Annotated in this window: 206 protein-coding genes, 2 tRNA genes and 1 riboswitch (1 of these 209 only partly in view); of the genes, 125 read left to right on the top strand and 83 right to left on the bottom strand. The window is 68.8% G+C overall.

The genetic code is table 11. From position 1 onward, the window contains the following. Together murJ and KL771_RS02345 are read right to left on the bottom strand one after the other, a co-directional pair. Positions 1-460: the 5' end (the start) of a murein biosynthesis integral membrane protein MurJ gene (gene murJ / locus KL771_RS02350; protein WP_261966949.1), read on the bottom strand. 920 nt of this gene lie to the left of the window's left edge; the window shows 460 of its 1,380 coding nt (coding positions 1-460); it begins with the start codon at positions 458-460; its stop codon lies beyond the left edge, outside the window. Positions 461-479: 19 nt separating this feature from the next. Next, entirely contained in the window at positions 480-935 is a 456-nt protein-coding gene (locus KL771_RS02345; protein WP_054361440.1) for an RrF2 family transcriptional regulator, read from the bottom strand. A gap of 140 nt (positions 936-1,075) precedes the next feature. Between KL771_RS02345 and KL771_RS02340 the strand changes: the two genes are divergently transcribed. Beyond that, a complete protein-coding gene (locus KL771_RS02340) occupies positions 1,076-1,651 on the top strand; it encodes an LOG family protein (RefSeq protein ID WP_261966948.1) in 576 nt (191 codons plus the stop codon). 115 nt (positions 1,652-1,766) lie between these two features. Here KL771_RS02340 and hspQ read toward each other — a convergent pair whose 3' ends face one another. The 3 genes from hspQ to KL771_RS02325 all read right to left on the bottom strand — a co-directional run bounded on the left by hspQ (position 1,767) and on the right by KL771_RS02325 (position 4,345). After that, on the bottom strand, positions 1,767-2,099 hold the full coding sequence (gene hspQ / locus KL771_RS02335; RefSeq protein ID WP_054361441.1) for a heat shock protein HspQ: 333 nt from the start codon (positions 2,097-2,099) through the stop codon (positions 1,767-1,769). An 84-nt stretch (positions 2,100-2,183) separates the two neighbouring features. Further along, positions 2,184-3,224, bottom strand: a complete 1,041-nt coding sequence (locus KL771_RS02330; RefSeq protein ID WP_261966947.1) for an HpcH/HpaI aldolase/citrate lyase family protein — start codon at positions 3,222-3,224, stop codon at positions 2,184-2,186. Positions 3,225-3,391: 167 nt separating this feature from the next. Then, positions 3,392-4,345: a lysophospholipid acyltransferase family protein gene (locus KL771_RS02325; protein WP_261966946.1), complete on the bottom strand. Its 954-nt coding sequence runs from the start codon at positions 4,343-4,345 to the stop codon at positions 3,392-3,394. 179 nt (positions 4,346-4,524) lie between these two features. Between KL771_RS02325 and KL771_RS02320 the strand changes: the two genes are divergently transcribed. The 6 genes from KL771_RS02320 (at position 4,525) to KL771_RS02295 (ending at position 9,207) form a co-directional block, all read left to right on the top strand. Beyond that, complete coding sequence (locus KL771_RS02320; RefSeq protein ID WP_261966945.1) at positions 4,525-5,490, top strand: AEC family transporter; 966 nt, start codon at positions 4,525-4,527, stop codon at positions 5,488-5,490. Positions 5,491-5,728: 238 nt separating this feature from the next. Then, positions 5,729-6,793: a CaiB/BaiF CoA transferase family protein gene (locus tag KL771_RS02315; RefSeq protein WP_261966944.1), complete on the top strand. Its 1,065-nt coding sequence runs from the start codon at positions 5,729-5,731 to the stop codon at positions 6,791-6,793. A gap of 426 nt (positions 6,794-7,219) precedes the next feature. Beyond that, complete coding sequence (locus KL771_RS02310; RefSeq protein ID WP_261966943.1) at positions 7,220-7,609, top strand: type II toxin-antitoxin system RelE/ParE family toxin; 390 nt, start codon at positions 7,220-7,222, stop codon at positions 7,607-7,609. 13 nt (positions 7,610-7,622) lie between these two features. After that, positions 7,623-7,913, top strand: a complete 291-nt coding sequence (locus tag KL771_RS02305) for a helix-turn-helix domain-containing protein (RefSeq protein WP_261966942.1) — start codon at positions 7,623-7,625, stop codon at positions 7,911-7,913. A gap of 8 nt (positions 7,914-7,921) precedes the next feature. Then, positions 7,922-8,506, top strand: a complete 585-nt coding sequence (locus tag KL771_RS02300; RefSeq protein WP_261966941.1) for a hypothetical protein — start codon at positions 7,922-7,924, stop codon at positions 8,504-8,506. Then, the gene (locus KL771_RS02295; RefSeq protein ID WP_261966940.1) at positions 8,503-9,207 is read left to right on the top strand and encodes a hypothetical protein; all 705 of its coding nucleotides are present in this window, start codon (positions 8,503-8,505) and stop codon (positions 9,205-9,207) included. Before KL771_RS02300 ends, KL771_RS02295 begins: the two co-directional genes overlap by 4 nt. Positions 9,208-9,234: 27 nt before the next feature. Here KL771_RS02295 and KL771_RS02290 read toward each other — a convergent pair whose 3' ends face one another. The 4 genes from KL771_RS02290 to KL771_RS02275 form a co-directional block, all read right to left on the bottom strand. Continuing rightward, on the bottom strand, positions 9,235-9,483 hold the full coding sequence (locus KL771_RS02290; protein WP_261966939.1) for a hypothetical protein: 249 nt from the start codon (positions 9,481-9,483) through the stop codon (positions 9,235-9,237). Continuing rightward, positions 9,476-10,006, bottom strand: coding sequence for a GNAT family N-acetyltransferase (locus tag KL771_RS02285; protein WP_261966938.1), 531 nt, complete (start codon positions 10,004-10,006; stop codon positions 9,476-9,478). The genes KL771_RS02290 and KL771_RS02285 overlap by 8 nt, the downstream gene beginning before the upstream one ends. After that, positions 10,003-10,311: a type II toxin-antitoxin system TacA family antitoxin gene (locus KL771_RS02280; RefSeq protein ID WP_261966937.1), complete on the bottom strand. Its 309-nt coding sequence runs from the start codon at positions 10,309-10,311 to the stop codon at positions 10,003-10,005. Before KL771_RS02280 ends, KL771_RS02285 begins: the two co-directional genes overlap by 4 nt. Positions 10,312-10,587: 276 nt before the next feature. Further along, on the bottom strand, positions 10,588-11,799 hold the full coding sequence (locus KL771_RS02275; RefSeq protein ID WP_261966936.1) for a UbiH/UbiF family hydroxylase: 1,212 nt from the start codon (positions 11,797-11,799) through the stop codon (positions 10,588-10,590). Positions 11,800-11,949: 150 nt separating this feature from the next. Between KL771_RS02275 and KL771_RS02270 the strand changes: the two genes are divergently transcribed. Both KL771_RS02270 and KL771_RS02265 read left to right on the top strand, forming a co-directional pair. Next, complete coding sequence (locus KL771_RS02270; protein ID WP_261966935.1) at positions 11,950-12,897, top strand: DUF2182 domain-containing protein; 948 nt, start codon at positions 11,950-11,952, stop codon at positions 12,895-12,897. A 111-nt stretch (positions 12,898-13,008) separates the two neighbouring features. Next, a complete protein-coding gene (locus tag KL771_RS02265) occupies positions 13,009-13,731 on the top strand; it encodes a TerC family protein (protein WP_261966934.1) in 723 nt (240 codons plus the stop codon). A 118-nt stretch (positions 13,732-13,849) separates the two neighbouring features. Here the strand turns inward: KL771_RS02265 and KL771_RS02260 are convergent, their stop codons facing one another. Both KL771_RS02260 and ribA read right to left on the bottom strand, forming a co-directional pair. Then, positions 13,850-14,374 carry a cytochrome b gene (locus tag KL771_RS02260; RefSeq protein WP_261966933.1) on the bottom strand — a complete coding sequence of 175 codons (525 nt, stop codon included), beginning with the start codon at positions 14,372-14,374 and terminating at the stop codon, positions 13,850-13,852. 110 nt (positions 14,375-14,484) lie between these two features. Next, entirely contained in the window at positions 14,485-15,660 is a 1,176-nt protein-coding gene (gene ribA / locus KL771_RS02255; RefSeq protein WP_261966932.1) for a GTP cyclohydrolase II RibA, read from the bottom strand. A 240-nt stretch (positions 15,661-15,900) separates the two neighbouring features. Between ribA and KL771_RS02250 the strand changes: the two genes are divergently transcribed. Then, entirely contained in the window at positions 15,901-16,590 is a 690-nt protein-coding gene (locus KL771_RS02250) for a RibD family protein (RefSeq protein ID WP_261966931.1), read from the top strand. Here the strand turns inward: KL771_RS02250 and KL771_RS02245 are convergent. After that, complete coding sequence (locus tag KL771_RS02245) at positions 16,524-17,603, bottom strand: GlxA family transcriptional regulator (protein WP_261966930.1); 1,080 nt, start codon at positions 17,601-17,603, stop codon at positions 16,524-16,526. The two genes, KL771_RS02250 and KL771_RS02245, sit on opposite strands and share 67 nt — an antisense overlap. Before the next feature lie 103 nt (positions 17,604-17,706). On the opposite strand from KL771_RS02245, the gene KL771_RS02240 reads away from it, so the two are divergent. Genes KL771_RS02240 through KL771_RS02225 form a run of 4 tightly spaced genes read left to right on the top strand, consistent with a single transcriptional unit; the run spans position 17,707 to position 22,734 of the window. Next, complete coding sequence (locus KL771_RS02240; protein WP_261966929.1) at positions 17,707-18,957, top strand: sarcosine oxidase subunit beta family protein; 1,251 nt, start codon at positions 17,707-17,709, stop codon at positions 18,955-18,957. Between the two features lie 36 nt (positions 18,958-18,993). Continuing rightward, positions 18,994-19,272, top strand: a complete 279-nt coding sequence (locus KL771_RS02235; RefSeq protein WP_261966928.1) for a sarcosine oxidase subunit delta — start codon at positions 18,994-18,996, stop codon at positions 19,270-19,272. Next, a complete protein-coding gene (locus KL771_RS02230; protein ID WP_261966927.1) occupies positions 19,269-22,202 on the top strand; it encodes a sarcosine oxidase subunit alpha family protein in 2,934 nt (977 codons plus the stop codon). The genes KL771_RS02235 and KL771_RS02230 overlap by 4 nt, the downstream gene beginning before the upstream one ends. After that, entirely contained in the window at positions 22,195-22,734 is a 540-nt protein-coding gene (locus tag KL771_RS02225; protein WP_261966926.1) for a sarcosine oxidase subunit gamma, read from the top strand. Before KL771_RS02230 ends, KL771_RS02225 begins: the two co-directional genes overlap by 8 nt. A 43-nt stretch (positions 22,735-22,777) precedes the next feature. Here KL771_RS02225 and KL771_RS02220 read toward each other — a convergent pair whose 3' ends face one another. Continuing rightward, positions 22,778-23,698: a LysR family transcriptional regulator gene (locus KL771_RS02220; RefSeq protein ID WP_261966925.1), complete on the bottom strand. Its 921-nt coding sequence runs from the start codon at positions 23,696-23,698 to the stop codon at positions 22,778-22,780. Positions 23,699-23,831: 133 nt separating this feature from the next. Between KL771_RS02220 and KL771_RS02215 the strand changes: the two genes are divergently transcribed. The 11 genes from KL771_RS02215 to KL771_RS02165 all read left to right on the top strand — a co-directional run bounded on the left by KL771_RS02215 (position 23,832) and on the right by KL771_RS02165 (position 37,421). Beyond that, complete coding sequence (locus KL771_RS02215; RefSeq protein WP_390866508.1) at positions 23,832-25,361, top strand: ABC transporter substrate-binding protein; 1,530 nt, start codon at positions 23,832-23,834, stop codon at positions 25,359-25,361. A 123-nt stretch (positions 25,362-25,484) separates the two neighbouring features. Then, entirely contained in the window at positions 25,485-26,402 is a 918-nt protein-coding gene (locus KL771_RS02210; protein ID WP_261966924.1) for an ABC transporter permease, read from the top strand. Next, entirely contained in the window at positions 26,399-27,367 is a 969-nt protein-coding gene (locus tag KL771_RS02205; RefSeq protein ID WP_261966923.1) for an ABC transporter permease, read from the top strand. The genes KL771_RS02210 and KL771_RS02205 overlap by 4 nt, the downstream gene beginning before the upstream one ends. A gap of 4 nt (positions 27,368-27,371) precedes the next feature. Next, positions 27,372-28,349, top strand: a complete 978-nt coding sequence (locus tag KL771_RS02200) for an ABC transporter ATP-binding protein (RefSeq protein WP_261966922.1) — start codon at positions 27,372-27,374, stop codon at positions 28,347-28,349. Further along, positions 28,346-29,335 carry an ABC transporter ATP-binding protein gene (locus KL771_RS02195; RefSeq protein ID WP_261966921.1) on the top strand — a complete coding sequence of 330 codons (990 nt, stop codon included), beginning with the start codon at positions 28,346-28,348 and terminating at the stop codon, positions 29,333-29,335. The genes KL771_RS02200 and KL771_RS02195 overlap by 4 nt, the downstream gene beginning before the upstream one ends. A gap of 89 nt (positions 29,336-29,424) precedes the next feature. Further along, positions 29,425-30,846, top strand: coding sequence for a M20 family metallopeptidase (locus KL771_RS02190; RefSeq protein ID WP_261966920.1), 1,422 nt, complete (start codon positions 29,425-29,427; stop codon positions 30,844-30,846). Next, complete coding sequence (locus KL771_RS02185; RefSeq protein ID WP_261966919.1) at positions 30,843-31,994, top strand: M20 family metallopeptidase; 1,152 nt, start codon at positions 30,843-30,845, stop codon at positions 31,992-31,994. The genes KL771_RS02190 and KL771_RS02185 overlap by 4 nt, the downstream gene beginning before the upstream one ends. A gap of 218 nt (positions 31,995-32,212) precedes the next feature. Further along, positions 32,213-33,292, top strand: coding sequence for a phosphoribosylformylglycinamidine cyclo-ligase (purM, locus tag KL771_RS02180; RefSeq protein WP_261966918.1), 1,080 nt, complete (start codon positions 32,213-32,215; stop codon positions 33,290-33,292). A gap of 119 nt (positions 33,293-33,411) precedes the next feature. Further along, a complete protein-coding gene (gene purN, locus KL771_RS02175) occupies positions 33,412-34,032 on the top strand; it encodes a phosphoribosylglycinamide formyltransferase (protein WP_390866514.1) in 621 nt (206 codons plus the stop codon). Positions 34,033-34,130: 98 nt separating this feature from the next. Beyond that, entirely contained in the window at positions 34,131-36,941 is a 2,811-nt protein-coding gene (gyrA, locus tag KL771_RS02170) for a DNA gyrase subunit A (protein ID WP_261966916.1), read from the top strand. Between the two features lie 333 nt (positions 36,942-37,274). Further along, complete coding sequence (locus tag KL771_RS02165) at positions 37,275-37,421, top strand: hypothetical protein (protein ID WP_261966915.1); 147 nt, start codon at positions 37,275-37,277, stop codon at positions 37,419-37,421. Between the two features lie 116 nt (positions 37,422-37,537). Here KL771_RS02165 and KL771_RS02160 read toward each other — a convergent pair whose 3' ends face one another. Continuing rightward, complete coding sequence (locus KL771_RS02160) at positions 37,538-37,840, bottom strand: hypothetical protein (protein ID WP_261966914.1); 303 nt, start codon at positions 37,838-37,840, stop codon at positions 37,538-37,540. Between the two features lie 172 nt (positions 37,841-38,012). On the opposite strand from KL771_RS02160, the gene KL771_RS02155 reads away from it, so the two are divergent. From KL771_RS02155 to KL771_RS02145, 3 genes are all read left to right on the top strand, one after another. Further along, positions 38,013-39,209: a benzoate/H(+) symporter BenE family transporter gene (locus tag KL771_RS02155; protein ID WP_261966913.1), complete on the top strand. Its 1,197-nt coding sequence runs from the start codon at positions 38,013-38,015 to the stop codon at positions 39,207-39,209. A gap of 164 nt (positions 39,210-39,373) precedes the next feature. After that, complete coding sequence (locus KL771_RS02150) at positions 39,374-39,859, top strand: type III secretion system chaperone (RefSeq protein WP_261966912.1); 486 nt, start codon at positions 39,374-39,376, stop codon at positions 39,857-39,859. Positions 39,860-39,991: 132 nt separating this feature from the next. Beyond that, positions 39,992-41,101: a hypothetical protein gene (locus tag KL771_RS02145; RefSeq protein ID WP_261966911.1), complete on the top strand. Its 1,110-nt coding sequence runs from the start codon at positions 39,992-39,994 to the stop codon at positions 41,099-41,101. 91 nt (positions 41,102-41,192) lie between these two features. Here the strand turns inward: KL771_RS02145 and KL771_RS02140 are convergent, their stop codons facing one another. After that, on the bottom strand, positions 41,193-42,119 hold the full coding sequence (locus KL771_RS02140) for a BKACE family enzyme (RefSeq protein ID WP_261966910.1): 927 nt from the start codon (positions 42,117-42,119) through the stop codon (positions 41,193-41,195). 447 nt (positions 42,120-42,566) lie between these two features. Between KL771_RS02140 and KL771_RS02135 the strand changes: the two genes are divergently transcribed. Beyond that, positions 42,567-42,643: transfer RNA gene (locus tag KL771_RS02135), tRNA-Asp, on the top strand. A 314-nt stretch (positions 42,644-42,957) separates the two neighbouring features. Here KL771_RS02135 and KL771_RS02130 read toward each other — a convergent pair. Further along, positions 42,958-43,611, bottom strand: a complete 654-nt coding sequence (locus KL771_RS02130; RefSeq protein WP_054361468.1) for an alpha/beta hydrolase — start codon at positions 43,609-43,611, stop codon at positions 42,958-42,960. Positions 43,612-43,783: 172 nt separating this feature from the next. Between KL771_RS02130 and KL771_RS02125 the strand changes: the two genes are divergently transcribed. The 17 genes from KL771_RS02125 (at position 43,784) to KL771_RS02045 (ending at position 60,027) form a co-directional block, all read left to right on the top strand. After that, positions 43,784-44,281: a YfbM family protein gene (locus KL771_RS02125; RefSeq protein WP_261966909.1), complete on the top strand. Its 498-nt coding sequence runs from the start codon at positions 43,784-43,786 to the stop codon at positions 44,279-44,281. A gap of 99 nt (positions 44,282-44,380) precedes the next feature. Then, positions 44,381-45,538 carry a cysteine desulfurase family protein gene (locus tag KL771_RS02120; protein WP_261966908.1) on the top strand — a complete coding sequence of 386 codons (1,158 nt, stop codon included), beginning with the start codon at positions 44,381-44,383 and terminating at the stop codon, positions 45,536-45,538. Positions 45,539-45,624: 86 nt separating this feature from the next. Continuing rightward, positions 45,625-47,094, top strand: coding sequence for a Fe-S cluster assembly protein SufB (gene sufB / locus KL771_RS02115; RefSeq protein WP_261966907.1), 1,470 nt, complete (start codon positions 45,625-45,627; stop codon positions 47,092-47,094). Then, complete coding sequence (locus KL771_RS02110) at positions 47,094-47,309, top strand: hypothetical protein (RefSeq protein ID WP_261966906.1); 216 nt, start codon at positions 47,094-47,096, stop codon at positions 47,307-47,309. Before sufB ends, KL771_RS02110 begins: the two co-directional genes overlap by 1 nt. Before the next feature lie 6 nt (positions 47,310-47,315). Beyond that, entirely contained in the window at positions 47,316-47,699 is a 384-nt protein-coding gene (locus tag KL771_RS02105) for an ADP-ribosylation/crystallin J1 (RefSeq protein ID WP_261966905.1), read from the top strand. Between the two features lie 7 nt (positions 47,700-47,706). Beyond that, positions 47,707-48,462, top strand: a complete 756-nt coding sequence (gene sufC / locus KL771_RS02100; protein WP_261966904.1) for a Fe-S cluster assembly ATPase SufC — start codon at positions 47,707-47,709, stop codon at positions 48,460-48,462. Positions 48,463-48,479: 17 nt separating this feature from the next. Then, complete coding sequence (gene sufD, locus KL771_RS02095) at positions 48,480-49,799, top strand: Fe-S cluster assembly protein SufD (protein ID WP_261966903.1); 1,320 nt, start codon at positions 48,480-48,482, stop codon at positions 49,797-49,799. A 130-nt stretch (positions 49,800-49,929) separates the two neighbouring features. Next, entirely contained in the window at positions 49,930-51,147 is a 1,218-nt protein-coding gene (locus KL771_RS02090) for a cysteine desulfurase (protein WP_261967080.1), read from the top strand. 71 nt (positions 51,148-51,218) lie between these two features. Next, complete coding sequence (locus KL771_RS02085) at positions 51,219-51,614, top strand: SUF system Fe-S cluster assembly protein (RefSeq protein WP_390866507.1); 396 nt, start codon at positions 51,219-51,221, stop codon at positions 51,612-51,614. Between the two features lie 12 nt (positions 51,615-51,626). Then, the gene (gene sufA / locus KL771_RS02080; RefSeq protein ID WP_261966901.1) at positions 51,627-51,992 is read left to right on the top strand and encodes a Fe-S cluster assembly scaffold SufA; all 366 of its coding nucleotides are present in this window, start codon (positions 51,627-51,629) and stop codon (positions 51,990-51,992) included. 89 nt (positions 51,993-52,081) lie between these two features. Continuing rightward, on the top strand, positions 52,082-53,023 hold the full coding sequence (locus KL771_RS02075; RefSeq protein ID WP_261966900.1) for a competence protein CoiA: 942 nt from the start codon (positions 52,082-52,084) through the stop codon (positions 53,021-53,023). Between the two features lie 191 nt (positions 53,024-53,214). Further along, positions 53,215-53,799, top strand: coding sequence for an NnrU family protein (locus tag KL771_RS02070; protein ID WP_261966899.1), 585 nt, complete (start codon positions 53,215-53,217; stop codon positions 53,797-53,799). 279 nt (positions 53,800-54,078) lie between these two features. Further along, entirely contained in the window at positions 54,079-54,759 is a 681-nt protein-coding gene (locus tag KL771_RS02065; protein ID WP_261966898.1) for a tetratricopeptide repeat protein, read from the top strand. A gap of 20 nt (positions 54,760-54,779) precedes the next feature. Beyond that, on the top strand, positions 54,780-56,129 hold the full coding sequence (locus tag KL771_RS02060; protein WP_261966897.1) for an outer membrane protein assembly factor BamB family protein: 1,350 nt from the start codon (positions 54,780-54,782) through the stop codon (positions 56,127-56,129). Between the two features lie 10 nt (positions 56,130-56,139). Then, positions 56,140-57,537 (top strand): ribosome biogenesis GTPase Der, encoded by a 1,398-nt coding sequence (der, locus tag KL771_RS02055; RefSeq protein WP_261966896.1) that lies wholly within the window; start codon positions 56,140-56,142, stop codon positions 57,535-57,537. Between the two features lie 105 nt (positions 57,538-57,642). Beyond that, positions 57,643-58,122, top strand: a complete 480-nt coding sequence (locus tag KL771_RS02050) for a type III secretion system chaperone (protein WP_261966895.1) — start codon at positions 57,643-57,645, stop codon at positions 58,120-58,122. Between the two features lie 36 nt (positions 58,123-58,158). After that, a complete protein-coding gene (locus KL771_RS02045; protein ID WP_261966894.1) occupies positions 58,159-60,027 on the top strand; it encodes a hypothetical protein in 1,869 nt (622 codons plus the stop codon). Positions 60,028-60,253: 226 nt separating this feature from the next. Here the strand turns inward: KL771_RS02045 and KL771_RS02040 are convergent, their stop codons facing one another. The 4 genes from KL771_RS02040 to radA all read right to left on the bottom strand — a co-directional run bounded on the left by KL771_RS02040 (position 60,254) and on the right by radA (position 65,138). Then, positions 60,254-60,985, bottom strand: a complete 732-nt coding sequence (locus KL771_RS02040) for an SDR family NAD(P)-dependent oxidoreductase (protein ID WP_261966893.1) — start codon at positions 60,983-60,985, stop codon at positions 60,254-60,256. A 179-nt stretch (positions 60,986-61,164) separates the two neighbouring features. Next, a complete protein-coding gene (gene purF / locus KL771_RS02035) occupies positions 61,165-62,652 on the bottom strand; it encodes an amidophosphoribosyltransferase (RefSeq protein ID WP_261966892.1) in 1,488 nt (495 codons plus the stop codon). Between the two features lie 278 nt (positions 62,653-62,930). Then, positions 62,931-63,590 carry a CvpA family protein gene (locus KL771_RS02030; protein WP_261966891.1) on the bottom strand — a complete coding sequence of 220 codons (660 nt, stop codon included), beginning with the start codon at positions 63,588-63,590 and terminating at the stop codon, positions 62,931-62,933. Positions 63,591-63,608: 18 nt separating this feature from the next. Next, positions 63,609-65,138, bottom strand: a complete 1,530-nt coding sequence (gene radA / locus KL771_RS02025; protein ID WP_261966890.1) for a DNA repair protein RadA — start codon at positions 65,136-65,138, stop codon at positions 63,609-63,611. A gap of 157 nt (positions 65,139-65,295) precedes the next feature. On the opposite strand from radA, the gene KL771_RS02020 reads away from it, so the two are divergent. From KL771_RS02020 to KL771_RS02010, 3 genes are all read left to right on the top strand, one after another. Then, positions 65,296-66,063 (top strand): isocitrate lyase/PEP mutase family protein, encoded by a 768-nt coding sequence (locus KL771_RS02020; protein ID WP_261966889.1) that lies wholly within the window; start codon positions 65,296-65,298, stop codon positions 66,061-66,063. A gap of 442 nt (positions 66,064-66,505) precedes the next feature. Beyond that, entirely contained in the window at positions 66,506-68,182 is a 1,677-nt protein-coding gene (locus KL771_RS02015) for a formate--tetrahydrofolate ligase (RefSeq protein ID WP_261966888.1), read from the top strand. 38 nt (positions 68,183-68,220) lie between these two features. After that, complete coding sequence (locus tag KL771_RS02010) at positions 68,221-68,847, top strand: glutathione S-transferase family protein (RefSeq protein WP_261966887.1); 627 nt, start codon at positions 68,221-68,223, stop codon at positions 68,845-68,847. Between the two features lie 13 nt (positions 68,848-68,860). Here KL771_RS02010 and KL771_RS02005 read toward each other — a convergent pair whose 3' ends face one another. Beyond that, a complete protein-coding gene (locus KL771_RS02005; protein ID WP_261966886.1) occupies positions 68,861-69,490 on the bottom strand; it encodes a hypothetical protein in 630 nt (209 codons plus the stop codon). A 14-nt stretch (positions 69,491-69,504) separates the two neighbouring features. After that, a complete protein-coding gene (locus KL771_RS02000; protein ID WP_261966885.1) occupies positions 69,505-70,119 on the bottom strand; it encodes a hypothetical protein in 615 nt (204 codons plus the stop codon). Between the two features lie 220 nt (positions 70,120-70,339). Here KL771_RS02000 and KL771_RS01995 point away from each other — a divergent pair, with 220 nt between their 5' ends. Together KL771_RS01995 and KL771_RS01990 are read left to right on the top strand one after the other, a co-directional pair. Further along, positions 70,340-70,726, top strand: a complete 387-nt coding sequence (locus KL771_RS01995; protein WP_261966884.1) for a DUF1850 domain-containing protein — start codon at positions 70,340-70,342, stop codon at positions 70,724-70,726. An 89-nt stretch (positions 70,727-70,815) separates the two neighbouring features. Further along, positions 70,816-71,193, top strand: coding sequence for a DUF1850 domain-containing protein (locus KL771_RS01990; protein ID WP_261966883.1), 378 nt, complete (start codon positions 70,816-70,818; stop codon positions 71,191-71,193). Between the two features lie 33 nt (positions 71,194-71,226). Here KL771_RS01990 and KL771_RS01985 read toward each other — a convergent pair whose 3' ends face one another. Continuing rightward, the gene (locus KL771_RS01985; RefSeq protein WP_261966882.1) at positions 71,227-72,363 is read right to left on the bottom strand and encodes a site-2 protease family protein; all 1,137 of its coding nucleotides are present in this window, start codon (positions 72,361-72,363) and stop codon (positions 71,227-71,229) included. A 237-nt stretch (positions 72,364-72,600) separates the two neighbouring features. On the opposite strand from KL771_RS01985, the gene KL771_RS01980 reads away from it, so the two are divergent. Then, positions 72,601-73,539 carry an N-carbamoyl-D-amino-acid hydrolase gene (locus KL771_RS01980; RefSeq protein ID WP_261966881.1) on the top strand — a complete coding sequence of 313 codons (939 nt, stop codon included), beginning with the start codon at positions 72,601-72,603 and terminating at the stop codon, positions 73,537-73,539. Between the two features lie 143 nt (positions 73,540-73,682). Here KL771_RS01980 and KL771_RS01975 read toward each other — a convergent pair whose 3' ends face one another. Next, positions 73,683-74,768, bottom strand: a complete 1,086-nt coding sequence (locus KL771_RS01975; RefSeq protein ID WP_261966880.1) for a TRAP transporter substrate-binding protein — start codon at positions 74,766-74,768, stop codon at positions 73,683-73,685. Positions 74,769-74,991: 223 nt separating this feature from the next. After that, complete coding sequence (locus KL771_RS01970) at positions 74,992-75,912, bottom strand: pseudouridine-5'-phosphate glycosidase (protein ID WP_261966879.1); 921 nt, start codon at positions 75,910-75,912, stop codon at positions 74,992-74,994. Positions 75,913-76,060: 148 nt separating this feature from the next. On the opposite strand from KL771_RS01970, the gene KL771_RS01965 reads away from it, so the two are divergent. From KL771_RS01965 to KL771_RS01940, 6 genes are all read left to right on the top strand, one after another. Continuing rightward, complete coding sequence (locus KL771_RS01965) at positions 76,061-78,520, top strand: autotransporter outer membrane beta-barrel domain-containing protein (protein ID WP_261966878.1); 2,460 nt, start codon at positions 76,061-76,063, stop codon at positions 78,518-78,520. A gap of 327 nt (positions 78,521-78,847) precedes the next feature. Then, positions 78,848-79,927, top strand: coding sequence for a recombinase RecA (gene recA, locus KL771_RS01960; protein WP_261966877.1), 1,080 nt, complete (start codon positions 78,848-78,850; stop codon positions 79,925-79,927). A 327-nt stretch (positions 79,928-80,254) separates the two neighbouring features. Continuing rightward, positions 80,255-82,921 carry an alanine--tRNA ligase gene (alaS, locus tag KL771_RS01955; protein WP_261966876.1) on the top strand — a complete coding sequence of 889 codons (2,667 nt, stop codon included), beginning with the start codon at positions 80,255-80,257 and terminating at the stop codon, positions 82,919-82,921. A 666-nt stretch (positions 82,922-83,587) separates the two neighbouring features. Further along, positions 83,588-84,826, top strand: coding sequence for a cyclic nucleotide-gated ion channel (locus KL771_RS01950; RefSeq protein WP_261966875.1), 1,239 nt, complete (start codon positions 83,588-83,590; stop codon positions 84,824-84,826). Continuing rightward, the gene (locus KL771_RS01945) at positions 84,823-85,683 is read left to right on the top strand and encodes an AraC family transcriptional regulator (protein ID WP_261966874.1); all 861 of its coding nucleotides are present in this window, start codon (positions 84,823-84,825) and stop codon (positions 85,681-85,683) included. Before KL771_RS01950 ends, KL771_RS01945 begins: the two co-directional genes overlap by 4 nt. Before the next feature lie 96 nt (positions 85,684-85,779). Next, the gene (locus KL771_RS01940; protein WP_261966873.1) at positions 85,780-86,391 is read left to right on the top strand and encodes a LysE family translocator; all 612 of its coding nucleotides are present in this window, start codon (positions 85,780-85,782) and stop codon (positions 86,389-86,391) included. Positions 86,392-86,481: 90 nt separating this feature from the next. Here the strand turns inward: KL771_RS01940 and KL771_RS01935 are convergent, their stop codons facing one another. Further along, on the bottom strand, positions 86,482-87,699 hold the full coding sequence (locus KL771_RS01935; protein ID WP_261966872.1) for an NADP-dependent isocitrate dehydrogenase: 1,218 nt from the start codon (positions 87,697-87,699) through the stop codon (positions 86,482-86,484). A 149-nt stretch (positions 87,700-87,848) separates the two neighbouring features. Then, positions 87,849-88,319: a hypothetical protein gene (locus KL771_RS01930; RefSeq protein WP_261966871.1), complete on the bottom strand. Its 471-nt coding sequence runs from the start codon at positions 88,317-88,319 to the stop codon at positions 87,849-87,851. Positions 88,320-88,375: 56 nt separating this feature from the next. Between KL771_RS01930 and KL771_RS01925 the strand changes: the two genes are divergently transcribed. Further along, positions 88,376-89,206 (top strand): RNA methyltransferase, encoded by an 831-nt coding sequence (locus tag KL771_RS01925; protein ID WP_261966870.1) that lies wholly within the window; start codon positions 88,376-88,378, stop codon positions 89,204-89,206. A gap of 34 nt (positions 89,207-89,240) precedes the next feature. On the opposite strand, the gene ybaL is transcribed toward KL771_RS01925, so the two are convergent. Next, positions 89,241-91,052, bottom strand: coding sequence for a YbaL family putative K(+) efflux transporter (gene ybaL / locus KL771_RS01920; RefSeq protein ID WP_261967079.1), 1,812 nt, complete (start codon positions 91,050-91,052; stop codon positions 89,241-89,243). A 281-nt stretch (positions 91,053-91,333) separates the two neighbouring features. On the opposite strand from ybaL, the gene murI reads away from it, so the two are divergent. The 4 genes from murI to KL771_RS01900 all read left to right on the top strand — a co-directional run bounded on the left by murI (position 91,334) and on the right by KL771_RS01900 (position 95,516). After that, positions 91,334-92,191: a glutamate racemase gene (gene murI / locus KL771_RS01915; RefSeq protein ID WP_261966869.1), complete on the top strand. Its 858-nt coding sequence runs from the start codon at positions 91,334-91,336 to the stop codon at positions 92,189-92,191. A gap of 88 nt (positions 92,192-92,279) precedes the next feature. Beyond that, on the top strand, positions 92,280-92,732 hold the full coding sequence (locus tag KL771_RS01910) for a hypothetical protein (RefSeq protein ID WP_261966868.1): 453 nt from the start codon (positions 92,280-92,282) through the stop codon (positions 92,730-92,732). Positions 92,733-92,986: 254 nt separating this feature from the next. Further along, positions 92,987-93,604 (top strand): 30S ribosomal protein S4, encoded by a 618-nt coding sequence (rpsD, locus tag KL771_RS01905; protein WP_261966867.1) that lies wholly within the window; start codon positions 92,987-92,989, stop codon positions 93,602-93,604. Positions 93,605-93,839: 235 nt separating this feature from the next. Next, entirely contained in the window at positions 93,840-95,516 is a 1,677-nt protein-coding gene (locus tag KL771_RS01900) for a sulfatase-like hydrolase/transferase (RefSeq protein ID WP_261966866.1), read from the top strand. Positions 95,517-95,619: 103 nt separating this feature from the next. Here the strand turns inward: KL771_RS01900 and KL771_RS01895 are convergent, their stop codons facing one another. Beyond that, complete coding sequence (locus KL771_RS01895; RefSeq protein ID WP_261966865.1) at positions 95,620-95,865, bottom strand: hypothetical protein; 246 nt, start codon at positions 95,863-95,865, stop codon at positions 95,620-95,622. A gap of 10 nt (positions 95,866-95,875) precedes the next feature. On the opposite strand from KL771_RS01895, the gene KL771_RS01890 reads away from it, so the two are divergent. Both KL771_RS01890 and KL771_RS01885 read left to right on the top strand, forming a co-directional pair. Beyond that, the gene (locus KL771_RS01890; RefSeq protein ID WP_261966864.1) at positions 95,876-96,628 is read left to right on the top strand and encodes a hypothetical protein; all 753 of its coding nucleotides are present in this window, start codon (positions 95,876-95,878) and stop codon (positions 96,626-96,628) included. Positions 96,629-96,841: 213 nt separating this feature from the next. After that, entirely contained in the window at positions 96,842-97,285 is a 444-nt protein-coding gene (locus KL771_RS01885) for a Fur family transcriptional regulator (RefSeq protein WP_261966863.1), read from the top strand. 372 nt (positions 97,286-97,657) lie between these two features. Here the strand turns inward: KL771_RS01885 and grxD are convergent, their stop codons facing one another. From grxD to purL, 3 genes are all read right to left on the bottom strand, one after another. Further along, on the bottom strand, positions 97,658-97,993 hold the full coding sequence (gene grxD / locus KL771_RS01880; RefSeq protein ID WP_054361513.1) for a Grx4 family monothiol glutaredoxin: 336 nt from the start codon (positions 97,991-97,993) through the stop codon (positions 97,658-97,660). Positions 97,994-98,086: 93 nt separating this feature from the next. Further along, entirely contained in the window at positions 98,087-98,323 is a 237-nt protein-coding gene (locus KL771_RS01875; protein WP_261966862.1) for a BolA family protein, read from the bottom strand. A gap of 36 nt (positions 98,324-98,359) precedes the next feature. Then, the gene (purL, locus tag KL771_RS01870) at positions 98,360-100,570 is read right to left on the bottom strand and encodes a phosphoribosylformylglycinamidine synthase subunit PurL (protein WP_261966861.1); all 2,211 of its coding nucleotides are present in this window, start codon (positions 100,568-100,570) and stop codon (positions 98,360-98,362) included. Between the two features lie 146 nt (positions 100,571-100,716). Here purL and KL771_RS01865 point away from each other — a divergent pair, with 146 nt between their 5' ends. Next, positions 100,717-101,316 carry a Uma2 family endonuclease gene (locus KL771_RS01865; RefSeq protein WP_390866506.1) on the top strand — a complete coding sequence of 200 codons (600 nt, stop codon included), beginning with the start codon at positions 100,717-100,719 and terminating at the stop codon, positions 101,314-101,316. Positions 101,317-101,367: 51 nt separating this feature from the next. On the opposite strand, the gene purQ is transcribed toward KL771_RS01865, so the two are convergent. From purQ to purC, 3 genes are all read right to left on the bottom strand, one after another. Then, the gene (gene purQ, locus KL771_RS01860) at positions 101,368-102,060 is read right to left on the bottom strand and encodes a phosphoribosylformylglycinamidine synthase subunit PurQ (RefSeq protein WP_261966859.1); all 693 of its coding nucleotides are present in this window, start codon (positions 102,058-102,060) and stop codon (positions 101,368-101,370) included. Between the two features lie 13 nt (positions 102,061-102,073). Further along, positions 102,074-102,313, bottom strand: coding sequence for a phosphoribosylformylglycinamidine synthase subunit PurS (gene purS / locus KL771_RS01855; RefSeq protein ID WP_054361517.1), 240 nt, complete (start codon positions 102,311-102,313; stop codon positions 102,074-102,076). A 267-nt stretch (positions 102,314-102,580) separates the two neighbouring features. Next, positions 102,581-103,378, bottom strand: coding sequence for a phosphoribosylaminoimidazolesuccinocarboxamide synthase (purC, locus tag KL771_RS01850; RefSeq protein WP_261967078.1), 798 nt, complete (start codon positions 103,376-103,378; stop codon positions 102,581-102,583). A gap of 363 nt (positions 103,379-103,741) precedes the next feature. On the opposite strand from purC, the gene KL771_RS01845 reads away from it, so the two are divergent. Both KL771_RS01845 and KL771_RS01840 read left to right on the top strand, forming a co-directional pair. Then, the gene (locus KL771_RS01845) at positions 103,742-104,062 is read left to right on the top strand and encodes a DUF1476 domain-containing protein (protein ID WP_261966858.1); all 321 of its coding nucleotides are present in this window, start codon (positions 103,742-103,744) and stop codon (positions 104,060-104,062) included. A 302-nt stretch (positions 104,063-104,364) separates the two neighbouring features. Further along, the gene (locus tag KL771_RS01840; RefSeq protein WP_261966857.1) at positions 104,365-105,138 is read left to right on the top strand and encodes an HpcH/HpaI aldolase family protein; all 774 of its coding nucleotides are present in this window, start codon (positions 104,365-104,367) and stop codon (positions 105,136-105,138) included. 92 nt (positions 105,139-105,230) lie between these two features. Here KL771_RS01840 and KL771_RS01835 read toward each other — a convergent pair whose 3' ends face one another. The 4 genes from KL771_RS01835 to KL771_RS01820 form a co-directional block, all read right to left on the bottom strand. Then, a complete protein-coding gene (locus KL771_RS01835) occupies positions 105,231-105,974 on the bottom strand; it encodes a metallophosphoesterase family protein (protein WP_261966856.1) in 744 nt (247 codons plus the stop codon). Between the two features lie 68 nt (positions 105,975-106,042). Then, a complete protein-coding gene (locus KL771_RS01830) occupies positions 106,043-106,390 on the bottom strand; it encodes a low affinity iron permease family protein (RefSeq protein ID WP_054361522.1) in 348 nt (115 codons plus the stop codon). A 284-nt stretch (positions 106,391-106,674) separates the two neighbouring features. Continuing rightward, a complete protein-coding gene (gene purB / locus KL771_RS01825; protein ID WP_054361523.1) occupies positions 106,675-108,003 on the bottom strand; it encodes an adenylosuccinate lyase in 1,329 nt (442 codons plus the stop codon). A 141-nt stretch (positions 108,004-108,144) separates the two neighbouring features. Next, positions 108,145-109,113 (bottom strand): DUF2259 domain-containing protein, encoded by a 969-nt coding sequence (locus tag KL771_RS01820; RefSeq protein WP_261966855.1) that lies wholly within the window; start codon positions 109,111-109,113, stop codon positions 108,145-108,147. 214 nt (positions 109,114-109,327) lie between these two features. On the opposite strand from KL771_RS01820, the gene KL771_RS01815 reads away from it, so the two are divergent. Continuing rightward, positions 109,328-110,572, top strand: coding sequence for an NAD(P)/FAD-dependent oxidoreductase (locus KL771_RS01815; protein WP_261966854.1), 1,245 nt, complete (start codon positions 109,328-109,330; stop codon positions 110,570-110,572). Positions 110,573-110,579: 7 nt separating this feature from the next. Then, positions 110,580-111,428 carry a hypothetical protein gene (locus KL771_RS01810; protein WP_261966853.1) on the top strand — a complete coding sequence of 283 codons (849 nt, stop codon included), beginning with the start codon at positions 110,580-110,582 and terminating at the stop codon, positions 111,426-111,428. 88 nt (positions 111,429-111,516) lie between these two features. On the opposite strand, the gene KL771_RS01805 is transcribed toward KL771_RS01810, so the two are convergent. Next, a complete protein-coding gene (locus KL771_RS01805; protein ID WP_140942111.1) occupies positions 111,517-111,996 on the bottom strand; it encodes an Lrp/AsnC family transcriptional regulator in 480 nt (159 codons plus the stop codon). 294 nt (positions 111,997-112,290) lie between these two features. On the opposite strand from KL771_RS01805, the gene KL771_RS01800 reads away from it, so the two are divergent. Then, positions 112,291-115,776 (top strand): indolepyruvate ferredoxin oxidoreductase family protein, encoded by a 3,486-nt coding sequence (locus KL771_RS01800; protein WP_261966852.1) that lies wholly within the window; start codon positions 112,291-112,293, stop codon positions 115,774-115,776. A 67-nt stretch (positions 115,777-115,843) separates the two neighbouring features. Here KL771_RS01800 and KL771_RS01795 read toward each other — a convergent pair whose 3' ends face one another. From KL771_RS01795 to KL771_RS01725, 15 genes are all read right to left on the bottom strand, one after another. Further along, the gene (locus KL771_RS01795; protein ID WP_261966851.1) at positions 115,844-117,553 is read right to left on the bottom strand and encodes a methyl-accepting chemotaxis protein; all 1,710 of its coding nucleotides are present in this window, start codon (positions 117,551-117,553) and stop codon (positions 115,844-115,846) included. Between the two features lie 327 nt (positions 117,554-117,880). Then, positions 117,881-118,927 carry a P1 family peptidase gene (locus tag KL771_RS01790; protein ID WP_261966850.1) on the bottom strand — a complete coding sequence of 349 codons (1,047 nt, stop codon included), beginning with the start codon at positions 118,925-118,927 and terminating at the stop codon, positions 117,881-117,883. Between the two features lie 421 nt (positions 118,928-119,348). Continuing rightward, positions 119,349-120,581, bottom strand: coding sequence for an MFS transporter (locus tag KL771_RS01785; RefSeq protein ID WP_261966849.1), 1,233 nt, complete (start codon positions 120,579-120,581; stop codon positions 119,349-119,351). Between the two features lie 154 nt (positions 120,582-120,735). Next, a complete protein-coding gene (locus tag KL771_RS01780) occupies positions 120,736-121,995 on the bottom strand; it encodes a TonB family protein (protein WP_261966848.1) in 1,260 nt (419 codons plus the stop codon). Then, positions 121,992-122,669, bottom strand: a complete 678-nt coding sequence (locus tag KL771_RS01775) for an adenosylcobinamide amidohydrolase (protein ID WP_261966847.1) — start codon at positions 122,667-122,669, stop codon at positions 121,992-121,994. The genes KL771_RS01780 and KL771_RS01775 overlap by 4 nt, the downstream gene beginning before the upstream one ends. After that, on the bottom strand, positions 122,666-123,475 hold the full coding sequence (locus KL771_RS01770; protein WP_261966846.1) for an ABC transporter ATP-binding protein: 810 nt from the start codon (positions 123,473-123,475) through the stop codon (positions 122,666-122,668). The genes KL771_RS01775 and KL771_RS01770 overlap by 4 nt, the downstream gene beginning before the upstream one ends. Next, positions 123,472-124,470, bottom strand: coding sequence for a FecCD family ABC transporter permease (locus KL771_RS01765; protein ID WP_261966845.1), 999 nt, complete (start codon positions 124,468-124,470; stop codon positions 123,472-123,474). Before KL771_RS01765 ends, KL771_RS01770 begins: the two co-directional genes overlap by 4 nt. Beyond that, a complete protein-coding gene (locus tag KL771_RS01760) occupies positions 124,467-125,354 on the bottom strand; it encodes an ABC transporter substrate-binding protein (RefSeq protein WP_261966844.1) in 888 nt (295 codons plus the stop codon). Before KL771_RS01760 ends, KL771_RS01765 begins: the two co-directional genes overlap by 4 nt. 49 nt (positions 125,355-125,403) lie before the next feature. Further along, the gene (locus tag KL771_RS01755) at positions 125,404-127,314 is read right to left on the bottom strand and encodes a TonB-dependent receptor plug domain-containing protein (RefSeq protein WP_261966843.1); all 1,911 of its coding nucleotides are present in this window, start codon (positions 127,312-127,314) and stop codon (positions 125,404-125,406) included. A 228-nt stretch (positions 127,315-127,542) separates the two neighbouring features. Further along, positions 127,543-127,764, bottom strand: a riboswitch (cobalamin riboswitch). Between the two features lie 178 nt (positions 127,765-127,942). After that, positions 127,943-129,061 (bottom strand): branched-chain amino acid ABC transporter substrate-binding protein, encoded by a 1,119-nt coding sequence (locus KL771_RS01750; RefSeq protein WP_261966842.1) that lies wholly within the window; start codon positions 129,059-129,061, stop codon positions 127,943-127,945. A 370-nt stretch (positions 129,062-129,431) separates the two neighbouring features. Then, positions 129,432-129,788 (bottom strand): DUF6867 family protein, encoded by a 357-nt coding sequence (locus KL771_RS01745; protein ID WP_261966841.1) that lies wholly within the window; start codon positions 129,786-129,788, stop codon positions 129,432-129,434. A 60-nt stretch (positions 129,789-129,848) separates the two neighbouring features. Further along, positions 129,849-130,574, bottom strand: a complete 726-nt coding sequence (locus KL771_RS01740; RefSeq protein WP_261966840.1) for an ABC transporter ATP-binding protein — start codon at positions 130,572-130,574, stop codon at positions 129,849-129,851. Continuing rightward, the gene (locus KL771_RS01735; protein ID WP_261966839.1) at positions 130,571-131,482 is read right to left on the bottom strand and encodes an ABC transporter ATP-binding protein; all 912 of its coding nucleotides are present in this window, start codon (positions 131,480-131,482) and stop codon (positions 130,571-130,573) included. The genes KL771_RS01740 and KL771_RS01735 overlap by 4 nt, the downstream gene beginning before the upstream one ends. Beyond that, on the bottom strand, positions 131,479-133,059 hold the full coding sequence (livM, locus tag KL771_RS01730) for a high-affinity branched-chain amino acid ABC transporter permease LivM (protein ID WP_390866505.1): 1,581 nt from the start codon (positions 133,057-133,059) through the stop codon (positions 131,479-131,481). Before livM ends, KL771_RS01735 begins: the two co-directional genes overlap by 4 nt. 4 nt (positions 133,060-133,063) lie before the next feature. After that, positions 133,064-133,981 (bottom strand): branched-chain amino acid ABC transporter permease, encoded by a 918-nt coding sequence (locus KL771_RS01725; RefSeq protein WP_261966838.1) that lies wholly within the window; start codon positions 133,979-133,981, stop codon positions 133,064-133,066. Between the two features lie 654 nt (positions 133,982-134,635). Between KL771_RS01725 and KL771_RS01720 the strand changes: the two genes are divergently transcribed. Continuing rightward, positions 134,636-135,157 (top strand): flavin reductase, encoded by a 522-nt coding sequence (locus KL771_RS01720; RefSeq protein ID WP_261966837.1) that lies wholly within the window; start codon positions 134,636-134,638, stop codon positions 135,155-135,157. An 80-nt stretch (positions 135,158-135,237) separates the two neighbouring features. On the opposite strand, the gene pcaB is transcribed toward KL771_RS01720, so the two are convergent. Beyond that, positions 135,238-136,638 (bottom strand): 3-carboxy-cis,cis-muconate cycloisomerase, encoded by a 1,401-nt coding sequence (gene pcaB, locus KL771_RS01715; protein WP_261966836.1) that lies wholly within the window; start codon positions 136,636-136,638, stop codon positions 135,238-135,240. Positions 136,639-136,822: 184 nt separating this feature from the next. Here pcaB and KL771_RS01710 point away from each other — a divergent pair, with 184 nt between their 5' ends. The 5 genes from KL771_RS01710 (at position 136,823) to KL771_RS01690 (ending at position 140,119) form a co-directional block, all read left to right on the top strand. Beyond that, a complete protein-coding gene (locus KL771_RS01710; RefSeq protein WP_261966835.1) occupies positions 136,823-137,749 on the top strand; it encodes an AAA family ATPase in 927 nt (308 codons plus the stop codon). 59 nt (positions 137,750-137,808) lie between these two features. After that, positions 137,809-138,048 (top strand): hypothetical protein, encoded by a 240-nt coding sequence (locus KL771_RS01705; protein WP_261966834.1) that lies wholly within the window; start codon positions 137,809-137,811, stop codon positions 138,046-138,048. Next, positions 138,049-138,378 (top strand): type II toxin-antitoxin system RelE/ParE family toxin, encoded by a 330-nt coding sequence (locus tag KL771_RS01700; RefSeq protein WP_261966833.1) that lies wholly within the window; start codon positions 138,049-138,051, stop codon positions 138,376-138,378. It begins immediately after the preceding gene. Further along, positions 138,368-139,681, top strand: a complete 1,314-nt coding sequence (locus KL771_RS01695) for a vWA domain-containing protein (protein WP_261966832.1) — start codon at positions 138,368-138,370, stop codon at positions 139,679-139,681. Before KL771_RS01700 ends, KL771_RS01695 begins: the two co-directional genes overlap by 11 nt. 102 nt (positions 139,682-139,783) lie before the next feature. Beyond that, positions 139,784-140,119, top strand: a complete 336-nt coding sequence (locus KL771_RS01690; protein ID WP_261966831.1) for a c-type cytochrome — start codon at positions 139,784-139,786, stop codon at positions 140,117-140,119. 87 nt (positions 140,120-140,206) lie between these two features. Here KL771_RS01690 and KL771_RS01685 read toward each other — a convergent pair whose 3' ends face one another. Next, positions 140,207-141,799, bottom strand: a complete 1,593-nt coding sequence (locus KL771_RS01685; protein ID WP_261966830.1) for a multicopper oxidase family protein — start codon at positions 141,797-141,799, stop codon at positions 140,207-140,209. A 197-nt stretch (positions 141,800-141,996) separates the two neighbouring features. Between KL771_RS01685 and KL771_RS01680 the strand changes: the two genes are divergently transcribed. Both KL771_RS01680 and KL771_RS01675 read left to right on the top strand, forming a co-directional pair. Further along, positions 141,997-142,128: a hypothetical protein gene (locus KL771_RS01680; protein WP_261966829.1), complete on the top strand. Its 132-nt coding sequence runs from the start codon at positions 141,997-141,999 to the stop codon at positions 142,126-142,128. 111 nt (positions 142,129-142,239) lie between these two features. Further along, a complete protein-coding gene (locus KL771_RS01675) occupies positions 142,240-142,650 on the top strand; it encodes a hypothetical protein (protein ID WP_261966828.1) in 411 nt (136 codons plus the stop codon). A 93-nt stretch (positions 142,651-142,743) separates the two neighbouring features. Here the strand turns inward: KL771_RS01675 and KL771_RS01670 are convergent, their stop codons facing one another. From KL771_RS01670 to KL771_RS01655, 4 genes are all read right to left on the bottom strand, one after another. After that, positions 142,744-143,328 carry a hypothetical protein gene (locus KL771_RS01670; RefSeq protein WP_261966827.1) on the bottom strand — a complete coding sequence of 195 codons (585 nt, stop codon included), beginning with the start codon at positions 143,326-143,328 and terminating at the stop codon, positions 142,744-142,746. Between the two features lie 133 nt (positions 143,329-143,461). Beyond that, positions 143,462-144,142 (bottom strand): SCO family protein, encoded by a 681-nt coding sequence (locus KL771_RS01665; protein ID WP_261966826.1) that lies wholly within the window; start codon positions 144,140-144,142, stop codon positions 143,462-143,464. Next, a complete protein-coding gene (locus KL771_RS01660) occupies positions 144,139-144,702 on the bottom strand; it encodes a hypothetical protein (protein WP_261966825.1) in 564 nt (187 codons plus the stop codon). Before KL771_RS01660 ends, KL771_RS01665 begins: the two co-directional genes overlap by 4 nt. Before the next feature lie 5 nt (positions 144,703-144,707). Next, entirely contained in the window at positions 144,708-145,202 is a 495-nt protein-coding gene (locus tag KL771_RS01655; protein WP_261966824.1) for a hypothetical protein, read from the bottom strand. A 153-nt stretch (positions 145,203-145,355) separates the two neighbouring features. Here KL771_RS01655 and KL771_RS01650 point away from each other — a divergent pair, with 153 nt between their 5' ends. The 5 genes from KL771_RS01650 to KL771_RS01630 all read left to right on the top strand — a co-directional run bounded on the left by KL771_RS01650 (position 145,356) and on the right by KL771_RS01630 (position 150,989). Beyond that, the gene (locus tag KL771_RS01650) at positions 145,356-145,670 is read left to right on the top strand and encodes a YnfA family protein (RefSeq protein ID WP_261967077.1); all 315 of its coding nucleotides are present in this window, start codon (positions 145,356-145,358) and stop codon (positions 145,668-145,670) included. 92 nt (positions 145,671-145,762) lie between these two features. After that, positions 145,763-147,391 (top strand): thiamine pyrophosphate-binding protein, encoded by a 1,629-nt coding sequence (locus KL771_RS01645; protein ID WP_261966823.1) that lies wholly within the window; start codon positions 145,763-145,765, stop codon positions 147,389-147,391. A 1-nt stretch (position 147,392) separates the two neighbouring features. Next, positions 147,393-148,613, top strand: a complete 1,221-nt coding sequence (locus tag KL771_RS01640; protein WP_261966822.1) for an OpgC family protein — start codon at positions 147,393-147,395, stop codon at positions 148,611-148,613. Between the two features lie 66 nt (positions 148,614-148,679). After that, entirely contained in the window at positions 148,680-150,062 is a 1,383-nt protein-coding gene (locus KL771_RS01635) for a tetratricopeptide repeat protein (protein ID WP_261966821.1), read from the top strand. 9 nt (positions 150,063-150,071) lie between these two features. After that, positions 150,072-150,989 carry an alpha/beta hydrolase family esterase gene (locus tag KL771_RS01630; protein ID WP_261966820.1) on the top strand — a complete coding sequence of 306 codons (918 nt, stop codon included), beginning with the start codon at positions 150,072-150,074 and terminating at the stop codon, positions 150,987-150,989. 64 nt (positions 150,990-151,053) lie between these two features. Here KL771_RS01630 and KL771_RS01625 read toward each other — a convergent pair whose 3' ends face one another. After that, the gene (locus tag KL771_RS01625; RefSeq protein WP_261966819.1) at positions 151,054-151,536 is read right to left on the bottom strand and encodes a GNAT family N-acetyltransferase; all 483 of its coding nucleotides are present in this window, start codon (positions 151,534-151,536) and stop codon (positions 151,054-151,056) included. Further along, positions 151,533-152,564 (bottom strand): histone deacetylase family protein, encoded by a 1,032-nt coding sequence (locus KL771_RS01620; RefSeq protein ID WP_261966818.1) that lies wholly within the window; start codon positions 152,562-152,564, stop codon positions 151,533-151,535. The genes KL771_RS01625 and KL771_RS01620 overlap by 4 nt, the downstream gene beginning before the upstream one ends. Before the next feature lie 295 nt (positions 152,565-152,859). Here KL771_RS01620 and solA point away from each other — a divergent pair, with 295 nt between their 5' ends. Further along, positions 152,860-154,020 carry an N-methyl-L-tryptophan oxidase gene (gene solA, locus KL771_RS01615; protein WP_261966817.1) on the top strand — a complete coding sequence of 387 codons (1,161 nt, stop codon included), beginning with the start codon at positions 152,860-152,862 and terminating at the stop codon, positions 154,018-154,020. 577 nt (positions 154,021-154,597) lie between these two features. Continuing rightward, on the top strand, positions 154,598-154,843 hold the full coding sequence (locus KL771_RS01610) for a hypothetical protein (RefSeq protein WP_261966816.1): 246 nt from the start codon (positions 154,598-154,600) through the stop codon (positions 154,841-154,843). An 82-nt stretch (positions 154,844-154,925) separates the two neighbouring features. On the opposite strand, the gene KL771_RS01605 is transcribed toward KL771_RS01610, so the two are convergent. Further along, positions 154,926-156,605 (bottom strand): methyl-accepting chemotaxis protein, encoded by a 1,680-nt coding sequence (locus KL771_RS01605; protein WP_261966815.1) that lies wholly within the window; start codon positions 156,603-156,605, stop codon positions 154,926-154,928. A gap of 157 nt (positions 156,606-156,762) precedes the next feature. Here KL771_RS01605 and KL771_RS01600 point away from each other — a divergent pair. From KL771_RS01600 to KL771_RS01560, 9 genes are all read left to right on the top strand, one after another. Then, a tRNA-Cys gene (locus KL771_RS01600) sits at positions 156,763-156,836 on the top strand. A gap of 270 nt (positions 156,837-157,106) precedes the next feature. Continuing rightward, complete coding sequence (locus KL771_RS01595; protein ID WP_261966814.1) at positions 157,107-157,778, top strand: protein-L-isoaspartate O-methyltransferase family protein; 672 nt, start codon at positions 157,107-157,109, stop codon at positions 157,776-157,778. 288 nt (positions 157,779-158,066) lie between these two features. Next, positions 158,067-159,506 carry a TolC family outer membrane protein gene (locus KL771_RS01590; protein ID WP_390866504.1) on the top strand — a complete coding sequence of 480 codons (1,440 nt, stop codon included), beginning with the start codon at positions 158,067-158,069 and terminating at the stop codon, positions 159,504-159,506. A 254-nt stretch (positions 159,507-159,760) separates the two neighbouring features. Continuing rightward, positions 159,761-160,420: a PopZ family protein gene (locus KL771_RS28280; RefSeq protein ID WP_315901467.1), complete on the top strand. Its 660-nt coding sequence runs from the start codon at positions 159,761-159,763 to the stop codon at positions 160,418-160,420. 568 nt (positions 160,421-160,988) lie between these two features. Then, on the top strand, positions 160,989-161,564 hold the full coding sequence (locus KL771_RS01580) for a RipA family octameric membrane protein (protein WP_261966812.1): 576 nt from the start codon (positions 160,989-160,991) through the stop codon (positions 161,562-161,564). 390 nt (positions 161,565-161,954) lie between these two features. Beyond that, entirely contained in the window at positions 161,955-164,684 is a 2,730-nt protein-coding gene (locus KL771_RS01575; RefSeq protein WP_261966811.1) for a valine--tRNA ligase, read from the top strand. A gap of 39 nt (positions 164,685-164,723) precedes the next feature. Further along, positions 164,724-165,443, top strand: coding sequence for a DUF2459 domain-containing protein (locus KL771_RS01570; RefSeq protein ID WP_261966810.1), 720 nt, complete (start codon positions 164,724-164,726; stop codon positions 165,441-165,443). Positions 165,444-165,451: 8 nt separating this feature from the next. Then, positions 165,452-165,823 carry a TfoX/Sxy family protein gene (locus KL771_RS01565; RefSeq protein ID WP_261966809.1) on the top strand — a complete coding sequence of 124 codons (372 nt, stop codon included), beginning with the start codon at positions 165,452-165,454 and terminating at the stop codon, positions 165,821-165,823. 95 nt (positions 165,824-165,918) lie between these two features. Continuing rightward, positions 165,919-167,667: a caspase family protein gene (locus tag KL771_RS01560; RefSeq protein WP_261966808.1), complete on the top strand. Its 1,749-nt coding sequence runs from the start codon at positions 165,919-165,921 to the stop codon at positions 167,665-167,667. A 25-nt stretch (positions 167,668-167,692) separates the two neighbouring features. Here KL771_RS01560 and KL771_RS01555 read toward each other — a convergent pair whose 3' ends face one another. Both KL771_RS01555 and KL771_RS01550 read right to left on the bottom strand, forming a co-directional pair. Further along, on the bottom strand, positions 167,693-168,460 hold the full coding sequence (locus KL771_RS01555) for a GGDEF domain-containing protein (protein ID WP_315901469.1): 768 nt from the start codon (positions 168,458-168,460) through the stop codon (positions 167,693-167,695). Positions 168,461-168,947: 487 nt separating this feature from the next. After that, positions 168,948-170,552 (bottom strand): DEAD/DEAH box helicase, encoded by a 1,605-nt coding sequence (locus tag KL771_RS01550; RefSeq protein WP_261966806.1) that lies wholly within the window; start codon positions 170,550-170,552, stop codon positions 168,948-168,950. A gap of 259 nt (positions 170,553-170,811) precedes the next feature. Between KL771_RS01550 and KL771_RS01545 the strand changes: the two genes are divergently transcribed. Beyond that, positions 170,812-171,507 carry an alpha/beta hydrolase gene (locus KL771_RS01545; protein WP_261966805.1) on the top strand — a complete coding sequence of 232 codons (696 nt, stop codon included), beginning with the start codon at positions 170,812-170,814 and terminating at the stop codon, positions 171,505-171,507. Positions 171,508-171,555: 48 nt separating this feature from the next. On the opposite strand, the gene KL771_RS01540 is transcribed toward KL771_RS01545, so the two are convergent. Beyond that, positions 171,556-171,999: a hypothetical protein gene (locus tag KL771_RS01540; protein ID WP_261966804.1), complete on the bottom strand. Its 444-nt coding sequence runs from the start codon at positions 171,997-171,999 to the stop codon at positions 171,556-171,558. A 200-nt stretch (positions 172,000-172,199) separates the two neighbouring features. On the opposite strand from KL771_RS01540, the gene KL771_RS01535 reads away from it, so the two are divergent. Further along, positions 172,200-172,622, top strand: coding sequence for a YciI family protein (locus KL771_RS01535; protein ID WP_261966803.1), 423 nt, complete (start codon positions 172,200-172,202; stop codon positions 172,620-172,622). A gap of 95 nt (positions 172,623-172,717) precedes the next feature. Here KL771_RS01535 and KL771_RS01530 read toward each other — a convergent pair whose 3' ends face one another. The 3 genes from KL771_RS01530 to KL771_RS01520 are packed head-to-tail and all read right to left on the bottom strand — an operon-like array spanning position 172,718 to position 176,758. Beyond that, the gene (locus KL771_RS01530; RefSeq protein WP_261966802.1) at positions 172,718-174,799 is read right to left on the bottom strand and encodes an ABC transporter ATP-binding protein; all 2,082 of its coding nucleotides are present in this window, start codon (positions 174,797-174,799) and stop codon (positions 172,718-172,720) included. A gap of 4 nt (positions 174,800-174,803) precedes the next feature. Beyond that, positions 174,804-175,748, bottom strand: coding sequence for an ABC transporter permease (locus tag KL771_RS01525; RefSeq protein ID WP_261966801.1), 945 nt, complete (start codon positions 175,746-175,748; stop codon positions 174,804-174,806). Further along, on the bottom strand, positions 175,745-176,758 hold the full coding sequence (locus KL771_RS01520; RefSeq protein WP_261966800.1) for an ABC transporter permease: 1,014 nt from the start codon (positions 176,756-176,758) through the stop codon (positions 175,745-175,747). The genes KL771_RS01525 and KL771_RS01520 overlap by 4 nt, the downstream gene beginning before the upstream one ends. A 280-nt stretch (positions 176,759-177,038) precedes the next feature. Here KL771_RS01520 and KL771_RS01515 point away from each other — a divergent pair, with 280 nt between their 5' ends. Further along, a complete protein-coding gene (locus tag KL771_RS01515) occupies positions 177,039-177,743 on the top strand; it encodes a hypothetical protein (protein WP_261966799.1) in 705 nt (234 codons plus the stop codon). A 7-nt stretch (positions 177,744-177,750) separates the two neighbouring features. Here the strand turns inward: KL771_RS01515 and KL771_RS01510 are convergent, their stop codons facing one another. Beyond that, positions 177,751-178,620, bottom strand: coding sequence for an N-acetylmuramoyl-L-alanine amidase (locus KL771_RS01510; RefSeq protein ID WP_261966798.1), 870 nt, complete (start codon positions 178,618-178,620; stop codon positions 177,751-177,753). 219 nt (positions 178,621-178,839) lie between these two features. Here KL771_RS01510 and KL771_RS01505 point away from each other — a divergent pair, with 219 nt between their 5' ends. Both KL771_RS01505 and KL771_RS01500 read left to right on the top strand, forming a co-directional pair. After that, on the top strand, positions 178,840-180,582 hold the full coding sequence (locus KL771_RS01505) for a caspase family protein (protein WP_261966797.1): 1,743 nt from the start codon (positions 178,840-178,842) through the stop codon (positions 180,580-180,582). A 276-nt stretch (positions 180,583-180,858) separates the two neighbouring features. Then, positions 180,859-181,986, top strand: a complete 1,128-nt coding sequence (locus KL771_RS01500) for an alpha/beta hydrolase (RefSeq protein WP_261966796.1) — start codon at positions 180,859-180,861, stop codon at positions 181,984-181,986. Positions 181,987-182,103: 117 nt separating this feature from the next. Here the strand turns inward: KL771_RS01500 and KL771_RS01495 are convergent, their stop codons facing one another. Beyond that, positions 182,104-183,774: an ABC transporter substrate-binding protein gene (locus KL771_RS01495; RefSeq protein ID WP_261966795.1), complete on the bottom strand. Its 1,671-nt coding sequence runs from the start codon at positions 183,772-183,774 to the stop codon at positions 182,104-182,106. A gap of 301 nt (positions 183,775-184,075) precedes the next feature. Here KL771_RS01495 and KL771_RS01490 point away from each other — a divergent pair, with 301 nt between their 5' ends. From KL771_RS01490 to glmU, 3 genes are all read left to right on the top strand, one after another. Beyond that, positions 184,076-185,029 carry an ornithine cyclodeaminase family protein gene (locus tag KL771_RS01490; RefSeq protein ID WP_261966794.1) on the top strand — a complete coding sequence of 318 codons (954 nt, stop codon included), beginning with the start codon at positions 184,076-184,078 and terminating at the stop codon, positions 185,027-185,029. A gap of 167 nt (positions 185,030-185,196) precedes the next feature. After that, positions 185,197-185,952: a hypothetical protein gene (locus KL771_RS01485; RefSeq protein WP_261966793.1), complete on the top strand. Its 756-nt coding sequence runs from the start codon at positions 185,197-185,199 to the stop codon at positions 185,950-185,952. Positions 185,953-186,010: 58 nt separating this feature from the next. After that, a complete protein-coding gene (gene glmU, locus KL771_RS01480) occupies positions 186,011-187,363 on the top strand; it encodes a bifunctional UDP-N-acetylglucosamine diphosphorylase/glucosamine-1-phosphate N-acetyltransferase GlmU (protein ID WP_261966792.1) in 1,353 nt (450 codons plus the stop codon). A 6-nt stretch (positions 187,364-187,369) separates the two neighbouring features. Here the strand turns inward: glmU and KL771_RS01475 are convergent, their stop codons facing one another. After that, positions 187,370-188,290, bottom strand: a complete 921-nt coding sequence (locus KL771_RS01475; protein ID WP_261966791.1) for a DMT family transporter — start codon at positions 188,288-188,290, stop codon at positions 187,370-187,372. Between the two features lie 351 nt (positions 188,291-188,641). Here KL771_RS01475 and glmS point away from each other — a divergent pair, with 351 nt between their 5' ends. Together glmS and KL771_RS01465 are read left to right on the top strand one after the other, a co-directional pair. Further along, a complete protein-coding gene (gene glmS / locus KL771_RS01470; RefSeq protein WP_261966790.1) occupies positions 188,642-190,471 on the top strand; it encodes a glutamine--fructose-6-phosphate transaminase (isomerizing) in 1,830 nt (609 codons plus the stop codon). A 244-nt stretch (positions 190,472-190,715) separates the two neighbouring features. Beyond that, positions 190,716-191,915, top strand: coding sequence for a hypothetical protein (locus tag KL771_RS01465; protein WP_261966789.1), 1,200 nt, complete (start codon positions 190,716-190,718; stop codon positions 191,913-191,915). A gap of 130 nt (positions 191,916-192,045) precedes the next feature. On the opposite strand, the gene KL771_RS01460 is transcribed toward KL771_RS01465, so the two are convergent. From KL771_RS01460 to KL771_RS01425, 8 genes are all read right to left on the bottom strand, one after another. Next, complete coding sequence (locus tag KL771_RS01460; protein WP_261966788.1) at positions 192,046-192,987, bottom strand: aminotransferase class IV; 942 nt, start codon at positions 192,985-192,987, stop codon at positions 192,046-192,048. 53 nt (positions 192,988-193,040) lie between these two features. After that, complete coding sequence (locus KL771_RS01455; RefSeq protein ID WP_261966787.1) at positions 193,041-194,429, bottom strand: MmgE/PrpD family protein; 1,389 nt, start codon at positions 194,427-194,429, stop codon at positions 193,041-193,043. A 14-nt stretch (positions 194,430-194,443) separates the two neighbouring features. After that, entirely contained in the window at positions 194,444-195,226 is a 783-nt protein-coding gene (locus KL771_RS01450) for an amino acid ABC transporter ATP-binding protein (protein WP_261966786.1), read from the bottom strand. A 4-nt stretch (positions 195,227-195,230) separates the two neighbouring features. Then, positions 195,231-195,887 (bottom strand): amino acid ABC transporter permease, encoded by a 657-nt coding sequence (locus KL771_RS01445; protein ID WP_261966785.1) that lies wholly within the window; start codon positions 195,885-195,887, stop codon positions 195,231-195,233. A 4-nt stretch (positions 195,888-195,891) separates the two neighbouring features. After that, complete coding sequence (locus KL771_RS01440) at positions 195,892-196,563, bottom strand: amino acid ABC transporter permease (RefSeq protein ID WP_261966784.1); 672 nt, start codon at positions 196,561-196,563, stop codon at positions 195,892-195,894. A 70-nt stretch (positions 196,564-196,633) separates the two neighbouring features. Further along, positions 196,634-197,503, bottom strand: coding sequence for a transporter substrate-binding domain-containing protein (locus tag KL771_RS01435; protein ID WP_261966783.1), 870 nt, complete (start codon positions 197,501-197,503; stop codon positions 196,634-196,636). 564 nt (positions 197,504-198,067) lie between these two features. Beyond that, positions 198,068-198,646, bottom strand: a complete 579-nt coding sequence (locus KL771_RS01430; protein ID WP_261966782.1) for a cold-shock protein — start codon at positions 198,644-198,646, stop codon at positions 198,068-198,070. A gap of 254 nt (positions 198,647-198,900) precedes the next feature. Then, on the bottom strand, positions 198,901-199,683 hold the full coding sequence (locus KL771_RS01425) for an SIR2 family NAD-dependent protein deacylase (protein WP_261966781.1): 783 nt from the start codon (positions 199,681-199,683) through the stop codon (positions 198,901-198,903). Positions 199,684-199,724: 41 nt separating this feature from the next. Between KL771_RS01425 and KL771_RS01420 the strand changes: the two genes are divergently transcribed. The 12 genes from KL771_RS01420 (at position 199,725) to KL771_RS01365 (ending at position 215,852) form a co-directional block, all read left to right on the top strand. Further along, the gene (locus KL771_RS01420) at positions 199,725-200,165 is read left to right on the top strand and encodes a VOC family protein (RefSeq protein WP_261966780.1); all 441 of its coding nucleotides are present in this window, start codon (positions 199,725-199,727) and stop codon (positions 200,163-200,165) included. A 968-nt stretch (positions 200,166-201,133) separates the two neighbouring features. Continuing rightward, positions 201,134-201,658 (top strand): hypothetical protein, encoded by a 525-nt coding sequence (locus KL771_RS01415; RefSeq protein WP_261966779.1) that lies wholly within the window; start codon positions 201,134-201,136, stop codon positions 201,656-201,658. 48 nt (positions 201,659-201,706) lie between these two features. Continuing rightward, on the top strand, positions 201,707-203,422 hold the full coding sequence (locus KL771_RS01410; protein ID WP_261966778.1) for a hypothetical protein: 1,716 nt from the start codon (positions 201,707-201,709) through the stop codon (positions 203,420-203,422). Between the two features lie 4 nt (positions 203,423-203,426). Beyond that, complete coding sequence (locus KL771_RS01405; protein ID WP_261966777.1) at positions 203,427-206,036, top strand: serine/threonine-protein kinase; 2,610 nt, start codon at positions 203,427-203,429, stop codon at positions 206,034-206,036. Between the two features lie 93 nt (positions 206,037-206,129). Next, positions 206,130-207,149 (top strand): C1 family peptidase, encoded by a 1,020-nt coding sequence (locus tag KL771_RS01400; RefSeq protein ID WP_261966776.1) that lies wholly within the window; start codon positions 206,130-206,132, stop codon positions 207,147-207,149. Positions 207,150-207,327: 178 nt separating this feature from the next. After that, a complete protein-coding gene (locus KL771_RS01395; protein WP_261966775.1) occupies positions 207,328-207,888 on the top strand; it encodes a sigma-70 family RNA polymerase sigma factor in 561 nt (186 codons plus the stop codon). Positions 207,889-208,079: 191 nt separating this feature from the next. Further along, positions 208,080-208,727, top strand: coding sequence for a DUF1109 domain-containing protein (locus KL771_RS01390; RefSeq protein ID WP_261966774.1), 648 nt, complete (start codon positions 208,080-208,082; stop codon positions 208,725-208,727). Between the two features lie 324 nt (positions 208,728-209,051). Continuing rightward, the gene (locus KL771_RS01385; RefSeq protein ID WP_261966773.1) at positions 209,052-210,599 is read left to right on the top strand and encodes a trimethylamine methyltransferase family protein; all 1,548 of its coding nucleotides are present in this window, start codon (positions 209,052-209,054) and stop codon (positions 210,597-210,599) included. Positions 210,600-210,809: 210 nt separating this feature from the next. Further along, positions 210,810-212,462, top strand: a complete 1,653-nt coding sequence (locus tag KL771_RS01380; protein WP_261966772.1) for a S8 family serine peptidase — start codon at positions 210,810-210,812, stop codon at positions 212,460-212,462. Between the two features lie 142 nt (positions 212,463-212,604). Then, a complete protein-coding gene (locus tag KL771_RS01375) occupies positions 212,605-213,015 on the top strand; it encodes a hypothetical protein (protein ID WP_261966771.1) in 411 nt (136 codons plus the stop codon). A gap of 83 nt (positions 213,016-213,098) precedes the next feature. Further along, entirely contained in the window at positions 213,099-214,514 is a 1,416-nt protein-coding gene (locus KL771_RS01370) for a Do family serine endopeptidase (protein WP_261966770.1), read from the top strand. Positions 214,515-214,541: 27 nt separating this feature from the next. Continuing rightward, positions 214,542-215,852 carry a replication-associated recombination protein A gene (locus KL771_RS01365; RefSeq protein ID WP_261966769.1) on the top strand — a complete coding sequence of 437 codons (1,311 nt, stop codon included), beginning with the start codon at positions 214,542-214,544 and terminating at the stop codon, positions 215,850-215,852. Positions 215,853-215,859: 7 nt separating this feature from the next. Here the strand turns inward: KL771_RS01365 and KL771_RS01360 are convergent, their stop codons facing one another. Next, positions 215,860-216,939: an HD-GYP domain-containing protein gene (locus KL771_RS01360; protein WP_261966768.1), complete on the bottom strand. Its 1,080-nt coding sequence runs from the start codon at positions 216,937-216,939 to the stop codon at positions 215,860-215,862. A gap of 191 nt (positions 216,940-217,130) precedes the next feature. Here KL771_RS01360 and crcB point away from each other — a divergent pair, with 191 nt between their 5' ends. Beyond that, positions 217,131-217,532 (top strand): fluoride efflux transporter CrcB, encoded by a 402-nt coding sequence (gene crcB, locus KL771_RS01355; protein WP_261966767.1) that lies wholly within the window; start codon positions 217,131-217,133, stop codon positions 217,530-217,532. Then, positions 217,453-218,673 (top strand): RluA family pseudouridine synthase, encoded by a 1,221-nt coding sequence (locus KL771_RS01350; RefSeq protein WP_261966766.1) that lies wholly within the window; start codon positions 217,453-217,455, stop codon positions 218,671-218,673. The genes crcB and KL771_RS01350 overlap by 80 nt, the downstream gene beginning before the upstream one ends. 128 nt (positions 218,674-218,801) lie before the next feature. Here KL771_RS01350 and KL771_RS01345 read toward each other — a convergent pair whose 3' ends face one another. Next, a complete protein-coding gene (locus KL771_RS01345) occupies positions 218,802-219,473 on the bottom strand; it encodes an FAD-dependent oxidoreductase (protein ID WP_261966765.1) in 672 nt (223 codons plus the stop codon). 252 nt (positions 219,474-219,725) lie between these two features. On the opposite strand from KL771_RS01345, the gene KL771_RS01340 reads away from it, so the two are divergent. The 6 genes from KL771_RS01340 to KL771_RS01315 all read left to right on the top strand — a co-directional run bounded on the left by KL771_RS01340 (position 219,726) and on the right by KL771_RS01315 (position 225,363). After that, positions 219,726-220,679, top strand: a complete 954-nt coding sequence (locus tag KL771_RS01340; RefSeq protein ID WP_261966764.1) for an RluA family pseudouridine synthase — start codon at positions 219,726-219,728, stop codon at positions 220,677-220,679. A gap of 111 nt (positions 220,680-220,790) precedes the next feature. Next, on the top strand, positions 220,791-221,468 hold the full coding sequence (locus KL771_RS01335; RefSeq protein ID WP_261966763.1) for an HAD-IA family hydrolase: 678 nt from the start codon (positions 220,791-220,793) through the stop codon (positions 221,466-221,468). Further along, positions 221,461-222,273, top strand: coding sequence for an ATP12 family chaperone protein (locus tag KL771_RS01330; protein WP_261966762.1), 813 nt, complete (start codon positions 221,461-221,463; stop codon positions 222,271-222,273). Before KL771_RS01335 ends, KL771_RS01330 begins: the two co-directional genes overlap by 8 nt. Next, positions 222,270-222,974, top strand: coding sequence for a hypothetical protein (locus KL771_RS01325; protein WP_261966761.1), 705 nt, complete (start codon positions 222,270-222,272; stop codon positions 222,972-222,974). Before KL771_RS01330 ends, KL771_RS01325 begins: the two co-directional genes overlap by 4 nt. Positions 222,975-223,000: 26 nt before the next feature. Then, positions 223,001-223,699 carry a sulfotransferase family protein gene (locus tag KL771_RS01320; protein ID WP_261966760.1) on the top strand — a complete coding sequence of 233 codons (699 nt, stop codon included), beginning with the start codon at positions 223,001-223,003 and terminating at the stop codon, positions 223,697-223,699. 131 nt (positions 223,700-223,830) lie between these two features. Then, complete coding sequence (locus KL771_RS01315) at positions 223,831-225,363, top strand: acyl-CoA carboxylase subunit beta (RefSeq protein ID WP_261966759.1); 1,533 nt, start codon at positions 223,831-223,833, stop codon at positions 225,361-225,363. The last annotated feature ends 443 nt before the right edge of the window (positions 225,364-225,806 follow it).

The following is a 225,806-nucleotide window of genomic DNA, read 5'->3' as shown; positions in this document are numbered from 1 at the left end:
CCAGCGTGACCGCCGCCAAATACGGGAAGGTGACACGGGTCAGCGCCACGGTCAGGTCGGCGAGCTCGCCCTTGCCGAATTCGGGCGTCACCCATTCGAGCAGGCCGCGCGTCCAGATTTCGGCGACCAGCAGCAGGACGATCTGCAACAGCATCAGGGCCGAGACGATACGTCCGGCTGCGGCCTGGGCCGCCTCCAGTCCGTCGCGTGCCAGCGTTCCGGCATAGGTCGGCACGAAGGCGGCGTTGAAGGCGCCCTCGGCGAAGATGGCGCGGAAATGGTTCGGCAGGCGCAGCGCGATGAAGAAGGCATCGGCCAGCGCACCGGCACCGAGCAGGTTGGCGATGACGATGTCGCGCAGGAAGCCGGTGGCGCGCGACACCAGTGTCATGCCGGATACGACGCTCACGCGCCGCAGGAAGGCGCCGCCGCGGCCTTTGATCAGTGTATCCAGACGCATGAGGCGGAGGCTCCGGCCGTCAGCTGGCTTCGAGGAGCGGTGCCAGCATCTCCGGCGCGGGCCCGGCCAGAAGGGCGTCGCCGATCGAGGTGGAATCGAGAATTTCGACCTGGGCATCGTAGATGCGGGCGAAGACGCGGCGCACCTCGCAGCGGCCTTCGTCGGCGCAGTCCTCGCAGCGCCGGTAGGCCGTGCGCGACAGGCAGGGCAGGGGCGCCACCGGGCCGTCGATCAGGCGCAGCACCTGGCCGAACGAGATGGTGGTCGGATCCTTGATCAGCGTGTAGCCGCCCTCGCGGCCGCGCCGGCTGCCGATGATGCCGGCGCGCTTCAGATCGAGCAGGATTTGCTCGAGAAAGCTCTGCGGCACGTTTTCCTGGGCGGAGATTTCCCGGGCCTGCAGGCTGGCGCCGTGTCCGATGCGCGCCAGCGCGATCAGGGCCTTGAAGGCGTAGCGGGCTTTCTGGGAAATCATCCGGATCGGAATCCTGTCGCCGTCGTCGAGGGAGCGAGCTACACCCATAGCGCAAGAGCGTCAAAGAATTCCGACCGGATTCCCGCCGCAAGGCGTCGGAATCGCGGCGATTTTGCACCCGGGCCACACATGGAGCCGCCATGCCGTCGATCCGCAGCCTTGCCGTCTATTCCGGCTCCAATTTCGGGCGCGGCGACGCCTATCGGGCGGCGGCCGCCGAACTCGGTGCGGAACTGGCCCGGCGCGGCATCGCGATGGTCTATGGCGGCACCCACAAGGGTCTGATGGGCGTCACGGCGGACGCGGCCCTGGCCGGCGGCGGCCGGGTTCACGGCGTGATCACCGAGCGCCTGAACGGCAAGGGCCACCTGCATCCGGGCCTGACCAGCCACGAGATCGTCGCCACCATGCGCGACCGCAAGGCTCGCATGGCCGGGATGGCCGATGCGTTGGTCGCCCTGCCGGGCGGCGTCGGGACATTGGAGGAATTCGCCGAGGCCTGGACGCTGAACCAGCTCGGCGATCTCGACACGCCGATGGGGCTTCTCGACGTGTCCGGCTACTGGCAGCCCTTCGTCGCCTTCATCGACCACATGATCGCCGAGGGTTTCCTGCCGGCCGCCCATCGCGGCGCCATCGTGGTCGAGGCCGACCCGGGCCGCCTGATCGACGCGCTGATGGTCGCCGAGCGCGTCACCGTCCCGAAATGGCTGTAGCGGCACGCGCCTGCGAGTGTGCGGCCGCCGGCGGGTACCGGCGCGGTGTCGGACGTGATGCGGGCTTGTCGGGCAACACCGCTGGCCCGGTCCCCGTGCGGATCCGGGCGGCGGATCAGTTCATGACCCGCTCGCGGGCGCGCAGGTCGCCGTTGTCGTCTTCGAAGAAGGCTTCCTCGACCTGGGGATGGCGCAGCGGCTCGCCGGAGGTATCGGCCACCAGATTCTGTTCCGAGACATAGGCGACGTATTCGGATTCTGCGTTCTCTGCATAGAGATGGTAGAACGGCTGATCCTTGCGTGGCCGGATGTCCTCCGGGATGGCCTGCCACCATTCCTCGGTATTGCTGAAGACCGGATCCACGTCGAAGACCACGCCACGAAACGGATAGACCCGGTGGCGGACGACCTGACCGATCCGGAACTTGGCCCGAGGGATCTCGTCCATGGCTTGAAACGCGGTGTGATGAGGCGTCATAACGTCGACGTATAGCCTGTTCTGGCGTGGCATTGTCAAGCGCTGTCGGACGAATCAGAGGCCGTAGGCCGCCGCCAGCGCGGGATCCTTGGAGGCGACCAGGCGGGCGAGGTCGACGATCACCTTGGCCTGCTTCCAGGTGGCGTCGTCCTGCATCTTGCCGTCGATCATCACCGCGCCGGTGCCGTCCGGCATGGCGTCAAGAATGCGAGCCGCGAAGCGCACCTCCGCCGGGTCGGGCGAGAAGACCCGCTTGGCGATGTCGATCTGGGTCGGATGCAGCGACCAGGCGCCGAGGCAGCCCATCAGGAAGGCGTTGCGGAACTGCGCCTCGCAGGCGGCCGGGTCGGAGAAGTCGCCGAAGGGGCCGTAGAAGGCCTTGATGCCGGCCGACTGGCAGGCATCGACCATCTTGGCGACGGTATAGTGCCAGAGATCCTGCTGATAGGCGGTGCGCGGGGCGTCGCCCTGCGCATCGGCCAGCACCGCATAGTCCGGATGGCCGCCGCCGACGCGGGTCGTCTTCATGCCGCGCGAGGCGGCGAGATCGGCCGGGCCCAGGCTCATGCCGTGCATGCGCGGCGAGGCCAGCGCGATCGCCTCGACATTCTTGACGCCCTCCGCGGTCTCCAGGATGGCGTGGATCAGGATCGGCTTGGCGATGCCGTGGCGGGCCTCCAACTGCGCGAGCAGCTGGTCGAGATAGTGGATGTCCCAGGGACCCTCCACCTTCGGCAGCATGATCACGTCGAGCTTGTTGCCGGCCTCGGCCACGATCTCGGTCAGGTCGTCGAGGATCCAGGGCGAATTCAGGCAGTTGACGCGCGTCCACAACCCGGTCGCGCCGTAGTCGACCTCCTGCGCCATCTTGATGAAGCCGCGCCGCGCCGCGACCTTCTGGTCGGCCGGGATGGCGTCCTCGAGATTGCCGAGCACCACGTCGACCTGCCGGACCAGGTCCGGCACCTTGGCGCGCAGCTTGTCGAGATGCGGCGGCACGAAATGGATCATGCGCTCCAGCCGGACGGGGAGGTCGCGCCAGGGCTCGGGCGCCCCGATGGCGAGCGGCTTGAAGAAGGAACGCGGGCTCTTCATGGCATCCTCGTCGGCTTGTCGGTAATCGCATTGCAGCAATGTCTGAGCGACCTCTACCGGGATGGCGCTGCGCCGGCAATGGGTCGAAAGCCGGGTGCGGCGTCCAGGCCCGGCCGCCGCCGCCCTGCAGGTTCCCTCCGCCGGACGCCCGGCCGGTGCGCCGATGCTCAGCGCGCGGCGTCCTTGTTGCCCGGCGGCGCCCATTTGCGATGGATCCAGAACCACTGCTCCGGATCTTCACGGATCCAGGTCTCGAAGGCGCGGTGCAGCCCGGCTGTCGCCTCCGCCACGTCGGCCTTGCGGTCCCGGGTCCGCGGCACCTCGATCTCGACCGCGTCGATGCGGAAGCGCGCGCCGTCGAGGCGCCGCATCCGGGCGGCGACCAGCGGCACGCCGAGGCTGCGCGCGACCAGGGCCGGGAAGGGCGTGGCGTAGGCGGTCATCCCGAAGAAGGGCACGGCCGGTCCGGTCGGCTCGCGCAGGTCGCCGAGGATGCCGAGGCAGCCGCCGCGCCGGACGATGCCGACCACCCGCATCGCCGTATCGGCCCCGCCGTCGCCGCCCTTGGCGAAGAGGCCGCCGGGAAAGACCGTCTCGCGCAGCACCCGCACCGTCGCCTCGACCAGCGGATTGCGCAATTGCTGATACATGCCGGTCGGCTTCAGGCCGAGCCGGACCAGGGCCTGGGCCGACAGTTCCCAATTGGCCATGTGCAGCGAAACGACGACACCGCCGCGGCCCGAGGCGGCGATCCGCGCGGCCGGCGTCATGTCGCCGATGATCAGCCGGGACGGGTCGGCGGCCAAACGGTCGAGCACGAAGGTCTCGGCGAAGACGCGGCCGAGATTGTCCCACATGGCGCGCGCGATGGCGCGCCGTTCGGCGTCGCTGAGGTCCGGAAAGGCCATCTGCAGATGCGTCAGGGCGCGTTCGTGGCGCGGCGTCAGCGGCGCGATCCGGCGCCACAGCCATCCGCCGAGCGCGGAGGCGGCATCCATCGGCAGCGCCCGGAACAGGGCGCGCGCCACCGCCACGCCGGCGGCTTCCAGACGGTGCTTCAGGCTCGGCGGCGGCAGACCCGGCGCGCCGGGTCCGGACGGCGCGTTGGCTCTGGGGGGCACGGGGGATCCAGGCGGCACGGCGATTCCACGAGAGGGGCACCCATGCACGGTCGGGAATTGACCCGGAGCCGGCGAGCAGGTAACGGCACGTCCATAGCCGACCGTCGGTCCCGGTGCAACGAAGCGCATCCGGTTCCACCGTCTGCGAGCCTCCCGATCCCTCCAGCTGAAGACCGACCATGAACGAGGTCCTGACCCTCGCCCTGCCGTTCTTCGGCCTGATCTTCATCGGCTATGCCTGCGGGCTGATCAACAAGATCCCGGACGAGGGCCTCGCCTGGCTGAATTTCTATATCATCTACGTCTCGCTGCCGGCCTTGTTCTTCCAGCTCCTGTCGAAGACGCCGATCGAGCAGCTCGCCAACTGGGCCTATGTCGCCGGCACCTCGTTTGCGACCGCGGTGGCGCTGGCGCTCGGGCTGGTGGTCGGCATCTTCGCCACCCGCGGAAACTTACGCGAGGCGACCATCGTGGCGGTCGGCTCGGCCTATTCGAACATCGGCTATATGGGCCCGGGCCTGACGCTGGCCGCGCTCGGGCCGGCCGCGACCGTGCCGACCGCGCTGATCTTTTGCTTCGACACCGTGGTGCTGTTCACGCTGATCCCGCTCCTGATGGCGCTCGGCGGCGAGAACCGCGAGCGGGCCGGCGCGATGGTCGTGTCGATCCTGAAGGGCATCTTCCTGCATCCCTTCGTCATCGCCACCATGGTCGGCGTCGGCGCGGCGGCGATCGGCTTCCGCCCGCCGGTGTTCATCGACAAGATCCTGAACTACCTGATGGGATCGAGCGCGCCCTGCGCCCTGTTCGCCCTCGGCGTCACGGTGGCGCAGCGGCCGATCCGGCGCGTGCCGCACGAGATCGGCTTCATGCTGGCGATCAAGCTGATCCTGCACCCCGTCCTGGTCTTCGTGGTGCTCAACTGGATCGGTGGCTTCGACCGGGTCTGGGTGATGACCGCGACCCTGATGGCCTCGCTGCCGCCGGCGCTCAACGTCTTCGTCATCGCCCGGCAATACAATGTCTATGTCGAGCGGGCCTCCTCGACCGTGCTGATCGGCACGCTCGTCTCGGTCGTCACCGTCACCGGCATGCTCTACCTGATCTCGCACGACCTGCTGCCGCTCGGTCTGTTCGGCCGCTGAGCCGGCCCGCCCGGCGGGTGGCTTCCACCCGCGCTGGTGGCTTCCACTCGCGCCGATGGCTTCCCCCCGCGCCGCGAGCCCGAAACCCGCCCCTCCGACGCCGCCGTGCCGGTTGAAAGACCGGATGCGCCGGCGGCCCGTTCGCCCAAGCCGGGGCATCGGCCGCCCGGCCGCATGGACGGCGCGATCGGTTCGGCTAGGATCGCGTCCGACAGATGCGATCCGGGGACAAGGGACCATGCAGGCGCTCGACGGGATCACCGTCCTCGATTTCACCACCCTGCTGCCGGGGCCGCTGGCGACGCTGATGCTGGCCGAGGCGGGCGCGCGGGTGATCAAGATCGAGCGGCCCGGCGGCGAGGACATGCGCCGCTTCCCGCCCTTCCGCGGCGAGGGCGCCGCGGCGGTCTCGATCCCCTGGCTGCTCCTCAACCGCGGCAAGACGATCCGCGAGATCGACCTGAAGGACCCGGCCGCGCGCGGCGCGCTCGACGCGCTGATCGCCGGCGCCGACGTGCTCGTCGAGCAGTTCCGGCCGGGCGTGATGGACCGGCTCGGCCTCGGCTATGAAACCGTTCGCGCGCTCAACCCGCGCCTCGTCTATTGTTCGATCTCAGGCTACGGCCAGACCGGCCCGCGCGCCCTGGAGGCCGGCCACGACATCAACTATCAGGCGCTGACCGGCATCCTGGCCCTGTCGCCCGGCGCCACCGGAAACCCGACGGTGACGCCGACCCAGACCGCCGATATCGGCGGCGGCACGCTGCCGGCGGTCATCAACATCCTGTTGGCGCTGATCCGCCGCGGCCGGACCGGGCAGGGCGCCCATCTCGACATCGCCATGGCGGACGGCCTGTTCGCCTTCGCCGGCTTCGCGCTCGCCGAAGCCCAGGCGAGCGGCCTGGCCCCGCCGCCCGGCGGCGACCTCCTGACCGGCGGCCGCCCGCGCTACGGCCTCTATGCCACCGCCGACGACCGCCTGGTCGCCGTCGGCGCCCTGGAGGAGAAGTTCTGGCAGGCCTTCTGCGATGCGATCGACCTGCCGCCGGAGCACCGCGACGACGCCGCCACCCCGGCGGCCACCCGCGCCGCCGTCGCCGACCGCATCCGCGCCCGCCCCGCCGCCGCCTGGCACCCGATCTTCGCCGCCGCCGACTGCTGCGCCACCCTCGTCGTCCCCCTCCACGAAGCCCTCGCCGACCCGCATTTCCAGGCCCGCGGGCTGTTCGACGGCCGGGTGCAGGTGCCGGGCGGCGGGGAGCTGACGGCGATCCCGGTGCCGATCGCACGGGGGGTGAGGTGAGGGGGGACTACGAGACGGGGCTCGGCCACTTGCGGGCTGGCTTCCCGACAAGCTCTCACGCCTGCGAGAATGGCAAGGGTCAACAGGTCGCGATTGAGATGGCGCCCGGCGGGCCTCCGACGCGATGTGCCCCGTAAGCTTGCTCGATGCCGCTGGATCCGAGCCATGGGTCGTCTTCGCCGACCGCGGAGATGACACCGATCACCTTCAGGAGACGATGCTGGCCCGACAGATTGCTCCGCTGATCCTGATTCCTCGGACTTGCAGGCCGCGGACTCGGCTTCGTCCATGCCACGACGATCTGCCTCGGGGGCGCGCATTTTGCGGCGAAAAGTCCGGATTTCACTTGAAGATGCACCATAAATGGTACATTATGCTCCATAGCCGAACGAGAAGCGGAGTCAGCGAAAGCCCAGAGGCGTTTTGATGCACGATAAATTGGAAGTCGTTTTTTATAGGACCGAGGCGGGGAATGAACCGGTCCTCGAATGGATTAGAAGTTTAGAGGCAGACGATCGCCGCATCATCGGCGCAGACCTGCGGACCGTTCAGTTCGGCTGGCCGCTTGGCATGCCTCTTTGCCGGAAGCTGGGAGACGGGCTCTATGAGGTTCGCAGCCATCTGACGGACAAGAAGATTTCCCGACTGGTGTTTTTCCAGTGCGGAAACACGATCGTCATCGTGGAGGGCTTCATCAAGAAGACCCAGGCCACGCCGAATGAAGTTCTGAAACTCTCGAAGAAGAGAAAGAGCGAGTACGAGAGGGCCGAGGAAGCGGTCAATAAGCTGGCCAAGAAGCAGACCACGACAAAATAGAGTTGAGGATACGATGACCACAATCAAGAATCCGAACCACGGCAGCTCCCTCGAAGATTTCTTGAAGGAGGATGGAAATCTCGAAGCTGCAACCGCCATCGCAGTGAAGCGGGTGATCGCCTGGCAGCTCCAGCGGGAAATGGAAAAGCAAAAGCTCACGAAGAGCGCCATGGCCAAAATGATGCAGACGAGCCGGGTTCAGCTCGACCGCGTGCTGAACCCCGACGATGGAAACGTCACGCTCGAAACCTTGCAACGTGCCGCCCGCGCCGTCGGGAAGGAGCTGCGGTTGGAGCTTGCATAGGCGGCCCCATGATCCATCGCTCCGTGGACCAACTCATCGATAACGTTCTGCCAGCGGCGGCTGACTATTTCATGGCCGAGCAGGAACTGTCTGCAGTGTATGCGGCCGCTACAAACGATCTATCCGCCTGCGGGGGCGAGGCCGCCAAGGCAAAGCGCCTTGCTGCGCAGGTCGCCATTGCAATTGATGGTCTCGCGGACCGCGCCGGCCATGCCCTGCAGCTCAAACCCAATGCGGTGCGTCAGCAAGTGGGTCCGTTGTGTTCGCTCGGAACGGCGCAGAGGGCCGGTTGCATCGAGCGCGTCAGGGCCGTAGCCGACGCCTATCAGCATGACCATCTCTCCAATCCGCAACACCCCATCACGTCGAACGACGATGTTCTCGTCGTCGCGCCGGGGTTCGGAATCGATGGTTATGGCGTTGGAAAGTGGGACGGCGTCGAAGTCTTGGTCCATCAGATCAATGGCGAGCTTTGGAAGGTCCTTGGTGATGTTCCCGCAGCTGTTCATGGCTGGTTCCATTTCTTCTTGATTCACGGTGCAAAGCAAACCACGAGCGAGATCTCTGTCTGCGGCTTGAGGGTCTGGCCATGACTGAGAAAAAGAACTCAGCGCAACTTTCTGAGGGTTGGGCCGCGCACATTCTCATCGATCAAGCCTATCACGATGCTTGGCTCATTGCCTTCGCTCATCCGTTCGAGAATTGGATCGAACGTCACGGTGATGACCTCTACCTTCGATCCGTGTTCTTCAAGAGCTGTCCGAGCGCAAGGGCGGTGCATCCAATAGCCATTGTTATCTTGCGTATGATGACGGGCGCGATGTTGCTTACTCAAATCACTCACGATGCCCGCATCCTAGGTGTTGTAAATGTGGATGGTAGCGGTCGACGGCATGTAACCTTGATCACTGAGAGTTTCCACATGAGGGTTGCCGGTTCAAGTATCATTGAGGGTGGCGAGCCGGCAGCACGGACGGCCGTAAAGCGGGCGTCAAAAAACCTGTATCTCGAAGAGGCGCTTGCCTATTTCGGGGACCAGGGCGGCTGGTTCGACCTCTACAAATGCATCGAGAGTATCGAGCAATGGGCCGGCGGTGGGCATGAGCTCGAGGATATGAATCTCATTCCCAGAGATGAATTCAAGCGAGCAAAGCGATCCGCAAATAACATGCGGCACGCGCGTCTCAAGAATAAGGCACTTACAAATGAGGCTTCGTTCGATGAGGCCTGGGTCATCGTACGTGACCTTCTGAGTGCGGCTCTGGCAAGGAAAGAAAAAGAGTTAAATCAATAGTTGTTCGCAAGGGTGAGCTCAATCGATCTAAAATACTGGATCAGTGTAGGACATCCTTGCCGGCGAGATCGCATCGCGATTTTTCAGATGGAAAAGGGTACCGGTTTGGCCCAGGCGCATGAGGCAGCCGCCGATACTCCACCTCTTTTCAGTGATGTGGAGATGGTGAGCAGCAGCATCCATCGGGATCGACGTGTCCAGGAATATGTCTTTGTAGACGATGAAGCATCGATATCCGACAGATCGCAAGGCGCGCCGTAACGCATCGTCATCCATCGTTTTGCTCCCCTTCACTCTGTCGAGACTGCGCCAGCCACGCCGCGATGTCGTCGATCGATCGGAACAGTGTCGAGGAGTCCGAGCTCGACGGGATGAAGCCGCAGGATTTCCAGAATTCCTCGGCCTCGCCGTCGATCGCCCGGACGATGACCGCGCGCCCGCCGATCGTCTCCACGGCTGCGACGCAGCGTTCCAGGGCGTGCCTGAGGAGTGCGCTGCCGAGCCCTTGGCCGGCATGGGCGGTGTCGACGGCCAGTTGGCCGAACAGGATGCAGGGAACCGGATCGGGCGGCCGTCCGGTTCGCACCTTGCGCGACAGGATCGCGGGCGGGACCGCCGTCGGCGCAAGCCCGTAGAAGCCGATCACGCGGGCGCCGTTCCGGAGGACCATCACCCGGGTGAACCCGTTGGCCTGATTGGCGAGGGCATAGGTGCGCAGCCACTCGTTCAGGGCGGGCTTGCCGCAATCGAAGGCCGACAGGTCATGCTCGGCATTCAGGGGCTCGGGCGGCCGGATCATCCGTTCGACGCTTCGTCCCACGCTGCGGTCCACGGGGTCTTGCGCGACAGCCGCTCGCGCATCTTGGCCGGAACGGCGGTAACCGGCGCGTCGATGGCGGCCACGAACTGCTGATAGGCCTCCGGCGACAGCCTCACGGCCGTCTCGTTGAGAATGGCGATCTGGGCCTCGTGCAGCGCCGCCCGGCGCATGAACTCGGTGCGCGACAGCCCGCTCAAGGCAGCGCCACGGTCGATGATGTCGAGATCCTCGTCCCGGAAGCGCATCGACACCGCCACATCCCGCTTGGGGGCCAGATCAGCCATCCTGAAACTCCCGTGTATCGCGTTTCTATATACACGACTTTCAGGGTGAAGAACCATCCCGCAGCAAGGCTTCTGAAAATCACTCCGAACTCGCCATTCTGTCATCCCCGGGCCTGTCCCGGGGATCCAGCGCGATGGCCAAGCCCTTGGATAGTCTGGATCCCCGGGACAAGCCCGGGGATGACAGAGTTGAAACGGCCCGCGTTCGGTCGCGTTCCGACAGGTTTTTCAACGACCGACCCGGCGAATTCGACCGCCCGGCTCGACCCGCGGCCGCTACAACACCTCCCGCATCACCCGAGGCGTGCCAAACGTCGGGGTCAGGCCTTCGCGGATGATCAGGCGGCGGAGCGGGGGGATGCGGTCGGCCAGCGCGAGGCCGAGGCCGCGGAGGAGCTGGGCGGGGAGGTGGTCGGAGAGGAGGGCGCGGTCGGCCATGTCGACCATGGCGGTGCGCAGGGTCACGTCGCCGCGGCGGGCGCGGTCGAAATCCGCGCAGGCCTCCGGCCCGCCGATGTCGCGGCCGGCGCGGCGGGCGCGCACGGCGACTTCGGCCAGGAAGCCGACATCGCGCAGGCCGAGATTGAGCCCTTGCGCGCCGACCGGCGGGAAGACATGCGCGGCCTCGCCGATCAGCATGACGCGGCGGTCGGCGAAGCGCTGCGCGGTCAGGCCGGACAGCGGATAGACCTGCCGCGGGCTGTCGACGGTGAAGCGGCCGAGCAGCGAATGGGCGCGCCGCTCCAATTCGCGCGCGAGCGCGGCATCGTCGAGCGCGGCGAGGCGCTCGGCCTCGGCGGGCTGTTCGACGAGGACGACCGAGACGCGGTCGCCGGGCAGCGGCACCAGCACGAAGGGGCCGTGGCGGCCGTGGAACTCGGTCGAGACCTCGTCATGCGGCACTTCGCATCTGAGGTTGAGGATCAGCGCCGATTGCGGATAGGTCCAGGTCTTGACGCCGATGCCGGCGGCCTCGCGCAGGCGCGAGCGGCGCCCGTCGGCGGCGGCAACGAGCTTCGCCTCGATCACCGCGCCGGACGCTGTGGTCAGCCGGGCCAGCCGCTCGCCGAGATCGACGGCCTCGACCATCCCCTCGATGCGGGTCAGGTTCGGCGTTGCATCCGCCGCCGCGCCGAGCACGGCGAGGATGTCGCCATTGGTGACGTTGATGCCGAAGGAGCCGCGGCCGATCTCGCGGGCGTGGAAATCGACCTCCGGTGCACGGATCAGCCGGCCGGTCACGTCGACGAGGCGCATGGTTCTGAGTTCCGAGCCGCGCGCGGTCAGCGCCTCCAGCACGCCCATGCGCTCCAGGAGCGCGGTCGAGCCGCCGAGCAGGGCCGTGGTGCGGTGGTCGGCCGGCAGCGCCGGCGGGGCGATCGAGACGGTGCGAAAGCCGGATTGCGCCATCAGGAGCGCGGCGGCGAGCCCGGACGGGCCGGCTCCCACCACGGCAACGTCGAAGGCTGCGGCAACGGGCGCGGTCATGGGCACTCTCCGGGTCGGATCCGACAATCTGACTTGCTGGGGGATCCATATAGCCCGCGGCGGCGATCCGCACATGGGGTTGGATCAAAGCCAGGACGCGATTGTCGTGCTAAGAGGATAAATCCGGTTTCGACGAGACACGCGCCCGCCATGCCGTCCCCTTCCGCGACCATCGCTTCCGATCCCGAGCCCCGGACGTCCGGCCGGGACGCGGCCCTGCGCGTGCCGGCGCCGCTCCTGGTCTCCTTCGCGCTCGCCGTCGGCCTCGGCTGGGCCTGGCTCGCCGTGCTGGTCGCCGCCATGCTGCCGGCGACCGACATGACCGCGCTCGGCCCCGGCATGGGCTGGCTGAACAGCTTCAACATCTTCGCCGGATTGCCGGACGGCGCAAGGGCAGCGCTCGCGGTGCTGTGCACGCCGGATGCGGGCCATTTCGGCATGCCGGGGGCGGGGGCCTGGGGGGCGGGCGATCTGGCGCTGGTCTTCCTGATGTGGCTCGCCATGGTGCTGGCCATGATGCTGCCGAGCGCCGCGCCGATGCTCGCCGCCTTCCATCGCCGCGCCGGGGCCGAGCGGCTCGGATCGACCGCGACCGTGCTGGTCGCGCTCGGCTATCTGACGGTCTGGACTCTGTTCGCGGTCGCCGCCACCGTCGTCCAGGCCGGGCTGACGGTGGTCGGCGCGCTGACGCCGGCCATGGCGCCGGCCAGCCTGGTGCTCGCCGGTTCGACGCTGATCGCCGCCGGCCTCTACCAGCTGACGCCGATGAAGGCCGCCTGTCTGGTGCGCTGCCGCGTTCCGGCGACCGCGCTCGCCTCCGGCTGGCGGGCGCGGGCCGGCGCGGCGTTCGGCTTCGGCATCGATCAGGGCATCGCCTGCTTCGGCTGCTGCTGGGCGCTGATGGCGGTGATGTTCGCGGTCGGGATCATGAACGTGGTCTGGGTCGCCATCCTCGGCGCGGTGATGACGGTCGAGAAGGCGGCCATGTCGCGGGTGCTGTCATTCGCGATCGGCGCGTTTCTGGCCGTCTGGGGCGCCGGGCTAATCCTGGCCTCGCCGGTCGGCGCGCGGCTGCTCGCCGCAATCGGTCTGGGATGATAAAAACCTGACAAACCGGGTCTTGTGGTCATTCCGTAACGTTCTATCTCCTGCGCATCGGTTAAGCTGCCGGCGCGGGGCCGGGCGGCACACCGCATCGCGAGGAGTGGGATGATCGAACTGCTGACGGATCCGACGGTCTGGGCGAGCCTGATCACATTGACGGCGCTCGAGATCGTGCTGGGCATCGACAACGTGGTCTTCATCTCGGTGGTGACCTCCAAGCTCAGCCCGGAACTCGCCAAGCGCGCGCGCCAGATCGGCCTGATGCTGGCACTGGTGTTCCGCATCATCCTGCTGTTCTTCATCTCCGCCATCGTGGCGCTGAAGGACCCGGTCTTCACCGCCTTCGGCCTGGCGCTGTCCTGGAAGGACATCATTCTGATCGTCGGCGGCGGCTTCCTGATCTGGAAGGCGGTCGGCCATATCCATGACGAGGTCGAGGAGGACGCCGTCGGCGAGGCCAAGGTGTCGGCGCCGAAGGCCTTCAACATGGTGATCGGCCAGATCGTCCTGATCGACCTGGTCTTCTCGGTCGATTCGATCATCACCGCGGTCGGTCTCGCCGACCATATCGAGGTGATGGTCGCCGCGGTCGTGATCGCCGTCGGCGTCATGTATGTCGCCGCCGGCCCGGTCTCCGCCTTCATCGAGCGGCATCCGACCACCAAGGTGCTGGCGCTGGCCTTCCTGCTGCTGATCGGCGTCGCGCTGGTCGCCGACGGCCTCGGCTTCCACATCCCGCGCGGCTACATCTACACGGCCATGGCCTTCTCGGCCGCCGTCGAGGCGATCAACATCGTCAAGCGGCGCAAGAAGAACCGGCCGATGTGATGTCGGATCGGCCGTCCGGGGCGCCTATGGCGCGCCCCGGACGGTGCTCTTCGGACCGGGCAGCCGCCATGCCGGCCGGCATCCCGGGGCGACCGTCAATCCTGGCCGCAGGCCGCCGTCATACCGGCCACATGCGCCGCATCAGGCCGTCGCGCTGGACGATGGTGTGGAACATGGCCCCGGCGAAATGGACCAGCACGGCGGCGGTGAACGCGATCGCCAGAACCTGGTGGGCGCCGATCAGAATTTTGAACAGCCCTTCGTCCTTCGGGGCGATCGCCGGCAGATTGAACAGCCAGTAGACCGAGACCGTCGCCCCGAAGGCGTTGGCCGCCGCCCAGCCGGCCAGCGGCGTGGCGAACATGAAGCCGTAGAGCGCCCAATGCACCGCTTCGGCCGCGAATTTCTGTAAGGACGGCATATGGTCGGGCAGCGGCGGCGGACGATGCGTCGCCCGCCAAGCCAGCCGAAGCACGGCGAGGCACAGGATCACGAAGCCGGTCGAGCGGTGCAGGTCGTAGAGGGTGTTCTGGTTCTCGACATTCGCGATGACGATGCCGCCCGCGATATTGGCGATGACCAAAAGGGCGATCAGCCAGTGCAAGGCCCTGGCGACCCGGGTATAGCGCTGCGCGTCTCCCATCGGCGTTCCTCCTTCGGCAGGACATGTGCCGCAGAGTCGACGCTAGCAGGCTGCGCCGGCCGCGTCTGTTCCCCTGGGAACCGGCGCGGCCGCATCGGGCGTCGGCTCGTCTATTCCGCGGCTGTCGCCCGCGCCGAAGCGAGCAGCGCCGCCTCGACCTCGTCGACCCAGGCGGTATCGATCAGGTGGCCGGCGCGTGCGGCCTTGGTCTTGAGATAGTTGGCATTCTCGAGCGTGACCGGCGTCTTGACCGGTTCGCGCGAAACCACGGTCAGGCCGGCGCGCCGCAGCGCCTCGAGCTTGCGCGGATTGTTGGAATGCAGGGCCACACGGGTATAGCCGAGCAGCTGCAGCATCCGCGCCGCTTCAGCATAGTCGCGCTCGTCGTCGCGGAAGCCGAGCTGGGCATCGGCGTCGATGGTGTCGAAGCCGGTCTCCTGCAGCCGATAGGCGCGCATCTTGTTGGCGATGCCGATGCCGCGGCCCTCCTGGTCGAGATAGAGCAGCACGCCGCCGCCGATCTCGTGGAAGCGCGCGACGGTGTTGCGCAGCTGGTCGCCGCAGTCGCATTTCAGCGAGCCGAACAGGTCGCCGGTCAGGCAGGCGGAGTGTAGGCGCACCGGCACCGGCGCATCGACCGGCGGGGTGCCGACCACGATGGCGACCTGGTCGTGCAGGCTGCCGCCGCCGCGGAAGACCACGAAGCGGCTCGGCACGTCGGGGCGCAGCGGCACGCGCGCCTGCGAAACGATCATCAGGTCGGACGGCACGCTGGCCCGATAGGCCGCGACCTCGCCGATCGTGACACCGACCACGAAGGGCGCGATCTCGGCGATGCGCGCGGGCGACAGCGCCATCAACACGACGCTCGGCGCGAGATGGGCGAGGCGGGCGATGTCGACCGCGGCGCGCCCGAAGGCGTCGGCCGGCCGGAGATCGGCGGCGACCGGCGTCGCGGCGGTTTCGCGCGTGCCGAGCACCAGTCCGGCAATGGTCGCGGCATCGACTCCGGCATGCATGTCCAGCGCCACGGCATCCGGATCGTGATCCAGGAGACCCAGCCAATGCGCCCGGCGTCCGGTCAGGATCAGGCTCGGCGCCCGGCCGCCGGCCAGCGCCGACAGCGCGGCCAGCCGGGCATCGTCGAGCCCTTCGCTCGGGGCAGCCAGAAGCGACGCGCCGTCGTGATCGCAAATCAGGCAGGGTCGTCCTGAACGGAATTCCGCCACCGCGCGTTCGACGCCGCGACGGGCATCGCTTCCGAACAGGGTTTCCAAGGCCGTCATGCAACGCGTCTCCCGGCGCAGCGTTTCTTGAAATGCTGCGGATACAGATCAGACGAGACCGGATTTCATCGGCGCGATGCCGCTTTCCTGTTCGTCACATCGCCATATACATATCTCCGCACCGGATGGATGACATCCCGTGAACGAAAATGTGAGGCGAGACCGCTGACATCCTATCACGACCAGCCGGGCGAGGCCGAGTGGCGCGCCATCACGACCGCCTGCAAAAGCGGCGGTGCAATGCCCGGCCCATGGGCAGCCCTGTTCGATCCGTTCCGGGCCGCCCGGTTCGTGGTCGGCCAGTTCGGCCAGTCGCTCGACGGTCGGATCGCGACGCCGACCGGGGAATCCAAATATATCAACGGGGAGGGCGGGCTCGCCCACCTGCACCGGCTGCGCGCCCTGGTCGATGCCGTCGTGGTCGGCGTCTCGACGGCCGTCGCCGACGATCCGCAGCTCGGCGTGCGCTTCTGCGAAGGCCGTTCGCCCGCCCGCGTCGTGATCGATCCCAACGGGCGGACGCCGCGGGCGCTCCAACTTTTTCGTGAGGACGGCGCCCGGCGCGTGGTGGTGACCGGCCCGGGCGCGGCGCCCGACCTGCCGCCCGGCGTCGAGCATCTGACCGTGGACGCCGGACCGGGCGGCCTGGCGCCGGCCGCGGTCGCCGGCGCGCTGGCGGCGGCGGGGCTCGGCCGGCTTCTGATCGAGGGCGGCGCGCAGACCGTGTCGCGCTTCCTGGCCGCTGGTGCGCTCGACCGGCTGCATGTCATCGTCGCCCCGGTGCTGATCGGCGCTGGGCCGACCGGCATCGCGCTGCCGGGTGTGGAACGGCTTGCGGACATACTCCGGCCGCCGGCCGGCATCTATCGGCTCGGCGGCGACGTCCTGTTCGATTGCGATCTGGCCGCCGTCCGCCCGGCCGCATCGTGACCCGGGCCGTCCCGGCCCGATCCGTCGCGAGACGAACCCTCGCGGCCGGCCTGATCGGCGCTCGGCGGCAGGCCGAACCGGGCCCGGTAGCTGCGCGAGAAATGACTTGCGCTCTGGAAGCCGCAGGCGGTCGCCACCTCGATCACCGACAGCCCGCTCTGGGTCAGCAGCCGGCGCGCCCGGTCGAGCTTGAGGGCGAGCGCGTGGCGGCCGATCGTGGTGCCGAGACGGGCGGCGAAGAGGTCCTCCAGCCGGCGCACCGACAGTCCGGCCATGCGCGCCAGCCGGAGGCGGGACGGCGCCTCGGTCGGGTTCGCTTCCATATGCGACAGCACGCGCAGGAGCCGGGGATCGGCGATGCCGAGCCGTTCGGCCGTGCCGGTGCGCTGCGGCGTGCCGCCGACGCGCAATTCGCTACGCAGGAACCAGTCGCCGACGGCCGCGGCCAAGGCCGCGCCGTGATCGCGCGCGATCAGTTCGATCATCATGTCGAGCGCCGCCACGCCGCCGGCCGAGGTCATCCGGTCGCCGTCGATCTCGTAGACGGTGCCTGTCATTTCGACATCCGGGTAGCTCTCCGCGAAGGCCGGCAGGTGCTCCCAGTGGATGGTCGCCCGCCGGCCGGCGAGCAGTCCGGCGCGGGCGAGCAGGAACGGGCCGCCGGAAATGCCGCCGAGCCTGACGCCGCGCCGCGCCAGATTGCGCAGCCAGGCCTCGGTCGGACCGTGCTCGATGGTCGACGGATTGCCGCCGGCGAAGACGACCAGGGCGTCGAGCCGGACATCGTCGCCGATGCGCCCGTCCGGCACGATCGGCACGCCGCTCGAGGCCATCACCGGTCCGCCGTCGACCGAGAAATGGCGCCAGCGATAGAGCGTCCGGCCCGAGAGCCGGTTGGCCGCACGCAGCGGTTCGCTGGCGCAGGCATAGGACATCATCGCGAAGTCCGGCAGGAGCAGGAAGCCGACGGACTGTTCCGCGCTTTCAGGCAAGAAATCGGCGCTCTCGGGCATGCAGCGGATGTCCTAGCCCGGGAAACTGGCGGCCACAACGGTTTTCGCCGACCGTCCCGCATCGTCCTGGCCCGTCTGCCCTTCTGAGGCCCCGCGCGCTCCCATGACCTATTCGATCGCCTCGCTCGTCGCCGGTGCCCTGACCGGGCACCGCCACTGGAAGCCGGCTTGGCGCAAGCCTGCACCGAAGCCCGCCTACGACATCGTCGTGGTCGGCGGCGGCGGCCACGGGCTCGCCACCGCCTATCATCTCGCCGCCACCTTCGGCATCCGCAACGTGGCGGTGGTCGAGAAGGGCTGGATCGGATCGGGCAATGCCGGCCGCAACACCACCATCATCCGGTCGAACTATCTGCTGCCCGGCAACGTGCCCTTCTACGAACTGTCCATGAAGCTCTGGGAGCGCCAGGAGGCCGATCTCAACTTCAACACCATGGTCAGCCAGCGCGGCGTCCTCAACCTCTACCACTCGGATTCCCAGCGCGACGCCTATGCCCGGCGCGGCAATTCCATGCGTCTGCACGGTATCGACGCCGAACTCCTGACCCGCGAAGAGGTGATGGCCCGCCATCCCTATCTCGACTACGACAATGCCCGCTTCCCGATCCGCGGCGGCCTCCTGCAGCGGCGCGGCGGCACGGCGCGCCATGACGGCGTCGTCTGGGGCTATGCGCGGGCGGCCGACCGGCTCGGCGTCGACATCATCGAGAATGCCGAGGTGACCGGATTCCTGCGCGAGGGCGGGCGGATCGTCGGCGTCGAGACCAGCCGCGGCGCGATCCGGGCCGGCAAGGTCGGCATGGCGGTCGCCGGCAACACCTCGCGCGTCGCCACCCTGGCCGGCCTGCGCCTGCCGATCGAGAGCCACGTCCTGCAGGCCTTCGTCTCGGAGGGGCTGAAGCCGACCGTCGACGGGGTGATCACCTTCGGGGCCGGCCATTTTTATGTCAGCCAGTCGGACAAGGGCGGCCTGGTCTTCGGCGGCGACATCGACGGCTACAATTCCTACGCCCAGCGCGGCAACCTGCCGGTCATCCGCGATGTCTGCGAGGGCGGCATGGCGGTGATGCCGATGATCGGCCGGGCGCGCATCCTGCGCCACTGGGGCGGCATCATGGACATGAGCATGGACGGCTCGCCGATCATCGACCGGACGCCGATCGACGGGCTCTATCTCAATGCCGGCTGGTGCTACGGCGGCTTCAAGGCGACGCCGGCCTCCGGCATGACCTTCGCGCATCTGCTGGCGCGCGACGAGCCGCACCCCGACGCGGCGCTGCTGACCCTCGACCGCTTCCGCACCGGCGCGGTGGTCGACGAAAAGGGCATGGGCGCCCAGCCGAACCTGCACTGATGCCGCACCCGCACTGATGCCGCGCGAGCCGAAACCATGCTGATCACCTGTCCTTTCTGCGGTCCGCGCGATGCGGCCGAATTCACCTACCGGGGCGACGCCGCGCCGGTGCGGCCTGCAGCCGATGCCGGCGAGGCGGCCTTTTTCGATTACGTCTATCTGCGCGACAATCCGGCCGGTCCGATCCGCGAGCACTGGTTCCACCGCGCCGGCTGCCACGGCTGGGTGACGGTGGCGCGCGATACCCGGACCCATGCGATCGAGTCCGTCGTGGCGGTGGAAGCTGCGGCGGTGGCCGAGGGAGGCGCCCGATGAGCGGCTATCGTCTGACCGCCGGCGGCACGCTGGTCGATCTCGCCACCCGCCTGTCCTTCCGCTTCGACGACAAGGCCTACCAGGGTCTTGCCGGCGACAGCCTCGCCTCGGCGCTGCTCGCCGGCGGCGTCACCCTGTTCGGGCGCTCGTTCAAGTATCACCGCCGCCGCGGCCTGGTCGCGGCCGGGCCGGAGGAGCCGAACGCGCTGGTCGAACTGCGCGGCGGCGCCCGGCGCGAGCCGAACCTGAAGGCGCCGGTGGTCGAGCTCTATGACGGACTGGAGGCCTGGAGCCAGAACCGCTGGCCGTCGCTCGGCTTCGACCTGATGGCGGTCAACGGCCTCTTCGATAAGCTTTTCGTTGCAGGCTTCTACTACAAAACCTTCAAGTGGCCTGCGAGCTTCTGGGAGAAGCTCTACGAGCCGCTGATCCGGCGCGCGGCCGGCCTCGGCCGCCTGTCGGGCGAACCCGATCCGGACAGCTACGAGACCGCGACCGCCCATGCCGACCTGCTCGTGGCCGGTTCCGGCCCGGCCGGCCTGCTCGCAGCCCGCACCGCAGCGCGGGCTGGCCGGCGTGTCATCCTGGTCGAGCGCGAGGCCCGGCTCGGCGGCTCGCTCCTGACCACGCGGCGCATGATCGACGGCCAGCCCGGTGCCGCCTGGGCGGCTGCGGTCGAGGCCGAACTCGAAGCCGCACCGCAGGTCCGCATCCTGCGGCGCACCACCGTGTTCGGCACCTATGACGGCGGCCAGTTCGGCGCGCTGCAGCGGGTCGCCGACCACCTGCCCGTACCGCCGCCGGATTGCCCGCGCCAGCGCGCCTGGACGCTCGTCGCCGGCGAGGCGATCGTCGCGGCCGGCGCCATCGAGCGGCCGATCGTGTTCCCCGGCAACGACCTGCCCGGCGTCATGCTGGCCGGCGCGCTGCGCCACTACGCGGTCGGCTATGGCGCGGCGGCCGGCCGCGCCGTCACGCTCTTCACTGCCAATGACAGCGGCTGGCACGCCGCCGCCGACCTGATCGCCTCCGGCGTCACGGTCGCGGCCGTGATCGACCCACGCGCCGATGTCGACCCGGTGCTGACCGCCGCGGTGGCGGCCGGTGGCGGGCGGGCGCTCGCCGGTGCCCGGCTGCGGCGCGCGCTCGGCGGCAAGGCCCTGGAGGCGATCGACGTCGATCTGTCCGGCGGCGGGTCCGACCGGATCGTGACCGACGCGCTCGGTGTCTCGGGCAACTGGCAGCCGGACATCCAGCTCGCCACCCATCGCGGCGACCGCCCGGTCTGGTCGGAGGCCCATGCCGCCTTCACGGCCGGGAAACTGCCGGCCGGTATCCGCCTCGCCGGCGCGGCCGCCGGCACCTTCCGCCTCGCCGACATCTTCGCGGCCGCGGGTGCGGAGGCCAAGGTCGATCACGAGGGCGCGGCGCTGACGCCGTTCTGGCATGTCGGCGGCGCGAAGGGCGCCGGCAAGGCCTTCGTCGACTTCCAGCACGACGTGACCGATGCCGACGTGGCGCTGGCCGCGCGCGAGGGCTACGTCTCGGTCGAGCATCTGAAGCGCTACACGACGCTCGGCATGGCGACCGACCAGGGCCGTACCGCCAACCTGAATGGCCTCGCCATCCTGGCCGAACTGACCGGCCGCACGATCCCGCAGACCGGCATCACCACCATGCGTCCGCCGGTCGAACCGGTGGCGATCGGGGCGCTCGCCGGCCATCACCGCGCCATGGCGTTCCGGCCCCGCCGGCTGCCGCCGATCCACATGGTGGCGATCGAGCGCGAGGCGCAGATGATCGAGGTCGGCCCGTGGTGGCGGGCGCAGTGGTTCCCGCTGCCGCACGAGACCGACTGGCAGCAGAGCGTCGACCGCGAGGTGACGACGGTGCGCAACGCCGTCGGCGTCTGCGACATGTCGACCCTCGGCAAGATCGAGGTCTTCGGCCCGGACGCCGCCGCCTTCCTGACGCGCCTCTGCGCCAATTCGGTGATGAAGCTGGCGGTCGGCCGCTGCGCCTATTTTCTGATGCTGCGCGAGGACGGCTACGCCTATGACGACGGCACCGTCGCCCGGCTCGGGCCGGAACGCTTCGTCATGACCTGCTCGACCGCCCATGCGGCCAAGGTCTACGAGCAGGTCGAATATGCCCGGCAGGTGCTGTTTCCCGAGATGGACGTGGTGGTGCAGTCGATCACCGAGCAATGGGCGCAACTGGCTCTGGCCGGCCCGCGCGCCCGCGACGTGCTCGCCCGCATCGTCGATCCCGGCTTCGACCTGTCCGGCGCGGCCTTCCCGCCGGTCGCCTGCGCCGAGACGACCGTGCTCGGCGGCGTGCGCGCGCGCCTGTTCCGCCTGACCTTCTCGGGCGAGCTGGCCTTCGAGATCGCCGTTCCAGCCCGGCGCGGGGCGGAGCTGATGCGGCGGCTGCTGATTGCCGGCCAGGAGTTCGGCATCGTGCCCTACGGCACCGAGGCGGTCGGCGCGATGCGCATCGAGAAGGGTCATCCGGTCGGCTCGGAGATCAACGGCCAGACCACCGCCCACATGCTGCGGCTCGGCGCCTTCGCCGAGCGCAAGCACGACTGCATCGGCCGCGTGCTGGCGGCTCGGCCCTACCTGACCGATCCGGCCCGGGGCCGGCTGGTCGGGCTGAAGCCGGTCGACCGGACCGCGCGGCTGAGGGCCGGCGCCCATCTCCTGCCCAAGGGACCGGACGCCACCGCCGCCCATGACCAGGGTTGGATCACCTCGGTCGCCCATTCGCCGACGCTCGGCTCATGGATCGGGCTCGGCTTCCTCGCCCATGGCGACACCCGCCACGGCGAGATCGTGCGCGCCTACGATCCGGTGCGCGGCGGCGACGTGGATGTCGAGGTCGTCGCCCCCTGCTTCGTCGATCCGGAAGGGAACCGCGCCCGTGCCTGATGCCGTCACCGCCCGTCCGTTCGAGACCGGCTTCGCCGCGATCGTCGCCCCCCGCAGCCGGGCCGCCGCCGCCCGGTCCCGCTTCGCCGAAACCTTCGGCTTCGCCCTGCCGGAGGGGCCGCGTCTCGCCCGCGCCGGCGACCTCATGGCCTTCGGCATCGGCGTCGACCACTGGGTCGCGGCCGCCCCCGGCGACGGCTGGGCGCTGGAGCGGCGCCTGGCGGATGCGCTCGGCGAGACCGCGCTGGTCACCGACCAGACCGACGCCCGCGAGGGCTTCCGGATCGAAGGCCCGGCCGCGCGGCTCCTCTTGGAGACCGGCTGCAGCCTGGATCTGCATGCCTCGGTCTTCCCGGCCGGTGCGGCGGCGGTCACCGAGATCGCCGGCATGCCGGTCTGGCTGTGGACCGAGGATGCCGCATCCTTCCGGATCGCGGTCTCGCGCAGCTATGCCGAGAGCTTCGCCCAATGGCTCGATCATGCCGTTGCGTCGACGCGGGCGCGGGTCGCGGCCGGCGAACGGGCCGCCTGACGGACCGGACGGCCGGATTGGCGCTTCCGTTCGCCGGTGCGGGTCAGCCGCCCGGCGATGGGTAGCTCGCCAGCAGGTCGTCGATCGCGGCGATGACATGCACCGCGAAGGCTTCGGCGGCGTCGGGCAGGCGCCGGCCGAGCATGGCCTGGACCTCGTAGCGGCGCTGATCGACGGCCGGTCCGGTGATCGGCACCGAGGCGATGCGCTCCTGCGTCGAGCGGGTGTGGACCGTGAAGGCGCTGGCGATCGTGAGGCCCCCGCCCATCTCGACGAAGCTCCACAGCGCGGCGATATAGTTGGATTCCAAGACCGGCTCGACCGTCACCCCGGCGAGCCCGCAGGCGATATCGAAGATCTGCCGGGCCGTGGTGTCCTTCTCGGGCAGGGCGAGCGGTTCGCCCGCCAGTTCGGCCAGCGACAGGGCCGCGCGCCCGGCGAGCGGATGGTGGCGCGACATCACCGCGACGATCTGGGCCCGCCCGGCCGCGATGATGCGCACGTCCGGTTCCGGCGCGAAGGTGAAGGTCAGCCCGATATCGACATCGCCACCGCGCACCAGGCGCGTCACCGCGCCCGGCGCCGTCACCTTGAGCTCGAAGCGGATGCCCGGATGCTGCTCGCGGAAGGCGCGGATCGCGGCCGGCACCAGGATCATGCCGAAGCCTTCGGTCGCGGCGACCCGCACGACGCCGGTCGCCAGTCCGCGCAGGCGCTGCAGATCGAGCACAACGCCCTCGGCATCCAGGAAGGTGCGGCGGGCATGCCGCGCCAGCAATTCGCCGGCCTGGCTCGGCACCATGCCGCGCGGGCGGCGCTCGAACAGTTCGACGCCGAGATCGGCCTCCAGCTTGCCGATCTGCCGGCTGATTGCCGAACCGGCCACGTTCAGGCGAAGCGAGGCTTCCGCGATCGATCCGGTGCGGACGACCTCCATGAAGTAGCGCAGTGCCGTGCCGTGCATGCCGTTGGTTTCCATGCATTGCCGAAACGGCAATGATCCAATCCAAATATTATAATTGTGAGAGGCCGTTTTGCCTATTACCGTGCCATGGTCAACTTTGGTGCAGCGCACACAACCACGGTGGAGATGGGACATGGTGGCAATCGAGCGCGGAAGCCTGTGGGTCCTGGCGGCGGCGATGGCGTTCGGCCTGCCGGGCGCGGCCCTGGCCGGCAAGGCCAACGATACGCTGGTCTATGCATCCGACAGCGAGCCGGAAAACATCAGCCCCTACCACAACAACGTGCGCGAGGGCGTCATCATCGCCCGCCACGCCTGGGAGACGCTGATCCACCGCAACCCGAAGACCGGCGCCTACGAGCCCTATCTGGCCACGTCCTGGACCTGGGTCGACCCGGTCACGCTGGACCTCGAACTGCGCAAGGGCGTCACCTTCCATGACGGCTCGCCCTTCACGGCCGACGACGTCGTCTTCACCTTCAACTACGTGCTGACGCCCGAAGCCAAGGTGGTCACCAAGCAGAACGTCAACTGGATGGCGTCGACCGAGAAGCTCGACGACTACAAGGTCCGCATCAAGCTGAAGGGGCCGTTCCCGGCCGCGCTCGAATATCTCGCCGGCCCGACGCCGATCTTCCCGGCCGCCTATTTCAAGAAGGTCGGCCTCGACGGCTTCGCCAAGGCGCCGATCGGCACCGGACCCTACCGGATCACGTCGGTCGACAGCGGCAAGGGCGTCAAGCTGGAGAAGTTCAAGGCCTACTGGAAGGGCAGCCCGCTCGGCGACGTGGCCATCGGCAAGCTCGAGTTCCGGGTCATTCCGGACGGCGACACCCGCATGGCCGAGCTGATGACCGGCGGCGTCGACTGGATCTGGCGCGTGCCGACCGATCAGGCCAAGCAGCTCGAATCCGTGCCCAACGTGACCGTGCTGGCCGCCGAGACCATGCGCGTCGGCTTCCTGCAGTTCGACGCTATCGGCCGCACCGACCCGAACACGCCTCTGAAGAGCGAGAAGGTCCGACAGGCCATCTCGCATGCCATCGACCGCAAGGCGATGGTGGACAATCTGGTGCGCGGCGGCGCGCGCGTCATGCACTCCGCCTGCTTCATCGATCAGACCGGCTGCACCGACGAGGGCGTGCCGCGCTATACCTACGATCCTGCGAAGGCCAAGGCCCTGCTCGCCGAGGCCGGCTATCCGAACGGCTTCGACATCGAGTTCTATGCCTATCGCGAGCGCGACTATGCCGAGGCGGTGATCGGCTATCTGCGCGCCGTCGGCATCCGCGCCAAGCTCAACTACCTGAAATACGGCGCCCTGCGCGAACTGAACCGGGCCGGCAAGGTGCCGATCTACTACCAGACCTGGGGCTCCTTCTCGGTCGGCGATGCCTCGGCCTTCACCGGCGTGTGGTTCAAGGGCGACGAGGACGACATGAGCCGCGATGCCTCGATCAAGGCGCTGCTCGACAAGGCCGACACCACCATCGACCTCGCCCAGCGCAAGAAGACCTATCAGGAAGCCCTCTCGGCGATCGCCGCCAAGGCCTACCTGTTCCCGCTCTTTTCCTATTCGACCAACTACGCCTTCTCGTCCGACCTTGCCTTTGCGGCGCAGCCCGACGAGATGCCGCGGTTCTACGCGGCCCGCTGGAAGTGAGGCGAGGGGCGGGCGGTCGGGATCCGATCCCGAAGCCCGCCACCCGCGGCCGGACCTGCCGGACATGGCGCGCCGCTCCGCCCGTGCGCCATGTCGCCCGCTCCCCGGTTTCCGGAGGCTTCCATGCTTCTCTACGTCCTGCGGCGCCTCGGCGTCGCGCTGTCGGTCGCCCTGACCGTCTCGATCGTCGCCTTCCTGCTGCTGCATCTCTCCGGCGATCTGGCCCTGGCGATCGCCGGACCCGAGGCGTCGCCCGCGCAGGTCGAGCAGGTCCGGGTCCAGTACGGCCTCGATAAGCCGCTCGCGGTCCAGTATCTCGACTGGCTTGCCGGGGCGCTGCATTTCGATTTCGGCCGGTCCTTCTATTTCCGCGAGACGGTCGCCGCGCTGGTCGCCGAGCGCATGCCGGTGACCATGACGCTCGGCGCCATTGCGCTCGGCCTGGCCCTCTTGGTCGCGATCCCGCTCGGCGTCGTCGCCGCGGTCAACCGGGGCGGCTGGATCGACCGCGCCGCGCTGGTCTTCTGCGTGCTCGGACAGGCGATCCCGACCTTCTGGCTCGGCCTGACGCTGATCCTCGTCTTCGCCGTCAACCTGCGCTGGCTGCCGGTCTCCGGCAATGCCACCTGGGCGCATTTCGTCATGCCGGCGATCGCGCTCGGCTGGTACGCGGTGCCGGCGGTGATGCGCCTGACCCGCAACGGCATGCTCGACGTGCTCGCCTCCGACTATATCCGCACCGCCCGCGCCAAGGGCCTGCGCTGGCCGACGGTGCTGTTCAAGCATGCCCTGCGCAACGCCGTGGTGCCGGTCGTGGCGCTGGCGGCGGTGCAGTTCGGTTTCATGCTCGGCGGCTCGATCGTGGTCGAGGCGGTCTTCTCCATGCACGGTCTCGGCCATCTCGCCTGGGAGGCGATCGGCCGCAAGGACTTCCCGGTCGTGCAGGCGATCGTGCTGCTGCTCGCCTCGATCTATATCGGCCTGACCTTCCTGGCCGATCTCCTCAACGCCTGGCTGGACCCGAGGATCCGCGTCGCATGACCGCTCCCGCGCCTTCCGCCGCCCTGTCGGCCACCGACCGGTCGCCCGCCGCCCCGTCGCCCGCCAACCTGTCCTCCGCCGCCGCGCTCGAAGCCGTGCCGCCGCGCCGCTCGCCGGCGGCCCGCTTCCTGCGCCGCGCCGGCCGCAATCCGAGCTTCATGATCGGCGCCACCGTGCTGGCGGTGATCGTCGCGATGGCGCTGTTCGCACCGCTGATCACCGCCTACGACCCCTACGACCAGGACATCGCCCGCCGGCTGATCCCGCCGGTCTGGCACGCCAAGGGCAGCTGGGAGCATTGGCTCGGCACCGACAAGCTCGGTCGCGACTACTTCGCCCGGCTCGTCTACGGCGCCCGCATCTCGCTCCTGATCGGCATCGCCACCGTTATCGTGTCCGGCCTGATCGGCACCGCGCTCGGCGTCGCCGGCGGCTATTTCGGCGGCCGGGTCGACATGGCGATCGGCTATGTGGTCAATGTCCGCCTGGCGCTGCCGGTCGTGCTGATCGCGCTCGCCGCCGCCGCCCTGGTCGGCTCCTCGCTCGAAACCGTCATCCTGGTGCTCGGGCTCCTGCTCTGGGACCGCTTCGCCGTGGTCGCCCGTTCGGCCACCATGCAGGTCGCCCATGCCGACTATATCGCCGCCGCCCGGGCGATCGGCTGCTCGACCCGGCGCATCGTGCTGTCCGAGGTGCTGCCCAACATCCTCAATCCGCTGATCGTGGTCGCCACCCTGGAGATGGCCCATGCCATCCTGCTCGAGGCCGCGCTCTCCTTCCTCGGCCTCGGCGTGCAGCCGCCGCTGCCGTCCTGGGGGCTGATGATCGCCGAGGGCAAGCAGTTCATGTTCTTCAGCGCCTGGGTGATCGCCATTCCGGGCGTGGCGCTGGCGAGCCTCGTCCTGGCGATCAACCTCCTCGGCGACGGCCTTCGCGACGTGACCGCGCCCGAGAACCGGAGCTGAACCGATGGCGCTGCTCGAAGTCGACCGCCTGACCATCGACATCCCGACCGAGGCCGGCCTGCTGCATGCGGTCGGCGGGGTCTCCTTCACGCTGGAGCGCGGCGAGACGCTGGCCATCGTTGGCGAGAGCGGGTCGGGCAAGTCCCTGACCTCGCTCGCCCTGATGGACCTGCTGCCGGCGCGCGCCATCCGCAAGGCCGCGACCCTGCGCTTCGACGGCATCGACCTGATGGCCGCCGGCGAACGGCAGAAGGAGGACCTGCGCGGCGACCGCATGGCGATGATCTTCCAGGAGCCGATGACCTCGCTCAACCCGGCCTACACGATCGGCGACCAATTGACCGAGGCGCTGCGCCGGCACCGCAGCGTGTCGGCCAAGGCGGCGCGCGAGCGGGCGGTGCATCTCCTGGAGCGCGTCGGCATCACGGCCGCGGCGTCCCGGCTCGGCCAGTATCCGCACCAGCTCTCCGGCGGCCTGCGCCAGCGGGTGATGATCGCCATGGGGCTGATGTGCGAGCCCGACCTGATCATCGCCGACGAGCCGACCACCGCGCTCGACGTGACCATCCAGGCCCAGATCCTGCGCCTGTTGCGCGACCTGCAGCAGGAATTCGGCATGGCACTGATCCTGGTCACCCACGATCTCGGCGTCGTCGCCCGCGTCGCCACCCATGTGGCGGTGATGTATGCCGGCCGCCTGGTCGAGACCGGCACGGTGCGCGAGGTGTTCGGCGCGCCGAGCCATCCCTATACGCGCGGCCTGCTGCGCTCCATCCCGGTGCCGGGGCGGACCCGGCCGGGCGAGCCGCTCGGCACCATCCCGGGCCAGGTGCCGGGCCTGGTCGGGGACGTCTTCGGCTGTGCCTTCCGCAACCGCTGCGACCATGCCGTCGAGATCTGCGCCGGCGCGATCCCCGAGCGCGGGCTCGGCGGCAGCCACCGCATGGCCTGCATCCTCGAGACCGTCGGGAGTCCGCAATGACCGTTCCGGTGCTCGAACTGAGGAATGTCACCAAGACCTACCGGGTCGGCCAGGGCTTCATGAAGCCGAAGGCGACGCTGACGGCGGTCGGCGGCGTCTCGCTGACGGTCGCCCGCGGCGAGGTCCATGCGCTGGTCGGGGAGAGCGGGTCGGGCAAGTCGACGCTCGCCAAGCTGCTGCTCGGCCTGATCGCGCCGTCCTCCGGCGAGATCCGTATCGACGGCGTGCCGATCGGCGAGACCGACCGGCGCGAGGTCGCCCGGCGCATCCAGCCGGTGTTCCAGGACCCCTATTCGTCGCTCAATCCGCGCAAGTCGGTCGCCGATCTGGTCGCGCTGCCGCTGGTCGCCCACGGCATCGGATCGTCGGCCGAGCGGCAGGCCAAGGTCGCCGAGATGCTCGATGCGGTCGGCCTGCCGCGCCGGGTGATCGACGCCTATCCGAACCAGCTTTCCGGCGGCCAGCGCCAGCGCGTCGCCATCGCGCGCGCCCTGGTCATGCGGCCGGACGTGCTGATCTGCGACGAGCCGACCTCCGCGCTCGACGTTTCCGTCCAGGCGCAGATCCTGAACCTGCTGATGGACTTGAAGCGCGAGTTCCGGCTGACCTACTTCTTCATCAGCCACAATCTGGCGGTGGTCGAACATCTCGCCGACCGGGTCGCGGTGATGTATCTCGGCCGGATCGTCGAAGAGCGGGGACGGGAAGGGCTGTTCGGCGCGCCGGCGCATCCCTATTCGCGCGCCCTGCTCGACAGCGTGCTGACGCCCGATCCCGATCTCGGCATGCCGGAAGCTGGCATTTCCGGCGCCTTCCCGAACCCGATCGACCCGCCGTCGGGCTGCACCTTCCACCCGCGCTGCCCGCGCGCGTTCGAGCGCTGCAGTCGCGAGGCCCCGGCCAGCGTGGCCTTCGCCGACGGTTTCGCCACCTGCCATCTCGCCGTCCCGGTGCCGACACCAATCTCGGCCAGCGTCTCCGGCTGACCGTCAGAATTCTTGCCGGCACGGCCGGCGAAATCCGATCCGTCCCGCCTAACCGATCGACCCAAGCAACCGACCCAAGGTCCCGTCCCATGTCCGACATGCCGTCGCGCGCCGGCGCCGTCGCCCGCGCCGCCGATCTCTTCGCCTCCGGCCGCTTCCTCGCCGATCTCACCCGCCGGGTGGCGATCAAGACCGAGAGCCAGTCCGGCCAGCGCGGCGTCGAACTCGCCGCCTATCTGACCGACGAGATGGTGCCCTGCCTCGACCGGCTCGGCTTCACCTCGACCCTCGTCGCCAATCCGGTTCTCGGCCGCGGGCCGTTCCTGATCGCGGAGCGGATCGAGGATGCCGACCTGCCGACCGTGCTCATCTACGGCCATGGCGACGTGGTGCTCGGTCATGAGGGCCGCTGGCGCGCGGGGCTGGAGCCCTGGTCGGTGACCGTCGAGGGCGACCGCTGGTACGGCCGTGGCACGGCCGACAACAAGGGCCAGCATTCGGTCAATATCGCCGCCCTGGAGGCGGTCCTCGCCGAGCGCGGCGGCCGGCTCGGCTTCAACGCCAAGATCCTGATCGAGATGGGCGAGGAGGCCGGCTCGCCGGGCCTGCGCGCGCTCGCCGAGGCCCAAGGCGCCCGGCTCGCCGCCGACGTGCTGATCGCCTCCGACGGTCCCCGCCTGACCGCCGAACGCCCGACCGTGTTCCTCGGCTCGCGCGGCGCCATGAACATCGATCTCTCGGTCGACCTGCGCGAGGGCGCGCACCATTCCGGCAACTGGGGCGGCCTGCTCGCCAATCCGGGCACCATCCTGGCCAACGCCATCGCCTCACTGGTCGACGGCAACGGCCGCATCCTGCTCGACGCCCTGCGCCCGCCGCCGATCCCGCCGGCGGTCCGGGAGGCGATCGCCGACCTCAAGGTCGGTGGCGGCCCGAACGATCCGGAGATCGACCGCGACTGGGGCGAGCCGGGCCTGACGCCGGAAGAGCGGGTGTTCGGCTGGAACGCGCTCGAGGTGCTCGCCTACGAGACCGGCACCCCGGCGGCGCCGGTCAATGCCGTGCCGGCCTCCGCCAAGGCGACCATCCAGCTGCGCTTCGTCGTCGGTACCGATCCGGTCGCGGCGGTCGATGCAATCCGCGCGCATTTCGCCGCGAATGGATTCGAGAAAGTTCAGGTTCGTTCGAGCCGCATGGAGACCTTCGCGGCGACGCGGCTCGATCCGAACGACCCCTGGGTCGGCTGGACGCTGGCCTCGCTCGCAGCCACCACGGGCAAGAAGCCGGCGCTTCTGCCCAATCTCGGCGGCTCGATTCCCAACGACGTGTTCTCCGAAGTGCTCGGCCTGCCGACCATCTGGGTGCCGCATTCCTATCCGGCCTGCTCCCAGCATGCGCCGGACGAGCATCTGCTCGGCTCCGTCGCCGAGGAGGCTTTGCGAATCATGGCCGGTCTGTTCTGGGATCTCGGCGAAACCGGTCCTGAGATCCTGGAGGCCCGCCGCGCATGACCACCCTCGCCACCCGGGCCAGCGCCTGGCTCGCCCCCCGCCGCGCCGAGATGGAAGCTTTCCTCCAGCGCCTGGTCGACATCGATTCCGGCAGCCGCGACCGGGCCGGCATCGATGCGGTCGGCGACGCCATGGCGGCGCTGCTGGAGGCCGACGGCATCGCGGTCGAGCGCTTCCCCGATGAGACCTACGGGTCTGTTCTGAAAGCGGAAATCCCGGGACGCAGCGGCGGCGCGCCGGTCCTTGTGATGGGCCACCGCGACACCGTCTTCCCGAAAGGGACCGTCGCCCGCCGGCCGTTCAGCCGTGACGGCGACATGGGCTTCGGACCCGGCGTCGCCGACATGAAGGGCGGGCTGGTCGTCGATCTTTTCGTGCTGAGGGCGCTGAAGGCCGCCGGTGGCACGGACTTCCCGCTGATCGGCCTGTTCACCGCCGACGAGGAGATCGGCTCGCCCTCCGGCCGGCCGATGATCGAGGCCGTCGCCCGGGGTGCCCGCGCCGCGTTCAATGCCGAGCCCGGCCGGGCCTCCGGCAATGTGGTGACGGCCCGCAAGGGCGGCATGACGCTCGACATCACGGTGACCGGCAAGGCCGCCCATTCGGGCGCCAATCATGCCGACGGCGCCAGCGCGATCGGCGCGCTCGCCGCCAAGATCGTCCGCCTGCACGCCCTGACCGACTATGCCGCCGGCATCACCACCAATGTCGGCACCATCCGGGGCGGGCGCACCCACAACACCGTCGCCGACCATGCGGAAGCCGAACTCGACATCCGCTTCGTCGCCGTCGACCAGCTCGACGGCATCCTGGCGGCAGTCGACGCCATCCTGGCCGCCGAGGACGTGCCCGGCACCCGGGCCGGCTACGAGAAGGGGCACCTGTTCCTGCCGCTGGAAGCGCGCCATTCGGCCGACCTCTTCGCCCGCTACCAGGCCGCTGCGGCCGCGACCGGTTTCGCGGTCGAGGGCGAGTTCACCGGCGGCTGCGCCGATTCCGGCTTCACCGCCGCCCTCGGCGTGCCCTCGCTCTGCGGCCTCGGCCCGGTCGGCGGCGGCGCCCACACCGACCAGGAATGGTGCCGCCTCGACACCCTCGTTCCCCGCGCCCAGGCCCTGGCCGCGACCATCGCCGGACTGGACGGGTAGGGGCGGGATCAAGAGAGGCAGGATGGGGAGCGAGCGGGACGGGGAGGGGCCGGGCCGCGAAGGGCACAGTGTTGACGGACCGGCGCGCCGCGCCCTTGCATTCCGCGCCACGATGGTTCATGTCCGGCCCGGATCCCGGCTTTTGCCGGACCCCGGCTCCGGCCGACCACCGGCTTTGGCCGAACCACTCCCTTTTTCGCGACAAGAGCCTGCGACCCATGAGCGACGACCAGAACGGCAACGGCTGGACCTATGCCAAGGCCGGGGTCGATATCGACGCCGGCAACCTGCTGGTCAAGCGCATCAAGCCCTTCGTCAAGGCGACCGCGCGGGTCGGGGCCGATGCCGAGATCGGCGGTTTCGGCGGCCTGTTCGATCTCAAGGCCTGCGGCTATGCCGACCCGGTGCTGGTCGCGGCCAATGACGGCGTCGGCACCAAGCTGAAGGTCGCCATCGATGCCGGGATCCACGCCCATGTCGGCATCGATCTCGTCGCCATGTCGGTCAACGACCTCGTCGTGCAGGGCGCCGAGCCGCTGTTCTTCCTCGACTATTTCGCGTGCGGCAAGCTCGATGTCGATGTCGCGGCGAGCGTCGTGGAAGGCATCGCGGCGGGTTGCCGGGAGGCCGGCGCGGCGCTGATCGGCGGCGAGACCGCCGAGATGCCCGGCATGTACCAGGACGGCGACTACGACCTCGCCGGCTTCGCTGTCGGGGCGGTCGAGCGCACCGGAATCCTGCCGCGCGCCGATGTCGGCCCCGGCGACGTGATCCTGGGGCTCTCGTCGTCAGGTGTGCATTCGAACGGCTATTCGTTGGTCCGGCGCATTGTCGCCGCGGCCGGGCTGACCTGGCAGGACGCCGCGCCCTTCGCCGCCGGCACGACGCTCGGCGCGGCGCTGCTGACGCCGACGCGCATCTACGTCAAGCCGGTGCTGGCCGCGATCCGCGCCACCGGCGCCGTCAAGGCGCTCGCCCATATCACCGGCGGCGGCTTCTGGGAGAACATCCCCCGGGTCCTGCCGGCCGGCACGGCGGCGCGCATCGATCTCGCCCGCATCCCGGTCCTGCCGGTCTTCCGCTGGCTGGCGGCTGCCGGCGGCGTCTCCGAGCGCGAGATGCTGCGCACCTTCAACTGCGGCATCGGCATGGTGCTGGTGGTCGAGGCGCCCCGTGCGGCCGAGGTCGTCGCCAGCCTGGCGGCGTCCGGCGAGACGGTGGTCGAACTCGGCACGATCGAGGCCGGGCCGGACGAGCCCTTCGTCGACCCGGTCGGCAGCCTGGATCTTGCTCGATGACGACGGCGCCGCTTGGTGGGCCTGCGGTCGGGGGGCCTGCGGCTGGCACGGACGCGCCGCGCGGGACCGCGCCGCGCAAGCTCCGCGTCGGCATCATCATTTCCGGTGGCGGGTCCAACATGGCGGCGCTGGTGGCGGCGACCAAGCGGGCCGATTTCCCCGCCGAGGCCGTGCTGGTCCTGTCCAATCGCGCCGATGCCGGCGGCCTCGCCAAGGCGGCGGCGGCCGGGGTGCCGGCGGTGGTGATCAGCCACAAGGGCTTTCCGGACCGCGAGCGCTTCGAGATGGCGCTCCATGCCGAACTCGTCCGCCACGGCGTCGAGCTCGTCTGCCTCGCCGGCTTCATGCGGCTCTTGACGCCCTGGTTCATCGGCCAGTGGAAGAACCGGATGATCAACATCCACCCCTCGCTGCTGCCGGCCTATCCGGGCCTGCACACCCATGCCCGGGCGTTGCGGGACGGCGTCAAGCTCGCCGGCTGCACCGTCCATTTCGTGCGCGAGGCGATGGATACCGGGCCGGTCGTCGCCCAGGCCGCCGTGCCGGTGCTGGCCGGCGACACGCCGGACGGGCTCGCCGCCCGCGTGCTGGCGGCCGAACACCGGCTCTATCCGCATGCCCTCGATCTGGTCGCCTCCGGCCGGACCCGGATCGTGACCCGCGACGACGGCGGCGAGCACGTCGAAATCCGCGGCGAGGCCGAGCCGCCGGCCGCCATGATCTGGCCGCGAACGGCGTGACTTTGGAATCTCGCGTGCGCCCGCGCGCGAAATTGGCGTCCGCGGCCGGAATCGCCTATAGACGAGCCGTCGACATCCAGACCGAAGAGTGACGCGTTTTGGCCTCATCCGAAAAGCCGGTTCCGGGCGGGGAAAGCCCGTCGGACATCAAGCCGGTCTCCATCACCGACGAGATGCGCCGCAGCTACCTCGATTACGCGATGAGCGTGATCGTGAGCCGCGCGCTGCCGGACGTGCGCGACGGCCTGAAGCCGGTGCACCGCCGCATCCTCTTCTCGATGCACGAGAACGGCTACGACTGGAACAAGGCCTATCGCAAATCGGCCCGCGTCGTCGGCGACGTGATCGGTAAGTACCATCCGCATGGCGACCAGTCGGTCTACGACGCGCTCGTGCGCATGGCGCAGGACTTTGCGATGCGGGTGCCGCTGGTCGACGGCCAGGGCAATTTCGGCTCGGTCGACGGCGACCAGCCGGCGGCCATGCGCTACACCGAGGTCCGCCTGGAGAAGGTGGCGCACAGCCTCCTGGAGGATCTCGACAAGGACACGGTCGACTACCAGCCGAACTACGACAATTCGGAGCACGAGCCGACGGTGCTGCCGTCGCGCTTCCCGAACCTGCTCGTCAACGGCGCCGGCGGCATCGCGGTCGGCATGGCGACCAATATTCCGCCGCACAATCTCGGCGAGGTCTGCGACGCCGCGATCGCGATGATCGACAAGCCGGACATGACCGTCGCCGACCTGATCGAGATCATCCCGGGGCCGGACTTCCCGACCGCCGGCATCATCCTCGGCCGGGCCGGCATCCGCTCGGCCTATCTGACCGGGCGCGGCTCGATCATGATGCGCGGCCGGGTCAAGTTCGAGACCGCGCGCGGCGGCCGCGAGGCGATCGTCGTCGACCAGATCCCCTATCAGGTCAACAAGGCCTCGATGGTCGAGCGCATCGGCGAGCTGGTGCGCGAGAAGCGCGTCGAGGGCATCGCCGAGGTGCGCGACGAAAGCGACCGCGACGGCTACCGGGTCGTCATCGAGGTCAAGCGCGACGCCATGGCGGAAGTCGTGCTGAACCAGCTCTACAAGTTCACCACCCTGCAGTCCTCGTTCGGCTGCAACATGGTGGCGCTCAACGGCGGCAAGCCGGAGCTGATGAACCTGCGCGACATCATCCAGGCCTTCATCACCTTCCGCGAGGAGGTGATCGGCCGGCGCACGCGATTCCTGCTCAACAAGGCGCGCGACCGCGCCCATATCCTGGTCGGCTTGGCGATTGCGGTCGCCAATATCGACGAGGTCATCCACCTCATCCGCACTGCGCCCGATCCGGCCACCGCCAAGGCGCAGCTGATGGGCCGCGACTGGCCGGCCAAGGACATGGCGCCGCTGATCGCGCTGATCGCCGACCCGCGCCATACGCTCAACGAGGACGGCACCTACCGGCTGTCCGACGAGCAGGCCCGCGCCATCCTGGAATTGCGCCTCGCCCGCCTGACCGCGCTCGGCCGCGACGAGATCGCCGACGAATTGAACAAGCTCGCCCTGGAGATCGAGGACTATCTCGACATCCTGCGCTCGCGCGAGCGCATCCAGACCATCGTCAAGGACGAGCTTGCCGCCATCAAGGCCGAGTTCGCCACCCCGCGCCGCACCGAGATCGTGGAACTGGACGGCGAGGTCGACGACGAGGACCTGATCCAGCGCGAGGACATGGTCGTCACCGTGACCCATGCCGGCTGGATCAAGCGCGTGCCGCTGTCGACCTACCGGGCGCAGCGGCGCGGCGGCAAGGGCCGCTCCGGCATCTCGATGAAGGACGAGGATTTCGTCACCCGGCTGTTCGTGGCCAATACCCACGTGCCGATCCTGTTCTTCTCCTCGCGCGGCATGGCCTACAAGACCAAGGTCTGGCGCCTGCCCCTGGCCGCCCCGCAGGCGCGCGGCAAGGCGCTGGTCAACCTGCTGCCGCTGCAGGAGGGCGAGCGCATCACCTCGATCCTGCCGCTGCCGGAGGACGAGGAGACCTGGGAGACCCTCGACGTGGTCTTTGCGACCACCAAGGGCACGATCCGGCGCAACAAGCTGTCGGACTTCGTCCAGGTCAACCGCAACGGCAAGATCGCCATGAAGCTCGAAGAGGGCGAGGGCATCGTGTCGGTGGAAACCTGCACGGAGTTCGACGACGTGGTCATCACCACGGCGCTCGGCCAGTGCATCCGCTTCCCCGTCACCGACGTGCGCGTGTTCAAGGGCCGCGATTCCATGGGCGTGCGCGGCATCGCGCTCGGCGACGAGGATCAGGTCATCTCGATGACCGTGATCCGGCATTTCGAGGCCGTCGCCGACGAGCGCATCGCCTATCTGAAGCGCAGCCGCGCCCTGCGCGGCGAGGTCGATGCGGTCGAGAGCAACGGCACGGATGCCGAGGCCGAGGAAGCCCAGGGCGCCGAGGCCGGCAACGAGAACGGTGCGGAGAGCGGGGCCGGGGCGGGTGCCGACGTGCTCGGCGAGCGCCGCTATGTCGAGATGAGCGCCGCCGAGCAGTTCATCCTGACCATCTCGGAGAACGGCTACGGCAAGCGCACCTCGACCTTCGAGTACCGGATCACCGGACGCGGCGGCAAGGGCATCGTCGCCATGGCGGTGACCCCGCGCAACGGCCCGCTGGTGGCGAGCTTCCCGGTCGAAGACGGCGACCAGCTGATGCTGGTGACCAATGCCGGCCAGCTGATCCGCTGCCCGGTCGACGGCATCCGCATCGCCGGCCGCTCGACCCAGGGCGTCATCGTGTTCAACACCGCCGCCGACGAGAAGGTCGTCTCGGTCGAGCGCATCCGCGAGGAAGAGGACGGCGCCGCGGAGGGCGAGGGCGGCAACGGGGCCGGAGAGGCGCCGGCCGAGGGCTGATCGTCGTCCTGACGTGTGGTGCAGGACGACGATGGAATGGACCGCTGATGCGATCATCAGCCTGCAGGCTCGGCCGCGCGACCGGATCTGGTTCGAATGGGCGCCTGCGACCGCCGTTCTCGGGTTGGCGGATTTTGCGCCCCCTCGTCAAAGCCGCCTATGAAGACGGTCGGATCGATCCGCAGATCCAGACCTTCCGGCATGTCGAGGAGGATTTGGCATCTGAACTGGCCGGTCATGGCAAAATGGCGGCCATAGCCCTCACGCCGGCCGTTCCACAGCACCGTGGCGGCCCTCGAGACATGGCATTTCGCCCAGATCGCCGAAGGCCGGGTGCCGAAGCCGATCTCCGTTCCGTCGCCACCGGCTGCAGTCAAGGTCGGACGGAACGATCCCTATCCGTGCGGGCCCGGCAAGAAGTTCAAAAAATGCTGCCCCGGCAAGGACGGCGCGACGCTGCCTGATTTCCGCGTGCTGTGATCGCCTCGGTCCGGAAGGACCCGTCGTCGGCCGGCATCCCGCAGCGTTCCGTACGGCGAAGCGGCCCCGCGTTGGACTTGGGGGCGCCATCCGGCAGGCGGGTTACGGGGCCGCGCTCAGCGGCAGGCGTAGAGGCCCGGCGCCACGGTGAATTTCCGCGGACCCGGCATGGGCTCCGGTTCGGGGACCGATACGATCTTAACTTCCAGCGTGCAGGCGCCGGCCGTGACCCGGTAGAGATCGGGCGAGACATACTCGACCCGGTCGACCGGTGCGCCCGAAAGGCGTCCCATGACGGCGTCGCTGGCGAGAATGGCGCGGAGTTCCGCCAGACGCTGATACTGCGGCGCCAGGGCCGCGTGGCCGGGCAGGGCGGAAGCCGCCAGGCAAAGGCATGTGAAGATGGCAAGGCGCAGCATCGGCGGGGCTCGCAGTTGGAGTGTTCGAGCCAGGATAGCCGGTGCGGACCGGGCGCAACAGCGCCGACCGCGGCCACACATTGCGGATGCTGTCCGGTGGCGTCCGCCCCTTGCGCCACAAGGCTCGGATCGACCATACCGGACCGTCACGCCACGCGCCGGTCAGGGTCCGATGTCCACCGAAGCTCCGTCTTCCGCCGCTCCCGCCCGCGGCCCGACCTTTCCGGCCATCGCGGCCGGCACGCTCGCCGCGGTGGTCGGCTTCGCCTCGTCGCTGCCGGTCGCCCTGCAGGGGCTTATCGCGGCCGGGGCGAGCCAGGCGCAGGCGGCGTCGGGGCTGATGGCGCTGTCCTTCGCCATGGGGATCGGTACGCTCTGGGCGAGCGCGCGCCCGCGCATGCCGATCTCGCTCGCCTGGTCGACGCCGGGAGCCGCGCTGCTGACGGCGCAAGGGGCGGGAGCGGGCGGTTTCTCCGAATCGGTCGGCGCCTTCCTGGTCGCAGGCCTCCTGGTGGTGGTCGCCGGCAGCTGGCGGCCGCTGGCACGCGCCGTGGCGGCGATCCCGAACCCGCTCGCCAGCGCCATGCTGGCCGGCGTCCTGTTCGGGCTGTGCGTGGCGCCGGTCAAGGCGGTGGCGGCGATGCCGCTGCCGGCGCTGGCGATCGTCGCGGCCTGGGCGGTGACCGTGCGCATCAACCGGCTCTTCGCCGTGCCGGTGGCGTTGGCGGTCGCTGCGATCGCCTTCGTGGCGACCTCGCCGGTCGGGCTGGCGCAACTCGGCGCGCTCGCCCCGGAGGCGGTGCTGGTCGTGCCGTCGCTGTCCATCCACGCCCTGACCACGATCGCCTTGCCGCTCTTCGTCGTCACCATGGCGTCACAGAACATTCCCGGCATCGCGGTGCTGGCCGTCAACGGCTACCGGCCGGCGCCGGGGCCGCTGTTCCGGCTGACCGGCATCTTCTCGATCCTGGCCGCGCCGTTCGGCGGTCATGCCGTCAGTCTGGCGGCAATCACAGCCGCGCTCTGCGCCGGCCCGGATGCCGAGCCCGATCCGGCGCGCCGCTGGTGGGCGGCGGCGGTCAGCGGCATCGTCTATTGCCTGTTCGGCCTGTGCGCGACCGCCTTCGCGGCCTTCCTGACCGCCGCCCCGCCGCTGCTGATCCAGGCGGTCGCCGGCCTCGCCCTGATCGGCTCCTTTGCCGGCGCGCTGACCGGCGCGGTCGCCGAGAAGGACAAGACCGAGGCCGCGATGATCACCTTCGTGGTCACGGCCTCCGGCGTCGGCTTCCTCGGCATCGGCGGGGCGCTCTGGGGTCTGCTCGCCGGCGGCGCCTTCTTGGCGCTGCAGCGCTGGCGACGGGCCGGCTGAGGCCGTTTCGGCCGGATCCGTGGCGCCGGACGGACCGATCCGCCGTTGCGCTCCCGTCGCCGGCGGACGGCAGGCGTTCCGCGTCTCGGACTTACTGTCGATGTGCCGTAAGTGACATCGCAATCGTCTCGACCGCGATAGGGTCATGACAGGGGGATGGATCGATGAGCGAACAGGCCGGACGACCGCGAGGCGTCGATATACTGATGGACGATTTCGCGCGCCTCGTCGGGATACCCGGCATGGCCTTCGATGATCGAAACATATGCACGATCGAATATGAGGAACTGGTCCTCGAACTGGCCTTTGTCGGAGAGGATGCGGGCATCGTGGTCCGCCATCCGATTTCGCCGGGGTCACTGCCGCCGACCGACAATGCCCTGCGCATGCTGCTTCAGGCGAACGCCCTGTCGGCGGCGCAGGGGCTGGGGAGCGTGGCCTTCGACAGCGAACTAGGCGAACTCGCCTGGTTCGATCGGATCGCACTGCGCGGATTGACCGCCGACGGCCTCCTTGCGGCTCTGGCCTGGGCAGCCCGTGGCGCCGGCATCTGGCGCCGGGAACTGGTCCGGTTGGTCGGCGAGGAGCGGAGCGCAAGCCCGGATCAGTCATCGCTCGCGATCAGCGACGTGATGCTGTTCCGAGGCTGATGCGCCCGACGGGTCGCCAGACGCGACCCGATCGCGCCGCGCGCCGCCGACGCCGGCCGACATGGCGGGCTACCGGGAAGTCTGAAATCAATCGAAAGCCTGTCCGTAACACTGAACCAGCGGATTGATGCCATGGCCGACATTCTTCGCAGCATTGCCAACAGCACGGTCAAATCCGGCTTCGTCAGCTCCCTCCGTTTTGGGGACGTGGACAAGGGCAAGCAGGATTCCGTCAAGGTCTCTTCCAAGTCCAACCCGATCACATGGGTCGTCAATCAGCTTCGGACGAGCCACAACAAGGCCGTCAAGGATGATTTTCTTCAGGCCCTCGTCGATACGGGAAAATTCGATGCCAAAATCGCCTCCAAAAAGATCGAGGCCCTGAAGTCGGTCATCAACTACGAATCGTCGAAGCCGCTCGACCTGGATCAGGCGAAGCTCGCCATCAAGCTCTTCAACGGCAGCGTCAAGGACTTGAGCGAGGCGGAATACGGCTCCCTCTCGCCAAGCCAGCTTAATGCGCTGTCGCGCGGCACCGCGCTCGTCGGCATGGAGAAGCTCTACAGCGACGAGGGCGCGCGGTCCGGCGTCATGCAGTCGGGTATCGGCAATCCCTACCAGGTCGCCAAGGACAGCGGTCTGCTCGACGTGGCGGCACGCTATTTCACGTTGCGCGAGGACGTGCGCCAGGAGGTTGGCAAGGAAGCCGTGTCCGACACGCGCGGCTTCGACGACATCCACAGCTTCGTCGGCGCCTTCTCGGACAACAAGGACTTCATCGACAGCTTCATCCTGTCGCAGGTGGAGGTGAATGCCGGCAAGAGCCATGCGGAAGTGCAGGCGAAGCCTGAACAGGGCGGAAAGCCGCGCCTGCACGGCGACAACGATCCGAAACCGCAGGATTTCGACAACCCGGTCGACTACGGCAAGGCCATGCTCAGCGGGAAGCATGACGAAAATTCGCCGGTACGCCAGGGTTTCGAGCAATCCCTGAAGGTTCCGATGGGCAATCTGGCCAAGATCATGACCACGGTGCTCGATCGCACCGACATGACCAAGGCCGAGAAGCTCGCCGTTCTCGACGACCTGGCCCAATCGGTGCGCAGCGTGAAGAAGCCAGCCGTCTCCGACGAGGAACACATCGAAAAGCATGAGCGTGGTCAGACTCGGAACGACAACGTTCCGCAGGACGATATCGGCGAGATCGACGAAGAGGTCACAATCAGGAAGCCGAAGAACTGAGGGCGCCGGGCTCGGATGCCCCGGACCGGCGGAAAGGCCGGTCTGCCCCAGGAGGGCCGGCCCCACGTGAGGGCCGGCCGGAGCCGTCGGCTCAGAACTCGACCCGGTCGCCGCCCTTGAGTTCCAGGATGTTGCGCGCCTCGGCCGGGCTGGCGATCTCCAGGCCGAGCCCCTCGATGATCCGGCGCACATGGGCGACCTGCTCGGCGTTCGAGGCGGCGAAGCGGCCCTTGCCGAGCCACAGCGAGTCCTCCAGGCCGACGCGGACATTGCCGCCCATCGCAGCCGCCATCGCGGCGATCGGCATCTGGTGCCGGCCGGCGCCGAGCACCGACCAGCGATAGGCGTCGCCGAACAGGCGGTCGGCGGTGCGCTTCATATGCGCCACGTCCTCCGGATGCGGGCCGATGCCGCCGAGGATGCCGAACACGCTCTGCACGAAGAAGGGCGGCTTGACGAGGCCGCGCTCGACGAAATGGGCGAGCGTATAGAGATGGCCGATATCGTAGCACTCGATCTCGAACCGGGTGCCGTTCTCGGCGCAGGTGGTCAGGATCGTTTCGATGTCGGCGAAGGTATTCTTGAAGATGCGCTCCCGCGAGCCCTCCAGATAGGGCCGTTCCCAATCGTGCTTGAAGGTCTTGAACCGTTCGAGCATGGGGTAGAGGCCGAAATTCATCGTCCCCATATTGAGCGAGGCGACCTCGGGCTTGAAGGTCGCCACGGGGCGCAGCCGCTCCTCGATGGTCATGGTCGCCGCGCCGCCGGTGGTGATGTTCACCACCACGTCGCTCTGCTGTTTGATGCGCGAGAGGAACGGCAGGAAGCGCTCGGGGCTCTGGTCCGGGCGGCCGTCATGGGGATCGCGCGCATGCAGGTGCACGATGGCCGCGCCCGCCTCCGCGGCCCCGATCGCCGCCTCGGCGATCTCGTCGGCGGTGACGGGAATATGCGGCGACATGGACGGGGTATGGATCGAACCGGTGACCGCGCAGGTGATGACGACTTTCCGGGCCATGCGACTTTCCTCCACTATGTCGGCCGGACAAAGCCGCCGGCTCGGCGCGCCGGCTCTCTCGGCCGGTCGGGCGGATCGCGAATCGCGCGGGTTCGTCCATGCGGACGCACCGCGGCGATACCGCGCCGGCCGCCGAAAACCCTTGTATCTGCTGATCCTGCGCCGCACCAAGCCCGATGCTGCGGGCCGGTCATCCGAGCCGCGCAGGGCTGTTCCGGCGACCGAGACGGCGGGTCGCGACGCGGCCGGGTGGGAAGCCGGGGAAATTTCCTCGGCACCGTCGGGGCGTTCGGATCGGCGGAAATTCCGCGGGATTCCGCCATCCTTTCCAACGACTAGGATGATCCCGTGCGTTTTCCCCAAACTCGCCGCGCGAGCCGTGTTGACATGCGGATCGGCGCGCCTTAAACACCCGCCATCGCCGCCGGACATGAGCCGGCGCCGAGTGGGGGCGTAGCTCAGTTGGTTAGAGTGCCGGCCTGTCACGCCGGAGGTCGCGGGTTCGAGCCCCGTCGCTCCCGCCAATCATCTCCTTGAGATCGATTGGCTTTTCCCCACACACCCGCTGCGAGTTGACGCCCGATGCGACGGACCCCCGACGGGTCCATCGGCGCCGCCGTTTGCGCAGTCCCAGAGCGCGCAAGATCGAATGGCCGAACCCCGCGCGATTGGGCGACATCAAAGGCCGTCGGCTGCTCACGCAAAACCCGTCAAAGCTTGTCGATCCCGCCATCCGTGCCGTGACGCGTGGGCGTTTGCGCCGTCGGAGCCGCTCCTGAAACGACGACGGGCGCCGAAGCGCCCGTCCGATCCGTCATGACATCTGGCAAATGATGGCTCAGGCGGCGTCGACCCGGGCCAGGCGGCGGTCGACATAGGTCTCGCATTCGCCCATCAGCTCTTCGACCTTGTTCTCGAAGAAATGGTTGGCGCCCTCGACAATGCGCTGGTCGATGACGATGCCCTTCTGGGTCTTCAGCTTGTCGACCAGGGTCTGCACGTCCTTCTGCGGCACGACCTTGTCCACGTCGCCATGGATGATCAGGCCGGAGGACGGGCAGGGGGCCAGGAACGAGAAGTCGTGCAGATTGGCCGGCGGGGCGATCGAGATGAAGCCCTCGATCTCGGGCCGGCGCATTAGAAGCTGCATGCCGATCCAGGCGCCGAAGGAGAAGCCGGCGATCCAGCAGGAGCGGGCATCGGGATGGATGGTCTGCGCCCAGTCGAGCGCGGCCGCCGCATCCGACAGTTCGCCGCCGCCATGGTCGAACTCGCCCTGGCTGCGGCCGACGCCGCGGAAATTGAAGCGCAGCACGGCAAAGCCGCGCTTCGCGAACATGTAGAACAGCTGGTACACGACCTGATTGTTCATCGTGCCGCCGAACTGCGGGTGCGGGTGCAGGATCAGCGCGATCGGGGCGTTGCGCCCCTTGGCTGGCTGGAAGCGACCTTCGATGCGTCCGGCGGGTCCGTTGAAGATCACCTCGGGCATGGGCAAAGTCCTGTTCGGTTTCTTGTGAGGTTCTGCCGTCGAATGCGGCGGATCGCGTTCGAGGGGGCGTTCCGGCATCCCCGACCCGGAAAACCCAGCCGGAGCGTCGCGTCCGCTTCTGTTACCATGGCGGGGGGTGGCGAATACAAGCGCTAAAATAGGAACCGAAGCGATGGGTTTCGAGGTCACTCTCCGGGCGATGCCGGTTGCCGCCGCCGCCGGATTGGCCGAACTTTCCCCCGACGACGACGGAACCTTCGAAATCTTGGCCGCGATCGAAGGCGGGGCTCGCTTGACTTGCAGCCTCGACCGCCGCTTCGACTGGCTGCGCTTCGTTCTCGCCGGTCTGATCGGTCCGCAGATGGCGGAGGCGGCGGTCTTCGGGCAGGCCGTTGTCGCGCCCGGCTTGAGGGCGAGCCAGGGCTTCGCCTATCGCTGGAACGACGGACCGGCGGTCGCGGCGATCGCCGCATCTCTCGACCGGCTCGACCCGACAGCGGTGCGGCGGGCCGTGGATCTGCCGGCGATGGCCGCGGCCGGTGTCTACAAGATCGGGCAGGCCGATGCGGCGGTCCTGCCGGCGGGCGTCGCGGCGGATTTCGCCGCCTTGCAGGGCTTCTATCGGCAGACCGTCGCCCGGGGGCTCGCCGTGCTGGTCACCCGGGACTGATGTCGCTGCGTTTTGCGCCGTACCCCTTGCGGAGCGGGCCGATCGCAGCCATTCACGAGGCATCGTCCGCCGCCGATACCCCCGAACCGACCCGAGTTCATGTCCGCCGAACCGCGCCTCTATCTCGACCACAACGCGACCGCGCCGCTCCGTCCCGAGGCGATGGCGGCGGCGGTCGCGGCGATGCGGGCGGGTGGCAACGCCTCCTCGGTCCATGCCGAGGGGCGCGCGGCGCGGGCGGCGATCGAGCGCGCGCGCGCTGCGGTGGGCCGGCTGGCGGGCGTCTCGCCGGGTCGGGTCACCTTCACCAGCGGCGCCACCGAGGCGGCGGCGACCCTGCTGCAGCCGGACTGGACGGCGCAGGGCAGGCCGCTGCGATTCGCGCGGCTGATCGTTTCGGCCGTCGAGCATCCCTGCATTCTGCGCGGAGGACGCTTTGCGGCCGGCATGGTGAGCGAATTGCCCGTCGATGCCGACGGGATCGTTCGCCTGGACCACCTCGAGGCTCTGCTGGCGGAGGGACCGGGACCGGTGCTGGTCGCCGTGCAACTGGCCAACAGCGAGACCGGCGTGATCCAGCCGATCGAGGCGGTCGCCGGGATGGTGCGCGGTCATGGCGGCATTTTGGTCTGCGATGCCGTCCAGGCGGCCGGCCGGCTGCCGCTCGCACGGGTGCCGGCCGACTGTCTCATGCTCTCCGGCCACAAGATCGGTGGGCTGGCCGGGGCCGGTGCGATCGTGGCGCGCGACGATGGCGGGCCCGTTCCGCTGCTGACCGGCGGTGGCCAGGAGCGCAACCGCCGGGCCGGCACGGAGGCGCTGCCGGCCATCGCCGCCTTCGGAGCCGCCGCCGAGGCCGCCGTCAACGATCTTCAAAATATCGGCGCGCTGACCGACCTTCGGGACTGGCTCCGCGACGCCTTGCGCACTATATCTCCGACCTTGACGGTCATCGGTGAAAACGCGGATCGTCTGCCCAACACGCTGTGCGTGGCGCTCCCCGGTGTCGCTGCCGAGACAGCCGTGATAGCCTTCGATCTCGAGGGCGTGGCGGTTTCGGCCGGTTCGGCCTGTTCGTCGGGCAAGGTCGGCGCCTCCCATGTCCTCAAGGCCATGGGCATGCCCGACGCGGCGGCGCGCGGCGGCCTGCGGATCAGTCTCGGCTGGTCGACGCAGCGGGCGGATGTCGAACGGTTCATCGGCGTCTGGCGACGTGTCGTCGCGCGGCTCGGATCCGGATCCGGGCGTGCGGCGTAGAAGTGAGTATGGAGGGCTGCGGCCCTTCGGTTTCATGATCCAGTCTTGAACCGGCGGTCCTTGAAGCCGCGTCGGGGGAGAGCAGAATGCCGGCAGTTCAGGAAACGGTCGACCAGGTTCTGGCGATCGACGTCGACCAGTACAAGTATGGCTTCGAGACCGCGATCGAGTCCGATCTCGCGCCGAAGGGCCTGGACGAGTCCACGGTCCGCTTCATCTCCGCCAAGAAGAACGAGCCCGAATGGCTGCTCGAATGGCGCCTCGACGCGTTCCGTCGCTGGCAGACCATGGAGGAGCCGACCTGGGCGCGGGTCGACTATCCGAAGATCGATTTTCAGGACCTCTACTACTACGCGGCGCCGAAGGGTACCGCGGGTCCGAAGAGCCTCGACGAGGTCGATCCGGAACTCCTGCGCACCTACGAGAAGCTGGGCATTCCCCTGCGCGAGCAGGAGGTCCTGGCCGGCGTGCAGGGCGCCAAGATCGCTGTCGACGCGGTGTTCGATTCGGTCTCGGTCGTCACCACCTTCCGCGAGGAGCTGAAGAAGGCCGGCGTCATCTTCTGCTCGATCTCGGAAGCCGTGCGCGAGCATCCGGAGCTGGTCCGGAAGTATCTCGGCTCCGTCGTGCCGGTGACCGACAACTTCTATGCGACGCTCAATTCGGCGGTCTTCTCGGACGGCTCCTTTGTCTACATTCCGCCGGGCGTGCGCTGCCCGATGGAGCTGTCGACCTACTTCCGGATCAACGAGAAGAATACCGGCCAATTCGAGCGCACCCTGATCATCGCCGACCGCGGCGCCTATGTCTCCTATCTGGAGGGCTGCACGGCGCCGCAGCGCGACGAGAACCAGCTGCATGCGGCCGTGGTCGAGCTGGTCGCGCTGGAAGATGCCGAGATCAAATATTCGACCGTCCAGAACTGGTATCCGGGCGATCGCGACGGCAAGGGCGGCATCTACAATTTCGTCACCAAGCGCGGCGATTGCCGCGAGGCGCGCGCCAAGATCTCCTGGACGCAGGTCGAGACCGGCTCGGCGATCACCTGGAAATATCCGAGCTGCATCCTGCGCGGCGACGAGAGCCAGGGCGAGTTCTACTCGATCGCCATCTCCAACGGCTACCAGCAGGTCGATTCCGGGACCAAGATGATCCATCTCGGCAAGAATACTTCGAGCCGGATCATCTCCAAGGGCATCTCGGCCGGCCGGTCGAACAACACCTATCGCGGGCTGGTCTCGATCAACCGCAAGGCGACCAACGCGCGCAACTTCACCAATTGCGACTCGCTTCTGATCGGCCACGACTGCGGTGCCCATACGGTGCCGTATATCGAGACCCGCAATGCGACCGCGACCGTGGAGCACGAGGCGACCACCTCGAAGATCTCCGAGGATCAGCTGTTCTATTGCGTCAGCCGCGGGTTGTCGTCGGAGGAGGCGGTGGCGCTGATCGTGAACGGCTTCGTTCGCGACGTGCTGCAGCAGCTGCCGATGGAATTCGCCGTCGAAGCGCAGAAGCTGATCGGCATCAGCCTGGAGGGGAGCGTGGGGTGATGGAGACCGACAATCTCATCCTCGAGCACCTGCGCGCGATCCGTCGCGACATGGCGCGGATGAACGGGGCGATGCAGACCATGCAGGCCGAGACGACTGCGATCCGCCACCAGCTCGCCGCGATCGTCACCCTGCAGGATCACGATCACGGCGATATCGCCGAGCTCAAACTGAGGGTCGACAGGATCGAGCAACGGCTCGATCTCGTCGACTGATCTGCGGTGACGCCGCCTGCCGTCGCCACGCTCTTTCGGCCGGTCGGGTCGGTTGAGTTGCGGTTGATAGCAGAGGCTGGGTGGCGGGCCTTTCCGCCGCGGCTGCCGGATCAGCCGATCTTCTATCCGGTCACGAATTTGGACTATGCGGTGCGGATCGCGCGCGATTGGAATACGAAGTTTGGCGACCGGCTCGGCCATGTCACACGCTTTTCTGTCCTGAAGCGCTACCTGGATCGCTTCGAGACCCGGATCGTGGGCGGTGCGGAACATGAGGAATACTGGATCCCGGCGGAAGGGCTGCCGGAGTTCAACGCGAATATCGTCGGCTTGATCGAGGTCGTCGCATCCTTCACGGAAGCCGATCGGATCGCCGCGGAAACGGGATGATGGAACGATGCTTGAAGTCAAGAACCTGCATGTGAAGATCGCCGACGAAGGCCGTGAGATCCTTCGCGGTCTCGATCTGGTCGTCAAGCCCGGCGAGGTCCATGCGATCATGGGTCCGAACGGCTCGGGCAAGTCGACGCTCTCCTACGTGCTGGCCGGCAAGCCGGACTACGAGGTCACCGACGGCGAGGTCACTCTCGACGGTGCCGACCTCCTGGCCATGGAGGCCGACGAGCGGGCGGCGCGCGGCGTGTTTCTGGCCTTCCAGTATCCGGTCGAGATCCCCGGCGTCGCCAACATGACGTTCCTGAAGGCCGCGCTCAACGCCCAGCGCAAGGCGCGCGGCGAGGGCGAGATCCTGACGCCGGACTTCATGCGCCTGGTGCGCAGCGAGGCCGGCAAGCTGGCCATCAACCAGGACATGCTCAAGCGTCCGGTCAATGTCGGATTTTCGGGCGGCGAGAAGAAGCGCAACGAGATCCTGCAGATGGCCGTGCTGCAGCCGAAGCTGTGCATCCTCGACGAGACCGATTCGGGCCTCGACATCGACGCGCTCAAGATCGTCTCCGAGGGCGTCAACGCGCTGCGCTCGCCCGATCGCGCCTTCGTGGTGATCACCCACTACCAGCGCCTGCTCGACCATATCCGCCCGGACTTCGTGCACGTCCTCTCGAAGGGTCGCATCGTGCGCTCCGGCGGGCCGGAACTGGCGCTGGAACTGGAGGCCAAGGGCTACGCCGACTATGTCGGTGAGGCCGCCTGATGCCGGAGTCCGCCGTCATGACCGCCGAACCGCGCATTCTCCGGACGCAGGCCGAGAAGGACCTGCTCGATCTGTGGCGCCGCAAGCCCGAGCGCGCCGATTCGGCCGCGATCGCCACGCTGCGCGATGCCGCCATCGCGCGCTTCGACAAGGCCGGCCTGCCGCATCGGCGGGTCGAAGAGTACAAGTATACCGACCTGCGCGCGCTCCTGAAGACGGTGCCGCCGCTGGCCGGCCGCGCCGATGCCGAGACCGCGCGCACCGCCGCCGGTCCGGCGGCCGAGGGCGAGGTGCGGCTGGTCTTCCTCGACGGCCATTTCGAGCCCACCCTGTCCGGCGCGCTGCCGAAGGGCGTCACCGTCGAGAGCCTCGCCAACCTGCTGCCGCACGGCCACACCCTCGGCGACCGGCTCGGCCTCTCGCCCCTGGCGATGCAGGATCCGCTGGTCGGCCTGAACACCGCCTTCATGCGCGACGGCGCGGTGATCCGGGTCGCGGCGCGCACCAAGGTGGCCGAGCGGATCGCAATCGAGCATGTCGCGACCGGCGCCCACGCGGCCTTCCTGCGCCACGCCGTGGCGGTCGAGGATCAGGCCGAGGTCACGATCGTCGAGCGCTATCGCGGTCCGGCGGAAGCGGCCAGCCATGTCAATGCGGTCGTCGAACTGACGATCGGCGACGGCGCGACCGTGCACTGGGTCAAGCTGCAGACCGAAGGTCTCGCGGCGGCGCATTTCTCGACCCTGGTGGTCGATCTGTCCGAGAAGGCCGAGCTCGATCATTTCGCGCTCGGGGCCGGCGCCGCTGTCGCCCGGGCACAGGTCTTCGCGCGCTTCTCCGGCGAGCACGCCACGCTCTCGACCCGGGCCGCGACCCTGCTCGAAGGCCGGCGGCATGCGGACGCGACGCTGGTCGTCGACCATGCCGTACCGCACGGCACCAGCCGCGAGCTCTACCGCGCGGTCATCGACGGCGAGGCCAAGTCGGTCTTCCAGGGCAAGATCGTCGTCCGCCAGCACGCCCAGAAGACCGACGGCAAGATGGCCTCGAACGCCGTCCTGCTGACCGACGCGGCCGAGGCGATGAACAAGCCGGAGCTCGAGATCTTCGCCGACGATGTGGTCTGCGGCCACGGTGCGACGGCAGGCGAACTCGACGAGCGGCTGAAATTCTATCTGATGAGCCGCGGCATCCCGGCCGCCGAGGCCGAGACGCTGCTGATCATGGCCTTCCTCGGCGAGGCGGTCGACACCATCGCCGACGAGGCGCTGCGCGATCAGGTCACGGCCGAGATCGAGGCCTGGCTGGAACGGCGTGCGGCCGCGAAGGCGGCGTGACTATCGATGCCCGACGCGCCCCGGATCACCGGTCCGGGGCGGGGCGGGCGAGCGACGTGAGGCAGGCGGCGGGCCGCTTGCCGGGAAGGCAGGACGACCCGTGAACATCGCCATCGATCCGGCTCAGGCCATGCCCTACGACGTGGAGGCGATCCGGCGGGATTTCCCGATCCTGTCGATGAAGGTCAACGGCCGCGACCTCGTCTATCTCGACAACGGCGCTTCGGCGCAGAAGCCGCAGGCGGTCATCGACCGCATGGTCCGGCTGATGACCACCGAATATGCCAATGTCCACCGCGGTCTGCACTATCTCGCCAATGCGGCGACCGAGGCCTACGAGGAGGCGCGCGAGATCGTCCGCGGCTATCTCGGGGCGGCCTCGACCGACGAGATCATCTTCACGAAATCGGTCACCGAGGCTCTGAACCTGGTCGCCGCCTCGCTCGGCCAGTCGATCGGGGAGGGCGACGAGATCGTCCTCTCGATCATGGAGCACCATTCCAACATCGTGCCCTGGCATTTCCTGCGCGAGCGCAAGGGTGCGGTGATCAAGTGGGTGCCGGTCGCCGACGACGGGTCCTTCCTGTTCGAAGAGTTCGAGAAGCTGGTCACCCCGCGCACCAAGGTGGTGGCGATCACCCACATGTCGAACATGCTCGGCACCGTCACGCCGATCAAGGACATCGTCCGGGTCGCCAAGGCGGTCGGCGCCAAGGTGGTGGTCGACGGCGCCCAGGCGGCCGTGCACATGCCGGTCGACGTGCAGGACCTCGGCGTCGACTTCTACGGCGTCACCGGCCACAAGCTCTACGGCCCGACCGGGATCGGCGTTCTCTACGGCCGGCGCGAACTCCTCGCGGAGATGCCGCCTTTCCTCGGCGGCGGCGAGATGATCCGCGACGTGACCAAGGAAAACGTCACCTACGGCGAGCCGCCGCATCGCTTCGAGGCCGGCACGCCGCCGATCATCGAGGCGGTCGGGCTCGGCGCTGCGCTGCGCTACATAGAGGATATCGGCCGCGCCCGGATTGCCGCCCACGAAGCGAGCTTGCGCGACTATGCCCATGAGCGGCTGTCGCAGATCAACCGCGTGCGCATCTTCGGGACCGCGCCCGGCAAGGGGGCGATCGTCTCCTTCGAACTCGAGGGCGCCCATGCCCATGACGTAGCGACGATCCTGGATCGCTACGGGGTTGCGGTGCGCGCAGGCACCCATTGCGCCCAGCCGCTCTTGCAACGTTTCGGCGTCACCTCCACATGCCGTGCCAGCATGGGCCTCTACAATACCCGCCTGGAGATCGACCGGCTTGCCGAAGCTCTTCAAAAGGCACATGATTTCTTTGCATGACGGATGGACGGTCCGGCATGCGACCGCGTGCCGGGCGGGAAACGAGACTGGACGGGCGAGGGCCGATGGCCATGGACGCAAGAGTGAACGACACCGAACCGCTCGGACAGCCGCCGGCTGCGCCGGAAAGACAGGCGGCGAGCGCGATTCCGGCCGAGGAACTGGAGCGCCTGACGACCGACATCATCGGCGCCCTGAAGACGGTCTACGATCCCGAGATTCCGGCCGACATCTACGAACTCGGCCTGATCTACAGGATCGATATCGACGACGACCGCAATGTCGATATCGACATGACGCTGACCGCTCCGGGCTGTCCGGTCGCCGGCGAGATGCCGGGCTGGGTTGAGAATGCGGTCAATTCCGTGTCGGGCGTCGGCGACGTGCGCGTGCGCATGGTGTTCGATCCGCCGTGGGATCAGGGACGCATGTCCGACGAGGCGCGCGTGGCGCTGGACTGGTATTGAGGGACGACATCCATGTTCGGATTGAAGGTCATCTCGCTCACCGACGCGGCCGCAGAGCGCGTCAAGGAGATCATGTCCGGCTCGGAGCGCCCGATCCAGGGTCTCCGGCTCGGCGTCAAGAAGGGCGGCTGCGCCGGCATGTCCTATACGATGGACTATGTCGAGACGCCCGATCCCAAGGACGACGTGGTCGACGAGAAGGGCGTGAAGGTCTTCGTCGATCCCAAGGCCGCCCTGTTCCTGCTCGGAACCACGATGGATTTCGAGACCAGCAAGCTGTCCTCCGGCTTCGTGTTCCGCAATCCCAACGAGGTTTCGGCCTGCGGCTGCGGCGAATCCGTCGAACTGAAGCCCGCCGAGATCGCCGGGACGCATTGACCCGGGGCACATTGACCGGGGTGCATTGACCTTGATGCATTGGCCGGTTCGGGCCGCGCGGCCCGGGTCTCGCCGTCGGGGGCGGTCGGATGCTGGTTGCCGAACGTGACGGCCTTCTGATCGATGCGGCGGCGGCGCGCCGCCATGACGGCTTCGTCTGCCCGGAATGCGGCCGGGCCTTGATCCTGCGCCGCGGCGACCTGAAGGTATCCCACTTCGCCCATTTGCCGCCGGTCGAGTGCCGGGAGGCACGCGGCGAGACGGAGGCCCACCACTGGGCCAAGGCGGCGCTGCGCGACGCCTTCCTTGAACGCCGCATGGAGGCGGAGGTCGAACGGCGGCTGGTCGGTGATCCGGCCGAGCGGCGGACCGACCTCGCCCTGGCCTTGCCGGGCGGCGGCATGGTGGCGATCGAAATCCAGCGCTCCGACCTGACCGTCGCCGAACTTCGCACGCGCACCGCCAGCTACATGCGCGCGTCCGTCCCGGTCCTCTGGGTCGGTCTCGTCGACGCCGCTCTGGCGGAACGGATCGCGGCCGGGCGGCCGGGAGCCGGGCAGTCGCCCGAGGGGCTGTTTCTGGATCGCCTGCCGCTGCCGGCCTGGGCGCGTTTTGCCGGCCGTCTGGCGTTCGGCCGCGGCGCCTGGCTCGATCCGGCCACCGGGGCGCTGTGGATCGGTCGGCAGGAAGTCGCCCGCCAGTTCGCCGCACCCTTCCGCCGCGGCGATCCCGAGACCGGATTCCAGGATGTCGGTGGCCGCTGGAGTTCGATGAAGACCCGCGTCGACCTGCGCCTGCATGGGCCCGTGCCGCTGCGGGACCTGATCGTGCGGGCCTCGCGCCGGCGGGCGGCGCGGATCGGCGGCATGGACCTGCCGGCCGGACCGATCGCCTGGTTCGACACCGAAGACGGTCTCGACGGCCGCATCGAGGCGTTCACGCGCGGCTACCGCGCCGCGCGGGCGGCCGTGCTCGGACGCCCCGGCGCCGCCGCGCCCGACCGGACGCGCGCCGGGCGTCCTGCGCCGTGAATGCGCCGGCCTTTTTTACGCCCGGCCGCATTGAACGGCCGGCCATGCTCTGCGACAACGAAACCGCCTCGCCTTTGGAATGCTTCCAGGGTTCCGGACCGTCGGAACGCAGGCCGGGTCACGCGCCAATCGCGTCTCCGGGCGGCGCGCCGGCCGCGGCTTCGCCCGGAAACGCTTGAGGAACCGCCGCCATGCCGATCCTGCTTCTCGTTCTGGGTCTCGTGCTCTTTCTCGGGGCCCATATGCTGCCGACCCGGCCGGCCCTGCGCGGCGCGCTGGTCGGCCGCTTCGGGCAGACCGGCTATGCCGGCCTGTTTGCGATCGCTTCGCTCGGCGGCCTCGCCCTGGTGGTCTGGGGCTATGGCGCGGCGCGGTCCTCCGGCCTGACCGGATCGATGGTGCTCTACGATCCGCCGGCCTGGACGCGCCATCTGGTCGCGTTGCTGATGATCCCGGTCTTCCCGCTGCTTGCCGCCACCGGGAGCACGTCGCGAATCCGCACGATCGTCAAGCATCCGATGCTGGTCGCCGTGAAGCTCTGGGCGGTCGCGCATCTGATCGCCAATGGCAGCGTCCCGGACGTGATCCTGTTCGGTTCGATTCTGGCCTGGGCGGTGGTCGACCGCATCTCGGTCAAGCGGCGCGGCGCCCAGACGCCGCCGGCCGTCGCGCGGTGGACGCAGCGCGACACGATCGCCGTGGTGGTCGGTCTCGCGCTCTATCTCGCCTTCGTGTTCCGCCTGCATCTGTGGCTGATCGGCGTCAGTCCGGTCTGACCGCAACCTGTCGGGTCGGTCGGGTGGGTGCGGACGCAAATCCGCCACGAAAAGGATCGAATCCGGCGCGACAGCAGGGAGGTCGGTTTTCGACCCGCCCGATTTGCGGGGATCGAGCCCTCCGGCTATGGTGCGCCGCCCGTCACGGGGCGGCTTTGCCTGTCGCGCCATCGGTGCGGCGGCGGCCGGGCAGGGCAGTGCGGTTCTCGGCGGCCAGGGCCGTCATGAGAGCCGCCGGCGCCGAGAAGAACAGGCCGGGCTGACCGGGAACGAGGATCAATGGCGGATATCTTCAACGAAATCGACGAGGATCTCAGGCGCGACCAGCTGAAGAAGCTGTGGGATCGCTACTCGACTGTGATCCTCGGGCTCGCCTTCCTGATCGTTGCCGGTGTGGCCGGATGGCGCGGCTGGGAATATTGGCGTCTGCAGCAGGCGCAGGCCCATGGCCAGCAGTATTTTGCGGCTGTGAAGCTCTCCGCCGACGGCGATCACAAGGGTGCCGAGGAAGCCTTCCGGGCACTGGGAGCTTCCGGTTTTGCCGGCTATCCGGTCCTGGCGGGTCTGCGTGCGGCGGGCGAACTGGCCTTGGCCGGCGATCCGGCCGGCGCGATCAAGGCCTATGACGATCTCGCCCGTCAGACCACGACGCCGCCGCTCCTCGCCGGAACGGCCCGGGCGCGGGCCGCCTATCTGGCGCTCGATGTCGAGGATCGTGCGGCCGTCGAGGCGCGCGCCAAGGCGCTGACGGCCGCCAACGATCCCTGGCGCTTTTCGGGTCGCGAAATCCTCGCGCTCGCCGCCTACAAGGCCGGCGACATGGAGGCCGCCCGGCGCGAATTCGAAGCGCTGACCAAGGAGGCCGACGTGCCGCGCGATTTCACGGCCCGCGCCGAAATCCTGATGGGGCTGATCCGAGCCTCCGCCTCGGCGAAGCCCGCCGAGAAACCCGCACAGTGAGGTGCATCGTGCTTCGGTCCTTGCGCCCTGTCCTCCTTGCCGCCACGGCCGCCTTCGCCCTGGCCGGCTGCACCTCTTCCGACGATTTCAGCGACACGCTGACCTCGCTCAATCCGTTCGGTGCCCAGGAAAAGCACCTGCCGGGCACCCGCAAGCCGGTCCTGCCCGACCAGTCGCCGGCTCAGCTCGCCAAGAACAAGCCGGTCTCGGTGACCGGCCCGCGTCCTGCCGGCAACTGGGGCCAGGCTTCCGGTCCCGCGACCAACAATCCGGGCCATGTCGCTCTCGACGGGACCGGCGGCAACCGCATCTGGGCGACCAACGCGGCTGATGTCTCGTCGGGCAGCATGCTGCGCGGGGCGCCGCGCGTCTTCGCACGGCCCGTGGCCTCCGACGGACGCATCTTCGTCTACGATCCCAACGGCAACGTGTCGGCCCACTCGGCCGACGGCGGCGGGCGGCTCTGGAAGGTCAGCCTGCGGCCGGCCGGTCGCGACGACGAGCCGGTGGCCGGCGGCGGCGTCGCCGCCGAGGGCGGCCGGGTCTATGCGGCGACCGGCTACGGCACCGTGGTGGCGCTCGACGCCACCTCCGGCGCCAAGGTGTGGGAGCAGAAGATCGGCGAACCCGCCCGCGGCGCACCGACCGTGGCGCAGGGCAAGGTCTTCGCCGTGAGCCAGGCCAACGTGCTCTATGCGCTCAATGCCGGCGACGGCGTGGAGGCCTGGACCTTCAAGGGCGTGCCCGAGGTCGGCGGTCTCCTGTCCTCGGTCAACCCGGCGGTTGCCGGCGACCGTGTGGTGGTGCCCTTCTCGTCGGGCGAACTGGTCGCGGTCGACATCAAGACCGGCAAGCCGGTCTGGAGCGACGGTCTGGCCCGGGCGAGCCGCAACTATGCGGTGACCGGCCTCGCCGATATCGCGGCGAGCCCGGTGATCGACGACGGCGTCGTCTACGCGACCGGCGTCGGCAGCCGCACGGTGGCGCTGCAGCTGAAGTCCGGCAATCGGATCTGGGAACAGGCGATCGGTTCGGCCCATACCCCGGTCGTGTCCGGCAATGCGGTCTTCGTGGTCGACCTCGACGACAATCTGATCGCCTTCGACCGCAAGTCCGGCGAAGTTCTGTGGTCGAACAAGCTGCCGGTGACGCGGACCAAGAAGAAGCGGACCAATTGGGCCGGCCCAGTGCTGGCCGGCGGCTCGCTCTGGCTGGTCTCCAACGAGGGTGGCCTGGTCGCCGTCAACCCGGCCAACGGCCAGGTGGTCAATACGCGCGACACGGGCGAACCCGCGATGCTCGCTCCGGTAGTGGCGTCGGGCAAGCTGATCGTGCTATCCGGCAGCGGCACGCTCGAAGCCTTCAACTGATCGGACTCTTATGCGACCGACCGTGGCCATCGTTGGCCGCCCCAATGTCGGCAAGTCGACCCTGTTCAATCGGCTGGTCGGCAAGCGCCTCGCGCTTGTCGACGACACGCCGGGGGTGACGCGCGACCGCCGCATGGGCGATGCCCGGCTCGGCGATCTCGAATTTGCCATTGTCGATACCGCCGGCCTGGAAGAGGCCGAGGCCGACAGCCTGTCGGCCCGGATGCGGGCGCAGACCGAGGAGGCGATCCGCAGCGCCGACGTGGTCCTGTTCCTGACCGACAGCCGCGTCGGCCTGACGCCGCTCGACCACCATTTCGCCGAACTGGTGCGCCGGTCCGGCCGCCCGGTCATCCTGGTCGCCAACAAGTCCGAGGGGCGCGTCGGCGGGGCCGGGGCCTACGAGGCCTACGAGTTGGGCTTCGGCGATCCGGTGCCGCTCTCCGCCGAGCATGGCGAGGGCCTGTCCGATCTCTACGACGCGCTGATGCCCTATTGCGACGCCCCGGAGCCGGAAGACGAGGCGGACGAAGCGGAGACCGACGTGGCGGTCCTCGACGGCGAGGCGGGGGCCGCGCCGGGGCCGGCCAAGCCGCTGCGCATCGCCATGGTCGGCCGGCCGAATGCTGGCAAGTCGACGCTGGTCAATGCCCTGATCGGCGAGGATCGGATGCTGACCGGCCCTGAGGCCGGAATCACGCGCGACTCCATCTCGGTCGACTGGGAATGGCGCGGCCGGCGGATCAAGCTGTTCGACACCGCGGGATTGCGCCGCAAGGCGCGCATCCAGGACAAGCTCGAGAAGCTCTCGGTCGCCGACAGCCTGCGGGCGATCCGCTTCGCCGAGGTGGTCGTCCTTTGCCTGGATGCGACCATCCCGTTCGAGAAGCAGGACCTGCAGATCGCCGACCTGATCGTGAAGGAGGGCCGCGCCCTCGTCATCGCGATCGACAAGTGGGACCTGATCGAGGACCGCAACAAGGTCTGGCGCGATCTGCGCGAGACCTGCGAGCGGCTGCTGCCGCAGGTGCGCGGCGTGCCGATGGTGCGCGTCTCGGGCCTGACCGGCGACGGGCTCGAGGACCTGATGGCGGCCGTCATCGCGATCGAGGAGGTCTGGAGCCGCCGCGTCTCCACGAGCCAGCTCAACCGCTGGCTCGGCAACGTGCTCGATCGGCATCCGCCGCCGGCGGTGTCCGGCCGACGCATCAAGATCCGCTACGCCACGCAGGCCAAGTCGCGCCCGCCGACCTTCGCGATCTTTTGCTCGCGCCCCGAGGCGTTGCCGGACAGCTATGTCCGCTATCTGTCCAACGACCTGCGCGAAACCTTCGAGCTGACCGGTATCCCGCTGCGCCTGCATATCCGCGGCGGCAGCGACAATCCCTACGATCCCGGCAAGTCCTGACGCCGCCGGCGTCGGGCAAGTCACGAATATCACATCACCATCGCATGCACCCGCTATGGTCGATCCCGTTCACGCCGGGATCGACCGGCGACGGGGAGATTGGGCATGGTGGGGACGGCAGGTGACCGGCTCTTGAGCGAATTCGGCGTGCGGCTCGGGCTGCCCGAACTCGCCTTCGACGACAATCTGAGCCTCCTGGCCTTCGACGGCATGGAGGTCGAGATCGAGCACCGCCCGAACCAGCGGATCTTCTTCGTCTCCGCCGAACTGGCGCAACTGTCGCGGCAGATGCCGGCCGTCGTGCTCGGCCGGCTGATGGAGCTCAACTTCGTCTCCGTCATGGTCGGCGTCGGCGCCATCGCGCTCGATCCCAGCAACGGCACCCTGTCGCTGGCGGCACGCTTCCCGATCGCGCGGGCGACCGTCGACGACCTGTCGGATTTCATCAAGGATTTCATCGACCAGTTGGAGGGCCTCAAGGCCTTGCTGGCGCGACCCGCTTTCCTGAGTGCCGACAGCGCCGTGACCGTCCCGGCGCCCGGCCGCGACGACGATCTCGGAATCCTTGGCATGATCCGGGTCTGAGCCGCCGGCGACGACGTTTCCTATCAGAGGTCTACCATGGCGATCACTCTTCAGGCGCTCAAGCAAGCCGTTGTCGGAACGGACGGCACCCTCGGTCTCGGCAACGAGAAGGGCAAGGGCAAGCTCATCGTGGTCCGGTCGAACACCGGCTTCTTTGGGCGCATCGCGGAGATGATGCAGCCCAAGAAGGAGCAGGCGGCCGTCAAGTCTGAGGTCGTCAAGACCCTGAAGAGCGCCTATCCGGGCCTCGGCTCGCATATCGACGACACCATCGGCGGCCTCAAGGGCAAGCCGCTGACCGCCCGCGTGGTGCGCGACCTGATCAAGATGGGCGAGTTCGGCAACAAGGCCGACGGGCTCGGTCCGGTCACCCAGGATGGCGGCCAGGTTGACCTGCTCGGTTCGCGCCGGAGGCAACCGGAAGGTCAGGTGCAACAGGGATCGGGCGAGCAGGTCGACAGCCAGAACCAGGGCGGGCATGTCCCCGGATCGGAGCAGGGCATCGGACACTCCGGACAGGTCGGCCAGGGCGGCAACGTCCAGACCCAGGGTACCGAACGGACCGACGGGACCCGGACGCCGCCGAAGACCGATTCGTCCAAGGTCCGCGCCGGCGGATTCGCTTCGGTCGACGAGATGCGCGAGGCGGCGACGCGGTTCCTGAAGAATGGCGGACTGGAGGGACGATCGTCTGAAAAGCTGAAGGATTTCGCGCGCTGCATCAACAACCGCAACGACTGCGACGCGCTGCTGTCGGTCGCCAAGTTCGGCCGTGACGGGCTGAAATATGCCATGGCCATGGCCGAGGATACCGCCCTGACGACGGCCTACACCAAGGCGCAGAATTCGCCCGAATGGGCCAAGGCCAAGAGCGACCTGCAGAAGAACAACCCCGAGAAATATGCGCTCTACAGCGCGCGCCAGTTCGGCTCGGAAGCCCTTGCGCTGGTGGGGCAGGCCCATATCGGCCTCTCGGAGAGCCTCGGCCATGTCTCCGACGTGCTCAAGGACCACAAGGCCGGCACGCTCGATCGCACGGCCGCCGGCCAGCGGATGCAGCAGGTCTGCAAGGAGCAGGTTGCCAGCCTCAACAAACGGCTCGATCAGATCGATGCCAATATTGCGATGCTGCGTGATCCCGAGTTCCTGCAGGGTCTGAACGAAGAGCAGTTGCAGTCGGTTCTCGACATGATCACCAAGCTCATGTCGATGAAGACGGCCATGCTGGACAAGAACGGTCCCTACCAGGAGGTCTATGCGCTGTTCGCGCTCGGCACCACCGAACCCCTGGCGCTGCTCGACAATCTCGACAATGCCTACAGCAACAGCGGCCAGGTCGACCAGATCGTGCCGGACTGGACCTCAAAGCCGCCGCCGGTCTCGCAGCAATCCGGCTCGTCGTCGCAGGTCCCGACCTACACCACCGAGCAGGCGCTGAAGTTCAACGCGGTCGATCTCGGCAAGCCGGGCGCACCGGATGCCTATCTGAAGGCGCACGGCATCAAGATGACCGACGGCGAAGGCAATGCCCTGCCGCCGCAGCAGATCATGCGCATCGCCGTCGATACGCTCAACATGCACACCCTGCTCGGACAGATGAATTTCGATCTGGGGCGCGCCAAGCGGGAACTGACGGAGAATCAGTTCGCGACCGTCACCCGCTCCCTCGACCGCATCCGGCAAGGCGTGACCGACGAACTGATCACCGGCAACCCGGACCTCAACTTCAAGGTCGTGACCACCGACACGACGATCACCTTCGAGGCGACCGGAACCAATCCGTTCGACGGCGACGCGGCCAAGCGCCGCTTCGACGAGCGCATGGACAAGCTCTTCACCGAGACCACCAACCCGTTCGGGATCGACGCCGAAGCGTTGTTCGGCCGCCAGATCGGCTCGAAGTGACAGCCTGAAGCGCACGCGGCCGGCACTGGATTGGCCGAGGGTCGCGAATGCGGTCGGCAGAGGGCGCAGACGTTGCGGCTGGCGGGGCCGACCAACAGCTTCATGGCTGCTTGACGGCAGAATGGCCGTCTCGTCCTGCGCGCCGGGCCGTCCCGGTGACAAGGGCCGCAGCACCGCAAGAGCCCGTGGCGTCAGATGCGCTGTGGCGTCACAAAGGCCGCGGTGTTCAGTCGGCCAGCCAGGACCGGCTTGGGAAGTCCCAGACCCGCCCGGTCTCGACCTGGCTGGCGCCGAGCAGCGGCACGAAATGCGGGGCGAGATCCTCGGCGGCCGGTAGCGTCGCGGCATCCTCGCCCGGCATCGCCTTCTCGCGCATGGCGGTGCGGATCGGACCGGGATTGATCAGGTTGGCCTTGATGCCGGCGACGGCGCCTTCCCGGGCATAGGTCGCCACCATGGCTTCAAGCGCGGCCTTGGAGATCGAATAGGGACCCCAATAGGCGCTGCGCTTGCGCGCCGCCCCGGAGGTGACGAATACCGCGCGGCCCGAGCCGGACTGCTTCAGGAGCGGGTCGAACGAGCGGATCAGGCGCCAGTTGGCGGTCACGTTGACGGCCATCACCTCGTCCCAGACCTTCACGTCGACATGGCCGAGCGGGGTCAGCACGCCGAGCACGCCGGCATTGCCGACCAACCCGTCGATGCGGCCGAAGCGTCCGTAGAGCGCGGCACCGAGCCGGTCGATGGCGTCGAAATCCTTCAGGTCGAGCGGCACCAGCGTGGCGGTGCCGCCGACCGCCAGGATGGCGTCGTCGAGTTCCTCGAGCCCGCCGACGGTGCGCGCGACCGCGACCACATGGGCGCCGGCGCGCGCGATCTCGAGGGCGACGGCGCGGCCGATCCCGCGCGAGGCGCCGGTCACCACGACGATGCGGTCATTGAGGGGCTTGTCGGACATGCTGGCTCGGCGCTCCGGCGGCGGCTTGGGGCGATCTGGGGCGACCGGGGCCGCAGGAAGCCGACCCCGGTCGTCGAGAACCGCCATCGCGGAAAGCGACGCCGAGTCTCCCGATGGCCCGCTGTCTGGACCGGCCGCGGCCCGCCGTCAACCGGGTCGCGCCGGACGACGGGCGCGGCTCAGCTCGCCTCGGCGATCAGGTTCAGCTGGCGGACATTGTCGGATCCCGACCGGTCGGTCAGCCGGGTCGGGTACTCGCCGGTGAAGCAGGCATCGCAATATTGCGGCATCTCGTTGTTGCGCCGCGCCTCGCCGACCGCGCGGTAGAGCCCGTCGATGGTCAGGAAGGACAGGCTGTCGACATTGATGAAGCGGGCCAGTTCCTCGACCGACATGCGCGACGCGATCAGCTTCGACTTCTCGGGCGTGTCGACGCCGTAGAAGCAGGGATCGGTGGTCGGCGGCGAGGCGATGCGCATATGCACCTCGGTCGCGCCGGCGTCGCGCACCATCTGCACGATCTTCTGCGAGGTCGTGCCGCGGACGATGGAATCGTCGACCAGCACGACGCGCTTGCCTTCGATCACGGCCCGGTTCGGGTTGTGCTTCAGCTTGACGCCCATATGGCGGATCGAGTCGGTCGGCTGGATGAAGGTGCGGCCGACATAGTGATTGCGGATGATGCCGAGGTCGAAGGGCAGGCCGGAGGCCTCGGCGAATCCCATGGCGGCAGGGGTGCCGGAATCCGGCACCGGGATGACCACGTCGGCGGCGGCCGGATTCTCGCGCGCCAGTTCGCGGCCGATCCGCTTGCGGACCGAATAGATGCTGGTGCCGGCGATCAGCGAATCGGGCCGGGCGAAATAGACGAACTCGAAGATGCAGAAGCGCGAGCGGGCCGGGCCGAACGGCTTCAGGCTCTCGATGCCCTCCTCGGTGATGATCACCATCTCGCCGGGTTCGAGCTCGCGGATGACGCGGCCGCCGATGATGTCGAGCGCGCAGGTCTCCGAGGCCAGCACGAAGGCGCCGTCGACATGACCGAGCACCAGCGGTCGCACGCCGTGCGGATCGCGCACGCCGATCATCTTCTTCTCCGACAGCGTCACGAAGGCATAGGCACCCTCGATCTGGCGCAGCGCGTCGATGAAGCGGTCGACCAGAGGGCCCTTGTCGGAGGTCGCGGTCAGGTGGATGACGGCTTCGGTGTCGGAGGTCGACTGGAAGATCGAGCCGCGCTTCTGCAACTGGCGCTGCAGAGTCAGGGCGTTGGTGAGGTTGCCGTTATGGGCGACCGCGAAGCCGCCGCCGTGGAACTCGGCGAACATCGGCTGGACGTTGCGCAGGATCGCCCCGCCGGTCGTGGCGTAGCGGGTGTGGCCGATGGCGCGGTTGCCCTTCAGCCGGTCGATCACGCTCGGCTTGGCGAAATTGTCGCCGACCAGGCCGATATGGCGCTCGACATGGAACTGCTGGCCGTCGAAGGAGACGATGCCGGCCGCCTCCTGGCCGCGATGCTGCAGGGCGTGCAGCCCGAGGGCTGTCAGGGCGGCCGCCTCGGGATGGGCGAAGACGCCGAACACGCCGCATTCCTCGTGGAAGCGATCGTCGTCGTCGCTGTTGCCGAACGGTAGACCGTGGTCCGCCTCGCCGGTGATCTCAGTCATGCGCATCGTCTCCGAGGGGACCTCAGTCCCGGAACGGCCGGGATCGCCGGGGGAGCGGCGATCGCGGTCGGATCGGCGGTCGACAGGCACCGCCCGTACCATGGACCGGGGCGGTTCGGCGCGGCCGCCTCCGCAGAGGCGATCGAAACCCGGACCCCGGAAAACCCAAAGCCGGCGGTGCGGGGTTCAACCCGCCCACCGGCGATCCCTTCCATATCGGGCGTCCGCGCCGCGAATGCCAGCGCATCCGCGCGACCCGCCCATGCACGGGCTGCGGCTCAGGGCCGCGCCGACGTGGTGATCAACTGGTCGAGGCCTTTGCGGGCGCCGACCTTGTAGGCCGGATCCGTGATGCCGCTGCGCTGCGGCGTGGTCGGCCGCGCATCCTGGTCGCCCGGCTCGGCCGGCATGTCGCCGTCCTTGCGCTTCCTGAGCTTGTTGAGGATCGTCTCCTCGGCATTCTCCGGCAGCGCCGCGATCAGCTGCTGACCGAGATAGTCGAGCACCGGCTTCGACTTGGCCGAGGCGACCCATTTCGGCTGCTGGGCGACCGGCACGAACCAGTTGAAGAACATCATCGCCACGACGAGCAGCAGCACGCCGCGCGCCGCGCCGAACAGGAAGCCGGCCGAGCGGTCGAGCGCGCCGAAGGCGCTGTCGAGCACGAAGTCGGAGATCTTCATGGTGATGTAGCTGACCACGATCAGCACCACCAGGAACACGCCGCCGGCGACCACACCGAGAGCGACATAGTCGTTCGAGATATACTGCTTGGCGTAGGGGAGCAGCGGCTTGTGGAAGTAGAAGGCGGCCCCGGCCGCGACGGCCCAGGACGCGATCGAGAAGACTTCCCGCATCAGCCCGCGATACATGGCGAGCAGCGCGGAGACGAGCACGACGACGATGACGATGCCGTCGAGGACGGTCAGGAAATCCATTGCTCGAACACTCGCCGATCAGGTTGGGCCCCCTGCCAGCCGGCCGGGCGCTCCTTCGATAGCACGATTCCCGGCAGGCCTGCGATCACGATCGAACGCGACCGCCGGCTTCGGGGCGGGCCGAGCGGAGATCCCAGGGTTGCGTGCCGGAGCCTCGAGTCCTGCAGAGCCGGCCGCCACCCGGGCGACCAGATCGGCAAGCGCCTCGACCCCGGAAACGGCACCCGACAGAGCTCCGCCGGCAGCTTCTCCGAGATTGGCGAGGGGCACGATTCCCCCCGTGAATCCAAGCCTTTCCGCCTCCTTGAGACGCTGGTCCGAACGGGCGACCGGCCGGATCGATCCCGAGAGACTGACTTCGCCGAAATAGACGCTATTGCGGGGAAGAGCAACCCCGCTGAGCGAGGAGACCAGGGCCGCGGCGACCGCCAGATCGGCCGCCGGCTCCTGGATTCGCAGGCCGCCGGCGACATTCAGATAGACGTCGTGGCTGGCGAGCCGCACCCCGCAATGGGCGTCAAGGACCGCCAGCACCATCGACAGGCGGTTGCCGTCCCAGCCGACCACGGCACGGCGCGGCGTGCCGAGCGAGGTCGGCGCAACCAGGGCCTGGATCTCGACCAGCAGTGGCCGCGAGCCCTCCATGCCGGCGAACACCGCCGCGCCGGGCGACTTGCCGTCGCGCTCGCCGAGGAACAGTTCGGACGGGTTGGCGACCTCGGACAGGCCGCTGCCGGTCATCTCGAAGACGCCGATCTCGTCGGTCGGCCCGAACCGGTTCTTGACCGCGCGCAGCACCCGGAAGCGGTCGGCGCCGTCGCCCTCGAAATAGAGCACCGCGTCGACCATGTGCTCGACCACGCGCGGGCCGGCGATCTGGCCGTCCTTGGTGACGTGGCCGACCAGCACGACAGCGACGCCGGTCGCCTTGGCGTAGCGGATCAGGGCCTGGGCCGAGGCGCGCACCTGGGTGACGGTGCCGGGCGCGGATTCGGCCGTCTCGGTCCACAAGGTCTGGATGGAATCGATCACCACCAGGCCCGGCGTCGGCCCGGCCTGCAGGGTGGCGAGGATGTCCTCGACGCTGGTCTCGGCGGCGAGCGACACCGGCGCACCGGCGAGACCGAGGCGTTCGGCCCTGAGCCGGACCTGGCCGACCGCCTCTTCGCCCGAGACATAGACGACGCGCTGCCCGTTGAGGGCGAGCCGCGCGGCGGCCTGGATCAGGAGCGTCGACTTGCCGATGCCCGGATCGCCGCCGATCAGAACGGCCGAGCCGCGCACGAAGCCGCCACCGGTGACCCGGTCCAGTTCGGTCATGCCGGAGACGATGCGCGGCGCCTCCCTGGCCTCGCCGGCCAGCCCGACCAGCGGGAAGACCCGACCCTTGCGGCCGGCCAGCCCGATCGTGCGCGGCCCGGCGCCGACGCCGCCGTCGCTTTCCTCCACGATCGTGTTCCACTCGCCGCAGGCGTCGCAGCGCCCGGCCCAGCGGGTCGTGACGCTGCCGCAGTTCTGGCAGGTGAAACGGGCGGAGCGCTTGGCCATGAATCGGGTTCCCGCGTGTCTGTCGGCGCAGGATGCGTGAATGTTCTTGATTTGTACAGGGTGGATTTGCGCGTCCGTGCCATGCTGCCCGGCCCGCATGCGCAAGCCCGCCGGCTCGTGCTTCAATGGCCTGCAACAATCCAAAGGGAGGACGGACATGGCCATCGAGACCGCGGAGAAGCGCCGGAATTTCCACGAGATGCATCGCGAGGGCTGCTTCCTGCTGCCCAATCCGTGGGATCTCGGCAGCCTGCGCCGGCTGGAGGCGATGGGCTTCCGGGCGGTCGCCTCGACCAGTTCGGGGCTCGCCTGGACGCGCGGGCGCAAGGATTACGAGCTCGACCGGGCGACCGTGCTGGCCCATCTTGCCGAACTCGCCGGCGCGACCGATCTCCCGGTCAACGCGGATTTCGAGAACGGTTTCGCCGAGGCGCCGGAGGGCGTCGCCGAGAGCGTCGCGCTGGCGGTGGCGACCGGCATTGCCGGCCTGTCGATCGAAGACGCGGCCGACGGCGCCCTCTACGAGCGCGACCTTGCCGTGGCGCGGATCGCTGCGGCACGGGCGGCGATCGATGCCGCCGGCGGCGACACGCTGCTGGTCGCGCGCAGCGAAGCCTATCTGGTCGGACGGCCGGATCTCGCCGAGGTCATCGCCCGCCTGACCGCCTTCGCGGAGGCCGGCGCCGATTGCCTCTACGCCCCGGGCATGACCGACCTCGACGAGATCGCCGAGACCGTGCGCGCGGTGGCGCCGAAGCCGATCAACGTGCTGATGCGCGGGCCGGACATGCGCGTCGCCGATCTCGCCGCGCGCGGCGTGCGGCGCGTCTCGGTCGGCGGGGCATTGGCGGCGGCCGCCTGGGCCGGGTTCGACGCGGCGGCGCGGCTGTTTCAGGAGGAGGGACGCGTGCCGCCACGGCGCTGATGCGGTCGGCGGCGGATTCGGACCGAGCGGGACGGTGCGGGTCGGGTCGGGGCGGGTCGGGTCGGGGCCTCGCCGGCGGATGCCGGGTCGATCGGGACGGTCTGGCCGGCAACCGGCCCGGAAGGGGGCCGTGCCGTGCCCCTGCGACCATTCGCGCTGCCATGACGCTGCCGCATGGGTCGGGCCCGGCAGGCGACGCTGCGTCGCCTTGTCGCTCGCAGGAAGACTTGCGTCGGCTCCGGGGCTTGGCCCGTCGACGGCGCGCGCGTAAGCTCGCCGTCGTCATGAGGCGGGCTTCTGGCCCTGTGCCGACGGGCGGGGCGCGCGGGGAGACCTTTCGGTCGCGCGCCCGCCGGTCGCATGGACAGCGATTTCCGTCGCATGCAACAAAAGTCGCAAATGCAAGGCCTTGCGGCCATCAATCTCCAGGGGAGGACAGTCCATGAAGAGCGACATCGAAATCGCCCGCAGCGTGACGCCGAAGCCGATCGTCGAGATCGGCGCCAAGCTCGGCATTCCTTACGAGTCGCTCCATCCCTACGGCCACCACATCGCCAAGGTGTCGAACGAGTTCATCGCCGCCCAGGCCGAGCGCCCGGACGGCAAGCTGATCCTGGTCACCGCGATCAACCCGACCCCGGCCGGCGAGGGCAAGACGACCACCACGGTCGGCCTCGGCGACGGCCTGACCCGGATCGGCAAGAAGGCCGCGATCGCGCTGCGCGAGCCGTCGCTCGGCCCCTGCTTCGGCGTGAAGGGCGGCGCGGCCGGCGGCGGCTGGGCGCAGGTCATCCCGATGGAGGCGATCAACCTTCATTTCACCGGCGACTTCCACGCCATCACCTCGGCGCACAATCTGCTCGCCGCGATGCTCGACAACCACATCTACTGGGGCAACACGCTCGACATCGACCCGCGCCGCGTCGCCTGGCGCCGGGTGATGGACATGAACGACCGCGCGCTGCGCTCGATCGTCTCCTCGCTCGGCGGCGTCTCCAACGGCTTCCCGCGCGAGGACGGCTTCGACATCACCGTCGCCTCCGAGGTCATGGCGGTGTTCTGCCTGGCGACCGATCTCGCCGATCTCGAGGCCCGGCTCGCCCGGATGGTGGTCGCCGAAACGCGCGGCAAGGGCTCGGTCACGGCCGGCGACCTGAAGGCCTCGCCGTCGATGACGGTGCTGCTCAAGGACGCCTTCCAGCCGAACCTGGTGCAGACGCTCGAAGGCACGCCGGCCTTCGTGCATGGCGGCCCCTTCGCCAACATCGCCCATGGCTGCAACTCGGTCCGCGCCACCCGGACCGCGCTGAAGCTCGCCGACTACGTCGTCACCGAGGCCGGCTTCGGCGCCGATCTGGGCGCGGAGAAGTTCTTCGACATCAAGTGCCGCAAGGCCGGACTGGCGCCGGACGCGGCCGTGATCGTGGCGACCGTGCGCGCGCTCAAGATGCATGGCGGCGTCAAGAAGGAGGATCTCGGCAAGGAGAACCTCGCCGCGCTGGAAGCCGGCTTCGCCAATCTCGCCCGGCATGTCGAGAATGTCGGCAAGTTCGGCGTGCCGGCCGTGGTCGGCATCAACAAGTTCGTCTCCGACACCGATGCCGAACTGCAGCTGATCGTCGATCTCTGCCGCGACAAGCTCGGCGCGAAGGCGATCGTCTGCACCCACTGGGGCGAGGGCTCCAAGGGTTCTGAAGAACTGGCCCGCGCCGTGGTCGAGATCGCGGAAGGCCCGAAGGCCGGCGGCTTCAAGCCGCTCTACCCCTCCGAGATGCCGCTCCTCACCAAGGTCGAGACCATCGCCAAGGAAATCTACCGCGCCGGCTCGGTCGTGGCCGACAGCAAGATCAAGAAGCGCTTCAAGGATCTGGAGGCGGCCGGCTACGGCGACCTGCCGATCTGCGTGGCCAAGACCCAGTCGTCCTTCTCGGCCGACCCGGAGATCAAGGGCGCGCCGACCGGCCATGCCATCCCGATCCGCGAGGTCCGGCTTTCCGCCGGCGCGGGTTTCCTGGTGGTCATCTGCGGTGACATCATGACCATGCCGGGCCTGCCCAAGATCCCGTCGGCCGAGCATATCCGCCTCGGCGCCGACGGCCAAATCGAAGGGCTGAGCTGATCGAGAAAACCTGATGCGCCGCGCGAGGAGAGTTGCACATGATCCTGATCGGGCAGTATGATTCTCCCTTCGTGCGGCGCGTCGGCCTGGCCCTGACCCTCTACGGCCATGGCTTCGAGCATCGGCCCTGGTCGAGCTTCGGCGATGTCGAAAAGCTGATTGAACTGAACCCGCTCGCCCGCGTGCCGACCCTGGTCACCGAGGCGGGCGACGTGCTGACCGACAGCCACGTCATACTCGCCTGGCTGGACGAGCTGGCCGCGCCGGAGGCCGTGCTGATGCCGGCCGATCCGGACGAAAGGCGCCGGGCGCTCCGGGTGATCGGGCTTTCAACCGGGCTCGGCGAGGTGGCGGTCAGCCTGTTCTACGAGATGCGGCTGCATGTGGAGGCGTCCGACCTGCTGGTCGGCCGCCGTCGCCGACAGATTGCCGGTACGCTCGCCGCGTTGGAGGCGGTTTCGGCGGCCGCGCCGGAGGCGGCCCTGTTCGGCGGACGGCTCGGCCATGCCGACATCGCGCTCGCCGCTTCCCTGCGCTTCGTGCGCGAGGCCCATCCGGGCCTGTTCGATGCCGCCGCCCATCCGTCGCTGGCTGCGCGCACCGCGCGGCTCGAGGCCCTGCCGGCCTTTCAGACGATCTCGCAGGCCTTCATCCCGCCGAACTGAGCGGGCCAGCCGGTCAGCGGTAGCTCTCGATCAGGCGGTCGAGCAGCGCGACGGCTTCGCCGCGCCGGTCCTCGCCTTGGATCGCGACCGTCAGCGAGACCGTGAAGGCGTTGCCGTCCTTGTCGGTGTCGTCGAAGGTCGCGACCCGCTCGGCGACCGCCGTGCCGTCCTGGTCCTCCGCGAGGTCGTAGACCTTCACGATGCGGCCGCCGGGGCCCGTGCGGTCGACCTGCGGCGTGACCGCGAGGCCGGGGCTCTCCGCCTTGAGCCGCTCGATGTCGCCGGCCACCACCCTGTCGAGCGCCATGCGCTCCGGATTGTAGACGGCGCGGGCATAGGCCCAGCGGTCGGCGTCGTCGAGCGTCGTGCCGGCCGGCAAAAGAACCACGATCTCGTTGCGCTGACCGCTGGCGCGATCCTCGACCCAGCCCTCGGGCGGCTCAACGCCGGCCCGAAACCAGGGGCAGAGCTGCTGGGTGCCGCCGCACAGAAGCATGATCTTCTGAACTTCGGCCTGCGCCGGCGCGACGGCCGGCGCCAGGACCAGGGCCATGCCGAGCGCCATCCGCCCGAAGCGGAGGCCGACGGTGCGAAATCGGGCCGGGGCGGCGACCCGGCGGGGAGACGGCAGGAAGCGGGTCATGATCGGCGATCTCCTCACGGCCGGGTCGGGTTCGCGCCCGCATAGCTCGCCAGCATGGCCTTGAAGGCCGGCACGGCACCGGCGACGGCCTTCTCCGAGAGGCCGGACAGGACCAGCTGGACCGAATAGGAGCGGCCGTCCGGCGCGCTCTCGAAGAAGGTCGCGCTCAATTCGGCCGGCTGGTCGCGCAGGCTCGGCGAGACGTAGCGCTCGATCGCCACCGTGCCGATGCCCGGACGCGCCGCGACCGTCTCGATCGGCTCGATGCGCGCATCCGGATGGGCCACGACCCATTTGGCGTTGGAATTGGCCAGCCAGGCCTTCAGGTCGACGCCAGACGCATTCGGGCGCACCTTGGCGTAGATCAGCGCCGGCGCGTCACGGAAGCTGCTGCCTTTGGGCAGGAACACCTGCACGCCGCGCCGGCCGCTTTCGGCGACATCCTCGCGCCAGCCGTCGGGCGCCGCGAGCGTGATCGTCAGGGGCAGACAGCTGGCCGTGGCGCTCGGCGTACAGGGCGGGCGCTGCTCGCGCACTTCGGCGTGGGCGGCGGTCCCGGCCAGCGTAGCGGCGGCAAGGCCCGACAGGCAGGTGGCGGTGAGGACGGAAAGCGGGCGGGCGAGGGACATGATCGGGTCTGTCTCCGGTGGGGCGATGCGGCGTCGGAGCTCCGGCGGTCCGTCCTAAACCGCCGGCCCGACGCCGGTCCTGTCGGGACCCTGCAGGCCTGCGGCTGAATGCGTCATGAATCCGCCGTTCCGAAAGCCGTAATCCTCGCTGCGAACGACAAGACGGGCGGGCCGCCGGTTCGGCGCCCAGTCCGCCGGGTTTTGCATGGGAGGAACAAGCATGCCGATCTGCCTCGTCGGCGGCGCGAAGGTCGCCGTCGTTACCGCCGAACTCTTCTCGGTCTCCTGGACGATCGCGGCGACGGGCGCGGAATGGCAACGGGCCTATCACGGCGCGCCGGGCGCCATCGTCTCGGGCGAATTGAAGGCCAGGGCGATGAGCGCCGATGCCGAGGCGCCGCTGCCGGGTGCGCAGCGCGAGGGCGACTGGTTCGTCTGGCGGACAGCGCGGCGCGCCTTTCCGGTGGTCAGCTTCGGCGCCGATCCGGGCACGCGCGACTGGAAGGTCTGCTGGGACGGCACATGCAAGCCGCTCGCCGAACTGACCGGCGTGCCCGAGGGGCGCGACGTGACGGCCGTGCCTTGCAAGGCCGACGCGGTGCCGTGATTCTGGGGCGGGGCATCCCGGCCTCGATCCGGCCGGGTCCGCGCAGAAGCCCGTGACGACATGAGCCGTCCGGCCAAAGGGAGCCGACCATGCCGATCTGCCTCCTCGCCGGCACCCGCTCGGCGGTCGCCGCCGCCGAACTGGTGACGCTGGTCTGGACGCATTCGGTCGAGAAGGTCGAGTGGCGCGAGACCTGGGCGGCGACGCCGGCCGGGCTCGTGGCGCTGGAAGCCCGCGTCAAGGGATCGGGCGCCGGCATGGAGCCGGGGCCGGAGGCGCGGCTCGTCGACGGCTGGTGGGTGTGGCGGCCGGACCTGCCGCCGCAGGCGGTCCTGAGCCTCGCGCGCTCCGGGGCCGTCGCGGACTGGCGGCTCTGCTCGCACCACGCCTGCACGGCGCCATCTGATCTGATCCCCGGGCTCGCCGCCGACGAACCGGTCCGGCTGGCGGTCTGCCGGCCGGAATGATCGGCCGGGCGCCGGTGCCGATCCGGCCGGCGGTCATTTCGCCGGGCGGTCGAACTGCATCCGCAGGCTCAGGGTCTCCAGCAGGTCCTTCAGTGTCAGAAGGCCGACCAGCCTGCCGTCGGCGACGACCAGCAGCCGGCCCTGTCCGGTCCGCTGCATCTGCTCGAGCGCATCGACGGCCGGACGATCCGGGCCGACGGTGGTCTCCGGCGAGGCCGGGTCCATCAGAGAAAGGATCGGGGTCGTCGCCCAGTCCTCGCGCGGGAGCCTGTGCAGGCTGCCGACCTGGACCAGGCCGCGGGCCGCGCCGGCGCCGTCGACCACCGGATAGGCGGCGTGGCGCGACCGGTAGACCACGGTCTCCAGGAAGTCGCTGACGGCCATGTTCGGCCCGACCGTGATCAGGTCCGTGGCCATATAGTCGGCGACCGCGTGGCCGGTGAAGACCGAGCGGGCGGCCAGGTCGATCTCGGCCGTCTGGGCGGCGGAGCGGATGAAGAAGCCGATCAGCACCAGCCACAGGCCGCCGCCGAAGGCTCCGGCCAGAATCTCCACGATGCCGAAGCCGGCGATGCCGAAGCCGATCGCGCCGCCGATCTTGGCCGCGGTCCGGGTCGCCGCGGCGCGGTCGCCGGATCGGGCCCAGAGCGCGGCGCGCAGCACCCGGCCGCCGTCGAGCGGGAAGGCCGGCAGCATGTTGAAGGCCGCCAGAATGAAATTGAGGGTGGCGAGGTAGCGCAGCAGGATGCCGGCCGGGTCGTCGCCGCCGAGCCCGCTCGCCCACAAGACGAGGCGCAGGATGAGGCCGATCGCGACGCTGGAAGCCGGGCCGGCGATCGCCATCAGGAATTCGGCGCGGGCGCTGGTCGGCTCGGCCTCCATCTCGGCGGCCCCGCCGAAGAGATGCAGCGTGATGCCGCGCATCGGGATGCCGTGCTTCAGCGCCACCAGCGAATGCGCCAGTTCGTGCAGCAGGATCGAGAAGAAGATGCCGACCACGGCGAGGATGCCCATCGCCCAGTAGGTCGCCTTGGCGAGGCCTTCGTGCATGTCCGGGAAGGTGCCGCTCGCCAGAGACCAGGCGATCAGGAGGGCAATGAAGGCCCAGCTGAGATTGACCTTGATCTCGATGCCGAACACACGGAACAGCGTCAGACTGGACCCGAACATGTTGTCTCTCCCGGGTGACCCGACGGGGCGACCTCGCGCAGCGCCATGGTGGTCGATCGGTTCGGCCGTGGGAAGGGCGACCGCGCGATGCCGGGTCCCAGGCAACGGGGATGCCGGCCGGTGCATCTGGTCCGGAACCTGCATTCCAGACCGCATCGCGATGCCGGGCCGATGTGGCCGCATCCGGATGGCGATCCGGACAGAGACCGGACCGACGAGCGCAGGGGAGATCGGAACGTGAGCCGTATCGTGACCGTCGCGGGCGCCCAGATGGGGCCGATCCAGCGTTCCGACAGCCGGTCCGCGGTGGTCGCGCGCATGATCGCCCTGATGGCCGAGGCGCATCGCCACGGCGCCGATCTGGTCGTCTTCCCGGAACTGACGCTGACGACCTTCTTTCCGCGCTGGTTCATGACCGACCAGGCCGAGATCGACCAGTTCTTCGAAAGCGCCATGCCGTCGGCCGAGACCGCCCCCTTGTTCGAAGCGGCGGCCTGCTTCGGTCTCGCCATCTCGTTCGGTTATGCCGAGCGGGTCGAGGAGGCCGGCCGGACGCGGCGCTTCAATACCCAGATTCTGGTCGGCCCGGACGGACGCATCCTGCACAAGTACCGCAAGATCCATCTGCCCGGCCATGCCGAGCACGAGCCCTGGCGGGCCTTCCAGCATCTGGAGAAGCGCTATTTCGAGGTCGGCGATCTCGGCTGGCCGGTCGTGCGCGCCCTCGGCGGCCTTGTCGGGCAGATGATCTGCAACGACCGGCGCTGGCCGGAAAGCTACCGGGTGATGGGCCTGCAGGGGGTCGAGATGATCCTGCTCGGCTACAACACGCCGCGGCACAACCCGCCGGCCCCCGATCACGATGCCCTCGGCGACTTCCACAATGCGCTCGTGATGCAGGCGGGTGCCTATCAGAACGGCACCTTCGTGGTCGGCGTCGCCAAGGCGGGCATCGAGGAGGGCTGCGAACTGATCGGCGGCTCGGTCATCGTCGCCCCGACCGGGGAGGTGATCGCCCGCGCCAGCACGCTCGGCGACGAGCTGATCCTGGCGCGCTGCGATCTGGACTGGACACGCTCCTACAAGGAGACGGTGTTCAATTTCGCCCGGCATCGCGAGCCGGAGCAGTACCGGATGATCGTCGAGCGCAAGGGGGCCGTCCCGCCGGACGCATGACGGCCGGACGCGGGTGTCCGGCCGGGGGCGGCCAGGGTGCCGGCCGTTGTGGTCGGGGCTGCGGTCTTCGGCGAACCGTCGGCGTCCCCTGAAGGGGGCCGGCGGCGACCAGGCCGCCGCCGGCCTTCGGCGCGTCGATCCGATCAACCGCGTCCGCGCGTGCGCACCATCAGCGTGTCGAATTGCAGTTCGCCGACCTGCCACCATTGCAGCACGTCGCCGCGATAGGCGTCGTGGCTTTCCATGGTCTTCTTGAACAGCGGGTTGGTGGCCGCGATCTCGGCATTGAGTTCGTTGGTCGCCTTGAGGGCCGCCTCCATGACCGGAAGCGGGAAGCCCTTCAGTTCGCCGCCGCCGGCAACGATGCGCTTCAGCGCCGGCGCGTTGACGGCGTCATACTTGGCCAGCATCCAGTTGTTGGCGGCCTCGGCAGCGTTGCGGACGATCGCCTGGTAGTGTTTCGGCAACTCGTTCCACTTGGCGAGATTGATGCACAGATGCATCATCGCGCCGCCCTCCCAGAAGCCCGGATAGTAGTAGTATTTCGCGATCTTGTGCAGGCCGAGCTTCTCGTCGTCATAAGGGCCGACGAACTCGGCCGCGTCCAGCGTGCCGCGCTCCAGCGCCGGATAGATGTCCCCGGGGGCGACCTGCTGCGGGACCACGCCGAGCTTGGCCAGCACCCGGCCGCCATAGCCGCCGACACGGAACTTCAGGCCGCTCAGATCGGCGACCTCGCGGATCTCCTTGCGGAAGAAGCCGCCCATCTGGCAGCCGGAATTGCCGATCGGCATCGCGATGGTGTTGAACTTGGCCAGCGCTTCGTTGATCAGGTCGCCGCCGCCGGCGAAATGCCACCAGGAATGCTGCTGGCGGGCATTGAGGCCGAAGGGCATGCCGGTGCCGTAGCCGAGCGTCGGATCCTTGCCGATGTAGAAATAGGTCGGCGTCTGCGCGCATTCGACCGTGGCATTGGAGACCGCATCGAGGGCGGCGAGGCCCGGCACCAGTTCGCCGGCCGCGAAGCACTGGATGTCGAACTTTCCGTCGGTCGCCTCGGCGACATATTTCGAGAAGATCAGCGCGGTGCCGTAGATCGTGTCGAGCTGCTTGGGGAAACTGGAGGTCAACCGCCACTTGATCGCCGGGGCGGTCTGGGCGATCGCCGGAGCGGCGACCATCGATGCCGCGCCGGCGCCGGCGGCGGTCAGGAACTGTCTGCGTTTCATGCGTTGTCCTCCCTTGCGAGGCCGCGGCGGCGGCCGGGAACAGCCCGAGCCCCGACAGGCGGCCTCCGTTTCGAGGCGGCGCTGCGGTCTGGTCTCCCGCATGGCGCCGCATCCTGCGCGCCGGTTCGTCCGGCGCTCCGGAGCGGATGCGAGCATGCCGGGCCGGCTCGGTCAATCGCGCGGGATTGCATAGGACGGCGTCGTCGGCGGCCGAGCCGGCGGGTCAGGCCTCCGCGGCGAGTGCGACGGCGATCTCGGCCGCGACGGCCGCATTGTTCAGCACCAGCGCGCGGTTGGTGGCCAGGCTGCGCCCGCCGGTCGATTCGAGGATGTGCGCCAGCAGGAACGGCGTCACCGCCTTGGCCCGGATTCCGGCGCGCTCGGCCTCGGCCTGGGCGCCGGCGATATGGCCGGCCATCTCGTCGGCGTCGATCTCGTCGGCCGGCGGCACCGGATTGGCCACCAGCAGCCCGCCGCCGAGCCCGAGCGCGCGCCGCGCCGCCATGAACCGCGCCAGGGTCGGCGCGTCGTCGACCCGCAGCGGTGCGGGCAGGCCGGAGCGGCGCGACCAGAAGGCCGGGAAATCGTCCGTCTTCCAGCCGACCACCGGCACGCCGAGCGTCTCCAGCACTTCCAGCGTCTTGGGCAGGTCGAGGATCGCCTTGGCGCCGGCCGAGACCACCGCCACCTCGCTGCGGGCCAGTTCCTGCAGATCGGCGGAGATGTCGAAGCTCGCCTCGGCGCCGCGATGAACCCCGCCGATGCCGCCGGTCGCGAAGACGCGGATGCCGGCGAGGCGCGCGGCGATCATGGTCGCCGCGACCGTTGTCGCACCCGGCCGTCCGGTCGCGACCGCGAAGGCGAGATCGGCGCGGGAGAGCTTCATCACCCCATCGGCTCGTGCGAGCCGGGCAAGATCGTCCGGCTCCAGCCCGATCCGCAGCCGGCCGTCCAGGACCGCGATGGTCGCCGGCACGGCGCCGCCTGCCCGAACGGTCGCCTCGATCGCCTGGGCGGTCTCCAGATTGCCCGGCCAGGGCAGGCCGTGGCTGACGATGGTCGATTCCAGTGCCACCACCGGCCGGCCCGCGGCCAGCGCGTCGGCGACTTCGGGCGAGGGGGCGAGGATGTCGGCGAGGATCATGGGGCTGGGCATCTCCGTTCGGCCTCATGTTGCATGGATGCCGCGCCCGGCAAAGCCGCGCGCAAAACGCCCTCTGTGTTATGCAACTGTCATGAGGCGCCGGCAGGTTGCGCCGATCTTGATATCGGTCGTATTTGTCGGGGGTTACATGACGTCGAACTTCGCGCGCAGGCCGGCCCTGCTGGCCGGCGCCTCTCTATTCGTGCTGGCTCTTGCCGCCGGCGCCGGGCCGGTCGGCGCGGCCTCCTTCACGGTGCCGAACGGGACCACCGACAACAGCGCCAAGACCCTCGCGGCCGGCGAGACCGGTACGGTCGAAGCGGGCGGCATCCTGTCGGTCGGCGGCTCGACGGTCGCCGTCACGGTGTCCAATTCCGCCGGCACGGCGACCATCGTCAACGACGGCACCATCGCCCAGACCGGCACCGGCCGCGCGATCCGCTACAACGGCGGCACCGCCCTGTCACTGGTGGTGACCAATGGCGCGGGCGGCGTGATCCAGGCGCTCGGCGACGACGTCCTCAAGGTCAATGCCAACGCCACCTACACGATCACCAATCTCGGCACGATCCATCAGATCGGTACGGCCAATGGCAGCGGCCAGGCGCTGGACCTGCGCGATTCGACGGGCGGCGGCACCATCACCAACGGCTCGGCGACCGTCCGCAGCGCGGTCATTCGTGCCGACGGCGACGATGCCCTGCGGCCCGGTGCCAACACCGCCATCATCAACTACGGCACCATCGCCAGCTACGGCGCCGTCAACACCAAGTGCCCGGACTATCTCGGCTCGGCCTGTAACGGCGCGCCGAGCGCTCACGACGCCATCGATGTCGGCGGCAATCTCGGCGTGACGGTGACCAACTACGGCACCATCACGGGATCCCGCCACGGCATCACCGCCGACGACGACATCTGGGTCCAGAACGAAGCCGGCGCGACCATCATCGGCCGCAACGGCTCCGGCGTCGGCAGCGACGGGACCGGCACGGTGATCAACTACGGCACGATCATCGGCGCCTATGCGGGCGCGGGCAACGCCTATGCGCATGCCACCGGCGGCGATTCGACCGCGAATAACGGCGACGGCGACGGCGTCGACATCGACGGCGTGGCGACCATCGAGAACTACGGCAAGATCAAGGGAACCGGGGCCGGCGGCGTCGACAGCGGCGGCCTGGCCAACGGCTCCGAGGGCATCGCGGCCGGCGGCGGCAGCATCCGCAACCATGCCGGCGCCCTGATCTCCGGCGCCAATACCGGCATTCTCATCGACGACGGCTCCGGCGGGGCGGGCGTCGCGGCGACGACGCTCGTCAACGACGGCCGGATCGAGGGCAAGGACGGCTGGGGCGTCCGCATCCTCGGCGCCTACAACAACGTCATCGACACCCGCGGGGCGATCGTCGGCACGGCCGGCGCCATCGGCCTCGGCACCGGCGACGACACCCTGACCATCCGGCGCGGCGCCGTGATCGGCGGTCTGGTCGACATGGGCGGCGGCGCCGATACCATCAATCTGGCCCGCGAGAACCGCATCCTCGACATGGCCTCGACGACCGGCGTCACGGTCAATGCCCGCGGTCCGGTCGCCGTCACCCAGACCCGGATCGCGACCTTCGACGAAACCGTCAAGCCGGTCGATACGACCTCGGCTCTGTTCGGCGCGATCGATCCCATCCTGGCGGGCCGGTTGGCCGGCACTGCGTCGAGCCAGGGCGGCGCGCTCGGCTATGCGGCGACCGGGGGACGGGCAGCGGCGGCCTTCGACAGCGTCGACGCGGCCCGGCGGCAACCGGGGCAGGGCGCCTGGTTCCAGGCCTTCACCGGCGGCGGCAGCTTCGACGTGGAGGGCAGCGGGCGCAATCTCTCGGCGCGCTGGACCGGCGGCCTGTTCGGCATCGACGGCACGCTCTCGAGCGGCGCCCGGATCGGCGGCTTCGTCGGCGGCGCGGGCGGTTCGTCGAGCCTGGCCGGGCGGCAATCCTCCGACCTGACCCATATGATCGCCGGCCTCTACGGCCGGACCGGGCGCGGCGGCATGGATGTCGACGGTTCGCTGACCCTCGGCCGCACCCGCGACGACACCACCCGCACCTGGGCGGCCGGCGGCTCGGGCACCGTCAAGGCGAAGAGCTCGCCGGACCAGACCTTCCTGAGCCCGCAACTGGCGCTCTCCCAGGCGATCGCCTTCCAGGGCTTCACGCTGACCCCGGCGGCGCGCCTGCGCTACATCGCCGTCTTCCACGACGGCTACGACGAGACCGTGGCCGGAACCCGCCTGACCTTCAAGGACCGCACCACCGGCACCCTCGAAGGCCGGCTCGAGCTGAACGGCCGGGTCGCGGTCGGCTCCGGCATGGTGCTGACCGGCACGGCGGGCGTGATCGGGACCAGCGGGCAGGGCGCGGATCTGGCCGGATCGTTCGGCGGCGCCGGCTTCCGCATCCGTGACAAGGACAAGACCGGTCTCGGCGCCTACGGCGCGGTCGGCTTCGAGGCGGCCGTCTCCGACAACGCGGTCGTCGCCGCCAGCATCGACGGCACCGCGATGCGCGACGGCAGCCTGTGGGGCTCGGCCCGGCTCGGCGCCAAGATCCGCTTCTGATCTGCCGGCGGACGGTCCGCCGTCGCACCGCAATGCCGACGCCGTCCCGCCGCCGCGGGGCGGCGTCGTGACGTCCGGGGGACGTGACGTTCCGGCGCCGCGACGTCCCGGGGGCGGGCGGGTGCCGGCAGGGCCTCCGAGTCGCGGTCGCACCACCACCAGCGCCGGCTTCGCGCGACCTTCGAGGGCTGCAGAACAAAGCTAAAACACACGTCCGAAAAGCATTGCGGATAAGGCGCTTGACAGACTCTGGCGCATATGGAACAAAATGAGTACATCAGATCGGTTTGGCGCGCCGTCAGGCGCGTGTGATATGGAGTGCGGCAGATGGCACAGGCGCAACTTCGGCTGGTCGAAGGGGATGGCATGGACAAGACCAAGGCGTTGGACGCCGCACTGACGCAGATCGAGCGGAGTTTCGGCAAGGGGTCGATCATGCGCCTCGGCCAGGGCAAGGTGGTCGAGGTCGAGGTGGTCTCGACCGGATCGATCGGGCTCGACATCGCGCTCGGCATCGGCGGCCTGCCGCGCGGGCGCATCGTCGAGATCTACGGGCCGGAATCCTCGGGCAAGACCACGCTGGCGCTGCATTGCATCGCCGAGGCGCAGAAGAAGGGCGGCATCTGCGCCTTCATCGACGCGGAGCATGCGCTCGATCCGATCTATGCCCGCAAGCTCGGCGTCAATCTCGACGACCTCCTGATCTCCCAGCCGGATGCCGGCGAGCAGGCGCTGGAGATCTGCGACACGCTGGTGCGCTCCGGCGCCGTCGACGTGCTGGTGATCGATTCGGTCGCCGCCCTGACCCCGAAGGCGGAGCTCGAGGGCGAGATGGGCGACAGCCTGCCCGGCCTGCAGGCCCGCCTGATGAGCCAGGCGCTGCGCAAGCTGACCGGCTCGATCTCCAAGTCGAAGACCATGGTGATCTTCATCAATCAGATCCGCCAGAAGATCGGCGTGATGTTCGGCAATCCGGAGACCACCACCGGCGGCAACGCGCTCAAGTTCTATGCCTCGATCCGTCTCGACATCCGCCGCATCGGCGCGATCAAGGATCGCGACGAGGTCACCGGCAACCAGACCCGCGTCAAGGTCGTCAAGAACAAGATGGCGCCTCCGTTCAAGGAGGTCGAATTCGACATCATGTATGGCGAGGGCATCTCCAAGGTCGGCGAGCTGGTCGATCTCGGCGTCAAGGCCGGCATCGTCGACAAGTCCGGTTCGTGGTTCTCCTTCGAGAGCCAGCGCGTCGGCCAGGGCCGCGAGAATGCCAAGAATTTCCTGCGCGAGAACAAGGACGTGGCGGCCAAGATCGAGGCCTCCATCCGGCAGAATGCGGGTCTGATCGCCGACAAGATCCTGCCGACCGGAACGGCCGAAGACGAGGATGGTCCGGTCACGGATTGATCCTTCGGAGGCGCCGGGACCGGCCCGCGGCAGGGCTGCCGGCCGCGGTCCCCCGAGACGGCGCCCCGGTGTTGGCTGTCCCGGCCGGCGGGGCCCCTGCCGCCGGGCGATGGCGGTTGGCGGCCTCGCGGTGCGGGCCGGTGATCACGGGCCGGTGATCGGGTGACGGATGCGGCGCGGTACCCTCGGTGCCGCGCCTTTTTGCGGGGCGGGTGGATTTGCCGGCCTTTCGCGTGTGGCAATGGTGCCGTTGCGGTGGACAGGGGGCCGGCCGGCGGCTAAAAGCTCCGGGGTTTTCCGAGCAAGCACCAAGGGATCGACAGGTTCATGAGCGGCGTCAACGAGATCAGGTCGGCGTTCCTCGACTACTTCGCCAAGGCCGGGCACGAGATCGTGCCGTCGAGCCCGCTCGTGCCGCGCAACGATCCGACGTTGATGTTCGCCAATTCGGGCATGGTGCAGTTCAAGAACCTGTTCACCGGGGTCGAGAAGCGCGCCTATCAGCGCGCCTCGACGGCGCAGAAATGCGTGCGCGCCGGCGGCAAGCACAACGACCTGGACAATGTCGGCTACACCGCCCGGCACCATACCTTCTTCGAGATGCTGGGCAATTTCTCGTTCGGCGACTATTTCAAGGACCGCGCGATCGAGTTGGCCTGGAACCTGGTGACGCGCGAATTCGGCCTGCCGGCGGACCGGCTGACCGTGACGGTCTATTCCGAGGACGACGAGGCGCTCGGGCTCTGGAAGAAGATCGCCGGGCTGCCGGAAGACCGCATCATCCGCATCTCGACCTCGGACAATTTCTGGCAGATGGGCGATACCGGCCCGTGCGGCCCCTGCTCGGAGATCTTCTTCGATCACGGCGACCACATCTGGGGCGGCCCGCCCGGCTCGCCGGAGGCGGACGGCGACCGCTTCATCGAGATCTGGAATCTCGTCTTCATGCAGTTCGAGCAGTTCGCGGACGGCACGCGGACCCGGCTGCCCAAGCCCTCGATCGACACCGGCATGGGCCTGGAGCGGGTCGCCGCGGTGCTGCAGGGCGTGCACGACAATTACGACATCGACCTGTTCAAGGCGCTGATCCGCGCCTCGGTCGAACTGACCGGCGTCGCCGCCGAGGGTGACGCCCGGGCGAGCCACCGGGTCATCGCCGACCATCTGCGCGCCACCTCCTTCCTGATCGCCGACGGCGTGCTGCCGTCCAACGAGGGCCGCGGCTACGTGCTGCGCCGCATCATGCGCCGCGCCATGCGACATGCGCATCTGCTCGGCGCGCGCGATCCGGTGCTCTACCGCCTCGTGCCGACGCTGGTCGGCGAGATGGGACGGGCCTATCCGGAGCTCGGCCGCGCCGAGGCCCTGGTCACCGAGACGCTGCGCCTCGAGGAGACCCGCTTCCGCCGCACGCTCGAGCGCGGCCTCGGCCTGCTCGAGGAAGCGACCGAGGGCTTCCGGCCCGGCGACATGCTCGACGGCGAAACCGCCTTCAAGCTCTACGACACCTTCGGCTTCCCGCTCGATCTGACCCAGGATGCGCTGCGTCGCCGCGACATCCACGTCAATATCGACGGCTTCCAGGATGCCATGGCGCGCCAGCGCGCCGAGGCCCGCGCCAACTGGGCGGGCACCGGCGAGGCGGCCTCCGAGGCGATCTGGTTCGGCATCAAGGAGCGGGTCGGCGCGACCGAGTTCCTCGGCTACGACACCGAAACCGCCGAAGGCGTGGTGCTGGCGCTGGTCGCGGACGGTGCCGAAACGCAGCGGCTGGAGGCCGGCCGCGAGGGCGCGGTGGTTCTGAACCAGACGCCCTTCTACGGCGAATCCGGCGGTCAGGTCGGCGACGAAGGCGTCATGACCGGCGAGGGTGGCGTCCGCTTCCGCGTCACCGACACCCAGAAGCAGGGCGGCGGTCTGTTCGTCCATTCCGGCGTGGTCGAGGCGGGCGTGCTGGAGCCGGGCCAGGCGCTGCAGTTGGTCGTCGACCACGGCCGCCGCGGCGCGATCCGCGCCAACCATTCGGCCACCCATCTGCTGCACGAGGCGCTGCGCGAAGTGCTCGGCGACCATGTCGCGCAGAAGGGTTCGATGGTCGCGCCGGAGCGCCTGCGCTTCGACTTCTCGCATCCCAAGCCCCTGTCGGCGGAGGAGATCAGCCGCGTCGAGGAGATCGCCAACGCGGTCATTCTCCAGAACGACGCCGTCGTGACCCGCCTGATGGGTGTCGACGACGCGATCGCCTCCGGCGCGCGCGCGCTGTTCGGCGAGAAATACGGCGAAGAGGTCCGCGTCGTCTCGATGGGCCGCTACACGGACGGCAACCGCGCCGGCAAGACCTATTCGGTCGAACTGTGCGGCGGCACCCATGTCGGCCGGACCGGCGACATCGGCCTGGTCACCGTGCTCGCCGAAAGCGCGGTCGCGGCCGGCGTGCGCCGTCTGGAAGCCGTCACGGCGGCCGGAGCCCGGCGCTATCTCGCCGAGCAGGATCGCCGCGTGCGCGACCTCGCCGGCGTCCTGCGCGTCGCACCGGGCGACCTGCTCGGCCGCGTCGAGACGCTGGTGGACGAGCGCCGCAAGCTCGAACGCGATCTCGGCGAGGCCAAGAAGAAGCTCGCCATGGGCGGCGGCGGCGGGGCGGCCGGTGACGGGATCCGCGACATTGCCGGCATCAAGTTCCTCGGTCGCGTCGTGACCGGGGTTTCGGCGAAGGATCTGAAGTCGATCGCCGAGGAGGCCAATACCCAGCTCGGTTCGGGCATCGTGACCATCGTCGGCGTCGCGGAGGACAACAAGGCCTCGATCGTCGTGGCCGTGTCCAAGGACCTGATACAGGCGAACAGCGCGGTCAATCTGGTCCGGATCGGATCAGAAGCGCTCGGTGGCAAGGGCGGCGGCGGCCGCCCGGACATGGCGCAGGCCGGCGGTCCGGACGGCACCAAGGCGGCGGAGGCGATCGAGGCGATCGCGGGGGCGATCGCGGCGGCCTGAGGCTGCCGCGATCGCCGTGGGCGATCCGTCGAGCCGCATGATGTCGGGCGCCTGCGTCTCGGACCGACAGTCGCTGGATCGTCGTGCCGGTGACCTGACGGACGCGGTCCGGCGCCCCGCTGCGGCTTGGCCTGTTCGGGCAGGCTTGCCACCTCGGGCAGGCTTGCCTCCCCGGCGGGGTTTCGGCCGACGCTTCGCGAGCAATCGGCGGCCTCGCCGCAGGCGGAGCCGTCCGCGGGGCCGGCGCGGTGTGCGGTCATCCGGAGCCGCCGGGCGGGTGGCTGCCGGGCTCGGTCGATGGCCCGTTCGTGTCGCCGCGGCGGGGGCGCGGGCCGGCGGCACGCGGCGCTGCCGCCGGGATGACGGCCGGACATCGGCCGACCGGCCAAGCTCCTGCCACGGACGGCGATTTCAGCCGCGCAGGACGCCGCCGGCTCTCGATTTTGCGTGCGCTCCATCGACCGCGACGAAGGACCGTGCTGACTTCGTCATGACGGCACGGCAGGATGCTGCCTGAGAGACTGGGAGCGCCGCACCAGAGCATCATCCGCTCTGAGTGGACCGGAAGATGCTCTGTATGTTTTTGTTTGCGCAAGCGTTTTTCGATCAGAGCGAGCCGCTCTGATCGGACCTTGCTCTAAGGAACGTTCAGGAGAGGTGTCGCCGATGCCGTCCGGGTCGCTGCTGCGGATCAAGCAGCGCGTCTACGACCTGCTCGAACTGGCCAGCCCGGGCGACCGGATGGCCATCGCGGCCAACCGGCTGATCGTTCTCATCATCGTCGTCAATCTGTCGGCAGTCGTCCTGGAGACGGTTCCGCACTATGCCCGTGCCTATGGCGGGCTGTTCCTGGCGGTCGAACTGGTCACCGTGCTGCTGTTCGCCACCGAGTATCTTCTGCGGCTGTGGGTGGCCGACCTGCACGGGCCGTTCCGGCGCATCGGCCCCTTGCGGGCGCGGCTGCGGTTTATGCTGCAGCCCTCGGCGATCGTCGACCTGCTCGCCTTCGCGCCGACCATTCTGGGCTTCATTCTCGACATCTGGGACCTGAACGTCCTGGCCATTTTCCGCCTGCTGCGCTTCCTCAAGCTGTCGCGCTATTCGCCCGGCATGGGGTCGCTGGTGCAGGCGGTGACCTCCGAGCGGCGCGCCTTGACGGCGAGTGCGGTGGTGATGGCCGGCCTGATCGTCTCCGCCGCCTCGCTGATGCATGCCATCGAGGGCGAGGTGCAGCCCGACCGATTCGGCTCGATCCCGCTCGCCATGTATTGGGCCGTCACGACGCTGAGCACGGTCGGCTATGGCGACGTGGTCCCGGTCACGGGCGCCGGCAAGGCGCTGGCCGGGGTGGTCATGCTGTTCGGCTTCTGCATGTTCGCCCTGCCGGTCGGCATCATCGCGACCGCCTTCGCGCGCGAGATCCACCAGCGCGATTTCGTCGTCACCTGGGGCATGGTGGCGCGCGTGCCGCTGTTCGCCGAACTGAATGCGGCCGAAATCGCCGACGTGACCCGGCTCCTCAGTGCGCAGTCGGTCGAGGCCGGCACGGTCATCACCTATGCGGGCGAGCCGGCCCATTGCATGTATTTCATCGCCTCGGGCACGGTCGAAATCGACCTGCCGGACGAGAAGGTGCGTCTCTCCGACGGCGCCTTCTTCGGCGAGATCGCGGTGCTGCGCAAGGCGACCCGCTCGGCCGACGTGGTCGCGCTGACGCCCTGCCGGCTGATGCTGCTCGACGCCACTGATCTGCAGCATCTGATGGCCAAGAATCATACGCTGGCGGACCATATCCGCCATGTCGCCCGCGCCCGGGTGGCGCGCGAGGGCGTGACGCCGAAGGGGGATATCGCCACAGAGGAGATTGATGCAGCGCCCGGACTGGGACCGGAGGGTCGGACGTGACCGCAGGTTGGGACGGCGGGTCTCCGGGCACCGAGCGCCGGGGGGCGCCCGCACAAGGCGGCGACCATAGCGTGGTGCAGCCGCGCACCGGGCGCGCCGGTGTGGAAGTGCGCCGGCTCGAGACCGATCGCAGCTTTCCGCGCCACAGTCACGACCAGTTCGGGGTCGGCGTGCTGACTGGGGGATGGCAGCGCTCATGGAGCGGCCGCGGCATGGTCGAAGCCGGCGCCGGGTCGGTCATCACGGTCAATCCCGGCGAGATGCACGACGGACTGGCGGTCGGCGGTGTGCGCCGTGCCTGGACCATGCTGTATCTCGATCCGGCGACCGCCGGTGCGGTCCTCGACGACCTCGGATCGCACGCCGACGCGATCGTCCAGCCGGTCATCGCCGATGACGATCTGGCCGCCCGCCTGCTCGGTGCCGCCCGGGCCTTGAGCGTCGCATCGACCGACAGCCTGCCCGGCGACGAGGTTCTGGCTGCGGTCCTGGCCCGCCTGTTCGGCCGGTACGGCAATCGGCGCGGTCCCCGGCCGGACCTGCCCGCGTCCGTCGCGCGGGTGCGGCAGCGGCTCGACGAAGCGCCGGAGATGCCGGCCACGCTCGCCGAACTGGCGGCGCTCGCCGGTCTCGGGCGCTTCCAGGTGCTCAGGGCCTTCGAGCGCGCACTCGGCGTCTCACCCGCGGCCTACCGCCTGCAGCGGCGCGTCGGGCTGGCACGCGTCTGTCTGGCGGCGGGCGATACCCCAGTCGAGGCGGCCCTGAAGGCCGGTTTCGCCGACCAGAGCCATCTGACTCGCGCCTTTTCCCGGCAGTTCGGCATCACTCCGGCACGCTATCGCGCTGCCTGCCGCTGATCCCGTCCGCAATCGGCTTCAAGACGCAGCGGCGCGTCCCGGCCTCCAATGACGGGCTTGGCCGGGCCTGTCGCCGGCCGCAGGGAGCCGCCATCCATGACCACAGAGTTCCTTCTCGTCACCTTGATCGTCGTCGCGTCGCCCGGGACCGGTGTCCTCTATACTCTTTCGACCGCGCTGGCCGGCGGCCGATGGGCGGGCGTGGTGGCGGCCGCCGGCTGCACCTTGGGCATCGTCCCGCATCTCGCCGCGGCGCTGACCGGGCTCGCGGCGCTGTTCCACACCAGTGCGCTCGCCTTCGACATGCTGCGCTATGCCGGCGTCGCCTATCTGCTGGCGATGGCCTGGCGCACGCTGCGCGATGCCAGTGCGCTCGGCGTCGAGGCGGCCGGGCGGAACCTGCCGGCCGGGCGGATCGTGATCGAGGCCATCGCGGTCAACCTGCTCAATCCGAAGCTGCCGCTGTTCTTCATGGCCTTCCTGCCGCAGTTTCTGCCGGCGCACAGCCCTGACGCGGTCGTGCCCATGCTGGAACTGTCAGGCCTGTTCATGGCCATCACCTTCGCGGTCTTCGCGCTCTACGGCATCGCCGCCGGCTCCGTGCGGCGCGCCGTGATGGCGCGGCCGCGGGTGGTCGTCTGGATGCGCCGCCTGTTCGCGCTGGCCTTCGTCGGCCTCGGCCTGCGCCTCGTCGCCGTCGAGCGCTGAGGCAGCCCTGGAGGAATGTTCCGAGAAAAAGAACGGCGGGCCCTCGGGCCCGCCGCTGCGCTCAAAGCGATCCGCTCGCGCCGGATCGGCTCACCACTTGGCCATCTCGGCTTCGAGATTGCTGGCGATCTTCTCCAGGAAGCCGGTGGTGGAAAGCCACTTCTGGTCGGCGCCGACCAGGAGGGCGAGATCCTTGGTCATCGCGCCGGCTTCGACCGTGTCGACGCAGACCTTCTCGAGGGTCGCGGCGAACTTGGCGAGATCGGCATTGTCGTCGAGCTTGGCGCGATGGGCGAGGCCACGGGTCCAGGCGAAGATGGAGGCGATCGAGTTGGTCGAGGTCTCCTTGCCCTTCTGGTGCTCGCGATAGTGGCGCGTGACGGTGCCGTGGGCGGCCTCGGCCTCGACGGTGCGGCCGTCGGGCGTGACCAGCACGGAGGTCATCAGGCCGAGCGAGCCGAAGCCCTGAGCGACGGTGTCGGACTGCACGTCGCCGTCATAGTTCTTGCAGGCCCAGATATAGCCGCCGGACCACTTCAGTGCCGAGGCGACCATGTCGTCGATCAGGCGATGCTCGTAGACGAGCTTGCGCTTCTCGAACTCGGCCTTGAACTCGGCCTCGTAAATCTCCTGGAAGATATCCTTGAAGCGGCCGTCATAGGCCTTCAGGATGGTGTTCTTGGTCGAGAGATAGACCGGATAGTTGCGCATCAGGCCGTAGTTCAGCGAAGCGCGGGCGAATTCCTTGATCGATTCGTCAAGGTTGTACATCGCCATGGCGACGCCGCCGCCGGGGAAGTCGAACACTTCGTGCTCGATCGTCTTGCCGTCCTCGCCGACGAACTTGATGGTCAGCTTGCCCTTGCCGGGTACGACGAAGTCGGTCGCGCGATACTGATCGCCGAAGGCGTGGCGGCCGACGATGATCGGCTGGGTCCAGCCCGGCACCAGGCGCGGCACGTTCTTGCAGATGATCGGCTCACGGAAGATCACGCCGCCGAGGATGTTGCGGATCGTCCCGTTCGGCGACTTCCACATCTTCTTGAGGTTGAATTCCGCCACGCGCGCTTCGTCGGGCGTGATGGTCGCGCATTTGATGCCGACGCCGTGCTTCTTGATGGCGTTGGCGGCGTCGACGGTGACCTGATCGTTGGTGGCGTCGCGGTTCTCGACCGAGAGGTCGTAATACTCGATCTGAAGGTCGAGATAGGGGAAGATCAGCTTGTCTTTGATGAGCTGCCAGATGATGCGGGTCATCTCATCGCCGTCGAGATCGACGACCGGATTGGCTACCTTGATCTTCGCCATCTTGGGTTCCCTCGGTTGGAACGGAAATGCCCCCGCGGCGGGTTCGCATGCCGGCTCGGCATGGCGATTGTGCGCCTGCGAAAAGTCGTGCGTCTATAGCGCGACGACATGCCGCCGCCAAGGTATCCGTTCGGGGATGGGCCGGCCGATCAGGGCGACTTTCGGTGACTGCGCGCGCGGATCATGTCCTGCTGGTCGGCGACCGCGCCGGCTTCCGCGGCCGGCCCTTCCGCGGTGCAGCGGCCGGGCAGGGGCGTGCCGCAGGTGCGGGACAGGTCCTTCCAGCCGGCGCAGCGGCCGTCCGGGCCGCGATAGCCCGGGCCTCCCTTGCAGCCGCAGCCCTTGCAGGCGGGCAGCGACGGGTCGCCGCGCGGCGTCGCGACGATCCGGGCGGCGGCCGGATCGGGCTCGTCCGGGGTGCAGCGCGTCTCCGGCGGCACGCCGCAGCGGCCCTCGAGTTGGGGCCACCCGACACAGGCGCCGGCGGCGTCGCGATAGCCCGGCTGGTCCAGTCCGCAGGCCGCGCGAGCCGGATGACCTGTGGCCACCGCCAGTCCGATCAGGAGGCAGAGCCGGAACGTCAGGCCAATGGTGCGGACCGGGCTTCGATGGCGCAACATGCCTGCCGCCTATATGAGGAAGCGGAAACGCGCCAGACAGACAGAGAAGACACGGAATGACGTCATCCGAGACCGCCCCGCCGCCCTCTGCAGCCCCCGTCGTCATCCTGGTCGGCACCCAGATGGCCGAGAATGTCGGCGCGGCGATGCGAGCCATGGCCAATTTCGGGCTGCGCCGGCTGCGCCTGGTCGATCCGCGCGAACCGTTCCCGAACGACAAGGCGATCGCCATGGCGTCCGGCTCGGATGCGATTCTCGATCCGGTCGAGACCTTCCCGACGCTCGAGGCGGCGCTCAGCGGCCTCAACACCGTCTTCGCCACCACGGCCCGGGCGCATGACATCGCCAAGCCGGTCGTCTCCCCGGCCACTGCCGCGCCGCTGCTGCGCGCCGCGATCGACCGCGGCGAGGCGGTCGGGCTGGTCTTCGGGCGCGAACGCAATGGGTTGACCTCGGACGAGGTCGGGCTGGCCGATGCCATCCTGACCATCCCGATCGATCCGGCCTTCCCGTCGCTGAATCTCGGCCAGGCGGTGCTGACCGTCGCCTATGAGTGGCGCAAGGTGGTGATCGGCGATACGGCCTGGACGCCGTTCCCCGAGAAGGAGCGCTCGCCGCTGGCCAGCAAGGATGACGTGCTCGGCTTCTTCGGTCATCTGGAGACGGCGCTCGACACGGTCGAGTTTTTCCGTCCACCCGAGAAGCGCGGCAGCATGGTCCGCAACCTCCGCTCGATCTTTCAGAAGGCCCGCTTGACCGAGCAGGAGGTCCGCTCGCTGCGCGGCGTGCTGTCCGCCCTGGAGCGCCGCCCGACCCGCCCGACCGCCGCCCGCCACGCGCATCGCAATGTCGAGCCGAAGGGCGGGGAGGGTGGCGACGAGGGCTAGGGTACCTGCGATCACCGCAAGTCGCGGGGGGGCGTCAGTGTTCGAGTCCGCCCGGATCGGCCATGCCGCCGGAAGCCGGGGCCGATGGTGAGGGACCGGCGGCGGCGGCGCGCGGCGGGGTCGGCGGGGCACCGCCGATGGTCGCGCGGATCATGCCGGCGGCGATCTCTTCCTCGCCGACCAGGATCACGTCGGCGCCGAGCCCCTTCAGATAGTCGACCGCCTCGGGGCCGGCCGCCCGGGCGACGATGCGGACATTCGGATTGGCGCTGCGGGCCCGTTCGATCAGCGCGCCGGCCTCGAAAGCGTCCGGAATGGCGGAGATCACCCAGCGCGCGCCGGCGAGGTTGATCCGCTCCAGCATGCCGGGTTCGCCGGCCGTACCGACATGGGTCTCGATGCCGGCGGCGGCGAGCGGGGTGGTCGCATCGGCCTCCGCCTCGATGACCAGGAAGGCCTGCCCGCCGGCCTTCAGCGCTTCCGCCACCCGGCGTCCGACCCGGCCGTACCCGACCAGAACGGCATGGCCGGTCAGTGCGGTGGGGGCCGCGGCGGCCTCGCCGTCCGGCTTGGTCGCGGCCGGCTCGGAATGCGCCTTTTCGGCGGCTTCCGCGGCCTCGGCCTTCGCCTCGGTCCGATGCTGCCAGCGGTCCAGAGCCAGGAACAGGAGGGGATTGATCAGGATCGACACGAGCGCGCCGGCGACGACCAGGTCCTGGGCGCCTTCCGGGACGATGCCGAGCTGGCGGCCGAGCACGATCAGGATGAAGGAGAATTCGCCGATCTGGGCGAGGCTGACCGCGATGGTCAGGGCGGTGGCGCGCGGATAGCGGAAGCCGATCACGATCAGGTAGGCGACGACCGACTTGCCCAGAACGATGACCAGGAAGGTCGCGATCACCCCGATCGGGGCCTGCAGCAGGGCGGCGGGGTCGAACAGCATGCCGACGGAGACGAAGAACAGCACCGCGAAGGCGTCGCGCAGCGGCAAGGTCTCGCGGGCGGCCTGGGTCGAGAGCGGCGATTCCGCCATCACCATGCCGGCGAAGAAGGCGCCGAGCGCGAAGGATACCCCGAACAGGGCCGACGAGCCGTAGGCGACGCCGAGCGCCAGGGCGAGCACGGACAGGCGAAACAATTCGCGCGATCCCGAATGGGCGACCGCATGCAGCAGCCAGGGGATCAGCTTGCGGCCGAAGACCAGCATCAGGGTGACGAAGGCGGCGATCTTGATCGCGGTGAGGCCGAGCGTCGCCCAGATCGAGGTGAAGCCGAAGGAAGCGGCCAGCCCGCCGGTGCTTTCCGCCGGGACGGTGCCGCCGAGCATGCCGGCGAGCGGCGGCAGCAGGACCAGGGTCAGGACCATCGCGATGTCTTCGACGATCAGCCAGCCGACGGCGATGCGGCCGCGCTCGGTCTCCACGATGCGCCGTTCCTGCAGGGCGCGCAGCAGCACTACCGTGCTGGCGACCGACAGGGCGAGGCCGAACACGAAGCCGGCGCCGACCGACCAGCCCATCAGCCAGGCGAGCCCCATGCCGAGCAGCGTCGCCGCCGCGATCTGGCCGATCGCCCCCGGCACCGCGATGGCGCGCACCGCGAGCAGATCCTTCAACGAGAAATGCAGCCCGACCCCGAACATCAGCAGGATGACGCCCAGTTCCGCCAGTTCCCCGGCGAGCTTCTGGTCCGCCACGTAGCCGGGTGTGAAGGGGCCGATCACGACGCCCGCGACGAGGTAGCCGGCGATGGTCGGCAGGCGGAGGCGCTGCGCGAGAAAGCCGAAAACGAAGGCGAGCCCGAGGCCGGCGACGATCGTCGTAATGAGGGGGGTATCGTGCGGCAGCGGAGCCTCCCGGCTTGCGAGATCGGGTTTGGGGCGGGAAGCCCGACGGACCGGTGCTGAATGGCACAGGAGTTTGGCAGGATTGAGATTTTAGGCGGCAGGCCGCGACCTTTGCGGCGCAAATGGGCAGAGGTTCATGGTTCGTCAATATTTCGGAAACCTCGCCTTAACCCTGTCATGGCTTGATTGCTCCGGGCCGGGCGATAGAAGGTACTGCGTCGCGCCCGTGCCCGCTTCCCTCCGGGCGGTCCGCCCGGACCGCCCTGGACCGGAGGATCGTGATGGCCCGCGTCGAGAGTTTCGCGTCCTCGGGCTCACCTGCACCCATGCCGTCCGTCTGCATCGCCCGACCGCGCATCCTGGTGTTCGATTCCGGGATCGGCGGCCTGTCGGTGCTCGGCGAGGTCGTGGCGGCCCGGCCGGATGCCGACTATCTCTATGTCGCCGACGATGCGGGGTTCCCCTATGGCGGCTGGGAGGAGGGCGCGCTGGTCGACCGGATCGTCGCGCTGATGGACCGGTTGATCGGCGAGATGGCGCCGGATCTGGTGGTCATCGCCTGCAACACCGCCTCGACCCTGGTGCTCGGCCCCCTGCGCGCCCGCTTCGCGGTTCCCTTCGTCGGTACGGTCCCGGCGATCAAGCCGGCGGCGGCGGCGACGCGGTCGGGCCTGGTCAGCGTGCTGGCAACGCCCGGCACCGTGAAGCGCGACTACACCCGCGCCCTGATCGACACCTTCGCCAGCCATGTCGCCGTCACGCTGGTCGGCTCGCACCATCTGGCGGCACTCGCCGAGGCGGAGATCCGCGGGGAGGCGATTTCGGCCGATCTCATCCGCGCCGAGATCAAGCCCTGCTTCCGCCGCCAGCGCGGCGCGAAGACCGATACCGTGGTGCTGGCCTGCACGCACTATCCGTTCCTGGTTGAGCGCATGCGCGCGGTGGCGCCCTGGGAGGTGTCCTGGATCGATCCGGCCCCGGCCATTGCCCGCCGCGTCGTCCAATTGACCGGTCCCGCCGTCGCGGAGGACACACCGCGCGCGGTGCGCGGACGGGCCCTGTTCACCTCCGGGCGAACGCAACCGCCCGGGCTGGTCGCCCTGGTCGAGCGCTACGGACTGGTCCCCGTCGCGCCGTGACGGCGGGTCCGCGCCGGGTCTTGGCAAATCTGCCCGGATGACCGCAAACTGATGGCCGGAACGGCGGATCCACGGCGTCGCGGAGAGCATGTCTGAGATCAGAACCTCGTCCCGCGGTGTGAGCATCGGCCTGCGGGACCATGCCGGCGACCAGATCGAGCGGGTGTGGATCGAATCCGGCTGGCAGGAACCGGCGGCCCGGATCGCGTTCGAGACCTTCAGATGGGGCGTCATTGCGGTGCTCGGCCTCGCAACGCTGTCCGGCAAGGAGGGCGCGCGTCTGACCTGGTATCTGGCGCCGCTGTTTGCCGTCGGCTTCTGGCTGAAGACACGCGGGATCGCCGACCGGATCGGTCGGGCCGTGAGCAGCCATCGCGTCCTGATGCAATGCGGCGGACAGCGGGTCTGGCTGTTCGATACCGGCGACCGGGAATTTGCCGAGGCGGCACGGGCGCTGATCGATGCGGTCCGGTCCGGAACGGAGGAGGGCCGCTTCATCCTCGACACCGAGCGGGCGACCATCCGGGCCGATCGGACGTAGCGCCGACCGGGCATGACCGGCTGCGGGGCAACCGGCCGGGCGCATCGAGCTTGACTTCTCCGACCTGCGCCTTTATCCACCCGGCCAGACAGCGCGGGCCTCAACGGCCCGCGTTGTTTTTCCGTGCAGCCGTGGACCGGTCCCGACGCTGGGAACCTGGTCCTGTCGGCCTCCGCAAGGGGGCAGAGGAGGCCGCGCTCACCCCAATAATAGCCGTGGCTTGCTGGCTGCGGTTCAACCAACGTGAGAACGCGATGTCCAAGCGTCACAGTGCGAAATACAAGATCGACCGCCGCATGGGTGAAAACCTGTGGGGCCGCGGCAAGTCTCCGGTCAACAAGCGCGAATACGGCCCCGGCCAGCACGGCCAGCGGCGCAAGGGCAAGGTGTCCGACTTCGGCGCCCAGCTCAAGGCGAAGCAGAAGCTGAAGGGCTACTACGCCAACATCTCCGAGAAGCAGTTCAAGCGGACCTACACCGAGGCCATGCGCCTCAAGGGCGACTCCTCGGAGAACCTGATCGGTCTGCTCGAGCGCCGTCTCGATGCGGTCGTCTACCGCGCCAAGTTCGTGCCGACCCCGTTCGCGGCGCGCCAGTTCGTCAACCACGGCCACATCCTCGTGAACGGCCGCCGCGTCAATGTGGCGAGCTATCGCGTTAAGATCGGCGACGTGGTCGAGGTCAAGGAAGCGTCCAAGCAGCTGGCCATCGTCCTGGAGTCGACTCAGTCGTCCGAGCGCGACACCCCGGACTATCTGGAAGTCGATCACCACAAGATGACCGCGAAGTTCGCGCGCATCCCGGCGCTGACCGACGTGCCCTATCCGGTCCACATGGAACCGAATCTGGTCGTCGAGTTCTACTCGCGCTGATCCGATCCGTTCCGACGGTCGTTTTCGAGCAGTCGCGCCCCGGCGCGGCTGCTTTTTTCGTGCCCGGAAGCCGGTCGTCCCGCCCGGTTCGGGGACTTGAATTGCCGGCAAAGCGTTGTACATCGTGCCGATATGATCGTGCGGCCTGCATCCGGCGGTCGTGGCGGGCAGGCTGCAGGAATGCCCCCCGACCTCGACCGACCGCGGCGGCCGCCGACGAAGCGGACGGTCATCGGTGCGTTTGTCTCTTGTTCTCGGCCTGCCCGCCGCGGCGGGTCTGGTCTTTCTTCCTGATCTCGCGTCAGCCCTGGCAGGTCTCAACGGCAATGCGCTTGCCGATGTCGCCAGCGTTCCGGTTGCGCTGGCGCTGGCCGCCGCGATCCTGCTGACCCGTCCGCGCCCCGTGCGGTTGCTGCTCGGGATCCTGCTGGTCCTGATCCAGGGGGGCTGGCTCGCCACGCTGGCCTATTTCGGCGAGGTGCCGCAGCCCGAGCAGATCCTGATCTCCGGCAACGACACCCGCGACCTGATCCGCACGGCCTTCGGGGAATGGCGGGTGCTCGCGCCGCCCTTGGGCTTCATACTCGTCTATGCCGCCATCCTGGCCGCCGCCGATCGGGCGCTCGAACGCCGCGGACTGCCGCGCTTCGCGATCGGCGGCGTGGCCGCCCTGGTCCTGCTCGGCGGCCTCGTGACGCGGCCCTTCCTGCTCGATAACGCCTTCGCGGCGGCCCTCGGCCGCTCGACCGCCTCCGCGGTCGCCGTGCCCAACGCGGCCGGCATCGCGCTGCACATGCTGATCTCGCGCATCGCGCCGATCGCGGGCCTTCTCGACGGGGACGCCCAGGTCGTCCCGCTCGCCGGACCCCGGCCGGAGCGCGGCGAGCCGGTGACCGTCGCGGTGATCATGGGCGAGAGCATCACGCCGCTGCGGATGCGGCTCTACGGCGGCAGCGGGACCGGCCCCGATTCACCGCTGCTCAGGCGCATCGGCGACCGGACCGGGCCGTTCCGTTTGACCGCCAAGCTCGGCCTGTCCGCCGGCACCGGGACGCTCGCCAGCGTGCCGACCTTCCTGCGCGTCAGTTATGCGCCGCGGGCTGCGGCCGGGCGGCCGCTGACCCTGTTCCGGCTGGCCAAGGCGGCCGGCTTCCGGACCTACTATGTCTCGGCCCAGCACATGCGCTTCGGCGAGATTGCCGGCGTGACCCCGGATGTCGACCGGATCGACGATGCCTCGCGGTCGGCGGGCCGCATCGCGCTCCGCCGTGACGAGTTCCTGCTCGACCGTCTGGAGGACTTCTTCGCCGCCGATCCGGAGGGGCCGCGGTTCGCCTTCGTGCATCAGCGGGTCAATCACGCACCCTATCGCGCCAATTGCGCGGAAGCGGACCAGCCGCCGATCCCACCTGCCGCCACCGGCACGGACCGTCGGCGTCTCGACTACGATATCGGTCTCGCCTGCTACGAAACCAATCTCGACCGCCTGCTTGCCTTCTTCGCGCGCCGCCCCGGCGCCGTCCACGTCTTCGTGACCGCCGACCACAGCGAATTCACCGGCGAGCGCGGGCAGTTCGGCCATTTCATCGACGATGTCTACAATGTCGTGGTGCCGGCCATGCTGTTCACCAACCGGCCCGACTCGGACATTGCCCGCCGTTTCGCCGCCCTCGATTGGCCGACCGCCTACGAGATCGGCGCCCTCGCCACGCGGGCGCTCGGCTACGAGCTGCGCGATCCGAACTACGATCCGTCGCGCTTCTTCTTCAACCACACCATGCCGTTCGGCGTGGCCGGCCATTTCCGCGGCCGCAAGATCGACGCGGCCACGCTGAGCGTCGAGCAGTATAGTCCGAACGGTCGCGTGCTGAAGACACAGCATTTCAATCTGGCGACCGACGTCCCGCGGTAGCGTTTTCCCGGCGGTACGAATGAAAACGGCCCGCGAACCGGGGGTTCGCAGACCGTCGCAATCGCAGCGCGATTGTGGCAGGGATCCGGATGCTCCGGGCAGGTCAGCCGAAATGCGGCGACGGCGGCAAAGTCGGGCCGGGCCGGCCGGACTTCAGCCCCTCGGCGGTCTCGACCATGAAGCGATGCACTTCGGCCGGATCGAGATGATCGCGGCGCATCACCAGCCGAACCATCGGATCGGCAAGCATTTCGTCGAGTTTCGGTTCCGCCGTGGAAACGGCCCAGCGGACATCTTCGAAGCCCCTGAAGCCGCCGCAGGGGCCATGGTCGCTCATCGCGTGGAGCATGGTGCTCTCCTTGTCGTCGGTGCTGGTGAAGCCGGCGGGGGATCATCCCGTCGCCACGAACGGTGATATAGGGAGCGTGTGGCGCGTTCGTGACTCCGGCGCGGCCATTTTTCGTCCGGCACAGCTCACGTTTTCGTTCCTGGAATCCGCCATGATCGCGCGCCCTATTGCTGTCGGCGGCAGCGCTTTGCCGGCTTTTGAGAAAGGCATTCCCGTGTTGCTCCGTTTCGCACTCCTCGCCGCTCTGGCTTCGGCCATGCCCGCAACGAGCCGCGCCGAACCGGCTGCCGACATCGTCGGCAGGACGGCCGTGATGGCGCTCGATGCCGATGCGGAGGCGGAACTGCCGCAGTTTCTGCAGGATCTCGGCTATTCGGCGATCCAGACACCGCGCGATCTGGCGCGCGGCAACTATCCGGTCCATCGCCTTGAGATTCTGACCGGCGGGCCGGTCGGCGACGGACTGGCGACGCTGCTCGTCTGGAGGCTCGACAAGGCCGTCGACAAGGTGCGCGGCGAATGGCGCGTGGCGGCGGTCCTGCGCGCCAAGGTCGGCTCGGAAAGCGCGTTCACGCAGGACTGCGCCGGCAACGTCAAGGACAAGCCGCTGCTGACCTTCGTCTTTCACGAGGCCGGCGCCGTCGGCGGGCCGCCCAAGCAGGTGCTCGGCGTCTTCCGTTTCGATCGTGCCACGGCGCGGCTGGACCGGCTGACCGGCAAGCCGCCGGCCTGCAAGGTGACCGAGGAGCCCTACGAAGGGTGACGCCGCCTTCCGACGGGGGCGCCCGTCACGGGGCCTTCCGAGCGTCGCATTCAAGGGCGGCGGCGAGGGGGCCGCACGGATCCGCATGCTCGCCGGGCAGGTCCCCTGCATCTCGGCGATACCGCCTCGGTCGGACATGCGATATGGTCCGCCCGCAACCTGCGGGGCCGGCAGCCGGTCGGCGCTGCGGACTGCAGAGTATCAGGGGACGACATGGCACGACCGCGATCCGGGACCGACGAGGCGGTGATGACGATCCTGCGCGGTTCGCCGACGCCGCTGACCGCCTATCAGGTGCTGGATGCGCTCCGGCCACAGGGCGTGCAGTCGCCGCCGGTCGTCTATCGCGCGCTGGAGCGGTTGGAGCGGGACGGGCGCATTCATCGGCTCGAACAGATGAATGCCTATTTCGCCTGCCACGGCCATCACGGTGCGGCTCCGGCCATCATCGCGATCTGCCGGCAATGCCGCAAGGTCGAGGAATGGGATAGTGCCGCCACCGTCGAGGCCCTCGGCACCCGGGCGGCGGAGGCCGGCTTCAGAACGGAATCGCGCATGGTCGAAGTCCGCGGTCTCTGCCGGGCCTGTGCCGCCGCCGAAGACGGCACGGACGCGCCGGCCGCATCCGCCTGCGGACACGACCATCACCACGGTTGACCGGCCCGCGAAGTCACGGCGGGCCTCCCGCCTGCAGTTCCGGCCTTCAGACTTCCCGGAGGTTCCGGCATCCAGCCCCCCTCATCCGGCCTTCGGCCCCCTTCTCCCCGCAAGGGGGAGAAGGGAAAGGCGCCGCGGGATCGGTGGTCGGCGACGGATATGGGCTTGCGATGGCCTCCCCCTTCGCCCCCTGAAGGGGGGAGAAGGTGCCCGAAGGGCGGATGAGGGGGGCGATGCGGCCGCGGTCCGGTGAGGCTGCGGCGCGCGCCCCGGATCGCGCAAGGCAGGCTTGGCCAGGACCTCGGACGACCGGCCTGGGAGCGAGCCGGTGGGCGCAATCGGGCGACCGGCGCAGGCGATCGCTCGCAGAGATCAGGCGGTCTCGCGCACCTGCAGGCCGCGGCTCTTCAGGTGGGACTGGAGTTCGCCGGCCTGGAACATCTCGCGGACGATATCGGCGCCGCCGATGAACTCGCCCTTGACGTAGAGCTGCGGGATGGTCGGCCAGTTGGAATAGTCCTTGATGCCCTGGCGCAGCTCGTTGGAGGCGAGCACGTTGATGCCCTTGTAGGGCACGCCGAGATAGTCGAGGATCTGCACGACCTGGCCCGAGAAGCCGCACATCGGCATCTGCGGCGTGCCCTTCATGAAGAGCACCACGTCGTTGGACTGAACCTCGGTGTCGATCATCGCATGGGTATCGGTCATCTGCGTCTCCTCGCCCGGGTCAAGGTCGGGCGGCTGTCGTGAGGTCGGATCGTTCGTGGACGGGCTGCCGTCCGGTTCAGGCTTCCGTCCGGTTCAGGCTTCCGGGGCGCTGGTCTGCAGCGCCAGGGCATGCAACTGGCCGCCCATCTTGCCCTTGAGGGCCTGGTAGACCATCTGGTGCTGCTGGACCCGCGATTTGCCCGCGAAGCTCGCCGAGACGACCTCGGCGGCATAGTGGTCGCCGTCGCCGGCGAGATCGCGGATCGTCACGGTCGCGTCCGGCAGCGCGGCACGAATCATGGTTTCGATCTCGCGGGCGTCCATCGCCATTCCGGTATCCTCCTTCGATGACGGCCGCCGGCCCCCTCAGGCCGCGGCCATGAAGCGCGGGAACCAATCTTCGTGCCGTTTCACGAGCATATCAACGGAAATGGCAATCCGGTCCGCAATCGTCAACTCATTGCCGCCGACCGTGCCGATCATGGTCGCCGGAACGCCGCCCATCGCGGCCTGGACCAGGATATGGGCCGCCTCGCCGGCGCTCGCGGTCAGGAGGTAGCGGGCCTGGTCCTCGCCGAACAGGAAGGCGTGCAGCGGCACGGCGCTGCGCTCCGGCGCGGCAATGCGGCAGCCGCGGCCCGAGGCCATGGCCATCTCGGCCAGACCGACCGCCAGACCGCCGTCCGACAGGTCGTGCACGGCGCCGACGCGACCGTCCACGATCAGCCTGCGGACGAAGTCGCCGTTGCGCTTCTCTACCGCGAGATCGACCGGCGGCGGCGCACCGTCCTCGCGGCCGAAGAGTTCGCGCAGGTAGATCGACTGGCCGAGCCAACCGGCTGTGTCGCCGACCAGGATCACGGTGTCGCCATCCTGGCGGAAGCCGATGCCGACGCTGCGCGAGACATCGGCCAGCAGGCCGACGCCGCCGATCGCCGGGGTCGGCAGGATGGCCTGGCCGTTGGTCTCGTTGTAGAGGCTGACATTGCCCGACACGATCGGGAAATCGAGCGCCCGGCAAGCCTCGCCGAGACCCTGGATGGCGCCGACGAACTGGCCCATGATCTCCGGCTTTTCGGGATTGCCGAAATTTAGGTTGTCGGTGACGGCGAGCGGGGTCGCGCCGACGGCCGTCAGGTTGCGCCAGGCCTCCGCGATCGCCTGCTTGCTGCCCTCGAAGGGATCGGCCTCGACATAGCGCGGGGTCACGTCGCAGGTGAAGGCGAGCCCCTTGCCGGATCCTTCGACTCGCACCACGCCGGCATCGCCGCCCGGATGCTGGATCGTGTTGCCCTGGATGAAATGGTCGTACTGCTCGACCACCCAGCGCCGCGACGAGAGGTCCGGCGAGCCGATCAGGCTCAGCAGCGCCTCGTTCCAGTCGGCCGGTGCCTCGGTCTCCGAAGCCGCGATCGCGGCGGGCTTGGCCGGTGCGATCCAGGGGCGGTCATATTCGGGAGCCTGATCGCCGAGGTCCTTGATCGGCAGATCGGCCATCACCTCGCCCTGGTGCCTGACGACGAAGCGCAGCGTGTCGGTGGTGTGGCCGACGACCGCGAAGTCGAGGCCCCACTTGCGGAACACCGCCGAGGCCTCGGCCTCCTTCTCCGGATGCAGCACCATGAGCATGCGCTCCTGGCTCTCGGAGAGCATCATCTCGTAGGCGGTCATGCCCGGCTCGCGGCAGGGCACCTTGTCGAGGTCGAGCTCCAGCCCGAGATCGCCCTTGGCGCCCATTTCCACGGCCGAGCAGGTCAGGCCGGCCGCTCCCATGTCCTGGATGGCGATGACCGCGCCGGTCTGCATCAGTTCCAGGCAGGCTTCGAGCAGCAGCTTCTCGGAGAAGGGGTCGCCGACCTGCACGGTCGGGCGCTTCTCCTCGGAATTGTCGTCGAACTCGGCCGAGGCCATCGAGGCACCGTGGATGCCGTCGCGGCCGGTCTTGGAGCCGAGATAGACGACCGGCATGCCGATGCCCTCGGCCTTGGACAGGAAGATGCCGTCGGCCTTGGCGAGCCCGGCCGCAAAGGCGTTGACGAGGCAGTTGCCGTTGTAGCGGGGATGGAAATTGACCTCGCCGCCGACGGTCGGCACGCCGAAGGAATTGCCGTAGCCGCCGACGCCGGCGACCACGCCGTTGACGATATGGCGGGTGCGCGGATGGTCCGGCGCGCCGAAGCGCAGCGCGTTCATGGCGGCGATCGGACGTGCGCCCATGGTGAACACGTCGCGCAGGATGCCGCCGACGCCGGTCGCCGCGCCCTGGTAGGGTTCGATATAGGACGGGTGGTTGTGGCTCTCCATCTTGAAGACCACCACGTCGCCGTCGCCGATATCGACCACGCCGGCATTCTCGCCCGGGCCGACCAGCACGCGCGGCCCGGTCGTCGGCAGGGTCTTCAGCCATTTCTTGGAGGACTTGTACGAGCAGTGCTCGTTCCACATGGCCGAGAAGATGCCGAGCTCGGTCAGCGTCGGCTCGCGTCCGATCAGATCCAGGATGCGCTGATACTCGTCCGGCTTCAGCCCGTGATCGCGCACCAGTTCGGGGGTGATCTTGATGTCGTTCGGAATCATGAGAAACGATCTCTGCGGCCGCGGCGGCCCTTAGCCGTTCACATAATGGGTCGCGGCATCGAGGTAAACCTTTCGGCGCGGTTCCGGGCGCATCCGGGCTTCGGAGCGCGGCCTTTTCCGTGGTATCGTTGCCTGAGAGGTGCCGCATGGACACGCCGCAACGCCGACGTCGCCCGGATCGGTGGTCGCTCCACGAGTTCCAGGAAATGGAGCTCAACGCGCCGCCCAACGAAAAGTGGGAGCTGATCGACGGGATCATCCACAAGATGATGACCGGCGGCTCGCTGGCGCATAACGAGATCGTGGTCAATCTTGCCGTCGTGCTGCGGTCCGAACTCCAGGCCAGGAGTTCGACATGCCGCGTCTACACCACGAATGTGCCCGTCGTGTCCGAAGCGATCGACATGTCGGTCTGTCCGGACATCGCGGTGCGCTGCGGGCCGCGCGTTCTCGACCAGAAGGAGATGACCGATCCGGTCCTCCTGGTCGAGGTCCTGTCGCGCAGCACCGGCGAAAAGGATCGCTACGACAAGGCGGAAGCCTATTTCCGCGTTCCGACCGTGCAGCATTACCTGCTCGTCGCGCAGGATCGGATGGACTTGACGGTGCTGACGCGTGGCGAGGCCGATTGGATGCGGACACGCTTCCACGCGCCCGAGGACGTGGCCGAGATCGCCACGCTCGGCGTCTCGCTGACGCTCGCCGAAATCTACGAGAATGTGAAAGAAATCGTCGGGCCCTACTGAGGGACCCGACGGAATGGGCAACCGCCCGGCGGATGCCGCGGCGGATCGCGCTCAGGCGGCGACGGCGCGGACCAGGCTGTCGAAAATGCCGCGGCCCTCGGTGCAGCCGTGCAGCGGCTCCACGAAATCCTCCGGATGCGGCATCATGCCGAGGACGTTGCCGCGCTCGTTGAGGATGCCGGCGATGTGGTTGAGCGAGCCGTTCGGATCGGCCGCCATGGTGGTCTCGCCGGCCGCGTCGCAATAGCGGAACACGACCCGGCCTTCGCCTTCGAGGCGGGCGACCGCCTCGGCATCGGCGAAATAGTTGCCCTCGCCATGGGCGATCGGGTTGCGGATCACCGCGCCGGCCGCATAGGCGTTGGAGAAGGCGGTTTCGGCATTGTCGACGCGCAGGCGCACCACCTTGCAGGCGAATTTGAGCGAGGCGTTGCGCAGGAGCGCGCCCGGCAGCAGGCCCGCCTCGGTCAGGATCTGGAAGCCGTTGCAGACGCCGATGACATAGCCGCCGCGCGCGGCATGGCGCTGGATCGCGTCCATGATCGGCGCGCGCGCCGCGATGGCTCCGCAGCGCAGATAGTCGCCATAGGAGAAGCCGCCCGGCACGGCGACGACATCGACATCCGGCAGTTCGGTTTCGGCGTGCCAGATCATGTGCGGCTTGACCCCGGAGGCGAGTTCCAGGGCCTTGGCCATGTCGCGTTCGCGATTGATGCCGGGGAAGACGACGACGGCGGACTTCATGGCGATGCCTCCGTCAGGCGAGTTCGATGCGATAGGTCTCGATCACCGTATTGGCGATGAGCTTCTGGCACATGGCATCGAGATCGCGGCGGGCGGCGTCCGCATCGGCCGTGGCGAGTTCGATCTCGATCACCTTGCCCTGGCGGACATCCTCGACCCCGGAAAAGCCCAGGCTCGACAGCGCACCCTGGATCGCCTTGCCCTGCGGATCGAGAACGCCGTTCTTGAGCATGACGGTGATGCGGGCTTTCATGGAGCGGATCCTTCGACTGGGGCGGGCCGGCGCGGCATGGCTCGTGGGATATGCGCGCGGCCCCGACCGAAGCGGCCCGTAGCATGCCGGCATCCGGCGAGGCAAGCGCCGCACCGCGCCGCGGGCCGACTTCCCGAGCGCGGCCGCGTCGTGCGGAAGGGTGGACGCGCAGCGGCGGTCGATGCCGATGCCGGTCGGGAAACGAAAGAGGCGGCGCCATTCGCGCCGCCTCGATCCGTGCCGGGCGTTCGATTCACGAGAAATCGACTACTGGACCAGGGTCGGGCCCGCGGTCTGGTTGCGCTCGTTGTCGTTCAGGATGCCGAGACGGCGCGCGACCTCCTGATAGGCTTCGAGCATGCCGCCCAAATCGCGGCGGAAGCGGTCCTTGTCGAGCTTTTCGCCGGAGCTCTGGTCCCAGAGCCGGCAGGAATCCGGCGAGATCTCGTCGGCGAGCACGATGCGCATCATGTCGCCTTCCCAGAGCCGGCCGAACTCGATCTTGAAGTCGACGAGGCGGATGCCGACGCCGAGGAACAGGCCGGACAGGAAGTCGTTGACGCGAATCGCCAGCGCCATGATGTCGTCGATGTCCTGCGGGCTCGCCCAGCCGAACGCCGTGATGTGTTCCTCGGAGACCATCGGGTCGCCGAGCTCGTCGTTCTTGTAATAGAACTCGATGATCGAGCGCGGCAGGGCGGTCCCTTCCGGGATGCCGAGACGGGTCGACAGCGAACCGGCGGCGACATTGCGCACGACCACTTCGAGCGGCACGATCTCGACTTCGCGGATCAGCTGCTCGCGCATGTTCAGACGCTTGATGAAATGCGTCGGAACGCCCAGCGAGTTCAGCTGCGTGAAGATGAACTCCGAAATCCGGTTGTTGAGGACGCCCTTTCCGTCGATGACCGCGTGCTTCTTGTTGTTGAACGCGGTCGCGTCGTCCTTGAAGTGCTGGATGAGCGTGCCCGGCTCGGGCCCTTCATAGAGGATCTTGGCCTTGCCTTCATAGATGCGACGACGACGACTCATGGGGACGTACCGTGGTCTCTCGAGAAAATCCATACCGAATGAGATCTCCGTTCGGTGCAGGCGCTGGTCTTGCGCGCGGTGGCCCGACTTCCACAGTGTCGATCGAGCCTCGCGTGGTTGCACCTCTGCGAAGTACGACGCGCGGGCGGATGGAATCTCCAACCGGTCCCGCGCGCACATGGGCGCACACTACCCGATCGGCTCCAGAACCACAATGTTCACCTCCGAAGCAGTGGCAGCACACCCGCTATCCGGAGACGGCGCGGCGATCAGACTTTTTCCTGCCCCCCGCTTAATCCGCGCCACGTTGATCTTATCTGTCAGGGAGGCTATCCAAGCCGCAACCGCTGCCCCTTATCTGGGGTGTGGGCCGCGATGTTTCCAGGAGAGACGGACATGACGACCTTTGACCGCCGTGAAGAGGGCTTCGAGAAGAAGTTCGCGCACGACGAGGAACTTCGGTTCAAGGCCACTGCCCGCCGCAACAAGCTTATCGGACTGTGGGCCGCCGGACATCTTGGCCTCTCCGGTGAGAAGGCCGAGGAATATGCCCGCGAGGTGGTTCGCGCCGATTTCGACGAACCCGGCGAGGAGGACGTGTTCCGCAAGATCCGCGCCGATCTCGACGCCGCCAAGATCGAACAGTCCGATCACCAGATCCGGCGCCAGATGGACGAACTGATGGCCGTCGCCGTCGAGCAGATCCGGGCCGGCTGACCATTCGGTCCGATCACCGTCAGCAAACCCGCCGGTCCAGCCGGCGGGTTTTTTTGCATGCCGTCCATCCCCTCCCATATCGGTCGACGCGCTTGCCGCGACCGGGCCGGGCACCCTACCATCCGCCCGAACGGACGACTTCGGCTTCGGGTCGGAGATCCGCACACGATTGGCATGGCGGAAGTCGCGTACCAGCGGGTCGGGAACACCGACATCGGGTGCGGGGGCCGGATCGTCCGGGTCGAAGGCATCCCTTTCGAAAAGAGCATGAACGCCGGTCGACCGGCGTCGGAGGAAGCAGCATGGCGTCGAAGTCCCTCATCGAAACCGTCCGCGCGGGCGAAACCGTCTATCTCGGCTGGGTCGGCAATCCGGACCCGCTGGTCGCCGAGACGATCGCCCGGGGCGGATTCGGCGCCGTCAATCTGGACATGCAGCATGGGCTGCACGATCCGGTCTCGGTGATGCGCGCGATCGGCTCGGTCTCGGCCGCCGGCGTGCCGGTCATCGTGCGCGTGCCGGTCGGCGATTTCGCCATGGCCAGCCGGGCGCTCGACATGGGCGCGCAGGCGGTGATCGCCCCGATGGTCAATACGGTCGCGGATGCCCGCGCCTTCGCGGACGCCATGAAATATCCCCCCATCGGCAAGCGCAGCTGGGGGCCGACCCGGGCCATGATGCTGACCGGGGACGCCAGCGCGGCGGCCTATCTGCAGCGCGCCAACGGCGAGACCCTGTCGCTCGCCATGATCGAGACGCGCGAGGCGCTCGACAATCTGGAGGCGATTCTCGATGTCGACGGCATCGACGGCATCTTCGTCGGCCCGTCCGACCTGTCGCTGACCCTCTCCAACGGCCAGGTGGTCGACGGCGATGCCGCCTTCCTGGACGAGCCGATCCGCCACATCCTCAAGGTGACCCAGGCCAAGGGCAAGGTGCCGGCGATCTTCACGGTCTCCGGCGTGCGCGCCCGCGCGATGGCGGATCTCGGCTACCGGATCATCGCGGTCGGTCTCGATGCGCTCTACCTGCGCGAGGGCGTCCGCCGCATGCTCGAACCGACGCTGGACCGCTGACGCCGGACTGCCGAGACGGGTGCCGGATGGCCGCGCGCGATCCGGCCCCGCGCCGGGCGTGACCCGCATCGGTCCCGCGCCGCCCGTCGCGGTCAGCCGGCGATCCAGCCGGTCGCCAGAGCCTCGGCCCAGTCCGGGCGCCCGGCGCGACGGGCGAGGGCGGCGGCCTGGTCCCAGTCATATTCGAGGACCCGGAAGGTGGCGCACCACTCGCCCTCGCGGCCGCGCTCGATGATGGCGTAGCGCGCATGCGGGCTGCCGACCGCCATGGCGTGCGGAACCGGCGTCTCGTCGCGATAGGCCGGCAGGCCGACGCTGCCCGGGTTGACCACGGTGCGCCCGGTCGGCAGCCGGTAGATGCCGGGGCGGTGGCTGTGGCCGCAGGCGATCAGCGTCGCCATGATGCCGCCGAGCCGCCGGTCGATCTCGTCGCCGCCCGCGCCGATCGGGCCGAGGGCCGTCACGGTCTCGACCAGATAGCTGTCGTCCGATGTCGGCGTGCCGTGGCAGAGCAGGATCTCGCCCTCGACGCGCAGGCTGGCCGGAAGGGTGCCGAGCCAGTCGCGATGCCCGTCGTCGATCCGGTCATGGGCGAAGCGGTCGGACGGACCCATCGCGTCGGCGGCCTGTTCGAGCAGATGCCGGTCGTGATTGCCGCGGACCGTCACCCAGCCGAGATCGATCAGCTGGTCCGCCGTCTCGGCCGGCAGCAGCGGGCCGGACAGGCAGTCGCCGAGATTGACGACCAGATCGGGCGCCGTGTCGGCCAGATCGGCGATCACCGCCTCGAGGGCGAGGGCATTGCCATGGATGTCGGCGATGAGGGCGAGGCGCAAGCGGGGCTCCGGATCGGCGAGGGGGCAGGGCTGCCGCCGGCAACAGGGGCCGACGACAGCCCTGCATATCAGGCCGCGTCCCGGCTGGGCAGCGCCGGGGCGTCATGGGCGGCCCGGGCCGCGCGCAGTTCGGCCAGCATGTCGCGGTTCAGCCGCTCCATGCTGCGCAGCCGCTCCTGCATCTCCTCGATGGTCCGGTTGCCGGTGTTCTGGAGCAGGAAGACCATCAGGAAGGTGCAGATGGTCGTGCCGGTATTGATGACCAGCTGCCAGGTATCCGAAAAATCGAAGACCGGGCCGGTCACTGCCCAAATCACGACCAGCGCGAGCGCGGCCGTGAAGGCATAGGGGTGACCGAGATGGATCGAGATCCACTCGGCCAGCAGTTCGAAGCGGTTGGTGAGGAACTTGGTCATGGCTCTCTCCCTGCGACCGGCCGCCGGCGGCGACGCGAGGGAGGCCGAGCGGGTCAGCCTTCGATGCGGCGCCGGGGCGGCACGGTCTGTCGACTGTCGCTGGACATGACGGGTTTCCGGGTTGCTGCGGCGTCGTGCGCCGCTGGTGGGCATGTGCGCCCTCGCAGACGAAAAGGCAAGCCGCGCGAACGGCTTGCCGCGATCATCACGGCGTGAGCGCCGGGTCAGGCGCCTGTCACGTCGGGACCGTCAGTGCCCAGCCGCAGCCGGGTCGCCAGTCCGGTCTAGGCCCGTCCGAAGACGCGCCGGAAGATCGTGTCGACATGCTTCAGGTGATAGCCGAGATCGAACTTCTCGCGGATCTCCGCCTCCGACAGGGCGGCGCGGACATCCGGGTCGGCGAGCAGTTCCTCCAGGAAGTCGACGCTGGCGCTGCCGTCGCGCTGGTAGCTGTCCCAGACCTTCATGGCGTTGCGCTGGACCAGCCGGTAGGACTCCTCGCGGCTGACGCCGGCTTGGGTCAGGGCGAGCAGGATGCGCTGCGAATGCACCAGGCCGCCGAGCCGGTCCATGTTCATGGCCATGCGCTCGGGATAGACGACCAGCTTGTCGATCACCCCGGTCAGCCGGGCGAGCGCGAAATCGAGCGTCACGGTCGCATCCGGGCCGATCATGCGCTCGACCGAGGAATGCGAGATGTCGCGCTCGTGCCAGAGGGCGACATTCTCCATCGCCGGCATCGCGTAGGCGCGCACCATGCGGGCGAGCCCGGTCAGGTTCTCGGTCAGGACCGGGTTGCGCTTGTGCGGCATGGCCGAGGAGCCCTTCTGGCCGGGCGAGAAATACTCCTCCGCCTCCAGGACCTCGGTGCGCTGAAGGTGGCGGACCTCGATCGCCAGTCGCTCGACCGAGGAGGCGACCACGCCGAGCACGGCGAAGAACATGGCGTGCCGGTCGCGCGGGATGACCTGGGTCGAGACCGGCTCGACGGCGAGGCCCATCTTCTCCGCGACATGCTCTTCGACGCGCGGGTCGATATTGGCGAAGGTGCCGACCGCACCGGAGATCGCGCAGGTGGCGACCTCGTGGCGGGCGAAGACCAGCCGCTGCCGGGCGCGGGTGAATTCGGCATAGGCCTCGGCGAGCTTCAGCCCGAAGGTGACCGGCTCGGCATGGATGCCGTGCGAGCGGCCGATGGTCGGGGTCAGCTTGTGCTCGAAGGCGCGCCGTTCGATCGCCTTGAGGAGTTGGTCTACGTCGGCGATCAGGATGTCGGCGGCGCGCACCAGCTGCACGGCGAAGCAGGTGTCGAGCACGTCCGAGGAGGTCATGCCCTGGTGCACGAAGCGCGCCTCCGGCCCGACGATCTCGGCCAGATGCGTCAGGAAGGCGATCACGTCATGCTTGGTGACGCGCTCGATCTCGTCGATCCGCGCCACGTCGAACTGCGCCGGCCCGCCCAGCTCCCAGACCCGCCTGGCGGCTTCCTTCGGCACCACGCCGAGTTCGGCGAGCGCGTCGGTCGCATGCGCTTCGATCTCGAACCAGATGCGGAAGCGCGCCTGCGGCTCCCAGACGGCGACCATCTCGGGACGGGAATAGCGGGGGATCATGGGAAGCCTCGGAATGTCGGGAAATCGGCCGAGGGCTTAGCAGAGGGGGGCGCGTGGCTCAACCGGAATGGGTTGCGGCGGCCGATCGGTTTGGCGATCGGATGGGGGATTGCGGTAATCGGTTCTCTTAAAAATGCTGGCTCACTGACCGTCGGCGGCCGGCGCCGGATCGGTAGCCGCCGGTGCCGGTGTCGCCGTCGGGGCCGCCGGCTTCGGCTTTTTCGGCTTGGGCTTCTTGGGCGGCTTGGGTTTGGCGGGCGGCTTGGAGCCGGCCGGCGCGGCGGCGATCCCCGGGACCGGGGCGGGCCCCGACCCGGCCGCCGGCGTGCCCCCGTCCGGCGCGGCGATCGCCTTGCCGGCCTGCGGGTTCTTGTCGAAGCTCGCGGCGATGCCGATGTAGCGGCGCTCGCCGCCGCCGAAGCCGAAGCGGTAGACGCTGACGATCACGATCAGGACCGGGCCGCGGCCGTCGCGCGGATAGACGATCACGTCGGACAGGCCGTAGCCCTTCGGGCAGCCGCGGCTCGGCGGCAGGTCCTTGTCTTCGTGCAGGATGCGGATCGGCTGGCCCTGGGCGTCCTCGAGCTGAAGCACGAAGCCGCGCAGCTCGTTGCCGAAATTGCAGCCCTGGCGGGTCAGCTGGTGTTCGGTCAGCCGCAGCCGGACGGTGCCGAGGCCGGGCGAGCGGGCGTCGTCCGGCACCGTGAAGGCGAGGAACCGCGCCGCGGCCTCGACCTTGTCGGCCGGATCGCTGAGGATCGTCTTGCCCTGGCGGCCGATGCCGAGGGCGACCAGCGTTGAGGAGGCCTGGTTGCGGGTCTGGCTGCGCGCCTGATCGAGCTTGGCCCAGTTCTGCTGCAGATGGGTGCGGAAAGGCGAGCCCGGCACCCATTCGTCGATGCGGTTGTCGATCACGTAGAGGTTGGAATAGGGGAAGTTCGACGCGTCCTGGACGCCGTATTCCTCGAAGGCGAAGTAGGTGCCGTCCGGCGAGAATCCGAGAATGTCGCGCCGTGCCGCGTCCGCCGCCCACACCGAACCGGCGGAGGGCGTCGCCAGGATGGCGATGAGCGCGATGGCGCGAAGCAGATTTTGGCACCGGGACGGCACGGACTTCCTTCCAGACGAGTCGGTTCGCAACCGGCATCTTTCATAGCAGGATGGCTGCGCCAAGAGGGCGCGGCAAGCCGGCAACCATGCTAGAGACGGTGCGTCTCTTCGGAATCACAATCGCGGTGCTGGGCCGAAGGGGTGCGCCGGCGGTATCGCCGGAGCGCGGCTTGCGCTATCTGGCGACACCGGTGAACGTCTCCAAGGGTTCCTCATGAGCGATGTGATTGTCCTCGGTGCCGGCATGGTCGGCGTCTCCGCCGCCTTGCACCTGGCCATGAAGGGCCGATCGGTGGTGCTGGTCGACCGCCGCGAGCCGGGCGAGGAGACCAGCTACGGTAATACCGGCATCGTCCAGCGTGAGGGCTATATCCCGGTCACCATCCCGAAGGATCCGCGCGCACTGCTGCGCTATGCGCTCAACCGGGCGCCGGAGGCGAACTATCACCTGTCGCACCTGCCCAAGGTCGCCGGCTGGCTGATGCAGCTCTGGTCGCGCTCCAATGTGGCCGGCATCGAGGCCTATGCGGCCGACAACGAATTGCTCTGCCGCCATGCGGTCGACGAACATCGCGCACTGGCGGCGGCCGCGGGCGCGGAGCGGTACTTCCGGCAGACCGGCTGGATCCGGCTCTATCGCAGCCTAGCGAGCTTTGCCGGTGCGGCCAAGCTGTTCGAATTGTGCGACCGCTACGGCGTCGCCTACCGGGTCATGGATGCCGACGGCCTGGCCGAGATCGAGCCGCATCTGGCGCGCATCATGCACAAGGCGGCGATCTGGCCGGAAACCGACAGCGTGTCCTGGCCGGCCGGCGTCACCAAGGCCTATGCGGCCCGCTTCCAGGCGCTTGGCGGCCGCTTCGTGCATGGCGACGCACGCTCGCTGACGCGGACGGGGGACGGCTGGTCGGTCGAAGCCGGCGGCGAGACGATCACGGCGCGCGAGGTCGTCGTCGCGCTCGGCCCCTGGACCGGCGATGTCCTGGCACCGCTCGGGCTGAAATTCCCGCTCCTGGCCAAGCGCGGCTATCACATGCATTTCGGCGCGACCGGCAATGCGGTGCTGAACCACCCGATCGTCGATGTCGAGCACGGCTTCTGCCTGACCCCGATGGAGAAGGGCATCCGGCTGACCACCGCGGTCGAATTCGCCGACCGCGACGCGCCGCCGACCCCGCGCCAGCTCGAACAGTTAAAGCCGATCGCCCGGGCCCTGTTCCCGCTCGCCGAGGAGCGCGACGAGACGCCCTGGCTCGGCCGGCGGCCCGCCCTGCCGGATTCGCTGCCGGTGATCGGACGGGCGCCGGGCATTCCGGGGATGTGGCTCGATTTCGGCCATGGCCATCTGGGCTTCACGCAGGGACCGATCTCGGGCAGGCTGATCGCCGAGGCAATGACCGGCCAGACGCCGCTCGTCGACCTCCGCCCCTTCCGGGCCGAACGCTTCTTCGGAGGTTGAGCGCGGCATGTCGCGCGGTTTCGCCTGGTCCATCATCGCGATCATCGCCGCTGCGGGGCTGGCGGGCTGGCTACTCTATGGGCCGGTCGCGCGCCAGAGCGCGCTCGGCGTGTTCCTGCTGGTCGGCGCTGTTCTGCTGCTGTTCCTGGCGCTCGGCCTCACGACCGACGGCGGCCCGGGGCCGGCCGAGCCGGCCGGCCCGAAGCGCAAGGCGAAAACGGCGGAAACGGCCGGCGATGCGCTGCCGGGCGACGTAGCGGGCATCCGGGTGGTGGTTTCGGAGCGTGGCATCTCAGTGCCCTTCCAGGCCGGCTGGCGCGATTTCGCCGGCTATCCCGAATTCGTCATCGATCCCGACTTTCCGGCCGGTGCGCTCGAACTGGAACTGGTCGAGCCGGCGCATGCCTCCTTCGGGGTAATCGGCCAGCGCGGCGTCGTGTTCCGCGACGACGGCTCGCTCAGGCTCGACATCGACGGAGTCGCGACGGACTTCGACGATCTGGCTGCCCTGTTCGCCTCGCCGCAGCGGGCCGATCTCGGCCGCGAGCGGCACACCGGCCTGTTCCTGGAACTGTTCGGCCATGTCTATGCGATCGACCCCTCCGGCGGCCTGGTGCCGGCCTCCGACGGATCCGGCGACCGGCCCGGCCGGCTGGTCGATATCCTGACGGCCGCAGTCCACAGCGGCGATCGCGCCCGCTTCGAGAGCCGCACCAGCCCGGGCCGCGTCTTCGGCGTCATCGGCGGGCGCCCGGTCCGAGTCGGCGAGGACGGCACCGTGGAGTGGATCCGCTCCGACGGTGTGGTGATCTTCCCGAGCCTGCTCGCCGCCCGCACCGCCATCACGGCGTCCTGACCCAAGTCGGCCGAGGCCGTCCACGCCTTCAAAGCGCGGGGCCGTTGCTGTCACAGGACGGACGGAACCATCCGTCCCGATCGCACGCTTAAGGTTCGCGCAGCGGCAGGCTCGGCGTGTCCTTGACGGTCGCCACGACGATGCGCGACTGCACGTCCGACACCAGCTGCGAATTCAGCAGCTTCATGCGCAGGAAGTCGTCATAGGCCTTGATGTCGTCGGCGACGACCTTGATCATGTAATCGACGGCGCCCGTTATTCTCTCGCAAAGAACCACTTCCGGCCATCGGTTCACCATCCGGTCGAACTCCTGCATGTTCTCGGTCGACGGCAGGGCGAGCTTGACGAAGGTGTAGGAGGCGAAGCCGAGGCCGACCTTCTCGCGGTCGACCAGCGCGGCGGTGCGCCGGATCACGCCGGCCTCCTTCAGGCGCTTGATCCGGCGCCAGCAGGGCGTCTGGCTCATCCCGGCCCGGTTCGCCACATCGGCCACCGAAAGCGAGGCGTCCTCCTGCAGGACGCGCAGGATTCGAATGTCCCCGGCGTCGAGTGAAATTTGATCGGTCATCGGCGATTCCTGGAAGAATTCGTTCGATCAGATCGGTCCAACCGGGGAAATAGCACGGAAATCGCCGGAAAGCCGGACCATAATTCCTCCTACATGCGGGACTTTTCGGCACCGCCTGCCCGATCCGGCGGCATCGCCGTGGGGCGGGCGCGGCCGAGACGGGAACGCAAACGGTGCCGTCCGCGTCGGATGGACGGAAGCCGAGGTTCGGGGCTCTTGCTCCGGCGGCACCGGCAAGAGGCGTTGCGGGCACGATGCGGTCCGGTCGACCCATCGGGCTTCGGGAGGGGTTCGATGACGGAAGCGGTCAGGGCGATCACGCTCGACGACAAGTATGCGCTGGAAAGCGGCCGGGCCTACATGACCGGCATCCAGGCGCTGGTACGCCTGCCGCTCGACCGCATCCGGTTCGACCGGCGCGCCGGGCTCGACACGGCCGGCTTCATCTCCGGCTATCGCGGCTCGCCGCTCGGCGGCTACGACCAGCAACTGACCGGTGCGCGCCGCCTGCTCGGCGCCCACAACGTGGTCTTCACCCCTGGCGTCAACGAGGAACTCGCCGCCACCGCCGTCTGGGGCACCCAGAAGGTCGGGCTGGCCGGCCAGGGTTCCAAGCATGACGGCGTCTTCGGCATCTGGTACGGCAAGGCGCCCGGCGTCGACCGCTGCGGCGACGTGTTCCGCCACGCCAATGCCTCCGGAACGGACCGGCACGGCGGCTGCCTGGCGATTGCCGGCGACGACCATCTCGCCAAGTCCTCGACCGTCGCCTGCCAGTCCGAATTCCATTTCGCCGACCTGGAGATCCCGGTTCTCAACCCGGCCGACCTGCAGGACGTGCTCGATTTCGGCCTGCACGGGCTGGAGCTGTCGCGCTATTCCGGCCTCTGGGTCTCGCTGATCGCGCTCGCCGACACGATGGATTCCTCCGGCATCGTCGACGTCGATCCCGCCCGGCTGAAGCTGCTTCGCCCGCGCGACCTGATGGATCCGCGCGACGGCGGCGACTTCAACAAGCCGATCCTGCTCAAGACGCGGCTCGAAAACGAAGCCTCCGTGCGCGAGATCCGGCTGCCGGCCGCCAAGGCCTATGTCCGGGCGAACGGGCTCGACGGCATCCGCTTCGGCTCGCCGCGCCCGCGCATCGGCCTGGTCGCGACCGGCAAGGCCTATCGCGACCTGCGCCAGGCGCTCGACCTGCTCGGCATCGACGACGCGCGCGCCACCCGGATGGGGCTCGCCATCTACAAGGTTGCGATGAGCTGGCCGATCGAACCGATCGGCATCGCCAATTTCGCCAAGTCGCTGGAAACGCTGGTGGTGGTCGAGCACAAGCGGCCGCTGATGGAAGCCCAGATCAAGGACCTGCTCTACAACTGGCCGGACCATCGGCGTCCCCAAATCTGGGGCAAGACCACGCCGAAGGGCGAGCCCTTCCTGTCGTCGATCCGCGATCTCTCCGCCGCCGAGATGGTGCCGGCGCTGATGTCGGTGCTGCCGGGCGCGGCCGAGGATGCGGAGATGCGCGCGGTCGCCGACCGCATGGTGCAGCAGTCCATGTGGGCGCAGGGCCACGCCACCGACGCCAAGCGCTCGCCCTATTTCTGCTCCGGCTGCCCGCATTCGAGCTCGACCAAGGTGCCGGATGGCGCCCGCGCGATGCCGGGCATCGGCTGCCACGCCATGACCGAGGTCGCCGAGCGGACCACCGAGGGCCTGGTCGCCATGGGCGGGGAGGGCGTGCCGTGGGTCGGCGCGCATCATTTCGCCAGGGACGGGCACATGTTCGCCAATCTCGGTGACGGCACCTTCTACCATTCCGGCAGCCTCGCCATCCGCCAGGCGGTCGCCGCCAGGGTGCCGATCACCTACAAGATCCTGTTCAACGACGCCGTCGCCATGACCGGCGGCCAGCCCCATGACGGCCCGCTCACCGTGCCGAAGATCGTCGCCCTGGTGGCGGCCGAAGGCGTCGAGCGGATCGTCGTGGTCAGCGACCATCCCGAACAGCTGTCCGCCCGGTCGGACCTGCGCGGCGTGCCGGTGCACCATCGCGACGACCTCCTGACCGTCGAGCGCGAGCTGCAGGGCTACAAGGGCGTGTCCGTGCTGGTCTACGACCAGACCTGCGCGGCCGAGAAGCGGCGCCGGCGCAAGAAGGGCAGCATCGCCGACCCGGCCCGACGCCTGTTCGTCAACGACCGCGTCTGCGAAGACTGCGGCGACTGTTCGGTGCAGTCCAACTGCGTCTCGGTCGAGCCGGTCGCGACCGATTTCGGCCGCAAGCGCAAAATCAATCAGTCGAGCTGCAACAAGGACTATTCCTGCGTCAACGGCTTCTGCCCGTCCTTCGTCTGGGTGGAAGGCGGCGCCGTCCGGCGCGCGCCGAAGACCGGGCCGGATTCGGCGACGCTCGCCGCCGCGCTGCCGGTGCCGGTCCAGGCCGGCCTGGAGCGGACGCTGAACCTGCTCGTCACCGGCATCGGCGGCATGGGAGTGACCACGGTCGGCGCCGTGCTGGCCGTCGCCGCCCATCTCGACGGGTTGAACACGCTGACGCTCGACATGACCGGCCTCGCCCAGAAGGGCGGCCCCGTCACCTCCTTCGTCCGTTTCGCTCCCGGCGGCACGGCGATCGAGGGTCCGCGCGTGCCGACCGCCGCGCTCGACGTGCTGATCGCCTCCGACATGCTGGTCGCGGCCGGCGCCGAGACGCTGACGGTGATGTCGCAGGCGCGCACCGCCACGGTTGCCAACACCCGTGTCGCCCCGACGGCCGAATTCGTGCTGCGCCAGGTGCAGTCCTTCGAGGCGGCGCGGCTGTCACGGACGCTCGCCGAGGCCTCGCGCAACTATGCCGAGTTCAATGCCGCCGGCCTGGCCGAGAAGCTGTTCGGCGACGCCATTTACGCCAACATGATGCTGGTCGGCGCCGCGCTGCAGAAGGGGCTGCTGCCGGTCACGCTGGCCGCGCTCGAAAATGCCATCCGGCTCAACGGCGCCTCTGTCGCCCCCAACCTGCAGGCGCTCCATGCCGGCCGTCTGATCGCGGTCGATCCGGCCGCGGTCCTGGCCCTGGTCGAGCCGGATGCGGTCCTGCCGGAGCGCAGCCTCGACGAGCGCATTGCGTTCCTCGCCGAGGAACTGACCCGCTACCAGGATGCCGCCTATGCGGCGCGCTACCGCGACCAGGTCGCGGCGGTGCGCGATGCCGAGGCCCGCGCCATGGGGCCGGGCGTCGAGCGGCTGGCCTGGGCGGCGGCGGAAAATCTCTACAAGGTCATGGCGATCAAGGACGAATACGAGGTCGCCAGGCTCTATGCCGACCCGGCCTTCAAGGCCAAGCTCGCCGAGCAGTTCGAGGGGGTCGAGAAGGTCCGCGTCATGCTCGCCCCGCCGCTCCTCGCCCGGCACGACCCGGCGACCGGGCGGCCGCGCAAGATCGCCTTCGGCCCCTGGGTGTTCGGCGCCTTCCGGCTGCTCGCCGGCCTGAAGGGCCTGCGCGGCAGTGTCTTCGACCCGTTCGCCCGCACCGGCGAACGCCGTTCGGAGCGCGCCTTGCGCGAGGGCTATGCGGCCGACCTGCAACGGCTCGCCCGCGACCTGACGCCGGCCAACCATGGACTGGCGGTCGAGATCGCCCGCGTGCCCGAGACCGTGAAAGGGTACGGCCCGGTCAAGGAAGCCAACATGGCGCGGGCCGCCAAGCGGCGCGAAGGGCTGGTCGAACGCTTCGCCGCCGGTCCCGCGGCGCGCCCGGTCCTGGTGGCGGCCGAGTAGGCCGGCGGAAGACGCAAAAGCCCGGCCGGAGAACCGGCCGGGCTGCAGACGCGTTGGGTGGTCGGCGTCAGGCCGCGCTGCGCTGCCTGTCCCGGCGCTGGCGCACCTCCTCGGTGATCACCTTCAGGAAGCCGTCCACCGTGCTGCCCAGGCGCCCGGCGACGGCCGCCAGGTCATCCGAGACGCGCTTGACTTCCGCGGCGGCGGTCTCGGTCTCGCTGGCCGCTCCACGCAGTCCGCCGACGCTGTTGGCGACTTCGGCCGAACCGCGCGAAGTCTCGGTAATATTGGCAGCGATCTCGCGCGTCGCACGATCCTGTTCGCCGACCGAGGCGGCAATGGACGCCGTCAGGTCCGTCACGCCGTCGATGGTTCCGGCAATCTCCTGGACCGATCCCTCGGTGGCATGGGCGGCCGTCTGGATGGCCTCGACCCGGCGTGCGATGTCGCCGGTGGCCTTCGCGGTCTGTTCGGCGAGCGACTTGACCTCGGAGGCGACCACCGCGAAACCGCGGCCGGCCGTGCCGGCGCGGGCGGCTTCGATGGTGGCGTTGAGGGCGAGCAGATTGGTCTGGTCCGCGATGGTCCGGATCATCTCGACCACGGTGCCGATCTCCTCGGCGGTCGCGGCGAGGGCGGCCATGTCGGCATTGGTCCGGCTGGCCACGGCGGCGACCTTCGCGACCATCGCGGAGGCCCGGTTGGCGCGGTCGGCGATGTCGGCGATCGAGGTTCCCATCTCCTCGGTCGCGGCCGTGATCGTCTCGATATTGGCCGACGCCCGGCTGGAGGCGCGGGCCGCGGTATCGGCCTGGCTGGCGGTCAACCCCGCGACGCTGCGCAGCGAGGCGGCGGAGCCGTCCATCGAGCGGGTGCCGTTGGACAGCTGCTCGATCGCCGTGCTCACGTCCCGGCGGAAGTCGAGAATGATCCGCTCCAACTCGCGGCTCTGCGCGTCGTGCTTGGTCTCTTCCTGCCGCGCGCTCGTCTCCAGCCGCTCCCGATCGAGCATCGTGTTGCGGAAGAACTGCACGGCCCGTGCCATGGCGCCGATCTCGTCGGGGCGGTCGGCATGGCTAATGTCCATCGAGGTATCGCCCTCCGCAAGGCGGCGCATCTGGGCGGTCATGGAGGCGATCGGCCGGCTGATGCGGCGGTCCGCCACCAGAACCATGATGCCGGCGATCAGGACCGCGAAGGCGAGGCCGATCCACTTGCTGGCATCGCCGATCGCGACTGCGTGTTCGGTATCGGCATGCACTTCTTCGTTCGCGGCTTCGACCAGGTTGCTGACCTGCTCCATCTCCTCTTCGAGCACCTTGAAGGCACGATCGAATTCGGGCAGCCGGGCCGTCAGGCTGGCGAGATCGCCGCGACGGGCATTCTCGATCAGGACGCCGGCCGTCGCCACATAGGCCTGCAAAGCCGGCTTGACCTTGGCGGCGGCCGCACGCGCCTTGGCGCCGAGTTCCACGGTTTCCAGTTTCGCCAGACGGGAGGCGAAGATCTCCTCGTAGGACTTCAGGTCGGCCTGCACCTCGGCGAGCATCGCCGCATCCTTGGTGCTGGCCGCATAATAGGAGCGATAGACGGCCGCCAGGATCGAATCATGCGCCATGTCGGCATCGGTCTGCTGCCGCAGGGCCGTGATGCCGTCCTCCGTCCGCCGTGCCGCCTCCCGATACTCTCCGGCCAGGAAGAAGATGATGCCGGACAGCGTAGCGGCGACCAGAAAGGAGGCTGCATTCAAACCGAGGATGATCTGGCGCAATTGCATGATACGAGAACTCCCGTCTTGGGATCGAGATCTGAAATCCGATGTCGTACCGATCTGCGGCCACGCCATCGCTTCGGAACCGAGACGGACGCGTACGCCTACCCCTCGCGGCATGCGATCGACGGTGCGAAAGGTCCCGATCTGCAGGCCTCTGCAAAGCCATAGACAACCGACATTTCAGATGATGCGGTTCAACTCTGAATAAAAACTCAATAAACTACTTTCGAAATCGTCTTGGTGATTCAAAAACGTTATGGAAACTGCAGATTTCTGGCCTCGCTCCCGCCGAGCGCGGCCAGTGTTCGCCTCGTCGCCAGGCGGCGGGCGTCAGCCGGCCGAAAACTTGACCCGCCAGGCCGGCACCAAGTCGCCGGCAGTGTGCCGGGCCTCGTAGACGCCGCGGGCGATGGCGCGCGCCAGCACGTCGGCGGCGGCGATGCCGAGGTCGACGAAGTCCGCGATCGGCTCCGCCCGCCGGATGCGTCCCGTCGACAGGGCGAAGACCAGATCGCCGTCGAAGGGCGTGTGGGCCGGATAGATCGCCCGCGCCATGCCGTCATGGGCCATGATGGCCAGACGCTTCGCCTCCGCCTTGGTCAGGATGGCGTCGGTTGCGATCAGCGCGATGGTGGTGTTGCCGCCGAGGCTCGGATCGGCGGCAGCCATGCCGGCGTCGTCGCGGATCGCACCCTTCAGGCGCGCCATGGTGGCGTCGGGCGGGAACGGGCTCGGATATCCGAAGCCGCCGAATTCGCTGTCGATCTCGTGGGCGGCCGCCCAGAAATGCCCGGTATCGCCGATGGTGACGCTGCCGACGGCGTTGACCGCGACCAGCGCGCCGACCGTAATCCCGGAAGGCAGGCGCAGGCTCGCCGAACCGAGGCCGCCCTTGAGGGTCGCGGTGGTGGCGCCGAGGCCGGCGCCGGTCGATCCGACGGTCGGCGGATCGACGGTCGCCGCCGCGGCGGCGCGGTAGCCGAGATCGCGATAGGGCGGATACCGGCCCCAATCCTTGTTGCCGCCGTTGAGCAGGTCGAACAGGATCGCGGCCGAGACGATCGGCACGGAAACCGGGCCGATAGCGAAGCCGCGCCCCTGCTCACGCAGAAAGGCCTGAACGCCGGAGGCGGCGTCGAGGCCGAAGGCGGAGCCGCCCGACAGGACGATGGCGTCGACCCGGTCGACGGTCTGGTCCGGAGCCAGCAGATCGGTATCGCGCGTGCCCGGTGCGCCGCCCATCACGTGCACCGACGCGATCGCCGGCTCCTCCGGAATGACGACGGTGACGCCGGACTTGAGGCGGATGTCGCCGGCATTGCCGACGGAGAGGCCGGCAACGTCGACGATGGTATTGGTGGGACCGGGCTGGGACATCGGGCTCATCGATCTGTGCCGGCCTGAGCCGGCAGGCCGCCAGGGGAGCGCGCAGCCGGATCGGTGCCCCGCACCATCCGGCCGGCCGGGGACCCGCATCGCCTCGGGGCGTTCAACGGATCGGCTCGAATCTTATCATCCGGCCACGATAGCAGCCTTTGGGCGCTTGCCCACCCCCGGGCGCGGCCCCACCCGCCGGGGGCTGGGCAGCCTGCGGCTCTGCAGGCTGCTGCGTCGCGCCGGTCCGGGGGCGATCGGGACGGGCGGCCCCGGCGGACCCGGGCGGACCCGGGACCATGGCCAACCCGCGCCGCGACGGCCGGAGCAGCATCCGATCCGACGCGAGCACTCGATGCCTTCCTTTTCATTGCCGGCGCTGGCCTTTCCCGCTCGCTGCGGGGCGCCGCGATCGGGCCTTGCTTCAGCCGAGGGCCGCGGCGGCCGGTTTGCGCCACCCGGTTGCCAGAAGCGCCCCGACGGCGACAGCCAGCGGCAGGAAGGAGACCCAAAGGACCGTGTCCCAGCCGTAGATGGTCAGGAGCCCCCCGGACGACAGCGAGCCGATCGCCATCGTCCCGAACACGACGAAGTCGTTGAGCGACTGGACCCGCGTCTTCTCCTCCGGGCGGTGACATTCAAGCACCAGGGCGGACGCGCCGATGAAGCCGAAGTTCCAGCCCAGGCCGAGCAGGATCAGGCTCAGCCAGAAATGGGCGACATCGATCCCGGCGAGCCCGACCATGGCCGCCACGGCCGTCAGGGCGAGACCGGCGGCGACCACGCGCGGCGCGCCGAAGCGGCTGATCAGCGGACCGGTGAAGAAACTCGGTGCATACATGGCGATGACGTGCCACTGCAGGCCGAGATTGGCATCCTCCTGGGACAGCCCGCAAAGGCGCATGGCGAGCGGCGCGGCGGTCATGATGAAATTCATCAGCAGGTAGGAGACGACGCCGCAGACGACCGCGGTCACGAAGCGCGGCTGGCGCGCGATCTCGCCGAGCGGACGGCCGCCGGCGACCTCGCCGGGCGTCGGCGCCGGCAGGCGGACGCCCATCAGGACCAGCGCCGACAGAGCCGCCACGGCGGCCTGGGCGAGATAGGTGGCAGCGAACAGAAAGGGCGGCCAGAGGTTCATCGTATGGGTGACGAGCTGCGGGCCGAGCACGCCCGCGAAGACCCCGCCGGCCATGACGAAGGACAGCGCGCGCGGCCGCCGAGCCGGCGCAACGCCGTCGGTGGCTGCGAACCGGAACGAGAGCACCACCGCCGCATAGGCGCCGCCGAAGAAGGTCGCGCAGCAGAAGAGCCAGAACGAGCCGAGGATGACCGCCAGCGCCGAGAGCAGTCCGACCAGAACGCCGCAGCCGGTTCCCGACAGGAAGGCGACCCGCCGGCCGTAGCGTTGCGCGATCCGGCCGGCCGGCAGGGTGCAGGCGGCCATGCCGATCACGAAGACTGAGATCGGCAGGGTCGCCAACGCAGGGCTCGGTGCCAGCATGTTGCCGATAATCGCGCCGGTAGCATAGACGACCACCGCGTTGGCGCCGGCGAGGGCCTGTGCGACCGTCAGCCGGATCACATTGCCGCGTTCTCGCGCCAAGGCGTCGGTGGCCTCGTCGGCGAATGACGGGCTGGTTCCCGCGTGCGACATGAAATCCTCAAATGACGGCATCTATGGAATGGGCTTCTCTCATTCCACCAAACGGTAAAATACGCCAGTCGCCACCGCCTCCTTCAGGGCAGAAAATTTCATCTTGCTGTTATGCGCCGGCCGTTTTGCGGACACGGCTCCGGCGGCCGGCGGTCTATTCGAAACGCAGCGCGACGGTCATGCGCAGGCGTGCCGCGCCGATCGTATCGGGGAAAGGCGGCGCGGGCGCGGCTGCGCGCACGATGCGGATCGCGGCCGACTTGAGGTCGCCGGTCCCGCCGCTGATCGCGGCGATCTGCTCCAGCCCACCGTCCCGCCGGACCTCGAAGCTGACCACGACCGTGCCCTGGGAGCCGTCGCCCGGCTGCTGCCGGCTGACGATGCGCGCCCTGACCGCTGCCATGTAGCGGGCGATCGGATCGGCAGCGTCTCCCGACCCCGCCGCCCGGGCCGCCGGCCGGGCGGTTTCGCTCCTACCGCCCGCCGGTACGCCGCCGCCGACCGCCGTGGCGGTCCTGGCCGGCCCGGGGGGATGCGGCGCGAGCGCGCCGGTCGGACCGCCGTCGGCCTTCGGGCGGGTCGAGGAACGGTCGGGGGGAGGCGCGGCGGCGACGCTTCGCGGTCGGGTCGGTTCGGGCCGCGCGCGGGAAGGGGCGGCGGGCTTCGGTTCCCGCGCCGGTTCGGGGGCGGGCTTGGTCTCGGCCGCCGGCTTCGGTTCGGGCGCCGGCCGTATCGCGGCTGCAAGGGGCGCTGGCAGGATCGCCGGATCGGTTGCCTCCGGCGGGGCATCCGTGGCGGCCGCGCGTGCCGGCGCGGGCGGCGCCGCGGGACCGGGTGGCACGATCGCGGCGTCCGCCGAAGCGGCCGGTGACCGGGCGGCCAAGGCCGGAGCGATCGGAGCGGGTTCCGCCAGCCGGGCCTCCGGTGCCGAAGCCTCTTGCTCGGGCGGCGGCATGTCTGCCGCGGCGCTCGTGACGAGTGTCGGGTCCGGTTCGGACGGCACGACCTCATCGACGCGGGACGGCGGGAGGGACCGGTCGACGGTTGCCGTTTCGGCGGGCGCCGTCAGCGGCGGCGGTGCGATCGCTGCGACCGCCTCGGGGGCGACATCCAGGGTCGGAACGACCCGCGGCGGATCGACCGCCTCCGCCCGTTCGGCGCCGGTCGCAGCGGGTGCGGGCGTTCGGCCCGCCGGTTCGGGCGCCTCGACGACGGCCCCCGTTCCGACGGCACCCGCTTCCAGGAGTTCGGCGTCGATCGCATCCAGGGCGACCGGATCACCGGCCGGCGCGGTCGGGGACCAGATGCCGGAGACGATGGCGCCGGCGCCCGCGTGAATGGCGAGCGAGAGCAGAAGCGCGCCGATCATCGTCCGGGACGGTGCCGGACCGGGGAGAATCGCCATCGGTTTCATGGCGCATTCCCGGTCTGATCGGCGACCCATCCGGCCACGGCCGCGCGTGTGGCGGACAGGACCGCGGCCCCGACGGCCTCGCCGATGGCGGTATGCAGGCCGGCATAGACCGCTGGCTGCGGGCCCGGCGGCGCGGCGACAACCAGGCAGTCCGTGCCGGTGCCGGTGATGATCGAGCCTCCGCGCCGGATGCCCGCCTCCGCCACCGCGACGGTGCGCGCCTGCACGGCGAGGCTCATCGCCTCAAGGAACGCGCCGCGCGTGAGCGGAACCGTGACGTGGACCAGCGTGTTGATCGTCCCGGCGGCCGCCCGCAGGGCGGGATCGGTGCACCGCTCGCCGATCCGCTCGCCATTGGTCAGGCCGGCCGTGGTCAGCGCGGTCGCGCCGATCCCGTCGACCGTGCTGTGACCCAGGTGGTGGCGGCGAACGTCGCGGGCGGTCATCAGGCCGACCGCCCGCTGCAGACTCGCGGCGGCGAGCCGGGCGCGCAGGTAGCCGGCCGGATCGGACAGGTCGACCACGTCGGCATCGGTCACTTCGAGCCAGGCGACGGCATCGGCGACGGCGAAGCCCGGCCGGTTCGGCGACCAGCTCAGCATCCGGCGCGGACCGGCGAAACGCGCGACCAGCCAGGGCTGCCGGCAGTCGATCGCGATCTCCGCAACGCTCATGACCAATCCTCGGAGGGCGTGGCGGTGGCCGATCGATCGGAAAGGCCGGTCGGGACGAGCAGGAGGCCGCCCGGGTCTCGATCGACATGGGCCTCTATCCCGTAGACCGACGCCAGCAGGCCCGCGCTCAGGACCGCTTCCGGCGCTCCCGCCGCGACGATCCGGCCACCGGCGAGGACGATCACCCGGTCGCACCAGCGCGCGGCGAGGTTCAAGTCGTGCAGCGAGGCAAGCACCGTGCGGCCGGCGCCGGCCAGACGGCGAAAGACGTTCATCAGGGCGATCTGGTGGGCCGGATCGAGCCCGGCCGCCGGCTCGTCGGCGAGCAGCAGGCGGGCGTCCTGGGCGAGGGCCCGCGCGATCAGGACGCGCGCCAGTTCGCCGCCGGACAGCCGGTCGACCCGGTGTCCGCGCAAGCTCTGGAGCGTCATGGTCGTCAGCGCCGCCTCGATCGCGGCCCGGTCGTCCCGCGTTTCCGGCGCGAAGGCCGGTCGATGCGGCAGGCGGCCGAGGCCGACCACGGCTTCGACGGCGAGCGACCAGGCCACCTCGCGCGCCTGCGCAACATAGGCGATGCGCTGCGCGCGCGCCGGGGCGGACAGCCGGTCGAGGAGCGTGCCCGCGACGGCGACCGTGCCGCCCGTCGGCAGGAGGCCGGCGAGTGCGCGCAGCAGCGTCGACTTGCCGGCCCCGTTCGGGCCGATCAGGCCGACGAATTCGCCTGCCTTGAGCGTAAGATCGACCCGGTCGAGGACCGGACGGCCGTCGAGCGCGACGGACAGAGCGCGGGCCTCCAGCAGGGTCATCGTGCTCCGCCCCGGCCGGCCGCGATCAGGCGAAGAAAGAAGGGCGTTCCGATCAGTGCCGTGACGACGCCGAGCTTCAGGTCGCGGTCCGGGGCGACGAGACGCGCGGCGATGTCGGCGGCCGTCAGGAGCGCGGCGCCGCCGAGCGCGCTGGCGGCCAGGAGCCGGCTCGGCCGCGCGCCGACCAGCGGGCGGAGAAGATGCGGCACGACCAGCCCGACGAAGCCGATCGCCCCGGCGATCGCCGTGGCCGCCCCGACCGTGGCGGCCGTTCCGGCCAGGATCAGGATCCTGAGCGTGCTCATGTTCACGCCGAGACTGCGTGCCGTCTCCGCGCCGAGCGAAAGGGCATCGAGCCCGCGCCCGGCGAAGACCAGCAGCAGGCCGCCGACGGCCATGAAGGGCAGGGCGAGCCAGACATGCAGCATCGAGCGATCGTTGAGGGAACCGAGCATCCAGTAGACGATTTCGAGGGCCGCGAAGGGGTTTTCCGACAGGCTGAGGGCGAGCGCGGTCAGGGCGCCGGCGAGGCTTGAGACGGCGACCCCGGCGAGGATCAGACCCGACGGTCCGTCGCCGCGCCCGGCCATGGCCAGCACCAGCGTCATGGCGACGAAGCCGCCGGCCAGCGCCAGCAGCGGCAGGGCGAGCGGAAACAAGGCCGAGAGTCCGCCGTAGATCGCCGCCACCGCGCCGAGCGCGGCGCCCGGCCCGATCCCCATCAGGCCGGCATCGGCAAGCGGATTGCGCAGATAGCCCTGCAGGGCGGCTCCCGAGAGGCCGAGCGCGGCACCGATCGAGACCGACAGGATCGCCCGCGGCAGCCGGATCTCGCGCATCACGATCGAGATCACGCCGTCGTCGACGACCAGGGCCGCCAGAGCCCGCAAGGGTGCGAGTCCCGCCGCGCCGATCGTCAGCGAGACCGCCGCCAGGGCGAGTGTCAGCACGCCGAGGAGCGGGAGAAGCCAGCGCTCCGGCACCGATAGGGTCATGGCCGGGCCTCGATGTCCGCCGCGATGCCGGGTCCGGGAGCGCCGCTGCCGTCGGCGGCGGGCGGGCGGGCGGCCGCCATGCGGTCGGCGAGTGCGCGCAATTGTCGGACCGCTTCCAGCGTGAAGGGGCCGCCGCAAATGGTCAGTCGGTCGGGCAGTACAGTGACGCCGGTGGCCGAGCGGATCGCGGCCAGAAGGGCCGGGTGCCGGTAGCTGGCGTGGGCGAGCGCCGGGCCGCCGGGATCGGGAGCCTCTCCGATCACCGCATCGGGAGCGGCGACAACAAGGCGCTCCAACGGCAGCAGTCCGACGCCGACGACACCGATTTCCGCGGCCAGATTGCGCCAGCCGGCGGCGGCCAGGACCGCATCGACCAGGCTGTCGCGCCCGGCGGTGCCGGAGGCCCCGAAATAGACGGCGGCGAGCGGCGACGCGGCCGTCCGGGGGCGCGCCAGGACGGCCAGATCGGCCTCGAAGCGCGCCAGCAGGTCCTCCGCTGCGGCCTCCCGGTCCAGCAACGCACCCATGCGCCGGATGTGCCGGCGGATGTCGTCGAGGGACTGTTCGGGCGGAAACGCCTCGACGCGGATGCCCAGCCGCCGCAGCATGTCGAGGCTCTGGCGGGTCGTGTAGGTGCCGGCGAGCACGAGGTCCGGCCGGAGAAGATAGATCTCCTCCGCCGTCCCGCCATTCGCCGGAATCCTCTGCGCGGCCTCGGCCAGCGCCGCCATGGTCGGGTCATGGGCGAGCCTCGAGACGGAAACCAGCTGACCCGGCGCCGCCAGGAGCAGCGCCAGCTGATCCGTGCACAGATTGACCGAGACGACGCGCCGGGGCGGTTCGGCGGCCTCGAGGCGCACTGCGGCCGTCATGGACAGCACCATGCCCAGTATCGCCGCCGCTGCCGTGCCCCGCCGCATCATTCGGCCCGCCTCAGAACCGCGCCGACAGGCCGGCATAGACCGAGGCGCCGGGCGTGCCGTAGCCCCACACGGTCTGATAGCGCTGGTCGAGCAGGTTGCGGCCGCGCAGGGTCAGGTCGAAGGTGTCGGTCAGCCGGTAGGTCACCGTCGCGTCGAGCAGGAAATAGGCGGGCAGCTTGCGCACCGGCGAACTGAAGTCCGGCAGGATGACCGAATAGTCCGTGTCGCGCATGTCGTCGACCCAGGTTCCACGCACCGAGACCGTCGTCCTTTCGATCGCCGTCACCGTGGCGCCGACGGTCGCCTTGTGGCGCGGCACGCGCAGGAGCGGCGAGCCGTCCGCCTGTTCGGCTTGCGTGAAGGTGTAGCTGCCGTCGAGGGCGAGCCAGTCGAGCGCCTGGACCTTGCCGGCGAGTTCGATGCCGCGCCGCTGGCTCAGGCCCGGCACCTGCAGGTAGCGGTAGGCGCCGACGCCGGTATCGTAGGCGAACTGAATCAGATCCCGCGTGTCCAGCTTGAAGACCGTCGCCGAAAGGGTCAGCCGACCGTCCCAGAAACTCTGGTCGATGCCGGCGTCCAGGCTGCGGCTCTCCTCCGGCTTCAGGGACCGGTTGCCGTAGATCGGTGCGAACAGTTCGTAGGCCGAGGGCGGGCGGAAGCCGGTGCCCCAGCTGGCGCGCACCTTGGTGCCCTCGAACAGACGGTAGGCCGCCGTCGCCCGCGCGGTCGGATGGTCGCCGAAGGTCGAATGATGGTCGTTGCGCAGCGCGCCGGTCAGGGTCAGGCCGGCGATCGGTTCCAGCGAGGCCTGCGCGAAGGCGCCGGCATTGTCGATCGTCCCCGACAGACCCTCGGAAGAGCGTGCCGTCTCGCGCGCGTAGTCGGCTCCGAACGAGAAGGCCAGCATGTCGTTCAGCCGGAAGCTGCCGAGATATTCGAGCTTCGTCCGGTCGCCGTCGTAATGGCCCGGATAGCCGCCCCAAGTGGTGCTCTGGGTGTCGTAGTGCTGGATCGCCAAGGTGTTCTTCCAGCGCCCGTCCATCAGATCGAGATCGGCACCGACGCGAATGCCGGCATCCTCGCCGATGGTCCGGTTGCGCGGCGTGCCCTTGACCTCGTCGGTCGGACCGACACCCCAGACGAAATCGTCGAAGGCGCTGTCGTGGCGGCTGTAGCGCAAGGCGCCAAACACCCGGAATGCCTCGTTCAGACGCGTGGCGGCATTGGCCGAGAAGGTGGTGTTGTCGTATCCGTCCTTCTCGCGATTGCCGGCGCGGGAATCGGCCGACGAGATGCCGTCGGTCTTGGCCCGCTCGATCGAGATGTTGACCTCGCTGGAATCGGTCGCCGCCGAGAGGCCGTAGCGCCCGGACACGGTTCCGAAGGATCCGACCTCGACGGCGGCGCGGTGGCTGACGCCGGGACCGTCGGCCCGGCGCGTGGTGATGTCGATCACGCCGGCGACCGCCGTGCCGCCATAGAGCGCCGATTGCGAACCGCACAGGATCTCGATCCGCTCGACATCGCCGACCAGCATGTGCTCCAGCGCGGCCGCGGTCTGCGTCTTGGTCGGATCGGACACCTCGATGCCATCGATCCGGACCATGATGTAGGCGGCGTTGGCGCCGCGCATCATCACGGAGGTCAGACCGCCGGGACCGCCGATCTGGGCGAAATTCAAGCCGGGCACGCGGTCGAGGTAGTCCTTGACGTAGGTCTCCCGGGCGCGCTCCAGCGTGGCTCGGTCGATCACCGTGACCGCCGAGCCGACCTTGGCGGCATCGGTCGGCGTGCGGTTCGCCGACACCACGATGGTGCCGAGATCGAGCTTTTTATCCTGGGCGGCGTCCTGGGCCGACGCCGGCCCGCCGCATGCGCAGATCGCTGCGGCCGCCAACAGGGCGCGGCGGTGCCTGTTCATAGTTCCGTGCATTCATGCCCCCTTGCGGCCGCACCGAAGCGGCGGGCCGCAGCCGATCGACGGCAGCGCCGAGGCCGCGTCGGTTCCAACACCGGTGTCGCGCGGAATCGGGGGAGAGCGGAGCGATGGGCGGATAAGTCCACCCGCCTGCGGCCCGTCCCGGCACCGGCGACACGTCTCATGTCACCCGCTCGGAACGGCCGCGATCCGGCGCCCCACGCGCCGGGATCAGGAGTGACGGAAGGGGCAGGTCTCCTGGCTTGCGGGTCACGGCCTTGTCTCCCGCCTTCCCGACGGCGCGGAGGCCGTCAGTGGCTTCGGGGAGAGGGCTCGCCGCTCACAGTTGCGGGGGCAGCTGCGGATTTGCCGTGCCCGTCCGGAGACGGTCTCGGCTCACCGACATTCCCTTTTCATCCGTCTTGCGACGGAACCTCTTCACGAAATCGAGAGTGCGCATGGCGGCCGGGAGAGTCAAGCCGCCGGTCGGCCCATGCTCGCAGTCCTGCCGTGCATCGGAAGCGCCGGACTGAGCCGCGGATTGCGGCAGCATTGCCGAGGTGCTCATAAGAAAAGCCGCCCATTGCTGGGCGGCTTTCCGGATGCGATCGAACCTTGCGGTCCGTTCGGATCACTTGTTCTGCGTATAGGTGACCTTGCCGTCGGCACCCTTGTTCCAGGTGTACATCACGTAGTCGACGGTGGTGCGGTCACCCTTCTTGTCGTAGGAGATGTCGCCGAGCACGGTCTTGAAGGTCATGCCCGAATGCATCGCGTCGGCGATCTTCTTCGGGTCGAGCGAGTTGGCCTTCTCGGCCGCCTGCTTCATGATCTGCACGGCCGCATAGGAGTAGAGCGTGTAGGCCTGCGGATCGAAGTTCTTGGCCTTGAACTTGGCAACCACGTCCTTGGCGGCCGGGTTGTTGCGCGGATCCGGGCCGAACGACATCAGGGTGCCGATCACGCCGTCGCCGCCGATCGAGGCGAACTCGTCGTCGGTGATGCCGTCGCCGGACATCATCACGGTCTTCAGGCCCTGGTCGCGCATCTGGCGCACGATCAGGCCGCCTTCGGTGTGCAGGCCACCCCACATCAGGATGTCGGCGCCCGACGCCTTGATCTTGGAGACCAGCGCCGAATAGTCCTTCTCGCCGGTGTTCACGCCTTCGTACAGGACTTCCTTGATGCCGTCCTTGTTCATGAAGCCCTTGGCAGCGTCGGCGAGACCCTGGCCATAGGTGGTCTTGTCATGAACGACGGCGATCTTCTTGCCCTTGAAGTGCTGCTTGGCGTAGTCCGCCCACAGCCGGCCCTGCTGGTCGTCGCGGCCGCAGGTGCGGAACACGTTCCAGAGGCCACGCTCGGTGATCTTCGGGTTGGTGGCCGACGGGGTGACGGTCAGGATGCCGTTCTCCGCATAGACCTCGGACGCCGGCATGGTGACACCGGAGTTGAAGTGGCCGACCACCAGCTTGATGCCGTCGCCGACGAACTTGTTGGCGACCGAGACGCCCTGCTTCGGATCGGAGACGTCGTCGCCGACCGACAGCACGATCTTCTGGCCGAGGATGCCGCCGGCGGCGTTGATGTCTTCGACGGCCTGCTCGGTGCCGTTCTTGAGCTGGGCGCCGAACGCGGCGTTCGGACCCGTGATCGGGCCGGCGACGCCGAGCTTGATGTCGGCATGGGCCATGCCGGCGAAGGCCATCGAGGCCGCCAGGACGGTGCTGGCCAACCAGATCTTCTTCATGGAAATGCTCCTCTCCACAGTTTGCTCCAGGCCCTCGCCGATCCCCGATCGGCCGTGGGCCTCCTCCCATTCGGCGGTCCGAGGCCGGACCGCGTTGATCGCAGTCGCCGCCCTCGGATCCCCCGGGTTCCGAACCAGTCCGCGAAGGCCGGAGGCGCTTTGGCCGTCTGGCCGAAACGCCATGGTCCTGCCTTCGGATTTCGGCGGGGCTCTGTCCGGTTCCAGGCAGAAGCAGGCGCTTCTCTCCCAGCCCGTTATCCCCAGCCGACGGTCCCACCCGCTGGGGCGCGATCCTTGCCCGAAATCAACGAGTTGTCACCCGAAAAACGGCTTTCCCGGACGAATCTCGTGCGACGGTGAAGATCGCCCCTCAGACGCGGCTGCGCCAGCTGAGCGGGCCCAGCGGCGCGTAGAGCCAGTTGTATTTCGTCACCATCTGGCGCGTCCGCATCTGGCGGTATCCGATCGCCGCGAACACCTGCGCGACCGCCATGTCGACCAGATAGAATTGCGCCGAAAGAAGCGTGCCGCCGAACAGCGCGAAGTGCAGGTAGCGGACGACCGCGCCGAGCACCAGCATGTAGAGGAAGACGGTCCAGTAGGGCCGCCAGGTCGAGGCGCAGGCCTTGCCCGTCATCCAGGCGGCCCAGCCGCCCATCACCACCGTCACGGCGAGGAACAGCCGGATGCTTTCCTCTTCGTAGAGAACGCCCTGGAGCTTTTCCATGGGACCCTTACCGGTTGCGGATCGACATGCGATCCCCTGATCGTTCGACGCGGCTGGCGGTCAGTGGCGGCCGCCTTCCAGATAGGCAGCGCGGACTTCCGGCCGCTCCAGCAGTTCCTTGCCGGAACCGCTCATGGTGATGACGCCGTTGACCATCACATAGCCGCGATGGGCAAGCTTCAGCGCGTGGAAGGCGTTCTGCTCGACCAGGAACACGCTCAGTCCCTCGGTGCGGTTCAGATCGCGGATCGCGTCGAAGATCAGCTTCACCACCAGCGGCGCCAGGCCGAGCGAGGGCTCGTCGAGCAGCAGCAGCTTCGGACGCGACATCAGCGCGCGGGCGATGGCCAGCATCTGCTGTTCGCCGCCCGACAGTGTGCCGCCGCGCTGGTTGATGCGCTCCTTGAGGCGCGGGAACAGGTCGAAGACCCGCTTCAGATCCTCGTCCATATGGGCGAAGTCGTTGATCGCCGCGCCCATCTGGAGGTTTTCCATGACCGACATGCGCGGGAAGATGCGCCGGCCCTCGGGGGACTGGGCGATGCGCATGCGGGCGATCTCATGCGTCGGCATCCGAGAGATGTCGGCGCCCTGATAGACGATCTTGCCTTCGCGCGCCCGCGGGTTGCCGAAGATGGTCATCATCAGGGTGGATTTGCCGGCGCCGTTGGCGCCGATCAGCGTAACGATCTCGCCCTCGTTCACATCGAGATCCACGCCCTTCAGCGCGATGATCTTGCCGTAGTAGGTCTTCACGCCGCGGATGGACAGGAGCGGTTCAGTCACGACAGAACCTCCGCCTCGACGGCTTCGACTTCTTCATCCGAGACGCCCAGATAGGCCGCAATGACCTTCGGGTCGTTGCGGACGAAATCGGGCTTTCCGTCGGAAATCTTGGTGCCGTAGTCGAGCACCACGACATGGTCGGAAATCTCCATGACCACCGACATGTCGTGCTCGATCAGGAGGATCGAGGTGCCGTCCTTCTCGCGGATGCCGAGCAGCAGCGCATTGAGTTCGGCGCTCTCGCGCGGATTGAGGCCAGCGGCCGGCTCGTCGAGACAGAGCAGGACCGGCTCGGTGCACATGGCGCGCGCGATCTCCAGGCGGCGCTGCGCGCCGTAGGGCAAGTCGCCAGCCGGGTCGTCGGCCCGGTCCATCAGGTCGATCCGGTCGAGCCAGTATTTGGCCTTCTCGATCGAGGCCTTCTCGGCCTTGCGGTAGGCCGGCAGGCCAAGCAGCCCGAGCACCGTGAAGCCGGACGCCGTCATCAGCGCATTGTGCTGGGCGACCAGCAGGTTCTCCAGCACCGTCATGCCCGAGAACAGGCGGATGTTCTGGAAGGTCCGCGCCACCTTGGCGTGGGCGGAGACCTCGAAATCCGGCATGCGTTCGAGCAGGTAGAGGCCGGCCCCGGCGCGCACCATGCGCCGGTCGGGCCGGGCTGTGGCGGCGTCGAGTTCGTCCCACACCTTGGCTTCGCCATGGCGGAGCGCGATACGGCCCTCGGTCGGCTTGTAGAAGCCGGTGATGCAGTTGAACACGGTCGTCTTGCCGGCGCCGTTCGGGCCGATCAGGGCGGTGATGTCGCCTTCGCCGGCCGAAAAGCTGAGGTCGTTGACCGCGACCAGGCCGCCGAAGCGCATGGTCAGATGCTCGAGCTTGAGCAGGGGCTTCTCTTCCCAGCGGTTCATCCGTGGCCCTCCTTCACGAGGTCGCCGGATACCGTCTTGCGTTCTTTCAGGAAGGCCGTCGGGGTCCGGGTGGAGATCAGACCGCGCGGCTTCCACAACATGATCACGACCATGGAGGCGCCGAAGATGAGGCCGCGATAGAGGGCCGGGTCGAAGTCGTTGCCGAAGATCTGCTTCAGGAAGTCGAGTTCGCGCATGATCTCGAAACCGCCGACCAGCACCACGGCGGCGATGACGACGCCGTAGAGGCTGCCCATGCCGCCGAGCACCACGATGGCCAGGATCTGCGCGGATTCGATGAAGGTGAAGCTCTCCGGCGAGATGAAGCCCTGGCGCGCGGAGAAGAACGAGCCGGCGAAGCCGCCGAACATGGCTCCGAGCGCGAAGGCGGTGAGCTTGGTGTTGGTGGTGTTGATGCCGAGCGAACGGCAGGCGATCTCGTCCTCGCGCAGCGCCTCCCAGGCCCGCCCGACCGGCATCCGCCGCATGCGCACCGTCACGAAGGCGGTCAGCAGCGCGAGGCAGAGGATCAGGTAGTAGAGGAAGATGGTTCGGTAGATCGGAGAGAATTCAAGCCCGAACCGGGCCGCAAAGCCCTCGTCGCTGGCATTGAACGGGATGCCGAACAGGGTCGGACGCGGAATGCCCGAAATGCCCGCATAGCCGCCCGAGAAGTCGACCCAGTTGACCAGCACCATGCGGATGATCTCGCCGAAGGCGAGCGTCACGATCGCGAGATAGTCGCCGCGCAGCCGCAGCACGGGGAAGCCGAGGATGATGCCCCAGAAGGCCGACAGGATGCCGGCCAGCGGCAGCAGGATCCAGAAGCTGAGCCCGAATTCCTTGGCGAGCAGCGCATAGGAATAGGCGCCGACCGCGTAGAAGGCGACATAGCCGAGATCGAGCAGGCCGGCGAGGCCGACGACGATGTTCAGGCCCCAGCCGAGCATCACGTAGATCAGGATCTGGATGCCGAAATTGTCGATCCATTTCAGCGATCCGCCCCAGCCGGCGCCAAGGATCGCGATGATCGGGAAGGCGGCCAGGAAGCCGATGCCGGCCGGGCCGAGCAGGGCGGCGGCGCGCTCGGTCATGTTCTGGCCGAAGGCGATCAGCACCATGCCGAACAGGACCGCGACGGCTTCGATCAGGATGATGCTGCCGAGGCCCATCTGGCCGGGCGGCGAGATCGGCATGTTCGGCAGGGCGCCGCCGGCGAGGCGGAAGCCGATGTCGACGATCGCCACCAGGGTAACGACGACGCCGACCAGGAAGCAGAGCCGCTTGAACATGCCCAGCAGACCGCCGGACGGGCTCGGCGTCGCAACCTTGTGCGCGGGCTCGCGTCCCCACACGAAGACGTTCAAGAGAAAGCGCCCGACCACGATGATGCCGACGATGATCGCCAGGGCTTCCGGCCGGACCTTCAGAACCAGCCGGTTGGAGATGTCCTGGACCGTCTGCAGGCCGATGAAGACGCCGAAAAGGCCGAATGCGATCAGGCCGGCCAGCAGCGCGTCCTTCGCCGCATGGCCGATATCGACGGACCGGCCGCCGGTTTGGGTCTCGTTGGCCATGGGCTCAGACCTTCTCGACTTCGGGTTTGCCGAGGAGCCCCTGCGGCATGAAGATGAGCGTGATGGCGAGGATAGAGAAGGCGGCCACGTCTTTGTAGTCGATGGTGAAATAGGCCGACCAGAAGACCTCGATCAGGCCGATCAGCAGCCCGCCGACGACCGCGCCGGGCAGCGAGCCGATGCCGCCGAGCACGGCGGCCGTGAAGGCCTTCACGCCGGGATTGAAGCCGTCCGAGAAGGACACGACGCCGTAGTAGACCATGTACATCACGCCCGCGACGGCCGCGAGCGCGGCGCCCATCACGAAGGTGACCGAGATGGTGCGGTCGACGTCGATGCCGAGCAACGAGGCCATCTTGCGGTCCTGCTCGCAGGCCCGCTGGGCGCGACCGAGCGGCGTCTTCTGGACCAGATACCAGAAGGCGGCGAGCAGGATCGCGGTGACCACCATGATCATGATCTGCTTGTAGGAGATCGCGACGTTATAGGTCGGGCTCTCCACCAGGATGATCACGTCGTTCAGCATGCCGGGCACCGGCTTGTTGCGCGGTCCCTGCGTCACCTGGACGAAGTTGGACAGGAAGATGGACACGCCGATCGCCGAGATCAGCGGTGCGAGGCGGAAAGAACCGCGCAGCGGCCGGTACGCGACCCGCTCGATGGTCCAGTTCCAGAGCGAGGTCAGCACCATCGCCACGACCAGCATCAACACGATCGCGATCACCACCGGAACGGACCCGACCAGGGCGCCGATCAGCAGGAACGTAATCATGGCGATGAAGGCCGACACCATGAACACGTCGCCGTGGGCGAAGTTCACCATGCCGATGATGCCGAAGACCATCGTGTAGCCGATGGCAATGAGCCCGTAGATCGAGCCCAGCGTGATCCCGTTGATCAACTGCTGAAGGAATACTTCCATGTAGCGACAGCCGCTCCCCGACTTGTCGTCCCGGCCATAGGCGCCGGCACGCGGTCACCGATTGCGCGGTCCCGGTGTTCCCGACACCGGACACGCAGCGCGGCACCTTCCCCCGGCGCCACCGCTATTCTTTACACGCAGATCAGATGCCCCAATTTCGCCATGCTTACCAAGCCCCCCGCGGGGAAACAATTCCCTTCGTGATTTGCCCCCTACAAAAGTCGGTTCGTTCCCGATCCGATCCCAATCAGGAAGAGACTCGCCGCTGCATGGCGCCTCGGCGCGGATTTCATCCCGAGGACCCCATCGGCTCCGCGGCGCCGGGCTGCGACGTCCTGACATCCAAGACCATGGCAAATCGGCGTCGTCGGACAAGCGCGTTTGATGAGCGGCATTGCCTTCGGATCAGCTTCTTGGCCTCGACCGAGGGGCAAGGCATGGGGCTGCCGCGACGCTCCCTGTTCCAGATGCGACATCGCTGCAATTGAAGTGCTGGCAAATGGGCGGGATGGCGCGCGTGCGGCGCACAATCTTTGCGCGCTTTCGACGGGGCGGATGCGGCGCCGTTCCGTTTTCGGCGCCGCAACGGTTCGCAAAGACCCGCCGGCGGTCTACATGTGGGGACAGCGTCCGCGTCGGGCGCCGGAGCCTGCAATGACCTTTCCGATGGTTCGAATTGCCGCCGACGGCGAGCACGTCGACGGCAAGACCTTCCGCGATGCCATGAGCCGGATCGCCACCGCCGTTCATGTGGTGGCGACCGACGGTCCGGCCGGCCTCGGCGGGGCGACCATGACGGCGGTTGCCTCGGTCACCGATACGCCGCCGACCCTGCTGATCTGTCTGAACCACGGCTCGACCGCCAATGCGCTGATCAAGGCGAACGGCGTCTTCTGCGTGTCCGTCCTGCCGGCCGAAGCACGCGCGCTGGCCGAGATATTCTCCGGCCGCACGGGGCTGCACGGCCGGGAGCGGTTCACGGCGGGCGTTTGGTCGCGTCTCGTCACCGGCGCCCCCGCCCTGGACGGTGCCCGTGTGGCGATCGACTGCCACGTCAGCGGCGTGAGCGAGGTCGGCACCCATTCGGTCATCTTCGGTGCGGTCGCGGCGGTTCGGAGCGGGGCGGACGGTCCGGCACTCGCCTATCTCGATCGGGCTTTCGCCAGCCTCGCCTGACCGGTCCGCCGGCGTCCGTTGGTCAGAGAATTCGCGGTTCGGATTCGCGACGGATGGGGCCATCCGCCGCGATCGGACCGCTAGGCCGGCCCCGGCAGTCCGTCTCTCGACGCATCCCAGGCGTCGAGCGCGCGATCGACGAAGGCCTCCGTCGCGCCGAGATAGCCGGCGGGGTCGAAGGTCTCCGCCAGCGCCTCCGGGCCGAGATGCCGGACGACGGCGGGGTCTTCGGCCAGCGCATCCTCCAGATGCAGGTCCTCGGCGACCGCGCGCGCCACGGCGCGCTCGATCAGCCGCCGCGCCTCGACCTTGCCGACGGCGGCAGCCAGCCGGGCGGTCGCCGCCTCGGCCATGACCAGACCGCGCGTCGCCTCCAGATTGGCGCGCATCCGGCCGGGGTCGATCTCCAAACCGTCCAGAGCGCGGGCGAGATTGACCACCGCGCCGTGGGCGGCGACGAACAGGCGCGGCAGGGTGCGCCATTCCGCATGCCAATTGCCGGCGGCCCGCTCGAATTCCTGCACCATGCCGCCGATCAGCACCGGCACGCAGCCGATCGCTTCGGCCGCGGCGGCACGGGCGGCGACCAGATGCACCGGATTGCGCTTGTGCGGCATGGCCGAGGACCCGCCCTTGCCGGGGCCGGTCGCCTCGAAGGCCTCGGCCACGTCCGACGACATCTCCTGCACCAGGTCGCCCGCGATCTTGCCGACCATGCCGGCGACCATGCCGAGCGCACCGGCGATCTCGGCGATCCGGGTGCGGTCGGTGTGCCAGGGCAGGGCGGGCAGCGGCAGGTCGAGTTCGGCGGCGAGCGCGACCGCGACCTCCAGGCCCTCCGGCCCGAGCGCCGATAGGGTGCCGGCCGCGCCGCCGAACTGCAGCGCGAGCGCCTCGCCGCGCACCCGGACCAGCGCCGCCCGGGCGCGCGCCGCCATGGTCAGCCAGCCCGCCACCTTGAGGCCGAAGGTGACCGGCACGGCGTGCTGCAGCAAGGTCCGGCCGATCTGCAGGGTGGCGCGGTGGCGGTCGGCGAGGGCGGCCAGCGTTTCGGCGAGTGCGGTGGTGTCGCGGATGATCAGATCGAGGCCGGCGCGCACTTGCAGCATCGTGCCGGTGTCGATGACATCCTGGCTCGTGGCGCCGAGATGGACGTGATCGCGCGCCTCGGGACCCACCGCCGCCTGCAGGTGCTTGACCAGCGGGATGGCCGGGTTGCCGGCCAGCATGGTTTCGGCGGCGAGGCGGCCGAGATCGTAGCGGTCCGGATCGGCGTGTGCGGCGATGGTCTCGGCCGCCATCTCCGGCACCAGGCCCACGGTGGCCTCGGCGCGCGCCAGCGCGACCTCGAAGGCCAGCATGGCGCCGAGCCGTGCCCGGTCGTCGAAAAGCGTCGCCATGGCGACGGCCCCGAACAGCGGATCGAGCAATGTCTGCGCCGCGGGACCCTGCAACGCCGGCCCCTCTGTCGTCCTGGTCATGATCGCCCCCCAATCGGGCGGACGATAGACGAGGCGGGGCTTCGGTTTAAGAGCCGTCTCGTCAAAAGGGAGAAGGCCGGAGCATTTGCCGGAGCCGGGCCGGCGGGCTACTGAAAGAAGCAAGAACCGGCGGTTCCAGGTGGCTCCATGCCGACCGATCGGTCCAACTGCGAGGAACCGCGCCATGTCAGCCGCCCCCGTCGCCTTGCCCGCCTCGATCGACGCCACGCTCGCCATGATTCGCGGCGCCGGCTACGTCGCGGACCGCGCCCTGGCGACCGTGCTCTACCTGTCGCTCAAGATGCAGCGGCCGCTGTTCCTCGAAGGCGAGGCCGGCGTCGGCAAGACCGAGATCGCCAAGGTGCTGGCCGCGACGCTCGGCCGCCGGCTGATTCGGCTGCAGTGCTACGAGGGGCTGGACGTTTCCACCGCCGTCTACGAATGGAACTACCCCGCCCAGATGGTCGAGATCCGCATGGCCGAGGCGTCCGGCGCCGTCGACCGGGCCGAACTCCAGGCCAACGTCTTCGCCGAGCGCTATCTGATCAAGCGGCCGATCCTGCAGGCGCTGGAGCCGGACATGGCCGGCGCGCCGGTGTTCCTGATCGACGAGCTCGACCGCGCCGACGAGGCCTTCGAGGCCTTCCTGCTCGAAGTGCTCGCCGATGCCCAGGTGACCATCCCGGAGCTCGGCACCGTCAAGGCGCCGGTGCCGCCGATCGTGGTGATCACCACCAACCGCACCCGCGAGATCCACGACGCGCTGAAGCGGCGCTGCCTCTACCACTGGGTCGACTATCCGGATGCCGAGCGCGAGATGGAGATCGTCCGCACCCGGGTGCCGGGCGCGCCGGCCCGGCTCAGCGCCGAGGTGGTCGCCTTCGTGCAGAAGTTGCGCCGCATGGAACTCTTCAAGGCGCCCGGCGTCGCGGAGACGATCGACTGGGCGACCGCGCTGACCGAGCTGGACCAGCTCGCGCTCGACCCGACCATCGTCTCCGACACGCTCGGCGTGCTCCTCAAATACCAGGACGACATCGCCCGCATCCAGGGCTCGGAGGCGCGCCGGATCATCGACGAGGTTCGCCAGGAGGCCAGCCGGGCCGGGTGACGGCGGTCGCGAGGCGACGGTCGGCGTGGTAGCCTTCGGACGGCCGAGGGAGAATGGACATGTCGGTGCAGATCGACCCGAAATGGGAGTTCATCGCCGAGGAACTGGTCGATGCCGGCCGGTTTCCGGACGTGCAAGCCGTGTTCGACGCCGCCTTCTCGGTTCTGCGCCGGACGGCGCTGGGCGAAATGGACTTGCGCGCTTTGGTCCGCGAAGCCGAAATGGCCGGCGGGTTCGTGTCGGCCGAGGACCTGCTGGCGGAAAGCAAGACTTGGCTCGAGGATCTGGATGTCGAATAGGTGCGTGCGGTCGTCTTCACTCTGCACGCCCGGGGTGATCTGCGCCGGATCATGCGCTTCATTGCCAGGCGCAGCCACAGCAAGGCGCTGGCGGAGGATTTCATCGCCGGGGTCCTGGCCCGATGCTACCGCATGGCAGCGCGTGCGACGGAGGTCGGCCGGCCGCGACCCGATATCGGGCCGGGCTATCGAAGCCTGCCCTTCGGCCGGTACATCATCATCCATCGCTACGATCCCCATCGGCTCGTGATCGTGCGCGTTCTGAGCGCCTATCTGAATGCCGAACCGACCGCGATTCGAGCCGGAGACGACGATCCCGATGGCGCTTGATCCTTCTGCCGTTGCGACTTCCGCCGAAGCCCGTCCCGGCGGCCGGCTGGCCGAGAACATCGTCTATTTTGCGCGCACGCTCAGGGCGGCGGGGATGCCGGTCGGGCCGGCCGCGGTGGTCGATGCGATCCGGGCGGTCGAGGCGGCCGGGATCGGCACGCGCGAGGATTTCTACTGGACCCTGCACGCCGTCTTCGTGAGCCGGCGCGAGCAGCGGGTGATCTTCGACGAGGCCTTCCGCATCTTCTGGCGCAATCGCGGGCTGGTCGAGAAGATGCTCGCCATGCTGTCGCCGGTCGCGCTGCCGTCGCAGCCGCCGGCCCCGCCCAAGGCAGCGGCGAGCCGCGTCGCCGCGGCGATGCAGTCGGCGCGCGAGCCCGACAAGGTCGTCGAGCAGCCGCAGATCGAGGTCGACGCCCGTTTCACCGTCTCGGACCGCGAGATCCTGCAGCGCAAGGATTTCGCGCAGATGAGCGCCAGCGAGATCGATGCGGCGCGCGAGGCGCTGAAGCGGCTCGTCCTGCCGCTCGACACGGTCGCCACGCGCCGTCTGGTCGGCGCCCCGCGCGGGCGCCTGATCGACCCGCGCCGGACGCTGCGCGCCTCGCTCAGGACCGGCGGCGGCATGATCGCGCTGCGCTACCGGCGGCCGAAGGAGGTCCATCCGCCGATCGTGGCGCTGCTCGACATTTCCGGCTCGATGAGCCAGTACAGCCGCATCTTCCTGCATTTCCTGCATGCGCTCGCCGAAAAGCGGCGACGCATCTCGATCTTCCTGTTCGGGACGCGGCTCACCAACGTCACCCGGCAGTTGCGCATGAAGGACCCCGACGAGGCGCTGGCGGCGGCCTCCGCCTCGGTCGCCGACTGGTCCGGCGGCACGCGGATCGCCACCGCGCTCGGCGACTTCAACCGGCTCTGGTCGCGCCGGGTCATGGCCGGCGGCCCGATCGTGCTCCTGATCACCGACGGGCTGGAGCGCGACACCGACGAGGATCTCGGGCGGGAGACCGAACGGCTGGCGAAATCGGCGCGGCGGCTGGTCTGGCTCAATCCGCTCCTGCGCTTCGACGGCTTCGAGGCGCGCGCCCGCGGCATCCGCCAGATGCTGCCGCATGTCGACGAGTTCCGCGCCGTGCACAATCTGGATTCGATCGGCGAACTCTGCCGCGCGATCGCGGGCGAGAACCGTGGCCTGGCGCCGTCCGATCCGCGCCGCTGGCTTGCCGCCGGGCGCGGCCCGGAACCGGGGCGCGTCGCCGCGCAGGACTTCTACGGCAGCGATCGCGGCCGGAGCCTTTGATCCGGCTCAATGGCCGCGATTCGGACACATGCGAAGCTCATCAGCCGATGCCGCTCGGCGGCGGCAGAGCCGTCGCGAGTCGGGTCCAACTGTGAGGGCATCATGAACCGCTTCGTCTTGGGCACGGCCGCCACCGCATTCCTGGCCGGCACCCTGCTGTCCGCCGTCGCGCCGGCCCAGGAGCGGGAGGCGCGGGGGCGCGAGATCGCCGAGGCGGCCTGCGCGCCGTGCCATTCGATCGCCAAGCAGGGCACGAGCCCGGTTGCGGCCGCGCCCGCCTTCCGGACGCTCGGGCAGAAGTATCCGGTCGAGGATCTCGAGGAGGCGTTGGCCGAGGGCATCCTGGTCGGCCACCCGGCGATGCCGCAGGTGCGCATGTCGCCGGAGGATGTCGGCGCCTTCCTGGCCTGGCTGAAGACCATCCAGGTCGCGAAGTGACAACCCGGTCCTGATCGGCAGAGCGATCCGCCGCCGGGGATGCCGGGCCGCACGACCGGCCGGCATCGGGCTGCGGCCGGTCGGCGCTCAGGTCACCGTGAAGGTTCCGATCATGCCGGCATCGGCATGTTCGAGGATCTGGCAATGATAGAGGTACGGCGCCTCGCGTCCAGCCGGCTTGGTGAAGGTTACCAGCAGCGAAGTGGAGTTCTCCACCAGAACGGTATCCTTGACGCCCCGGTTCCAGATCTTCGGGATGCCGCCGTCTTCCGACAGGACGCGGAATTGCGCACCCTGGAGATGGAACGGATAGGACATTTCGGGCGCGACGATGTCCCAGATCTCGGTCGTCCCGAGCGCGACCTCCTCGTCGATCCGGGTCGGATCGTAGGTCTTGCCGTTGATCGCCATCACCGGCATCTCCTCCGGCGCAGCCTCCGAACCGGCGGCGGCGCTGTGGGCCGAGGAGGCGGAGAGCGCGACCGCGCCGCCGAGCTGGAGCACGAAGCGCCGGCGCCGCACGGCGCTCGCCGGGTCGGTCACCGCGGCCGGGGCAAGCTTCGCCGGGACCTTGGCGCTCGGCTTGCCGTCACGCTCGGTGTGGAAGGCGCAGATGCGGAACGGGGCGGTGAGCACGTCCGCCACCTTCACGGTGCGGGTGCCGACGCGCAGTTCGTGGTCGTCCGGCGTCGACATCAGCGCCGTGCCCCCGTCGGCGAAATCGACCAGAATCTCGATGCGCTCGCCGGGCGCGATGCCGACCGTATCGGCATCGACCGGTGTCGGCAGAAAGCCGCCGTCGGTGGCGATCAGCTTGAACGCCCGCTCGTCGGCGAAGTAGACCCGATAGACCCGCGCCGACGAGCCGTTGACGATGCGCAGGCGCACCAGCCGCTGCGGGACCGCCGCGACCGCGTCGAGCGTGCCGTTGACCAGAATGCGCCGCCCCCGGAAGCCGTGCTCGACCACATCGGTGGTGCGGGCATAGACCGGGTTGCCGGCGTCGTCGAATTCGCGGTCCTGGATCAAGAGCGGTATGTCGTCGACGCCCCAGTCCGACGGCAGGCCGAGGCTTGCGGCGGCCGGATCCTCGACCAGGGCGAAGCCGGCGAGCCCGGCGGTGAGGTCGATGGCCTGCCAGCCGGGCATCTGTGCGTGGTACCAGAGCGTCGCCGCATTCTGGTCGACGATCATGCGGATATCCGCAGTCGCCCCCGGCTCGAGGACCGGCAGGGGGCCGCCGCCCGCCGCGCCTGGCGCAATCAACCCGTGCCAATGCACATTGGTGGCCCGGTCGAGTTCATTGACCAGCCGAAGGATCGGCGCCGTGCCGCGCACGAATTTGAACGCCGGCCCGAGATAGCCGCCATTGTAGCCGGTCACCGGCACCGGCTTGTCAGGCATGAAGGTGGCTTCGCCGCGTTTGACGGTCAGCGTGTAGGCCTCGCCGTCCTTCAGCGTGACCAGTTCGGGGATGCGCAGCGCCTGGCCGGCCGGCTTCTTCGGCGGCTCGGGTGCCGTCGCCGTCTTCTCGGCCTTGCCGCCGCGGCCGCGCCGGGAGCGTGACGGCGACGACCGGCGCCCCTGGCTGCGCCGCCGCGAGGCCGCCAGCGCTTCTTCGGCGGCCAGAAGCCCCAAGGCGGTGGTACCGAGCAGAAAGAAGCGGCGAGTCAGGTCCATTGCGTTCCCTTGTGATCCGGCCGCCCGATGGCGCCGCGCGGAAGCACTATGCGTGGATATGACCGCAAGGTCGTTGCGGTCAATCCTTTGCTGCGGACATGACCGGTCCGGTGAACCGCGCTTGAACGCTGCGGTCAGGCGGCATCCAGCCTGGGCCGGATACCGAATGTCATAAACGACTTCGGGATTTGACCGCCATGAAGCCCATCTTCACGACCCTGCTTTTCGCCACCATGACGGTCGCCGCCGTCGTCTCGATCGGACAGGCCCGCACCGACGGCAGGACGGCGCTCCGGCCGGCAGCGATGCTCGCCGACGCCGCGCCATGACGGCGTTTCGGTGACATTTCGCACTGCGAAACACAATTGCTGCATCGCGAAATATAACTGAAACGCACCGACTGCATGGTGGTGGCCATTCAAACGACGGGAGAATCTTCGATGAACAAGCCGATCGCCGCCCTCGGTCTCGCCGCCGTCCTGCTCGCCGCCATCGGGTTTTCCGAGGCGCGGCCGGTGCCGCCGCAGCCGGTCGAAACGACCGCGGCCGGGGCCGAACTCTATCGTCCCCACCAGGCCTTTTCGCTGAAACTCGGCTCCAAGCATGCGGTCGGGCATTTCGCCGCCGAACGCGGTGCCTGTGCCCTGACGGTGATGCTGGCCGAAACGGTCGACGTAGATGGTCGGGACCGCGTGACGACGGCCGCGCGGTTCCGCGCGGTCCTGGCCGCTCAAGCCCAGACCGTGATCGAGAGCGAGGAGGCGGCTGCGACCATCACCTGCGGCGCTGCCGCCGAAACGGTCGCGGTCCAGACGCAAGCCAAGGCGCCCGCGCGCCAGTCCGGGCTTTGATCGTCGCCCGGGTTGTCGGTCGGGCCGCGTGGGTCGAGCGCACGCGCTCCGACCGATCGGGGCCGACGGACCTCGTCCATCGCGATCGAACCGCTATTCGATCGCGCAGGCGTAAATGGCGCTGACCCGGGTCGCGTAGCGCGCATTCGGGTAGCCGTCGAAAAAGCCGGTCGCCAGCACGGTCTGGCTGTCGCCGGGCATCACCAGCCCGGTGGCGATCATGACGGTGTCGCGGAGATCCATGGTCTGTGCGACGATCTCGACCTCCCGGATGACCTTGCCGGGCAGGGGATTCTTCACGTCCCAGGTGAAGGCGTTGGACTGGACCACGTAGGACGGGCTGGCGCCGCGGATCGCACGGAACTCGTCCCGGCTGACCGGTTCCGGCCGGCACTGCGCGATGCGCGCCGCGGTTCCGCTGGCGGCCAGCGCCTCGCGTTGCGCGGCCTCGCAGGTATCCCGGCACCCCTTCATCCGGAAGCGGATCTGGTCGTCGGTCATGTCCGACGAGGTGACCTGTTCGGAAACGCATTGCCGGAAGCAGGTCTCGGCCCGGGCCGGGCGGCTCCCGACCGTCAGCGCGGCCAGGGCAAGAGCGACCGGGACGAAACGGGCGACACCGGCGAACCGGGCGCCGGCGGCCGTCCGTCGGGCGGGGCGATCGAAACGCATCGTCACGGGCAATCCTCCCTCGTGTCTGCGAGAGATACGCCCGGGGCCCCGTCTCGGATGCAGCGGCCGGGCGTCGCACCGGGATCGGCCTGTCGCGGCGTCGATCCCGGTCGGGCGACCCCGAGGCATGCTCCGCCGCTTAGGAGGCCGGGAGATAGCGCCGCAGCACCATCGCCATGGCGGCGGCTTCGGTCTTGTGCGGCACCAGGGTGCGGAACTGGCCGTCCGGACCCATCAGGTAGGTCAGCGAGCCGTGATCGACGATATAGGCGTCCGGCCCACTGCCCCCCTGGATGCCGCCCCCCTGAATCCCGGCAGCCGGACGCACCTTGCGCCGGTGCACCTTGTAGGCGCGGGCGACCGCGGCGATCTCCGGTTCGCTGCCGGTCAGGCCGATCAGGCGCGGGTGGAAATTCGCCACATAGGCGGCCATCACCGGCACGGTGTCGCGGGTCGGGTCGACGGTGATGAACAGCGGCTGGACGATGTCGGCGGCCGGACCGAGTTCTTTCAGCGCCGCCTCGATCACCGCCAGATCGAGCGGGCAGAGGTCGTCGCAGGTGGTGTAGCCGAAATAGACCAGCATGAACCGCCCGCGGAAATCGGCGTCCGACAGGCGTCGGCCGTCATGGGCGACCAGCTTGAACGGGCCGCCGAAGCGTCCGGCCAGCGGATCGGCACCCGGCGTCGCAACGGAGGTCGGCATGACGCCGGCGGCGGTCGGATGGGGATCCGGGCCATGCGCACGGGCTGCCGAACCGGCGAGAAGCGCGAGCCCGCCGCCGAGCAGAGCGCGCCGGCTGGTTGCGAGCCGCGTCATGGTTTCGGCTCCAGGCCGCGAATTCCGAACACGCCGTCGGCCGCGATGACCGCCTTGACCTTCGGGTCGGCGCGGAACCACTCCTCGGCCTTGCCGTTCTGACGCGCCCATTCGGCCAGGAAACGGTCGGCCTTGACGAAGCTCGCCTTCGGGTCGGTGCGCAGCGCCTGGACCATCAGCAGCGTTGCGGCCGGATTGGCGATCAGCAGGCCGTCGACCTCGACGGTCCGACCGCAATAGGGAGCGAGATCGGCCGTCGCGCCGGCGAAATCGGCATTCGCCTTCACGGCCGGGTGCAGCTTGCCGGCGCCGGTCAGGAGACCGAGCTGGCGTCGCCCGCCGCCGCAATCAGGTGGGCAGTCCGTGGCGTCCACGGTCTTGGCATCCGTGCCGGTGCGCAACGCGCACAGGAGATCGACCACCTTGCCGGTGAGCTTGACCTCCTTCTCGTGCTCGATGCCCCAGGCCTCCGCGGCCCGGGCGCCGTGCGGGGCGGCGAGCATCGCGAGGCCGGCGAGCATGGCGGCGGCGCGGCGAAGACTGGTTTCGGCGTGGGTCATGGCGTTCAGTTCCCGAACGGCTGCACGCCGTATTCTTCGTGGGTCAGGTTGATCACGCCCTTGTCGTCGGCGACCTTGGTCACGAGCAGGTACTTGACCCCGTCGCGCTCGACCAGTTCGCCGTCGACCGTGACCTCGTGGCTCTGGATGGTGACCAGCCGCGGCGCGGCGACGTTGGTCTCGTCCTCCTCGATGCGCAGCACCAGATAGAAATTCCCGGCCGCATCCTTGATCGAGACCGGGATCCCGCCGATCGCGCACCAGACCGCGCATTGGTGATGGGCGGTGCCGTAGGCGAACATGATGCCGGTCACCGCGCACCAGGTGTCGACCACCTCGCCGGTCACCTGCACGCGCCGGCCCGCCGCCGCCTCGGCCGGCCCCGACCCGACTCCAGCCAATCCACTCACCGCCAGTCCGGCAGCCAATGCCAGGCCTGTGACGGCTTTCGCCGCCCGCCCGCCCCAGCCGATCTTATGTCTTTCGTTGGTCGCCAACATCGCCGCTCCCCGCTGCACTCTCACCCCACTACGCGGCGGAACCGTCGCCGGTTACAGGTGGCCCTTTTCACGGGCCCCGCGCAGGTGACTGGCGCGCGCGGGCTGATAGTCTCGGCCGATGTCGAGGCGACAGGGCGTGCGATGTAGACGGTTCTGATCTATGCGGCCGCGGCCTTGGCGGAGATCGGCGGCTGCTTCGCGGTCTGGGCGTGGCTGCGCTTGGGATGGTCGCCGCTCTGGCTGGTGCCCGGCGCGGCCGCGCTGGCGGTGTTCGCCCTGCTGCTCGCCCGCTCGGAGGCCGAGTTTGCCGGGCGGGCCTATGCGGCCTATGGCGGCGTCTATATCGCGGCGGCGCTGCTTTGGGGCTTCGTCGTCGAGGGCCGGGCGCCGGATCGGATCGATCTCGCCGGTGCCGCGTTGTGTCTCTTAGGCGCGGCCATCATCCTGTGGGGGCCGCGTCCGGCCTGACCGGTGTCGCGCTCACATATCCGGCATGTGGTAACCGGCTCGGGTCGGCCGGCGTATTGTGTTGACGAAACCACATCCTGACCGGAAACCCGATGAACCAACCCACCCGCGAACTCTCCGCGACCGCCCGGACCGTCACCGGCGCCGATTTCCTGGCCCGCCGGCTCGCAGCAGCCGGCATCCGGACCGCCTTTGGCATTCCGGGCGGCGAAGTGCTGGCGCTGGTCGATGCCCTGGAGCGCGCCGGCATCCGCTTCGTGCTCGCCCGCCATGAGAATGCGGCCGGCTTCATGGCCGAGGCGCAGTGGCACGCGACCGGCGCGCCCGGGCTTCTGGTCGCCACCCTCGGCCCCGGCATCGCCAATGCCGTGAACGTGATCGCCAACGCCCTGCAGGACCGGGTGCCGCTGATCGCCATCGCCGGCTCGATCGCCGAGGCCGAGGCCGAGACCTACACCCATCAGGTCATGGACCAACGCGCGCTGTTCGCGAGCGTGACCAAGGCCACCTTCCGGGCCGCGCCCGGCACCGAGGATCTGGTCGCCGACAAGGCGATCGCGAAGGCCCTGCGCGGCCGGCCCGGACCGGTCTATATCGACCTGCCGGTCGCGGTCGCCGAAGCGGTCGTCGCGGAGCGGCCGATCGTCGTCAACCCGGTCCCGGCGCCCGGCATCCCGGCCGATCTGGAGCGGGCGCGCGCGCTTGTCGCTGATGCCCGCCGGCCGCTGGTGCTGGCCGGGCTCGACCTGATCTCGCCGGCCGGCGCTGCGGCGCTCGACCGCTTCCTGACCGCCACCGGGGCGCCACTCCTGACCACCTACAAGGCCAAGGGGCTGGTGCCGGAGAACGATCCGCGCGTCGTTGGCGCGGTCGGGTTGTCGCCGATTGCCGACCGCATCGTGCGTCCGCTTCTCGATGCCGCCGACCTGATCGTGCTGGCCGGCTATGACCCGATCGAGATGCGCGCCGGCTGGCGCGATCCGTTCGGATCCGTGCCGGTGATCGATATCGTCGCCGAGGCGCTGCCGCACGGCATGCACCGAGCGGACGTGCTGCTCGAGGGCGATGTTGCCGGCATTCTCGATCGCCTGACACCGAATGTGCCCCTGAACGCCTGGCCGGGCGGCGAACCGGCGGCGGTGCGTAGTGAATTGCGCGCGGCGTTCCGGCCGAGGGGCGATTGGGGACCGGGCGTGGTGTTCGAGACGCTGCGCGCCGTCGCCCCGGCCGACGTGGTCGCGACCGCCGATTCCGGCGCGCACCGCATCCTGCTCAGCCAGGCCTGGTCCTGCCCGGCACCGCACAGCCTGATCCAGTCGACTGGCTTCTGCACCATGGGCTGCGCGGTCCCGCTCGCCGCCGGGCTCGCCTTCGCGAGCGGCCGGGCGACGCTCGCCTTCGTCGGCGATGCCGGTCTGGAGATGGGCCTCGGCGAATTGGCGACCCTGCGCGATCTCGCGCTGCCGGTCGTGGTGGTCGTGCTGGCCGACGACAGCCTGTCGCTGATCGAGATGAAGCAGCGACGGTCGGGGCTCGCCAATGCGGGCGTCGATTTCGGCCGCACCGACTATGCGATGGCGGCGCGCGCGCTCGGCGGCCACGGCGTCGAGGTCGCCGACCGGGACGCACTCGAACGGGAGGCGCGGGCCGCCTTCGCCCGGCCGGGCTTCACGGTGATAGCCGCCCGGATCGGCCGGCGCGCCTATGACGGGGCCTTCTGAGATGAGCGCGACCCCGGCCAAGCGCGTGCGCGACCCGCGGCTCGACGTCTTCCGCGGCCTGACCATGTTCATCATTTTCGTCGCCCATGTGCCGGAGAACGGCTGGAACGACTGGATTCCGGCGCGTTTCGGCTTCTCGTCGGGCAGCGAACTGTTCGTCTTCTGCTCGGGCGCGGCGAGCGCGATCGCCTTCGGCTCGATCTTCGTGCGGCGCGGCTGGTGGCTCGGTACGGCGCGCATCCTGCACCGCATGTGGCAGGTCTACTGGGCCCATCTCGGGCTCCTGTTCGTGCTGGCCGCGCTCGCCGCCGGTGCGGATCGGCTCTGGCCGGGCCAGGACTGGTTCGAGGATCAGTTCGGCTATTTCATCGAGGCGCCGGCGCGCGCCATGCTCGGCGTCGTCACGCTGACCTGGCAGCCGGACTATCTCGACATTCTGCCCATGTATATCGTCGTGCTGGCGCTGATCCCGGTCATGATGGGCCTGCGCCGGGTCCATCCGCTGGCCCCCTTCGCTTTGTCGGCCGCGCTCTATCTCGCGGTCAAGGTCCTGGGCATCAACCTGCCGGGCGACCCGGAGGCGGATACCGGCTGGTTCTTCAATCCCTTCGCCTGGCAGCTCGTGTTCTTTTCCGGCTTCGCGCTGATGAGCGGCTGGGTGCGCACGCCGCCGCTCGGCGACCGGCGCCTGATGGCGGCGGCGATCCTGTTCCTGATCGCCTGCGTGCCGCTGAGCTTCTGGGGCTTCACCGACAACGTTCCGGCCCTGCAGGCCCTGCGCGAGCAGCTGATCGGTCCCGACGAGAAGCAGAATCTCGCCTTCCTGCGCTGGGTGCACTTCATCGTGCTGCTCTATGTCGTGCTCTCGGTGATCGAGCCCTATCGGGACCGGCTGGCGACCGGGATCGGCGCGGTGCTGGTCGCGGTCGGCCAGCAGTCGCTGGCGACCTTCCTGGCGAGCCTGGTCTTCGCCCGCATCGCCTGGGTGGCCCTCGATCTGATCGGCCATGGCGCGCTGGCGACCGCCCTCGTCAACCTCGCCGCCTTTGCCGGCATCGTGGCGGTGGCGCGGCTCGTCGCCTGGATCAAGTCCGCGCCCTGGGCCGCCCCCGTACGCGGACCGGCGGCGATGGCGCCCGCTTCCGTGCCGGTCCCGGCCGCTCCGGCCGAACCGGCCCCAACGCGGAACAATGCGCCGACCTCACGGGTTCGTGCAGTCTAGGCGGTAACCGGATCCCCGGTCGCCGCGTAGTCAGGCAGGAGCCTTCCCCTGACTTCGGAGCCTGCCATGACCGTCGACCGCCTTGGAAACCCTGTCACCATCGCCGATCCGATCGCGCTCGCGGCCTGGGACCGGACGATCGAGAACGTGCTGTCCCATGCGGCGGCGACGCCGGCGAGCCTCGCTGAAGCGCTCGACCGGGAGCCGGGCTTCGCCCTCGGCCAGGCCGCTCGCGGCATCATGCTGCTGACGCTGGCGCGCGGCGAATTGCGGCCGGCCGCCGCCGCCGCCCTGGCCGCGGCTCGGGCTTCGATGGCCGAGCGTTCGGTCACCGGGCGCGAGGCCGCCTATGCGGACGCGCTGGCGGCTTGGCTCGACGGCCGGCCGGGCGTGGCGGCGAGCCGGCTGGAAGGCGTCCTGACCGCGCATCCGCATGACGTGCTGGCCCTGAAGCTCGCGCACGGCATCCGCTTCATGATGGGCGACCGCGACGGCATGCTGGCCGCCATCGAGGCGCGCGCCGGCGCCTTCACGGCCGAGACGCCGCTTGCCGGCTACGTCATGGGCTGCCGGGCCTTTGCGCTCGAGGAGCATGGCCGCTTCGCCGAGGCCGAACGCCACGGCCGGCAGGCGGTCGAGCTCGCCCCGCGCGACGCCTGGGGCCGGCATGCCGTCGCCCATGTCATGGAGATGACCGGACGGGTCGGGGAGGGGATCGCATTCCTGTCGCGTTCCACCGCGGCCTGGGCGCACTGCAACAATTTCGGCCCCCACATGGTCTGGCATCTGGCGCTGATGCATCTGGAAGCCGGTGCGGTCGACAAGGTGCTGGCGCTCTACGACACCGGCATCCGCGCCGAACGCACCGACGACTATCGCGACATCGCCAATGCCGCCTCGCTGCTCGCCCGGCTGGAGCTCGACGGCGTCGATGTCGGCGACCGCTGGGAGGAAGTCGGCGCGATCGCGGCGCGGCGCGTCGAGGACCGGCAACTGGTCTTCGCCGATCTGCACTATCTGCTCGCCCTGTTGCGGTCCGGGCGGCGCGATGCGGCCGGCCGGCTGGCGCAGGCGGTCGGGCAGGGCGATGCCGGCGAGTATGACGGCGCGGTGGCGCGGCTGATCGGCGTGCCGGCGGCGCGCGGGCTGATCGCCTGGCAGGACGGCGATCCGGCGGAGGCGGCGCGGCTCCTCAATGCCGCCCATGACGACATGGTGCTGGTCGGCGGCAGCAATGCGCAGCGCGACATCTTCGAGCAGATCCGCATCGAGTGCCTGATCGCCGCCGGCCGGCTCGACGAGGCCGCCGCCGCGGCCGAGCGGCGCATGGCCGCGCGGGGCTCGCACAACCGCGTCGCCCGCCGTATCTTGGAGGCCAGCCGCCGCGGACCGGTCGCGGTGATCGCCGCAGCGGCCCTCGCCGCGCACCGGGTTCCTGCCCATCATTGAGACGACCGCATGGTCCCGATCCGTCCCGCTCGCGCTGCCCTGCTGGCCGCCCTCCTGGCCCTGGCCAGCATGCTCGCCGGCACCGCGGGTGCGGCCGGGCTCTCCGGGACGAACCCGGCGGATGCGGCCTGTCCGGACGACGGCTGCCGCGTCGAGGGCGGGCGCTACCGCGTCGTCGTCCCGCCGGCCTGGAACGGCCGGGACCGGCTGCCCGTCGCCGTTTGGTTCCACGGTTACCGGCAGGATCCCGGCGAGGTGATCGGCGACCGGCCGCTGGTCGCGCCCTTCACGCGCCGCGGGGTGCTGCTGGTCGTGCCGGAAGGGGCCGAGGGCAGCTGGAACTTCCGTGCCCGGCCGGAAGGGCGCGACGAACCGGCCTTCGTGGGGCGGGTGCTCGACGATGTCCGCCGGCGCTGGGCGATCGACGAGGGCCATGTCGCCGCCCTCGGGTTTTCGATCGGGGCGACCATGGTCTGGTCGCTGGCCTGCCGGCGCGAACCCGCCTTCACGGCCCATGTCGCCTTCTCGGGGACGCTCTGGCCGCCCTATCCGGAGCATTGCGCGGCCGGGCGGACCGACCTCCTGCACATCCACGGCACGACCGACACGGTCTTTCCGCTGGCCGGGCGGGAGGTGCGCACGGGCCTGCGCCAGGGCAATTCCGACATGATGCTCGACTTCCTGCGCGCGGAGAAATCGTGCCGGCCGGCCGCGCCGACGCTCTCCGCCCCCGTTCCCACCGCCCCCGTTCCCACCGCCGCCCTGCCCACCGCCTCAGTGCCGGCCGCCGCGCCGCCGGCCGGTCTCACCTGCCGCCACGACGCCTGCGCGAGCGGCGGCACGGTCGTCTCCTGCCGGCATGGCGGCGGGCACTGGGTCGAACCGGCCTGGGTCGACATGGCACTCGGCTGGATGTTGGCGCGGTGACCGGCCCCGCACCGGCTGCTCCGGCGCGGGGCGCTCCCGATCCCGACCGGCATCCCGATCGGCGCTACGATCCGAGCCGTTCGAACGCCGCCCGTTCCAGCACCCAGAGGGTGTCGCTCTCCAGCGCCCGGAAGCCGAGGCGGCGATAGAAGCGCATGGCATCGACATTCTGCGCGGCGACTTCGAGCTTCATGAAGCCGAGCCCGAGCGCAGGTGCCGCCCGGGCCGCCTCGGCCAGCAGCTGTTCGCCGAGCCGCGCGCCGCGATAGGTCCCGTCGACCCACAGATCGCAGACATAGAGCCCGGCCGCGTCGCGCCAGGTCGACAGCGTGCGCACGCCGATCAGGATGCCGGCGAGTCGGTCGCCGGCATCCGCCACCCACAGATGGACATGGGGACTGGCGCCGAAGGCCTCCGCCCTCAGCGTCGCGCCGCTGATCCGCGGCACGGTCGGGGAGGCGGTGTCGGCGGCGAGGCGGCGCACCGCATCGGCGATGCCGTCGCAATCCTCGGGGCGGGCGGGGCGGATGGCGGGTTGCGTGGTCATGCGCCGAGACCTCCGAGCAGAGCGGCCAGATTGATGCCGAGAGACGGGGACGGATAGCCGCCCTCCTGGATGACGCAGGCCGGCAGGCCGAGCGCCGCGATGGCCCGGCCGATCGCCTCGAACCCGGCGGTCGTCACCGCGAAGCCCTGGAACGGATCCTCCGCCGAGGCATCGAGCCCGGCCGCCACGACCAGAACGGTCGGCTCATGGCGGCGGACGCGGTCGAGAGCCGTCGCCAGGGCGGCGAGATAGTCGGCGTCGCCGGTGCCGCGGGCGAGCGGCAGGTTCAGGTTGAAGCCCGCGCCGTCGCCGCGCCCGGTCTCGTGGGCGTAGCCCCAGAAGAAGGGATAGAAGCGGGCCGGATCGGCATGGATCGAGACCGTCAGCACGTCGGCGCGGTCGTAGAAGATCGCCTGCGTACCGTTGCCGTGATGGACATCGACATCGAGGATCGCGACGCGGTGGCCGGCGCGGACCAGCGTCTCGGCGGCCAGAGCGGAATTGTTCAGATAGCAGAAGCCGGCCGCAACATCGGCGGCGGCGTGATGGCCGGGCGGACGGGCGAGCGCATAGACCAGCCGCTCGCCGCCGGCGACGAGGCGCGCCGCCTCGAGGGCGCAGGCTGCGGCGCCCAGCATGGCGTCGAGCGTGCCCGGCAGGATCGGCGCGGAACCGTCGCCAATATGGTAGCCGACCTGGCCGATCACGCTGTCCGGATAGCTCGGCTCAGGCAGCGTGGCACGGCCGAGCGCATGGATGTTGGGCACCGGCCAGGCGCTGCCGCCGCCGACCCGGGCCCAGCGCTCGACCACCGTCGCCAGGAAGGCGAGATAGCGCTCGGTATGGACGATGCCGGTGGCGGCGAGATCGATCGGCGGCGGCGCCACCGGCGCGATGCCGAGCCGGCCGAGCCCGTCGAGCAGCATGTCGATCCGCTCCGGCCGCTCCGGGCTCGGCTGCAGGCGCCCGGCGACGACGAAGCCGGGCGGTTCGTGACGGCGGCTGGCGGCATCGAAAAGCGTGATCATCGACCCGGACTCCGATTCGTGAGGGAGGGCTGCTGCCGGCATGTCCGGCGGTCCCGGGACGGCCGTCGCGCACCGACAGGGCGCGACCTTAGTGCATTTCGGCCGCGCGAGGCATCGCACAGATGACCAGAAGACCCGCGCAAACAAGGGGTTTCGGACGCGTCCCGGCATGTCGCCGGCCTCTTGCCGTCCACTCGCGCCGGGCGCAGCCTTGGCTCGATCCATGTGATTCAGGCGCCGGCCGCGATCCGGACGGCGCGGCGAGGCGCTGCGGGCAACAGCGGGGAGTGCCGAAATGGCTGCATGCGACGTGATCGTGATCGGGCTCGGTGCGATGGGGGCCGCGGCGGCCGACCATCTCGCCCGCCGCGGCGCGCGCGTGCTCGGCATCGAGCGGTTCGGCATCGCCCATGGCCGCGGCTCGTCCCACGGCCGGTCGCGCGCCATTCGCCTGGCCTATTTCGAGGACCCGGCCTATGTGCCGCTGCTGCGGCGCGCCTACGAGAACTGGCGCGATCTGGAGCGCCGCTCTGGCGAAAGCCTGCTCTCGATCACCGGCACGCTGGAGATCGGCCGCCCCGACGGCGCCGTCGTCGCCGGGTCGCTGGCCTCCTGCCGCCAGCACCAGCTGATGCACGAGATGCTCGACCGGGCCTCGATCCGTCGGCGTTGTCCCGTCTTCGAACTGCCGGAGGACTATGTCGCCCTGTGGCAGCCGGACGGTGGCTACCTGCGCCCAGAGGCAGCCGTCGCCGCCTCGATCGGCCTGGCGGCCGAGGCCGGGGCGCAGCTGCATTTCGGCGAGCAGGTCCGGTCCATCGAGCCCGACGCGGGCGCCGTGACGGTCGTCACCGACGAGGCGCGCTACGAGGCCGGGCAGGTGATCGTCGCGGCCGGGCCGTGGCTCGCCGATCTCGTACCCGAGATCGCCCCGCATCTGCGCCCGACCCGGCAGGTGCTCGGCTGGTTCTGGCCGCGCGACATGGCGGCGTTCGGGCCGGGCCGCTTGCCCGTCTTCATCGTGGACGACGGCGCCGACGGCGCCCATTACGGCTTCCCGGCCTTCGAGGGATCCGCCGTCAAGGTCGCCCGTCACGGCCATCTCGACGAACCGGTCGGCCCGGACAATGCCCGCCGCCCGGTCAGGCCGGAGGATGTCGCCGTCCTGCGCCGGTTCCTGGCTGCGCGGCTGCCGCTCCTCGACGGCGAACCGGTACAGACCGCCACCTGCACCTACAGCCGCCTGCCGGAGGACTTCTTCCTGATCGACCGGGCACCGTCCGATCCGCGCATCCTGGTCGCCTCGCCCTGTTCGGGCCATGGCTTCAAATTCGCCAGCGTGATCGGCGAGATCCTCGCCGACCTGGCCATGGCGGGGGCAACGCCGCTGCCGGTGGCTCCCTTTTCGTGGGCGGCGATGGCGAGGCGGGCTTCGGCCGACGCCGGCGGCGACTGAACCGATTCAGTCTGTACGATCCCGGAGGAGGGCAGTGCCGGATGGCGCGACTGCGAATGTCCCGCCGGCGGCGCTTCGGGCACTCTTCCCCCATGCCGCACTCTGAATGCCACCATTCCCATCCGGTCGCCGCCGAAGCCCATCGTCCGGCGAAGCGGCCGAGCGAGACGCCTGCCGCCGGTCCCTGCGCCAGCTGCCGGGCGCGGACCGACTGCATCCGCTTTGGTTGGCTTTCGCCCGCAGGCGTCTGGTTCGATCGCGTCATTGTGATCGAGCCGCCGGCCGGCTGCCGGGGCCACGAGCAGAGCCGCGACGACATCGCCCGCCGATTCGGACGCGGCTGAACGCCCGCCGGCGTCGGCGGGGTCCCGTCCCCAGCCCCAGTTCGTGCGCCGATCGGTCTGCCGACGCACGAAATCGTCGTCCATCCCTGCCGACGGCGCCGCGCAATCCGCGGCGGGCGAGGCGGCGCGTGGAACCAACTCAACCGCTGCCGGTTGTTGGCCTGACAGACGGCCGCACCGGAGCGATCCCGAGAGATCGTCTCGCTGCCTGCGGCCCGCAACTGGAGGCAGATATGCAGCAGCGCACTCTCGTTATCGCCGGCGTTGCGGTGGTCCTCGCGATCGCCGCCTACCTGATGATCGGCCGGGGGCCGAATACCGCGGTCACCACGACGACCTCGCCGCCGCCCGCATCGACCGCCGTCACCCCGACGACTACGACCACGACCCCGCCCGGCGCCACCGGGGCCGGCACGGCCGTGACGCCGCCGGCCGCCACCACCCCGCCCGCCACCACCCCCCCGGCGACCAATCAGTAATCGCGGATACCCCTGAAACGCGTGCGGCCGGCCCGATGACCCGGGCCGGCCGCTGTCGTTCGAGCCGAACCGGGATGCTGCCTCAGGCCGACTTGACCTCGCGCAGGAAGGCCCCGATTTCGCGTCCGATCTCGCCGGAGCGGCCGACCAGGTCGCGGGCCGAGTCGAGGACCGTCCCGGCGGTGCGCCCGGTCTCGCCGACCGCCCTGCGAACATGATCGATGCCGCCGGACACCGTCGCGGTACCGTCGGACGCCTGCCCGACATTGCGGCCGATGGCCTGCGCGGCGACGCTCTGCTCCTCGACGGCGCCGGCAACTTCCACGGCAATGCGGTCCAATTCCCCGATCGTGCTGCCGATCGCCCGGATCGCCGTGACGGCGCCGCCGGTGGCCTGCTGGATTTCGGCGATCTGGCGGCCGATATCCTCGGTCGCCCGGGTCGTCTGGCTGGCCAGCGCCTTGACCTCGGCGGCGACCACCGCGAAGCCGCGCCCGGCCTCGCCGGCGCGTGCCGCCTCGATCGTGGCGTTGAGGGCGAGAAGGTTGGTCTGGCCCGCGATGGAATTGATCAGCGCAATAACGTCGCCGATCCGCTCCGCACTGGTCGCCAGCGCCTGGACGCTCCCGTCGGTGCGGCGGGCATCCTCGACGGCGCGTGCGGCGATCTCGGAGGACAGACCGACGCGACCGGCGATCTCCTCGATCGAGCGCCCCAACTGCCGCGCCGCCTCGGCAACCGCACCGACATTGTCGGAGGTGAGGCTGGCGGCATTGCTGACATCCTGGGCGCGTCGGTCGGTGTCGTCGGCCATCGTCGCCATGCCGCGAGCGGAACCCTCCATATTCGCGGCGGAGCCCTGCAGGTCGCGCATCAGGCCGGAGACCCGCTCTTCGAAGCTGCGCGTCAACTGGTCGAGCCGGTTCGCCCGCCGCATCTTGGCTTCGGCCTCGCGCGCCGCCTCGGCCTCGGCCGCCGCCTTGGCGACCAGCGCCGTCCGGAACGTTTCCAGGGTCTCGGCAATCGCGCCGATTTCCGTGCGCGGATCGAGGCGCGGCACCGGCGCGTCGAGCCGACCTGCGGCAAGGGCGCGCATCGGGACGATCACCGATCCGATGCCGCGCCCGATGCTGCGCACCAATGCGAAGCCGATCGCGACGGCGAGCAGGATGCCGAGGCCGACCAGGCCGATGATGAGATTGCGGGCCGAGGTCGCCGTGGCCACGACCTGGGCGCCGGCCGCGTCCACCCCCTCCGCCTTCATGGCGGCGAGCCGGTCGACGGTCTTGAGGGCCGTCTCCATCAGCGGTGCCGCTTTTTGATTGTAGAACTGGCCGGCAGCGTCCTTGGCATAGGTCTTCGAGTATTTGAGAATTTCGTCGAGCTGGCCGGAATAGGCGGCCCAGGCCGTCTCGAACGCTTTCAACGCATCGGTCTCGGCGGTGGACAGCGTCTTGCTGGCATAGTCTGCCCGCAGGGCGGCGACCTTGGCGAGGGCCGCCCGGTAGCGGGCCTCGGCGTCCGCCATCGCATCCTCATCGGAGGCGAGGATGTGCTGGAAGATGGCGGCCCGGGTGTCTGCGGTCGCCCTCTGCAGGTCGCCGACCTGACGCAGCCCGGGCAGCCAGTTGGACTGCGTCTCGAGAACCCCGGCCTCGATTTTGACGACGTTGAGCGAATTGACCAGACCGATCGTGCCGATGCACAGCGCGAATCCGGCAATCGTCCCGATCAGTCTGTTTCGAATCGAGATCGACCGCATGAGCGCATCCTCTGAATTATTGCGTTTCGTGCAGATGTTCGCCGCCTTTCGTAAACGATCCGACTACAGCGCGTGCCGCGGCTCCCGTGCCGTCGGTGGATGCTGCGCCGAAAAGCTCTTGCCCATCGGATCGGGCTCGATTATCAACCGCTGCGACGGCCTCGTGGCGGAGTGGTTACGCAGCGGACTGCAAATCCGTGTATTCCGGTTCGATTCCGGACGAGGCCTCCATATCGTTTCCAGACATCCTGCCCGCCGCCGACCGGGCCTTGATCGGCCTGCGCGTGCCCGGCCGTGCGTCGGTATCCGTGACGGCGGACGCGTACGCGCCAACCGGCCCTGTTGCCCTGGCGAGACCTGTTCGGAGGGGCGCCGGCTGCTGGCCGCGGCCCCGTCGCCCAGGGTCCGCCCAAATCCTACTTGTCGCGGCTCCCGGTGAAGCGCTATGAACCCGGCGGATCGCGGCCCGGCGGCGGGCCTTGCAGGGATGGGACCGAGACGATGACCGATTGGGCGACGGCGCGCAGGACCATGGTCGACAACCAGGTCCGGACCAACGACGTGACCGATCTCGGCGTGATCGACGCCATGATGGCCGTTCCTCGCGAGCTGTTCGTGCCGGGCGCGCTGCGCTCGCTGGCCTATATCGACGAGCATATGCAGGTGAAGCCCGGGAATTCCGGGGCTCCCAGCCGCTTCCTCATGCAGCCGGCTCCTCTTGCCAAGCTCGTTCAGCTCGCCGAGATCGGTCCGGGCGACAAGGTGCTGGTGGTCGGCGCATCGACCGGATATGCGGCGGCCCTGGTCGCCGGGCTGGCCGCCACCGTGGTGGCGCTCGAGGAAGATGCGGACCTCGCCGCCGAGGCCGGCCGCACGCTCGCCGGTCTCGGTCTCGACAATGTGAAGGTCGTGGTCGGCCGCCTTTCCGCCGGCGCTCCGGCCGAAGCGCCGTTCGACGTGATCCTGTTCGATGGCGCGATCGAGAGCCTGCCGGCGGCCTTTGCCGGCCAGCTTGCCGAGGGCGGCCGCCTCGTCGCGATCGAGGGCTACGGCCTTGCCGGGCGGGCGAAGCTCTACCGGTCGACCAGCGGAACCCTGTCGGGTCGGGCCAGCTTCAACGCCGCGGCCCGCCCGCTGCCGGGCTTCGAGAAGGCGGCCGAGTTCGTTTTCTGATCCTGCCGTGGACCGGTCCGTGGCGATCGGACGGGGTTTCCCCAAGGCTTTGAAAGATAACGAACAAGTGATGGCCCGGCAAAAATCCGCCGTGTCTCCGCGCTTTCCGTGCGGAGGCGGGACATTCCGTTTGGCGGAAGTGTTGCCTGTCTGCCGCAACGGTCGTTAATAGCGGTTAATATCGAGCTTTGCCCCTACGCGGCCCGGGTCGCTTGATCCACATTGGGGTCTGGAACGAGTCCGGCGACCGACGCTGTCGGTGCGCCTCTCAAGCATTGAAGGAGAGTGGTGTTGCGTACCAAGGCACTGATCCTGTCGGGTGCGGCCCTTCTCGTATTGGCTGTATCGACCGATCGCGCGGCTGCCCAGACCATGCTGGACTCGCTGTCGCTCGCCTATTCGAACAACCCGTCGCTGAACGCGCAGCGATCGAAGACGCGCTCGACCGACGAGGGTGTCGCGATCGCCATGTCCGGCTACCGGCCGCAGATCAGCGCCTCGGCGTCGATCTCGCGCAGCACGCTGGAGGCCAGCCGGACCTCGACGGTGAACACCCTGCAGGGATCCCAGCCGACCGGCTATGCCCTTGTGCCGGTGAGAGTCACCGGAACCAGCAACAACACCTACTATCCGAAGTCGGTCAGCCTGAGCCTGGTCCAGCCGATCTGGCACGGTTTCCAGACGGCCAATTCGGTCAAGCAGTCCGAGGCCGCGGTCCGCGCGCAGCGCGAGCTGACCCGTTCGACCGAGCAGGATGTGCTGTACGATGCCGCCCAGGTGTTCATGGACGTGATCCGCGACACCGCGATCGTCAGCCTGCGCGAAACCAACGTGAAGTTCCTGACCGAGCAGGTCCGCGCCGCACGCGATCGCTTCAATGTCGGCGAGGGAACCAAGACCGACGTGGCGCAGGCCGATGCCCGCCTCCAGTTGGCCATCTCGCAGTTGAACGCGGCGCGGGCGACCGTCAACGCCAGCCGCGCGACCTTCCGTCAGGTGGTCGGCATCGAACCGAAGCGGCTGACCGGCTCGATCCCGATCGATAAGCTGCTGCCGAAATCCGTTCAGGCCGGCCTGGAATTCGCCCAGGGCGGTCATCCGGGCATTCTCGCCGGCGTCTCGAACGTCGATGTCGCGGCCTTCAACGTGAAGGTGCTCGAGGCCGAATTGATGCCGTCGGTCAATCTGCAGGCTTCGGCCTCGCGCAGCGTCGATCCGTCGCCGGGCACCAACTGGCAGAATTCGACCCAGATCGGCGTCAACGTGACCGTTCCGCTCTATCAGGGCGGCGCCGAATATGCACGCATCCGCCAGGCCAAGGAGAATCTGGGTACGGCCCGCATCCAGCTCGACGTGACCCGCGATCAGGTCCGCCAGGCGGTCATCGCCACTTGGGGGCAACTCGAGTCGGCCACCGCGTCGGTCATCGCCTACAAGGCACAGGTCGACGCCTCCCAGTTGGCGCTTGACGGCGTCATCCAGGAGCAGCGCGTCGGCCAGCGCACGACGCTCGATGTGCTGAACGCCCAGAACGAGTTGATCGACGCCCAGGTCAATCAGGTCACGGCCGACCGGAACCGGGTCGTGGCGGCCTTCGCGCTCGCCTCGGCGGTCGGCAAGCTCAGTGCCGAGAACCTTCGACTGAAGGTCGTCCGCGTCAATCCGGAAGAACATTACGAGCAGGTCCGCGACAAGTGGTTCGGCCTGCGCACCCCGGACGGCCGCTGACCTTCGCACGGCAAGAACGCGCGGGCCGCCGCGATCGGCCCGCGACCGACGATGTCATGGCCGCCTCGCCCCCGCTGGCGGTCCGATCCCGGCAGGCCGGCGGGGATAAACGCGATCCCGACGGCAGGGCTGCGTATCCGGCCGGCATTACTGCCACTATAGTTCCATGAATAGGTTCGAATCGGTCGGCCAGGACTGCGGCCGACATGACGTGCGGTCGCCGATTCGACAGCGTGGGAATGCCAGGGGGGCTCATGGCCAAGGCTCAAGCGCAGGAACCCTCCATGGAGGAGATCCTGGCGTCGATTCGCCGGATCATCGCCGACGAGGAGAAGCCGGCCGGGAAGCTGATCGTCTCGCCGCCGGCCGCCCCAGCGCCCGCGCCCGTCCCGGTCGAGCCGGAGGCCGAGGAGCGGATCTCCGAGGACGAACTCGACAAGCTGTTTGCTTCCGCGGCGCCGGACCCCGAGCCGGAACCGGATTTCGCGCCGGAGCCGGATCTGCTGGACGAGCCGGACGACGTGCTCGATCTGACCGACGAGGTTCTCGACCTGGCACCCGAGGACGACGACCTGCAGTTCAGCGATCCCGAGCCGGAACCGGTCCGGATGCCGCCCCCGCCGCCACCCCCGCCGCCGCCGCCCCAGATGCGCGCGCAGCCGGCGCCGCGCATGGCCGCGCGCCCGATGCCGCTCGACGAGGAGCGGTTGCTGTCGGATGCGACCGACCAGGTGGTTTCGTCGGCCTTCGACAATCTGGCATTGACCGTCCTGAACAAGAATGCGCGCACCCTCGAGGACCTTGTCCAGGACATGCTGCGTCCGATGTTGAAGTCCTGGCTCGACCAGAACCTCCCGACCATGGTCGAGCGCCTGGTCCGCGCCGAGATCGAACGCGTCACGCGGGGGCGCTGAACGGGTAGGATACGGTCGGGACGGGCGTCGAAGGTTGGGTCATGGGTTTGTCCGTGGCAAACCAGGAGAGCGTGCGGTCGTTTTCGAAATGCCACCCGGCGCAATGCAATCTACTGCGGGTCCGTCCTCTCATCCGCCCTTCGGGCACCATCTCCCCCGGGTGGGGGAGAAGGGGATAACCCGTTGGGATATAGGTCGTATTTTGTAGTCCAATCGACCGCCGCCCCGCCGCCGCCTCGGTTCCTTCTCTATCTCCCCTCTCTTGCAGGCAGGGCGCGCTCGACACTCTCGAAGGCGAAAGTGGTGCCGAAGTGCCCAGCCGACAGCGAACCAGGCGAATGGGCTAGGCCCGCCGCATCGTTGCAGGCTGCCATCGACACGAACCCGCCGTAGATGTCGGGAAGGCAGTTCACTCCCGCGCCACCCGGGAACACGGCGACGAAGTTTATTGCGATCGCAGCCAGTCGTTACAGGTCGCATTATTTCGTCTTGAGGATGCAGTGGAGATCCGCTAGTAGTCGATTGCATCGAGGGACTTGTTTCGATCCACCGACAGTGGGGCGAACCGATGAGTGCTGACGATTTTGACATATACAAAATTTACCGACAGCGAGTTCTCGATGAAAATGAGGTGATAGCGAATAGATTGAATTGGTTGCTGGTCTTTCATGTAATATTATTTGCGTTATGTGGCTCAGCTATACAATTAGGCAAGACTTTTATATTCGATCGAGACTTTGTTTTTTATATTCTGTTTCTGGTATCAGTTTTTGGTTTGGCAATCTCTGTCATGGGATTATTGGCTGTAAAGGCGGCGCAAGATGAGATTGTCGACGTTATAAAAGCCTTCAAGGCAAGTTTTCCTCAAATTGACGCGAACGTAAGAATACCAAAACTCACTGGTAGCCCGAAGAGGCATTTCCATGGTGTTAGGACCGCGAAGGGTGTCCCCATTCTATTGGCATTTATCTGGATTTCATTTGCATCATTGCTTATATGGCAATTGTGTAATCATAGGCTTAAGGGCACTGCCGTCCAAACTTCACAAGCAGACATAACGCGCGCATTCTCTTCACTAACCCCACAGCTTGCCGTCACTGAGCGAACAGTTCGGAATCATCGCCGGTTGGTCATTCGAGTTTGAGTCTATATCGCCAAGGATTGGGCGCAGGCGCAACCACATGTGAGGCCAAACCCCGGGCGGGGGGAAGGGGGGCGCCCGTTGGGGCATCTGAATGTCGGATGTTCTGGGCTGCTCACCTGGACTCCGTCATTGCCGAGACCCGACTTCCGTTTGCGGTCATTCATCGTCTCCACTCTATCGACGGAGACCGAGGCGTGGGGTCGGTTCAGGGCTAGAGGCGGTATCGGGCACGGAATCCAGGGTCATCGGGCGGAGCCGCCCCTCGGGTTCGGATGCTGCCCGCGGGTTGACACCCGACGCCTGCTCGGGCTTATCGGACGCCTGCCGATCCTGCCCCGATTGCGCGCGCCGTATCCGTTTGGCCGCGCCGAGCATTACGAGACCGAGCCTATGCTTGAGAAGACTTTCGACGCCGCCTCTGTCGAGCCGCGGATCTCCGAGGCCTGGGACGAGGCCGGGGCCTTCCGTGCCGGGGCCGGCGCCGAACCGGGCGCGGCGCCCTATACGATCGTCATCCCGCCGCCCAACGTCACCGGCTCGCTGCATATGGGCCACGCGCTGAACAATACGCTGCAGGACATCCTGGTGCGGTTCGAGCGCATGCGCGGGCGCGACGTGCTTTGGCAGCCGGGCACCGACCATGCCGGCATCGCCACCCAGATGGTGGTCGAGCGCCAGATGGCCGAGCGCCAGGAGCCGAACCGGCGGTCAATCGGGCGCGAGGCCTTCGTCGAGAAGGTCTGGGCCTGGAAGGCCGAATCGGGCGGCACGATCACCAACCAGCTGAAGCGCCTCGGCGCCTCCTGCGACTGGTCGCGCGAGCGCTTCACCATGGACGAGGGCCTGTCGCGCGCGGTCCTCAAGGTGTTTGTCGACCTGCACAAGAAGGGCCTGATCTACCGCGACAAGCGGTTGGTCAACTGGGACCCGAAGCTCCTGACTGCCATCTCGGATCTCGAGGTGCAGCAGGTCGAGATCAAGGGCAACCTCTGGCACCTGCGCTACCCGATCGAGGGCAAGCGCTTCGACGCCGAGGATCCGTCGACCTTCATCGTCGTCGCCACGACCCGGCCCGAGACGATGCTCGGCGATACCGGCGTGGCGGTGCATCCGGAGGACGAGCGCTACACGCATCTGGTCGGCCGGAACGTGGTCCTGCCGCTGGTCGGCCGGCGCATCCCGATCGTCGCGGACGACTATTCCGATCCCGAAAAGGGGTCGGGCGCGGTCAAGATCACGCCTGCGCACGATTTCAACGACTTCGAGGTCGGCCGCCGCAACAATCTCCGCGTCATCAACGTGATGACCGTGGAAGGCGCGATCGACATCGCCAACAATGCCGAGTTCCTGAAGGGGCTCGTCGTCGACACCGAGCTTCAGGAAACGCTGGTCTCGATCGAGGCGCGCGACCGCTTCGAGGCGCGCAAGCGCATCCTCGCCATGCTGGAAGCGCGCAATCTGATCGAGAAGATCGAGCCGCACACCCACATGGTGCCGCATGGCGACCGCGGCGGCGTGCCGATCGAGCCCTTCCTGACCGACCAGTGGTATGTCGACGCCGCCACGCTGGCGAAGCCCGCCATCGCCAGCGTGCGCGAGGGCCGCACCAGCTTCGTGCCGAAGGCCTGGGAGAAGACCTATTTCCAGTGGATGGAGAATATCCAGCCCTGGTGCATCTCGCGCCAGCTGTGGTGGGGCCACCAGATCCCGGCCTGGTACGGGCCGGATGGCCAGGTCTTCGTCGAGCTGAGCGAGGCCGAGGCGCTGGCCGCCGCGGCCACGCACTACGGCGCGCCGACCGCGCTGACCCGCGACGAGGACGTGCTCGACACCTGGTTCTCCTCGGCGCTGTGGCCCTTCTCCACGCTCGGCTGGCCGGACGACACTGCCGAGGTCAGGCGCTACTATCCGACCTCGGTGCTGGTGACCGGCTTCGACATCATCTTCTTCTGGGTCGCCCGGATGATGATGATGGGCCTGGAATTCATGGAAACCGAGCCCTTCAAAGACGTCTACATCCACGCCCTCGTCCGCGACGAGAAGGGCGCCAAGATGTCGAAGTCCAAGGGCAACGTCATCGACCCGCTCGACCTCGTCGACGAGTATGGCGCCGATGCGCTGCGCTTCACGCTCGCCGCGATGGCCGCGCAGGGCCGCGACATCAAGCTCTCGACCCAGCGCATCGCCGGCTACCGCAACTTCGCCACCAAGCTTTGGAACGCGGCCCGCTTCGCCGAGATGAACGGCTGCGTCTATGTCTCGGATTTCGAGCCGGCGGCGGCCGTGGATACGGTCAACCGCTGGATCGCGGTCGAATGCGCGCGCACGGTCAAGACCGTCACCGAGGCGATCGAGGCCTACCGGTTCAACGATGCCGCCGGGGCGGCCTATCGCTTCGTCTGGAACACCTTCTGCGACTGGTACCTGGAATTCGCCAAGCCGGTCCTGCAGCAGGACGGCGATTCCACGTCCAAGGCCGAGACCCGCGCCACCACCGCCTGGGTGCTCGACGAAGTCCTGAAGCTGCTGCATCCCTTCATGCCCTTCATCACCGAAGAGCTCTGGGCGGCGACGGCGCGCGAGGCCGGGCTGAAGCGCCCGTCGATGCTGGTCACCACGCGCTGGTCGAAGCCGGGTGCGACCGACGATGCCGCCGCCGACGAGATCAACTGGCTGGTCGACCTGATCACCGAGGTGCGCTCGGTGCGCGTCGAGATGAACGTGCCGCCGGCGAGCCAGATCCCGCTGGTCTTCGTGGCGCCGGACGGTGTCATCCGCGCCCGCATCGCCACCCATGAGGCGGTCATCGCCCGCTTGGCGCGCATCTCCTCGATCGCGGTGGTCGAGGCGGCCCCGAAGGCCTCCGCCCAGATCGTGATCGGCGAGACGGTCGCCTGCCTGCCGCTCGAAGGCGTCATCGATGTCGACGCCGAGCGCGGCCGTCTCGCCAAGGAGCTGAAGAAGCTCGCCGACGAGATCGGCCGCATCGACGCCAAGCTCGGCAATCCGGCCTTCGTCGCCAAGGCGCCGGAAGAGGTCGTCGAGGAGAATCGCGAGAAGCGCGAGGAATATGTCCAGCGCCGCGCCAAGGTCGACGAGGCGCTGAAGCGGCTCGGTTGATCCGGAGAGCGGGCAGGGGGAAAACGGCAGGGGTGCATCATGCGGCGGATCCGGGTGGTTCTGCGATGGTGCGCCGGGATCGTCCTGCTGTTCGGCGCGCTCGTCGTCCTCGCCGCAGCGCTGACCGCGCGGCCGGCCGTGCCGGATCTCTTCCCGCCGCGCGGCGGCGACGCGGCCGTGCCGGTCCTGCTGGTCGATCACGGCTACCATGTCGGGCTGATCGTGCCCACGAGCCGCATCGGCGCCCACGCTGTGGCGACGGGGTCGCCGGCCATGGCCGATCTTGCCGCCCGCTTTGCCGGCTATGAATGGCTGGAGATCGGCTGGGGCGACGAGACCTTCTATCGCTTCGCGCCGACGCTCGGCGATGTCCGGATCGGAATGGCGCTGAGCGCCCTGGCCGGCTTCGACGACGGCACCGTGCTGCATGTCGTCGGCTTCACCGGCGACCCGCGCCGGGTGTTCGCGGCCGGCGACGTGATCGGCCTGACGCTCGGCGAACGCGGCTTCAACAGGATGGCGCGCGGCCTGGCGGCCACCTTCGCACTGACGCCGGTCGGTCAGCCGGAAACGCTCGGCCCCGGCCTCTACGGGGCGAGCCTGTTCTATCGCGCGGCCGGCCGCTACAGTCTCCTTCGGGACTGCAATCACTGGGTCGCGGAGCGGCTTGCCGAAGCCGGCGTGCCGGCATCGCCGGTGCCCGCGACCCTGTCGAGAACCCTGATGCGGGAACTGCGCTGGCGCGCCGGCGCATCGTGAGGCTCGCCATGTCCGGTCTGGTCGATTTCCTGAAGGAACTCTGCGAACCGATCGGCGATGTCCGCTTCCGGCGCATGTTCGGCGGCTGGGGCCTGTTCGCCGACGAGGCGATGTTCGGCCTGGTCGCCGGCGACACGCTCTATTTCAAGGCCGATGCCGAGACCGCACCGCTGTTCGAAGCCGAGGATCTCGGCCCGTTCACCTACCAGCGCGCCGATCGCGGCGCCGTGCTGACCTCCTACCGGCGCGCACCGGAGCGGGTCTTCGACGATCCCGACGAGTTCCGCCTCTGGGCCCGCCGCGCGATGGCCGCCGCCCGCCGCCACGCGGCCGACAAGCCGAAGGCGAAGCGAGGCAGGCGTGCGCCGGCCGCCGGCTGACAGGCCAGGTGCCAAGCGGGTTGCCGGGGCGGGGAATTGGAAAGCAGACGCAATCTGCTACCTTTACGTGAAGACAGCATTGCAGGATCGTGCCGATGCCGCTTCCTCGCCTCCTCGTCGCACTTGCCGTCGCTGTAGCCGTCCTGCTCCTCCCCGTGGATGTGCAGGCGGCCGCCAACCGGATTGCGCTGATCATCGGCAACGGTGCCTATGCGGATGGCCGCGACCTGCGCAATCCGCCGAACGATGCCGCGGATCTCGGTGCCACGCTTGGGGCGGCCGGCTTCGAGGTCGAAATCCGGCAGGACCTGACCCGGCAACAGATGCTTGCGGCGCTGCAGGACTTCGAGGATAAGGCGGTCGGCGCGGAGGCCGCGATCGTGTTCTTCGCCGGCCATGGCTTCGAATATGGCGGTACCAACTGGCTGGTGCCGGTCGACGCCAAGGTGAAGCGCGAATCGCGCATCGCCGACGAGACCATCCCGCTCGACCGCGTGCGCCAGGCGCTGGAGCCGGCGCGCGGGCTGAAACTGGTGATCTTGGATGCTTGTCGGGACAATCCGTTCCGCGCCGGGCTCGGCACCCTGACGCGCGCCACCACCGCCCGCGGTCTGGCCCGGGTCGAGACCAGCGGCCGCGAGGCGATCGCCTATGCGGCGCGGGACAGGACGACGGCGGAAGACGGCACGGGTCGCAACAGCCCGTTCACGGCGGCGCTGATCCGGCACATCGTCACGCCGGGGCTCGACGTGCGCTTCCTGTTCGGCGCGGTCGCCGACGAGGTCCGTGTCGCGACTGCCGGCCGGCAGGAGCCGTTCCTCTACCAGAGCTTCGGCCGCGCCCCGGTTCATATCGTGCAGCCGATTCCGGTTGCGGCCGCCCCGGCTCCGCTGCCCGTCGCGGTCGCGCCGCCGCCGGTCGTGTCGGCGGAGCGCAACGACTTCGACCTTGCCGAGCGGGTTGGAACCATCGGCGCCTGGCAGGCCTTCGTCGATCTCCACAAGGAGGGCTTTCTGGTCCGGCTCACCCAGGAGCGCATCGAGACCCTCAAGGCGAAGCAGGCTGCCGTTGCGTTACCGGCTGTTGGAGCCGACGCGAAGCCGACGGCTGGCGCCCCGTCGTCAGGTGTTGAAGTCGTCAATCCATTGTTGCCGCAAACAAAAGCTCCGGCTGGGCCTATCTCGGCGCCGGGCGCCGGCGGATCGGCACCGGACCTGATCGAGACAGGGCGTGCGGTCCGGCGCGAATTGCAGCGGCTCGCCTGTGCGCCGGGGCCAGTCGAGGGTGAATGGACATCGGCGGCGACCGAGGCATTGGCTCGCTTCGGGCGCGCCGCCAAGATGCGGGTCGCCGTCGCCGATATCAATGCCGGCCTTCTGGAGCAGATGCGTCGCTACGACGACAATCTCTGCAAGCCGAAGCCGGTTTGCGGGCCGGGCGAGACGCTCAAGGGCGGGGCTTGCGTCGTACTGGAGCTTACGTGTCCCAAGGGGACGCGACGCACGGCATCGGGTATTTGCGAGGCCGAAAATCCAACGAAGTTGGAAGCAATGAAGACGAAGCCGGCCCCAATCGTCGTAGACATCTTAGAATCGCCTTGTGGGCCTGGCGAGACGCTCAAGGGCGGGACGTGCGTGGCACTGGAACTTGTATGTCCCAAGGGGACGCGACGCACGGCATCGGGTATCTGCGAGACTGAAAATCCAACGAAGTTGGAAGCGAAGAAGACGAAGCCGGCCCCAATCGTCGTGGACATCCCGGCATCGGTTTGTCGTCCTGGCGAGACGCCCAAGGGCAAGACTTGCGTAAAGACCAAGCCGTCCCCATTCGAAGTGGACTTCTGACCAGAAGGCGAAGTGAAAATTCCGCTCACGCCACCTCTGACTTGCCCGTGACGTCCTGGTCGGTCTCGCAGCGGACCAGATTGCGGCCGCCGCGCTTGGCGGCGTAGAGCGAGGTGTCGGCACGTTCGATCATCGATTGGGCGGTATCGCCGCGCCGCCAGGAGGAGACGCCGATCGAGATGGTAATCCGGCCGAGATTCTCGCCGGTCGAGCGCTTGATCAGTTCCTTCGACATCACCGCCTGGCGGATATGTTCCGCCACCACCACCGCCTGGCGCAGATTGGTGCGCGGCAGGATCACGGCGAATTCCTCTCCGCCGTACCGGCAGGCGACGTCCTGGCCCTTGACGTTCTGCTTGACGGCGAGCGCGACGAGGCGAAGCACCTGGTCGCCGGTCTGATGGCCGTAGGTGTCGTTGAACTTCTTGAAGTGATCGATATCGGTCATCAGCAACGTGAACGGGTCGTTGCTCTGGTTGGCATCGTTCAAAGCCCGTTCCATCGAATGCTCGAAGTGCTTTCGATTGGCGAGGGTGGTCAGATCGTCGGTCAGGCTCTCGTAGCGGATCGCCTCCAGGCTCTCCTGCAATTCGGCGATCTGGCGTCGGCTGTCCTCGAGTTTCGATTCCAGGATCTTGTTGGCCTGCTCGGTCTTGCGCGTTACGGCGATCAGTCCGTCGATCACCACCTTGACGGCCGCGCCATCCTCCGCACCGTTCAGGAGCTGAGTCGCGTTGTCGAGAGAGTTGCGATAGCCGGTCGTCGTCGCGATCGAGCTGTCCAATGCCCCCATCACCTGACCGATTTCGGTCGAGAGACGGCCGCCGACCTCCTCGATGCGCTCCCCGAGACGGCTGGGCGAAACAAACTGATCGTATACCTGGGCAACCTCGGCAGTCGAGATGCGACCGCGGAGCCGAATGATTTCGTTGATGGCCTTGTTCAGGGAATGATTGAAGCCGGCCGCATAAGTATACCAAAGCTCATAATGGCGCGGATAGGCTGGAATGGCGTTCTTTTTAAGATGTCCAAGCGCTGACTCGCCGTAGCCGATCGTTCTACGAAAATCATCACTCTCGCCCATAGCCCGTCCCCAAACCGGTCAATGGGATGCGGCCCGAAAGCAGCACCCCATGCCTATTGCAAACGAATTTATATGCAAGGACTTAAGCGTGGGTTAAGCAAAAACCGCGTTTCGCTTTCCAAACAAACCTCACCCTCGGGGCGAATAGTCATACGACAACATGCAACCCTGGTGGAGCACTTGTCCCGGGTAAGAATTACCTGCCGGAGCCGGCTGCCTTCGCCGGGCGGGTCGGGCGCAGAAGGAATGCCGGGATCTGATCGCCATGGCCGAAAGCGTGTTGGTCTTCGGGTTCATGATGCCGCTCCTGGCGACGCGGCTCGTGCCGGGGCTCCTGACGCGGCGCGGCGCGCGGCTCGGTCCGCGGTGCCGGACGGTTGCGGGTCTCCGCCTCGACGGGGCCGGCCTTCTCGCGCGGTTCGACCGGACGGACGCGCGAACGCTCCTGACGTTCGGGACGCTCGCCGCGCGGCGGACGGCTTCCGCCTTCGCCGGAGGCTGCGGCGGTATGACGCGGACGATCGCTGTCCGGCGAGGACCGGCCGGACCGGCGGCGCTCGTCGCCGCCGCGGTGACGCTCCGATGCACGCCCGCCTCCGGCAGCGGCCGGTTCGCCCATCCATTCGAGCTTCTGACTGGTCAGCTTTTCGATGGCCGCCAGGTGCTTGCCGTCGAGATCGGTGACGATGGTGATGGCCACGCCGGATCGCCCGGCGCGCCCGGTGCGGCCGATGCGGTGGACATAGTCCTCGGCATGAACCGGCACATCGTAATTGTAGACGTGGCTGACATCCGGAATGTCGAGCCCGCGTGCGGCGACATCGGAGGCGACCAGAAGGGTGATGCGGCCGGCCCGGAAGCCGTCGAGCGTCGTCATGCGGGCGCGTTGATCCATGTCGCCGTGCAGCGCGCCGACATTGAAGCCGTGCTTCTCCAGGCTGCGATAGACGATCTGCACGTCGCGCTTGCGGTTGCAGAACACGATCGCGTTCTTGAGGTCCTTCGAATCGCGCACCAGGGTGCGCAGAACGTCGCGCTTGTCGTGCTGCTCGCGGCCGGAGGCGACCAGGAACTGCGACACGGTCTTGGCCGTGGTCGCCGGCTTGGCGGTCTCGATGCGCTTCGGATCGCGCAGGAAGGTGTCGGCGAGCCGCTTGATCTCGGGCGGCATGGTGGCCGAGAACATCATGGTCTGCCGGCTCGGCGGCAGCATCTTGCAGATGCGCTCGATGTCCGGAATGAAGCCCATGTCGAGCATGCGGTCGGCTTCGTCGATGACCAGGATCTCGACCCCGTTCATCAGGATGCGACCGCGCTCGAAAAGGTCGAGCAGGCGGCCGGGCGTCGCGATCAGCACGTCGACGCCGCGATCGAGCTTCTTGACCTGCTCGTCGAGCGAGACGCCGCCGATCAGCAGCGCGACGGTCAGCTTGTGGTTGATGCCGTATTTGTTGAAATTCTCCTCGACCTGCGCGGCAAGTTCGCGCGTCGGTTCGAGGATCAGCGTGCGCGGCATCCGGGCCCGGGCCCGACCCTTTTCGAGGCGGGTCAACATGGGCAGCACGAAGGAGGCCGTCTTGCCCGTCCCAGTCTGGGCCACGCCGACGATGTCGCGCAATTCGAGCACGATCGGGATCGCCTGGGCCTGGATCGGTGTCGGGGTCAGATAGCCTGCCGCCGAGACGGCTGCGAGAACCTTCTCTGACAGGCCGAGATCGGAGAAGCGGGGCGTTTCGGCCTGGAGAGACTCGGACGCCTCGATCGGAGCGTCGGTCTGCGGAGCGGTTGGCTGTTCGGTCATGGGTCCCGTGGCTGCGTCGCCGTCATGCCCGGCTGAGGACCGTCAATCGGCCTCCGCCAGGGCTTGCTGTCCGAATTCGCATGCGGGCGGCGCGCAGGCTGATGGTGCACTGCGAAAGACCCGCGCAACATACGGACCGAGATGAAAAAGTCAATCTCAGAATTTGAAAAGCGCCGTTATTGATCCGGGAATCGTGATTATTCTCTGATCTGCCATGGCGCCACCCCGGCCCGTGGACTGGTGCCGAGGATCGCAAGCCGTGACGCTTCCCCTTCTCATGATACCCGGGCTCAATTGTACGGCGGCCTTGTGGGCGGCGCAGCTTTGCACGCTGGGGGCGGGACGCCTGGTTGCGGTTGCCGATCACACGGCCCACGACGCCATGGCGGATCTGGCCGCCGCCATCCTGGCGGACGCACCGCCGCGCTTCGCGCTCGCCGGCCTGTCGATGGGCGGCTACCTCGCCTTCGAGATCCTGCGCCAGGCGCCGCACCGGGTCGATCGGCTGGCGCTGCTCGATACCCAGGCGCGCGCCGACAGCCCCGAGGCCCAGGATCTTCGCCGGCAACAGATCGCGATTGCCGCGCGTGGCGGCTTCGCCCGCATTCCGGAGCTTCAGATCCCGAAGCTCGTGGCCGCCCGGCACCAGGGTGACGCCGCTCTGACCGGGATCGTTCGTTCCATGGCGATGGCGACCGGCGCCGAGGCCTTCATGCGCCAGCAGACCGCGATCCTGAACCGCATCGATTCGCGGTCCGGGCTCGCCGCCATAAGGTGCCCGACACTGGTCCTGGTCGGGGCTGAGGATGTCATCACGCCTCCGGATCTCGCCCGCGAAATGCGCGACGGCATCGCGGGCAGCCGTCTCGTCGTGGTCGAGGAGGCCGGGCACCTGTCGACGCTCGAGCAGCCGGAAGCAGTCTCGGCAGCCCTGCGCGACTGGCTCCTGGGGTGAGCCGAGACACGGCCGAGTGACCTGTGCCGGGGGAGGCCCGGTTCCCGGTTACTGCGGTGCCGGCGGCGCCTTCTTGAAGGAATAGCGCCCGGGCGCCTCGACCGTGACCAGATACTGACCGGCGGTCCGGGTCGGCCCGCCGAGATCGACGGTCAATTGCAGGGTGTTGTCGGCGAGTTCGATGGTGGTCTCCTTCACGTCGCCGCCGAGTTCGATCACCTCCTCGATCTCGGTGGTCGCCTTGACGCGGGACGCCGCCTCTGCCGGCACGATCCATTGCACGAACAGACGGGTGCGCACCTCCTGCAGGCCGGTGCGGGCCACCACGATCCGGTAGGTGCCGGTTTCCGTGCCTTCGGTCCATTCGCCGACCAGCCGCGCTTCCTCGACCTCCGCCGGGATCTGTCCGATCCGGTCGGCGAGGGCATCGGACTTGGCATGGGTGGCCGGGACGGCAACCAGGGCGGCGAGGGCAAGGCGGCGGAGCGGCATGGAACCTCGTTTCGATCGGTCCGTTGGATCGACATCTAGCACAGTGCATCCGGTCGGACAGGGCCGGCTCGGTCACGTACGCGTGGCGGGTTGCGGCCATGATGGAAAATCAGGAGCCGCCGATGTCGGTCCGATGGCAGCTTCGGCGTCATCTGTAGGACGGGTCGAGGGGACCCGAACAGAAGAGGAGGACGGAAGACATGCGCGTGATGGTGATCGTGAAGGCGACGGTGTCGAGCGAGGCGGGCACGCTGCCGTCGACGGAGCTTCTGGAAGCGATGGGCCGCTTCAACGAGGAGCTTGTCGCGGCCGGCATCATGCTGTCCGGCGACGGGCTGAAGCCGTCGTCGGCCGGCAAGCGCATCGCCTTCGACGGGGCGTCGCGCACCGTCATCGACGGCCCCTTCGTGGAGACCAAGGAACTGATCGCCGGCTTCTGGATCTGGCAGGTCAAGGACCTGGACGAGGCGATCGCCTGGGTCAAGCGCTGCCCCAATCCGATGCCGGAGCCGAGCGAGATCGAGATCCGCCCGCTGTTCGAGATGGCCGATTTCGGCGAGGCGATGACGCCTGAATTGGTGGCGCAGGAGGACCGGCTCCGGGCGACGCTGGCCGGATCGTAGGCGCCGCCCGGCAAAGGGGCCGGCCCCCGGGGCGCGCCGGCGCGCCTGGAAGGACGCTGCGAGCGATGAGGCTCCGATCCTGAGCCGACGTCGGGTCAGGCGACGGCGGCGCCCGCCTTCTCGTGCCGCACGATCGGCGCCAGACGGGCCAGGTCGTCGACCGGGATATGGCAATAGATGACATGGCCGTCGCCGGCCTCGCGTGCCGGCGGCGGGACCGTGTCGCAGTCCGGGCCGATCTTGCGCGGGCAGCGGCCGGAGAAGCGGCAGCCCTTCGGCACGTCGATCGGGCTCGGGATCTCGCCTTCCAGGCGGATGCGCGCCTGCGTCACCGTCGGATCGGCGACCGGCACGGCGGAGAGCAGGGCCTCGGTATAGGGATGGTAGGGCGGGTCGAACAGCCGGCCGACCGGACCCTGCTCCATCACCCGGCCGAGATACATGACGATCACGCTGTCGGCGAGATGGCGGACCAGCGCCAGATCGTGGCTGATGAACACGATGGTGGTGCCGCGGTCGGCCTGGATCTGCAGGAGCAGATTGACGATCGCGGCCTGGACCGACACGTCGAGCGCGGAGACCGGCTCGTCGGCGACCAGGATCGAGGGTTCGGCCGCGAAGGCGCGGGCGATGGCGACGCGCTGCTTCTGACCGCCCGAGAGCCGCCCGGGGCGCTGTCTCTTCAGGGCGCGCGGTAGGCGGACCATGTCGAAGAGGGCATCGATGCGCGCGTCGATCGCCTTGGCGCCCGACACGATGCCGAACTTCTTGAGCACGCGCGCGATCGGGAAGCCGGCGCTGTGCGAGGGGTTGAGCGTCGCGTCCGGGTTCTGGAACACCATCTGGATCTGCGCCAGCTGATCGGAGGTGCGGGCGCGCGCGCTCTTCGCCGAAAGATCGTCGCCGAGCACCATCAGCCGGCCGGCCGAGGCCGGCTGCAGGCCGGCCAGCACCCGGGCGAAGGTCGACTTGCCGGATCCGGATTCCCCGACGATGGCGATGATTTCGCCGTTGCGGGCCGAAAAGTTCAGGTCGTCATTGGCGATCAGCTTGCGGGCGCGCGCCGCGAAGGCCGGGCGGCCGAGGTCGTAGATCTTGGCGAGATGCTCGGCTGCCAGGATCGTGGTGTCGCCCGGCCGGCCCGGATGCACCGCGCCTTGGCCGGTGCCCTCGAAACTGTCGACTTCGCGATGACGGATGCAGCGGATGCGGTGGCTCGGCTCGGCCCGTTCCTCCGGTACCGGCCTGTCGCAAAGGCCGGCCACGAAGCCTTCGCAGCGCGGGGCGAAGCCGCAGCCGGGCGGGCGGCGCGACAGGCCCGGCGGCTGGCCTGGGATCGGCAGGAACGAGGTCGTGTATTTGTCGCCGCCCAGATGCGGCACGCAGGCCATCAGCCGGCGCGTATAGGGATGGCGCGGCCGGGCGAAGAGTTCGCGTACGGGCGCCTCCTCGACCAGATCGCCGAGATACATCACGCCGACACGTTCGCAGACCTTGGCGACCACGCCCAGATTGTGGGTGATGTAGAGCAGCGCCGTGCCGAAGCGGTCGCGCAATTCGCCGACCAGATCGAGCACGGCCGCTTCCACCGTCACATCGAGGCCGGTGGTCGGCTCGTCGAGCAGCAGCAGCTGCGGCTTGGCCAGCAGCGCCATGGCGATCACCACGCGCTGCTTCTGGCCGCCCGACAGTTGGTGCGGATAGCGCTGCATGACGCTGTCCGGATCGGGCAGGTGGACTTCGCGCAGCACGCGCCGCGCCTCCTCGCGTGCGGCGCCGGCGGCGAGCCGGGCATGCAGCATCGGCACTTCCATCAACTGCCGGCCGATCTTCATGGTCGGGTTCAGGGCGGCGTTCGGATCCTGGTAGACCATCGAGATGCCGCGGCCGCGCACGTCGCCGAGTTCGGTCTCCGCCGCGGCGGCGATGTCGCGCCCGCCGAACAGGATGCGGCCGCCGGCGATGCGTCCGGTCGCGCCCAGATGGCGCATCACCGCCATCAGGAGCGTGGACTTGCCGCAGCCGGATTCGCCGACGAGGCCGTAGCTCTCGCCCGGCGCGATGGAGAGCGTCAGGTCCGGGATCGCCACCACGGTGCCGGCCGCGGAATGGTACTCGACCTTCAGATGTTCGATCGACAGCAGCGGCGCGGGCGCAGAGGGGGTGGGCGCGGCCATCGGCTCAGTCCTTCAGCGAGAGTTCGCGCAGTCCGTCGGCAACGAGGTTGAAGCCGAGCACCAGGGTCACGATGGCGATGGCCGGGAACAGCGACATGTGCGGCCGGATCGAGATCATGGTCGTGCCTTCCTTGACCATGGTGCCCCAGTCCGGATCCGGCGGCGGCAGGCCTAGGCCGAGGAAGCCGAGGATGCCGATGGTGATAATCGTGTAGCCGACGCGCAGGCAGAAATCGGTGATCAGCGGCCCGCGGCAGTTCGGCAACAGTTCCACGAACATGATGTAGAGCGCGCTCTCGCGCCGCAGTTCGGCGGCGGCGACATAGTCGAGATGGCGCTGCTCGAGCGTCAGGCCGCGCACGATGCGCGCCACGCCAGGGCCGGAGGCGAGCACCACGGCGAGCATGATGTTCAGGATCGACGGGCCGATCGTGGCGATCAGAATCACGTAGAGGATGATGATCGGGAACGACAGGATCACGTCGCCGGCGCGCGACACGACCGCATCGACCTTGCCGCCGTAGTAGCCGGCGAGCAGCCCGAGCGGGCAGCCGACCAGATAGGCGCAGAGGGCGGCGAGCGGGGCGACGGTCAGCACGCGCTGCGCGCCCCAGATGATGCGCGAGAGGATGTCGCGGCCCTTGATGTCGACGCCGAGCCAATGGGCGGCCGACGGGCCGGGATTGGCGAAGGAGGCGAGATCGGACTTGTTCGGCGGGTCGATCGGCAGCAGCGGGGCCGTGATGGCGAGGATCGTCCAGAACAGGATGATACCGATGCCGACCATGGCGACGCCGGAGGTCGGCAGGCGCCGGATCAGGCCGGGCGGACGCTCGATCGCGTCGGCCCGGGCCTCGGCTGCGGTCGGCTTGGCGCCCGTCCTCGCAGCGTCTTTCGGCGGGGCGTCGGGCGTCGGGACGGTCTTCGTCGGGACGGGGGGCGCGGTCATGACAGCCGGATTTGCGGGTTGAGGAAGGCGTAGCCGATGTCGCTGACGAATTGCGTCGCCACCGCCACCACCAGGGCGATGAGGGTCGCCGCCTCGACCAGTTGGATGTCGCCGAACAGCGACGCCTCCAGGATCATGCGGCCGAAGCCCGGATAGGAGAAGACCATCTCGGTCACCACGACGCCGGAGATCAGGAAGTTGATCTGCAGCAGGATGACCGTGAAGGGCGCGATCATGGCGTTGCGCACGCCGTGACGGACCACAACGTCCCGGAACGGCAGGCCCTTCAGGATGGCGGTGCGGATATAGGCCTTGCTCATCACCTCGGCCATCGAGCCGCGCACCATGCGCACCACGTAGCCGGTGTCGTAGAGCACCAGGACGGCGACCGGCAGGATCAGTTGCGACCAGATCGGCCAGCCCGCGCCGGCATCGAGCGGGCTGGTCCCCGGCAGCCAGCCGAGCCAGACCACGAAGATCGCAACCAGGAACACGCCGGAAGCAAACTCCGGCACCGAGGTCGTGACGATGCCGAAGACCGAGATCGTCCGGTCGAGCACGCTGCCCTCGCGCATGCCGGCGAGAATGCCGAGCATCAGCGCCAGCGGCACGATCAGACCGAAGGCGAGGCCGGCAAGCAGCGCCGTGTTGCCGAGCCGCTTCCAGATCACGTCGTTGACCGGGACCTTGTAGAGCGACGAATAGCCGAAATTCAGGAAGTAGCGGTCGCCGCGCGGGTCCTTGAAGTCGAGCCCGAGCGCGGGATCCTGCAGCGGATCCGCCTTGGCCCCGACCAGCACGCCGAGCCAGCGCGCGTAGCGGATCGGCAAGGGATCGTTCAGACCCAGCTTACTATAAAGGAGGTCGACGCTCTCCTGCGGCGCGTAGGGGCCGAGCGTCTTGCGCGCGACATTGCCGGGGGAGAATTCCGTAACGGCGAAAACCAGGAACGACGCCGCGAGCAGCGTCAGCACCAGAGAAACGAACTTTCGCACCACAGCCTGGATCATGACGGCATCCGACGGGACATGAGCATGAGATTACGGGCCATTCCTGACGCGGTGTTGTCCCGATTGCGACCCATCGGGCGACCTCGGCTCCGATTTCCGTCGCGAATGAACGATTTCGACGGCGCCGTTCGGATCGGCACGGCAGCTCCGTCGGCGACCGTTGCGGGTTTGCATCGCCACCCGAGGAAGGTGCCGATGCGGCTCGCCTGGGCTTTTGAGAATGTGACCGATATGTAACCGTGAGCAGGCTATGCGGCGACCCGAGTCAGACCTCTTCCAGATGCTCCGCCCCGGCCTTCCGGCCGCGTTGCGCCGCCCGTCGCGCGTGGGCCTCGCCGCCGCCCTGCTCGCGGCCGCACCGGTCGCGGCCCAGCATGCGGCCGCCGCCGATCTGGTCGCACCGGCGCCGGTCGCGGTCGCACCCACGATTCCCGACGCGAGCCTCCTGTCGCCGGCGCCGATCGCGACCGAGAAGCTGTGGGGGCTTGCCGTCTTCTTCGGCTCGTCGGGCGGCCAGCACGACATGCACCAGCTGCTAATCAAGCCGTGGCTGCTGCATCCGGAAGACTATGTCTGGTCGGGTGTCGCCGTGAACCGCCGCATCGGCCGGTTCTGGACCGATTTCTCGGTCGAACTGGAAGGCGGCGTCGGCCACCGCTTCGGCCCGCGCTATTCCGGCAACGAGGCCTGGGTGGCGACCTTCGTCCGCTATGACGGCTTCTTCTGGAACGATCGCCTCTACACGACGCTCGCGGCCTCGACCGGCCTCAATTATCTCGACAGCTTCCCGCGCGAGGAACTGGCGAGCCGCCGCCGCTCGCATATCCTGCACTATTTCGCGCCGGAACTGACCTTCGCGCTGCCGGACCACAAGGAGCACGAATTCGTGTTCCGCTTCCACCACCGGTCGGGCGTGTTCGGGACCTTCAACGGCGTCTGGGGCGGCTCGAACGTGGTTTCGGTCGGCTACCGGCACCGCTTCTGACAGACGGCTATTCGGTTTCGCCGCTGTCGGAGTCCGGCGGTTCCGTCAGCGCGCCGCCGTCCGGTGTCGGCATGCGGCAGGCGAGGGGTTCGGGCGGCTTGTCGCCGGGACACCAGTCAGCCAGCGCCGCGGCGACCGCGCGGGCGACGCAGCGGCGGAATTCCGGCCGGACGATCCGCCGTTCCTCCGCCCGGTTGACGATGACGCCGGCCTCGAACAGCACGGCCGGCATGGCGGCGGTCTTCAGCACGATCAGTTCGTCGTAACGATGGATGCCGCGCGCCTCGTCGAGAAACGGCCGGTTCTCGCCCGGGATCGGCTCGTTGTGGTGACGGGTCGGCCGCATGCCGATCGCCCGCAGCCGGTCGCCCAGCCGCATGGCGAAGCCGAAGCTCTCGGCCGGCCGCGCGCCGAGTTCGGAGACGAACAGGGAGTGGCCGGCGAAGAGATCGGAATAGCGACGCGCCGCGCCGTTTGCGAACCAGGTCTTCAGGTAGCGGTCCTGCACGGCATCGTGGTGGATCGACAGAAACAGGCCGCCGCCCATCTCGGCTGCGCGCCGGCTGCGGCTCTCCAACTGCGACCGGCCCGACCCGGTCGTCTTCATGACCTGCGTCGCCGTGAAGCCGGCCGCGACCGCCTCGCGGGCGATCGTCTCGGCAAGCGCCAGGTTCAGGTCGTATTCGCGCCTTCCGGTCGCGCTGGCGGAGCCGGACTGCTCGGGTGTGTGGCCGACATCGAGCACCACCACCAGATCCTCCGGCCGGCAGCCGGCCGGTCCAGGGGCGGGCTCGAGCGCCGCGGCCGGCGCAGACGCCTCCGCAGCCACCAACAGGAGCGCGCCGAGGCTGGCGGCAAGGCGGCGTGGGGGGCACACGGGCGGGCGATCCTCGACGAAGGGCGGGGGCGAACCCGGACGACTTGACCATTCCGGCGCCCCGGCGCGCAAGAGCCGTGGCCTGCAGCGGGCGGTTCCAAGTTTTTTGACGCCTTGTTGGGCCTCGGACATCTATCCGAACGATTGCATACGGCGCCGTTCCGTGGCGTGATCAGATCATCGGACCTGCCGGGGGGCAGCGGAAACGCGGGTGGGGCTATGGTCGGACGTGTGCTCTGGATCGTGCTGGTGGCCATCTTGGCGATGGCCGGGCTGGCGGGCGGACCGGCCGGGGCCGCCGGCAAGCGCGTCGCGCTGGTGATCGGCAATGCGGCCTATCCCAACGCGCCGCTGATCAATGCCGTCAACGACGCCGCCGCCATGGAGGCGCTGTTCAAGAAGGCCGGCTTCGATGCCGTCATCGCCGGCAAGGATCTCGACCGCGCCTCGATGTCGCGCATCCTGGACGCCTTCCAGGACGAGGCGCGCGGCGCCGATATCGCGGTCGTCTTCTATTCCGGCCACGGCATCGAAGTCTCGGGCATGAACTATCTGGTTCCGGTCGACGCCAGGCTGACCACCGACCGCGAAGTCAAGTACCAGGCGATCCCGCTCGACGACGTGCTGGCCTCGCTCGACAGCGTCGCCAAGCTGCGCCTTGTCCTGCTCGATGCCTGCCGCGACAATCCGTTTCTGACCGGCATGAAGCGGGTCGCCACCAAGGGCGCCTTCACGCGCGGCTTGGCGCGGGCCGAACCGGTCGTCTCCAATACCCTGATCGGCTATGCGACCGGACCGGGCCGCGTCGCCTTCGATGGCGACAGCGGACTCAGCCCGTTCACGGCGGCGCTGGTCGAACATCTGACCGAGCCCGGCGTCGAGGTCGAATTCGCCCTGCGCCGGGTGCGCGACGACGTGATCCGCTCGACCCGCGACATGGCGCGCCGGCAGAACCGGGAGCCGCAGGAACCCTATCGCACCGGTTCGATCGGCAGCGAGCCGATCATGCTCGGCGTCACGGGGGAGGGGGCCGCTCCCGTCCCGCCGTCGAACGGTACGGCCGGCCCGCCGTCCCTGACCCCGGCTCCCTCCTACGATGCCGACGCGGCTGCGCTCGGCCGGGCGGCGTGGGACGAATATGCCCTCAATGCGCTGGTCGCCTCGGCCCGCAATCCCGACATCCGCGTCGAGGTCGCACGGCGGCTCGGCGTCATCCAGGCGGAACGCCGCGGCCTGGAGGCGGCCGGCTTCGACCGCGAGAAGCTGCTGATCTTCATCGCGCAGGTCTGCGAGGCCTGCACGGCGCGCACCGCCGCGCTCGACCGCCTGCGCAGCCTGCCGAGCGCATCTCCGCCCGATCCGGCGCCGGTCACCCCGGTCTATGTGCCCCCGCCGGTTGCGGTCAATCCGCCGCCGCCGGTCTATACGCCGCCGCCGCCGCCCGAGCGCCGCACCTGTACGGTCGGCGGCTTCACGACGATGGTCGATCGCTGGCTCGCCCTGCGCAGCACGCCCTATGCCGACCCCACGCTCGGCAATCTGGTCGAGCGGCTCCAGGAGGACAGCCGCGTGCGGCTGATCGAGACCGGCGGCGACTGGAACCGGGTCGAGAGCGATACCGGCCAGATCGGCTGGGCCGCCGCGCGCTTCATGCGCTGCGAGTCGGGCACCGCGACCGCGTCCGTCGGCAGCACGGCGGGATCGGCCGGCCGGCTGACGACCAGTTCGGCCAACTACCACTATGTCACCGGCTTCACGACGATCGAGGACCGCTGGCTCGCGCTGCGCAGCTCGCCCTATGCCGATCCGACGCTCGCGAATGTGGTTGAGAAACTGGTCGAGAATACCAAGCTCAAGGTTTTGGAATCGCGCGGTGACTGGTACCGGGTCGAGGTGCTGCGCGGCCGCACCGGCTGGGTCAGTTCCCGTTTCGTGCGCTGCTGCCGCACCGAGTATCAGTGACCCGGACGGCGCGCGCGGGCCCGACGGGCCGGGGCCGCATGCCGGGCATCCGGCATGGGACGTCCGGCACGCGATGCTGGCCGGCATCGGCCGGCGATGCGGGCCCGCATCGGCCGGTTACGCTAGGAAGGACGCTCGCGCCTGTGCCAAGGCGGCGCCCTGACGGTCATGGTTAACGAATCCTCAAGTCTCCTCATCGACACTGTCTCCGGGAGCCTGTCCGCGGCGGTCGCATGACCGGACCGCTGCAGGCCGGGCTCCGCGGGGACCGAATTCATGCGCCTTGCCTGCCGTCGCCTTGCCTGCCACCGCCTTGTCTGCCATCGCCTTGCCGCTGCCCTGCTGTTCGCCGGTCTGGCCGGCTGGTCGCCGACCTCCGCGGATGCGGCCGAGGCCCTGCGCGATCCGGGCGCTCTGCGCCTGGCACGCGCCGACGGACGCGAACCCGGACATCTCGCCGTGGCCGAGACCCTGACCCGCATCGTCGCCTTCGAGACCGCACCCTTCCCCTATCGCGGCACGATTCCGGGCACCGGCAAGCCGTTTCTGGATGTCGAGCGTGATGGCCGCCTCGGCCACACGGCGCCGCGCGGCGGCGTCTATTTCGAGGACCGGACCTATTCGGACCGGCGCGTCCTGCTGTCGATCCCGCGCGGCTTCGATCCGGCACGCCCGACCCTGATCGTGCTCTATCTGCACGGCAACGAGGCGCGACTCGATCGGGACGTGCGCGATCGCCAGGGCGTGGCCCGGCAGGTTGCCGCCTCCGGCCTCAATGCCGTGCTGGTCGCGCCGCAACTGGCCGTCGACGCGCTCGATTCCAGCGCCGGCCGGTTCTGGGAACCAGGTCATCTGAAGCTGTTCCTGGAGGAGGCCGCCGTCCAGCTCGCGCGCCTGCATGGCGATCCGGTCAGCGCGCAGCGCTTCGCCACCGCCCCCGTGGTGATCGCCGCCTATAGCGGCGGCTATCTTCCGGCCGCCTTCGGGCTCGAGGTCGGCGGCGTCTCGGACAGGCTGGCCGGCGTGATCCTGCTCGACGCGCTGTTCGGCGAGGAGGAACGCTTCGCCCGCTTCATCGCCCGCCGCCGCAATGCCTTCTTCATCGCTGCAGCCTCGCCCGCGACGGCGTCCGCGCAGCGTCGCCTCGCCGGCATGGTCGCGGGAACAGGGCCGATCCAGTCCGGGCCGCCGCGCCGGATCGAGCCGGGCGATATCCGCTTCATCGAGGCGCCGGGCACCGAGCATCGCGATTTCGTCACGCGCGCCTGGACGGCCGAGCCCTTGCGGGCCGTGCTCGCCCGCATCTCCGGCTATCCGCGCGCCGAACTCATCGGGGCGTTGGACGGCACGGTCGATCCGATCATCACCGGCGCGGCGCGCGCGGGGGATGCGAAGCGGCCCTGAGGGGCGGGGCTGTATCAACGCGACCGGCACAAAAAAACGGCCGGAACCTGCGTTCCGGCCGGGACAAAGAATGAAGAGGTCGGGGTCGCCGCGGGCGGCGTCCCGACCTGAGAACGATCAGGCCTCCAGGCCGACGCGCCAGCCGAACAGGTAGTTGGTCGGGTGCATCGAGAAGCCCTTGACCTTCTTGTCCATGAAGGTGAAGGCGTTGCGGAAGACCGGCTGAACCAGCGGGCCGTCCTCCTGCATGATCTTCTCGAGCTCGGCGACGAGCGCCTTGCGCTTGGTCAGATCGACGACGCCTTCGGCCTGGGTCAGGATCTCGTCGAACTTCTTGTTCGAATAGCCCGACTCGTTCCACGGAACGCCGGTCCGGTAGGCGAGGCCGAGGCACATGATGGCGAGCGGGCGATGGTACCAGATGGTCACGCCCATCGGCACCTTGGTCCACACGTCCCAGTACTGCGCGCCCGGCATCGGCTTGATGGCGATGTCGATGCCCGCTTCCTTCCACATCTGCTGGCAGGCCTCGGCCATGGCCTGGAACCAGGCATGGTCGTTCGGCACGATGATCTCGCTCTTGATGCCGTTCGGATGGCCGGCTTCGGCAAGCAGCTTCTTGGCGGCGGCAACGTCGCGCTTCATCGGCGCGATCGCCGCATAGTCGGGGTGGGAGACCGAGCAGTGATGGTGCTCGCCGACGGTGCCGAGGCCGCGCAGGGCGACCTTGAGCACGGTCTCGCTGTCGATGGCGAGGCGCATCGCCTTGCGGACGCGGGCGTCGTCGAACGGCTTGGCGTCGCTGCGCATGCGCATGACGCCGGTCTCGGCGGTCGGCACGTCATAGAAGGCGAGATGCGGCATCGCCTTGAGGGCGTCGTATTGGGTCGGGTCGGCGAAGACCAGGCCGTGGATCTGCTTGGAGGCGAGCGCCGCGATGGCCGCGGAGGCATCGTCGCCCATGTCGATCTGCTCCATGCCGTCGAGGGCGACATCGCCGCCCCAGTAGCCGGGCTGCTTCTTGAAGACGGCCTTCTTGCCGACTTCGTATTCGACCAGCTTGAACGGACCGGTGCCCTGCGCGCCGACGCCGAAGACGCCCTTGTCGTCGGGATGCAGGATCGCCATCGGATAGTGGAACAGATGCTCGGGAACCGCGACCTGCGGGACCTTGCAGTTGAAGCGGACGGTGTAGTCGTCGACCTTCTCGATCGCGTTGGCGGCCCAGATCTCGGTCGTGTCCTTGCCGTCGGCGCCCTTCTTGTCGTTCAGCATGTAGCCCTTCATCAGGCCGATCATGGATGAACCGACCGCCGGGTCGAGCACGCGCTTCAGGTTCCAGACGACATGGTCGGCAACCAGTTCCTGACCGTTGTGCCACTTCACGCCCTTGCGGAGCTTGAAGGTCCAGGTCTTCAGATCTTCGGAGACGGTCCAGCTCTCGAACAGATACGGCTTGGTGACGCCGTCCCGGTCGGTGAAGGTCAGATACTCGACCACCTGACGCGAGATGTTGGAGTCATAGCCGCCCCACGAATAGGTGTGCGGCGACTTGATCTCCTTGATGCGGGTGCCGATGCGCAGCACGCCGCCCTTCGGCATGGCCGCCTGAGCCTCCGCCGCCGGGGCGAAGGGCTCGCCGGTGATCGAACCGGCCATGCTGTAGGCGACAGGAGCGGCGAGGCCGAGCAGCGTCGCGTAGCGCACGAACTCGCGCCGATCCATCGTCTTGTCGGAAAGCTGCTTCTTCAGGGAATCCAGATGGGGGACTTTGCGTTCGTCGCTCATAGAGAATTCGCCCTCTCCCGTTGATCTGCCTTTGCGGCTGCCGCGCAGCCTATGCACATTCTGCGGGTCTGTCGAGATGAATTCGGGCGACTTGTGTTGGGTTTTCTAGGTTTAATCTTTTGCGACGGCGATGTCGCAAACGCGACTGAAATATTGCGCCGCAATACACGGCACGAATACAAAGCATGCGATAAAAAGATGAGCACTCGACTGTCGTGCAGTCGAGTTGCGACTTGCCGAGCGTGGCCAGCCTGGACCAGACTGGCGCCACTTAGCGAGGGCTGGCTTGCCGGAGTTCGACATGCTGACGCTTGACTGCGACATTCTGGCGAAGGCGCTCGGATTTGGGCGGCTGATCGAGGCCCTGCGGCGGGGCCATGTCGATGGGGTCGATCTGGTCGAGAGGGTCCTCCTGACCGAGCCCGGTCCTGCCGGCGCGCCGCCGAACCACCTGCTGGTCTGGCCGGCCTGGCGCTTCGGCGGCTATGCCGGCGTCAAGATGGTCTCCGTCTTCCCGGCCAATCCGGACGCCGGCAAGCCGACCAACGCCACCGTCTATGTCCTGTTCGACGGCCGCGACGGCCGGCCGCTCGCCACGCTGACCGGGTCGGCGCTGACCACCATGAAGACGGCCGCCGATTCGGCGCTCGCCGCCGACCATCTGGCGCGGCCGGATGCGCGCGTGCTGGCGGTGCTCGGCGCCGGCGCGCAGGCGCCCTGGCAGGTCGCGGCGCTGCGTACCGTGCGGCCGAGGATCGATCGCGTTCTGATCTGGAACCGGAATGCGGCGCGCGCCGAAGCCCTCGCGGCGCATCTGCGCCAGGCGCTCGATGTCGCGGCCGAGACGGTCGCCGATGCGGGCGCGGCGGTCGCGCAGGCCGACATCGTCACGACCGTGACCGGGTCGACGGTTCCGATCGTCGAGGGCGCCCGCCTGCGCCCCGGCACGCATGTCGACCTGGTCGGCGGCTTCACCGCAGCGATGCGCGAGGCCGACGACGAGACCATCCGCCGCGGCCGGCTCTGGGTCGACACGCGCCGCTTCACGCTAGCCGATTGCGGCGACGTGGCCGGCCCGATCGCCGCCGGAGTGATCGGAGCGCAGGACATCGCCGGCGACCTGTTCGAACTCTGCCGCGGCACGGTGCCGGGTCGGCGGGAAGTGTCCGAGATCACCGTGTTCAAGAATGCCGGCGGCGGCCATCTCGACCTGATGACCGCGATCGCCTTCTACGAGCGGGCCGGCGCCGCCTGAGCGGGCGGTTCGGAGACGCCTGAACGGCCGTGTCGGAATGTGCAAAACCTGGTAATCAATCGTAAAATCCGTTGCTTTCTCGATATGTCGGCGGTTTTCTTTGCCGTAACAGAGTTTGGTTGGTCGCAAATTCAGGAAGTTGTATGTGTAGCGCAGCGTTCGGTGGCATGCCTGTCGATGACGATGCTTGGGCGCTGCTTCTCGAGGGGCATCACGGCAAGGTCTACCTGATCGCCAACAATCCCTTGATCACGGCCTCCGACATCCGGCGCCTTCAGATCGGGCCGGACGACATGATCGTGCAGTTCAATAAGACGATCCATGCCGAACGCCTCGCGTCGGTGGCGGCCCGCAAGGTGTTCGTTTATCGCGAGAAAGCGGACACCGGCATCTTCTTCGGCTTTCCCCCCGCCGGTGACGTCGCACGCGACCGGGGGGGCGGCGCCACAATCATCCTGGCCTTCAATGACGCGGTCGCGTCGGGCCGGCTCAGCACCGAGGTTCTGGAAGCCCTCGCCGGCGGCGGCGAGGCCGTCGCGGTCGCGGCCGTGCCGTGGCTGGAATCGGAATGGCTTGACCCGTCCCCCTTTCCGGATCGGCCGGTGACCCCCACGACCGGTCTCCTGACGCTGAAGGGAATGCAGGACTTCGCGGCGCGGGCGGGCCTGTCGACCACCTTCGTAGCGGTCGGCTTTTCCGGTTCGCATCGCCCCTTCTGGCGGGAGCACCACATCGCCCACGAGCGGGCTTGGCTGAAACGGTGCGGCGCGGTGCGGATCAATCACTCGCCGTGGGTGGCGGCGGTCGATCGTCTTCGCCGTGCCTCCAAGTCCGTCCGGCGGGTGATCCGACGCCCCATCCGGCGCCTGCGCCGGGCGGCGTCCCGCGGTTCTGCTCCGAACCGACCGTCGCAGCGCCCTTGACCGGCGCGGCCCCGCATGCTCGACATGCCGGCCGTCTGATCCTGCCGGAGATCCCCCCATGTCCGCCCGCTCCTGCCTGATGATCGTGCTCGCCGCCGGAGAGGGAACGCGCATGCGCTCCGAGATCCCGAAGGTTCTGCACGAGATCGGCGGCCGCAGCATGGTCGGTCATGTCGTCGCCGCGGCGCGCGGGGCAGGGGCGGACCGGCTCGCCGTCGTGGTCGGCCCCGGCATGACGGCGGTCGCCGAGGCGGTCCACAAGGCGGCGCCGGGGGCCGCGATCTTCACCCAGACCGAACGGCGCGGCACCGCGCATGCGGTGCTGGTGGCGCGCGCGGCGATCGAGCAGGGCGCGGCCGAGGTACTGGTGCTCTTCGGCGACACGCCTCTGGTCACGCCCGAGACGCTGGACCGCGTCCGCTGCACGCTGGAGGCCGGCGCCGATGTCGCCGTGCTCGGCTTCCGCATCGATCGTCCGACCGGCTACGGCCGCCTGCTGACCGAGGGCGATCGGCTTGTCGCCATCCGCGAGGAAAAGGACGCGACCCCGGCCGAGCGCGCCGTCACCTTCTGCAATTCCGGCATCATGGGCTTCCGCGGCGCCACCATGCTGTCGCTGCTCGATGCGATCGGCAATGCCAACGCCAAGGGCGAATTCTACCTGACCGATGCGGTCGAGATCGCGTCGCGGCGGGGCTTGCGCGTCGCGGCGGTGGAGGGCGACGGCCGCGAGGTGCTCGGCGTCAACGACCGCGCCCAATTGGCCGAGTGCGAGCGGCTGTTCCAGGAGCGCCGCCGTCGCGCCGCGCTCGCCGCGGGGGTGACGCTGATCGCGCCCGAGACGGTGTTCTTCGCCATCGACACCGCGCTCGGCCGCGACGTGGTGGTCGAGCCGAACGTGGTCTTCGGCCCGGGCGTGGTCGTCGAGGCCGGCGCGCGCATTCGCGCCTTCTCGCATCTCGAAGGCGCGCGCGTCGCCGAGGGGGCGGTGATCGGCCCCTATGCACGGCTCCGGCCGGGCGCGGAGATCGGCCGCGAGGCGCATATCGGCAATTTCGTCGAGGTCAAGAACGCGGTCATCGGCGACGGCGCCAAGGCCAATCACCTGTCCTATATCGGCGATGCCCGTGTCGGCGCGAAAACCAATATCGGCGCCGGCACCATCACCTGCAATTATGACGGCTACGGCAAGTACAAGACCGAGATCGGGGCGGGCGCCTTCGTTGGCTCCAATTCCTCGCTGGTGGCGCCGGTCCGGATTGGCGACGGCGCCTATGTCGGCTCCGGCAGCGTGGTCACCCACGATGTCCCGGCCGATGCGCTGGCGGTCGGCCGCGGCCGGCAGGAGATCCGCGAAGGCTGGGCGCGCGCCTTCCGCGAGCGGATGAAGGCCGAGAAGGCGAAGCGCTGATCCGGCTCAGCGCCGCAAGCGCGGCAGCGGTCCGCCGCTGGCCAGATAGACGCCGAGCGTGACCGCCAGAATGCCGAACCAGTCGAGCGGGGCGGGGATCTCGCCGAGGATCGGGATGGCGAGCAACGTCGAGACGGCCGGCACCAGCGCCCCGAAGGCCGCGCCCGACGAGGGGCCGAGGATCGAGACCGCCTTGGCGAACAGGACCAGCGACAGGATCGTCGCGACGACGCCCTGAAAGATCGCCTGGAAGATGAGTTCCCCGGCCGAGGCGCCGAGCGGCGCGAAGCCGTGGATGGCGAGATAGAAGGGCAGGAACAGGATCGCCGAGCCGACCGAGATGATTGCGGCGGCATGCAGAGGATCGATCGCGATGCCGCGCAGCGCCACCGTGTAGCAGGCCCACACGAAGGCGGCCGACAGGAACAGGAGATGGCCGATTGTCTTGGTTTCCCCCGGCGTCAAGGCGGTCAGGCCGGCGATCACCAGGATCCCGATGAGAATCAGACCGTAGCCGGTCTTGCGCGCGGCCGAGAAGCGTTCCCGGAACAGGAGCGCGGAGAGCAGTGCGACGAACAGCGGCATCACGCCGGGAATCAGGATGCCGCCATGGGCGACCGGGGCGAAGCGCAGACCGCCGGCCGCCAGGACGCCATAGGGGGCGCCGGCGCAGACGACGAAGATCGCGATCCGCGGCCAACCGAGCCGGTCGACCGCGAGGCCGCGCTTCATCAAGACCGGCGCCAGGATGATGCCGGCGGTCACGAAGCGCAGCATGACGATGTCGAGGGTGGTCAGCGTCGTCGTGATGCCGAGCCGGGTGATCGCCATCCAGCTCGACCAGATCGCGATGGCGCCGAGGCCGTAGAGTGCGCCGGCCAGGTAGCGGGCGCGCGGCGGGGCCGTCTCGATCGGGATCTCGGTCATGGCGCGCCTCGGCTTCGGGTGCGCGACCATACGCGAGCGCCGCTCCGGCGCGAGACCGATCTATGGGATATCGTCTATGCCGGATCGGCATGACGGCCCCCGGCCCGCGGCTCCCCGGGTCCGGCGCCGGGATCGTCCTCCGGGCGATGCGGACGGTCGGCCGACGATCCCTAACCGCTTCTTATCCGGTCGCCCCTATAGTACCCGTGCGAAACCGGAATCGGCCGTCGGCGCCCGGTTCGGCCAGGACCGGATCCGTGCTGTCACGATCCGACATCGAATGTGATTGTCGCGCCGGCCGGCCCGTCCGCTATCAGGAGGGCCTGACCGCCACGAAACGGGAGCCCTGCCATGTGTGGAATCGTCGGGATCGTCGGCCGCAAACCGGTCGCGCCGCTCATGGTCGACGCGCTGAAGCGGCTCGAATATCGCGGCTATGATTCCGCCGGCGTCGCCACGATCGAGCCGGACGGCGCCTTCGCCCGCCGCCGCGCCGAGGGCAAGCTGCGCAACCTCGACGACAAGCTGCAGAAAAGCCCGCTCGCCGGCCTGATCGGCATCGGCCATACCCGCTGGGCGACCCACGGCGCGCCGACCGAATCGAACGCCCATCCGCATGCGACCGACAAGGTCGCGGTGGTTCATAACGGCATCATCGAGAATTTCCGCGAGCTGAAGGACGAATTGAAGGCCAAGGGCCGCGTCTTCGCCTCCGATACCGATACCGAGGTGGTCGCCCACCTGGTCTCCCAGGCGATCGACGAGGGCGCCACGCCCGAACAGGCGGTCGCGCAGTCGCTGAAGCGGTTGACCGGCGCCTTCTCGCTCGCCTTTCTGTTTCCCGGCCATCCGGACCTCCTGATCGGCGCCCGACGCGGTTCGCCGCTGGCGGTCGGCCATGGCGACGGCGAGATGTATCTCGGCTCCGACGCCATCGCGCTCGCGCCCTTCACCGACAAGGTCACCTATCTGGAAGAGGGCGACTGGGTCGTGATCGACCGTGCCGGCGCGCGCATCTTCGACGAGCACGACGTGCCGGTCACGCGCGGGATGGTCATCTCGGCCGCCTCCGCCTTCCTGGTCGACCGCGGCAACTACCGTCACTTCATGGCCAAGGAGATCCACGAGCAGCCGGAGGTCATGAGCCGCACGCTCGGCCAGTATCTGGATTTCACCACGGGCCGCACCGCCCTGCCGGCGCACCTGCCGTTCGACTGGAAGACGCTCGATCGGATCTCGATCTCGGCCTGCGGCACGGCCTACTATGCCGGTCTCGTCGCCAAATACTGGTTCGAGCGGCTGGCCCGGATCTCGGTCGACATCGATGTCGCCTCGGAATTCCGCTACCGCGAGGCGCCGCTGCCGCAGAACGGTCTGGCCATCTTCGTCTCCCAGTCCGGCGAGACCGCCGACACGCTGGCCTCGCTGCGCTACTGCAAGGCGCAGGGCCAGGCGATCGCGGCGGTCGTCAACGTCACCACCTCGACCATCGCGCGCGAGGCCGACGTGGTCCTGCCGACGCTCGCCGGGCCTGAGATCGGCGTCGCCTCGACCAAGGCCTTCACCTGCCAGTTGTCGACCCTGGCCTGCCTGGCGGTGGCGGCGGGGCGGGCACGCGGCGTCCTGACCGACGCCGACGAGCAGGCGCTGGTCTCCGCGCTCGCCGAGATCCCGCGCCTCGCCGCCCAGGCCCTGCGGCTGGAGCCGCAGATCGAGCGGCTCGCCAAGACCATCGCCAAGGCCCGCGACGTGCTCTATCTGGGCCGCGGCACGTCCTTTCCGCTCGCGCTGGAGGGCGCGCTGAAGCTCAAGGAAATCAGCTACATCCATGCCGAGGGCTATGCCGCCGGCGAGCTCAAGCACGGGCCGATCGCGCTGATCGACGACAAGATGCCGGTCGTGGTCATCGCGCCGCATGACCGCGTCTTCGACAAGACCGTCTCCAACATGCAGGAGGTTGCCGCCCGCGGCGGCCGCATCATCCTGATCACCGACGCCGCCGGCGCCGAGGCCGCCACCGTCGACGCGGTCGAGACCATCGTCTTGCCCGCCATGCCGGCGACCGTGACCCCGATGATCTACGCGATTCCCGTCCAGCTGCTCGCCTACCATACCGCCGTGATCATGGGCACCGACGTCGACCAGCCCCGCAACCTGGCCAAGTCCGTCACGGTCGAGTAGGGGCGTCCCGGTCTGGTCCGGGGAGAGCCTTCGGAGCCGGGACTGGGTGCGCCAACCCCTTCTTGGACCGGTCGCGCCGGCGCCTCGCCGATCGACGCGTTTGGCCGCCTGGTGCCATCCAAGAGGCTTCGATCGGATTGGGGGCGGCCCTTGTCACCGAGAACATCCACGCTGACATCCCCCGAGACGAGCGCACTCTTGCAGGCTATGATGCCTTCGGAAGTCGGTCGTCCGGATGTCGGTCATGTATAATAAAATTTACCTGCATGTTGGAATGCCGAAGACCGGAAGCACTTATCTGCAGAACGCTCTGGATTTGCTTTCCCATCAGAGTGTAATGATTCATACCAGTTATCCGGTCTTGGATCAAAACGAGGACTTCGGGCGCATTCAGTCTGGAAACGGTCAGTTCGTTGCCGCTCAATTGTCGGTGAATAATGTTTCGGACGTCGCCGCGGAGACCGTGTCGCAGCGTCTGCGGGACATTTTGGACGCGGCGGATAACTCCAAGCCCAATCTGTTGATTTCAAGCGAGCTCTTCAGTTGGGCGCCGCCGCAACGGATGGCCTGTCTGCTCGAAATCCTCGGCTCGCATGCGCGATCGGTCGAGATCTTGGTCTTCGTGCGGCCTTTTGAGCGGCTGTGCCGTGCAAGCTACCACCAGAAAGTCAAACGACGCTCTTATTCTGGAGAGTATGACGAGACGTTCTTCGAGATCTTCAGCAAACAGCTCGTCGCTCAGCTATCGGTGATCGGAGGCATACCCAACATTGTGCATGTCTTGGACTATCGGCAATCGGGCCTTCTCGGTGCATTGCTGAGCGCCCTTGGGGAGGATCCGCGTCTGGCGGAAGCCATTCCCGAGCAGGTCGTCAATCGATCCTTGACCGGCCCCGAACTGCAAATTCTGCGAGGGGTCAATTCGGTATTTCGTGACGATGGACTGGCGACCCGCATCAGCAATCGCTGGATCCGTTCGAATCCGGATGCAGCCAGCGACGAGGACAGCGTCGACCGTGCGAGAGTGCTCGATGTCTTTCGCCGGGTGCTTGCCGAGAATGCCGGACGGCTTGAAAGTCCGACGTGCCAGGAGATGCTCCGACGTCTGATCTCCAATGTCGGAAATCCGGCCGTCGATGACACTGTCGCCGGGCCGCGTCCGGCTGGCAACACTGTCGAGGCGGCCTGTGTGGAGAGCGCCGAGCTCTTGCGGATGGCGTTGGAGGAGATCGCGAAATCGGTCAATCCGGACCAGAGCATCGACAGATATACGCGAAGCCTGACGCCGACACGCGAAACCTTCGATCCGGTGCACTACCTATTGCTCAATCGCGATGTCCTGGCGGCCGGCATCGATCCCGTGCAGCATTATCGGCGGTCGGGACACCTGGAAGGCCGCTTCACCGCGTTCGAAGCCGTTTCAGCGCAGTTCGACGAGAACTGACCCCGACCGGGGCCGCTGCGGAGCGGCGTTACCGGATGGACCCAGCCGGCCTTGCCGCGTTCGGATGGGACCCAGGGCCGGTTCGGCCCCAACGGACGGATGGTCCGGTTCCGTCTTTGCCGGAGCGCGCTCAGACCAGGTCGTAGCGGACCGGCTCGGCATGCCAGCCGGCCTTGCGCTTGGCCCAATAGGCCTCGCGCAGGCGGTTGGTGAGCGGGCCGGGGCGGTCGTTGGAGAGGATGCGGCCGTCGATGCGGGTGACGCCGAAGGGGCCCCCCGAGGTCGAGGAGAACAGGATCTCGTCGGCGTTGCGCAGTTCCTCCGCCGAGACCGGGCGCACGTCGCAGGGCAGGCCAAGCTCCGCGCAAAGCTCGATCACGGTCAAGCGGGTGATGCCGCCGAGCACGTTGCTGTCGGGCGTCGCCACCCGGCCGTCGCGGATGACGAAGACGTTGAAGCCCGGACCCTCGGTCACGTTGCCGGCGGCATCGAGCAGGATGGGCATGTCGGCGCCGCGCTCGTCGGCCTCGAACAGGCCCGAGGTCATGTCGGCCCAGTGGAAGTTCTTGTGCCGGGCATCCAGCGACGCGTCCGGGATGCGCACCGCCGAGGCGACGATGGCATGGGTGCCGCGCTCGATCACCTCCGCCGGCACCAGCCGCACATAGGGAATCGCGAAGGCGATCAGATACGGGCGGGCATTCTTCGGATGGCGGGTGGTGCCGGGCAGCGGCGCGCCGCGCAGGCAGTCCATGGCGACATAGGATTCGGTCAATCCGGACAGCGCGATCAGCCGGTGCAGCATCGAGCGGATCTCGTCGTCGGTCTCGCGCGGCACCAGCCGGGTCGCCTCCATGGAGGCGCGGAAGCGGGTCAGGTGGTCGTCGAGGCGGAAGAAGCAGCCGTCCCAGACGCTGACCACGTCATAGACCACGTCCGAGCGCCGATAGCCCCAATCGGTGATCGGAATGCGTGCCTCGCCGAGCGGCATGAAGGTGCCGTCCATATAGGCGGCGCCGCCGGCATAGCGGGGATCCGTGGCCGTGCGGGCCGGCGACGTGTGCAGGGTCATTGCGCGCACTCCCTTCAATCGACACGAGATTCCGATGCGGTCGGCAGTTCCGGTCAGACCGAGAAACGGACGCCCGGGGCGCCGAGCGACAGGATGGACCCGGCGAGGCGGTCTATGCAATCCGCGGTCCAGCCGCCGGCCGTCGCATTGTCGGTGAATTTGGCGATCACCTCGGCGCGGCCGACCGCCCGTTCCGCCGTGCCGCGCGGCAGGGGCAGGAACGGACCCTCCAGGGTCCGCCCGCCGGCCTGAATCGTGACACGGCCGGCCGGCCGGCGCTCAGGGCCGGACATGATGCGGTCGATCTCCGGGTCGACATCTGCGGTCACCGTCCGGGCGACGGCCGCGACGGTCGGATCGGTCCTCACGGCCGGATCGTACCAATGCGCCTTGGGGTGTCCGGCGGCGATCGCACCGAGGCAGAAGGGCAGGCTGAACTGGGCGTCGACCATGGTGGCGGGTGCCGCATCGAGGAAGTCGCGCGCGAGCCCGGCGGAGGTATGGACCGTGATCCGCTCGATCGCGGCCGGATCGAGCCCGCAGTCGCGGAACGCGATCTCGAAGGATTCCAGCGCGGTATGGATCCAGCGGCAGGCCGGATAGGTCTTCAGGCTGAGGTTGCGCGCCCACCAGACATGGCCGAGATCCTTGGTCAGGGCGTCGGCATCGAAGCGGTCGGAGCCGATCATGCGCCAGAAGCCGGTTTCGCCGTCGAAGACATCGACCGGCCCGACCAGACCGGCCCGGGCATGGAGGACGGCGCGCACCCCGGCCTCGGCCGCCGGGGCGACATAGTCCTTGAACGACACCAGCGGCCGCTTTTCCCAGTTGTATTTGCGCAGCGAGGGCAGGGGCGCGAGGCCGGCGGCGAAGCCGATCGCGTTGCCGAGATCGGCCGTGCCGAGCCCGCCGAGACGGCCATAGGCGACCGCGGCGCCGATCGCCTGGTGCTGGCAGACACCATAGACCTGCCGGTGGCGTTCCGGGCTCGGCTGGATCGAAAGGATGACGCGGCCGTTGACCTCGAAGGCGAGCGCGAGCGCCGTCAGCAGATCCCTGCCGTCGACCGGTCCGCCGGCCATGGCGGCGAGCGCGGCGGCGACGATCGAGGCGCCCGGATGGCCGAGGCCTTTGCCGGCGACCTCGAAGCCGTCGTCATAGTCGAGCACGTTGATCAGCCCGGCATTGGCGAAGGCGGCCGCGCCCGGCCCGGCGGTTCGGTCGGTTCCGAGGATGGGGCAGGGGCCGGCGGGCGACTCGGCGGCGGTGGCGGCGAGGAGGCGCCGGGCGAGATCGGTCGGCACCGCGGCGATCGCGCAGCCGATCGCGTCGAGAAGATGCAGCCGGACCCGTTCGATCAGGTCGTCGGGAAGGTCCTCGAAGCGGGTCTCGGCCGCGAAGGCGGCGATCCGGTCGGTCAGCGTCGCGGCGGCGGCCGTCATGCTCGGCTCCGGCGTCAGAAGCGGCGTTCGGTGAAGCGCTCGATGAAGCGGCGGGTGCGCTCCTCGCGCGGCGCCTTCAGGACCTGCTCGGGCGGGCCTTCCTCCAGCACCTTGCCGTCATGCAGGAACAGCACGCGGGTCGCGAAATGGAAGGCGAAGCCGAGTTCGTGGGTGACGATCAGCATGGTGCGGCCCTCGTTGGACAGCGCCCGGATCGCCGCCAGCACCTCGCCGACCAGTTCCGGATCGAGCGAGGAGGTCGGCTCGTCGAGCAGCAGCACCTCCGGATCCATGGCCAGGGCGCGGGCGATCGCGACGCGCTGCTGCTGGCCGCCGGAGAGCTGCGCCGGCCAGGCATCCGCCTTCTCGGCGAGCCCGACCGCGGCGAGCTGGCGCTCGGCGATGGCGCGCGCCTCGGCCTTCGACTTGCCGAGCACCCCACGCGGCGCCTCCATGACATTCTCGATCACCCGCATATGCGGGAACAGGTTGAACTGCTGGAACACCATGCCGACCCGGGTGCGCACCCGGTCGAGCTCGCGCTCGTCGTAGCGCTGCCCGCCCTTGCCGTCGGGCCGGCCGATCGTGCGGCCGTCGAGCGCGATGGTGCCGCCGGTCGGGCGTTCCAGGAGGTTCAGGCAGCGCAGCAGCGTGCTCTTGCCCGAGCCGCTGGAGCCGAGGATGGCGATCCGCTCGCCCTTGCACACTGCGAGGTCGACGCCCTTCAGGACGTCGACGGTGCCGAAGCGCTTGGTGATGGCGGTCGCGGCGAGCACGACGGGTTCGGGGCTGGTCATCTTCTCATGCGCTCCGGCGGCGCTCGATCAGGGAGGAGGCGAGGGAGATCGGCCAGATCACGACGAAATAGATGCCGGCGACCACGGTGAAGGTTTCGAGCGGCACGTAGTTCTGGCTGCTGAACAGGCGGGCATTGTACATCAGCTCATGCACCGAGATGACCGAGGCGACCGAGGTGTTCTTGGCCATCTCGACGGCGCGGTTGGTGTAGGCCGGGATCATCCGGGTCACCGCCTGGGGCAGGATGATGCGGAAGAAGACGCGCAGGCGGCTCATGCCGAGCGCCCGGCCCGCCTCCCACTGGCCTATTGCAACGGATTGCAAGCCATTGCGGTGGATTTCGGCGCAATAGGCGGTGCCGTTGAGGCCGAGCGCCAGCACGGCGGCGCCGAAGGCCGGCATCTGGATGCCGGTCAGCACCGGAAGGGCGTAGTAGAACCAGATCAGCTGGACCAGCACCGGCGTGTTGCGGAAGCACTCGACGAATCCCCGCGCCGGGATGGCCAGGGCGAGCCGGGGCGAACGCCGGCCGAAGGCGACGATCCAGCCGGCCGACCAGCCGATCGAGAAGGCCGCCGCCCAGAGCAGCGCGGTGGTGCCGGCGGCGCGAACGAGGAGATCGAAATCGGCGAAGACGACGCCGAACTGCAATTCGGGCATCGTCTCAGCGCCCCTGCATGGCGCGACCGCGCGCCTCGAGCCATTCGGACACCTGGCTGGCGGCGAACAGGACGGTCAGGAACAGGATCGCCACCACCGTATAGACCTCCAGCGGCCGGTAGGTCTCGGTCACCACCACCATGGCGGCATAGAGCAGTTCGTGATGGGCCAGCGCCGCGGCGAGGGTGGTCGTCTTGACCAGTTCGAAGCAGCGCTCGACGAAGGGTGCCGCCATCCGCCGTGCCGCCTGGGGCAGAATGATGCGGCGGAAGAGCCGCGTCCGGCTCATGCCGAGCGCCCGGCCGGCCTCCCACTGGCCCCGTTCGACCGAAACGATGCCGCCCCGGAAGACCTCGGCGAAGAAGGCGCTCGACTGGATGCCGAGCGCGGCCAGCGCGGCCCCGAAGGACGACAGCGTGATCCCGAAGGCCATCGGCAGGCCATAGAAGAACCAGAAGAAATGCACCAGCGGCGGGGTGTTGCGGAAGAATTCGATCCAGGCCGTCGCCGGCCATTTCAGCGCGCGCAGGCCGGACAGGCGCATCGCGGCCAGGCCGGCGCCGATCAGGATGCCGAGCGCGATGCCGGCCAGCGACAGCATGATGGTTCCCCCGAGGCCGGACAGGAGCACGGTCCAGTTTCGGGTGACGGCACTGAAATCCCAGACATAGGGCATCGATCGGGTCCGGTCGCTTCGCACGGAAGCCGACGCGCATCGCCGGGGCGGGATGCGCGTCGGGCGTTGCTCAGGCCTTGGTCCAGAGCTCGCGGACGATCGCCGGCGCTTCCTTCGGGTCGATGCCGCGGAAGGTGAGGAATTCCTCGTAAATCCTCTGGATCTCACCGGTTTCGTAAAGCGCGTTGAGGGCCACGCCGACCCAGTCGCGCCACGACTTGTCGGCATCCCGGCGCACGCCGGCGCTGGTCGAGGCGACGCGGAAGGGATCCGGCAGCACCACGGTGCCGCGCTTCACCCGCGAGCGCAGCAGGACGAGGGCGGGATGGAACAGCGAGACCACGTCGACGCGGCCGGCGACGAAGGCCGCCCCGGTCTCGTCGATGTTCGGGAAGCGCTCGATCTTGGCATTGGGCAGGCGGCGGGTCAGCTCGCGGTCGGGCGAGGTGCCGAGCACGACGCCGATGCGCACCTCCGGCTTGTCGAGATCGGCCCAGGTCTTGGCGGCCAGGCCGTCGCGCGCCAGCACGCCGAGCGCGTAGTAGAACATCGGCTGGACCGGGAAATCGATCGCCAGGGCGCGCTGCGGCGTGGCATCCATGGCGAACAGGATGTCGAACTGGTTGGCCTGCAGGCCGGCGATGGCGGTGCCCCAGGTGGTCTCGACCGCGACCGCCTTGACGCCCAGTTCGCGGGCGAGCGCGAGGCCTGCGCCCCAGCCGATGCCCTTCCATTCGCCCGAGCGCTGGTCCTTGAAGAACCACGGCTCGCCCGGCGGCGTGCCGATGCGCAGCTCGCCGCGCGCCTTGATCTGCTGCAGAAGGTCGCCCGAAGCCGGAGCCTGGGCGGCGGCCGGCGTGGCGGTCAGGGGCAGCGCGGTCGCGGCGGTGGCAAGCGCCACGGCGCTGAACAGATGGCGGCGGTCGATGGCATCTTCCATGGGGATACTCCTGACGGCTTCGGGCCGTGCTTTCGGCAGGGCCGGCTTCGCGTTCGGCGAGAGGCGGCCCGGGGCGTGAACGTCGGTCCGACCGGACTTCCGCGATCGCGTCGGCCGCGCGCGACGATCCCGGCGAGACCGCTGCGGCGGTGCGATGCGGTTTCCCAAGGGAAGGGCCGAACCGACGGCCTGCGCACGCTACCCAGGCGAATGGGTATCCGAAAGAAAAAACTTTTCCCAGATCGAAGCTTCAGGCAAACGCGCTCCTTTTCCGGGCATCCCGGTCCCGAAACGATCATATTCAGATTCGCAAGGCGATCGGAGTTTGCCCGCCAATCGGGTATCGACACTCGAGCGCCATCCGCAAGCAGCCTACCTCGACGTGAACGCCCCCGATCCCGCGCCTCCTTCCCCTTCGCATCCAAGGGGGGAGAAGGGAGCTAACTCGTTGAGTGATCGCGGAAATGAGCGCTCCCGATTCCGCAGCCCCCTTCTTCCCAAGGGAACGAACAGGGAGAACCGCTTGAGCGGCGCTATCCGAAGGGGTCGGGCAGGGTGGCCGGCTCAGTGCGAGGCGGGGATATGGCTTGGACCGTCGGGGCGGATCTCGGCGGCCATGCGGCCCTTCGGGCCGTCGCCGAACCGGACCAGAACGGTCTGGCCGGGGCGCAGTTCGGCAATGCCAAACCGGCGCAGGGTTTCCATATGGATGAAGATGTCCGGCGTGCCGTCGCCGCAGGTCAGGAAGCCGAAGCCCTTGATGCGGTTGAACCATTTGACCACCGCCCGCTCCATGCCGCTGGTCGGCACGACCTGGACGTGGGTTCGGCTGGGCGGCAGCTGCGACGGGTGGACGGCCGTCGATTCGTCCATGTGCAGGATGCGCAGGGCCTGCAGGCCGCGCGGGCGGTCGAGCACTTCGACGACGACACGGGCGCCTTCATAGGCGGTCTGGAAGCCGTCGCGGCGGAGGCAGGTCACATGCAGGAGGATGTCCGGCAGGCCGTTGTCGGGAAGAATGAACCCGTAGCCCTTGGCCACGTCGAACCACTTGATCGATCCGGCCACTTCGATCACGTCGACGGCCTGACTGTCGTCCAGCGCTTCAATAGGGCGGGCGTCCGGCGTAATCTTGGCCCCCATACCTAACCACCCCCGAGGCAAATACATGGCCGGAGCATACCGGCCCGCTTACGATTCGCGAAGCTGGAGCCCCGCACTGATTCTTAACGAAACAATATCACCCAGTCCGAGCCCGACTACCGGTTTCGATGATGTTGTGCCCGATTTCGCCACAATTGATACCGCGGAGACACGCTTCCAAGGCTTCGTGCCATTGACAGGATTTTGGCCGCCGGCTCCGTATCGGCAGGGACTGCACTGCAGCATCGGTCGTCTCACGGCGCGCCGTCCCTGCCGGCATCGTCGGAGGGGTCGAACAGGCGTCCGATCGGGCCGCGCAGGACGCGGTCGGCGAGACTGTCGAGCGCCGTTTCGTCACGATTGACGATCAACAACCGCGCCCCCGCGCGCCGGGCCGCGACCGGAAGCCCCGCCGCCGGATGGACCTGCAGCGACGAGCCGGCAGCGACGAACAGATCGGCGGCGCGGCTGGCCGCTTCCGCCCTGGTCATCTCGGCTTCCGGCATCGCCTGGCCGAAGCTGACCACCGCGCATTTGATCAGACCGCCGCAGGCTGGACAGCGTGGCGACTGCCCGGTCGCCGCGATCGCCGCCTCGGCCTCCGCGATCTCCATGCGCTCGTGGCAGTCGAGGCAGGATGCATGGGTGCCGGTGCCGTGCAGGCGGATCAGGCGGTCCTCCGGCACCCCGGACCGTTCGTGCAGGCCGTCGATATTCTGCGTGATCAGCGCGATCGCCTTGCCGCTGCCGACCAGCCGAGCCATGGCGCGATGACCCGCATTGGGAATTGCCGCCTCGAATTCGGCCATCAGGTGGAACCGTCGCCGCCAATCTTCCAGCCGGGCCGCCTCCGAGGCGACGAAGTCCTGGAACGTGATCGGACGCATCCGCGACCACAGCCCGCCGGGAGAACGGAAGTCCGGGATTCCGGATTCCGTCGAGACGCCGGCTCCGGTGAACAGCACCAGCCGCTTCGCCGCGCCGATCGCCTCGGCGAGAATGCGCCTTCCCTCGGCGAGATCCGACACGATATTCATGGCTCCACGCCCTTGCGTCGCTTCACGGTCAGGAGACCCCCATGCGATATCTGCACACGATGGTTCGCGTCCGCAATCTGGAGGAATCGCTCGACTTCTGGGTCAACAAGATGGGTCTGATCGAGACCCGCCGCATCGACAACGAACCCGGCCGCTACACCCTCGTCTTCCTCGCGGCCTCCGAAGACGAGGCCGCTGCCCGCGCCGACAAGGCCCCGCTGGTCGAACTGACCTACAACTGGGATCCGGAGGACTATGGCACGGCGCGGAACTTCGGCCATCTCGCCTACGAGGTCGACGACATCTACGCCACCTGCGCCAAATTGATGGATGCGGGCGTGACCATCAACCGCCCGCCGCGCGACGGCCGGATGGCCTTCGTCCGCTCGCCCGACCTGATCTCGATCGAACTCCTGCAGAAGGGCTCTGCCCTCGCACCGGCCGAACCCTGGTCGAGCATGAAGAATACCGGCGTCTGGTGAGGCTCCGTTCGACGATCCCGCCGAGCCGGGGTCGTCGGCCCCTCGGGACGTCCCGTCGCCCCGGTGCATCGGGGCCATTTTTCCTGCCCGGGGGCGAAGAGGAAGGAGCCGCGGGGTCGGGGGTGTTCACGTCCGCGATCTTTCAACGTGTTGATTCCCTTCTCCCCCTGTGGGGGGAGAAGGTGCCCGAAGGGCGGATGAGGGGGACGGTCTGGCGGCCCCCCGGATCGGCCCGTGTCCGGACCGCGGGCTTCGAGCCTCTTGCGGCATCGACCCCCTCATCCCGCCTTCGGCGACCTTCTCCCCCCTTAGGGGGAGAAGGGGAAGGAGCCGCGGGATCGGGGGTGTTCAGGTCCGCGATCTCCCAACGTGTTGATTCCCTTCTCCCCCTGTGGGGGGAGAAGGTGCCCGAAGGGCGGATGAGGGGGACGGTCTGGCGGCCCGCCGGATCGGCCCGTGTCCGGACCGCAGCTTCGAGCCTGTTGCGGTATCGACCCCCTCATCCCGCCTTCGGCGACCTTCTCCCCCCCTTGGGGGGAGAAGGGGAAAGAGCCGCGGGATCGGGGGCGGTCGTGTCCGCGATCTCCCAACGTGTTGATTTCCTTCTCCCGCCTTAGGGACGAAGGGGAAGGGGGGCGTGCGGGCGGGGCTCGGTGTTCTCGTGGATGTCGACGGCAGGCGGTGAGCGGCCCGAGGCGGCGAGGCGGGGCGCAGGCGGGCCTCAATTGAGTTGTCGGGGCGCGAGGCGGCAGCGCGATTGACGCTTTGCGGGCGGCTGCGGTTAACTCCGGAAATGAACGGATAACAAACGGTCGCAGACGCGGTGGGATTTCGGACCGACCGCGGACGATGCCGAAACGGCACGGGCGACCCGGATGGCGACGATCCTGAAGACCCGGGCCGGAGTTCGGCCAACCGGGGCAGCAGCGGCCCAGGCGCCGCCGCCGTTCCGACCATGGAGAGATCGCGTGCTTTCTGGTTTCGACTTCGAGCGGACCGCCGGCATTCTGTTCGGCGCGACGCTGGCCCTCGGCGGGCTGTGGCTGGTCGGGGCGGTGCTCGCCGCCATGCACCGGCGCGCCTACAACCTGACCCGGGCGGAAACGGCCGGGGCGGCGCTGCAACCCGACTTCACCCGCGGCGGCAACGCCGATCGCCGGGCGGCCGCCGAGGCGGCAGCGAGGGCCGGCGCTCCGGCTTCCCCCGAGGGCGGGCTCGCCGCGGCCGGCGGTTCCGTGCTTGCGCCGTCGCCCTATGCCCGGCTCTGCTTCTGGTCGCGGATGTCCGCGCTGGTCGCGGCCGGTACGTCGCTGATCGCGGTCGTCTTCCAGGCGGTCGGCGCCGGCCGGCAGGCTGAGGAGGCCGCCAAGGCGGTTGGCGGGCTGGACGGTATCCTGGCCGCCCTCGCGCAGCACAAGATCGGCGTCGCCGTCGCGGTCGCCGTGATCATCGCCAACATGATCGCAGCCGCCCGCCGCGGCGAACGGGCCTGACGCCCGCCTGCCGATCCCGTCCCGGTTCGCCGTGCCAACGAGGCCCCCATGTCGTCCTCCGTGCTGACCCTCTCCAGTGACCAGCTTCTTGCCGAATATGTCGGCCTCAACGAATTCCGCGGCTTCGCCGAGACGCGGCTGGCGGTCGGCCCCGACCTCGCCGCGATCCTGATCCGCGACGGCCGGGTGGTCGGCGTCGAGGCCGGCGCGCATGTCTCGGTCGGCGGCTTCTGGCAGGGGCTGAAGGACGCCATCGGCGGGCAGCATTCGCTGCGCCTGCTGGTCGCCGACCTGAAGCCGTTCCGGCTGGTCGAGCAGGTCACGGCGCTGACGGCCGACCGGGTGCCGGTCGGCGGCGAACTCACCTTCGAGTTCCAGGTCGATCCGGAGCGCGCCGCCAACATCCTCGGCTTCATGGCCGAGCATCGCGCGGTCCTGAAGACCGACGTGACCGCGCGGCTGATGGCCCATCTGAAGGACCGGGTGATCGAGGCCGAGATCGGCCGGCTCGGCGCCGTCGACATCCGCGGCAATGTCGGCCTGCAGGACCGCATCCAGGCGCGGATCATGGCCGAGGCCGAGCGCGTCGCCGGCGAGATCGGCCTGACGGTGCGGGCGGTCTCGGCGACCTGGACCATGAACGAGGTCGAGCTCGCCGAAATCGAGGCGCGCCGCAGGGCGGCCGAGGACCAGCGGCTGAAGCAGGAGCACGAGCTCCTGACCAGCCAACTGAAGCGCGAATCCGATACGACCGTCCTGAAGATCAACCTCGCGACGGCGGCCGACCGCACCCGTGTGATCGACGAGGCGGAGCTGCGCCGGCTGGTGCTCTCCAACGAGCTGCAGTTCGAGGAGGCGCGCGAATCCGGCATCCGGTCGGCCGAGATGAACGCCCTGATGGGCGAGATCGCCAAGGTGGTTGCCCGGCGCCAGGCGCGGTTCGAGGAGGAACTCGCCGCCATCGACCAGCAAAAGGCGCGCACCCTGCGCGAGGGCGAGGTGCGTCTGGCCGGCATCGATGTCGGCATCGAGGAGGCGCGGCGCAGCCAGATTCGCGCCGAGATCGACCAGGCCAACCAGCTCGCCAACAGCCGCGCCATGATCGCGCAGCGCCGGGTCAATGGCGAATTGGCCGAGATGGACCGGCTGGAGGCGCTCAAGGGCGAGGAGCATCAGAGCGCGCTGGTCTCGATCCAGAACCAGCGCCGGCGCGAGCAGGCCCGCCTGGAGGCCGACCTGCGCGAGACGGCGCGGCTGACCGAGATCCGCGATGTCGAGGCGCAGCATGCCCGGCTGCGCGACCTCAACGACCTCAACGCCGCCAATGCGCGCTTCCAGATCGACAACGAGCGCTTCCGCGATGACTCCTCGGCCGAGCGGCGCATCCGCGAGGCCGAGGCGGCGGCCCGCCACACCGCCAGCCTGATCGCCGCCGAGGGCACGCTGACGGCCGAGCAGATGAAGGCGCGCAAGCTCGACAATCAGGGCGCCGCCCAGGTGCTGACCGCCGAGGCCAACGCGGTCGCGCAGCGCGACCAGGCCCTGACCCAGGCGCTGCGCGACCAGATCGCCGCCACCCGCGAGGATGCGCGGACCGCGCAGAACACCATCGCGATGACCGCCGCCGGCACCGCCCAGGGCGTCGGCCAGGCGATTTCCGGCTTTGCGCCGCCGCCGAGCCTGATCGAGTGCCCGCACTGCCACCAGCAGACGCTCGCGCGCGGTCCGAACTGCGTCCATTGCCGCCAGCCGCTGGGAGCCTGATCGCATGGCGTGGCATCCCTATCGCACCTGCTGTTCCGAGACGCTCCAGGCGCTGCCGAGCGCGATGGCCTGCGCGGAATGCGGCAACCCGCTCCTGCGCTGCACCGGCGTCGACAGCTGCAACCAGCTGATCGAACCCGACCGGGCCTGTCCGGTCTGCGCGCCGGCACCGCTTCTCGCCGTCGAGCCGATCGGCTCGATGCGGCGTGGCGACACGCTGGCGCTGCCCTTCGTGATCGCCAACCGCTCGCCGCTGGCGCAGCGCAGCTTCCGGCTGGTCAGTTTCGAGAAGCGCGAGGGCAACGGTCCCTACCAGCCGGTGCCGGTGCCGTTCGAACGGGTCGAGACCGGCGAGGGCAAGGGACGGCAGATCGTCGTCCAGGCGGGTCCGTTCGAATCGAGCGGCAAATATGCGGTCGGGCTGCGGCTGGTGGTCGAGGTGCCGTGCGGGTCGGTCACCGAGACCTATGCCTATGAGGGCACGGTGTTCGTCGAGATCGCACCGTCGAACGAGCAGGCGATCCAGTTCCATGTCGACCTGTCCGGCGCCTCGATCGGCCAGGGCCAGCTGATCAACATCGCGCCCTTCCTGGGCGGCCGGCCGGCCGAGGAGGGCCGCGCCGCGGAAGCCGCGATCATCGATCTGCAGCGTGCCGAGCGCCACGAGCGCCAGGCCGGCCTGCGCGGTCTCGCCGACCAGGGCAATCTGGAGGTGCCGCGCGATGTCGAACTGGTGCTGACCGGCGTCAAGGCGCCGCTCGCGGCCGGACGGCTCGCCGCGCTCGGGCGGATCACGGTCGGCAATCCGATCGAAGGCCAGCCGGCGCCGGACCTGCCGCTGCCGGTCGAAGGCGCGGACGGGCAGTCGGATGCGGCCGCCATGGCGCGGCTCGCCGGCCCGCGCTTCCGCCTGCAGATCGAGAACGACCGGCTGGTGCTGGTCAACCTGATCCAGGGCGGCGTCGCGGTCGACGGACGACGGCTGGCGCGCGACGAACGCTTCGCGCTCGGTCCGTCGAACCGCATCGCGCTGCTGCCCGACGAGGTCCGCTCGGCCGAGATCGCCGTCACCTTCGTGCCCGGCCGCGGCCGGGTCGACCGGATCGAGATGGTGCGCACGACCGACCTGCGCGACAAGCGGCCGGACCTCGCCGAGGGCGGCGTCTTCGCGGGGCGCTACGAGATCCTGCGCAAGCTCGGCGAGGGCGGCATGGGGCAGGTCTATGCCGTCCGCGACGTGCAGTCCCAGGACGAGATGGCGCTGAAGCTGGTCCGCCGCGACCTGATGCAGTCCGACGACGCGCTCAAGCGGCTGGTCGACGAAGGCCGCCGCGCCCGCCGCATCCGGCACCGTAACGTGGTCTCGATCTACGACGTGGCCGTGGCCGGCGACCAGCCCTACCTGACCATGGAACTGCTCGAAGGCAGTTCGCTGCGCGATGTCCTCAATGTCGCCAAGCAGACCCGGCGCGACATCCCCGTGCCGGCGGTGATGCGCATCGTGGCCGGCGTGCTGGAAGGCCTCGGCGAGGCCCACCGGCAGGGGCTGGTGCATCGCGATATCAAGCCGGAGAACATCTTTGTCGAGGGCGATGTCTTCGGCAGCGGGGCGGTCGAGACGCGGATCCTGGATTTCGGCATCGCCAAGGCGGCCGGGCCGATGTCCATGGCGACCATGCGGGCGAGCGGGGCGACCGGCACGCCGCGCTACTGGGCGCCCGAGCAGCAGGCCGGCGCCGACGTGATCGGGCCGGAGGCGGATCTCTACTCGGTCGGCATCCTGCTCTACGAACTCCTGCTGCGCGGGCTGCCCGCCCACGGCGCGCTCGGCCAGCCGAGCGAACAGCGCCGCGACGTGCCGGCCTATCTCGACAAGGTCGTCGGCAAGGCGGTGCAGCAGCGCGAGGACAACCGCTTCCAGACGGCGGCCGAATTCGCCGCCGCCCTGGCAAGCGCGCCGGCGCCCGAGCCGCAGCGCAAGCCGGTAGTCGATCCCGTGCCGCCGCGGCTCGATCCGGTCGCGAAGCCCGATCCGAAGCCGGAATTCAAGCCCGACCCCGTCTTCCAGCACGGCGGCGGACCCCTGGGCGGCGGATCGTCGGGCAGCGGCACCGTCAGCGTGGTGTCGATCGGGCCGCCGGCCGGCAACGGCTGGACGGGCGAACTCGCGCTCGGCGGGGTGGATCCGAGCGGCGTGCTGCGCGATCGGATCGCCCGGGCCGGCGGGGCTGTGGTCTCCGAGCTCGATGCGGGCCGCCGCGTCCAGTTCACCGCCAAGCGGTCCGACCTGAAGCGCACCTCGATGCTGCCGGTGACCTTTACCGGCGAGGCGACGCTGAGCCCGATGGCTGCCGACCGCGCACGGGTCGATGTGGCGGTCGGGTTCAAGGCCGGCTCGAATATCGGCTTCATCGCCGCCAACGTGTTCCTGGTCTTCTTCATCGCCTATGCGTTCGCGGCCATGTTGGTCGGGGAGACCGCCGCCGAGGAGCTTGCCGGCGGCCTGTCGATGTTCGTCGGTATCGGCACCTTCGTCGCCTACCGCTACACGCTGGGCGGGCTTGCCAAGGAGATTGCCGGTGATGTCGGCCACGGCCGCCGCACCGGCGGCTGACGACCGCCCCGGTCCCGCCGTCCCATCGCGCCGGGAGGCTTTCCGGCGCCAACAGTCACAAGTGTCGGCCGAGGCCGGCGCGGGGAGGCTTATATGCTGTGTCCGGAATGCTTCACGGTCCTGCCTGATCCGACGCCGGAGGCCTGCCCGCACTGCGCCGCCGCATTGTGGCGCGTCGCCGGTCTCGGTCCCCGCCAGTCCCGCGCCCGGCGTACCGACGGCCTGATCGCCGCCAAGGCGCCGCCGCGCGATACGCCCGTGGCGGTCGCGGTCGCCGGCAATGCGCCGCCGACGGTCGACCTGCGCCCCTTTTGTTCGCCTGTCGAGGATCAGCAATCGCTCGGCAGTTGCGCCTCCTGTGCGGTGGTCGGCGCGCTGGAGTTTCTGCAGATCAAGCAGGGCAAGCCGCCGGTCGATCGCAGCCGGCTGTTCGTCTATTTCAACGCGCGCAAGCTGCGCAATGCCGTCGGCGAGGACAGCGGCAACACCACCGCCGAGGTGATCGCCTCCGTGGTCGCCTTCGGGGTGCCGCCCGAACAGGAATGGCCGTACCGGATCGAGGATTTCAACCGCGAGCCGCCGCGCCGGGTTTACGATTCGGCCTGGACCGCCCAGGGCCACGACTTCGCCCGGGTGGTCGGCCCCGACGGCGTCATCGGAGCGCTCGCCCAGGGCCTGCCGGTATCGCTCGCCATCAACCTGCCGCAGCGTTGCTACGAGGAGGCGGCACGCACCGGGCGCTTCCCGGACCCGCGCGGCGACGAGAATCTGGACCCGTCGACGGCCGAGAGCGGCCATTGCATGCTGATCGTCGGCTACGACCGCAACCGTGGCACCTTCCTGATCCGCAACAGCTGGGGCGCGAAATGGGGTCAGGGCGGCTATGCCGAGATGCCGATCCGGCTCGCCGAGCAGCAGGGATTTCTGGCCGACAGCTGGATCGTCGGCCATCTCGACCGCAATCCGAGCTTCCATCTGGCGCCGCCGCCGGCCCATGGTGCGGCCGCGGCGACCGGTCCCGGCATCACAGAGATGCGTGACCGGCTGCGCGCGGAGATCGGCCGGGACGTGCGCGATGCCGTGCGCCGGATCAAGGACAACTTCCAGCTCTGACTGCCCGGGAGCCTTTGGGTGGGACATGCGGGGCGTCCGGACGCGGGCTCCTCCGCGTCGACCACGGGTCGCGCGGTCGTTCACGCGCAATTCATCTCCGGTCAGAAGAGTTCAGCGGCTTTGCATTCGATCCCGTGGCACTCTGATGCCGTATTCTCGGCCTGGGGGAGCCGCCCGGATGTCCATCCCGGAAAGCCAACTGAAAGATCTGATGCTGCGGAGCATGGCGGGTGACGAAGCCGCCTATCGTTCCTTGCTGGATGCCATAGCGCGGCTGGTGCGCGGTCATGTCGGCCGGCTCCTGTCGCGGGCGCGCGCCGGCAACACTGCCGACGCGGAGGATATCGTGCAGGATGTGCTGATCGCGGTTCATACCCGCCGGCACACCTACGACGCGGCCTATCCTGTCGGTGCCTGGGTTCATGCCATCGCCCGCCACAAGGTGATCGACCATCTGCGCGCCCGGGCGCGGACCGGCTCGAGCCTGCCGATCGACGATCTGGAGGACCTCCTGCCGGCGCCCGAGGAGGCCGCCGATGCGGTTTGGGACGTGGCGCGCGTGCTCGACCGGCTCCCGCCGGCTTTGCGCAGTCCGTTTGCGGCCGTCAAGCTGGAGGGACGATCCATCGCCGAGGCGGCCCGGACGGCCGGCATGTCGGAAACGGCGCTGAAGGTTGCGATCCATCGCGGCATGAAGCGGCTCAGCCGGATCTTCGGTTCCGGCAACGGGGTGGCGTAACCGTTCGGTTGCGACGCCCGTATTCCCTGTCGGGCGGCGCGACGGCCGCTTCGGGTGGCCGGGTCGCAACGGTCCACCCGGAGCGGCCGGTGCGTACGGTGCCGGCTCGGAATCGCTCCAGGCGGGATCGGGTGGCGCGTGCGCCGGAGACGGGTGCCGGAGACGGGTGCCGTCATGGAGCGAACGAGGCATTGGCTTTGCAGACCGAGGACCTGATCGCACGATTGGCGGCCGATGCCCGGCCGGTCGATGCTCACCGCATCCTGCGCACGACGCTGGTCGCCGCGACGCTCGGACTTGCCGCCGCAATTCTCATGGTGGTCGAAACCATCGGCATGCGCCGCGATTGGGCAACGGCCTGGGGCGATCCCCGCGTTCTGGCCAAGATCCTGTTCGTGCTGACGGCGGCGGCGGCGGCGGCGCTGGTTTTCGTCCGCCTGGCCCGGCCGGGGCGGACGCTGAAACCCCTGATCGGCCTCCTGGCGCTGCCCTTCGCCGGCATCGCGGTGTTGGCCTCGATCGAACTCGGCATGGCCGGCCCGCAGGACATGCCGGCGCTGGTCTTCGGATCGAGCTGGACCTTCTGCCTCACCTATCTGCCGCTCTATGCGATCGTGCCCTTCGGGGCGCTGGTCGCGGTCCTGCGCAGCTCCGCCCCGACCGATCTGAGGGGGGCGGGCTTCGCCGCAGGCCTCTTCGCCGGCAGCCTCGCGGCGATCGCCTATGCGGTCCACTGCACCGAGGATGCGATGGCCTTCGTGGCGGCCTGGTATGCCGGCGCCATCCTGATCGTCGGGCTCCTCGGCGCGCTGCTCGCGCCCCGTCTCGTGCGCTGGTGACGGCGGCCTGCCGCCGGCGGAAAGCCTGTCGCGCATGCGCCATCCGGTGACGGGCACAGCACAGTCTCGGCCCCCTGCAACGGCCTAACCTCGTTCCGGCGCGACCGGCCTACCGGGACGCGCCGGGACGGTCGCGCCGTCGCGCAGCACGGCGTGGTCGCGGCAAGCCTCGCGCGCCGGCCGGTCGATCGGATCGATCGATCCGGCCGATCGCGCGACCGGGCTTCCGACTGAACGAAAAGGGAGTGCCCTCGTCCGCCATGTCGACGGGGCGTGCTCGGGCGACAAGCGGGCGGGCCAAGGCCGTTCCTGGGAGGGTTCACGATGAATGACATGCCGGAAGCCGGTGGCCGCGAACAGCGTCGTGGCCGCGAGGCGCGTCGCGCCGCCCGGTCTGCGCGGTCCGCCGTGTCGGTGCCCTACATCACCCGCAACCTGCCGATCACCGAGGTGCTCTCCGAGGAGGGCCTGTCGATCATCGAGCACAATGCTGAGACCCTGATGGAGGAGATTGGCATCGAATTCCGCGACTATCCGAGCGCGCTGGAGCGCCTGCGCCAGGCCGGTTGCGACGTGCGCGGCGAGCGGGTGCATTTCCCCCGCGGCCTCGCCCGGCAGCTCGTCTCGACCGTGCCCTCCGACTATGTCCAGCATGCGCGCAATCCCGAGCGCAGCGTGCATATCGGCGGGCGCAACACGGTCTTCGCGCCGGTCTACGGCTCGCCCTTCGTGCACGATCTCGACCAGGGCCGGCGCTACGGCACGATCGAGGATTTCCGCAATTTCGTGAAGCTCGCCTACCAGAGCCCCTACATGCACCATTCCGGCGGCACGGTGTGCGAGCCGGTCGACCTGCCAGTCAACAAGCGCCATCTGGACATGGTCTATGCCCACATGCGCTTTTCCGACAAACCCTTCATGGGCTCGGTGACGCATCCCGACCGGGCGCAGGACACGGTCTCGATGGCCGAGATCCTGTTCGGCAAGGACTTCATCCAGTCGAACACGGTGGTGACCTCGCTCATCAACGCCAATTCGCCGATGGTCTGGGACGCCACCATGCTGGGCGCGGCCGAGGTCTATGCCCGCAATAATCAGGCGTGCATCATCACGCCCTTCATTCTGTCGGGCGCCATGAGCCCGGTGACGGTCGCCGGCACGCTGACCCAGGTGCTGGCCGAGGTGCTGGCGGGCGTCAGCTTCCTGCAACTGGTTCGGCCCGGCGCGCCGGCCATCTTCGGCACCTTCGTCTCGACCCTGTCGATGCAGTCCGGGGCGCCGACCTTCGGCACCCCGGAGGCCGCGCTCGCCATCTATGGTGCCGCCCAGCTCGCCCGCCGCTACAAGATGCCGTTCCGCACCGGCGGCTCGCTCTGCGCCTCCAAGGTGCCGGACGCCCAGGCGGCCTACGAGAGTGCCCAGACGCTGATCCCGACCGTCCATGCCGGCGCCAATTTCGTGCTCCATGCCGCCGGCTGGATGGAGGGCGGGCTCGCCTCGTCCTACGAGAAATTCGTCATGGACTGCGACCAGCTCGGCATGATGCATGTGCTGGCGCGCGGCATCGACCTGTCGGAGAACGGGCAGGGCATGGCGGCCTTCCGCGAGGTGCCGCCCGGCGGCCATTTCCTCGGCTGCGGCCACACCCAGGCCAATTTCGAGACCGCCTTCTACCGTTCCTCGGTCGCCGACAACAATTCGGTCGAGCAGTGGATGGCCGAAGGCTCCAAGGACGCCGCCCAGCGCGCCAACGGCCTCTGGAAGAAGATGCTCGCCGACTACGTCGCCCCCGACATCGACCCCGGCATCGACGAAGCCCTGAACGACTTCATGGCCCGCCGCAAGGCCTCGATGCCCGACGCGACGCATTGAGAGGGCGCCGGCGGCCATCAACGGAGGGCCTGACCGACGCGTCGTCAGTCGAACCCAAGCGACGAGGAAGTTACGTATCCTCGGTTGCGCAATTTCGGTTGACGCTGCTTATAGGTGCAAATAACCTTACCTCTCGTTGCGGAACGTCCAGGCACGAAAAGGACGGGGATGGAGCCTCGCCGCGGACGTCCGCTTCCAAGGGGGGCAGAGATGGCGAAGGTTTCAGCCGATCACTTGAAGCGTCTGCGTGAGCAGGTCGAGGCGATACGGGACACGGAACCTTCCGATTTTCACGAGATCATCGTCAAGGCAGGCACGGAGAACGATGCCGAGGACGCCTTCTCGCGGAGCATCGCCACCACATTGCGGAAGCGCTCGATGTCGACGTCGGCCCGCGACGTGCTGCCGTCGAAGCGTGTCGACGAGGCTGCGGTCGTACGGTCGTCGCAAAGAAAGGGTGTGGCCTCTTCGTCGCGCTTTGTCGCCGCCGCACAGGCGGTCAACGACCTGAGCCTGTCGGGTAGCGCCGATCGGCTTCCGAAGGGGTCTGGCGACGGAGAAGAGTTGGCCGGCAAGTCGATGGGCGCAATCATCAGTTTGCTCCGGCAGACAAGCATGGCGGCCCTTCAGCAGGTCACGTCGGCTCTTCAGGAGGCCATGCCGCAGAGAGCGACCGCGGCCGCCGCAACGGCATCCAAGCGCGCGGGCGCCGGACGGAAAGGCGTCGCCTTCAGACCGCGGGAATTCTGGAGTTCCGGAAGCATCCTGCTGCGGGTCGCAGGCAAGGACCTGGCCAATCTCTACAGCGATGCGCTGGCCGAGAAGATCGAGGCGGTCTTCCCGAACCGGCGTGTCACGCTGCCTCCCGCCGTGGCACCGAACCGGATCCCGCATTGGATCGAAGACAACAAGGTGAGCGGCTGGGGCGTCCGATCGATCGGTGCCCTCGGCGTCTGGGGCGCCTTCAACGCCCGGGGCGCCGGCGTCCGCATAGCGTTGCTCGACACCGGGATCGACCCGACCCATCCCGATCTTGCCGGCAAGATCGACGCCTGGGAGGAATTTGACGAACGCGGCGATCCGGTTCCGGGGTCCAAACCCTATGATTCCGACCGTCACGGTACCCACTGCGCGGGCATCATGGTCGGCGGCAATGCCAACGGGCGCTGGATCGGCGTCGCGCCGGAAGCACGGATTGCCGCCGCCTTGGTCCTGAACGGCGAGCGTGGGGGAACGCACGCCCAGATCCTGGCCGGCATGGAATGGGCGATCAACCAGAAGGTCGACGTCATCAACATGTCGCTCGGGGGCCTGATGTGGGGACCGGACGTGCCGAGCACCTATACCAGCGCGATCATGAATGCCTTGCGGGTCGGCATTCCGGTGGTCACCGCAATCGGAAACGAGGGCAGTCAGACCAGCGGATCGCCCGGCAACGATATTCTGGCCTTTGCGGTCGGAGCGACCGATTTCCTCAACCGGGCGGCTGGCTTTTCCGGCGGACGGACACAGGTCATCCGCCAGTCGCCCTTCTTTTCGAAAGACCTTTTGCCGCTGGTCTACTCCAAGCCTGACATTTCGGCGCCTGGGGTGGCGATCGAATCCTCGGTTCCCGGTGGCAAATGGGAGCATTTCAATGGGACCTCGATGGCCGCCCCCCATGTCGCGGGCGCTATCGCGTTGCTGCTGAGCGCGACGGCGATCCGTGATCGCGTCGATCCGGCCGAGCGCGCCCTGCTTCTCCAAGATCTCCTGACGGGCTCCGCAGAAGAACTGGGCGAGGCGGGACAGAACCACCGGTTCGGATTCGGAAGGGTCGACATCCTGCGCGCCGTCGGTTTTGCGCGAGACCTCGGCTACTGACGAAGTAACCCTCGGGGAGCACCGCCGCCTGCCACCCGGCAGAGCGGCGCCGGTTGCGTTCAGCGAATCCCGGCGTGCGGTTGGCGCCTTCTGTTCATCGCCCATATTCGGGCCTACTGTGCTTCATCAAGGATTCAAGCCGATGCTGCTGCGGTTCGAAAGGAGCACGCACATGACGACCGGCCTAGTCGATGCTGCTCTGGAGAAGATCAGGTCCGCCGATCTGCGGCGCGACGCGGAAGCCGAGCGCGGTGAGAGGCGCGTCGTGATCGTGGAAATCGAGGCGCCGCGGCCGACGCTTTATGCACGCCCGGCCATGGTCGGTCTTCCGGGGCGCCGAAGCCTCGGCATCCGGGCTGCAGAACCGGTCGATCTCGCCGCCGTCACGGCAGAGATCACGCAAGCGCTCGGCCGCGACCCCGGGCGCTTTCTGGCGTCCTCCAACAGCTTCATCGTGGATGCGAATGGTCCGGACATCTTGCGCCTGGCACATTTGCCGTCGGTGGCGGCGATCTGGCCGAACACCGATTTGCAGAGTTCCGCGGCCGAGTGAACGGACATCGTGTCGGGGGAAGACCCTGAGCCTTCCCATGCGGTGCCCGATCGCCTAGATCCAGGCGATCGGAGGAGTGTTCCATGGTTCGTGCCGGTTCGTTCGTTGCCGCCCTGATACTTGCCGTTGCCGTCTCGGCTCCCGCCCAAGCGCAGACCCAGACCCAGACTCGGGTGGTCCCGGAAAGCAAGGCGCAGGTGCAGCTGTCCTTCGCGCCGATCGTCAAGCGCGTCGCGCCGGCCGTCGTCAACGTCTATGCCCAACGCACGCTGCGCCAGCAGGGCGGATCGCCGATGTTCGACGATCCGCTGTTCCGCCGCTTCTTCGGCGACGGGCCGCTCGGCATGCCGAAGGATCGGGTCGAATCCTCGCTCGGCTCGGGCGTGATCATCGATCGCTCCGGCCTGGTGGTGACCAACCACCACGTCATCAAGGACGCCACCGAGGTCAAGATCGCGCTTTCCGACAAGCGCGAGTTCGAGGCCGACGTGGTGCTCAAGGACGACCGCACCGACCTTGCCGTCCTGCGCATCAAGGAGAAGGGCGACTATCCCTTCGCCGAATTCGGCGACAGCGACCAGATCGAGGTCGGCGACCTCGTGCTGGCGATCGGCAATCCGTTCGGCGTCGGCCAGACGGTGACGCAGGGCATCGTGTCCGCGCTCGCCCGCACCCAGGTCGGCGTCTCCGACTATCGCTTCTTCATCCAGACCGACGCGGCGATCAATCCGGGCAATTCGGGCGGCGCGCTGGTCGACATGGAAGGCCGGCTCGTCGGCGTGCCGACCGCGATTTATTCGCGCTCCGGCGGCTCGATCGGCATCGGCTTCGCGATCCCCGGCGCGATGGTCAAGTTCGTCGCCGAACAGGCCAAAACCGGCGGCAGCCTGCGCCGACCGTGGTTCGGCGCGACCCTGCAGAATGTCACGCCCGATATGGCCGAGGCGCTCGGCATCAAGCGTCCGGTCGGCACTCTCGTCGCCGGCATGTCGGCGAAGGGGCCGGCTGCCAATGCCGGCCTGAAGGTCGGCGATCTCCTGGTGGCGATCGACGGCTTCGAGATCGACGATCTCGACGGCTTCGGTTACCGCTATTCGACGCGGCCGATCGGTGGAACGGCGAAAATCTCGATCATCCGACAGGGTAAGCCGATGACCGTCGAGGTCGGCCTGGTCGCCGCGCCGGAGACGGTGCCGCGCGACGAGCGCATGATCCGGGCGATCTCGCCGTTCCAGGGCGCGGTGGTGGCCAATCTCTCGCCGGCCGTCGCCGAGGAACTGCGTGTTCCGAACGCGCTCGAAGGCGTGGTCGTCAAGTCGGTCGAGACCGGCGCGCTGGCCGGTCGCTTCGTGCAGAAGGGCGACGTGATCCTCGAGGTCAACGGCACCAAGATCGACTCGACCAAGACGCTCGAGAAGGTCACCCAGTCGGATCCGGGCTCCTGGCGGGTCGCGGTCCAGCGCGGCGGCGAGGTCGTCCGCTTCGCGGTGCGCAGCTGAGGGGCGGCCCCTCGGCCGGAGGCGGTGATGGCGGATCTGTTCAGTTCGGCCGGGCTCGACAGGGCGGCGGTGCGCCCGCTCGCCGACCGGTTGCGGCCGACGCGGCTCGCCGACGTGGTCGGGCAGGACCATCTGGTCGGGCCGGACGGCACGATCACCCGCATGCTGCGCTCCGGCTCGCTCGGCAGCCTGATCTTCTGGGGGCCGCCCGGCACCGGCAAGACGACGGTCGCCCGGCTGCTGGCCGGTGAGACGAAGCTGCATTTCGAGCAGATCTCGGCGATCTTCTCCGGCGTCGCCGACTTGAAGAAGGTGTTCGAGGCGGCGCGCGGGCGCCGCCTCTCCGGGCAGGGCACGCTGCTCTTCGTCGACGAGATCCATCGCTTCAACCGCGCCCAGCAGGACGGCTTCCTGCCGGTGATGGAAGACGGCACCATCGTGCTGGTCGGCGCGACCACCGAGAATCCGTCCTTTGAGCTCAACGCGGCGCTGCTCTCGCGCGCCCATGTGCTGGTCTTCAAGGCCCATGACGAGGCCGCGATCGGCCGGCTTCTGGAGCGCGCCGAGATGGAACTCGGCCGGCCGCTGCCGCTCGACGCGGAAGCGCGCGGCGTCCTGATCCGCATGGCCGACGGCGACGGCCGGGCCGCGATCACGCTGGCCGAGGATGTGGCCCGGGCCGCCGGTCCCGGTGAGGTGTTCGATGCCGCGACCCTGCAGGCGGTCGTGCAGCGGCGCGCGCCGATCTACGACAAGGGCCAGGACGGCCACTACAATCTGATCTCCGCGCTGCACAAGTCGGTGCGCGGCTCCGATCCCGACGCCGCGCTCTACTATCTCGCCCGCATGGTCGATGCCGGCGAGGATCCGCTGTTCATCGCGCGGCGCGTGGTCCGGATGGCGGTCGAGGATATCGGGCTGGCCGATCCGCAGGCCCTCGTCGTCGCCAATGCGGCCAAGGATGCCTACGATTTCCTCGGCTCGCCGGAAGGCGAACTGGCGATCGCTCAGGCGGTCGTCTATGTCGCCACCGCGCCGAAGTCGAACGCGGTCTATACCGCCTGGAAGGCGGCCAGACGCGCGGCCGAGGAGGGTGGCTCGCTGGTGCCGCCGAAGCATATCCTGAATGCGCCGACCAAGCTGATGGGCCGGGAAGGCTACGGCGCCGGCTACCAGTACGACCACGACCAGCCCGACGCCTTCTCGGGCCAGGACTATTTCCCCGAAAAGCTCGGCCGGCGCAGCTTCTACGAGCCGGTCGAGCGCGGCTTCGAGCGCGACATCCGCAAGCGGCTGGACTGGTGGGAAAAGCTCCGGCGCGAACGGCGCGGCGGCTGAGGCCCTTTCAGGCCTTCATCGCCTTGACCACGTCCGCGAAGGCGCGGACCAGCATCCGGTCCAGCTTGCCGGCCTCGGCCATCGCGACGATCCGGGCATAGGCCTCGGCGCCCGGCAGCCCCTTGCGATAGGCGCGGTCTTCGACCAGGGCGCCCATCACGTCGGCGATGGTCAGCATGCGGGTCAATTCCGGGATGGCGTCGCCCTTGAGGCCGTCCGGATAGCCGCTGCCGTCGAGATATTCGTGGTGGCTTCGGACGAGGCTTCGGATGGCGGGCGACACCGTCGTGTGGTCGCGCAGAAAGCTGTCGCCGTAGACGGTGTGGAACTTCATCACCGCGAACTCGTCCGGGTCGAGGCCGCAGGGCTTGTCCAGGATGGCGAGCGGGATCTTGGCCTTGCCGATGTCGTGCAGCAGGCCGCCGGTGGCGAGCATCTGGATGTCGGCGGCGGGCAGGCGGCGGGCGCGGCCGAAGGCGATGGCGAGGCCGGTGACCAGCAGGCAGTGCTGGAAGGTGCCGGTATGGTGCTGGCGCACCGAGGCCAGCCAGGCGCCGACGCCCGACGCGCCGATCGTCTCGACGATGCGGGTGCCGCTCGCGCGCACTGCGTCGGGATCGATCCGCCGACCGGTCAGCAGGTTCGAGAACAGCATGTCGAGGGTGCCGGCGGCCTGGCGAGCGGTGGTCTGGACGGTGAAGGCCTTGCGTTCGGGCGCGTAGCGCGGCATCGCCGGCGTGCCGCTGCAGAGCGTGCGCACCAGGGCCTCCGCCTCGCCGCGGGTGGCGACCACATGGCTCGCCCCGATCGCCTTGGCCCGGACCTGGGCGGCGCGGCTGCGACGGTCGGCAACGACGATCAGCGGCGAAGCCCGATGTGTCGAGCGCAGCGCCCGCTTCAGGCCCGCGGCCACCTCGGCGTCGCAGAGATCGACATCGATGACCGCGACCGACCGGGGATCGTCCGAACGGCGTTCCAATTCCTCGGCGGCCGCTGTCAGACGGAGGTCGAGTTCGGGCAGAGCGTCGCGATAGGAGCCGTGGCTGCTCGGATCGGCATAGACAAGAACATAATCGTAGTTTTGCATATCAATCCGCGGCGCCGACGATCCATGCGTTATGTCAGGCTCGTGACAGTCACGAATAGGGGAGGAGTCCTAAGCATCGGGTTATCGGCCGCGATCGGACCGATGGCGGTTGTGCCATGGTAAAGGCGATCTCAAACGACAGGTCCGATTCGGGACGATCGGCCCCGTCCGAAAAGGGCCGCCCGCCAGCCATGCCGCCACTCCTGCATATCGCTCTGGTCTTCGTCGGCGGCGGCCTCGGCTCCGGCCTCCGCTACGCCGTGAATCTCGCCCTGGTCGCCCGCTTCGGGCCGCATTATCCGTGGGGGACCTTCACGGTGAACGTGATCGGTTCGGCGGTGATGGGCATATTCGCCGCCTGGATCCTGGCGCGCTGGACGCCGGAGGCCGGCGGCACGGAGTTGCGGCTGTTTCTGATGACCGGCATGCTCGGCGGATTCACCACCTTCTCGGCCTTTTCGCTCGATGCCTGGATCCTGTGGGAGCGCGGCGCGCAAGGGGCGGCACTGGCCTATGTCGCCGCCTCGGTGGTCGTATCCTTCGCGGCGCTGGCGGCGGGGCTGCTCGCCACGCGGGCGCTGCTGTCCGCCTGAGGCGCGGCGCGGGAGCCCGGTTGAAACGCCGAACGGGTTGGAATTCGGCTCCCGGAGCGGCCTGCGCCGCTGTGGACATGTGTCCGCGCTTGCATCCCCGCCCGCATTGCGCGACAGGAGGAGCCCGAAAACAGGAACTTTCATGGCCACCGTCGAGACTGTCACCGTAGGCGAGGACGAAGCCGGGCTTCGCCTCGACCGCTGGTTCAAGGGCCGCTACCCGGGCCTCGGCTTCGGCGCGCTGCAGAAGCTCGTCCGGACCGGTCAGGTGCGCGTCGACGGCAAGCGCGTCGAGACCTCCACCCGTCTCGTGCCCGGCCAGATGGTGCGCGTGCCGCCGGGCGCCATGATCGCGGAGGCCGCCAGGGCCGAGCCGGTCCGGGCCATGCCGCGCGCCGACGGCGACGATGCGGCCTTCCTGCGCTCGATCACATTGTTCGAGGACAAGGACATCATGGTCCTGAACAAGCCGGCCGGCCTCGCCGTGCAGGGCGGCTCGGGCCTGACGCGCCATGTCGACGCCATGCTGGAGAGCCTGAAGGACGCCAAGGGTCAGGTGCCGCGCCTGGTCCACCGCCTCGATCGCGACACGGCCGGCTGCCTGGTCGTCGCCAAGACGCGCTCGATCGCGGCCGAACTGGCCAAGACCTTCCGGTCGCGCTCGGCGCGCAAGGTCTATTGGGCGCTGGTCGCCGGCGTGCCGAAGCCGGCGCAGGGCCGCATCTCGACCTGGCTGGCGCGCGACAGCGACGATACCGAGCGCATGCGCGTCGCCCGCCACGGCGACGATGGTGCCGCCCATGCGCTGACCCATTATTCGGTCGTCGACACCGCCGGCCCGAAGCTCGCCTGGCTGTCGCTGAAGCCGGTCACCGGACGGACGCACCAGTTGCGCGCCCATTGCGCCCATATCGGCCATCCGATCGTCGGCGATCCGAAATATTTCGACCGGCAGGACTGGGAACTGCCCGGCGGCATGCAGAACAAGCTGCACCTGCTCGCCCGCCGGATCGCCCTGCCGCACCCGCGCGGCGGCCGCATCGACGTGACCGCACCGCTGCCGCCGCATATGCAGCAGTCCTGGAACCTGCTCGGTTTCGATACGGCTTCCTACGATCCGGCCGAGGACGAGGAGGAGTAGGAGGGCAGGGCGGCTGAGGACGATCGCCCCGCGCGATCAGGGCCGATGCGAAAACGTTCCTTGGCGTCGAAACTGTCCGCAGCCTCATAACGCCCCGAAGGGCGTTGGTGGCCGGCGGACCCTTCGCCTCAGAACCGGTAGCGGATGCCGGAGACCAGATACTGGGCGCCGCCCGAGGCGCCCTTGAAGATCGAGGTGTCGCCGATGAAGTCGCCGCCGCCGGAGCGGTGATGCAGGCGCAGGAAGCCCTCCCACTGGCTCTTCGGCGGGGCGAAGGTGATTTCCGGCGAGAGATAGTGCAGCACATAGGCGCCCTTGACGCCCTCGCGCCGAACTTCGTAGCGCGGATTGCCGGTGGCCAGCGTCAGGCCGGTCGAGACCGCCACTGTCGTGCGGACATAGTCGTTCCAGGGGAACCAAGTCCACCGGCCGTAGAGGGCCAGCCAGCCCTCGCCTTCGCCGAGGCTGCCCCAGCGCTTGCCGGCGCCGACTTCGCCTTCGAAATCGACCGGACCGACCGACAGCAGCCTGCGGGAGAAGGTGCCGGCCGTGATCCAGCTGTTGCCGTACTGGTACTTGGTCGGCGCCTGGAAGTTCGAGATGCCGAACACGCTGACCATGTGGGTGTCGAGGCGCGGGCCGGCGAAGATCGAGACGGCGCAGTCGCCCGTGCCCGCGCAAAAGGCGGAGTTTACGTCGAGCCGCGGCTTGATCAGATCGTCTGACCGGGACGGCGCCGCAGCCGCTACCAGGGCGGCAGAGGCGAGCGCCGCGACTTTCAGGCACTTTTCGATGGGCATGATCCGATCCGCACTCACTGACTGCCCTAAGCTATACAGGGGAAAGGTGACATGTCATCCATCGCCGCCGCACGAGATGGGCGGGCGCGGTCGTTTGACGGAACATTGTGGCAATGCCGCACCGCTCCGGCATCCCAGGCGGGTGGCACCGGGCCGGAGACAGTCAGATCGGGGCCGGCCGAGGTGCCGGGACCGAAGACGAGGGGGATCGGGGTGAGCGAATCGGCGCAGGCGGGAGCGACGGAGCGGCGGGTGCACATCTCCGAAAAGGGGATGCGGCTCGACCGCTTCATGCGCATCCACTACCCGGCCATCGCGCCCGGCCGCCTCGCCGCGCTTCTGAAGCATGGCGGCCTGACCGTGGCCGGGCGGCGCGCCAAGCCGACCGACCGCCTGGCGGCGGGCGATCTCGTCGTGCTGAACACGCCGCCGGAACCGCCGCCGCCGGTTCGGTCCGGTGCCCGTGCGGGCAGCGGGGCGGGCGGCGCGCCGGCACCGGTACCGCTGAGCGCGGCCGAAAGGGCGTTCCTGGCGGCCATGACCGTGTTCGAGGACGACGACCTGATCGTCTTCGACAAGCCGGCCGGGCTCGCGGTTCATTCCGGCTCGGGCACCCGGGTCGACCTCGACCGGCTTCTGGTGCGCATGGTCGGTCCGGACGGCGATCGGCCCGTCCTGGTGCACCGGCTCGACAAGGATACCTCCGGCCTGCTCGTCGCCGTGAAGCGCCGCCCGCTCGCCGGCGTGATGGGCAAGGCCTTCGCCACGCGCCGGGTCGACAAGGAGTATCGGGCGGTCGTCGCGGGTGTGCCGCAGCCGGAAGGGCTGATCGATATCGCCATCCGCAAGGTCGAGACCTCCCATGGCGGCCGCATGGCCGCCGCCGCCGCGGACGATCCGGACGCCCAGACCGCCCGCACCGGCTTCCGGCGGCTGGCAGTCTCGCCGGACGGCGCCGCCGCGCTTCTCGCGCTCTTCCCCGAGACCGGCCGCACCCACCAGCTGCGCGTCCATTGCGCCCTGACCGACCACCCGATCCTCGGCGATCCGATCTATGGCGATCCGCAGGCCGCAGAGCGACTGCTGCTGCACGCCAATCGGCTTTCCTTCCGGCATCCGCGCACCCAGGCTCCCCTGTCGCTCGAGGCCCCGATCCCCGACGCCTTCTTCCGGGCCATGGACCGCGCGCCGGGAAACGCCGGCTAGGACCGCACCGGAACGCGCAGGCCGACGGAACCCGCCGGCAGGGGACTGGCGCGAGCCGCGGCGACGCGCCATATGGGGGCTCGAAATTCCTCTCAGCGCCGGACGTTCCCCGTGTTTCTCGTCCTTTTCGATGTCGACGGCACCCTGGTCGACAGCCAGCACATGATCGTCGCCGCCATGACCACGGCCTTCGAGGCCGAGAGCCGCCCGGTGCCGGAGCGCGAGGCGGTGCTCGGCGTCGTCGGGCTGTCGCTGGTCGAAGCCATGGAGGCGCTCGTGCCCGGCATCGAGCCGGCGGCGGCGCGCGCGCTCGCCGAGGCCTACAAGGCTGCCTTCCAGCGCCTGCGCCAGGCCGCCACACGGCAGGAGCCGCTCTATCCGGGCGCGCTTGCGGCGATCCGGCGGATCGGCGACCGGGCCGACGTGGTGCTCGGCATCGCCACCGGCAAGTCGCGCCGCGGCGTGCGCTCGATCATCGACCTGCACGGCCTCGAAGGCCGCTTCGCCACCATCCAGACGGCCGACGACCACCCGTCCAAGCCGCATCCCTCGATGATCCTGACGGCGCTGGCGGAGACCGGGGTGGCGCCGGAGCGCGCCGTCATCCTCGGCGACAGCGCCTACGACATGGACATGGCCGCGGCGGCCGGCATCCATGCGGTCGGCGTCTCCTGGGGCTACCAGGACCCGGCGAGCCTCGCCGCGCGCGGCGCGCACCGGGTGCTGGAGCGCTTCGACGAGGCCTATCCGGTCCTCTCCAACCTGTTCGGATGGTCCGACCATGCGTGATTTCCTGAGCTACGACCCGAACGAGACCAAGCCCGAATTCACCGAGCCGGTCGTCGATCCGGTCGCCCGCGCCCGCGAGCATGCCCGCGTCGACCTGCCGAAGCGCTTCTACCGGGAGGTCTCGGTCGGCCAGGCGGAGGGCGGCGCCTGGCGGGTGCTGCTCGACGGCCGTCCCGTGCGGACCCCGGCGCGCCGGCATCTGGAGGTGCCGCGGCGCGATCTCGCCGAGGCGATGGCGGCCGAATGGGCCGCGCAGGAGACCACCATCGACCCACGGTCGATGCCGCATACCCGGCTCGCCAACGCGGTCATCGACGGCGTCGCGGTGCAGCCGGCCGCGGTCGCGGCGGATGCCCTGAAATATGCCGGTTCCGATCTCCTCTGCTACCGGGCGACCGACGCGGCGCGGCTGGTCGAGCGGCAGACGCGGCTGTGGGATCCGGTGCTCGACTGGATCGAGGAGACCTATGGGGCGCACTTCCTGGTCGCCGAGGGGATCGTGCATGTCGCGCAGGACCCGGAGGCGATCGCGGCGGTCGGGCGGGCGCTCGAGCCGCTCGATCCCTGGCGGCTCGCAGGCCTGCACTCGCTGACCACGCTGACCGGCTCGCTGTTCCTGGCGCTGGCCCATGCCGGCGGCCGGCTCGACGGCCAGGCGACCTGGGACGCGGCGACCGTCGACGAGGCCTGGAACCTGGAGCTCTGGGGCGAGGACGAGGAGGCGGTCGCCCGCCTGGTGGCGCGCCGGCGCGAATTCGATGTCGCCTCGGCCTTCCTGTTGGAGGCCGCGGCCGGCCAGCCATGATCCTGTCGCATCGGCACCGTTTCGTCTTCGTCAAGACGCGCAAGACCGCCGGGACCAGTATCGAACTGGCGCTGTCGGCGATCTGCGGGCCGGACGACGTGATCACGCCGGTCTCGCGGCCGGACGAACGACTGCGGGCGGGACGGGGGCCGCAGAACCACCTGCTGCCGATCTGGCGGCGGCGCTGGGACTGGCCGCTGCATCTCCTCGCCGGACGGACCAACCGCGAGGTGCCGGGGCTGACCCGGTTCTGGCCGCATATGGCGGCGGGGCGCATCCGGGCCGCGGTCGGCGCATCGCTGTTCGACCGCCTGGAGATCGTCACGGTCGAGCGCAATCCCTGGGACCGCGAGGTCTCCAACTACCATTGGGTCCACCGCAACCGGCGGGGTGCGAAGCCGGATTTCGAGACCTACGTGCTGGACGAACGGCTCAATATCCGGTTCCGCAATTTCGAGGCCTATTCGGTCGGCGGGCGCATCGTCGCCGGAAGGGTGCTGCGCTACGAGCGGCTCGCCGAGGACTTTGCCGCCTGGATGGCCGATCTCGGCATCGATTTCGCGCCCGTGCTGCCGTATGCCAAGGCCGGCCATCGTCCGGACACGAACCGCTCCTATCGCGGCGACTATACCGAGGCCGCCCGCGAGGCGATCGCAAGGCGCTATGCGCGCGAAATCGCCGCCTTCGGCTACACCTTCTGACCGGACGGACGGCCGCCCAGCGCCCCATGATCATCAGCCATCGGCACCGCTTCATCTATCTGAAATGCCGCAAGGTCGGCTCGACCAGCCTGGAGATCGCGCTGGCCGATCTGTGCGGGCCGGACGACGTGGTCACGCCCCTCGACGGTACCCGGACCCGGGCCGATCCGGACCGGCGCATCAACTGGCAGAATCACGTCCTGCCGCGCGAGCGCTGGCCGCTCGCCGCCCGGCTGAAGGTCGCCTGCGGCATGACGACCCGGCGCGCGGGCGTCGAATTCTACAACCACATCCGCGCCGACCGGCTGCGGCGGATGGTCGATCCGGCCGTGTTCGACGGCTATTTCAAGTTTGCCGTCGAGCGCAATCCCTGGGACCGGGAGGTCTCCAACTACTTCTTCCAGCATCCGCGTGCCGACGACCGGCCGCCCTTCGCCGAGTTCGTGCGGACCCATACGGCGCGCTGGCCGATCGACAATTTCGACATTTACACGATCGGCGGGCGGATCGTGGTCGACCGGGTGCTGCGCCACGAGAACCTGGAGGCGGATTTCCAGGCCGTGATGGACCGGCTCGGCATCGTCGATCCGCCGTCGCTCGGTCGCGCCCGTGCCCGCCACCGGCCCGAGAAGGGCACCTGGCGGCACTGGTACGATGCCGACACCCGCGATCTGGTCGGCCGCCTCTATGCGCGCGAGATCGCCGCCTTCGGCTACGCCTTCTGAGCCGCCTGTCGGCCGTTGCTCCGCACCTGCGGCGTCTTCGCCGCCAGCGGCGTCTTCGCCCTTCGGCCCACTTTGCCGGGTGATCCCCCCATGGTAAGCAGCCGGCACATTCCATCCGAAGGACATGCGCCATGAAGGAAATCCTGGCCGAACTCGAGCGCCGTCGTTCCACCGCCCGGGCCGGCGGAGGCGCGAAGCGCGTCGAGGCGCAGCATGCCCGCGGCAAGCTCACCGCGCGCGAACGCATCGAGTGCCTGCTCGACGAACGCTCCTTCGAGGAGATCGACATCTATGTCGAGCATCGCTGCACCGATTTCGGCATGGGCGAGAGCAAGATCCCCGGCGACGGCGTGGTCATCGGTTCGGGCACCATCAACGGCCGCATCGTCTATCTGTTCGCCAAGGACTTCACCGTGTTCGGCGGCTCGCTCAGCGAGACCCACGCGGCCAAGATGGTCAAGCTGCAGGAGATGGCGCTCAAGAATCGCGCGCCGATCATCGGCCTGTTCGATGCCGGCGGCGCCCGCATCCAGGAAGGCGTCGCCGCACTCGGCGGCTACGGCGAGGTGTTCCTGCGCAACGTGCTGTCCTCCGGCGTGATCCCGCAGATCTCCGTCATCATGGGCCCCTGCGCCGGCGGCGACGTCTATTCGCCGGCCATGACCGACTTCATCTTCATGGTCCGCGACACGAGCTACATGTTCGTCACCGGCCCGGATGTGGTGAAGACGGTCACCAACGAGATCGTCACCTCCGAGGAACTCGGCGGCGCCTCCGTGCACACGACCAAATCCTCGGTCGCCGACGGCTCGTTCGAGAACGACGTCGAGGCGCTCCTGCAGGTGCGCCGGCTGGTCGACTTCCTGCCGGCCAACAACCAGGCCCCGCTGCCCGAGATCGTCTCGCACGACCTGCCCGACCGGGTCGAGCGCTCGCTCGACACCCTGGTGCCGGACAATCCGAACAAGCCCTACGACATGAAGGAGCTGATCCTGAAGGTCGTCGACGAGGGCGATTTCTTCGAGATCCAGGGCAATCACGCCAAGAACATCCTGTGCGGCTTCGCCCGCATGGAGGGCCGGACGGTCGGCATCGTCGCCAACCAGCCGATGGTGCTCGCCGGCGTGCTCGACATTGACGCCTCCAAGAAGGCGGCGCGCTTCGTCCGCTTCTGCGACTGCTTCAACATCCCGATCGTCACCTTCGTCGACGTGCCGGGCTTCCTGCCGGGCACCGCGCAGGAATATGGCGGCCTGATCAAGCACGGCGCCAAGCTGCTGTTCGCCTATGCGGAGGCGACCGTGCCGAAGATCACCGTGATCACCCGCAAGGCCTATGGCGGCGCCTATGACGTGATGAGCTCCAAGCACATCCGCGGCGACGTGAATTATGCCTGGCCGACCGCCGAGATCGCCGTGATGGGCGCCAAGGGCGCGGTCGAGATCCTGTACCGCTCCGAATTGGGCGACCCGGACAAGATCGCCAAGCGCACCAAGGAATATCAGGACCGCTTCGCCAACCCCTTCGTGGCGGCGGAACGCGGCTATATCGACGACGTGATCATGCCCCACTCGACCCGCTCGCGCATCGCCCGCGCCCTGCGCCTCCTGCGCAACAAGCAGCTCGAAAATCCCTGGAAGAAGCACGACAACATCCCGCTCTGACGGGAGCGGGATGGATCGGCGCCGACCGACTTCGGGCGCCCGCCGGCAGCAATCCATCGGCAGGTATGGACAGCGCAGAGACACGACCGTCTCGCGACGCATCCCCGGACACGGGCCGCAGGGCCGTCGATCCGGGGCGCCCTCTCGGCTGGGCGATCGCTGTTTTTGGAGTTTATACATATTTTTCAGTAAGTTGCGTGCAAAGTGGGTCCCGGCTCTCCGCTGCGCTGCGGCCGGGAATGCGGCCCCTCGGGGCACCGTTCCGGCGGGCGCGGGGCAGTGCGGATTCGGGAGTGGGCCGTGGGTAGGGACCGGGCAGTAGGCACTGGGCAGCAGGCAGTGGACCGTGGACCATCTGACGCCGGCCCCCCTGCCGCCATCTCCCAGCGCATCCCCGGACAAGGCCCGCAGGGCCGCCGATCCGGGGCCTACTCGCATCGCAG

This window comes from Prosthecodimorpha staleyi (genome assembly GCF_018729455.1).
Classification (GTDB): domain Bacteria; phylum Pseudomonadota; class Alphaproteobacteria; order Rhizobiales; family Ancalomicrobiaceae; genus Prosthecodimorpha; species Prosthecodimorpha staleyi.
This window is presented reverse-complemented; position numbering and strand designations above follow the sequence as displayed.

What these genes read in the sequence shown, in the direction of transcription:
- KL771_RS02045 (WP_261966894.1), top strand. Translation starts at nt 58,159, where the DNA reads ATGGCGATCACTCTTCAGGCGCTCAAGCAAGCCGTTGTCGGAACGGAC.
- KL771_RS01750 (WP_261966842.1), bottom strand. Translation starts at nt 129,061, where the DNA reads ATGAAGAAGATCTGGTTGGCCAGCACCGTCCTGGCGGCCTCGATGGCC.
- sufA (WP_261966901.1), top strand. Translation starts at nt 51,627, where the DNA reads ATGTTCGGATTGAAGGTCATCTCGCTCACCGACGCGGCCGCAGAGCGC.
- der (WP_261966896.1), top strand. Translation starts at nt 56,140, where the DNA reads ATGCGACCGACCGTGGCCATCGTTGGCCGCCCCAATGTCGGCAAGTCG.
- KL771_RS01330 (WP_261966762.1), top strand. Translation starts at nt 221,461, where the DNA reads ATGCGTGATTTCCTGAGCTACGACCCGAACGAGACCAAGCCCGAATTC.
- purB (WP_054361523.1), bottom strand. Translation starts at nt 108,003, where the DNA reads ATGATCCCCCGCTATTCCCGTCCCGAGATGGTCGCCGTCTGGGAGCCG.
- KL771_RS02300 (WP_261966941.1), top strand. Translation starts at nt 7,922, where the DNA reads ATGATCCATCGCTCCGTGGACCAACTCATCGATAACGTTCTGCCAGCG.
- KL771_RS02010 (WP_261966887.1), top strand. Translation starts at nt 68,221, where the DNA reads ATGATCCTGATCGGGCAGTATGATTCTCCCTTCGTGCGGCGCGTCGGC.
- KL771_RS02150 (WP_261966912.1), top strand. Translation starts at nt 39,374, where the DNA reads ATGAGCGAACAGGCCGGACGACCGCGAGGCGTCGATATACTGATGGAC.
- glmS (WP_261966790.1), top strand. Translation starts at nt 188,642, where the DNA reads ATGTGTGGAATCGTCGGGATCGTCGGCCGCAAACCGGTCGCGCCGCTC.
- KL771_RS01525 (WP_261966801.1), bottom strand. Translation starts at nt 175,748, where the DNA reads ATGACCGCGCCCCCCGTCCCGACGAAGACCGTCCCGACGCCCGACGCC.
- alaS (WP_261966876.1), top strand. Translation starts at nt 80,255, where the DNA reads ATGAGCGGCGTCAACGAGATCAGGTCGGCGTTCCTCGACTACTTCGCC.
- radA (WP_261966890.1), bottom strand. Translation starts at nt 65,138, where the DNA reads ATGGCCAAGCGCTCCGCCCGTTTCACCTGCCAGAACTGCGGCAGCGTC.
- KL771_RS01595 (WP_261966814.1), top strand. Translation starts at nt 157,107, where the DNA reads ATGACCGATTGGGCGACGGCGCGCAGGACCATGGTCGACAACCAGGTC.
- KL771_RS02250 (WP_261966931.1), top strand. Translation starts at nt 15,901, where the DNA reads ATGCCCGGCCCATGGGCAGCCCTGTTCGATCCGTTCCGGGCCGCCCGG.
- KL771_RS02145 (WP_261966911.1), top strand. Translation starts at nt 39,992, where the DNA reads ATGGCCGACATTCTTCGCAGCATTGCCAACAGCACGGTCAAATCCGGC.
- KL771_RS01865 (WP_390866506.1), top strand. Translation starts at nt 100,717, where the DNA reads ATGGACACGCCGCAACGCCGACGTCGCCCGGATCGGTGGTCGCTCCAC.
- KL771_RS01405 (WP_261966777.1), top strand. Translation starts at nt 203,427, where the DNA reads ATGGCGTGGCATCCCTATCGCACCTGCTGTTCCGAGACGCTCCAGGCG.
- KL771_RS02315 (WP_261966944.1), top strand. Translation starts at nt 5,729, where the DNA reads ATGCAGGCGCTCGACGGGATCACCGTCCTCGATTTCACCACCCTGCTG.
- KL771_RS02185 (WP_261966919.1), top strand. Translation starts at nt 30,843, where the DNA reads ATGACCACCCTCGCCACCCGGGCCAGCGCCTGGCTCGCCCCCCGCCGC.
- KL771_RS01425 (WP_261966781.1), bottom strand. Translation starts at nt 199,683, where the DNA reads ATGAATATCGTGTCGGATCTCGCCGAGGGAAGGCGCATTCTCGCCGAG.
- KL771_RS02310 (WP_261966943.1), top strand. Translation starts at nt 7,220, where the DNA reads ATGCACGATAAATTGGAAGTCGTTTTTTATAGGACCGAGGCGGGGAAT.
- KL771_RS28280 (WP_315901467.1), top strand. Translation starts at nt 159,761, where the DNA reads ATGGCCAAGGCTCAAGCGCAGGAACCCTCCATGGAGGAGATCCTGGCG.
- KL771_RS02330 (WP_261966947.1), bottom strand. Translation starts at nt 3,224, where the DNA reads ATGAAGAGCCCGCGTTCCTTCTTCAAGCCGCTCGCCATCGGGGCGCCC.
- KL771_RS01660 (WP_261966825.1), bottom strand. Translation starts at nt 144,702, where the DNA reads ATGACCCACGCCGAAACCAGTCTTCGCCGCGCCGCCGCCATGCTCGCC.
- purN (WP_390866514.1), top strand. Translation starts at nt 33,412, where the DNA reads ATGGCGGCGCTGGTGGCGGCGACCAAGCGGGCCGATTTCCCCGCCGAG.
- KL771_RS02245 (WP_261966930.1), bottom strand. Translation starts at nt 17,603, where the DNA reads ATGCCCGAGAGCGCCGATTTCTTGCCTGAAAGCGCGGAACAGTCCGTC.
- KL771_RS01680 (WP_261966829.1), top strand. Translation starts at nt 141,997, where the DNA reads ATGAAGCCCATCTTCACGACCCTGCTTTTCGCCACCATGACGGTCGCC.
- KL771_RS01410 (WP_261966778.1), top strand. Translation starts at nt 201,707, where the DNA reads ATGTCGTCCTCCGTGCTGACCCTCTCCAGTGACCAGCTTCTTGCCGAA.
- KL771_RS02205 (WP_261966923.1), top strand. Translation starts at nt 26,399, where the DNA reads ATGACCGCTCCCGCGCCTTCCGCCGCCCTGTCGGCCACCGACCGGTCG.
- KL771_RS01610 (WP_261966816.1), top strand. Translation starts at nt 154,598, where the DNA reads ATGCAGCAGCGCACTCTCGTTATCGCCGGCGTTGCGGTGGTCCTCGCG.
- KL771_RS02075 (WP_261966900.1), top strand. Translation starts at nt 52,082, where the DNA reads ATGCTGGTTGCCGAACGTGACGGCCTTCTGATCGATGCGGCGGCGGCG.
- KL771_RS01320 (WP_261966760.1), top strand. Translation starts at nt 223,001, where the DNA reads ATGATCATCAGCCATCGGCACCGCTTCATCTATCTGAAATGCCGCAAG.
- KL771_RS02005 (WP_261966886.1), bottom strand. Translation starts at nt 69,490, where the DNA reads ATGACCCGCTTCCTGCCGTCTCCCCGCCGGGTCGCCGCCCCGGCCCGA.
- KL771_RS01440 (WP_261966784.1), bottom strand. Translation starts at nt 196,563, where the DNA reads ATGCCCTATGTCTGGGATTTCAGTGCCGTCACCCGAAACTGGACCGTG.
- KL771_RS01465 (WP_261966789.1), top strand. Translation starts at nt 190,716, where the DNA reads ATGTATAATAAAATTTACCTGCATGTTGGAATGCCGAAGACCGGAAGC.
- KL771_RS01515 (WP_261966799.1), top strand. Translation starts at nt 177,039, where the DNA reads ATGCTCCGCCCCGGCCTTCCGGCCGCGTTGCGCCGCCCGTCGCGCGTG.
- KL771_RS01810 (WP_261966853.1), top strand. Translation starts at nt 110,580, where the DNA reads ATGTCGCGCGGTTTCGCCTGGTCCATCATCGCGATCATCGCCGCTGCG.
- KL771_RS01845 (WP_261966858.1), top strand. Translation starts at nt 103,742, where the DNA reads ATGACGACCTTTGACCGCCGTGAAGAGGGCTTCGAGAAGAAGTTCGCG.
- purF (WP_261966892.1), bottom strand. Translation starts at nt 62,652, where the DNA reads ATGACTGAGATCACCGGCGAGGCGGACCACGGTCTACCGTTCGGCAAC.
- KL771_RS02275 (WP_261966936.1), bottom strand. Translation starts at nt 11,799, where the DNA reads ATGACCGCGCCCGTTGCCGCAGCCTTCGACGTTGCCGTGGTGGGAGCC.
- KL771_RS01785 (WP_261966849.1), bottom strand. Translation starts at nt 120,581, where the DNA reads ATGTCGCACGCGGGAACCAGCCCGTCATTCGCCGACGAGGCCACCGAC.
- KL771_RS02290 (WP_261966939.1), bottom strand. Translation starts at nt 9,483, where the DNA reads ATGGATGACGATGCGTTACGGCGCGCCTTGCGATCTGTCGGATATCGA.
- KL771_RS02345 (WP_054361440.1), bottom strand. Translation starts at nt 935, where the DNA reads ATGATTTCCCAGAAAGCCCGCTACGCCTTCAAGGCCCTGATCGCGCTG.
- KL771_RS01495 (WP_261966795.1), bottom strand. Translation starts at nt 183,774, where the DNA reads ATGAGCGACGAACGCAAAGTCCCCCATCTGGATTCCCTGAAGAAGCAG.
- KL771_RS02015 (WP_261966888.1), top strand. Translation starts at nt 66,506, where the DNA reads ATGAAGAGCGACATCGAAATCGCCCGCAGCGTGACGCCGAAGCCGATC.
- glmU (WP_261966792.1), top strand. Translation starts at nt 186,011, where the DNA reads ATGTCCGCCCGCTCCTGCCTGATGATCGTGCTCGCCGCCGGAGAGGGA.
- KL771_RS01445 (WP_261966785.1), bottom strand. Translation starts at nt 195,887, where the DNA reads ATGCCCGAATTGCAGTTCGGCGTCGTCTTCGCCGATTTCGATCTCCTC.
- KL771_RS02065 (WP_261966898.1), top strand. Translation starts at nt 54,079, where the DNA reads ATGGCGGATATCTTCAACGAAATCGACGAGGATCTCAGGCGCGACCAG.
- KL771_RS02280 (WP_261966937.1), bottom strand. Translation starts at nt 10,311, where the DNA reads ATGGCTGATCTGGCCCCCAAGCGGGATGTGGCGGTGTCGATGCGCTTC.
- KL771_RS02070 (WP_261966899.1), top strand. Translation starts at nt 53,215, where the DNA reads ATGCCGATCCTGCTTCTCGTTCTGGGTCTCGTGCTCTTTCTCGGGGCC.
- KL771_RS01420 (WP_261966780.1), top strand. Translation starts at nt 199,725, where the DNA reads ATGCGATATCTGCACACGATGGTTCGCGTCCGCAATCTGGAGGAATCG.
- KL771_RS01375 (WP_261966771.1), top strand. Translation starts at nt 212,605, where the DNA reads ATGCTGCTGCGGTTCGAAAGGAGCACGCACATGACGACCGGCCTAGTC.
- KL771_RS02200 (WP_261966922.1), top strand. Translation starts at nt 27,372, where the DNA reads ATGGCGCTGCTCGAAGTCGACCGCCTGACCATCGACATCCCGACCGAG.
- KL771_RS01435 (WP_261966783.1), bottom strand. Translation starts at nt 197,503, where the DNA reads ATGGAAGATGCCATCGACCGCCGCCATCTGTTCAGCGCCGTGGCGCTT.
- KL771_RS02265 (WP_261966934.1), top strand. Translation starts at nt 13,009, where the DNA reads ATGATCGAACTGCTGACGGATCCGACGGTCTGGGCGAGCCTGATCACA.
- KL771_RS01625 (WP_261966819.1), bottom strand. Translation starts at nt 151,536, where the DNA reads ATGACCACGCAACCCGCCATCCGCCCCGCCCGCCCCGAGGATTGCGAC.
- KL771_RS01520 (WP_261966800.1), bottom strand. Translation starts at nt 176,758, where the DNA reads ATGATCCAGGCTGTGGTGCGAAAGTTCGTTTCTCTGGTGCTGACGCTG.
- KL771_RS01910 (WP_261966868.1), top strand. Translation starts at nt 92,280, where the DNA reads ATGTCTGAGATCAGAACCTCGTCCCGCGGTGTGAGCATCGGCCTGCGG.
- KL771_RS01690 (WP_261966831.1), top strand. Translation starts at nt 139,784, where the DNA reads ATGAACCGCTTCGTCTTGGGCACGGCCGCCACCGCATTCCTGGCCGGC.
- KL771_RS01725 (WP_261966838.1), bottom strand. Translation starts at nt 133,981, where the DNA reads ATGGAAGTATTCCTTCAGCAGTTGATCAACGGGATCACGCTGGGCTCG.
- KL771_RS01635 (WP_261966821.1), top strand. Translation starts at nt 148,680, where the DNA reads ATGACCGTCGACCGCCTTGGAAACCCTGTCACCATCGCCGATCCGATC.
- KL771_RS02285 (WP_261966938.1), bottom strand. Translation starts at nt 10,006, where the DNA reads ATGATCCGGCCGCCCGAGCCCCTGAATGCCGAGCATGACCTGTCGGCC.
- KL771_RS01460 (WP_261966788.1), bottom strand. Translation starts at nt 192,987, where the DNA reads ATGACCCTGCACACGTCGCCGGCCCGCACGGCCACGGATCCCCGCTAT.
- purC (WP_261967078.1), bottom strand. Translation starts at nt 103,378, where the DNA reads ATGGATTTTCTCGAGAGACCACGGTACGTCCCCATGAGTCGTCGTCGT.
- KL771_RS01430 (WP_261966782.1), bottom strand. Translation starts at nt 198,646, where the DNA reads ATGGGGGCCAAGATTACGCCGGACGCCCGCCCTATTGAAGCGCTGGAC.
- sufC (WP_261966904.1), top strand. Translation starts at nt 47,707, where the DNA reads ATGCTTGAAGTCAAGAACCTGCATGTGAAGATCGCCGACGAAGGCCGT.
- KL771_RS01560 (WP_261966808.1), top strand. Translation starts at nt 165,919, where the DNA reads ATGCCGCTTCCTCGCCTCCTCGTCGCACTTGCCGTCGCTGTAGCCGTC.
- KL771_RS01385 (WP_261966773.1), top strand. Translation starts at nt 209,052, where the DNA reads ATGAATGACATGCCGGAAGCCGGTGGCCGCGAACAGCGTCGTGGCCGC.
- KL771_RS02195 (WP_261966921.1), top strand. Translation starts at nt 28,346, where the DNA reads ATGACCGTTCCGGTGCTCGAACTGAGGAATGTCACCAAGACCTACCGG.
- KL771_RS02230 (WP_261966927.1), top strand. Translation starts at nt 19,269, where the DNA reads ATGAGCGGCTATCGTCTGACCGCCGGCGGCACGCTGGTCGATCTCGCC.
- KL771_RS02295 (WP_261966940.1), top strand. Translation starts at nt 8,503, where the DNA reads ATGACTGAGAAAAAGAACTCAGCGCAACTTTCTGAGGGTTGGGCCGCG.
- KL771_RS01675 (WP_261966828.1), top strand. Translation starts at nt 142,240, where the DNA reads ATGAACAAGCCGATCGCCGCCCTCGGTCTCGCCGCCGTCCTGCTCGCC.
- KL771_RS01925 (WP_261966870.1), top strand. Translation starts at nt 88,376, where the DNA reads ATGACGTCATCCGAGACCGCCCCGCCGCCCTCTGCAGCCCCCGTCGTC.
- KL771_RS01775 (WP_261966847.1), bottom strand. Translation starts at nt 122,669, where the DNA reads ATGAGCGTTGCGGAGATCGCGATCGACTGCCGGCAGCCCTGGCTGGTC.
- KL771_RS02130 (WP_054361468.1), bottom strand. Translation starts at nt 43,611, where the DNA reads ATGCCCGAGGTGATCTTCAACGGACCCGCCGGACGCATCGAAGGTCGC.
- KL771_RS01360 (WP_261966768.1), bottom strand. Translation starts at nt 216,939, where the DNA reads ATGCAAAACTACGATTATGTTCTTGTCTATGCCGATCCGAGCAGCCAC.
- KL771_RS01540 (WP_261966804.1), bottom strand. Translation starts at nt 171,999, where the DNA reads ATGCCGCTCCGCCGCCTTGCCCTCGCCGCCCTGGTTGCCGTCCCGGCC.
- KL771_RS01965 (WP_261966878.1), top strand. Translation starts at nt 76,061, where the DNA reads ATGACGTCGAACTTCGCGCGCAGGCCGGCCCTGCTGGCCGGCGCCTCT.
- KL771_RS01450 (WP_261966786.1), bottom strand. Translation starts at nt 195,226, where the DNA reads ATGACCAGCCCCGAACCCGTCGTGCTCGCCGCGACCGCCATCACCAAG.
- KL771_RS01970 (WP_261966879.1), bottom strand. Translation starts at nt 75,912, where the DNA reads ATGATCCTCGCCGACATCCTCGCCCCCTCGCCCGAAGTCGCCGACGCG.
- KL771_RS02155 (WP_261966913.1), top strand. Translation starts at nt 38,013, where the DNA reads ATGTCCACCGAAGCTCCGTCTTCCGCCGCTCCCGCCCGCGGCCCGACC.
- KL771_RS01655 (WP_261966824.1), bottom strand. Translation starts at nt 145,202, where the DNA reads ATGTTGGCGACCAACGAAAGACATAAGATCGGCTGGGGCGGGCGGGCG.
- KL771_RS01935 (WP_261966872.1), bottom strand. Translation starts at nt 87,699, where the DNA reads ATGGCGAAGATCAAGGTAGCCAATCCGGTCGTCGATCTCGACGGCGAT.
- KL771_RS02120 (WP_261966908.1), top strand. Translation starts at nt 44,381, where the DNA reads ATGTCCGCCGAACCGCGCCTCTATCTCGACCACAACGCGACCGCGCCG.
- KL771_RS01665 (WP_261966826.1), bottom strand. Translation starts at nt 144,142, where the DNA reads ATGACGCGGCTCGCAACCAGCCGGCGCGCTCTGCTCGGCGGCGGGCTC.
- KL771_RS01645 (WP_261966823.1), top strand. Translation starts at nt 145,763, where the DNA reads ATGAACCAACCCACCCGCGAACTCTCCGCGACCGCCCGGACCGTCACC.
- KL771_RS01400 (WP_261966776.1), top strand. Translation starts at nt 206,130, where the DNA reads ATGCTGTGTCCGGAATGCTTCACGGTCCTGCCTGATCCGACGCCGGAG.
- KL771_RS02270 (WP_261966935.1), top strand. Translation starts at nt 11,950, where the DNA reads ATGCCGTCCCCTTCCGCGACCATCGCTTCCGATCCCGAGCCCCGGACG.
- KL771_RS02240 (WP_261966929.1), top strand. Translation starts at nt 17,707, where the DNA reads ATGACCTATTCGATCGCCTCGCTCGTCGCCGGTGCCCTGACCGGGCAC.
- KL771_RS01895 (WP_261966865.1), bottom strand. Translation starts at nt 95,865, where the DNA reads ATGCTCCACGCGATGAGCGACCATGGCCCCTGCGGCGGCTTCAGGGGC.
- KL771_RS01705 (WP_261966834.1), top strand. Translation starts at nt 137,809, where the DNA reads ATGTCGGTGCAGATCGACCCGAAATGGGAGTTCATCGCCGAGGAACTG.
- KL771_RS02085 (WP_390866507.1), top strand. Translation starts at nt 51,219, where the DNA reads ATGGACGCAAGAGTGAACGACACCGAACCGCTCGGACAGCCGCCGGCT.
- ribA (WP_261966932.1), bottom strand. Translation starts at nt 15,660, where the DNA reads ATGACGGCCTTGGAAACCCTGTTCGGAAGCGATGCCCGTCGCGGCGTC.
- KL771_RS01790 (WP_261966850.1), bottom strand. Translation starts at nt 118,927, where the DNA reads ATGTCCCAGCCCGGTCCCACCAATACCATCGTCGACGTTGCCGGCCTC.
- sufD (WP_261966903.1), top strand. Translation starts at nt 48,480, where the DNA reads ATGACCGCCGAACCGCGCATTCTCCGGACGCAGGCCGAGAAGGACCTG.
- KL771_RS02110 (WP_261966906.1), top strand. Translation starts at nt 47,094, where the DNA reads ATGGAGACCGACAATCTCATCCTCGAGCACCTGCGCGCGATCCGTCGC.
- livM (WP_390866505.1), bottom strand. Translation starts at nt 133,059, where the DNA reads ATGGCCAACGAGACCCAAACCGGCGGCCGGTCCGTCGATATCGGCCAT.
- purQ (WP_261966859.1), bottom strand. Translation starts at nt 102,060, where the DNA reads ATGAAGTCCGCCGTCGTCGTCTTCCCCGGCATCAATCGCGAACGCGAC.
- KL771_RS01800 (WP_261966852.1), top strand. Translation starts at nt 112,291, where the DNA reads ATGACGGAAGCGGTCAGGGCGATCACGCTCGACGACAAGTATGCGCTG.
- KL771_RS01535 (WP_261966803.1), top strand. Translation starts at nt 172,200, where the DNA reads ATGCGCGTGATGGTGATCGTGAAGGCGACGGTGTCGAGCGAGGCGGGC.
- KL771_RS01695 (WP_261966832.1), top strand. Translation starts at nt 138,368, where the DNA reads ATGGCGCTTGATCCTTCTGCCGTTGCGACTTCCGCCGAAGCCCGTCCC.
- KL771_RS01735 (WP_261966839.1), bottom strand. Translation starts at nt 131,482, where the DNA reads ATGAACCGCTGGGAAGAGAAGCCCCTGCTCAAGCTCGAGCATCTGACC.
- KL771_RS01490 (WP_261966794.1), top strand. Translation starts at nt 184,076, where the DNA reads ATGCTGACGCTTGACTGCGACATTCTGGCGAAGGCGCTCGGATTTGGG.
- KL771_RS02235 (WP_261966928.1), top strand. Translation starts at nt 18,994, where the DNA reads ATGCTGATCACCTGTCCTTTCTGCGGTCCGCGCGATGCGGCCGAATTC.
- KL771_RS01530 (WP_261966802.1), bottom strand. Translation starts at nt 174,799, where the DNA reads ATGGCCGCGCCCACCCCCTCTGCGCCCGCGCCGCTGCTGTCGATCGAA.
- KL771_RS01995 (WP_261966884.1), top strand. Translation starts at nt 70,340, where the DNA reads ATGCCGATCTGCCTCGTCGGCGGCGCGAAGGTCGCCGTCGTTACCGCC.
- KL771_RS01630 (WP_261966820.1), top strand. Translation starts at nt 150,072, where the DNA reads ATGGTCCCGATCCGTCCCGCTCGCGCTGCCCTGCTGGCCGCCCTCCTG.
- KL771_RS01745 (WP_261966841.1), bottom strand. Translation starts at nt 129,788, where the DNA reads ATGGAAAAGCTCCAGGGCGTTCTCTACGAAGAGGAAAGCATCCGGCTG.
- KL771_RS01455 (WP_261966787.1), bottom strand. Translation starts at nt 194,429, where the DNA reads ATGACGGCCGCCGCCGCGACGCTGACCGACCGGATCGCCGCCTTCGCG.
- KL771_RS02190 (WP_261966920.1), top strand. Translation starts at nt 29,425, where the DNA reads ATGTCCGACATGCCGTCGCGCGCCGGCGCCGTCGCCCGCGCCGCCGAT.
- KL771_RS02090 (WP_261967080.1), top strand. Translation starts at nt 49,930, where the DNA reads ATGCCCTACGACGTGGAGGCGATCCGGCGGGATTTCCCGATCCTGTCG.
- KL771_RS02125 (WP_261966909.1), top strand. Translation starts at nt 43,784, where the DNA reads ATGGGTTTCGAGGTCACTCTCCGGGCGATGCCGGTTGCCGCCGCCGCC.
- recA (WP_261966877.1), top strand. Translation starts at nt 78,848, where the DNA reads ATGGCACAGGCGCAACTTCGGCTGGTCGAAGGGGATGGCATGGACAAG.
- KL771_RS01795 (WP_261966851.1), bottom strand. Translation starts at nt 117,553, where the DNA reads ATGCAATTGCGCCAGATCATCCTCGGTTTGAATGCAGCCTCCTTTCTG.
- KL771_RS02220 (WP_261966925.1), bottom strand. Translation starts at nt 23,698, where the DNA reads ATGCACGGCACGGCACTGCGCTACTTCATGGAGGTCGTCCGCACCGGA.
- KL771_RS01580 (WP_261966812.1), top strand. Translation starts at nt 160,989, where the DNA reads ATGAGTGCTGACGATTTTGACATATACAAAATTTACCGACAGCGAGTT.
- KL771_RS01780 (WP_261966848.1), bottom strand. Translation starts at nt 121,995, where the DNA reads ATGAAACCGATGGCGATTCTCCCCGGTCCGGCACCGTCCCGGACGATG.
- KL771_RS01885 (WP_261966863.1), top strand. Translation starts at nt 96,842, where the DNA reads ATGGCACGACCGCGATCCGGGACCGACGAGGCGGTGATGACGATCCTG.
- KL771_RS01805 (WP_140942111.1), bottom strand. Translation starts at nt 111,996, where the DNA reads ATGACCGATCAAATTTCACTCGACGCCGGGGACATTCGAATCCTGCGC.
- KL771_RS01570 (WP_261966810.1), top strand. Translation starts at nt 164,724, where the DNA reads ATGCGGCGGATCCGGGTGGTTCTGCGATGGTGCGCCGGGATCGTCCTG.
- purM (WP_261966918.1), top strand. Translation starts at nt 32,213, where the DNA reads ATGAGCGACGACCAGAACGGCAACGGCTGGACCTATGCCAAGGCCGGG.
- KL771_RS01350 (WP_261966766.1), top strand. Translation starts at nt 217,453, where the DNA reads ATGTCGCCGCCTCGGTGGTCGTATCCTTCGCGGCGCTGGCGGCGGGGC.
- purL (WP_261966861.1), bottom strand. Translation starts at nt 100,570, where the DNA reads ATGATTCCGAACGACATCAAGATCACCCCCGAACTGGTGCGCGATCAC.
- KL771_RS02020 (WP_261966889.1), top strand. Translation starts at nt 65,296, where the DNA reads ATGGCCATCGAGACCGCGGAGAAGCGCCGGAATTTCCACGAGATGCAT.
- pcaB (WP_261966836.1), bottom strand. Translation starts at nt 136,638, where the DNA reads ATGACCAGGACGACAGAGGGGCCGGCGTTGCAGGGTCCCGCGGCGCAG.
- KL771_RS01555 (WP_315901469.1), bottom strand. Translation starts at nt 168,460, where the DNA reads ATGGGGGCATTGGACAGCTCGATCGCGACGACGACCGGCTATCGCAAC.
- KL771_RS01975 (WP_261966880.1), bottom strand. Translation starts at nt 74,768, where the DNA reads ATGAAACGCAGACAGTTCCTGACCGCCGCCGGCGCCGGCGCGGCATCG.
- KL771_RS01575 (WP_261966811.1), top strand. Translation starts at nt 161,955, where the DNA reads ATGCTTGAGAAGACTTTCGACGCCGCCTCTGTCGAGCCGCGGATCTCC.
- KL771_RS02340 (WP_261966948.1), top strand. Translation starts at nt 1,076, where the DNA reads ATGCCGTCGATCCGCAGCCTTGCCGTCTATTCCGGCTCCAATTTCGGG.
- hspQ (WP_054361441.1), bottom strand. Translation starts at nt 2,099, where the DNA reads ATGGACGAGATCCCTCGGGCCAAGTTCCGGATCGGTCAGGTCGTCCGC.
- KL771_RS01620 (WP_261966818.1), bottom strand. Translation starts at nt 152,564, where the DNA reads ATGATCACGCTTTTCGATGCCGCCAGCCGCCGTCACGAACCGCCCGGC.
- KL771_RS01930 (WP_261966871.1), bottom strand. Translation starts at nt 88,319, where the DNA reads ATGTTGCGCCATCGAAGCCCGGTCCGCACCATTGGCCTGACGTTCCGG.
- KL771_RS02030 (WP_261966891.1), bottom strand. Translation starts at nt 63,590, where the DNA reads ATGGATTTCCTGACCGTCCTCGACGGCATCGTCATCGTCGTCGTGCTC.
- KL771_RS02305 (WP_261966942.1), top strand. Translation starts at nt 7,623, where the DNA reads ATGACCACAATCAAGAATCCGAACCACGGCAGCTCCCTCGAAGATTTC.
- KL771_RS01720 (WP_261966837.1), top strand. Translation starts at nt 134,636, where the DNA reads ATGACCTTTCCGATGGTTCGAATTGCCGCCGACGGCGAGCACGTCGAC.
- KL771_RS02260 (WP_261966933.1), bottom strand. Translation starts at nt 14,374, where the DNA reads ATGGGAGACGCGCAGCGCTATACCCGGGTCGCCAGGGCCTTGCACTGG.
- KL771_RS02000 (WP_261966885.1), bottom strand. Translation starts at nt 70,119, where the DNA reads ATGTCCCTCGCCCGCCCGCTTTCCGTCCTCACCGCCACCTGCCTGTCG.
- KL771_RS01755 (WP_261966843.1), bottom strand. Translation starts at nt 127,314, where the DNA reads ATGAACAGGCACCGCCGCGCCCTGTTGGCGGCCGCAGCGATCTGCGCA.
- KL771_RS01500 (WP_261966796.1), top strand. Translation starts at nt 180,859, where the DNA reads ATGCGCCTTGCCTGCCGTCGCCTTGCCTGCCACCGCCTTGTCTGCCAT.
- grxD (WP_054361513.1), bottom strand. Translation starts at nt 97,993, where the DNA reads ATGACCGATACCCATGCGATGATCGACACCGAGGTTCAGTCCAACGAC.
- purS (WP_054361517.1), bottom strand. Translation starts at nt 102,313, where the DNA reads ATGAAAGCCCGCATCACCGTCATGCTCAAGAACGGCGTTCTCGATCCG.
- KL771_RS01485 (WP_261966793.1), top strand. Translation starts at nt 185,197, where the DNA reads ATGCCTGTCGATGACGATGCTTGGGCGCTGCTTCTCGAGGGGCATCAC.
- KL771_RS01770 (WP_261966846.1), bottom strand. Translation starts at nt 123,475, where the DNA reads ATGACCCTGCTGGAGGCCCGCGCTCTGTCCGTCGCGCTCGACGGCCGT.
- KL771_RS01985 (WP_261966882.1), bottom strand. Translation starts at nt 72,363, where the DNA reads ATGTTCGGGTCCAGTCTGACGCTGTTCCGTGTGTTCGGCATCGAGATC.
- solA (WP_261966817.1), top strand. Translation starts at nt 152,860, where the DNA reads ATGGCTGCATGCGACGTGATCGTGATCGGGCTCGGTGCGATGGGGGCC.
- murI (WP_261966869.1), top strand. Translation starts at nt 91,334, where the DNA reads ATGGCCCGCGTCGAGAGTTTCGCGTCCTCGGGCTCACCTGCACCCATG.
- KL771_RS01380 (WP_261966772.1), top strand. Translation starts at nt 210,810, where the DNA reads ATGGCGAAGGTTTCAGCCGATCACTTGAAGCGTCTGCGTGAGCAGGTC.
- KL771_RS01640 (WP_261966822.1), top strand. Translation starts at nt 147,393, where the DNA reads ATGAGCGCGACCCCGGCCAAGCGCGTGCGCGACCCGCGGCTCGACGTC.
- KL771_RS01475 (WP_261966791.1), bottom strand. Translation starts at nt 188,290, where the DNA reads ATGACCGAGATCCCGATCGAGACGGCCCCGCCGCGCGCCCGCTACCTG.
- KL771_RS01815 (WP_261966854.1), top strand. Translation starts at nt 109,328, where the DNA reads ATGAGCGATGTGATTGTCCTCGGTGCCGGCATGGTCGGCGTCTCCGCC.
- KL771_RS01505 (WP_261966797.1), top strand. Translation starts at nt 178,840, where the DNA reads ATGGTCGGACGTGTGCTCTGGATCGTGCTGGTGGCCATCTTGGCGATG.
- KL771_RS01840 (WP_261966857.1), top strand. Translation starts at nt 104,365, where the DNA reads ATGGCGTCGAAGTCCCTCATCGAAACCGTCCGCGCGGGCGAAACCGTC.
- KL771_RS01565 (WP_261966809.1), top strand. Translation starts at nt 165,452, where the DNA reads ATGTCCGGTCTGGTCGATTTCCTGAAGGAACTCTGCGAACCGATCGGC.
- KL771_RS01370 (WP_261966770.1), top strand. Translation starts at nt 213,099, where the DNA reads ATGGTTCGTGCCGGTTCGTTCGTTGCCGCCCTGATACTTGCCGTTGCC.
- KL771_RS01395 (WP_261966775.1), top strand. Translation starts at nt 207,328, where the DNA reads ATGTCCATCCCGGAAAGCCAACTGAAAGATCTGATGCTGCGGAGCATG.
- KL771_RS01830 (WP_054361522.1), bottom strand. Translation starts at nt 106,390, where the DNA reads ATGACCAAGTTCCTCACCAACCGCTTCGAACTGCTGGCCGAGTGGATC.
- KL771_RS01550 (WP_261966806.1), bottom strand. Translation starts at nt 170,552, where the DNA reads ATGACCGAACAGCCAACCGCTCCGCAGACCGACGCTCCGATCGAGGCG.
- KL771_RS01605 (WP_261966815.1), bottom strand. Translation starts at nt 156,605, where the DNA reads ATGCGGTCGATCTCGATTCGAAACAGACTGATCGGGACGATTGCCGGA.
- rpsD (WP_261966867.1), top strand. Translation starts at nt 92,987, where the DNA reads ATGTCCAAGCGTCACAGTGCGAAATACAAGATCGACCGCCGCATGGGT.
- KL771_RS02140 (WP_261966910.1), bottom strand. Translation starts at nt 42,119, where the DNA reads ATGGCCCGGAAAGTCGTCATCACCTGCGCGGTCACCGGTTCGATCCAT.
- KL771_RS01345 (WP_261966765.1), bottom strand. Translation starts at nt 219,473, where the DNA reads ATGCCCATCGAAAAGTGCCTGAAAGTCGCGGCGCTCGCCTCTGCCGCC.
- KL771_RS01685 (WP_261966830.1), bottom strand. Translation starts at nt 141,799, where the DNA reads ATGGACCTGACTCGCCGCTTCTTTCTGCTCGGTACCACCGCCTTGGGG.
- KL771_RS01990 (WP_261966883.1), top strand. Translation starts at nt 70,816, where the DNA reads ATGCCGATCTGCCTCCTCGCCGGCACCCGCTCGGCGGTCGCCGCCGCC.
- crcB (WP_261966767.1), top strand. Translation starts at nt 217,131, where the DNA reads ATGCCGCCACTCCTGCATATCGCTCTGGTCTTCGTCGGCGGCGGCCTC.
- KL771_RS02210 (WP_261966924.1), top strand. Translation starts at nt 25,485, where the DNA reads ATGCTTCTCTACGTCCTGCGGCGCCTCGGCGTCGCGCTGTCGGTCGCC.
- KL771_RS02050 (WP_261966895.1), top strand. Translation starts at nt 57,643, where the DNA reads ATGGTGGGGACGGCAGGTGACCGGCTCTTGAGCGAATTCGGCGTGCGG.
- KL771_RS01315 (WP_261966759.1), top strand. Translation starts at nt 223,831, where the DNA reads ATGAAGGAAATCCTGGCCGAACTCGAGCGCCGTCGTTCCACCGCCCGG.
- KL771_RS02320 (WP_261966945.1), top strand. Translation starts at nt 4,525, where the DNA reads ATGAACGAGGTCCTGACCCTCGCCCTGCCGTTCTTCGGCCTGATCTTC.
- KL771_RS02160 (WP_261966914.1), bottom strand. Translation starts at nt 37,840, where the DNA reads ATGCTGCGCCTTGCCATCTTCACATGCCTTTGCCTGGCGGCTTCCGCC.
- KL771_RS01760 (WP_261966844.1), bottom strand. Translation starts at nt 125,354, where the DNA reads ATGGTGCTGTCCATGACGGCCGCAGTGCGCCTCGAGGCCGCCGAACCG.
- KL771_RS01325 (WP_261966761.1), top strand. Translation starts at nt 222,270, where the DNA reads ATGATCCTGTCGCATCGGCACCGTTTCGTCTTCGTCAAGACGCGCAAG.
- KL771_RS01950 (WP_261966875.1), top strand. Translation starts at nt 83,588, where the DNA reads ATGCCGTCCGGGTCGCTGCTGCGGATCAAGCAGCGCGTCTACGACCTG.
- KL771_RS02040 (WP_261966893.1), bottom strand. Translation starts at nt 60,985, where the DNA reads ATGTCCGACAAGCCCCTCAATGACCGCATCGTCGTGGTGACCGGCGCC.
- KL771_RS01940 (WP_261966873.1), top strand. Translation starts at nt 85,780, where the DNA reads ATGACCACAGAGTTCCTTCTCGTCACCTTGATCGTCGTCGCGTCGCCC.
- KL771_RS01765 (WP_261966845.1), bottom strand. Translation starts at nt 124,470, where the DNA reads ATGACCCTATCGGTGCCGGAGCGCTGGCTTCTCCCGCTCCTCGGCGTG.
- KL771_RS01365 (WP_261966769.1), top strand. Translation starts at nt 214,542, where the DNA reads ATGGCGGATCTGTTCAGTTCGGCCGGGCTCGACAGGGCGGCGGTGCGC.
- KL771_RS01875 (WP_261966862.1), bottom strand. Translation starts at nt 98,323, where the DNA reads ATGGCGATGGACGCCCGCGAGATCGAAACCATGATTCGTGCCGCGCTG.
- KL771_RS01710 (WP_261966835.1), top strand. Translation starts at nt 136,823, where the DNA reads ATGTCAGCCGCCCCCGTCGCCTTGCCCGCCTCGATCGACGCCACGCTC.
- KL771_RS02215 (WP_390866508.1), top strand. Translation starts at nt 23,832, where the DNA reads ATGGTGGCAATCGAGCGCGGAAGCCTGTGGGTCCTGGCGGCGGCGATG.
- sufB (WP_261966907.1), top strand. Translation starts at nt 45,625, where the DNA reads ATGCCGGCAGTTCAGGAAACGGTCGACCAGGTTCTGGCGATCGACGTC.